Consider the following 229,211-nt stretch of genomic DNA (forward strand, 5'->3'; position numbering starts at 1 on the left):
CGGGAAGAGGATCGTCTCCCGGATCCCGACACCGGTGAAGAGCATGATGAGCCGGTCGATGCCGATGCCCACGCCGCCCATCGGCGGGGCGCCGTACTCCAGCGCACGGAGGAAGTCCTCGTCGAGCTGCATCGCCTCGGGGTCGCCACCGGCCGCGAGCAGCGACTGCTGGGTCAGCACCTCGCGCTGCACCACCGGGTCGACCAGCTCGCTGAACGCCGTGCCGCGCTCGACGCCGGCGATGACCAGGTCCCAGGCCTCGATCAGGCGCGGGTCGTCGCGGTGCCGGCGCGCGAGCGGCTGCGCGGACGGCGGGTAGTCGCAGAGGAACGTCGGCTGCAGCAGGCCGGGCTCGACGAGCTCGCCGAGCAGCTCCATCACGATGTGGGCGGCACTCCACGCCGGGTCGGCCTCGATGCCGTGCCGCTCGGCGATCTTGCGCAGCGTCTCGGCGTCGGTGTCGGGGGTGACGTCCTCGCCGACCGCCTCGCTGACGGCCGGGTAGACCGACAGCCAGCGCCACTCGCCGTCGAGGTCGACGACGCCCTTCGGCGTCTCGATCTGCCTGCTGCCGACCTCGTCGGCGGCGGCGAGGACCAGCCGCCGGGTGAGCTCGGCCATCGTGAACTGGTCGCCGTAGGCCTGGTAGGCCTCGAGCATCGTGAACTCGGGGCTGTGCGTCGAGTCGACGCCCTCGTTGCGGAAGATCCGACCGATCTCGAAGACCTGGTCGACGCCGCCGACCACCGCCTTCTTGAGGTTGAGCTCGAGCGCGATCCGGAGCGTCATCTCCTGGTCGAAGGCGTTGATGTGGGTCCGGAACGGACGTGCCTTCGCGCCACCGTGGAGGAGCTGGAGCACCGGCGTCTCGATCTCGAGGTAGCCCTCGTCCTCGAGCGTGCGGCGGACCGCACTGACGATCGCGGCCCGGGTGCGCACCATGTCGCGGGCCTCCTGGCGGACGATGAGGTCGGCGTACCGCTGCCGGACCCGCACCTCCTCCGACAGGTCTTTGTGGAGCACCGGCATCGGGCGCAGCGCCTTCGACGCCATCCCCCAGCGGGTCGCCATCACAGACAGCTCGCCCCGACGCGACGAGATGACCCGGCCCTCGACGTACACGTGGTCACCGAGGTCGACCAAGGACTTCCAGTCGGCGAGGGACTCCTCGCCGATCTCGGCCAGGCTCAGCATCACCTGCAGCCGGGTGCCGATGCCCTCCTGGAGGGTCGCGAAGCAGAGCTTCCCGGTGTTGCGGACGAAGATCACGCGCCCGGCGACGCCGACGACGTCCTGGGTCTCCTCGCCGGTCTCCAGATGACCCCACTGCTCCCGCACCTCCGCCAACGTGTGCGTGCGCGGGACGGAGATCGGGTACGCCTCCCGGCCGCTCTCCAGCAGCGCGGCGCGCTTGACCCGGCGGACCTTCATCTGCTCGTTGAGGTCCGGCTCCGGTGCAGCGCTAGGGATGTCGTTCACAGTCCCAAGGCTAGGGCGTGCGCGTGGTACCCGCCCGACTGGCTCTCCTCAGCCGAGCAGCTCGTCGTACGCCGTGGGGCTGGAGTCGCGGAGGAAGCTCGAGCAGCGCTCCCACTCCTCGGTCTCGCCGATGGCGCGGGCAGCCTTGGCGAGGAGTGCCAGGCAGATCAGGAACCCACGGTTGGGCTCGTGCTCCCACGGCACCGGGCCGTTGCCCTTCCAGCCGTTGCGACGCAGCAGGTCGAGCGACCGGTGGTAGCCAACCCGGGAGTAGGCGTAGACGGTCACGTCGTCCGCGTCGGCCGCGACGGCCGCCTCGGCGAGCGTCGCCCAGGCGAGCGGCGACGCCGGCAAGCGGCGTACGACGGTCGCCGGCGCCTCACCCCCGGCGAGGGCCTCGGCTGCTGGGTCCTCGGGCAGGTGGGTGGGCGGCGGTCCGGCCATCAGGTCCTGGTGACTCATGCCGCGATTGTGCCCGACGGCCCGCGCAGGTCGCCGCCGAGGATGAGGCTCTTCTCATCAGCGGCTCACCGAGACCTCACGTGCCCGCCCGACGCTGGTCGTCCGACATCCACCATCCAGGAGCAGTCATGAACCGGATCACCAAGTCACTGGCGGCCTCGCTGTCCACCGTGGCCGTTGCCGCGGGCGTCACCGTTGCGCTCAGCAGCCCCGCCCACGCGGAGGAGCGGCGGTGCACCGGCACGATCCGCGCGGTCTCCATCGACGGGGACGTCGTCGTGCCGCAAGGAGCCACCTGCAAGCTCGTCGGCACCAAGGTCGACGGCAGCGTCAAGGTCTACCGCAACGCGACGCTGCTGGCCCGCGGGATCCAGGTCAACGGCAACGTGCAGGCCGAGAACTTCCGCCGGGTCGAGGTCACCCATCGCAGCGTCGACGGTGTCGTGCAGCGGTCGAGGATCGGCGGCAGCATCCAGGTGAAGCAGGGTGGCGGCGGCGAGGTCCGCCGTGCCGTCGTCAAGGCCGACATCCAGGTGTTCTCCAACGACGGCCGGTGGGCGATCTACGACAACGCGGTCGACGGCAACCTGCAGTGCAAGTCCAACGCGCCCCGCCCGGTGGGCGACCGGAACCGCGTCGGCGGCAACAAGGAGGACCAGTGCGAGACCTTCTGAGCTCGCGCTGACGACCCGCTCGGCCGGTCAGCCGATCAGCCGATCGACGTACCGGCCGAGCGCAGGTTCTCACAGGCCTCGACGACCCGCGCGGCCATGCCGGCCTCGGCCGCCTTACCCCACGCGCGCGGGTCGTAGGCCTTCTTGTTGCCGACCTCGCCGTCGATCTTGAGCACGCCGTCGTAGTTGCTGAACATGTGTCCCGCGACCGGCCGCGTGAACGCGTACTGGGTGTCGGTGTCGACGTTCATCTTGACGACGCCGTAGTCGACGGCCGCGCCGATCTCCTCGGCGGTCGAGCCCGAGCCTCCGTGGAAGACCAGGTCGAACGGCTTCGAACCGGCCTCCAGGCCGAGCTTCTCGACCACGGCCTCCTGGGCGGACTTGAGGATCTCCGGCCGCAGCTTGACGTTGCCGGGCTTGTAGACGCCGTGCACGTTGCCGAACGTGAGGGCGGTCAGGTAGCGACCGTTCTCGCCGGTACCGAGAGCGGCGACGGTCTCGAGCGCGTCGTCGGGGGTGGTGTAGAGGTGGTCGCCCATCCCGCCCTCGACGCCGTCCTCCTCACCGCCGACGACGCCGACCTCGATCTCGAGGATGATGTGCGCGGCGGCGGCCTTGGCGAGCAGCTCCTCGGCGATCTGGAGGTTCTCGTCGAGGGGTACGGCGGAGCCGTCCCACATGTGCGACTGGAACAGCGGTGCCTCGCCCCGCTGGACCCGCTCCGCCGAGATGTCGAGCAGCGGTCGGACGAACCCGTCGAGCTTGTCCTTCGGGCAGTGGTCGGTGTGGAGGGCGATGTTGACCGGGTAGCTCTTGGCGACCTCGGCGGCATAGGCGGCGAACGCCACCGACCCGGTCACCATGTCCTTCACGGTCGGACCGGAGAGGTACTCCGCACCGCCGGTCGAGATCTGGATGATGCCGTCGGCACCGGCGTCGGCGAATCCCTTGAGCGCGGCGTTGAGGGTCTGGGAGGACGACACGTTGATCGCCGGGAACGCGAAGGCTCCGGCCTTCGCGGCGTCCAGCATCTCGGCGTACTTCTCGGGGGTGGCGATGGGCATTGCTGCACTGCTCCTGCTCACGAGGTCTGAAAGGCAGTTCCACCCTAGTCCGTTCCGTGGGGCAACCGATCGGGCGGCCGCACCGTATCCATCGGTGAGCGACACTCGACCCACGGAGGAACTCATGCCGGACATCGCCGACCAGCTCGACGCGGCCATCGGAGCCGCCCCGACCGAGGCACCCGGCCTCGCGTCGACCCTGGCCCTCGGCCGCCGGGCGCTGCGGCGACGCCGACTGGCCTACGGCGTCGGCGCCGCCGCAACGGCGCTGGTCATCGGAGGTACGGCGTGGGCGGTCTCTCCCGACGACAGCAGCCCGAACCGCTCCGACGACCAAGGGTTCGTGGGAGAGCCATCGGAGTCGCCCTCGGCGTCGGACTCGGAGCCGCAGCCACCTCAGGACGGCGCCAGGAACGCCGGCATGCCGTGGGCGGGCGAGGACGCCGCCCGGGTCCGGTCGGGGCAGCTCGACGTGCGACCGGGATGGCAGGTGGTCGACGACCTGTCGGCTCCGGGGATGGTCGCGGTCGAGGTCGCCAAGGGCGACCGACGTCAGTGGTTCCTCTTCGGTGACGCGATGACGATCGCCAGCCTGCGCGCGCCGGCGCTCGGCTACGACTCGTTCGAGGAGTGGGTCGACGTCAATGCTCCGCTCCTCGAGGACCAGCGCACCAACGGCGGCACGGAGAAGCCCGGCGACTGGCCGGGCGTCCCGCGCGACGACCTCGTCGTCCTCGAAGCGGACGACTCGCTGCTGCCCCTCGACGGCGTGACGATCGTGGAACAGCGGCGGCGCCCCGATCTCGGGGACTCCTTCGCGACCGCGGGCGACACCAGTGCGGTCGCCCTCGTCGAGAAGGACGGCGAGCAGTGGTACGTCCTCGCCCGGCGCGGCCCCGACATCCCTGAGCAGTACATCGCGGTGCCCCGGGCCGACGGCGGCGAGGACCTGGACGCCTTCCTCGAGCTCGCCCGCCAGCGCTACGCCGAGGGCGGCGGAGGGCTCCTGTGAAGGGAACCGACCGCGAGGCGGCGTACGTCGACTACGTCACCGCCCGGCGCGCCCACCTGCGGCGGATCGCCTACGCACTCTGCGGCGACTGGCACCGGGCCGACGACCTGCTGCAGATCGCGCTGGTGAAGCTGTACGTCGCCTGGCCCCGGGTGCGGCGGGCCGGAAGCGAGGACGCCTACGTCCGCAAGATCCTGGTCCGGGCGAGCATCGACGAGGCGCGCCGACCGTGGCGCAGGGAGCGCGTGACCGACGATCTCCCCGAACACCCGGCGCCCGAGCCGACCGGTGTCGAGGAACGCACGGCGCTCTTCGACGCTCTCCAGGCCCTGCCTACCCAGCAGCGGGCGGCCGTCGTGCTGCGGCACTGGCTCGGGTTGTCCGTCGCCGAGACCGCAGCCGAGCTCGGGATCAACGAGGGGACGGTCAAGAGCCACACCTCCCGCGGCCTGACGGCGCTGCGGCTGAACCTCGAGCCGAACACGACCGGCTAGCGAGTTTTCTTCGGGATTCCCCTCGCGTCCGACGGATGCGCTCTACATTCCGTCGAGCACCTACCGACCCATGGGGGATTCCTTGAAGCTGCGACTCGGCGCCGTCGTCCTGACGGCCGCGCTCACTCCGCTGACCGCCGTCGGCACACCGTCGCCCGCCCGCGCGGGAGTGGACATCACCCCACCCGAGGTCGGCAGCTGCCACGCCTACACGATGGCGGAGGGTGCGGGGAGGAGCGACCGGACCCCTGTGGTCGACTGCGCCGACCCGCACACCGCGATCACCGTCGAGGTCGTCGAGTTCGACCAGGCGCCCGACTGGGACGACCCGGACGCGCTCGACCGAGCGCTGCGTACGCAGTGCTATCCGGCGTACTTCGAGGCGCTGGGCGGCAACATCAAGACGATCCAGCGCTCGGCGCACATCCTCTACGTCTTCATCCCGACCAAGGCCCAGCGCGAGGCGGGCGCAGCCTGGCTGCGGTGTGACGCCACCCTCCAGGGCGGCACCCGATTGATGAACCTGCCCGACAACCTCGTCCTCGGATCGCTCCCGCTGCCCGACAGAGTGGCCAAGTGCCGCACCGGCAAGCGCTTCGACTACGCCTACACCGTCTGCGCCCGGCCCCACCAGTTCCGAGCCGCGGTCTCCATCAGATACCCGCACGACTCCTACCCGGGGAAGCGGGCGGCGGTGCGGTTCGCCCTGCGGAAGTGCCGGGCGCGCGCCGAGGCGCCGTTCTTCTACGAGGCCGTCTTCTCGCGAGCGGCCTGGACCCTCGGTTACCGCCACGCGGTCTGCCTCTGGACGAACTCCGACTGAGCCTGAAGACGATGCGCTGACGGAGCTTCGGGTCGTTCGACCTGAAAATTGTGTGACGCACGTAACTCCACTCGGTAGAACCCGTTTCACCGAGTAGTGGCCGGGCACGGCATGTTGCCGAGCCCGCGAAGGAGGCTCCCGATGCGTCGTGCCCTGGTCGTCCTGCTCGGACTGCTCGGACTGCTTGCCCTCGTCTTGGTCGCGCCACCGGCGGGCGCCCACGAGGAGCGCGAGTCGGAGTTCCCGCCCGGCGACGGCTCGGTGCCGGTGCACCGCACCGAGCGGGAGGCGGCCGACGTGCTCGTGGTGTGCAAGGCCGACTCGGAGTCCCGGATCAACCAGATCGCCAACGCGACGGTCCGCAACCGCAACCTGCGCCTGCTCGAGCAGTGCGAATTCCGGGACCTGCAGGCCGCGGTCGACGCCGTGACCGTCCAGCGCTCCAACATCTACCTGCTCCCCGGCGTCTACCGCGAGCGGCCGTCGTGGGACGCGCCGTGCATGGAGGGCTACGACGGCGGCGTCGTCAGCTACGAGCTGTCCCACTTGTGCGGAGAGGTGGTCAACCTGGTCACCATCGCCGGTGACGACCCGGACGACGACGACATCGTCTGCGACGGGGCGGTGTGCAACCTCCAGATCGAGGGTACGGGCGCCAGCCCGGAGGACGTCCTCTTCCGCGGCGGCTTCCGCAAGGACGGCGACTGGGTGAAGCACAACGGCATCAAGGCCGACCGCGCCGACGGCTTCTACCTCGCGAACATGACCCTCGAGCAGTTCCGCGAGAACGCCGTCTACGTGCACGAGACCGACGGGTACGTCGTCGACCGGGTGGTCACCCGCTACAACGACCTCTACGGCGTCCTCACGTTCACCTCCGACCACGGCCTGATCCAGCGCTGCGAGGCCCACCACAACGGCGACTCGGGCATCTACCCCGGCAGCGCGGCCGACGTGAACGCGACCAACCGCAAGACAGGTCCGCTCACCCGTTGGGCGGTCGAGGTGCGGAACTGCGACATGCACCACAACGCGCTCGGCTTCTCGGGCACCGCCGGCAACTCGGTCTACGTCCACGACAACCGGATCCACCACAACGGCGTCGGCTTCGTGGTGGAGTCGATCCTCGCGGGACACCCGGGCATGCCGCAGGACCACGGTTGGTTCTCGCACAACAAGATCTACTCCAACAACGTCAACTACTACGGCAACGTCGCCGGCGACGACGCCCCGTGCCAGGAGGAGCGGCCGGTCGACCGCGGCCACCAGCGCGGTGTGGTGTGCCCGGCGTTCCCCCTCCCCGTCGGCACCGGCGGCATGATGGTCGGCAACCACAACTACGTGGACGGCAACCAGGTCTGGAACAACTACCGCCAGGGCTTCATGCTCTTCTGGGTGCCGCCGGCGCTGATGCGCGAGGACTACGACCCGCTGCACCAGACCGACAACTCCAACTACAACCACTTCACCCGCAACAAGATGGGCCTCACCCCCGCTGGTGAGGCATCGCCCAACGGGCTCGACTTCTGGTGGGACGACGCCGGGATCGGCAACTGCTGGCAGGACAACGAGGCGGCAGGCGGCCAGAAGATCACCCACAACGCGACCCTGGGCTACCTCCCGAACTGCAAGGCGCCCTCGCTGCTGCCGGTGAGCAACCTGATCAAGACCACGGCACTGCTGGGCTGCGCGTCGTACGACCGGTACTCCAACCCCAGCCCCGCCAACTGCGACTGGATCGTGACACCGCCGAAGCCGACCGCCGAGAGCATCGCCGCCGCCCAGGCCGGGGCCGATCAGGGTCCTGACAGCCCGACCGTCCCGATCGTGCTGGTCGCCGCCGGCCTGCTCGGCGCGGCCGCGCTGCGACTCAGGACCCGGCGGGCCGCGGGGCGATGAACCCGCTCGCGCGGTACGCCGCGGTCGGCGTCACCGGCGTCGCGCTGGGCTGGGCGCTGCTCCCGTTCGGCGTCCGCGTCGACCAGACGGTGACACCGGACCTGCCCGTCGACGCGGGACTGCTGGTGCCGGGGTACGGCGACGAGGGGACCTACGCACTCGACTACCGGCACCACGAGGAGGTCACGGTGCGGCTGCCCGTCAGCAACGACGGCCCGTTGCCGATCCGCGTGACCGACGCGGACCTCGACAGCGAGCCCCTCCCCCTGCTGGCCACGGTCGACGACAACCTGCCGCTCCGGGTCGGCCCGTGGGGCGAGGCCCAGCTCGAGCTCACCCTGCGGTTCGACAACTGCCGGCACTACCACGAGCGGTCCGCCGACACCTGGGACCACCTCGACCTCGCGGGCTCGGTCCTCGGGCGGGAGTTCGAGAGGGAACTGGCGTTGGAGTACCCGCTCGCCCTCCACGGCCAGATCATCAACAACTGCCCCGACCGCACCCTCACCCGCGGCGACGACGTCCGACCCCGCTGAGCAGCGTGGTCACCCCCGCCAGGCGGACTCGTCGGTCAGATCGGCGTGCGTCCGCACCCAGGCGTGCATCGCGATCGCCGCGGCGGCCGACGCGTTGATCGACCGGGTCGAGCCGAACTGGGCGATCGAGAACGTCCCGTCGCAAGCCGCGCGGGCGGCGTCCGACAGCCCCGGGCCCTCCTGGCCGAACAGGAAGCACACCCGGCGCGGGATCTCCATCGTCTCCAGGTGCGCCGACCCCGGAAGGTTGTCGATGCCGAGCAGCGGCACCGGACCGCCTCCGGGGTCGTGGTCCTGCAGGTAGCCGCGCAGGTCCGCGACGGTCGGATGGTGCCGCACGTGCTGGTAGCGGTCGGTGACCATCGCACCGCGCCGGTTCCACCGGCGGTTGCCGACGATGTGCACCTCCCGCGCGAGGAAGGCGTTGGCGGAGCGCACGATGGTCCCGATGTTGAAGTCGTGCTGCCAGTTCTCGATCGCGACGTGGAACGAGTGCCGGCGCCGGTCGAGGTCGGCCACGATCGCCTCGACGGTCCAGTACCGGTAGCGGTCCACCACGTTGCGACGGTCGCCGTCGGCGAGCAGGGCGGGGTCGTACTGCTCCCCCTCGGGCCACGGTCCCTGCCACGGTCCGACGCCGACCTCGGCCGGGCCGTGCGGCATCGGGTCGTACGGCGCCCGGGGGTCGTCCGGCTGCTCTCCCACGAACGGCACCCTAATGGCGGCGGCGTTAGGGATCGGCCGGTAGCGTGGCGGCGTGAACACGCTGGTCGCGACCCCGGCCGTCGTACCCATGCTGTTCGGGATCAAGTGGCTGGACCCGGAATGGCTGCAGCACGAGTACGGCGCCGCCTTCATCTGGATCTCGCTGGCGATCGTCTTCGTGGAGTGCGGCCTGTTCTTCCCGTTCCTCCCGGGCGACACGCTGCTGTTCGCGCTCGGGCTGTTCATCGCCGGGAGCAACTCGACCGGCTACACCGTGATCGGGATCTCCAACGAGCCCGCCCAGCTCGTCATCGCGATGTCGCTGCTGATCGTCGCGGCGTTCGCCGGCAACGTCGCGGGCTACGAGATCGGGCGCAAGATCGGCCCACCCCTCTACGAGCGCGACGGCCGGATCCTGAAGAAGCAGTACTTCGACAAGACCGGCGCGTTCTTCGACAAGCACGGCAACAAGGCGCTCGTGATCGGGCGCTTCGTGCCGTTCGTCCGGACCTACGTCACCGTCGTTGCCGGTGTCACCTTGATGGAGCGGCGCCGGTTCGTCATCTGGAGCGCGGTCGGCGCCGTCCTGTGGGTCGTCTCGATCACCCTGCTGGGCTACTTCCTCGGCGAGGCCGTCCCCGCACTCGGCGAGAACATCGACTACGTCACGATCGCCATCCTCGCGTTCTCCGCGATCCCGCTGGTGTGGGAATGGTGGCGTCACCGCCGCACGTCGGCCAAGGAGGCTGACGACAACGACGGTGACGGCCACCCGGATCGCGACATCATCGGGATGGACGCGACCCCCAGCGACTAGACGACCACGCCTAGGCCGGCAGGTTGAACCTCGCGCTGTAGGCCGAGTAAGCGCTGGCGCCGGCGGCGTTGGTCGCCTTCACCCGGCAGCGGTAGGCCTTGCCCGCCGTGAGCCGGGTCACCGTGACCGGCGACGTCGTGCCGTCGGCGGTCCTGGTGAGGCCGCCGTTGGAGGACGCACACTGCACCCGGTACGAGGTGATGGCGGCGCCACCGTTGTACGCCGGCGGGGCGAACGTGACCTTGGCGCTGGTCCGCGTGGCCGCGGTCGCGGTCACGTTGGTCGGGCGGTCGGGCCGCGTCGCGGGCTGGGTGACCGTGGCCGAGTACGCCGAGTAGCTGCCGGTCCCGACTGCGTTCCGCGCGTTGACACGGCACCGGTAGTCCTTGCCCGGCGTCAGGTTGGTGAAGGTGATCGGCGACGAGGTGCCGTCGACGGTCCTGGACGTGCCGCCGTTCGGCGAGGTGCACTGGGCGCGATAGCCGGTGATCGGCGAGTTGCCGTCGTTGGCCGGTGGGTTGAACGTGACCCGGGAGGTCGTCGCGGACACGACGTTCGTGACGACCGAGGTCGGCGCTCCGGGTGCGGCCGTCGCCTGCGGGGTGTTGAAGTTGCCGGTCTTGTTCGACCAGCTGCCGCTGCCCACGTTGTTGGTGGCCCGGACGTCGCAGGCGTAGGTCTGGTTGGGGCTCAACCCGGTGACGTTGATCGGACTGCCGCCGCCGGTGGCGGTCTGCGTCACTCCGCCGGTCGGGCTCTCGCACCGGGCGGTGTAGCCGTTGATCGCCGCACCGCCGTTGTTGGCCGGCGGGTTGAAGGACACCTGCGCCGACGTCGGCGAGGTCGCGTTGGCGGCCACGTTGGTCGGCGCACCCGGAGCCGTCACCGGAGGCGGGGCGGTGTAGAACGGCACGCTCAGGTTCAGGGTCGGGCCGGCGTTGCCGTCGGCGATGCCCAGCTCGGCGGTCAGCTGCGAGCCCCACTGCTGCGACGTGGCTCTGACGGGCACCCAGAACTCCCAGGCCGAGCCATTCATGTAGTTCTGACCCGCGGGCAGCGGCCAGCCACCGCTCCACCCGGTCTGGCTGCTCGAGTAGTAGCCGTTGGCCGAGACGTTCGACCACTGCGGGCACTCGGCAGCGAGCGTGATCTCCCGCTGGGTGCCCGGACCCGGCGGGGTGTAGAAGCAGCGGATCCGCTGGGTCTTGTCGAACTCGACGCCGCTAGGGAGCACGAACCGCGGGAAGAGCTTGGGAGTGCTGCAGTGCGAGCCGACGAGCATCGCGTAGAGGTTGAGGTAGGTGGTGTTCCCGGTGACCGGCGTGATCGGGTCGGACTGCTGGTCACCCCAGTAGGACACGAAGGCGCCGATGCCGAACTCCTGGTACGGGCTGCCCCAGATGATCGAGGGACAGTTGGTGATCGTCGTGTATTTCGTGGACCCGCCGTTCCACTTCTCGGCTGCTGATGCGGGTGCGGCACCGAGCCCGAGCACCGACGCCACCATGGCGACGACGACCAGCACGGGGCTCAATCTGCGAGCGACGCGGCGCGCGCGGGACGGACGGGACGTTGGGACGGACATCGTTCTGCTCCAAGTGGGGATCGGAATGGCTGTTGCAGAGCCAATCCCCTAGGAGCAGGAGATTTCACCTGAATTGCGGTCGCCCTCGTTCCTGCGGATGACGTGATTCATCCCAGAGAACGATCGACTTGACACCGTCAGGAAGTCGCAGCCGCCCTGGCGGCGTCGAGCTCGGCCTTGGTGAGCACCGCCCGCACCTCGAGACCGACGTCCGCGAGAGGGTTGACGTCCTCGGGGCTCCGGTCGATCGCGCAGACCACCGCGTCGATGATCGCGCCGCCGGCCCGCAGCGCGTTGGTGGCGTCGCGGACGGCGCCCCCGGTCGTGATCACGTCCTCGATGAGCGTGATCCGGCGGCCGTCGTACGCCGGTCCCTCGGCAAGCTTGCAGGTGCCGTAGGTCTTGGCCTCCTTGCGCACGAACAGCGCCGGCATCCCGATGATCCCGCTGATCGCGGTCGCGATCGGGATGCCGCCCATCTCGAGCCCGCCGAGCAGCTCGGTCCCGGGCGGCAGCAGCTGCACCATCTCTCGTGCGACCCGGGCCAGCAGCAGCGGGTCGGCCTCGAAGAGGTACTTGTCGAAGTACTCGGTGCTGACCTGGCCGCTGCGGAGCGTGAACTCCCCGGTCAGGCGGCAGGTGGCGTCGATGTCGGCGGCGAGCTCCGGGTCGGTGGCGGTCACGGCATCAGGCTAGTGACCACATCCTCGGGCCGCGTCTAGGGTCGGTCAGGTGACCCAGCGCAGCACCGGTCGGCGCGCCCGCCGCCTCGACGGCATCGGGACGACGATCTTCACCGAGATGTCAGCCCTCGCGGTCCGCACCGGGGCGGTCAACCTCGGCCAGGGCTTCCCCGACCGGGACGGGCCGCCGGAGGTGATCGCACGGGCGGTGGCGGCGTTGCAGGGCGGCGCCAACCAGTACGCACCAGGCCCCGGCGTCCCGGCGCTGCGGCAGGCGATCACGCGGCACCAGCAGCGGCACTACGGCATCGAGCTCGACCCTGACTCGGAGGTCGTGGTCACCACCGGCTGCACCGAGGGCATCGCCGCGGCCCTGCTCGGGCTGGTCGACCCGGGCGACGAGGTCGTCGTGCTGGAGCCCTACTACGACTCCTACACCGCGATGATCACCATGGCCGGAGGAGTACGCCGTCCGGTGACGCTCCGCTCCCCCGACTTTCGCCTCGACGCCGACGAGCTGCGGGCAGCGGTCGGCCCGCGGACGAAGCTGATCCTGCTCAACAGCCCGCACAACCCGACCGGCAGCGTGCTCACGCGGCGCGAGCTGGAGGACGTGGCCGCGGTTGCCCGCGAGCACGACCTGGTCGTCGTGACCGACGAGGTCTACGAGCACCTGGTGTTCGACGGCCACGAGCACGTGCCGATCGCGACCCTGCCCGGCATGAGGGAACGGACCCTCACCCTCTCCAGCGCCGGCAAGTCCTACTCGTTCACCGGCTGGAAGGTCGGCTGGGCGACCGGGCCGGCCGCGCTGGTCGGTGCGCTGTTCGCCGCCAAGCAGTGGCTGACCTTCACCTCCGGCGCGCCGCTCCAGCCAGCGGTCGCCGCCGCTCTCGACGAGTGTCCCGACTTCCCGATCGAGCTCGGCCGGAGCCTGCAGCAGCGACGCGACCGGCTGGTCGCCGGGCTCGAGGCGGCGGGGCTGGCGCCGTTCGTCCCGCAGGGCACCTACTTCGCGACCACCGACATCTCAGCCCTCGGCTGGGCCAGCAGCCGCGACTTCTGCCTGGCGCTCCCGGAGCGGGCCGGCGTCGTCGCCGTCCCGATGGAGGTCTTCTACGACGACCCCGACGCCGCCGGAGCGGGGCGGCACCTGGTGCGCTGGGCGTTCTGCAAGGAGGCGGAGCTCATCGACGACGCGCTGGCCCGACTTGCTAGCGCGGATCTTCGCGCCTGAACCAGGCCGTGACGTCGGACCGTAGCAACAGCCAGAGCGTCACGACGTTGGCGCCGAGCAGCACGACGAGGAGCGGGCTGAGGAAGGTGACGCCGAGCAGGACGAGCCCGGAGGCCCCGGTGCACACCACGAGCGCGATCCGCGCCCACTGCAGCCGGCGGAAGGCCAGCACGGCCAGCACCATCGCGGCCGCGCACCACAGCACGATCAGCGCCGTCGCCACGTAGGTGCCGGTCGCCAGCTCCGCCTGCGACATGCCCTGCATGTCGAAGTCGGGTTGCTGACGCTCGATCTCGTCGAAGAACGCGTCCCGGGCGACGGCCAAGACCAGCGAGAAGAGCACCATGAAGCCGGCGACGACCGCACAGGAGGTCCACACGATGATGCACGCCGCCAGCAGGGCGCCGGGGCGCTTCGCGCGGACGTCGTACGGCGACGCAGGCGGGTCGGAGTCCGGCAGCGGAGCGCCGTACTCACCGGTGAACGGCCCGGGCTCTGCCGCTGGCGTTGGCGATGCCGTCGACGACGGCTCGGGAGTGCGTGGTGGAGCGTCCACCGGGCCCGGTGGCGCCTGCGGTGCGAACGGATCGGGGCGTCGTTGCGCGACGGCCGACGTCGCGGAGACCCAGGGCCGACCGGCGAACCAGTCCCGGGTCGGGCGCAGCCACAGCATGCAGATGCCGGCGACGACCAGCGGCGCGAAGAACCCCGCGGTCGCGAACCCGCCGATGAGGACCAGCGGGGCGAGCAGCGTCAGGGCGAGCCGGGCGCTGGTTGAGCGACGCAGCGCGTGGACGCCGAGGATGGTTGATGCCGTCGCCGCCGCCGCCGCGACCATGCACATCACCCGGATCGTGGTCTTCAGACCCTCCAGCCCGAGCCCAGTGCCGGAGAGCGGCGGTTCGTTCAGCAAGCGCCGGAGCTCCTCCTGCACCTCGAGGGTGTGGAGGTTGGAGATCCGCTGCCACGCCGTGACCACCAGGATCACCGACCCGCCGATGATCAGCCAGGCGGCGAAAGTCGCCTGGCCGGGTCGGGGGGCTTTGTCGGGCATGTCTCCATTCCACCAGACCGGTTCACACCGGCCGCGGGCGGTCAGCCCACCCGCAGCTCCAAGCCGTCCTCGGCCCGGTCGACCACGACCTTGCCGCCGTCGGTGACGGTGCCGGCGAGGATGGCCTTGGCCAGCCGGTCGCCGATCGCGGTCTGGATCAGGCGGCGGAGCGGGCGGGCGCCGTACGCCGGGTCGTAGCCGGTGCCGGTCAGCCATTCCTTTGCCGCGTCGGTGACGTCGATGGTGATCCGGCGTACCGCCAGCCGCTGCTCGAGCAGGCCGAGCTGGATGTCGACGATCCGCGCCAGGTCGTCCTTCGACAGCGCGTCGAAGGTGACGATCTCGTCGAGCCGGTTGAGGAACTCGGGCTTGAAGCCCTGCCGCACCAGCGCCAGCACCGACTCCCGGGCCTTGTCGGGCTCGAGGGTCGGGTCGACCAGGTAGTGCGAGCCGATGTTGGACGTGAGGATCAGGATCGTGTTGCGGAAGTCGACGGTGCGGCCCTGGCCGTCCGTCAGCCGGCCGTCGTCGAGCACCTGCAGCAAGATGTTGAACACCTCGGGGTGGGCCTTCTCCACCTCGTCGAGGAGCACGACGGAGTAGGGCCGCCGCCGCACCGCCTCGGTGAGCTGCCCGCCCTCCTCGTAACCCACGTAGCCGGGAGGCGCACCGACCAGGCGCGCGACGGCGTGCTTCTCGGAGTACTCGCTCATGTCGATCCGGACGATCGCCCGCTCGTCGTCGAAGAGGAAGTCCGCGAGCGACTTGGCGAGCTCGGTCTTGCCGACGCCGGTCGGGCCGAGGAACAGGAACGAGCCGGTCGGCCGGTTCGGGTCTGCGATCCCGGCGCGCGAGCGTCGTACGGCGTCGCTCACAGCACGCACCGCGTCGGCCTGGCCGATCAGGCGGTGGGCGATGACCGACTCCATCTCGAGCAGCTTGGCGGTCTCGCCCTGCAGCATGCGGCCAGTGGGGATGCCCGTCCAGGCCTCGACGACCTCGGCGACCTGCTCGGCGCCCACCTCCTCGCCGACCAGCTTGTCCTCGGGCTCCTCGACCGCGTCGGCCGCGGCGGCGGCCGCCTCGATCTGCCGCTCCAGCTCGGGGATCCGGCCGTAGAGGATCTCGCTCGCCTTCTCGTACTGCTGCTCGCGTTGCAGCTTGTCGGCCTCGACGCGCAGCTGGTCGAGCTGGCGACGCAGCTCGGCCTCGCCCTCGAGCGAGGTCTTCTCCCGCTCCCAGCGCGCCTCGAGCGCGCGCAGCGACTCCTCCCTGTCGGCGAGGTCGGCGCGGAGCGCACCCAGCCGCTCGACCGAGGCGTCGTCGCTCTCCTTCTGGAGGGCGAACTCCTCCATCTTCATCCGGTCGATCTGTCGGCGGAGCTGGTCGATCTCCTCGGGCGAGGACTCGATCTCCATTCGAAGCCGGCTGGCGGCCTCGTCGATCAGGTCGATGGCCTTGTCCGGCAGCTGGCGGCCCGTGATGTAGCGATCGGACAGCGTCGCGGCGGCCACCAGCGCGGCGTCGGTGATCCGCACGCCGTGGTGGGCCTCGTACTTCTCCTGGAGACCGCGCAGGATCTGGATGGTGTCCTCGACCGACGGCTCCCCGACGAAGACCTGCTGGAACCGGCGCTCGAGGGCCGGGTCCTTCTCGACCCGCTCGCGGTACTCGTCGAGCGTGGTCGCACCGATCATGTGCAGCTCGCCCCTGGCCAGCATCGGCTTGAGCATGTTGCCGGCGTCCATCGACGAGTCGCCGCCGGCACCCGCGCCGACGACCGTGTGCAGCTCGTCGATGAAGGTGATGACCTGCCCGCCGGCGTCCTTGATCTCCTCGAGCACGGCCTTGAGCCGCTCCTCGAACTCGCCGCGGTACTTCGCGCCGGCGACCATCGCCGCCAGGTCGAGCGAGAGCACCCGGCGGCCCTTGAGCGAGTCCGGCACGTCGTTGTCGACGATCCGCTGCGCGAGGCCCTCGACGACGGCGGTCTTGCCGACGCCGGGCTCGCCGATCAGCACCGGGTTGTTCTTCGTACGACGGGACAGCACCTGCACCACGCGGCGGATCTCCGCGTCCCTGCCGATGACCGGGTCGAGCCGGCCCTCCTCGGCGGCAGCGGTGAGGTCGACGGAGTACTTCTCGAGCGCCTCGTACGTCGACTCGGCATCCTGCGAGGTCACCCGCCGGTTGCCGCGCACCGCGGTGAGCACGTCGCGCAGCCCGGCCTCGGTGAGACCGGCGTCGGTCAGCACCTGCCGGGCGCTGCTCTCGACGGTCGCGAGCGCGATCAGCAGGTGCTCGGTGGCGACGTAGTCGTCCTTCATCGAGGTGGCGAGGTCGAGCGCCTGGGCGAGCACCCGGGTCATCGCGGCCGAGCTGGCCGGCTGCTGCACGGTCGCCCCGCTGGCCGACGGGAGGGCGTCGCGCTGGGCGACGGCGGCCTGGACCAGCGCGGTGGGGTCCGCTCCCGCCTTGGCGATCATGGAGGCGGCCGTGCCGCCTTCCTGCAGGAGCAGGGCGACGAGCAGGTGGATCGGCTCGATGTTGCTGTTGCCGGCGGTGGTCGCGGCGAGCTGGGCAGCCTCGATCGCCTCCCGGCTACGGGTGGTGAACTTGTCGGCCCCGAACTTGCTCATGAGTAGCGGCTCCTGTGACGTCGGTGTGTCTGTCCTATTCAACGCGACGAAAGTTGAGTGTGTTCCACTCAACTCTGGCGAGATCGAGAGCCTCGCGCGCCGGCCCACCTCATGAATCGGCCCCGACGGCTGTCGTGTCAACCGGCGGGGCCTAACCGACACGAGATGCCAAGGCGCCTTCGTTCGGCTTCGATGTCTCTACCCGCTCCGGGTGTCGGCAGTCGCCGCTCAAGGTCCTCCGGCTTCGGAGCCTGAGTCGTTGGTCGTCGAGGTGAACTCGCGGGCGACCTCCCGCAGCTTGACGTTGCGGTCCTGCGAGAGCCGGGCGAGGAACGCGAACGACCGCTCCTCGCTGAGCTGGTAGCGCTCCATCACCACGCCGACCGCCTGCCCGATCTGCTGACGGGTGGCGACCGCCTGGCGCAGGTCGGAGATCTCCTGGGCATAGGCGATGGCGACGGCGGCCTGGTGGGAGAACAGCGCGCCGAGCGGGCCGAGGTCCTCGAACGCCCCGACGTTGTGGGAGTACAGGTTCAGCGCGCCCTGGAAGCGGGCGGCGTCGAACAGCCCGATCCCGGCCTGCGCCTTCACCCCGGCGTCCAGCGCCGCCTTCGAGTAGTCCGGCCACCGTGAGTCGGCCGCGAGGCTGGACGAGACGACGTAGGCCTCGTCGGTCGCGGTCTCGTAGCACGGGCCCTGCTGCAGCTCGTACTGCTTCGCATCGAGCTCGAGCAGCACGTCGTGGGTCGGGGCGAACGTCTCGAGCCGGTTGTCGGCGTGGCGGATCGTGATGCTCGCCATCGTGACGTCGGGCAGCACCTCGACAGCGGCGGCGGTGATCCGGCTCAGGGTCTGCTCGAGGTCCCCGGGCGTGAGGGTCTGCGCCAGCCGGCGCGCGTGTTGGAGCAGCTCGTCGTCCATCGGCCACCTCCTGCGTGGTCTGGGCGGTGCCGCCGGACGGCGTGCCCACGGCCATCATGGTCGTTACCCCGTCGCCGGTCCATGACACCGGGACCCGACCACCACACCGTCGGTACCGTCGGGGGTGGCCGGATCCCACGGCCGGACGGCGACCGGAGGTGCAACGTGCGACAGCTCCCGCGGCCGCTCGGCGCCGAGCTCACCGTCATCCGGGAGCGGCTCGGCCAGGCGATCTTCCACCGCGTGGCCGGTCCTGACGGTGCCCACCACCGAGACCGGATCCACGCCACCCCGGGCCCGCGATGGTTCGAGCCGGGCAGCCCGATCACGCGCGTCCACGGCGACGCGTCGATGTTCGTCGGTGGCATCCGCGCACTGCTGATGCAGACCCTGCACCCGGTGGCGATGCAGGCCGTGTCGGAGCACTCCGGCTTCCGCGGCGACATGTGGGGTCGGCTCGCGAGGACCAGCAGGTTCCTCGCGGTGACCACGTTCGGCACGGCCGACGACGCCCAGCAGGCCGTCGACGTCGTCCGCGCGATCCACGAGCGGGTCACCGGCACGACGCCGGACGGGACGCCGTACTCGGCGGCCGACCCGCACCTGCTGCTCTGGGTGCACGTCGCCGAGATCGACAGCTTCCTGCTCACGCACCAGGTCTATGGCGACCGCCCGCTCGACCAGGCCGGGCGCGACGAGTACGTCGCCCAGACCGCCGAGGTCGCGCGCCGGCTCGGGGTGCTGGACCCGCCGACGACCGAGGCGGAGCTGCGCGACGTGCTGTCTTCGTTCCGTCCCGAGCTGCGCGGGACGCCGCAGGCCCGCGAGGCGATCCGCTACCTGCTCCTCAAGCCGCCGCTCCCGGTCGCTGCGCGGGCGCCGTACGGCGTGCTCACCTCGGCCGCCATCGGCCTGATGCCGGTGTGGACACGCCGGCACCTCCGCCTCCCGTGGTTCCCGATCGCCGAGCGCACCGTCGTCCGTGGCATAGGTACCGCCGCTGTCGGCACCATCCGATGGGCGATGACCCCTCCGGGCGCTGCTTAGCCGCTCGAGCCTGCTGGAAGCTCCGGGGATCGACACTCGACGACGTTCGTCGTCATCCCGAACGGGCGCGTTAGCCTGCCGGGAGGCCGGGGCGGAGGTGGTGCAGTGCTGCAGGTCCAGGGGTGGCAAGACCGGGCACGCCGGCTCCAGGGACGGGTCCGGCTTCGCCCTGCCGGTGTCGCACTCGCTGCCGTGCTCGTCTGTTTCTCCCTGACCCCCTCACTGCTCCCGCGACCGCCACTCTTCCAAGGAATCGTCAGCGGCGTCGCGGCGGCAACCGGCTACGGGCTCGGTGTGTTCGTCGCGTGGTGCTGGCGAGGGCTCAGCGGACGGCCGCGGCGGCCATGGCCGGCCTGGGCCCGCTGGCTGCTCGTGGCGGGCGGCGCCGCGGCCGGCCTGGTGAGCCTCCTGCTCGGCATGCGCTGGCAGCAGGAAGCGCACCGGCTCGCCGGCACGGAGCCGACGCCGGTGGCCTTCGTGCTGTTGACCCCGCCCATCGCGGTGCTGGTTGCCGCACTGCTGCTTGCCCTCGCCCGGGGCATTCGCGCGGCGACCCGCCGAGTCGTCGGTCTGCTCGAACGTCGACTCGAACCGCAGGCGGCCACGGTTCTCGGCGTCCTGTTGATGGTGCTCGTGGCGTGGAGTCTCGTCAGCGGAGTGGCGGGCGACGTCGCGCTCCGCTCACTCGACGCGTCGTTCGCGGTGGCTGACCGCACCACTCCTTCCGGCGTCGAACGACCGACGACGCCGCTGCGCTCCGGGAGCGAGGAATCGCTCGTCGAGTGGGACGACCTCGGCCGCGAGGGAAGGACCTTCGTCGGGCGCGGCCCGTCGGCGGAGGAGATCGAGGAGCTCACCGACCGGCCGGCGATGGAGCCGATCCGCACCTACGCCGGGCTGAGCAGCGAGGACGACGTCGACGACCGGGCCGCGCTTGCTGTCGCGGATCTCGACCGCGCCGGTGGTTTCGAACGCGAGCACCTTCTCGTGGTCACCACGACCGGCACCGGGTGGGTCGAGCCCAGCGCCGCCAGCGGCTTCGAGTACGTCACCGGAGGCGACTCCGCCATCGTCGCCATGCAGTACTCCCACCTCGCGTCGTGGCTCTCCTTCCTCGTGGACGCGGCCCGGGCGCGCGATGCCGGCCGTGCGCTGTTCGATGCCGTCTACGGACACTGGTCCAAGCTGCCGCTCGACGAGCGTCCCGAGCTGTACGTGTTCGGGGAAAGCCTCGGTTCCTTCGGTGCGGAGGAGGCGTTCAGCGGCGAGTTCGACCTGGCCAACCGCACGTCCGGCGCTCTTTTCGTCGGGCCGCCGAGCTTCAACCCCTTGTACCGTGCCTTCGTCGACGACCGATCGAGCGGCTCCCCGGAGATCGAGCCTGTGTACCGCGGCGGTCGGATCGTGAGGTTCACCACCGACGCCAACCGATCACCGCTGGACGACCGCGAGTGGTCGGGGGGCAGGGTGCTCTACCTCCAACACGCGTCCGATCCGGTGACCTGGTGGAGCCCCGACCTTCTCCTCACCCGTCCTGACTGGCTCGAGGAAGAACGGGGGGACGACGTGCCGGACAGCATGCACTGGTTCCCCATCGTCAGCTTCCTCCAGGTGTCCGGGGACCTCGCGTCGGCCTTCTCGACCCAACCTGCGCACGGCCACAACTTCTCCGGTGAGCACGCCGCTGCCTGGGTCACGATCGTGCAGCCGGAGCAGTGGTCGGACGAGCTGACCGAGCGGCTCCGTGTGGAGCTCCGTCGGTTCCCGTGACGCGACGACGGCGATTGATCACCCGGTTCGGGTGAATCGAGGCGACCTTCCGCGACCTAGCCTCGGCGGATCACCGCGGCCAGGCGACTCGGCACCTGCAGGGTGCCCGCGGAACGGAGCACTCCAGATGACGACGGACACCACCACCGCACCCGCGTCACAGAAGCTCACCCTTCCGACGATGACCGCGATGGTCATCGGTGGAATGGTTGGCGCCGGGGTGTTCTCGCTGCCGCGACGGTTCGCCACAGAGACGGGCGTGGCCGGAGCCCTGATCGCGTGGTCGATCGCGGGCGCTGGCATGTTGATGCTGGCGTTCGTCTTCCAGATGCTCGCCCTGCGCAAGCCGGAGCTGGAGGCAGGCGTCTATGCCTACGCCAAGGCCGGGTGGGGCGAGTACCTCGGCTTCTTCTCGGCGTTCGGCTACTGGGCCAGCGCCTGCGTCGGGAACGTCACGTACTGGGTGCTCATCATGTCGACGCTGGGAGCGGTCACGCCCGCGATGGGCGATGGCGACACGCTCGTGGCCATGCTGGCATCGACGGCCGGCGTCTGGGTGTTCTACCTCCTCATCCGTCGCGGGGTGAAGGGGGCGGCGGCGATCAACCGCGTGGTGACCATCGCCAAGATGCTCCCGATCCTGGTGTTCATCCTCCTGGCCCTGTTCGCGGTCGACTGGTCGGTGCTCGCCGACAACTGGTCCGGCGGTCCCGGCTACGACTCCCTCTTCGACCAGGTGCGAGACACCATGCTGGTCACCGTCTTCGTGTTCCTCGGCGTCGAGGGTGCGAGCGTGTACTCGCGGCACGCAGAGAGGCGGGAGGACGTCGGACGGGCCACCATCCTGGGTTTCGTCAGCGTCTTCTGCGTCTTCGCCTCGGTCACCATCGTCTCCTACGGCATCCTTCCCGCCGCCGAGATCGCCGAGCTCCGACAGCCGTCGATGGCCGGCGTCCTGGAGGAAGCCGTCGGACAGTGGGGCCAGGTGCTGGTGAGCATCGGTCTGGTGGTCTCGGTCCTCGGCGCCTATCTCGCGTGGACCCTGATGTCCTCCGAGGTCCTCTTCGTCGCCGCCCAGGCCAGGGACATGCCCCGGTTCCTGGCCAAGGTCGACGACAACGACGTGCCCACCGCGTCCCTGCTGATGACGACCGCGCTGATTCAGGTGATGCTCGTCGTGACGCTGTTCTCCGACGACGCGTTCAACTTCGCGCTCGACCTCACCAGCGCGCTGACGCTGATCCCGTTCCTCCTGGCTGCGGGTTACGCCCTCAAGCTGGTGATCACGAGGGAGACCTACGAGGACCAGCCGCACGGGTGGACTCGCGAGCTGGTCATCAGCGCGCTGGCGACGGCGTACACGATGTTCCTGCTGTTCGCGGCGGGGCCACGCTTTCTGCTGGTCTCGTTCGTGATCTACGCCCCCGCCACCATCCTGTTCGTCATGGCGCGCCGCGAGCAGGGCCGCACGCTGTTCTCCCCGCGGGAGCTGGTCGTGCTCGGCGTCTCGATCACCGGCGCCGTGATCGGCGTGGTGGCGCTCGCCGCCGGCTGGATCACCATCTGAAGGAGTCCCGCGCACTGCCGACCCGAAAGGAAGATCATGAGCGAGAACCCGCTACCCGGCGCGCGTTACGGAGTGCATTCCGAGGTGGGCAGGCTGCGCAAGGTTCTGGTGTGCGCACCCGGGCTGGCCCACCGGCGGCTCACCCCGACCAACAGCGACGACCTGCTCTTCGACGACGTGATGTGGGTGGAGACCGCACAGCGGGACCATGCCGCGTTCGTCGCGCAGCTCACAGCACGCGGCGTCGACGTCGTGGAGCTGCACGACGTGCTCGCCCGCACGTTGGAGGTGCCGGGCGCCCGCGACTGGGTGCTCGACCGGAAGATCACTCCCAACCAGGTCGGACTCGGCCTGGTCGACGGCACCCGGGCGTTCCTGGAGGGCCTGTCGGCACGGCAGCTGGCCGAGTACCTGATCGGTGGGCTCGCGACGTCCGACCTGCCGGACGAGGTCCGCTCCGGCTACGTCGCGCTCGCCAGGGAGTCCTCCGGCGCGCGGGAGTACCTGATGCCGCCGCTTCCCAACACCCTCTACACCCGAGACACCACGTGCTGGTTGTACGGCGGGCTGACGCTCAACCCCTTGTACTGGCCGGCCCGGCACGACGAGACGATGCTGATGAAGGCGGTCTACCTCTTCCACCCCGACTTCGTCGGCTCGACGGTGTGGTGGGGCGATCCGGAGGAGGAGTGGGAGCAGGCGACGTTCGAGGGTGGCGACATCATGCCGGTGGGGAACGGGGTCGTCCTGATGGGCATGAGCGAGCGCACCTCCCGCCAGGCCATCACCCAGGTGGCCGCCGCGCTGTTCGCGAACGGTGCAGCCGAGCACGTCGTGGTCGCGGGGATGCCGAAGCTGCGGGCGGCGATGCACCTCGACACCGTCTTCACGTTCGCTGACGTCGACATCGTCACGCTGTACCCGCGGATCATGGAGGCGGTGCACACGTTCTCACTGCGTCCGTCCGACGCCGCGCCCGGTCTCACGGTCACGGACGAAGGATCGCGTGCCTTCACCGACGTCGTCGCTGAAGCTCTCGGCCTGCCCTCCCTGCGGGTGATCGAGACGGGCGGCGACGTCTATGCCTCCGAGCGACAGCAGTGGGACAGCGGCAACAACGCGGTGGCGGTCGAACCCGGTGTCGTGTTCACGTACGACCGCAACACGCAGACGAACGACCTGCTGGAGAAGGCTGGTGTGGAGGTGCTGCCGATCGTCGGAGCAGAGCTCGGACGCGGCCGGGGCGGCGGCCACTGCATGACCTGCCCCATCGAACGCGACGCGGTTGACTTCCGATGAAGTCGTGGGCGGCGACGACGTACGGGATCCGCGGCGCCCGGGTCGCGGCCGGGCTGCTCGCGGCCGGTGCACTGGTCGCCGGGTGCGGCGAGGACGGTGACGGGCGCGACGACCCCACCGTGATCGTCGAGGACGAGCAGGTGCAGCTGGCCGGGCACACCTTCGTCGCCGAGGAGGTGGACGGCCACGATCTCGTCGAGGGCAGCAGGCTCTCCATCACGTTCGACCAGGACGCCATGTCGGTCGTGGCGGGGTGCAACACCCTCTTCGGGCCCTACGACGACGCGGACGGCGAGCTGCGCTGGTCAGAGGAGCCGGCCAGCACGCAGATCGGGTGTGACGAGGCGCTCTCGGAACAGGACGACTGGCTCAGGACGACGTTGACCGAGGGCCTCGAGATCGCGGACGACGACGCAGCCGACCTGGTCCTCGAGGGGGACGGGCTGCGGATCGAGATGACTAGGGAGGACGGCGAGCCTTCCGAACCGCCGGACGATGCGGCCCAGTACTCCGCACGCCTGAACGGCCCGCCCACGGCCGAGATCGGAAGGGTGGTCCTCCTCACGCTCAGCAACACCGGGGACGCCCGGGACTCCTACGGCTTCACGATCACGCCCGCCGACGCCGGGAAGGTCAGGCCCCGGCATCTCACCGTCGAGTCGGGCCGCAGCGGCAAGCTGAAGGTCAAGGTCCTCAGCACTCCCCTGACGATCGAGGTCGAGAGCGTGGGGGCCGGACCGGGGATCGACACGTTCACCATCAGGTGAGGACGACCCCGAGAAGGCGCTCGCGGTGCGCTGGGCGATGACGCCGCCCGGCGCTGCTGAGACGGCTGTCCGCGAGGCCGAGGGGTCTCAGCCAACGAAATTTACCTCCGGTCCCTTCAGCTCCGGGATATCAAGACGGTAGGGAGATAACTCGGGCATTTTGCGAGCAACCGCTGCGCACCGTGCCCGATCGTTGAGGGTTCCGTCGCCAAACGGGCGACGGTGGAGGGGAGTGGACGATGGCCTGGATGGTGCTCGGCGCCAGTGCGATGACGGCTACGAGGCCGATCCGGCGACCTCGGCCCCGCCGCCCTGTCCGCACCCTCGCCACCCTCGCCGCGGTCGCGACCATGACGGCCCTGGTGCCGGTGATCGGCCCAGCGCCCGTCCAGGCGCAAGACAGCGTCGGGACCAGCAGCCTCGGGGAGACGTCCCCGGCCGCCACCACCGCAGCCGCCGCACCCCTCAGATTCAAGCCCCCGCTGCGCGGCCTGGTCGTCACCGAACCCCGCAAGCTCAGAACAGTGCCCTACGCCAGCTCCGCTTCGATGAAGCTGCAATGGAACGCGATCGAGACCCGGCCCGGCGTCTTCGACTTCTCCGCCGTCGACAGAGCGCTCGACGCCCACCCGCAGGTCCGGTTTCGGCTGCGGTTCAAGGCCGGTATCCACGCCCCGCAGTGGGTCAAGGAGGATGCCGGCGGCTGCGTCCTGATCACGCCCGACTCCGCCAACGGCGGCAGCGGCTGCGCGGCGCGCTTCTGGCGACGGTCGTACCGCAGGGACTACCTGGCCCTGATGAAGGCGGTCGCCGCGCGCTACGAGCGCGATTGGCAGGTCGTCGAGATCCCCAACAGCGCGTGCACCACCATCTACGCCGAACCGTTCATCCTGGGCGCCGACGACGCGTCGTTGGACCGGCTGTGGCGCGCCGGTTATACCAAGCGCAAGCACGGCCGGTGCGTGCGCCGGACGACCGGCCAGATGATCCGCCTGTTCCCGAGGACGCGCGTGTCGCTCGCCGGTCACTCCCGGTGGCAGTACATCGTCGCCCGGCCCGGAGACGAACGGGACGGTGTCCGAGAGGCGTCGTGGGAAGCCGAACGGCGGCTGCTCAACAAGCTCCTCGCCGCGCACGGCCGGCACCTGGTGCTCGAAGACCACGGTCTCGGTCCCGACGACCGGGAGTGCCGGACCCCTGGGCAGCCGCGGCGGACCGCCGGCAGCTGGTACTGCTACCTCGCGGGCCTGCACAGATCCGCCGTCGCCTACGGCTGGCAGTTCACCCTCAACGGCGGACCGATGACCGAGGCCGCCAACGCCGGTGTCGCCATGGGCGCCTGCTACTTGGAGTACGCCGCGTTCGACGCGCTCACTCCCACCAAGCGCCGAAACGTCCACCGCGCCCTGCGCATCAACTGCCGCGAATAGTCAGTCGGCGTCGCCGTCCGGCGGGACGTCGTGCTCGGGGAGCGCCGGGCTGGTCGCCGTCACCTCGTCGACCAGTGCCTGCTTGACGAACTCCTCACCGAAGGGCGTGAGGTGGATGCTCCGTCGTACGACCTTGGGGAACCGCACGGAGTGCATCGCCTCGAGCACGTCGGGCTGCGCCTCGAGCACCTGGTACTCGAGGTGGTCGCGGAGGGACTCGCGGGAGAACCAGACCAGGCCGAGCCGGTAGAGGTTGTTGAGGTACGACGGCACCTGTTCGAGGTGGCGCAGCCCGGCCCGGGGACCGACCATGTTGAGGCCGGGGGCGATGAGCTGGCTGCTGAGCATGCCGACCGGCCCACCGGTGCGGATGTCGACGCTCGCCTGGGGTCCGTTCTTGAGCAGCATCACGAGGATCCGCGCCTCGTCGGGCGCGAGGTCGTCGAGGATCCGGTCGAAGGCCGGGTGTCGGTCGTCGGTGGCCCAGACGTCGCGGGACTTCTCGAGCAGCTCCTGCCCGCGCTCGCGGAGGGACGTCGGACGTTCCCCGATCACCTCCCCGTCGACGACACGGTCGTTGTCGCTCGATGATCGCGACGTCGTACCGGAGACGACGCCGCCCAGCTGCTCTCCTGCCTTGAGGAGAGCGGTGCCGACCGGCACGCCGTCCGCCACCTGGCGGGCGATCTCGCCCACCGTCCCGACGACGGACCCGACCTCGCGGATCAGCTGGACCGCCTCGTCGCGGTTCGTCGCGGCGCGGCCGACGCGACGCCAGTTGCGCGCGGTCGTCCGCAGGCCCCAGCCGGTCGTGTTGATCGCGGCCGTGGCCGCGACCCGCGCCAGACCTGGCAGGGAGTCGACCATCTGCCCGTTTCCCGCGGTGCTGTCCGCGAGCGCCGGCAGCTTGGGGAGCCCGTCCTTGTCGAGGTTCTCAGTCATCGTCACCAAAGTTATGCCCTTCCGGTGATCACGGCGGGAAGCCGGGGATCCAGCCCCAGTTGAACAGCCCCAGGTGGATGATCCCGCCGGCGGCGCCCATGATCGCGCCGTGGGCGTAGAGCATCCACTCGTCCTCCTTGATCGCCGACCGCATCATCTCGACGAAGTCCTTCGGCGGCAGCTCCTTTGTCCGCCGGGCGATGAGGACCCGGATCTTCTCCGACTGCCGCTTGCTGAAGGCCGGGTCGCGGAACGGCGTGATCGTGCGACCGACGGCCTCCATCGCGAAGGACTCGCGGATCCGGTCGAACCGCTCCGCGCCCACCATGACCTTGGCGGCCCCGCGGAGCGGACCCGCTGCCTTGTCGATGGCCGGTCGCATCGCAGTGGCGATCATCTGGCGGGTGCGGTCACCGCGGGGACCGTCCATGAGGAAGTCGCCGATCCGCTCCAGGGTGATCACGTCGTCCGCGATGATCCCCGCGTACACCTCGGCGCACTCGTCCTGACGACGCAAGAAGAGGCCCTGCACCTTGATGCCGAGGATCCGCCGGGGCTCCGGCGGCTCGAAGATCAGCCACATGCCGAGCGCGTTGGTGGTCCATCCGACGATCACCCCGAGGAGCGGCAGCAGCCACCAGATGTGCCAGGTCTGGTCGACGATCGCGACCGGGATGCCCAGCAGGAAGCCGAAGATGAACCCGAAGAGCACCATCAGGTTGAGCTCGCGCTGACCCACGTCGCGGAACACCCGGACCACCAGCTCCGGGTTCTTGCGGAAGTGGTCGATGACCATGATCTTCGGGTCGAGCAGCTGGTTGATGTGCACGCCGATCTCGTCGGTGATCGTCGTGACGACGGCCGGCAGCTGCGCCTGGACCCGCGAGATGACGCCCTGCTTGACCGCCGGCGGAAGGTCCCGCCAGAGCCTCGGGTGCTCGCGCATCATGATCTCGTCGACCATCTGCGGGAGGTCGGGCTCGAACACCCGGACGATGTGGGCCGCGATCTCCTCGGGCTCGAGCTGGGCGTAGAACTCGGCCGGAGTACCCAGCTTTGCGATGACCTTGTCGACCGCGATGCTGCCCATCTTCGCCGCGCGGGCGGGGACGATGCCCTGCCAACCGACGCGGCCGAACGGGATGCCCGGCACCTCCTGCAGCTTGCGGGGGACGACGGTCGCGACCTCGCGCAGGCCCGGCACCTTGAACCCGTAGAACTTGATCGGGCTGAAGAGCATCCAGAGGCCGGACCAGTTGATCAGCCAACCGATGATGCCGGTGAAGAACGGGATCGAGATGAACGCGAACCAGTCGACTCCGTGAGTGCCCGTGAGCTCACCGCTGGCCCAGTCCTCGAACCATTGCAGTACCGCGTCCACGCATGCACCCCTGTCCGCCGAACGGGCCGCCCCATGTGACCCGACCGTTCACCGAGTGCCCTGAGGGTAGTGCCTGGTGTCGTGACCGGGACAGGCATCCGCGCAACGGACTGTCGCACATATCTCCGTCCGAGCAGCGACCGCGACCTAGTGCCCGTCGCTCCGCGAGCTGACGCCGCGAAGGGCGACGATCACGGAGAAGATGGCGAGCCAGATGGGACCGACGAAGCCGGCGCCGGCGAGCGCGCCTGAACCGGCCATCACAGCTATCGGCATGGCGAGCGCGGCGACGCTCAGGACCCCCAGCCAGCGCGAGAATCCCTGACCAGCCAGGGAGATGAACGCGACGACGGCCGCCATCATGAGCACGCCCCACCAGGCAGTCCAGGGAGCGGTGTCGTGGACGATGAAGAGCGCGTACAGGCCGGCATCGTCGAAGTTGTCCGCGTTGATGCCGCCCGGAAGGTACTCCGCGAGCGCTCCCCTCAGCCCGGTGGCGAAGAGCACGAGCGTCGCCGTGACTGCAAGCGCCACCGAGACAGCCTGCTGCGCCAGTCCTCGGCCCGATCCCCAGCGCCGCCAGCCCGCCGAGGCGAGCACCAGACAGGCGAACGACGTCAGGCCGAGCACGGTACCGACGTGGTACGACGTTCGGCTGACCGCATCCGCGGCCTGTGTCGCGTCAGCTTCGCTCAGGGCGCCGTGGGTGGAGATGAAGTTCCCGGCCAGTCCGGTGATGGCCGCTGGGACGCCCCACCAGGCCCACGCGGCGGAAACCCGCTGTGACGGAACGGTTGCGGTCGGTGAGGGAGTTGTTCGTGTCGTCTTCATGGAGCAACCCTCGTCGGCAGCCCGCGTGGGCACATCGGCCGAAGCACCGTCGACCTCTCCCCCGTCCGGATGAGATTTCGAGGACACAGACTCCGCCTCGAAGCTGAGGCAGCACCGGTACTGCGGCCATAGGGTGAAGAGGTGCCTCACCGTCCGTCCCGACCTTCCTGGTTCGACCTCGGTCTGGCATCGGCCCTCGCACTGGCAGGCATCGTGGAGGCGACCACGCTCGAGACCGGGGTGCCGGGCTGGGCGCACGCCACCACCACCGTGGTGGTCATGCTCGGGCTGGCCTGGCGACGCCAGTACCCGCTCTTCGCTGTCGTTCTCGCACTGGCCGGCATCATCGCTGGTGGACGTCCGGACACGCCGTTCGTCCTGTTCGCGGCCATGGTCGTGGCGTCCTACACAGTCGGTCTGGTCGAGCGGGGGCGACGAGCGCTCGCCGGCCTGCTCATTGCGGTGCTTCCGCCCTTCGCCGGGCTGTTGCTTGATGGCTCCGATCCCGCGGACCTGGTGGCGGTGGCGGTCCTGTACGGGGGCGCGTGGGTCGTAGGAAGTCTCGTGCGCGAGCAGATCCAGCGAGCCGACGGATATGCAGTCGAGGTGGCAGCAATCCAGGGTGCAGACGCTGAGCGCCGAGCACAGGCCGCCGCTGAGGAACGGGTCCGCATCGCTCGCGAGCTCCACGACGTCATCTCACACTCGATTAGCGTGATCACAGTCCAGAGCCAGGCTGTGCGGCGCCGCCTGCCGCCCGAGCAGCGGAGGGAGATCGAAGACCTGAAGGCCATCGAGACGACCGCTCGGCAGGCGATGACCGAGCTGCGTCGCCTCTTCGGCGTGCTGCGATCCCCCGAGGACCGGCCGCCGCTGGCCCCGCAGCCGGGCCTGGACCAGCTTCCCCGGCTCGTGGAACGGACCACGTCGGCCGGGCTGCCGGTGGAGGTCGATGTAGAGGGCAGCCCCTTCAACCTGCCACCGGGCCTGGACCTGACCGTCTATCGAATCATTCAGGAGAGCCTCACTAACGCCCTCAAGCACGCTGGACCGGCGACTGCTCGCGTTCGACTCTGCTACTCGCCGGCCGGCTTGCAGATCCGGGTGCAAGACGACGGAGGTGGTCAACGTGGGCAACGTGAGGGCGCCCCTTCCGAGGGTCACGGCCTGGTCGGGATGCAGGAACGCGTTGCGATGTACGGGGGGACGCTGACCGCTGGCGACACCGTCGAGGGCGGGTTTGCCGTGACCGCATCGATCCCTGTCGGCGCAGAGGCGACGGGGCCGTGATCAACGTACTGATCGCAGACGACCAGGGGATGATCCGCGCCGGCCTGCGGTCCCTGCTCGAACAGGACAGCGAGATATGCGTCGTCGGCGAGGCCGCGGACGGGCTCGATGCAGTGACCTGCGCTCGGCGCATGTCCCCCGACGTGGTCTTGATGGACATCCGCATGCCAGAGCTCGATGGCATCGAGGCGACGCGGCGGCTGCTGTCGGAGCGTCGCGAGACACGCGTGCTCATGCTCACGACCTTCGACCTGGACGAGTACGTCTTCGATGCGCTGCGGGCCGGAGCGAGCGGTTTCCTCCTCAAAGATGCACCAGCGGAGGACCTGGTCGACGCCGTCCACGTGCTGGCCCGCGGCGACGCCCTCTTGGCTCCGGCAGTGACCAGGCGGGTGATCGAGCTCTTTGCCACGACGCCCGTCCCGACTGCGCCGCGGGAGCTTGCACTACTCAGCCCACGGGAGCTGGAGGTGCTGCGACTCCTGGCGACTGGCAGGTCGAATGCCGAGATCGCCGAGAATCTGTTCGTCAGCGACGCCACCGTCAAGACCCACGTCAGCAGCGTTCTGTCCAAGCTTGGCATCCGTGACCGCGTGCAGGCAGTGATCTACGCGTACGAAGCCGGGCTCGTCCGCCCTGGCTGATCCGCAGTCTCGGAAACTCGACAGTGAGCTGAGGGCGTTCCGGCGAGGGACGGTCGGCCTAGGTGCGGCGGTGGTAGCGGTAGTCGCCGTTGGGGAGTCGTTCGGTGGTGTGGGTGGGGTCGTGGGCGAGGTGGTGGTGGTAGTTGCAGTGGAGGATGCCGTCGTCGAGGTCGGTGTTCCCGCCGGTGGCCCAGGGTTTGAGGTGGTGGGCTTCGGTCCAGGCGGCGGGGATCGTGCAGCCCTCGGCCCGGCAGCGTTGGTCGCGTAGCCGCATCGCTTTGCGTTGCGCCGGTGAGAAGAGACGCCGGCTGCGGCCGAGGTCGAGGATCTCGCCGTTCCCGCCGAGGACGACGGGGATGATGTTGGCGTTGCAGGCGAGTCGGCGGACCTGGGTGGCGGAGAGGGGTTCGCCGCCGATGATGCTGCCGGCGCCCAGCTCGGCGCGCAGCGAGTCGAGTGCGATGGTGACCATCACCGTGGTCGCATCCCCGCCGTGCTGGGGGAGCTGGGCGGGGTCGAGGTGCTCGAGGAGTGCGCAGAAGGCTTGGCCGAGGCGGCGGGGGTAGGGGATCCGGTCCTCCTCCCCGCTGAGGGCGTCGTGGTGTTTGCGGGGTGAGGTGAAGGCTTCGAGGTAGGTCAGCAGTCGATCGCGGTCCAAGACCGGGTGGACGATGGTGGTCCGGGCCAGGCCGTCGCCGATCAGCCGGGACCGGAGGCTGGTCTTCTCCCGGGCGTGTTGTTCCTCGTCCTCGAGCCGTTTGGCCAGCTCGGCCTCGGCGATCTCGGGGGCGACGACCTCGAGCAGGTGCCGACCGAGGCGGCGCAGCTCGCTTGGCCGGAACTCCTCGCAGTAGCCCACCATCCGCGCCTCGGCATCCGACACCAGAGCAGGGTCGAGGTGGTCGGGCAGAGCATCGAGTGCATCAACCACCACCTGCGCCTGCGGCAATGACACCGCTCCGTCGGCCATCCCGGCCGCGACCCGCTGCCAGCGCCGGTCCAGGGCGTCGGCCAACCGGGTCTGGGCGCGGCTGACGGGGAAGTCGGCCTTGGTCACCGACGCCAGCCAGGCTCCGGTGTCGCGGGCCAGGGCCAGGCACGCGGCGTCCTCCGCCGTCGCGACGACCCGGAGCTTGAGCTCGGCGAGCATCGCGGCGGCCTTGTCGAGTTCGACCACCGCGGTCTTCTTCTCCGCCGGGGACAGGTACACCGGCTGCAGGTCACGCACGTCGCCGATCGTGGCCTGGAGCTGGGCGGCGCAGGCCAGGATCGGGTGCGGCTGGGGCATCAGCTGCGCGACCACGATGGAGACCTCCCGAGTACCTGTCGTGCGCCTAAGTCAACCGCCGACGTCCGACACAACGAAATACTCAGAACCCGCCTGTGGACAGGGGAAACGCAACACTAGGGCTGTGGACGACAAGTGGCTCGTCGAGTGGTTTCGAGGCTCCTCGCTGCGCTCGTCGCACCTCAACCACCGGGGACCGCGACCCGACCGCAGCGAGCAACCGGTGCCGTAGTGCCACCGCGACACGGGAGCAAACCGCACCCCAGGCGCCCGCTCCTCCCCCTCCAAAGCTCTTTCGGTCGCAACCCCGCAGGGCCCGCAGCGAGCGCGCAAAGGCCCGTCGGCGGCAGAGGTCAGTGGTGCCGACGCCAGACGACGATCGACTGCGGGGTGGTGGGAGGCGGGACGGCGGGGAGCTTGCTGCCCGACACCTGCCGGACGGAGAGCGCCTGGCGCAGTGCTTCGTGGGCGGCTTCCAGCTCGGCGAGGAGCTCGTCGCGCTGGGACTTCAGCGTCGCGACGGCGGACTCGAGCTCGAGGATCCGGCGTACGCCCTCGATGCCGATGCCCGAGCTGGTGAGCTCGGCGATGACGCGCAGGTGCTCGATGTCGCGGTAGGAGTAGCGCCGTCCGCCGCCGGGCGTGCGTCCCGGCGTGATCAGGCCCATCCGCTCGTAGGTGCGCAGGGTCTGCGGGTGCAGCCCGCTCAGCTCGGCAGCGACGCTGATCACGAAGACCGCCGCCTCGGGCGACGGCGGCTCGGCGCGGTAGGGCTGTCGAGTCGGCACGGCTACTCCCCTGCCTGCTCGAACAGCCCGGCCCGCAGCTTCGTGTCGGCGGTCGCGGCGGCGTAGGCCTCGAGCGCCTGCCGCGCGTCGTCACCAAGGTGCGCGGGCACCTGCACCTCGACCGTGGCGAGCAGGTCACCGCGGGTGCCGTCGGCCTTCGGCGCACCCTTGCCACGCACCCGGAAGGTGCGCCCGTTCGGCGTGCCGGGTGGGATCTTGACGGTCACCGGTGGTCCATCGAGGGTCGGCACCTTCACCGCTGCCCCGAGGGCGGCCTCACTGAAGGAGATGGGTACGTCGATCGTCAGGTGGTCGCCCTTGCGGCCGAACACGCGGTCGCGGGCGACGCGGACCGTGACGAAGAGATCACCCGCAGGCCCGCCGCGCTCGCCCGGAGCGCCCTTCCCGCGCAGCCGGATGCGCTGGCCGTCCTTGACCCCGGCCGGCACCTTCGCCTGGATGGTGCGCGTCGACCGTCCTCGCCCGCTGCCATGACAGGTCGGGCATGCCTCGTCGTAGACCAGCTGTCGACCGCCGCACGCCGGGCAGGTCTCGTTCATCGAGAACGCACCGCCGACCGATGCGACCACGAAGCCGCTGCCGTCACAGGTCGGACACCGGTGCGGGCTGGTGCCCGGCTTGCCGCCGGTGCCTGAGCAGGTCGCGCACGCGGCGTCCGACGCGATCCGCAGCGAGACGGTGATGCCTTCGAGCGCCTCCGCGAAGCCGATCGTGGTCGTGGTCTCGAGGTCGGCGCCGCGGGCCGGCCGCGGCTGTTGCCGCCGGGCGCCGGCGCCGAACCCGAGGAAGTCGCCGAACAGGTCGCCGAAGCCGCCGCCACCGCCGGCGCGCTCGCGGAGCAGGTCCTCGAGGTTGATGGTGCCGGAGTAGCCGCCGCCCCCGGCGGGAAACCCGCCCGAGGCGAAGAGCTGGCGCGCCTGGTCGTACTTCTTGCGCTTCTCGGGGTCGCCGATGACGTCGTAGGCCTCGGCGACCTGCTTGAACTTCTCGTGCTTGGCGGCGTCGTCAGGGTGCGAGTCGGGGTGGTTGGCGCGCGCGAGCTTGCGGTAGGCCTTCTTGATCTCGTCGGCCGACGCGGTCTTGCCGACGCCGAGCACGGCGTAGAAGTCCTTGGTCGCCCAGTCCGATCTGATGCCGTCGTTGCCGGGGTCACTCATCGCGCACCTCCCTCCTCGAGCCTGCCCGTCTCACTCCTCGCCGTGGCTCCGCGACGCCTCGACGTCGACCGGCTGCTCCTCCTGCGGGCCGACGGCCTCCACGGCCTCCACGGCCTGCGGCTCGGGGTCGACCACGAGCACCTGCGCTGCCCGCACCACCCGGTCGCCCATCTTGTAACCCGCCTTGGCGACGACCTTGCAGGTCGTCACCTCGACCTCGGGGTCGGTGCCGATGTGTGACAGCGCCTCGTGGATGGTCGGGTCGAACGGGTCGCCCACCGCGCCGAACTTCACCAGGCCCAGGCCGGTGACGATGCGCTCGAGCTGATCGGCCACCGCCTTGAAGCCACCCTCGAGCGGCTCGTGGTCGCGGGCCCGGTCGATGGTGTCGAGCACGTCGATGATCGGCGTGAGCACGGCGTACGTCGCGTTCTCGCGCACCAGCTCCCGGTCGCGGTCGACCCGGCGCTTGTAGTTGACGTACTCCGCCTGGAGGCGCTGGAGGTCGAGCGTCCGCTCCTCCAGCGCCATCTTGGTCACCGCGAGCTCATCGGCCTCGGCGATCGAGTCCGCCTCGGCCTCAGCCCCGACCTCGGGGGCCGGCTCAGGAGCAGGGTCCTCCGCCGGGGAGGCCCCGGCGTCGGCCGGGACCTCCTCGGGGGTGACGTCGTCGGGCTTGGGGTCGCCGTCGGTCACTTGGCCTCGTCCTCGGCGTCCGTCGACGGAGCGTCCTCGTCCACGATCTCGGCCTCGACGACGTCGTCGTCGCCCTCGCCGGTCGCGCCGGTGCTGCCACCGGCCGCTGCGGCGTCCGCCTCGGCGGCGGCGTACATCGCCGCGCCCATCTTCTGGCTGGACTCGCCGAGCTTGGTGATCGCGGCAGTGAGCTCGTCGACGGTGGAGTCCTCGTTGGCGAGCAGCTTCTTGAGCTCCTCCAGGTCGGCGGAGACCTCGGTCTTCACGTCGTCCGGGATCTTGTCGCCGTTGTCGGCCAGGAACTTCTCGGTCGTGTAGACGAGCTGGTCACCCTGGTTGCGGACCTCGACCAACGCGCGACGCTGCGCGTCCTCCTCGGCGTACTGCTCGGCCTCGCGCACCATCCGGTCGATCTCGTCCTTCGACAGCGCGCTGCCGCCGGAGATGGTCATCGACTGCTCGCGGCCGGACGCCTGGTCCTTGGCGGACACGTGGACGATGCCGTTGGCGTCGATGTCGAAGGTGACCTCGATCTTCGGGACGCCGCGGGGTGCCGGCGGGAGGCCGGTCAGCTCGAAGTTGCCGAGCGGCTGGTTCTGCGCCCACATCTGGCGCTCGCCCTGCGCGACCTTGATCTCGACCGACGGCTGGTTGTCGTCGGCGGTCGTGAAGATCTCGCTGCGCTTGGTCGGGATCGTCGTGTTGCGCTCGATCAGGGTGGTCATGACGCCGCCCTTCGTCTCGATGCCGAGGCTCAGCGGGGTGACGTCGAGCAGCAGCACGTCCTTGACCTCACCGGCCAGGACACCCGCCTGCAGCGCGGCGCCGACGGCGACGACCTCGTCGGGGTTGACGCCCTTGTTGGGCTCCTTGCCGCCGAGCAGGTCCTTGACGACCTCGGTGACGGCCGGCATCCGGGTGGAGCCACCGACGAGCACGACGTGGTCGATCCCCGAGATCGGCACCCCGGCGTCCTTGAGGACCGACTGGAACGGCGCCTTGGTGCGGTCGAGCAGGTCGGCGGTGAGCTTCTGGAACTCCGATCGGGTCAGCCGCTCCTCGAAGTGCAGCGGACCGTTCTCACCGTGGGTGATGTACGGCAGGTGGATCGTGGTCTCGCTCGACGACGACAGCTCGATCTTCGCCTTCTCCGCCGCCTCCTGGAGGCGCTGCGCGGCGATCTTGTCGGCCGACAGGTCGACGCCGTTGTTGTCCTTGAACTTCTTGACCATCCACTCGACGACGCGGTTGTCCCAGTCGTCGCCACCGAGGTGGTTGTCACCGCTGGTCGCCTTCACCTCGACGACGCCCTCGCCGATCTCGAGCAGGGACACGTCGAAGGTGCCGCCACCGAGGTCGAACACGAGGATGGTCTGGTCCTCGCCCTTGTCGAGCCCGTAGGCCAGCGCGGCCGCAGTGGGCTCGTTGACGATCCGGTCGACCTTCATGCCCGCGATCTCGCCGGCCTCCTTGGTCGCCTGGCGCTGCGCGTCGGAGAAGTACGCCGGCACGGTGATGACGGCGTTCGTGACGGTCTCGCCGAGGTAGGCCTCCGCGTCGCGCTTGAGCTTCTGCAGGATGAACGCACTGATCTGCTGGGGGGTGAAGGACTTGCCGTCGATGTCCGTCGTCCAGGACTCACCCATGTGGCGCTTGACCGAGCGGATGGTGCGGTCGACGTTGGTGACGGCCTGGCGCTTGGCGACCTCACCGACGAGGACCTCGCCGTTCTTGGCGAACGCGACGACCGACGGCGTGGTGCGCGCGCCTTCTGCGTTGGGGATGACGCTGGGCTCGCCGCCCTCCAGGACCGCGACGACGCTGTTGGTCGTACCCAGGTCAATGCCGACAGCACGTGCCATGGTGTTGCTCCTCCATTGCTATTGTCACTGGTCTGGATCAGACGTCCAGCAAGTAAGTTGAGTCGAGTTGACTCAAGTCTGACACAGGGTGCAACAGAGGCAAACGGCGGGGTTGTTCCCGGCTCAGGACGGGAATTTCGGCGGGACCTGCTGACCCTTCCCCGTCATCACCGGGATCAGCTCCCCCTCGATCTCGACCGGCTCGGGCGCCGGCTCGTCGTACCACCACTGGACGGCGACCTCGACCATCTCGAGGAACGCCGGCTCCTGGGCCGCGGCGAGCAGCTCCTGGTCCGTGATGCCGGCCGGGTCGTTGCCGGAGATCCCGTCCCAGCCGAGCTCGCCCGTGCCCAACCGGAAGGAGACGCCCTCGTTCATCAGGTGCAGCTCGGTGGCGAAGGCCCAGTCCTCCGGGATGTTGTCGGGGTCGTAGGGCGGGATCTCCACCCGCTCACCCTCGGCGTAGGACCGGTTGCCCGGCGGGAGCAGGTCGGTCGCGACGATGGCGAACCAGCCGTCCCCGAACGCCACCTCGTGGCAGGAGTAGAGCTCGCGCGCCTGGTTGATCGCCGCGCACGACTGGTCCTGTCGGTAGGCCTGAGGATCCTCGGAGCGGTGCCAACCGGACGCCCGGACGTTGAGCTGGAGCCGGGGGTCGCCGCCCTGGGTACCGAACATCTGGACGTCGAAGTCGGTCTGGATCGGGGCCACCGTCCCGTAGCGGTCCGGAAGAGAAGCGCTCAGCGCCTCGGAGACCGTCCGGTCCCACTCCTGCTCCGTCACGTGCCCGTCGGCCAGCGGGTCCCACGGGGACGGAGGTGTGCTGTCCTCGGCGATCGGCAGGTCCTCCTTGGCGGGCCGGGCGTCGTCGCCGCCTGCCAGCAGGCCGACCGCGGCCACCCCGCCCACCACGGCCGCGACGGCAAGGGTGGCGCCCCCTAGCGCCCGGCGGCGTCGTACGGCGCTGGCGCCGCGGGCCGCCGCCTCCGCCACCAGGTCGGGCCCGGGGCCGAGGTCGTCCAGCTCGCGGGCGAGGTGCGTGCGCAGGTCGTCGGTCGGGATGCTCATGTCGGCTCCTTCGGTGCAGCCGTGGCTGCTGACGTGGATGTGGATGTGGACGTGCGTTCGACGAAGGCATCCCCGAGCAGCTCGCGCAGCTTGTCGAGCCCGCGACTGGCGGTGGACTTGACGTTGCCGCTGCTGCACCCGAGCGCGGCAGCGGTCTGGTCGACGGTCAGGTCCTCCCAGTAGCGGAGCACCACCACGGCCCGCATCCGAGGCGGCAGTGCCGCGATGGCCTGCCGCACGGTGAGCGCCTGCGCCGGATCCGGATCGGCCCGGCCCGGGTCGATCGGCCGGTGCAGCTCCGCCTCGCGGCGCTCCTTGCGGCGACCGTCGAGGAACGTCCGGACCATCGTCCGCTGCGCGTAGGCCGCGGGCGTGTCGATCCGTGACCAGGCGACGTAGACCTTGACCAGGGTCGACTGGACCAGGTCGCGTGCGGAGTCGGGATCGCCGGTGAGGAGCACCGCCTGCCGGAACAGGCGCTGCTGCGCCTGCTCGGCGTACGCCGCGAACTCGCCGGCTCGACGTCCCATCGTGACCGTCATTCTGCTCCTCGCCGCTCGGCGTCGTGGTGGTTTGCCTTCCACCCTCTTCAGAGGGCTGTCGTCGCCGATCGGTTGCGTGGCAGGCTCGACGAATGGTGGGCGCCTCCCGGGTCGGACGCCGCGAGCTCGTCGGCGGTGCGGTCGCCGCGACCGTCGGCACCCTCGCCGGCTGCCGGCGGGTCCGTCCGGGCGATGTCGAGTCTTCGACGGCGATGGCAGCGGTCCGCCACCTCGCCGGGGTCGTGGGTCCGCGCCCGGGTACGACACCGGCGTACTTCCGCGCGGCGGAGTGGGTCGACGCCCAGCTCGACCGGCTCGGCTGGCAGGTCGAGCGACAGCGGTTCGCCGTGCCCGGTGGGTTCTCGTGGGTTGCGCCGGTCGACGCCGGGGACTCGGTGAACGTGATCGCTCACCGCGGAGACCTCCGCCCCGGAGTGCCGTGGCTCGCGATCGGCGCCCACCTCGACACGGTGCCGCGGTCACCCGGCGCGGAGGACAACGCCTCCGGCATCGGCGTCCTGCTCACGGTCGCGCGGGCCGTCACCTGGCGTCGCACCCGGCTGCCGGTCGTGCTGATCGCGTTCGGCGCCGAGGAGCCGCGCGGCCCCACCGACGACGACCACCACTACGGCTCGAGGGCGTACGTCGACCGGCTGACCGCCGGGCAGCGGCGGTCGTTGCGCGGCATGGTGTCGATGGACCGGGTCGGCGTGGGCGACGCGGTCGTGATCGGCAGCCCCGAGGACGGCGACCCTCTCCGCGACCAGCTGGTCGCCGCGGCCGAGCGGGTGGGGGCGCCGTACGTCGTCGAGAGCGGCCAGCGCTCCAGCGACCACTGGTCGTTCGTGCGGGACGGGCTGCCCGGCGTACGGCTCGGGAGCACCCCGTACGCCGCCTACCACGACGATTCCGACGTGGTGTCCGTCGTGAACCGCGACCAGCTCGAGCGGACCGCGCGAGTGGTCGTCAGCTGGATTCGTTGAGGCAGCCGCAGAGCCGGCCGCTGAGCTAGCCCCGGAACGGACCGGTCGACGCGCTCCAGACGTCGTCGAGGATGTCGGCCGCGCGCCGCCCCGAGACCGGGCGGGGTGCATAGGGGCCGACCTCCATCGCGTAAGGGACGAGCCGGACCGCCTTGAGCTCGTCGCCCCACCAGGTCGCCTCGAGCACGACGCCCTCGCGCACCTGCGGCGGCTGCCAGTACATGTCGAACACGAAGTTGCCGAGCGAGTGGAGCACCGGTACTCCGTCGATGGCGTCGGCACCCTGCACCCAGTGGGGGTGGCCGCCGACGACGAGGTCGGCGCCGGCCGCGACCAGCTCCCGGGCCACCTCGCGCTGGACCGGCCAGGGTCGGTGGGTGTACTGCTCGCCCCAGTGCGGGAGCACGACCACCGCGTCCGCCTGCCGGTCCGCGCGACGCACGAGGCGAACCACGCGGTCGAGGTCGGCGGGCACCAGCGGTCCGGTGCGCGGCGGCATCCGCACCGACAGGGCTCCCGGCCCTGTTGGCGTCGCCGCCGGGGTCTCGCCGATGGCGTTGAAGCCCAGGAACGCGAACCGGGTGCCGCCTGCCTCGAGGACGGCCGGCAGGCTCGCCTCGCGCAGCGTCGCGCCGGCACCGAACGGCACCACCGCGCTGTCCGCCAGCACGTCGACGGTCTCGACGAGCGCCACCGGCCCGAAGTCGCCGGTGTGGTTGTTGGCGAGCGAGACCGCGTCGAAGCCGGCCTGCCGGAGCAGCGGCACCAGCGCCGGACTGCCGCCGAAGGAGTCGCTTCCCTGGGTCGGCTGTCCGTCGGTCGACAGGGTGCTCTCGAGGTTCCCGACGGTGAGGTCGGCCCGCCGCAGGAGCGGCGTCATCGGCGCCAGCGAGGCCGCGGCGTCGGGCACGTTGCGGACCAGCATCACGTCGCCGGCCACAGCGACCGTGATCGCGTCCGGGTGGTCGCGCACCGGATCGACGCCGGCGACCGTCGCCACGACCACTGTCGGCGTCACGTCGGCCACCGGGACGACCGCGATCGTGCCTGGATCACGCTCGACGGCCCGCACGTCCTGCGCCACCCGGAGACCCCGCCACCGGCGGACCTCCCCACCGAGGAGGCGGTCGGCGGCACGTTGCGTCAGCCGGAGCTGGGGCCGGGTCGCGTGTCCGACCACCGCGAGCTCCTGCTCGTCCGACGCGGGCGGGGGATCGGTCGCCGTCGGGCTCGCCGACCCGGCATCGGGTGAGCTACCGCCCTGCACCGGGTCGTCGTCGTCGGTCGAGCAGGCCGCGGCCATGGCCAGGGTCAGCGCGACGAGGAGCGCGAGCACGTCGTACCGCGGCACCATGCGTCCACCGTACGGCGTCGCCGCGCGGCGGGAGGGTCAGCCGACGGTGACCGTGACCGGGTTGGACGCAGCGCCGGTGGCGCTGTCGACCACCCGGAACTTGTTGACGCCGATCTGTGCGGACTGGACGTAGGTGCTGAAGGTCTCGTTGCTCACCGAGAGGGTGGCGTTGAAGTCGACCCACTGGCCGCCCTCGAACCGTTGGACCTGCAGGATCGCGCCCTCACCGCCGGGATAGACACCGGTCAGGTCGATCTGTTCGAAGTTGCCGACCGCGGTCTGGCCCGCCTGGAGGGTGATCTCCTTCTCCGGCTTCGCCTTCTCGGTCTTAGTGGTCTTCGGATCGCCGGGCTCGGTGTCGTCGCTCTCCGCGTCCTGGGTGTTGAGCGTGACCTGGGGTCCGTTCGCACTCGTCTTCGACGGACGCGGGATGACCGCGGACTCGGCCTCGCTGGCGCCGGTCGAGCCCGAGGAGTCGCCGCCGATGCCGAGGATCCGGGTGCCGACGAGAGCGACGCCGCCCAGCACGAGGCCCACGGCGAGGGAGACCGCCAGCAGGGCGACGAGCCCGGTCACCACCGGGTTGTCGGACTTCTCCTGCTCGTCGCTCACGGCGTCATTGTCGCGGACCGGTCCAACCGGGACCAAAAGACGGGTCGACTCTCAGAAGCCGCGGGTCCATACCACCTGCTCGTGCAGCCGTCGCGAGCGCCAACCCGCGTCGGTGCGCGTGAACGTGTGGTGGTAGAGACCGCCGACCTCCACGAGGCGCTCCCCTCCGGCGCCGGCCCTGCCGTCGGGGACGAGCATCGGGTTGTGGAAGTACGCCGTCACCCGCGCCTCGTCCCTGGTGTTCGCGAACGAGATCGCCACCTGGCCCAGCGTGTGCATCCGCTTCGTCGAGAACGCCGGCAGGTTCTCCGCCAACCACGGCTTGACGTCGGCGAAGGTGCCGACCGTCCCGCCGCTCTCGCTGTAGTCGATCTGGGCGTCCGGCGTGAACACGGTGTCCAGCCGGTCGAACTCACCGGTGTCGATCGCGATCGTGTAGCGGATGAGCGCGTCGTTGATCGCCGTGCGGTCGCTGAGCTCGGCCAGGTCGATGGGGTCCATGGGCCCAGCCTCTCAGCGCGGGTCGAGGATCACGACGGGGATCTCGCGGTCGGTCCACGACTGGTAGCTCTCGAAGTCGGCGTAGAGATCCACGAGCCGCGGCCAGAGCGCCGCGCGCTCGGCCGGATCGGCGACCCGCGCCCGCACCGGGCGGCGGCGCTCACCCTTCAGGGAGACGGTCGTCTCGGGGCGGGCGACGAGGTTGTGGAACCACTGCGGGTTCTTCGGCAGACCACCCTGGGAGCCGACGATCACCAGGCGCGGTCCGTCCTCGAGGTACAGCAGCGGGGTCGTGAACTCGTTGCCGCTCTTGCGGCCGACGTGGTCGAGCAGGAGCACCGGCACCGGCTTCTTCCAGCCGGCGCCGATCCGCCACTTCGAACCGATCCGGCCGTTGGTGAGCCGGAAGACCGGCACGTGGGCGCGGGCGCCGTACTTGATGATCTTCGAGACGAGCGGCGAGTCGAGCCCGTTCGGCTTCTCTTTCACAGACACGGGTCCACTCTCGCAGATCTGGCGCGTTTTTAGAACACGTTCTAGTGTGGGCCCCATGCGCTTCTCCTTCGCCGAGGGCATGACCCAGGCCGCCTACTACGCCCCGCTGGCCCAGGCTTGCGAGGCAGCGGGCTACACGTCGATGACCATCGCCGACAGCCTGATCTACCCCCAGGAGTCCGACTCGAAGTACCCCTACACCGACACCGGAGACCGCGAGTTCCTGCTCGGCAAGGAGTTCATCGAGACCTTCATCCTGTGCGCGCACCTGTTCGCGGTGACCTCGACGCTCCGACTGACGCCGTTCGTACTCAAGCTGCCGGTGCGGCCGCCGGTGCTCGTGGCCAAGCAGGCCTCCTCCCTCGCGTTCCTTTCCGGCAACCGGCTCGGGCTCGGCGTCGGCCTCTCCCCCTGGCCGGAGGACTTCGCGGCCCTGGGCGTGCCGTGGGAGAAGCGCGGGAAGCGGATGGACGAGTGCATGGACATCCTCCGCGGCCTCACCCAGCCGGGGACGGAGCCGACGTTCTTCGGCTACGACGGCGAGTTCTACGACTTCGAGCCGCTCCAGCAGTGCCCCGCTCCGACGGAGAAGATCCCGCTGCTGGTCGGCGGTCACTCCGACGCCGCCCTGCGGCGCGCCGTACGCAAGGGCGACGGGTGGATGCACGCCGGCGGCGACGGCGAGGAGCTCGACCGGCTGCTGCTGCGGCTGGCCGAGATCCGCAAGGAGGAGGGCGACACCAGGGACGACTTCGAGGTGCACGTGATCTCCTTCGACGCCTACACCACCGATGGCATCAAGCGGCTCGAGGACAAGGGCGTGACCGACTGCATCGTCGGGTTCCGGATCCCCTACATCAAGGGTCCCGACACCGAGCCGCTGGAGACGAAGATCAAGCACCTCGAGCAGTACGCCGACAGCGTGATCGCGAAGGTCGAGCAGTGAGCGAGGCCTACGGCTTCACCAAGGTCCTGTCCGACGCGATCGCGGAGGCCGAGGAGCTGATCGCCAACGCGCCGTTCATCAGGACCGAGGCCGACCGGCTCGAGGGCTACGACTACCTCAGCGGCCGGATCCGGATGGCGATGCAGACCGCGTTCGACTACGACCTCGAGCAGCCGCTGTTCGTGAACCCGACCCACCAGTTCTCGCGGCAGGGCCTGGACAACCCAGACGCCATCTACCTCAGCGCCTACCTCCGCGAGGGGGTCGAGTACGTCGTACGCGGCCGCCGTGGCACGTCCGCCGACCTGTCGTTCCAGGTGATGGGCGGCGCCTACACCGCGGACTCGGCCGCGACCAGCCTGCTGGCTTTCGACGACCGCGAGCTCGAGATCGCCGACGACGGGACCTTCGAGTTCACCTACACCGCCGAGCCCGGCGCGAAGACCATGATCGTGCGCGAGGTCTTCAACGACTGGGAGCGCGAGGAGCGCGGCACGCTCACCATCGAGCGGCCGGACACGCGGGGCAAGCCGCGCAAGCCGTTGAGCCGCGAGCTGCTGCAGAAGAAGTACGACGTCGCCGCCCGATCGCTGATCGGCTCGATCCAGACCTGGTTCGCCTTCCCCCAGTTCTTCCAGTACAAGGAGCCGGTCAACACCCTGACCGTGCCGCAGTCGACGCCCGGCGGCCTGGCCTCGCAGTTCTCCTCGATCGGCCACTACGAGCTGGCCGAGGACGAGGCGATGATCGTGTCGGTGCCGCGGTGCGACGACTGCACCTACCAGGCGATCCAGATCGGGTCGGACTGGTATGCCTCCACCGACTACGAGACCCACCAGACGTCGCTGACGAAGGCGCAGGCCTTCACCGACGACGACGGCCTGATGCAGTTCGTCATCTCCGAGCGCCCGCCGCTCGGCGGCGCGCCGATCGCCAACTGGCTGGAGACCACCGGTCACCGCACCGGCCCGATCATGCTGCGCTGGCAGCGCCTCGAGCGCGACCTCACCCAGGCCGACGGTCCCTCTGTGCAGGTCGTCAAGACCGCAGACGTCCGGACCCTGCTCCCCCACCTGCTGCCGTTGACCGACGAGGAGTACGCCGCGCGGATCGCGGTCCGCCAGCGGGCCGTTGCCCGCCGGATGATCAGCTAGGAATCCAGTCGAAGGTGTCGGGGTTCGGACCCTGACGGCCGCCCTCGCCCTTGTCGAGCTCCGCGAGCGCGGCGACCTCCTCCGCCGTGAGCGCGAAGTCGAAGACGTCGAAGTTCTCCGCCAGCCGCTCCTTGCGCACCGACTTGGGGAACACGATGTCGCCGCGGTCGAGCGCCCAGCGCAGCAGCACCTGCGCCGGGCTCTTGCCGTGGCTCTCGGCAACGCCGGTCACGACCGGGTCCTTGAGCTCCCCGCCACCCTGGCCCAGCGGGGACCAGGCCTCGACGTGAGCGCCGTGGCGCGCCGCGGCCGCGCGGGCCGCCTCGTTGGCGAAGTAGGGGTGCACCTCGATCTGGTTGACGACCGGCACGACCCCGGTCGCCGACACGATCCGGTCGAGGTGGTCGGGCTGGAAGTTGGACACCCCGACAGAGGTGGCGAGCCCGGCCTCACGGAGCCCGACCACCGTCTCCCAGGTGGCGACGAAGTCGCCGTCGTACCGCGTCGGCAGCGGCCAATGGATGAGGAACAGGTCGACCTTCTCGAGACCGAGCTTGTCCAGCGAGACCTCCAGCGACTCGCGGGCCTTCTGGTGGTTGTTGTTGTTGAGCTTGGTCGTGACGTACAGGTCCTCGCGCGCCAGGCCCGACTTCGCGATCGCCGCGCCGACGCCGGCCTCGTTGCCGTACATCTGGGCGGTGTCGATGTGGCGGTAGCCGATCTCGAGCGCGTCGGTGACGACCTGCTCCGTCTCGGCCGCCCGCACCTGCCACACACCGAGTCCGAACTGCGGGATGGACGTGTTGTCGTTGAGGGTGATCCGAGGAGTGCTCACACCTTCGCCCAACGCCGTCCCCCAAGGGCTATTCCCGGGACGTACGCTCCGGCACATGACCGAACGCATCGCACTCGACCTGCCCGACGGCCGGATCCTCGACGTCCAGGTGAGCGGACCTGCCGACGGTGCGCTCCTCATCTGGCACCACGGCACTCCCGGCTGCTCCTACCAGGGGCTGGAGAAGCAGCGGGCGCTCCACAGTCGCGGCGTGCGGTACGCCAGCTACTCGCGGGCCGGTGCCGCCGGATCGACCCGCAACCCCGGCCGCAGCGTCGCCGACGTCGCCGCCGACATGGCCGCGGTCGCCGACCACCTCGGCGCTGAGACCTTCCTGACCGGCGGTCAGTCAGGCGGCGGTCCGCACGCGCTCGCCACCGGCGCCGTCCTGCCGGACCGCGTGCTCGCCGTGCTGGCGGTCTGCGCGGTGAAGCCGTACGCCGGCCAGCCCGACTTCCTCGACAGCATGGGCGCCGACAACATCGAGGAGTTCGGCCTGGCGCTGCAGGGCGAGGAGGAGCTGTTGCCCTTCCTCCAGAAGGAGCGGGCCGGGATCCTCGAGGCCGACGCCGAGGGAGTGATCCGCACCCTCGACAACCTGCTGCCCGACGTCGACCGCGCGACTCTCACCAGCGAGCTCGGCGAGGACATCATCCGCAACCTCCAGGGCGGCGTGGAGGAGCTCTACGGGTGGATGGACGACGACCTCGCCTTCACCCGTGACTGGGGCTTCGCGCTCGACGACATCACGGTGCCCACCTACCTCTGGCAGGGCAGCGAGGACCTGATGGTGCCCTTCCACCACGGCGAGTGGCTCGCCGAGCACATCCCCGGCGTGGTCGCCCACCTGGAGCCGGGCGAGGGACATCTGTCGATCCAGGTCAGGATGTTCGAGCGGATGGTCGACGAGGTGCTGGCCCACGTGCCGCGCTGAACGAGGGCCGCCCCGGCGGCACCCGCCAGCGCGCGGACCACATGCTGAGCGGGCGCCCACCCGCGCTGCCCGCTCCCGACCCGGCCGGGGCAGGAGAGCCGGGCCAGTAGCGCAAAACTGGAACACGTTCTAGTCTTGCCCGGTGATTCCTCTTCTCCAGGACAAGGTCATCGTTCTCTCCGGCGTCGGACCCGGTCTCGGCCGCGCGCTCGGAGAGCAGGCTGCGCTGATGGGCGCCGACCTGGTGCTCGTCAGCCGCACCGAGCGGCGGCTCGAGAAGATGGCCGCGGTGGTTCGCGAGCACGGCAGGCGGGCGCTCGTCGTACCCACCGACATCACGGACGAGGACTCGCGCAAGCGCCTCGTCGACGCCGCTCTCGAGGAGTTCGGCAAGGTCGACTGCCTGATCAACAACGCGTTCGGCATCCCGCCGATGGACCCGCTTTCGACACTCGAGCTCGACGGGCTCCGCGCGGCGCAGGAGACCAACGTCTTCGCGCCGCTCCGGCTGTCCTCGCTGTTCGCCGACTCCCTGGCAGCGAGCAAGGGGTCGATCATCATGCTCAACTCGTGCGTGATCTACAGCAGCCAGCCGGAGTACTCCGGCTACAAGCTGTCCAAGGGCACCCTCGAGCACCTCGCCTCGTCGCTGGCGACCGAGCTCGGGCCGCGCGGGATCCGGGTCAACAGCGTCGCGCCGTCGTACATCTATGAGGACGTCAACAAGGCGTACTTCGACTGGATCGCGCAGGAGACCGGCCGCACCCACGAGGAGGTGTACGCCGAGAAAGCCGAGCCCACCGACCTCAAGCGCCTCGCGACGCCCGATGAGGTTGCCAACGCGGCACTGTTCCTCGCCAGTGATCTCGCTTCCGCGGTCACCGGCGTGATGCTCAACGTCGACTGCGGCGAGTTCCACGTATGACCGAACCGCGCCAAAGACCCGACGTCGGCTCGTACGACGACATCGCCGCGGCCGCCGTCCGCACCACCGGGCTGACCGACTTCGGCGGCACCGCCCACGATGAGGGTCTCCGGCTGCTGGTCGAGGACCTGGCTTCCCCGGAGGCCGGGCTGACCCCGGTGGGCAACTACTTCCACCGGGCGCAAGTGAAGAGCGCGCTCGTGGGACGGCTGATGACCGAGGCGCGGTTCGCGGAGTTCCCGGAGCACGCCGAGGTGCCGATCGAGCGCCCGATCTTCGTCGTCGGCCTCCCCCGCACCGGCACCACCGCGCTGCACCGGCTGCTCTGCGCCGACCCGGCCCACCAGGGCCTGGAGCTGTGGCTGACGGAGTACCCGCAGCCGCGGCCACCCCGGGAGACCTGGGAGGACGACCCGATCTTCAACGCCATGCAGGAGGCGTTCCGGCAGCACCACGTGACGAACCCCGAGTTCATGGGGATCCACTACATGGACGCCACCTCTCCCGAGGAGTGCTGGCGGCTGCTCCGCCAGACCGGCAAGTCGATCTCCTACGAGTCGCTGGCCAACGTGCCGCGCTACTCCGCGTGGCTCGCGGGCCAGGACTGGACCGACGCCTACGAGCGGCACCGCCGCAACCTGCAGCTGATCGGTCTGCACGACCGGGAGAAGCGCTGGGTGCTGAAGAACCCCTCCCACCTGGTCGCGCTCGAAGCGCTGATGAAGGTCTACCCCGATGCACTGATCGTCTGCACCCGCCGCGACCCGGTCACCTCCATCGCCTCCGCCTGCTCGCTGTCCGCGGAGGCCACGGCCGGCACGTCGACGACGTTCGTCGGCGACACGATCGGACACACCCAGCTGGGGATGCTCGAGCGGTCGTGGCGATCGTTCACCGAGGCCCGGCAGCGGTACGACGCCGCTCAGTTCGTCGACGTCGACTACCGGGAGTTCGTGGCCGACCCCGTCGGCACCGTCGCCGGCATCTACGACGCGTTCGGCATCGCGTGGAGCGACGCCGCCCGGGCCGAGGTCGCCCGGATCGACGCGGAGTCGCGGACGGGCCAGGCCCGCCCGTCGCACCGCTACGACCTCGCCGACTACGGCCTGACCGACGAGCAGGTGCGGGCGGCGTTCGACCTCTGATCCGACCGGCCCGTCCGGCCGTGCGGACAGGCAGCATGCCCGTGGTCAGGCGGTCATCCACAGCCGCCGACCGGCCACGTTTCGTCGTGTTCGCTGGCGGCGCAGGCTGCCCGCATGACCTTCCGCCTCGACCCCGACGAACTGATCCGGGCAGGCCGCACCGCCGAGGACGACGCCGCGCGGCTGCGGGGGGCCGGCGCCCTGCTCGACTTCGGTCCGACCGAGGTCGACGACGCGGCGGCTCTCGCTCGGCTCCAGCGCCGGGTGCACCGTCTGGCGTCCCGCATCGGCTCCAACGGGCGCAGCCTGCAGGCGTTCGCGCGGGAAGCCGAGGCGGTCGACAGCCAGGTGAGCTTCACCTTCCTGGTGCTGTCCGGGACCCGGTGGCGGTGAGCCGTGAGCTGGTACTTCAGCGTTGCACTCCCCGCCGATCCCGCGCCGTGCCACGACGCCGCGGCGACGCTCCGGGCCGTCGCGCGCGCCGCTGGGACGGCCGCTGACTTCCTCGCCGGCCAGTCGGTGCTGTCCCGCGATGCCTTCGGCGGCGCGGCGGCGCAGAGCTATCGCACCGCTGCGGCAGCCCTCCGGGACGACAGCGCGGGCGTCGCCGCTGACACCAGCGCGTTGGCGGAGGCGCTGGACGGGTACGCGGTCCGGGTCGCGTCCGTCCGGCGGACGCTGGCCGCAGTCCGGGACGACGCCGTGGCCCACGGCTTCGAGGTCACGGCGGACGACCAGGTCGAGTGGGTCCCCGCGCCCGGCACGGAGATCGATGCGGTCTACCGGAGGCTCGAAGCCCGGGCGGTCCGCGCCCGCGCCGAGGCCGATTCGGCGTACGCCGATTGGTGGCGGGCCGTTCACGAGCACACCACCGGCCCGCTGGCATCGCCATGGACCGTGGTCCCGGCACCCGAACCGCTCGTGCCGGCGCCGGATCCGTCGACCCGGGCCGACGAGCCCCGAGAACGTGCCCCGCGCACCGAGCCGCCGGACGTGACCGCGTTCGGGAGCAGTCCCGAGCCGCCGGACGCACCCGCGCCGGACGGCCACGCCGAGCGCCGCCGTACCCCTGTCGACCGCGACGAGGACGTCGACTTCGAGTCCGCCCTACCGCCGCCCGTGCGCTGGCAGCCCTTCCCCCACCCGCCGACCGACCCCGAGGGAGCCGCCCCATGACAGCCGAGAACGACGTCGCCCTGACCCTCCCGCGGAGCTGGCACGCGCGCCGCAACCCCGGGCACGGCATCGTCGTCGCCGCCCGGCCGCGCACCGTGCCGGCGAGCGGCGTGAGCCCGGAGATCGTGCTCCGCTGCGGGCCGGTCGACCTCGACCTGGTGACCTGGCGCGGGCAGGCCCTCCTCGACCTCCGTGCCCAGCTGGTCGACTTCGCGCTCGAGGACGCCGACGAGTTCGACCTCGGCGACCACCGCGTCGCGTACTGCCGCTTCGCGCATCGGTTCGGTGCCGCCGATGTGCTCTGCGACCAGTGGGCGTGGCAGGTGGACGGGCTCGGCGTCACCCTCACCTGCACGGTCGCGCGCGAGGACTACCTCACCTACTGCGACCTCTTCGAGGACGTCGCGGCCACCGTCGACGTGCTGCCCCGGATGGTGTCGTAGCGCGGGCGTCGGTTGGCATGCAGCATCGGTGGTCGAGGAGGTCGCGGTGGCGACCGTGTCGAGACCCCTTGGGCCTATGAGCCCCCGCTGCGGTCGGCAGGGGTTGCGACCGAAAGGCTTTGGACGGGAGCAGGAGGGCCATTGGTTGCGCGCCGCGTCCGGCTCACGGCCGATGAGCGATCGGTGGTCGAGGAGGTCGCGCTCGCGACCCTCTCGCGACCCCTCTGTCCGCCGGTTGCGCGCCGCGGATGGTTGCGACCGAAAGGCTTTGGACGAGGACGCGGAGGGCTGTTGGTTGCGCGCCGCGGCCGGCTCACGGTGGGTAGGCCGTGGCCGCTGGTTGAGGTGCGGCGAGCGCAGCGAGGAGCCTCGAAACCAAGGCGCCCGGACCACCTTCCGTCCACAACCCAAGAACGGCGGATCGCCTGTCCACAGGGGGGTTCTGAGCGTTTCGTTGTGTCGGACCATCAGGGTTGAATAGGCCTCATGGATCTCGGGACCGCACCCCTCTTCGACCTCACCGCCCCCGCGGCGGACCAGGTCGCCGAGCCGGTTGCGGTGACCCGGTCCCAGGCGCTGCTCGCCGAGATCCGCGACCACCGCGCGGTGGTCGCCGAACGCGAGATCGCCACGGTGCGGGCGGTCGCCGAATGGGCCGGCGAGCATGTCGTGGACGAGGACGCCGGTGATGTGGCGACGTTGACGGAGCGGGGTCTGGACACCGGGCTCCCGCTGGCCGGGCCCGGTGCACCGCTGATCAGTGACTTCGCGGTGATGGAGCTCTCCGCGTTGTTGGGGCGGTCGCTGGACTCGGGGCGCAACTACGTCGGCCAGGTCCTCGAGCTCGCCCACCGCCTCCCCAAGACCTGGACCCGGCTCCTCGACGGCCAGGTGCCGGTGTGGAAAGCACTGCGGGTCGCCGACGCCACCCGCCTCCTCCCCGCCGATGCTGTCGGGTTCGTCGATGGGCAGCTGGCACCGTTCGCGCACGGGGTGACCTGGGCGCAGGTCGACCGGCTGGTCGAGGAAGCCCTGGTCCGCTACGACCCGGATGCCGCCGAAGACCGCCGGCGGGAGTCCCGGGACCACCGGCACGTCCACACCGGTCTGGACCGGGTCGGCTACAACGGCACCGCCGACCTCTCCGGCACCCTGGACGCCGCGGATGCCCTCGACCTCGAACACGCCATCGCTCGCCGCGCCAAGCTCGCCGGCCAACTCGGCGACACCGACACCCTCGACGTCCGGCGGGCCAAAGCCCTCGGTGAGATCGCCCGGGAGGACCTGGTCCTCGACCTCGAGGTCGCCGACCCCGACACCGGAGAGATCACTAGGACCGTTCCCGGCCGGAAGACCGAGCTCACGCTCCACCTCTCCGCCACCGACCAGACCGTGGGCCGGTTCGGCAACACCCGCACCCCCATCTCGGTGGAGCAGGTCAAGGAATGGCTCAACACCCCCGGCACCACTGTGGTCGTGCGGCCGGTGATCGACCTCGCCGGCCACCAACCGGTCGACTCCTATGAGATCCCCGACCGGATCCGCCGCCAGGTCACCGAACGCGACCACCACTGCGGCTTCCCCTACTGCACCAAACCCGCCGAAACCTGCGACCTCGACCACATCACCCCCCACGCCGAGGGCGGGCCGACCTGCGCCTGCAACCTCTCACCGGCCTGCCGCGGCCACCACCGGTACAAAACCTCGGGCCGAACCAGCTACCGGATGCTCAACCCCGGCACCTACCACTGGACCCTCCCCACCGGCACCTACCTGGTCGACCCCACCGGCACCCACCAACTCACCGCCACACCGCCCGAGAACTAGCTACCCAGCCCCGCACCCCGCCACCGGCGGGGCCAACGGCATGCCCACACCGGTCCTGAAGCCGGTCCTGAAGCCGCAAGCCGCGCACCTGCCGCCACCACCCGCCATCCCCTTGCGGCCGCAACCACAACGAGCACCCCCAGACCTCCCCGGCGCCCGCGCAGGGCCCTGGGAACCGCACCGCAACCACCGCGGCGCGAAGCAGCGTCATGCAGACCTAGCGGCCCGACTGCCGAACCCGTCGCTTGACTCGAATCCGGGCGCCCTTGCGCGGCACGCTGGTGATGTTGCGGACCCGGGGAACGTCGTACTCGACGGAGGAGATGTCGTAGCCGCGGAGGACCTGGTGGAGCACCTCGGTGCCCTCCATCAGCGAGAAGCCGGCGCCGATACAGCGGCGGACCCCGCCGCCGAACGGGATCCAGACGTGCAGCGACGGGGCCTCGGCGCCGGACAGCTCGGGCAGGAACCGCTCGGGCCGGAAGGCGTCGGGCTCCGGGAAGTTCTGGTCCTGCAGATGGCTCATCAGGATCGACGGGCCGACCGTGGTGCCGGCGGGGAGGTCGAGACCACCGACGCGTGCCGGCTTCTGCAGCGTGCGCACCACCATCGGGATGATCGGGTGCAGCCGCATCGACTCCTTGAGCACGGCCTCCAGCCAGGCCAGTCCCTCGGCATCGCCCGCGTCGGCCGCCGCCTGGCTGCGGGCGAGCAGCTCCGGGTCGCGACCCAGCTCGTAGAGCGCCCAGGACAGCGCGCTCGCGGTCGTCTCGTGGCCGGCGAGGAGGAGGGTGACCAGCTGGTCACGCAGCTCGGTGTCGCCGAGCCGGTCGGAGTCGTCGCCGGCCGCCATCAGCCGGGACAGCACGTCCTTGCGGTCCGCGACGTCCGTCACCGCACGGCGCTCTGCGATCTCGGCGTAGATCCGCCGGTCCAGCTCGACCTGGTTGTCGACCGTCCGGCGCCAGGGGCCGAACCGTTGCAGCCACGGGTAGGCCCAGCCGAGCAGGATGGCCGGATTGATGTCGACGGTCGCGGTCACCCGGGGCCGGAGCTCGGCGAGACGCTGCTCGTCGGTGACGCCGAAGACGACCCGCAGGATCACCTCGAGCGTCAGCGCGTTCATCCGGTCCAGCGAGGCGAACTCGTCGCCGTCGCCCCAGCGGTCGATCTCCGCGGCGGCGACCTCCGCGACCATCGACCGGTAGCCGCGCAGGGCGTGCCCGAGGAACGCCGGCATCAGCAGCTTGCGCGCCCGGTGGTGCTCGGCACCGTCCTGGAGCAGCAGCGAGTTCTTGCCCATGATCGGGCCGAGGACGGCGTTCCCCTTGCCGGCATGGAAGACCGCCGGATCGGCCGCGAAGATCTCCTTGGTGACGTCGGGGCTCGTGAACAGCACCAACGGCCGCGAGCCCGGGATCAACCGGAGCGTGAACGCCTCGCCGTACTTCCGGTGGAGGTAGGGGTGGAACTGGTGGCGGAACCTCATCAGCGCGATCGTCTGCGCCAACGCCGGCCACCGCGGCCCTGGCGGCAGCGCGCCCCGCGGGATCCGTGGCTGGTCCGGACTGCCGATGAGCGTGCTTCCCTCGAAGCGCTTCATCGTCAGCGGACGAGTGTCGACCGACGACTGGTCAGCGAGCTCTGCGGTCACGTCCACGACCGTACGCCGCAGCGGGCCGCGGCGATTCCTACCGTGGTCGGAACTTCGCGCCACCCACCGCGAGCCGCCGAGCAGCCGTCACCCCGTGACTCCCTCGACCGCGCGCGCGGCAGCGTGTCGCACGCGGCGAAGCCGCATCGTGCGGCGCCCGCGGGCCGAGCGAAGCGATGGTCCGTGCGGTGCCGCACGATATGCGACACGCTCGCGCAATTTGTCAGTCCAGCAGCCCGTCGCGGCGGGCGATCGCGGCGGCCTCGGTGCGGCCGGCGGCGCCGAGCTTGCCGAGGATGTTGGAGACGTGGACGCTCACCGTCTTGGTGCTGATGAAGAGCTGCTTGCCGATCTCGCCGTTGCTCCGTCCGTCAGCGACGAGCGCCAGGATCTCCCGCTCGCGGGCGGTGAGCCGCTGCGGGTCACCCTGAGCCGCGCGGGCAGGCGTGCTGCCGGAGGCGCGTAGCTCGTCGAGCAGCACGATCGCGCCGAGCTTGTGCGCAGCCTCGCGCGCGAGGTCGCCCTGCTCGCGCGCGGCGGCGGTCTCGCCGAGGAGCCGCAGGATCCCTGAGTACGTCGTCCGTGTCCGGGCGAGCTCGGGCACGCTGCCGAACTCCTCGAACGCGGCGACGGCAGCTGCCCACGCGGCCAGCAGCTGGTCGCGATCGGGGGCGTCGACGCCGGCGACCCAGCGGGCACGCAGGTGCTCGGCGGTCAGCCGGTGGGCCCACGCCCGTCCCTCGGGTCCCCACGCTGCCTGGCCGCCTGCGAACCGCTCGGCGACCACGTCACCGTCGGACCGCAGCAGGTCGGCCCGCTCGAGCAGTGCGGTGCGCTCGGAGGTGCTCGCCGACGGCAGCGCGCCGGCGATCGCGCCGAGGGTCTGCGCCGCCAGCCGCACCCGGCCGGCGAAGCGCTCGTTCCAGATGCGGGTCAACACGCCGACGACCTCGTCGTACGCGGCGATCGCGCCATCGGCGTCCCCGGCATGAGCGGCCATCTCGATCTCCGTGCCGGCGGAGAAGACCGCGACGCTGCCCTCGTCGGGCCAGACCTTGCGGAGCCGGCGCAGGTCTCCGCCCACGGCGTGGCCGCGGGCCGACAGGATCGACAGCCGGGTTGCCTCGATGAGCGCCCGAGGGATCAACGGGCCACTCTCGTCGTCGGCGATCGCGACCAGGTCGAGGGCCGCGTCCCACTCGCCCTGCGCGTAGCGGACCCAGGCGAGCTGCCAGCGGGACTCGAGGGAGTACGGCGCCCACGGCAGGCCGACCGCCACACCCCGCTCGAGGCCGGTGGCGAACCACCGCGCCGCCTCGTCCCACTCGGCCGCCTCCTGGTAGGTGCGACCCAGCAGGAACAGGGCCCGCAGCTCCGCGTAGATCGCGCCGGCATCGACGGCGCGCTTCACCGCGTCCTGGAGCGCCGCGCGCACGGCCTGGGAGTCGGTGCCGTCGCCGCGCTTGAACCGCAGGCTGCTCAGCGTGGTCACCACCTCGGAGGCGAGGACCGGCATCGCGAGCCTCTCGGCCAGCGCGAGCGCTTCGGTTGCGGTGTTCTCGGCCTCTTCGAGGCGGTCGTGATGCATCGTGAGCACTCGCGCGTGCGTGGCGAGGATCTTGGCGCGCAGCGGGCTCTCGCCCTCGGGCGCGAGCGCGAGGGCCTGTTTGGCGACCTCGAGCGGGTCGATCGGGGACTCGACGAGGCAGAGCGCGAGGGCGTAGTTGCTGAGCAGCCGGGCGCGCGCCGACGCGGGCGCGCCGGCCGGCAGCCGCTCGATGTGCTCGGCGAGCAGGGTCGCCGACCGCTGGCTGTCACCGGCGGCACTGTGGGCGTCCGACGCCTTGACGACCACCTTGGTCACGTCGATCCCGAGCCGCTCGGCGCGGTCGGCGTCCTCCAGCAGCTCGAGCGCGTGCTCGTAGTGCCGCGCCGCCTCGTCGGGCCCGCCGACGGACAGCGCCTCGTCACCGGCCTCGACGCCGGCGGTCGCGGCACGGTCGAGGTCCATCGCCCGGCGGGCGTGGCGCGCCATCTCCGCGGCCGTGCCGCGACCGGGACCTGCGGCGAGGGCAGCGACGTACTGGCCGTGCAGCCGGACCCGCTCTCCGGGCAGCAGGTCGTCGTAGACCGCCTCGCCGAGCAGGGCGTGGCGGAAGGAGTAGGTCTTGGTGCCCGCGACGAGGATGTTCATCTCCACGGCCTGGCGGATGCCGGCGTCGAGGTCGGCGGGCGGTAGGCCAGCAGCCGCCTCCAGCAGGCTGTGGCTGACCTTGCGCCCGGCGACGCTCGCGATCCGCACCACTTGGCGGGCCTCGTCGGAGAGCCGGTCGAGCCGGACCAGGAGCAGGTCGGCGAGGTCGTCGGGCACCCACCCGCCGGCCCCGGACGCGACCAGCTCCTCCACGAAGAAGGCGTTGCCCTCGGCGCGGCCGACGATCTCGGCCAGCTCGCGCTCGCCCAGCAGCTCGGGTGCCAGCTCGGCGATCAGCTTGCGCACTGCGTCGTCGGGCAGCGGCGAGAGAGCGAGCCGGTCGACCGTCTGCAGCCGGGACCACTCGGCGACCTGACGGCGCAGGGGGTGGCGGCGGTGCAGGTCGTCGGAGCGGTACGACGCGACCAGCGCCACGGGGTGCGTGAAGGACCGGGTGAAGAGGAAGCCGAGCAGGTCACGGGTCGACTGGTCGGCCCAGTGGGTGTCCTCGATCACGAGGAGCAGAGGCGACGAGGCAGCGGCGGCGTCGACGAGCGCGTGCACGGCCTCGAACAGCTCACCGCGATCGGCGCCGGGCTCACCGTCGCTGGGCGCGTCGACCGAGGTGCGGACCCGGCGTCCGGGCTGGAGCCGGCCGATGGCGGGGTGCTCCGCGGAGACGTCTTCGACGACCTCGGGCAGCTCGGTGTCGAAGCGCCCGAGCAGCTCGCTGAAGGGGAGGTAGGGAAGGGCGCTGTCTCCGAAGTCGAGACAGTGGCCGGCGACGACGCGCCAGCCCTGGTCCTGCGCGCGGTCGCGCAGCTCCATCAGCAGCCGGGTCTTGCCCACGCCGGCATCGCCGCTCAGCAGCACCACGCCGGGGCGGTCGAGCCGCTGCGTGATGCCGAGCAGCTCGCAAAGCTGCTCGAGCTCGGTGTCGCGACCGACGAGGGTGCGACTGGTGTGCGCTGCCACGGGCTCCATCATGGTGCCCAACGCCGACAGCGGCGCGTTGATTTCGGTCTGCGTCATCAGTGACGGGCGGTTCTCGGCTGGAGACCGAGCGACCGCCGAGCGTGGTACGCCCGGCGGTCGACTCAGATCGACTTCTCCGCGTTGGCGACCCGGCGGATCCAGGACGAGCGCGAGCGGCTGCCACGGGCGGCGGCGATGCCCTTGCGGGTCCGGTCCTTGCGGTACTCCATCTCGGAGAGAACGAGGTAGGTGTCCTTGGGAATCATGGTGTGCTCCTGGTTGGTTTCGACGACATCCCAGAGATTCCTCTCCTGAGGTAGGGCCTCACATCGGGCAAGTGCCTTATCTGCTGTGACCCAGGCCTCCACCGAACCCCTCGCTGCTACCTCAGACCGGGTCACTGGGGCCGGTTTTGGGCGGGTGAGGTGGGATAGTGACCCGTGGAGTTCTCCGAGGTCGTACGCCGCCGCCGGATGGTGCGCAGCTACACCGACGAGCCGGTGGATCCGGCGGTCGTCGAGCGTGCTCTCGAGCACGCAACCCGGGCACCGAGCGCGGGGTTCTCACAGGGATGGGCGTTCGTCGTGCTCGACCGGCCGGAGGACGTCCGACGCTTCTGGGCCGCGTCGTCCGACGCCGCCGCCACGCCCGACGGGCGGGACACCTGGCTGGCCGGGATGATGACGGCGCCGGTCGTGGTCGTGCCGTGCAGCGTCAAGGCCGCCTACCTCGATCGCTACGCCGAGCCGGACAAGGGCTGGACGGACCGGTCCGAGGAACGGTGGCCGATGCCGTTCTGGGACCTCGACACCGCGATGGCAGCGCTGCTGATCCTGCAGACGGTGACCGACGCCGGCCTCGGGGCCTGCTTCTTCGGGATCGTGCCCGACCGCGAGCTCGAGGTGCGACGGGCGCTCGGCCTCCCGGACGCCGGCGACCCCCACCCGATCGGGGCGATCACCATCGGCCACCCCGCTCCTCGCGGGACCGGTGCCTCGGGGTCGGCCGGCCGGCGGCGCCGTACTCCCTGGACCGACGTGGCGCACCGGGGTCGCTTCGGCGCGGGCTGGGACGGCTAGATGCGACCGAGCCGCGTGGTCACCCACCTGTCGACCGAGGAGCTCACGGCGCGTGAGCCCGTGCTCCCGCGGGTGGCCGCGATGCTGCGGCCCTACCGGCGTCAGATCGCGCTGGTCCTCGTGGCCGTGCTGGCGTCCGCCGCCCTGACGTCGGTCGTGCCGTTCCTGGTGCGAGCGGTCTTCGACGACGCCCTGTTCCCGCTCGACGGCAGCGAGCCCGACCTCGGCCTGCTGGGCTGGCTGGTGGCCGGCATGTGCGTGATCCCGGTCGTCACCGCGCTGATCGGCATCGGTCAGAACTACCTGACGTCGACGGTCGGGAACTCCGCGATGGCCGATCTCCGCGGCGACCTCTTCGAGCACCTGCAGAAGATGGAGCTCGCGTTCTTCACCGCCACCAAGACCGGCGCCATCCAGAGCCGGCTGGCCAACGACGTCGCGGGTGTCCGCACCGTGCTCACCGACACCGCGACGACGATCGTGCAGAACTCGGTGACGGTGACCGCAGCGCTGGTGTCGATGATCGTGCTGTCCTGGCAGCTCACGATCCTGACCCTGATCCTGATGCCGCTCTTCGTGTGGCTGCAGCTGCGGGTCGGCCGACGGCGCCAGCGACTGGCCCGGCGGACCCAGGAGTCCCTCTCGGAGATGACGTCGATCACCGAGGAGGCGCTCAGCGTCTCCGGCATCCTGCTGGCCAAGGTCTTCAACCGCTCGGCGCAGGAGGTCGAGCGCTACCGCGAGGCCAACCGGCGGCAGACCCGGCTGCAGGTCGAGCAGGCGATGACCGGACGCACCTTCTTCGCGGTCGTGCAGACGTTCTTCGCGATCACGCCGGCGCTGATCTACCTCGTCGCCGGCTGGATCATCACCGGTTCGTCGGTCATCGGAGCTGACCAGCTCACCGCCGGCACCCTGGTCGCGTTCACCACGCTGCAGGGCCGGCTGCAGATGCCGCTGCTGCAGCTGATGCGGGTCAGCCTGGACGTCCAGACGTCCCTGGCCCTGTTCCGCCGGATCTTCGAGTACCTCGACCTCGAGCCCGCGATCACCGAGCGCCCCGGCGCGGTGGCGCTCGATCACGACTCCCTGCGCGGGAAGGTCGAGCTGCGGGGCGTGTCGTTCCGCTACCCCGAGCCCCGCGAGCTGTCCGGCACCGTCAACCGCGACCGGTTCGGCGACAGCGGGGTCCGGATCGGGTCGGACGAGGAGCGCCTGGAGAGCAGCGGCTGGGCGCTCGACGACATCTCTCTCGTGGTCGAGCCGGGCCAGCTGGCTGCGATCGTCGGCCCGTCGGGGTCGGGCAAGACGACCGCCACCTACCTGATCCCCCGCTTCTACGACGTGACCGAGGGCGCCGTCCTCATCGACGACCACGACGTCCGCGACCTGACCCTCTCCTCCCTTGCGGACGCCGTCGGGATGGTCACCCAGGAGCCCTACCTGTTCCACGGCACGATCCGCGACAACATCGCGTACGCGTGCCCGGGAGCGACCGGCGACGCCATCGAGCAGGCAGCCCGGGACGCCAACATCCACAACCGGATCATGAGCTTCCCGGAGGGCTACGAGACGATCACCGGCGAGCGCGGCTACCGCCTGTCCGGCGGGGAGAAGCAGCGGCTCGCGATCGCGCGGGTGCTGCTCAAGGACCCGGCGATCCTGATCCTCGACGAGGCCACCTCCGCGCTCGACACCGAGACCGAACGACTGGTGCAGGAGGCGCTCGAGCGGGCGACCCGGTCCCGCACCACGATCGCGATCGCGCACCGGCTGTCGACGATCCAGTCGGCCGACGTGATCTTCGGTCTCGCCGACGGCCGGGTCGTCGAGCGAGGCACCCACGAGGAGCTGCTCGCCGACCCCGACGGCCTCTACGCCCGGTTGTACGTCGAGCAGTTCTCCCGCCCCGGCGGCCCCCGGTCGCCGTACGACGACCGGCGGGCGGACATCTCGCTGTAGTCAGCCGAGACCGAGGATCCGCGCGCACTCCAGCGCGACCACGGCTTCGGCGGCGTCCGCCGGCCGGGTGAGGTCACACTTGGTGATGTCCTGGAAGCGGTCCATCCGGAACCGGACCGTGTTCTTGTGCAGGTCCAGCGACTTCGCGGTGGCCGCGTACGAGCCACCCGTCGCCAGCCAGGTGCGTGCGGTCTCCAGAAGCGCGGCGGCGTCCTCGCTCCGCAGGTCGAAGACCTCACCGAGGACCGTGTCGACCATGTCGCGTGCGTGCTCCGGTCCGTCGGCCAGGAGCACCCCGAGAGGCCGCTCGTCGTAGCGCACCACCTCCGTGGATCCCGGGGACGCCGCAGCACAGACGGCACGCGCTTGAAACCTGCCGTCCACCGCACGATCCAGCGCGCCGAACGGCCGGCTGATGCCGACCCGGGCGACCGTCAGGTCCTGAAGCACGGCGGCCAGGTCGAAGATGCCGAAGCCGACCCGGAGTGCAACCACGCCTTCCTGGTGGTGGTTGTCGAAGTGCCACGCCGAGGCGACGTCCGACCGCAGCAGCGCCGCCTCGACGTCCGGCAGGCCCTCGACGCCCGGCCCCGGGGACTCCGCCGAGACCACGACGAAGTCTCTCGCGCCCTCGAAGCCGAGGATCCGGGCGGCCTCGGCGATCTGATCCGCAGGCTCGTCGCCGTCGAGGAGGCCGCCGACCAGCACCGCCCGGACAGTGTCGCGGCGGGAACGCTCGGTCAACGCCCGGCGGTACGCCTCGGTGACCTGGTCGGACAGGTCGTCGATGACAGACCAGATGTCGGCGGCGGCAGACAGCAGCACCTCGTGCTCGTCCTGGACCGACTGCTCGACCAGGAGCTCCCAGATGAAGCGGCCACCGATCCGGGTTGCCTGGAGCACCGACTCGTACGGCACCCCCTGCTCGGCAAGCGTCGCGCCGGTCACGGGCGGGACCTCGAGTCCCGGCACCGGGCCGTGGGCCAAGATGCCGAGGACGTACCGGAGATTACGGGAGCAGGAGGCGGCGAGCTCGTCGAAGATCAGCCCCTGCGCTTCGTCGTACCCGGGGATCTCGGCGCGGATCCGTTCCGCCGCCCGGACGCCGAGGGGGTCGGCGTACGCCATCAGCCGACGGCCGAGCGAGCGCACCTCGGGCGCGAATACGAGTTCCCCCACGTCGATCACGGTAATCGCGATCATCCGTCGGCACTGGCGGACCGCAGAAAGTCCGCCAGGGCGGTGTCGCCGCATCCGGTCACTTCGTATCCTCGAGGTGGTGAACGAGCCGGAGACTCACGACGCCCCGGCCCGCGAGCGCGACCGGCGTGATGCGGAGCGGGCGGCCTCGCGCGCCCGGATCGACCAGCAGCAGACCTGGGTCGACATCCAGATCCGGCGGGCGATGGAGCGCGGCGACTTCGACGACCTGCCCGGCGCCGGCAAGCCGATCGAGGGCCTCGGCGCCGAGCACGACCCGGAGTGGTGGCTCAAGCAGCTGATCGAGCGCGAGCGGATCGCCGTGCTCCCACCGGCGCTGCAGCTGCGCAAGGACGACGCCGAGCTCGACGGGCTGCTCGACCGGCTGGCCTCGGAGGACGAGGTGCGCAAGCAGGTCGAGGACTTCAACGCCCGTGTGCTGCGGGCGCGGTACACGCCGGTCGACGGGCCGCCGCTGATCACGATGCCGCGGGACGTCGAGGAGACGGTGGCCGCGTGGCGCGCTCGCCGAGAGGCGCGCAGAGCGGCTATCGCCGCTGCAGCTCCCACGCCGCCCGCAACGCGGCGCAGATGGCTGCGGCGTCGCCGCTGAGGAGCGCCTGCACCTTCATGTGCTTCTCGTAACGCGGCGGGACACCGAACGTCTCGGGATGGTCCGCGACGAGCCGCTCGCGGTCCGCGAAGGACGTGCGCACCAGGAGCTCGCCGGGATCGACCAGACGCGCGACCAGCCGGTCGTCGACGTACCAGGCCGGGCGCGCGGTCGTGCCCTTGCGCTTGCAGCCCGCCAGCGAGCGGGCGAACTCGTCGACCTCCTCGGGCGTCATGGGCCGACCGTACGCCGCCGCGGGGACCGTCCGTCTCGGCGAGAGATGCGTCATACCGCTCGCCGGTGACCCGCCGGTAAGTTGTCGGGACGTGAGTCACAAGAGCGCCAAGGACTTCTTCGCCCCGCTCGCCGTCGGTGCCCCGGCACCGCTCCGCGAGATCCCCGCCCGCCCGAGCCGTGCCATCCACTTCTTCGACCCGAGCAACGAGAAGATGGCGGCCAAGGTCCCCGGGATGATCGGCACCGTCGACGTGCTCCTCGGCAACCTCGAGGACGCGATCAAGGCCGACAACAAGGTCGCCGCGCGTGAGGGCCTGGTGAAGATCGCCGAGTCCACCGACTTCGGCCCCACCCAGCTGTGGACGCGGATCAACTCGCTCGACAGCCCCTGGGTGCTCGACGACCTGACCACGCTGGTCCCCGCCATCGGCGACAAGCTCGACGTGATCATGGTCCCGAAGGTGCAGGGCGCCGAGGACATCCAGTACGTCGACCGGCTGCTCGCCCAGCTCGAGGCCAAGGCCGACCTCGATCGGCCGATCCTGGTGCACGCGATCCTCGAGACGGCCCGCGGGGTCGCCAACGTCGAGGAGATCTGCGGCGCCAGCCCGCGGATGCAGGGCCTGTCGCTGGGCCCGGCCGACCTCGCCGCCGACCGCAAGATGAAGACCACCCGCGTCGGTGGCGGCCACCCCGGCTACCTGGTCCGGCAGGACCCGCCGAAGGACGAGCTGGGTGTCTCGCGGATCGAGGCGCCGCGTGCGACGTACCAGCAGGACCTCTGGCACTACACGATCGCCAAGATGGTCGACGCCTGCGCGATGCACGGCATCTACCCCTACTACGGGCCGTTCGGCGACATCGCCGACGTGGTGGCCTGCGAGGACCAGTTCCGCAACGCGTTCCTGCTGGGCTGCGTCGGCACCTGGTCGCTGCACCCCAAGCAGATCGCGATCGCCAACAAGGTCTTCTCCCCCAGCGTCGAGGACATCGCCCATGCCCGCAGGGTCGTCGCCGCAATGGGCGACGGCACCGGCGCGGTGATGATCGACGGCAAGATGGAGGACGACGCCTCGCTCAAGCAGTGCCTGGTGCTCGTCGAGCTCGCGGAGAAGCTGGCCGAGATCGACCCCGACCTGAAGGCGCAGTACGACGCCATCGAGGTGGACGCCTGATGACCGAGCTCAAGCCCCTGCGCTCGGTCCTCTACATGCCGAGCTCCAACGAGCGGGCACTGGAGAAGGCCAAGACGATCGCCGCCGACGCGATCATCTTCGACCTCGAGGACGCCGTCGCCCCCGACGCCAAGCCGGCTGCCCGGGAGGCAGCGGCGACCGCTGTCCGGTCGGGCGAGTACGGCCGGCGCGAGCTGATCATCCGCGTCAACGGCATCGGCACCGAGTGGCACGACGACGACATCAAGGCAGCGGCTGCCGCCGTCCCGGACGTCGTGCTCGTGCCCAAGGTCAACTCCGCCGAGGAGGTACGCCGGCTCGTCGCCGCCCTCGAGGCCGCCGGCGCTCCCGAGCAGACCAAGCTCTGGGCGATGGTCGAGACCCCGATCGCGATGCTCAACGCGCTGTCGATCGCCGAGGCGTCGGAGCGGCTCACCGGCTTCGTGATGGGCACCAACGACCTGGTCAAGGAGCTCTACGCCGAGCACGTGCCCGGCCGCCAGCCCGTGATCACCGGCCTCGGGCTGGCGCTGCTGGCGGCGCGGGCCGCCGGGATCGTGATCATCGACGGCGTCTACAACGACGTGAAGGACCTCGACGGGTTCCTCGCCGAGGTCGAGCAGGGCCGCCAGATGGGCTTCGACGGCAAGACCCTGATCCACCCCGGCCAGGTCGACGGCGCCAACGCGGGCTTCGCCCCGTCCGAGCAGGCCGTCGAGGACGCCCGCGGCCTGATCCAGGCTTGGGAGGACGGGAAGGGGTCCGGCGTGGTGACGTACAACGGCCGGATGGTCGAGAACCTCCACGTCGAGTCCGCCGAACGCACCCTCGCCATCGCCGACGCGATCGCAGCCCTGCAGCAGGGCTGAGCTGGTCTGCGCGTTCTCGCCGGGTCGCGACGTACGGTGTGCGGCGTGAGTGACGTCCTCGTCCGCGGCGCGCGGCCGGTGCCGCTCGTCGACGGCGTGCCCGACTCGCTCGTCGACGTGCTCATCGAGGGCGGCGCGGTCGCCGCCGTCGGCCCGGCCGTGGAGCGCCCGGCGGGCGTCGAGGAGTACGACGCCGCGGGCCGCTGGGTGATGCCGGGACTGTGGGACACCCACGTGCACCTCGGCCAGTGGACGCTGACGAGGGGACGGCTCGACACCAGCCGCGTGGAGTCGCCCGAGGAGGCGGTCAACCTGGTGGCGGCCAAGGTCGCGGAGCAGCCGGGCACACCCGTGATCGGGTGGGGCCACCGCCCCGGCACCTGGTCGCGCGAGCCGACGGCAGCGGACCTCGACCTCGCGGCCGGCGTGACGCCGGTGGTCCTCGTCGCCGGGGACGGCCACCACGCGTGGCTCAACAGCGCCGCCCAGGCGGCCCTCGGCCTGCCCCTGCGGGAGGGCATGATCGCGGAGACCGAGTGGTTCGAGGCCTACCAGCGGCTCAACGCCCTCACCGACGCCGGCGACGACCCCGCGTCCTACCGCAGGACGCTCGATGCCGCCGCCGCGCTCGGGATCGTCGGTCTGGTGGACTTCGAGTTCACCGGCGCCGTCGAGGCCTGGCGCGAGCGGTGGTCGCAGGGTTGCGACCGGCTCCGGATCGCTGCTGCCGTCTACGCCGACCAGCTGGACGACGTCCTCACCGAGGGACTGCGCACCGGCGACCCGCTCGTGCCCGGCGACGGCCGGCTGACGATGGGGCCGTTGAAGATCATCAGCGACGGCTCGCTCAACACGGGCACCGCGTGGTGCCGTCACCCCTACGCGGCCGGCGCGCACCCCGACCACCCCGCAGGTGCCCCGAACCTCGACCTCGTCGAGCTCACCGTCCTGCTCGACCGCGCCCACGCCGCCGGGCTCGAGGTGGCCACCCACGCCATCGGCGATGCCGCCGTCGGCGCCGCGCTGACGGCGTACGAGCGCACGCGCGCCCGCGGCTCCCTGGAGCACGTCCAGCTGGTGACCCCCGACGACGTGCGAGGCCTGGCCCGGCTCGGGTTGCGCGCCAGCGTCCAGCCGCACCACCTCGTGGACGACCGCGACCTCACCGAGCAGATCTGGCCCGACCGCACCGACCGGTGCTTCGCGTTCCGCTGGCTGCTCGACGCCGGCGTGCCGGTCTCCCTCGGCTCGGACGCGCCCGTCTCCCCGCTCGATCCGTGGCTCGCGATCGACGCCGCGGTCCGCCGTACCGGCGACTCCCGTCCGGCCTGGCACGCCGAGCAGGCGATGACCCGGCGCGAGGCGCTGGCGGCGTCGGTGGGCGGGCACCTCACCCTCCGGCCGGGATCACCCGGCGACCTGATCGTCCTCGACGACGACCCGCTCGTCGTCGGCCGGCCGGCGGTCGCGCTGACCGTCGCCGCGGGCCGGGTCGTCCACCGGCTCTAGTCCGGAGCCTTGTCCTTGTCCTTGGTCCCGGCCTCGGGTTCGCTCCCGAGAGCGATCGTCAGCGCGAGCACGGTCTGCGGGTCCTCCAGCTTGTCGCCGAAGAGCTCCCGCAGCTGAGCCACCCGGTAGCGCACGGTCTGCGGGTGCACGAACAGCGCGGCGGCGATGTCGTCGCGCCGCCCCTGGTGCAGCAGCCAGGCGCGCAGGGTCTCTGCCAGCTTCGCCCTGCTCGCGGGCCGCAGGTCGGCCAGGGGTGCCAGCGCGGCCGACCGCAGGTCGGCCAACGCCTCCTCGTCGGCGGTCAGCACCAGCTCGGGCAGGTGCTCCTCGGTGTCGCCGCCGAGGCCGCGCTCCTGCGCCCGCCTCGCGCGTTCGTACGACGACCGCACCTCCAGCCACGGGCGGGCCGGACCCACCAGGCAGTTCCTGCCCTCGACCGCCTTGAGCAGGGCCGCCCGACGTCGGCCGTGCACGTCGGGGACCAGCAGCAGGACGGCGGCCTCGAGCTCGGGAAGGTCGGTCGTCTGCAGCGTGCCCTGATGGACGAGCAGCAGCACCGAGCCGACCTGCGACTCGGGGACGATCACCGCCGTGAGCGACTTCGGGGGTGCCCACTCCGCGCGCTCGGCCGCGGCGACAACGGTCTTCTCGGGAGCGTCCGTGAGCAGGTGGCGCGCGATCCGGTCCAGCAGCCGCTGCCGCACCCGGCCGGCCGTCGCGGACTCGTCGCCGTGGCCGGCCACGCTGGCGGCTGACAGCTCGTCGATGTAGAAGAACACCGCCTGCGCGAACTCCGCCAACGTCGTCGCGTCGACACCGTTCTCGACGGCGAGGGTCGACAGGTGGTGCCAGGCGACCCGAGCACCGATCCGGTACGCCGACAGCAGCGCCTCGGAGCTGCGCCCGCTGCGCGCCTCGCCCCGCCCCAATTGGTAGGCGCCCTCGATCGCGGCGGCCGGCGTCCGCTGGGCGGCGTCGCGGGGTTCCGACACCAGGGTCAGGAAGCCGCCGAGCGCGACCTGCACGGCGGAGCGGATGGTCTCGCCCATCGGCCCGCTGAACGCGTCGGTGTAGCTCGGCACCTCGTCGATGATCACGGTGACGACGTCGTCGGCGACCGTCGGCAGGGTGGCGCGGATCGCCACCACGACCTCGGGCGGCACCACCAGGGCCGCGGGGGTCAGTCGAGGTGCCACTGGCTACCCCTCCCCCTTTGTTCGTAACGCATAAAAAGTAGTCTCCGATTCACCATGAGCAGTCATGACTTTACCGCGCCGGCACGGGAGAGTTGATGTCGTGAGTTCTTCGAGTATCTCCGCACCGTTCCTCGTCCGGAGCGCCCAGCGCGGTGGCCTGCGCAGCAGGCTCCGGGCGCTGGCCGACGCCGCGGTGACCCCTCTCACCCTCGACGACGTGCTCGACAGCTTCCACCCGCTGCGCTCGGGCACCGACCTGCGCGGCCGGATCGTGGCCGTCCAGCCTGAGACCGCGGACGCGGCGACCATCGTGATCAAGCCCGGTCGCGACTGGTTCGGACACGCGCCGGGCCAGTACCTCCAGGTCGGTGTCGACGTCGACGGCGTCCGGCTGTGGCGCTGCTACTCGCTGACCCACGGCCCCCGTCCCGACGGGCACATCAGCATCACGGTCAAGGCGATCCCGGACGGCGTCGTCTCCCACCACCTGGTGCACCGGGTCCGCCCGGGACAGATGATCCACCTGCAGCAGGCGGCCGGCGACTTCGTGCTCCCGATGCCGATCCCGCAGCAGCTGCTGATGGTGACCGCCGGCTCCGGCATCACCCCGGTGATCGGCATGCTGCGCAACCTGTTCTCGAAGGCGCAGGCGCCGGCCACCGACATCACCCTCCTCCACGTCAACCAGGCCGAGCCGGACTCGATCTTCAAGGACGAGCTCCGGGCGCTGGGCGAGGCCGGGAAGATCCGGCTGGTCGAGCACTTCGACGTCCGGGACGGGCTGCTCGACCTGGCCCGGCTCGAGCACCTCGTCCCCGACATCGGCACCCGCACGGCGTACGCCTGCGGTCCGAGCGGCCTGCTCGATGCCCTCGAGGGCTGGTACGACGAGCGCGGGCTGGCCCTCAGCACCGAGCGGTTCCGGGCACCGACGCTCACCGACGCCGGCGAGGGCGGCAGCGTGACGTTCGCCGGCGGCACCGTCGTCGAAGCGGACGGCGCGACCCCGATCCTCGACGCCGCCGAAGCGGCCGGCGTCCTCATGCCCAGCGGTTGCCGGATGGGCATCTGCATGGGCTGCGTGCTGCCGATGAAGGAGGGCGCGGTCCGCGACCTCCGCAACGGTGAGATCACCGTCGCCGTACCCGGGGAGACCGACCCCGGCGGCGTGAAGATCCAGACCTGCATCAACGCGCCCGCCGGCGCGTGCCACCTCGACCACTGATCTGAGGACCCCATGACGACGATCACCCGCAAGCAGCAGAACCCCACCGCCCACCTGACGCCCGAGGACATCGAGGCGCTCGGCGCCGAGCTCGATGCGATCCGCCAGGAGGTGCTCGACTCCCGCGGCGAGCGCGACTCGGCGTACATCCGCAAGGTCGTCGACGTGCAGCGCAAGCTTGAGCTCGGGTCGCGCGCGGTCCTGCTCTTCAGCGCGCTGCCGCCCGCCTGGCTGGTCGGCACCGCCGGCCTGTCGGTGGCCAAGATCCTCGAGAACATGGAGATCGGCCACAACGTCATGCACGGACAGTGGGACTGGATGCGCGACCCCAAGATCCACTCGACGACCTGGGAGTGGGACAACGCCTCCCCCTCCGAGGGCTGGAAGCACTCGCACAACCAGATCCACCACACGTACACGAACATCGTGGGCAAGGACAACGACCTCGGCTACGGCATCATGCGCGTGGACGAGGACCAGCGGTGGCACCCGCGCTACCTGGTCCAGCCGATGTGGAACTTCATCAACGCCTGCATCTTCGAGTACGGCATCGCAGCCTACGACCTCGACCTCGGCCGCAACCTGCGCAAGCCGAAGGGCGACCGCGCGGCCGGGATGAAGGACCCCGAGTTCCAGCGGCGCGCGAAGCAGACCCTGGCCAAGATCCGCAAGCAGGCGACCAAGGACTACGTCGTGCACCCGCTGCTGTCGGCGCCGACCGGCTCGCTGCTCCCCACCATGGCTGCGAACGCGGTGGCCAACGTGGTCCGCAACCTGTGGTCGCACTCGGTGATCATGTGCGGCCACTTCCCTGAGGGCGTCGAGACGTTCGAGCTCGCTTCCATCCCGGAGAAGGAGACCCGCGGCGAGTGGTACCTCCGCCAGATGCTCGGGTCGGCCAACATCTCCGGCTCCAAGGCGATGCACCTCATGACCGGCAACCTGAGCCACCAGATCGAGCACCACCTGTTCCCCGACCTGCCGAGCAACCGCTACGCCGAGGTGGCGCCGAAGGTGCAGGCGGTCTTCGAGAAGTACGACCTGAACTACTGCAGCCGCCCGCTGGTGCCGCAGGTCTACTCCGCGTGGCACAAGGTCTTCCGCCTGTCGCTCCCGAACGGCTGGATGGAGACGACGAACAAGCGCAACCTGCCGAGTCAGCTCAAGCTGCTCTACAAGCTCGCCACCGGGGACCGCAAGACCCGGCGGGTGCTCACCAGGGCGCTGGAGATGAAGGCCAAGGCACAGCGGGAGTACGCCGCCGCCGCCTGACCGTCATACCTGCGGACGAATTCGTCCTGATCCACGCATGGCCGGCAGGTCAACTGGCCACGCTGTGGACCATGAAGCGCCCGTTCACCGCACTGCTCCCCCTCGCCGCCCTGGCACTGGCGGTCACCGCCTGCCAGCCGGCGGACGACGACGACGGCAACGACACTCCGTCGTCGGCCCCGGCCCTCGTGTCCGAGGACGCGACGCTCGCCTGGTCCGCCCAGCTCGAGTCGGACTGGTCGCCGACCCACGCCGTCGCGGTGGGCGACACCGTCATCGTCTCCACGAGCTGGGAGATCGACGAGGGCACGGAGATCACCGCCTACCGGGCCGACGGCTCGGTCGCCTGGCAGGACAGCGGGTACGGCGGCGCGCTGCTGGCCCCGGTCGGGGACGACCAGGTCCTCATCTGCGACTCGGAGGAGTCGTGGACGGTGTCGGTCGAGGACGGCTCGGTCGTGGACGAGGGTGCCGCCGACGACGAGCGCTGCCCCGTCGCCGACGACGAGGAGGGGATCCCGGTCCCCCGGAACGACGAGGCCTACACCATCGACGGCAACGTGCTGTCCGTCGACGGACCGGACGGGTCCTACGACATCACCCTCGACCAGCCGGTCGACGAGATCTGGGGCGTCGACGGCGGCGTGGTCGGCTTCATCGACGAGAGCGACACGGTCGTCCTCTACCGCTGAGGTAGGTGCTGGCAGGCTGGCCCGCATGGTGACGGTCTTCCGGAACGCGCACGTCTTCGACGGCCATCGACACCTGGGCCCGCCGACGAGCGTGGTCGTCGAGGCGGACCGCATCGTCGCCGTCGGTGACCTGGAACCGCCGACGGGTGCCGACATCGTCGACGTCGCCGGCGGACTGCTGTTGCCCGGCTTCGTCGACGCCCACGTGCACGCCGTCACGGGCGGCCTGGAGCGCATCCGCTGCGACCTGAGCGACCTGTCGACCGAGCCGGACTACCTGGACCGGATTCGTACGTATGCGGCCGAGCACCCGGACGAGGACTGGATCCTCGGCGGCGGCTGGGCGATGGCCGCGTTCCCCGGCGGGATCCCGACGGCGGCCGCGCTGGACCGCGTGGTGCCGGACCGGCCGGTCTTCATCCCGAACCGGGACCTCCATGGCGCGTGGGTCAACACGGCGGCGATGCGACTGGCAGGGATCGACGCCGCCACGCCGGATCCGCCGGACGGCCACCTGGACCGCGATGCGTCCGGCGCTCCGATCGGGACGCTCCAGGAGGGAGCGATGCGCCTGGTGGCGCAGCACGTCCCGCCGGCCTCCCAGAGCGAGCTGCGCGCAGCGTTCCTCGAGGGCCAGCGCTACCTGCACTCGCTCGGGGTGACGGCCTGGCAGGACGCCATCGTCGGGACCTACTCGGGGATGGACGACAACGGTCCGACCTACGCGGCGGCCGCTCGAGAAGGTCTCCTCACCGCCCGGGTCGTGGGCGCCCTGTGGTGGGACCGCACCGAGGGCCTGGAACAGATCGACGACCTGGTCCGCCGCCGAGACGGGCTGAGCACCGGGCGCTTCGCTGCGACGGCTGTGAAGGTGATGCAGGACGGGGTCATGGAGAACGGGACGGCGGCCCTCGTCGAGCCGTACGTGGACCGTTGCGGACACGCGACGTCGAACTCCGGCACCTCGTTCGTCGAGCCTGACCTGCTGCGCCGCGCCATCCCGGCCCTCGACGCGCACGGCTTCCAGGTCCACGTGCACGGTCTCGGCGACCGAGGCGTGCGTGAGGCCCTCGACGCCCTCGAAGGGACCGACCCCGCTCATCGCCACCACATCGCCCACCTGCAGCTCGTGCACCCCGACGACGTACCCCGCTTCAAGGAGCTCGGCGTCAGCGCCAACATCCAGGCCCTGTGGGCCTGCCTCGACGACCAGATGGTCGAGCTGACGATCCCGTTCCTCGGAGAGGAACGCGCGAACCGCCAGTACCCGTTCGGCGACCTCCACCGTGCCGGCGCCCGGCTCGTCGCCGGCAGCGACTGGCCGGTGAGCACGCCGGATCCGCTCGCGGCGCTCCACGTCGCCGTCAACCGGATGGCGTACGGCGTCGACGGAGCAGCGGGGACCGAGCCCTTCCTGCCCGGGCAGGAAGGGCCTCGACGTCGAGACCGCCTTCGCGGCCTACACCGCCGGTTCGGCCTGGATCAACCATCTCGACCGGGCCGGCCGCGTGGCCCCCGGCTACGACGCCGACCTGGTCGTGCTGGACACGGACCCGATCCAGGACCCGGTGTCGATCGGCGCCGCGACGGTGGTCTCGACCTGGATCGGCGGGACAGCGGTGTACGAGGCCTGAGCGAAGTTACCTGCGGGTAGTATCGGGCCATGAGCAACGTGACCTGCGAGATCGTCGACGGCGTCGCCCAGGTGCGACTCGACCGTCCGGACAAGCTCAACGCGCTGACCCTGCCGATCCTCCGGGATCTGGCGGACACGGCCCGGAGCCTGCGCAAGGACAAAAGCCTGCGCGCGGTCGTCATCGCCGGCGAGGGCGACGCGTTCTGCGCGGGGCTCGACTTCGCGAGCGTCATGAAGAGCCCGGCAGGCATCGCGAAGGCCTTCGTGCCAGTGCCGTGGCGCGGCACCAACCTGTTCCAGGAGGCGTGCTGGGCGTGGCGCCGAGTGCCGGTGCCGGTGATCGCCGCCGTGCACGGCCACTGCCTCGGCGGCGGGCTGCAGATCGCGCTTGCCGCCGACTTCCGGATCGCCACGCCCGACTCGCGGTGGTCGGTGCTCGAGGGCAAGTGGGGCCTGATCCCGGACATGTCCGGCATCCGGAGCATCTCCGAGCTGGTCGGGATCGACCAGGCCAAGCTGCTGACGATGACCGCCGAGGTCTTCGACGGCGGCCGGGCGGCAGAGCTCGGCCTGGTCACGACCCTCGACAACGACCCGCTCGCCGGTGCCCAGCGGCTGGCGGCCGACCTCTCCGCCAAGTCGCCGGACGCGCTGGCCGCGGCGAAGCGGCTGTTCAACGACACCTGGCAGGCCTCGCCGCGCCGTACCTTCGCCCGCGAGCGGGCCGAGCAGGCGTACCTGCTCGTCGCCCGCAACACGAAGGCAGCGCGCGAAGCAGCGTTCAAGAAGGCCGAGGCCGCCTACGGTCCGCGAGGTCGCTGACCAGCGCCGACCAGCGCTGACGGCCGGTCACCGCGCCGCTCAGCGGTCCAGGAACTCGAGCAGGATCTTGTTGACCTCGTCGGCGTGGGTCCACAGCATGCCGTGCGGGGCGCCGTCGATCTCGACGTACTCCGCGGTGGGCAGCGCCTGGGCGAAGCGCCGGCCGGTGGCGTCGATCGGGAGGATGTTGTCGGCGGTGCCGTGCACGATCAGGGCCGGTACGTCGATCTTGTCGATGTCGCCGCGGAAGTCGGTGAGCCAGGTCGGCTGGGCCCAGATCGAGGCGTGGGGCGAGGCGTTGTAGGCGAGCTGCTGGTTGGCGTCGAGCGCTTCTTGGCTGAGGCGGTTGCCGAGGAGCTCGTCGGTGTTGAAGAACGCGGCGAAGAACTGGGTGAAGAACGCGTACCGGTCGGCCTGCACGGCGGCGAAGAGTCCGTCGAAGACGCTCTGCGGGACGCCCTCGGGGTTGTCGTCGGTCTGCAGCAGGTAGGGCTCGAGGGAGCCGAGGAAGACGGCCTTGGCGACCCGTGCCGAGCCGTGGGTGCCGAGGTAGCGGCCGACCTCGCCGGAGCCCATGGAGAAGCCGACGAGCACGACGTCGCGCAGGTCGAGGGTGTCGAGGACCGTCGCGAGGTCCGCGGCGAAGGTGTCGTAGCCGTAGCCGTCGGTCGGCTTGCTGGAGCGTCCGAAGCCGCGGCGGTCGTAGGTGATGACGCGGTGGCCGGCATCGAGCAGGGCGGCGGTCTGCTTCTCCCACGACGACCCGTCGAGCGGGTAGCCGTGGATCAGCACCACGGGCTGTCCGGCGCCGTGGTCCTCGTAGTACAGGTCGATGTCGGTGGAGTTCTCGGTGCCGACGGTGATGAAGCCCATGGGGTGTCCCTTCCTCGATGGAGAACGTGCGTTCTCCGGTTGTCCGCTATCGTAGAGAACGATGGTTCTCCACGCAAGTCCGAAGTGGAAGCAAGGAGTGACGTGATGGCGGAGCAGCTCGAACAACCAGCCGACCCGCGGCAGCGGGTGGTCGACGCCGCGGACGAGCTCTTCTATGCCCGCGGCATCCGAGCGGTCGGCATGGACGACGTCCGCACCGCCTCCGGCGTCTCTCTCAAGCGCCTGTACTCGCTGTTCCCCGGCAAGGACAGTCTCGTGCTGGCCGTGCTCCGCAAGCGCCACTCGATGTGGACCGAGGGCCTGAGTGCGGCGGTCGAGTCCGTCGAGGAGCCACGCGACCGGCTGCTGGCCGTCTACGACTACCTGGCGGAGTGGTTCGCCCAGGACAGCTTCCGCGGCTGCGGCTTCATCAACGCCTTCGGCGAGCTGGGCCCCACCTCGCCGGAGGTGGCTGCGTACGCACGCGAGCACAAGCGGTCCTTCCAGGCCCAGCTGGTGAGGATGGTGGCCGAGGCGGGCGTCGACGTCTCGCTCGCACCGCAGCTCGCGATCCTGGCCGAAGGCGCACAGACCACCGCCGCGATCGAGGGTTCACCCGACGCGGCCAGCCATGCCCGACGTGCCGCCGAGACGCTGATCGACGCCGCTGCCGCGGGAACACCTGCGGGGCGACGGTAGGGACGACAGCCTGACCGGCGGGTCCGGGAAGGGGAGGTCCGGCCAGTCAGACCACCGGAGTCGTTGAAGCGGAGCCCGATCGGGTACTGGGTCGGCCAACAGCGAGAGGGAGGTGATCGGAATGGCCGACGGAGCTACCGACCTGCACCGCGCGGTGCTCCAGGTCCTGCTGGAGAAGATCGAGGAGGACCCATACCCCTCGGTCACGATGATGGACATGGCCGAGCAGATGCTCCGTGCTGAGGACAGGGCTCCCTACGCGGAGATCTTGATCGACAAGATCCGCGCGGAGCGATTCCCCAGCATCGACATGCTGAGGAGGATCACCGCGCTCGGCGGCTGACGGACCGCGGCGCTACGGCCGGCACCCGTCGCCGCAGGCGACGGGCTCGTCGACCGCCACGTCGACCGGCTCTTCGACCGGCTCGGGCTCCTCGGTCAGCACGCCGACCCGTCCGCGGGAGAGGACGAAACCGGCCAGAGCCAGCGACGAGACCGCCGCGATGAGCGCACCGAGGTGGACACCGGTGGTGAAGGCCGCCTCGGCGGCGTTCATCAGAGCCTCGCCCGACGCCGCGGGCAGCCCTTCCGCGACCTCGACGGCTCCGCCGAGCGTGCCCCGGGCCGCGGCGTCCTGCTCGGACGCGAGCGTGCCGGGGAGGGCGTCCTCGACGTCGCGGCGGTAGACCGCGACGCCGATGCTGCCGAGCACCGCGATGCCGAGGGCACCGCCGACCTCTGCCGCTGTCTCGGAGACACCGGCGGCGGCCCCCGCCCGCTCCGGCGGCGCCGAACCGATGATCAGGTCGTTGGTGAGAGTGAAGACCGGCGACATGCCGAGCGAGAACCCGATCGACCCCAGGACGATGAGAGGGAGCCCGGAACCAGGCTCGATGCCGAGGAGCAGGGCGAACCCGACAGCGGCCAGAAGCAGGCCGCCGCCCATCAGCCAGGTCGGGTCGATCCGGCGGGCCAGGATCGGCGTGACGTTCGAGCCCACGACGAACGACAGGGCCCACGGCAGCGTCCACAGCCCCGCCTCGAGCGGGGTCATGCCGAGCACCAGCTGCAGGTACTGAGGGATGAAGAGGAACCCGCCGAAGAGGACGAAGATCCCGATGCCGTACGTCGCCAGCGCGGCGCTGAACGCCGGGATACGGAACAGCGACAGGTCGATGAGCGGGTCGGTCAGCCGCCGCTGGCGTCGTACGAAGACGAACGCCAAACCCACGCCGGCCAGCGCGGTGACGACCGCGGTGGCCGTCATCCCGTCCTGGGCCACCCGCTTGAGCCCGTAGACGAGCGCGAGCATCGCGGCCAAGGACAGGGCGGCGCTGGGCAGGTCGGCGCGACCGGCGTCGGGGTCGCGGTACTCCGGCAGCAGCCGCGGCCCGAGCACGAGCAGCGCGATCATCACGGGGACGTTGAGCAGGAACACGGCGCCCCACCAGAAGTACTCGAGGACGACACCCCCGAGCACTGGCCCGATCGCCGCGCCGGCCGAGAAGCTGGTGATCCAGATCCCGATCGCGGTGGTGCGCTGCCGGGGGTCGTGGAACATGCTCCGGATCAGGGAGAGCGTCGACGGCGCCAGCGTCGCTCCGGACACACCGAGCAGCGCCCGGGTGACGATCAACATCTCCGGCGAGGTCGAGAAGGCGGCGAGCACCGAGGTGACCCCGAACGCCGCAGCACCGATCAGGAGCAAGCGGCGACGGCCGATCCGGTCGCCGAGACTGCCCATCGTGATCAGCGACCCCGCGATCATGAACCCGTAGATGTCGATGATCCACAACATCTGCGTGCTGCTCGGCTGCAGGTCGGCGCTCAGAGCCGGCACGGCGAGGTGCAGCACGGTCAGGTCCATCACGTAGAGCACGCAGGCCAGGGCGATCACCGCTAGACCGCACCACTCGCGCCGTCCGGCCCTTTGGGTGGTGCTGGTGGGCTCGGTCATCGATCCGTCCTCTCGTCGCGTCCCTTTCGAATACTGACTGCTGCCGCCGACACAGCTCATCGGTCGCTGCCGGATCACGACCGCTCAGTTCTCACGGGCTCGGCCGTCGACATCTGATGACAGCCCTGCGACCGTAGGAGACACCGTGGAGACGACCGAGGACCGACCGACGGGCCCGACCGGCGCCGACGAGGCCGAGTTCATGAGCGTGGCCCGCACCGGCGATGCCGGTGGATTCGCAATGCTCACCGAGCGCTACCGCCGCGAGCTGCTGGTGCACTGCTACCGGATTCTCGCGTCGTACGAGGACGCCCAGGACCTGACCCAGGAGACGTTCCTGCGGGCGTGGGCCAAGCGGGAGTCGTTCCAGGGACGGGCGTCGCTGCGCACCTGGCTGTACCGGATCGCCACCAACGCCTGCCTCGACTTCCTCGAGAAGCGGCGGGACCGCACGCCGGTGCCCATCGAGCTGCAAGGCGCGGGCGGGTCGGGCACCGAGGTGCTCTACCTGCAGCCGTGGCCGGGCAGCCAGCCGGAGGACCCGCACGAGCGGGCGGTGGCGAAGGAGACCGTGGAGCTGGCCTTCATCGTCGCCGTCCAGCACCTCCCCGCGCGGCAGCGCGCCGTCCTGATCCTCCGTGACGTGCTCGGGTGGCCGGCTCAACGAGCGGCCGACACCCTCGACCTCACCCTCGCTTCGGCGAACAGCGCCCTCCAGCGGGCCCGGGCCACCCTGCGCGAGCACCTGCCCGACGGCCGGCTCGACTGGAGCGTCCGGGCGAAGGACGACATGAGCGCGGAGGAGCGGAAGCTGGTGTCGGCGTACGTCCGCGCCCACGAGACCCTCGACATCGACGGCCTGACCGCGCTGCTGCGCGCAGACCTGCGGTTCGCGATGCCGCCCCAACCCGGAGTCTGGGTCGGCCGCGACGAGACAGTCCGGGGCTGGATCGAGGGCGGCTTCGGCCAGGGCGACTACACCGACTGGAGGTGCCTGACTACCACGGCCAACGGCCAGCCGGCGATCGCGATGTACCTGCGCCGGCCCGGATCGCCCACCTACGAAGCCTTCGCGATGGACGTGCTCCGGATCGAGGACGGCCTGGTCGCCGAGATCACCACCTTCGAGGGCGACGTGTTCGAGTGGTTCGGGCTTCCCTCGCTACTGGAGCCGCGCTGATCGTTCGCGCCTGCCGTATGAGGGCGGCGCAAGAAGCCGCGTTCAAGAAGGCTGAGGCGGCTGCGGTCCGCGGGGTCGGTGATTCACCAACTCACGGGTCCGAGGTAGGCGGCGTCACAGCGGCGACGCAGATGCTGCACACCGCCGCCTGTGACTGTCAAGCCGTGGAAGTGTTCGGCGCTCCGCGTCCCGGCGCGGACGTGCTCGAGTACCACGGGTCGTACAAGACCGAGACAGACCAGATCGACGGCGCTGTCACCCTGGATGCCCTTCAGTGAGTTCACCTCCAGGTCATGACACCCGGCTCGATCGACCAGATCACGTCGCGCCTTGGCGATCAGCTCAACCACACGGTCGAGATCGTCGTCGAAAGCCGCATGGTGCAGCGCGCTTCTACCGTCGACCGCGACCTGCTAGATCAAGAGGGCAGGGTCCTGGGTACATCCGGGCTGCTCGGCGACACGAGCGATCCTGCCCTGCTTTGAGGTGTGAGCGGCTCGTAACTCAACCGCCATTCGGATGGACCGCTCGGCGCAGTTGTTCAATCACCCACCGCGACTCAACCTGGCTGACCGTCGTTGCCGCAGTCCACCGAGTCACGGATGCAGTTTTCGATCAGATAACTAAGGGCGCCTGGATTCCAAGCCGCGAAGAAGTCAAAGTGCATGTCCTCGCTAACCAGTTTCCCAGGTTCTCCCATTCGGAAGTTCTGTCCGTTCTTGTTCCCGTACTTGACGACGAGCCGCATTTCAGGGACCTCCTTCGGGTGCGTGGAAGGGCACCCGGTCTGGGGGTCGCTGTAGGCGAAGTGACCGAACTCGTCGGGCCACCTCGTGGTATCGAACTTCATGCAGCCCGGAGTGAATATCTCGACCGCGACGTGGGGGTAAGCAGGGTCCCCACAGAAGTACGGGCTCTGACGCTTGTCACCGTTACTTCCCTGTCCCGGAAAGGCATCAGCGCAGAACCAGCGGATGTCGGCACCGACGTACTTACTGCCCTGCTCGTTGTCCCTGAAGACCGCTTCGGTGCCTGGCGTCCATGACGAGACAGCATGGTTGGAGACGCCGACAGCCGTGCGAGGGTAGACGTTCATCCCCAAAGGAGTGATCCACTCATTGGTAGTCTTGAGCTTCAATGAAGGCGTCCAGTAGCCGCTGTGGTCGCCGCTGTCTCGTATCGACGCCGGATCGGCGCTGTTGAAGGTGCACGTCGTAGGCCCACTTCGGAGCTGCGCTTCGGTGCTGTTGGCGTTGACACTTCCACCGAAGAAGTCGTGGTTGTGGTCGGAGACACCGCCGCGGTTGACGATGGGATCGACACGCGCCCTCTTGTCGAAATCGCAGAAGGTGAACCACCCGGCGAACCGGTTATGATCGCCATCGTGCGCTGACGCCGGATAGCCGAGACTGGCCGCGAGGAGAGCGACGCTCATCGCGAATATGATTGATCTTCTCAAAATGACTCCCGAGACAGGGCGCAATGCCGACCGAGGACGAAGCGGACGCCCGAATTACACCACTCCACCAATCCAGGCGCAGCGAAATCGACATACGCAGTCAGCTGTGGTACTCGCCCTGATGGGCGGGCGTTTGCCTGGTGCTGATTCTGCTGGCCTGGAACCTGGTCCGGTTGTGGTCGACGGCGGCAGCAGTGGTCATGTCGGTCTTCGCTGCTGCGCTCCCACCGATAGCCGTGGTCATCGCCAACTGGGGCGAGGACCACTGACGAGCGTGACAGTCGCCATCTGCCGGGCGCCGACCGAGGCGACTCGGCGGCCGGCGCGTCCACGGGCGACGACCGATGATCGCGATCTCGCGCTGGTCGAGCTGCTCGAGTTCGGCGGGATCGCCCATTGACGTACAGCATCTGGCCTCCTAACCTCACTGAGGTTAATTCAGTTCAGGTGCCTATCTCAGACATGGAGAAGCGAATGCTGACAGAAGACCAGGCGCAGACAGACCTCGGCGGAACCCGCCTGACGATGGTCCCCGTCGAGGAGTTCGACCCTGGACTGCGTGAAATGGTCGCTGCCGACGACAGGACACCGCTCGAGCTCGGCCTACTGCGTGTCCATGCGCATCGGCCGTCGCACGCGAAGGCGATCGTGGGCCTGCACGCCGCGCTCTGGACCGACCGCCTGCTCCCCGATCGCCTGCTGGAGCTCGTCCGCCTTCGGATCGCGTTCTTCAACCAGTGCCGCACCTGCATGGCGGTCCGCTACCCCGGCGCGATCGCCGACGGTTTGACCGAGGACCTCGTCTGCTCGCTCGAGAAGCCCTACGAGTCGACGGAGCTGAGTGAGGCCGAGCGCGCGGCGATCCGCTACGGCGAGCTGCTCGCTACCGATCACCTGGCGATCAACGACGACGTCTACGACGATCTGCGCCAGCACTTCACCGAAGAGCAGATCGTCGAGCTCGGCAGCTACTGCGCGTTCTGCGTGGGCTTCGGCCGGCTTGGGGCCACGTGGAACATGATCGAAGAGCTCCCGGAGCGGTTCCATCAGGGTGAGGTCGCCACACCGTGGGGCGGCGAAGCGATAGCGCTTACCTGATCGAGCTGGCTGACTCGGGTCAGAGCCGAGGCCGCCGCGTCCAAACCGCCGCCCAATTCAGAACCGCGACCAACCGTGCCGCGACTTGCTGGGACCTGACGCAGCAGATCGCCAGCTGGTGTTCGGCTGGACCTGCTGCGACCTGCGTGGTGGCGGGGAGCGATAGACGAGGAAGCCATGTGAGTCTGCTGCAGGGTTGCTACATCCTTGGACGTGGGTCATATCGCCGCAAGTGGGGTGGGCGGTCCTTGCGGCGATGGGTCAGTTGCGGGGGTGGTACTCGATACGGGGGCCGTCGTAGGTCTCGCCGACGATGTGGCCGTCGGGGTCCCGGATCAGTTTGACCCTACGGGTGCCGCTCGGCGTAACCAGCCGACCGAGACCGTGGGGGGTCGCCCAGCGGTAGGCGCCGAGACCGAGCTGGCGCAATCAGACCGCACTGCCGCGCGATCGCCAGCTCGGCCCAGCACAGCTCTCGCACCGGCGGGGTGCCCTCGCCACCGAAGTCGATCAGCTGGTCCGACCCCAGCACCCGACCCTCACCCGGGTCATCGCCGTGTAGGTCGGCCCACTGCAGCACCAACCGCAACAGGTCGACATCCCGCGCTCGCTGCTCACGCGTCAGGTCCTCCGTCGCGGCCAGCACCGCCGCGGCGTCAAGGTCCAACACGTCGTCCGAGATCATGCAGAGATCGTCGCAGGGACCCCCGACACAAACTGGACGCTTAGGGGCCCGCGATCCGCGTCTCTCTCCGTTCGACATCACCTCACCGCGCGCTGCGTGCGCCGGCGTCGGATCTCGGCGCGAGCCAACAGGAACGCCAGCAGGACCGGCCACACGTACTTGGCGTAGCCGAGCGCCTCGCGCACCCAGCCCGGCAGCGACCAGTTCGGCAGAGGTATCCCGGGCAACCGGATCTCGGGCCACGGGAGGTCTGGCAGGTCCGGCCACGGAATGGCGGGCCAGTCGAACGAGAACGCGACCCGGGCGAGCAGGGCTGCGACGAGGAGGGGTACGACGACCGTCGCCACCCCTCCGGCTGTCTGGATCACGGTGTAGCGGGTCGGGTGGGCGAGCATCCGCTCGTCGTGCTGCGCGGCCTTGGAGCCGCATTCCGGCACCAGATCGGTGCCGCCGACGCCCGTCGAGAGCTGGACGTCGAGCGCCTCGTCGGGCGGGAAGCGGGTGGCTCGTCGCGGTGTCCCGAGCGTGCTGAACCGCACCAGGACCGCACCCAGGCCGTGCCCCGCCGCGTCGCCCGACGGGCGCAGCCGGATCTTGTCCTCCATCGCCGTCCGCTCGGCGACGAGCTGGTCGTCGACGTACCACCGGACACGGTGACGGGTCGAGCCGTCCGCCTCCACCCGGTGGTGGCGACCTTCGACGTCGAGGTCCCAGCGCTGCCCGGTCATGCTCCGACCGTAGGTAGGAGTGCCGGCGCTCCACATCGGTCGTCGGTCGGCGAGCGCCTGACTTTGGTCTAGGGCCATAGCCGTACTTTCCATATTGGAAACTAGCCGCTAAACTTTCCAGTATGGAAAGTACAGATCCGCAGACCGCAGCCGCCACCCTCGCCGCCGCGGAGCAGACGCGCGACCGCCTCGCTGCAGAGATCAGGCTGCCGCGCGGATACGAGCCGGCCATCGGCACGGCCATCGCGATCCAGATCGCCACCGCGGCCGTCGGCCTGACGGCCGGTGCCGGCTGGGGCGCCCTCGTCGCGTTGGCCGGGCTGCTCGGTTTCGCCGTCGTCGCCGCCGTGCAGCTCCTGCGTTTCCGACGCCTCAACGGCATCTGGCTCGGCGGCCTCGCGAGCCGGGTCGTCCTCGGCACCTCACCGCTGGCGTCGATCGCCTACGCCGTCGCGCTGTTCGGCGCACTCGGAGCTGCCAGCCGCGATTGGTGGTGGCTGGTAGGGCTGCTGTCGATGGCCGGGACGACCGGCTACGTCGTGAGCGGCCGACGCTGGCTCGCGCGCTACCGCATCGACCCTGCCACGCACGGTCGAGGGGAGACGTTCCTCTGGCTGCTCGGCATCACCGCGTTCGTCGTCGCGGGCTGCGTCCTCCTCGTGCTCGAGAGCTGATGGCTGCGCTCGACCCGCAGATCCACGCGCCGGCCCGCCTGCAGCTGGTGACGATGCTGTCGGCCGTCTCGGAGGCCGAGTTCTCACGGTTGCGCGACGAGCTCGACGTCAGCGACTCGGTGCTCTCCAAGCACATCTCCGCGCTTGGTGCGATCGGCTACGTCCGCAGCCGCAAGGGCACTCACCGCGGCCGCCGTACCACCTGGGTCTCGCTCACGCCTGGCGGCCGGAAGGCGCTGGCTTCCCACATCGATGCACTGCGCGAGCTGATCGCGGCAGCCGACGTCACGGGTACCGCAGGCCGACCGTCTCCTCGCTGATGTCCCACAGCCTCCCAGCGGCGCGGGTGTCGCGTGCCAGCCGGGACCGCCCGACGATCCGGGGTGCGCCGGCGTACTGCCCGGGGCCGCTGGGGCCGCAGTACGTGTCGCCGGGGAGGTCTGCGGTCGCCGCCATCAGCGACGGCCAGGCGCCGGCCGCGGCCGACTGCGAGACCGCCTTGACCGCGGCGTCCAGGATCGACGCGATGCCGCCGGTGGCGCGTCCGACCTGCCCGTTGACGACCAGATGGGTGCCGGAGAACCCGGGGTGCGCCGCCAGCGCCCGGACCGGCTCCTCGGCGTCCCGCAGCCGCCGGTCGAGCTCACTGGTGAAGAGCAGGTTGGCCAGCTTGGTCTGGCCGTACACGGGCCACCGGAAGTAGCGGCCGCGCTGCTGGTGCGGATCGCCGAGCGGCGCCCTGCGTGCCGTCGTGTGCATGAGGGAGGACACCGTGACGACGCGGCCGTCGCCGCTCGCGACCAGCTGCGGCAGCAGCAGCCCGGTGAAGAGGAACGGGCCGAAGTGGTTGGTCGCCATCTGCAGCTCGAGGCCGTCGTCCGTCCGGGAGTACGGCGGCGCCATCACGCCTGCGTTGTTGACCACCACGTCGATCGCGCCGAGCCGTGCCGCCGCCGCGGCCGCGCGCCGTACCGAGGCGAGGCTGGCGAGGTCGAGCTGGAGCGTCTCGACCGCGGCGTCCGGCACCTGCTCCCGGATCGCGGCGACCGTCTCCTCGACCTTCGCGGGCGTCCGGCCGGCGAGCACGACCCGGGCTCCCTTGCGCACCAGCTCCAGGGCGGTGTGGTGCCCGAGCCCCCCGACCGTCGGCCCGGTGACGACGACGGTGCGGCCCGTCTGGTCGGGGATGTCGTCGACCCGCCAGGTGCCGCTCACGGAGTGGTCCCCAGCTGCGCGACGATCGCCGCGCCGAGGTCGGGGTCACCCTCGATGGTCACGGCGCCCGGCGCGGCAGCCCGCCGGCCACCGGCCAGCACGATGAACGTCTCCCGGTCCATCGCCAGCCGCGCGGTGGGCCGTGCCGGGACGTTCGCGAGCCGCTGGCCCCTGCCGGACTCGTCGACCTCGACGGCGACGACCGGGCTGCCCTCCACCGCCAGCACCGCCGTGGTGCCGGCCGGCGGCGCGACCTTCTTCCCGACGACGAACCCGAACGCCTCGCTGAGGTAGTCGGCCGTGTGCTGGGCTGCTGGGCTGTCCATGCCGCCCGGTCGGCCGACCGCGCGGCGGACGTCCTGCTCGTGCATCCAGACGTCGAGGGGGCGGTTGCGGAGCAGGGTCTTCTGGGTCCAGCCGATCAGGCCGAAGATCCCCGGTGCCGGTGCGGCGGGATCGGTCGGCGGGTCGTCGAGGAGCGTCTTGTGGCGCGCTGCCGTGGTGGTCCGGATCTCCTCGATGATCGACGCGGGTGACCGGTCGCGCCGGGCGACGACGCCGATCTCGGTGTACTGGCCCATCGGGCCGGTCACGTGCGGCGGGTCGCCGATGTCGGCCGTCTCCTCCGGTCCGCCTGCCAGCAGGCTCTCCAGGTGCGCGGCGTGCGAGGCGACCGCCTTCACGTCCCAACCGGCGAGGTCGGTGGGCATCGCCCACGCCTCCTCGGGGAGGGCGTCGAGCAGGGCGGTGAGGTCACCGATCGCCTGCCACCAGGTCTCGACGTACCCGGCCAACTGTGCGGCCAACCGCTCGGCATCGCTCATGCGGGCGATGGTAACGACGCTCAGCGGCGTCTGATCCGCACGTCCACGCGCACCATCCGGTCGCCGTGAGCTCCTGAGCACGGCTACTCAGATCGGCGCGCCAGGTAGCGCACGAGGGTGGGGACGTCGTCGACGAACCGCAGCCGTGCGCCGTAGAGCACCCGGTGCGCCGCCGGACCGCGGCCCCCGGCCATGAACGGAGGCTCCGGTGGCCGGCCGTTGTCGTTGCGCACCCAGCCGTGGAAGTACATCAGCGGCCGCCGGTCGACCAACAGCACGTCGGCACCCCCGGGGCCGCAGAGGCCGTCGGTGGTCGCCCGGGACAGCAGCACGCGGCGCGGCCGGGTCGGCCACGTGGCGAGGTCGGCCGACCGGCGCCAGACCGTGCGATAGCTGCACCGCGACCAGATGTCCTCGGACGTGAACAGGTGGTAGAACCCGCCGCGCCGCAGCACGACGGGGTTCTCCATCACCCAGTCGGCACGCACCAGCTGGCTGCTGGTCGCGCCGGCGGCGGGCGCGATCCCGCGCGGCCCGAGCGGCAGCAGCCGGATCGACGACGGCCTGCCGTCGGTCTTGTAGAGGAGGTACGGCGTGCCGGTCGACGGGTCCAGGAAGTACGACGGGTCGATCACGCCCCTCCGCGGGAGGCCAGGCGTCCGCGGCACCGTGTCCCAGGCCCGCGGCGTGTCCGCCCGCGCGTGGCACACCAGCGGCCGCGCGTCGATGGGCCGGAAGGCGCCGTACGCCGTCGGTGCGGTGGCGACGCCGATGCACCTCCTGCCCTTGCCGAGGCCACGCACCCGGGCGGCGTAGTAGAGCACCCAGCGATCACCGATCCGGGCGAGGTCGGCCGCCCACACGTCGTCGACGACGGCCCAGCGCGGCAGCCGCGACAGCGCCGGGCTGATCCACCGCCAGCCCTCGCCCGGGTCCCAGCGTGCCCGCCGGACGCGGGGCCCGGTGGTCACCAGGACCCGGCCGCTCCGGGTCTCGACGACGCTCGGGTCGCCCGACTTCTCCGTGGTGATGATCGGGTCGGGGTACCGCGCCGCAGCTGCCTCCGCCGGGACGAGCGCCGGCGCCGCTGTCGCTGCCGCGAGCGCGGCCGCACCGACGGCGAGACGGAGGCGGCGCAGCACCTGCCGGACACTAGTGGCGGACTCAGTGCCCCGGGGCCGAAACGGCTAGGGAGAGTGCGATCGCCAGCATCGTGAGCCCGATGAGGACGTCGAGCACCTGCCACGCGCGCGGCGTCGACAGCAGGCGCTGACCCGCGCCGGCGCCGTAGCCGAGACCGGTGAACCACAGCACGCTCCCGACGGCCGCGCCGGCCGCGAACCACCACCGGTCGCCGGAGCCGTGCTGGTTGGCGATCGACCCCACCAGCAGAACGGTGTCGAGGTAGACGTGCGGGTTGAGGTAGGTGAGGGCGAGGGCACGCCCGACCGCGGCCTTCCGGGAGGGAGCGCCGGCTCGGGCGGCTTCCAGGGTTGCGGGTCGGCGGGCGCGGAGGAGCGAGACGACGCCGTACGTCGCCAGGAACGCGACACCCAGCCACCGCACCAGGTCGAGCACCCAGCCCGCGTGCGTCACGATCGCGCCGATGCCGCTGACACCGGCGACGATGAGGAACGCGTCCGACAGCGCGCAGACCGCCACGACCGGTCCCACGTGCTCGCGGGCGAGTCCCTGGCGCAGCACGAACGCGTTCTGTGCCCCGATCGCGATGATCAGGGACAGACCGGTGAGCAGGCCGGCGACGGCAGCAGTGGACACACGAGGACCGTAGGGTCGGCGGCTGGTTCAGGCCAGCGAATGTTTTTGAGGATGCATTAGCGTTGCTTCATGGCCCCGCAACCCGCCCAGCTCGAGGCGCTCGTCGCGATCGCCGACCACGGCTCCTTCGAGGCGGCGGCCCGGGCCTTGCACGTGACCGCGAGCGCGATCAGCCAGCGGATCCGCGCGCTCGAGACGACGGCGGGACAGGTGCTCGTCAGCCGGACGACGCCCTGCCGGCCGACCGAGGCCGGGTCGGCGTACGTCCGGCTCGGCCGGCAGACCCGCCTGCTCTACGCCGAAGCCCGGCTCGAGGTCGACGACGCCGACCACGTCGTGAGCCTGCCCGTCGCGGTCAACGCGGACTCGCTGGCGACCTGGTTCCGTGACGTCCTGTCCGCAGCCGCCGGCTGGGACGGGGTCGCGCTGAAGGTCCGGGTCGAGGACCAGGCCTACTCCGCAGGCCTGTTGCGCAGCGGCGACGCGCTCGCCGCAGTCACCAGCGACCCAACCCCGGTCCAGGGCTGTGCGGTCGAGCCGCTCGGCATCCTGAGGTACGGCGCCGCCGCGACCCCCGGCTTCGTCGAGCGCTGGCGTCGCGGGCGGAGCATGGACTGGGAGCGGATGCCGGTCGTGGTGTTCAACGAGAAGGACGCACTGCAGCACGACGTGCTGGCCGCGCGCGGCGTCACCCCGCGGACCGTCCACCAGGTGCCAACGTCGACCGACTTCCACGAGGCCATCCGCCGCGGGCTCGGGTGGTGCCTGCTGCCCGAGCCCCAGCTGCTGCCCGACCTCGAGGCCGGGGTCCTGGTGCGGCTGCCCGGCCGCGACCACGTCGACGTACCCCTGTTCTGGCAGCGGTGGCGCCTCGACTCCCCCGCCCTCCTGCAGCTCACCAACGCCGTCCACCACGCCGCTCGGGCCCACCTCCGCCGACCCGGCTGATCTGAACCCCGACCCGGCTGATCTGAACCCCGATCCGGCTGATCTGAACGCCGACCCGTCGCAAAACGACGCCGACCCGTCGCGTTCAAACGCGACGGGTCGGCGGAATTCGGATCAGAAGGCCGCTTCGTCGAGGTCCATGATCGCGAGGTCGGTGGCCTGGGCGATCGCGAGCTCGGCGCTGATCTTCGGCAGCACCTCGGCGGCGAAGAACTGCGCCGCCGCGACCTTGCCCTCGTAGAAGGCCTTGTCGCTGCCCGCGTCGCCGGCGAGCGCCGTGAGCGCCACCTCGGCGCTGCGCAGCAGCAGCCAGGCGACGACGACGTCGCCGAGGGTCATCAGCAGCCGGCTGGTGTTGAGGCCGACCTTGTAGATGTTGCGCAGGTCGCCACCACTGTTGACGTCGGCACTCATCAGGTCGTTGACCAGCTGGCCGACCAGCGTGTTGGCCTCTTCGAGGGCCTTGGCCAGCAGCGCGCGCTCGTTCTTGAGCTGCGGGTTGCCTGACTCGTCCTCGACGAAGCCCTTGATCTCGGCCGCGAGGGCGCCCAGCGCCTGGCCGCCGTCCTTGACGATCTTGCGGAAGAAGAAGTCCATGCCCTGGATCGCCGTGGTGCCCTCGTAGAGGGTGTCGATCTTGGCGTCACGCACGTACTGCTCGATCGGGTACTCCTGGAGGAAGCCCGAGCCACCCAGGGTCTGCAGCGACTCGGTGCCGAGCAGCGTCCACGAGCGCTCGGAGCCGTAGCCCTTCACGATCGGGAGCAGGAGGTCGTTGAGCGCAGCGGCCAGCTTGTACTCGTCGCTGCCCTTCTCGGCCAGCTGGACGCGGTCCTGGACGGTGGCGGTGTAGAGCACGAGCGAGCGCATGCCCTCGGCGTACGACTTCTGGGTCATCAGCGAACGACGGACGTCGGGGTGATGCGTGATCGTCACCTTCGGGGCGGTCTTGTCGGACGCCTGGGTGAGGTCGGGGCCCTGGACCCGCTCCTTGGCGTACTCCAGCGCGTTGAGGTAGCCGGTCGACAGCGTCGAGATGGCCTTGGTGCCGACCATCATCCGGGCGTTCTCGATGACGTCGAACATCTGGGCGATGCCGTCGTGCACCTCGCCGAGCAGCCAGCCCTTCGCGGGCTCGCCGCCGCCGATCTGCGGGTCACCGAAGGTGAGCTCGCAGGTGTTGGAGACCTTGATGCCCATCTTGTGCTCGACGTTGGTGACGTAGGCGCCGTTGCGCTCGCCGGTCGGCTCACCGGTCTCGAGGTCGAAGTGGTACTTCGGCACCAGGAACAGCGACAGGCCCTTCGTGCCCGGTCCGCCGATGCCGTCGATGCCCTCGGGGCGCGCCAGCACCAGGTGCATGATGTTCTCCTGCAGCTGCGACTCGGCGCTGGTGATGAAGCGCTTGACGCCGGTGATGTTCCAGGTTCCGTCGTCGTTAAGCGTCGCCTTGGCCCGGCCGGCGCCGACGTCGGAGCCGGCGTCGGGCTCGGTGAGCACCATGGTCGCGCCCCACTGGCGCTCGACCATGAACTCGGCGATCTTCTTGTCGCGCTCGGTGCCGTTCTCGTAGACGACCTTGCTGAAGAACGGGCCGGCGCCATACATCCAGACCGGGGTGTTGGCGCCGAGGATCAGCTCCGCGGTCGCCCAGACCAGTGACGACGGCGCCACGGTGCCGCCGATCTCGGCGGGGATGCCGAGGCTCCAGAAGCCGGCCTCCATCCACGCGTCGTAGCTCTTCTTGAACGACTCGGGCACCGGCGCGGTGTTGGTCTTCGGGTCGAACACCGGCGGGTTGCGGTCGCCGTCCTCGAAGGAGGCGGCGAGGTCCTCGCGGCTGATCCGGTCGACCTCGGCCAGGATCTCCTTGGCGGTGTCGACGTCCATCTCCTCGAACGGCCCGGCGCCCAGGATGTCCTGGCGCCCGAGGAGCTCGAACAGGTTGAAGTGGATGTCGCGCAGGTTGCTCTTGTAGTGGCTCACTGTCCCACCGTTTCTTCGCTGATAACTGGAGCGGCATGAGCAGCGGATGCTGCTACTCACGAGTAACTTAATAATACGGGGGGTGCTTGCACTGGGCAAGCACGGGCCCATGTGAAGTGAACCGATCGACAAATCTGAGACACTGGACCCATGCGAGTTTCCGCCAAGTCCGACTACGCGCTCCGCGCCCTGATCGAGATGGCGGGACGAGCGGACGGCCGCGCCGTCAGCGCGGAGGAGCTGGGCCGGCTGCAGGACATCCCGCACGGCTTCCTCCAGGCGATCCTCGCCGACCTGCGCCGGGCCGGCGTCGTCATGTCGCAGCGCGGCCAGTCAGGCGGCTGGCGGATGGGCCGGCCCGCGGCGGAGGTGTCCGTCGCCGACGTCATCCGCGCGGTCGACGGGCCGCTGGTGTCGGTCTACGGCCTGCGCCCCGAGGCCGTCAGCTACAACGACTCCGCCGATGTGCTCCAGCACGTCTGGATCGCGGCCCGAAGCTCACTGCGCGAGGTCTTCGAGGAGGTCTCGATCCAGCAGCTCGCCGACGCCGAGCTCCCCGCCGCTGTGACCAAGCGCACGGCCGACGAGGACGCCTGGAAGGCGCACTGAGTTGAATCGGCCGAGCGTGTCGCTCGCACCTCGCGCCACGCTGCCGACCCGCGGCTGACGCGATCACGAGTTGCGGCTGCGTGGCGACTCACCGGTCGGCATCGCGAAAGCACGGGCGTCACTCGGTCCGGTCGCTCCTTCGTCGCTCCCTACCCTCGCTCGCCCGCGTTTTCGCGACCGGCCGACAGTTCAGGCGACGCTGCTGAGCCGGCGCTTGAGCTTCTTGCGCTTGCGGTCGCTCTCGTGGCGCCAGCGCTCGAGACTCCGGTTGCGGCGCGCGAGCCGCTCGATCTCGCGGCGCGCCTCGTCGAGCGAGGAGAGCGGGCGGGCACCGACCGGCTCGGGGACGTCGGCCAGGCCGAGCGACGCCGTACCGAAGCCGGCAACCTTGCCGAAGGCCTTCCAGACCTTCTTCGGAGACGGCTCGTCGAGCCTGATCACGTGCAGGCGCTCGGGCTTGCGGACCGCAGCGCCCCAACGGGCGGCGATGTCGTCGATGTCGTCGTCGGGACTCGCCGTGAGCACGACGTGCACCTGCATCCCGGCCAGCGTGTCGAGCAGCAGGTCGATCTCGGGCCGGGATGCGGTCGCGACGAGGGGCAGGCTGACGGCGACCGTCTGCTTGCCCATCCAGGCCCGGCGGCACACGTCGGCCCACTGACCCTCGACCTCCTTGCGGGCGAAGCCCCAGGCCTTGTGCTCGCGGAGGACGTCGACCGCGGACAGGAAGGTCTCCTCCGCCGACCGCGCGGGGACGTCGATGCCGAGCTCGAACAGGGCATCGCGATGGTGGACGAGGGCAACCTCGATGATGTCTCCGGCACCGGGCATCCCGACGTGCAGGAAGACCTTGCGCTTCTTCGCCATGGGGCCACCGTCCGTCACCGACCTGACCGTCGCCTGAACGACGCCCGAACCGGGCGTGAGCGCCAGTGGAAGTCACCGCGTGACGGTCGCCACTAGAACGTGTTCCAGTTTCGGTCGTAAGATCGCGACATGATCACCTCCGACGCCGTCGCGTGGAACGCCCCCAACGACCCGCACCCGGCCCGTGCTGCCTCGCAGCGGTCCTACTCGGCCGTCGCCAAGGGCGACCTCGAGGAGTGGCTGACCGTCTACGCCGAGGACTGCGTGCTCGAGGACCCGGTCGGCAGGTCCATGTTCGATCCCGAGGGCACGGGCCACCACGGCCATGCCGGCATCTCGGCGTTCTGGGAGAAGGCGATCTCGCCCATCGCGAGGTTCGAATTCGACATCTACGACTCGTTCGCGAACCCCGAGAGCAACACCTGCGCCAACATCGGCCGCATCAAGACGTCGTTCCCCGACGGCAGCCACACCACGACCGACCTGATCATGGTGTACGTCGTCGACGACGACGGCCGGGTGAAGTCGATGAAGGCGTTCTGGGAGCCGGAACGGACGATGGCGAGCTTCACGAAGGCCTGACCGCGCTCTGCACAACCGCGCGGCCCAACCGCTCGGGTGTAACGCTCTGAGGGTGATCGGCGAAGAACGGTTGTGAACCAGATCAGAGACGACGAGGTCCCGTCCATCGGTAGAGACCCGGACCTCCTCGAGGTCTTCTACCGGGAGCACAGCGCGACCGTGAAGGCGTTCTTCGTCCGTCGGGTCGACGATCCGCACCAGGTCGCCGACCTGATCGCGGACACCTTCCTCGCGGCGATGACGGGCGCGTCGGGCTACCGGCCCGACCGGGGCCGCCCGGTCGCGTGGCTGCTGGGCATCGCCCGCAACACGATGGCGGAGGCGTCACGGCGCCAGGCACGACGGTGGCGGGCCGAGAGCCGGATCGAGGGCCGCCGGCTGCTCGACGAGGACGCGGCCGCCCGGATCGAGGAGCGGATCGCGGCCGAGGCGCACTCCAGAGCCCTGTACGCCGGCCTGGCGAAGCTGCCCGGTCGGGACCGAGCGCTCATGGAGCTGGTCGCTGTCGACGGGATGCCCGTCACGGAAGCCGCTGCGCAGCTGGGGATGAAGCCGGGGACCGCGCGGGTCCGGCTCCATCGCAGCCGGGCCCGGCTCCAGCAGCACCTCGACCATCATTCTCTGAGAGACAGCGTGGAGGGCGCGGCTGCTGCCGTCCTCGCGCAGGAGGCATGACCATGACCGATACCGACTTCGACTCCTTCGACAGGGCACTGCTCACCGAGCTCCGGGAGGTCGCCGCCGAGGGCGCGCCCACCCGGGTACGCCGTACCCGCAAGCGCTGGGCGTTCGCGGCGAGTGGCCTCGCCGCCGCAGCGGTCACCACGATCGGTGTCACCAGCCTCGGCTCGTCGGCCGCCTACGCGGTCGAGGAGACGGGAAGCGGCGCCATCGTCATCACCATCCGCGAGCTCGACGACGCCGACGGTCTCGAGGAGGCGCTCGCCGACCACGGCATCGCGGCCGACGTGGACTACCAGTCCGACGGCTTCGGCTCCGGCCCAGAGGACGGGCAGGACATTCCGGACGGGGCCGATGTCGAGGGCCATGCGGTCGAGGGCGAGGCGGACGTCGAGAAGGTCGAGGAGGGCGCCGAGGTCGATCAGGCGGTGCCTGGTGAGCCGCCGGCCAACGACCCGTGCGGCGGCTTCGACAACATGCCGTTCACGACCGAGCTGAGTGACGACGACTACGTCATCACGATCCCGGCCGACTCGGTGCTGAAGGAGAGCGACACCGTCCTGCGGATCACGACGTCCGGCGACGTCGACGACCAGGCAGCCGCGCTCGACGTGGCCTACTCCGTCGGCGACGTGGACTGTGGTTTCGGAACCGCCTCGGTCGGGACGCCGCCCAACTGATCCACAGGCAAGCTCCGCCACCGCGACGCCGTACGTCCCGCACCTTCAGGCGCGGACGTACGGCGTTGTGGACTCGTTCTCAGTCGAGCTGCTCGGACATCCAGCTCACCAGCGGCCGCAGCTTGCGCCAGTCCTGGCGCACCCGGTCCAGCAGCTCGGCGGTGTGGACGAACGGCTCGAAGCCGTACTTCTTCGAGCCGAGCAGCGACTTGTGGCGCAGCAGCTCGATCCGCGGGTGGTGCTTGTCGTAGCCGCGCGGTGCCGTCTTCAGCTGGTCGCCCCCGATATCGAACCCACCTCGCCCGAGGTCACGCAGGATCCGCTCGAGCCGCTTGCCGGACTCCTCCTCGGCCATGCCCTCACGGATCAACGCCAGCTCCGGACCCGACGCGTGATAGGTGCCACCGCCGACCCGTACGCCTGCAGCCGAGACCTCCACGTAGTACCCGGTCGAGGGCGCGACTCCGACGAAGGCTCCCTGGTGGGTCTTGTACGGCGTCTTGTCCTTCGCGAAGCGCACGTCGCGGTACGGGCGGAACACCTTCGCGTCACCGAACTCCTGCGCCAGGGCGTCGGTCAGCGCGACCATCGGCGCCCGCACCTGCTCGTCGTAGACGCCCCGGTGGGCGTCCCAGAACGACTTGGTGTTGTCGACCTCGAGGTCGTCGTAGAAGTCGAGCGAGGCGACGGGGAAACCGGAGAACTCCACGCCCCGCAGGCTAGTTGGCGAGGTCGAGGGGTCTCGATACGCCCTCGCGCCAGGGCGCTCGGGCTACTCGACCACCGGCGAGAGACGGCGAGCCGCCAGCAGCGCGGTACCCAAGACCGCGTCGACCGCGGGCCGGCAGCGGTGCCGCACGATCCGCGACACGGTCGGCCAACTCGACCAGCGAGAGACGGCGAGCCGCCAGCGGCGCGGTACCCAAGACCGCGTCGACTGCGGGCCGGCAGCGGTGCCGCACGACCCGCGACACGCTCGGCCAACTCGACAAGCGAGAGACGGCGAGCCGCCAACGGCGCGGTACCCAAGACCGCGTCGACTGCGGGCCGGCAGCGTGTCGCGCGCGGCGAAGCCGCATCGTGTGGCGCCCGCGGGCCGAGCGAAGCGATGGTCCGTGCGGTGCCGCACGATCCGCGACACGGTCGGCCAACTCGACCAGCGAGAGACGGCGAGCCGCCAGCGGCGCGGTACCCAAGACCGCGTCGACTGCGAGCGCGGCAGCGTGTCGCGCCGCGGCGAAGCCGCACGGTGCGCAGCCCGCGGGCCGAGCGAAGCGAGCGCCCGGGTGGCAAGCACCGTCCGCGACACGCTCGCGCCATTCAAGCGAGCGGACGACGAGGTTCGAACTCGCGACATTCAGCTTGGGAAGCTGACGCTCTACCAACTGAGCTACGTCCGCGTGCGCATCTCTGCGCGACCGAATGCTACCCGATGGGGCTGAGGCCGGGCCGCTTCGGCTCCACCCCGTCGCCGGACGAGCGGCCGGTGATCCGGCGGTGCACCCACGGGACGAAGTGGGAGCGCGCCCACTCCAGGTCGGCCTGCCGCTGAGCACGGCGAGCGAGCTCCGGCAGCACCGGGACGGCGAGGGGCTGCAGGTCGTGCGCGATGCGCAGCCGGTCGAGCACGGCGATGGCGATCATCTGGTGACCGACCGGGTTGAGGTGCAGCCGGTCGACGTCCATGACCTCCGCGACCTTCCAGTCCCGCATCCGCCAGCAGTCGACCACGGTCGCGTCGTGCTTCTCCGCGATCTCGCGCACCCACTCGTTGAAGATGGCGGTCCGGCCGCGGATCAGCTTCATCACCGGGTTCATGCCGGGGTCGGCGACGGTGAACATCACGACCCGGGCGCCGGTGGCGGTCAGCCGGCCGACGCCTTCGTCGTACGTCGCAGCGAGCGCGTCGACGTCGACCTTCGGCCGGAGGACGTCGTTGCCGCCGCCGTGAATGCTGATCAGGTCGGGCGCCAGGTCGATCGCAGGGCCGACCTGCTCCTCGATGATCGCGGGCAGCTTGCGGCCGCGGATGGCCAAGTTGGCGTAGCCGAACTCGGGCGAGTGCAGCGCGAGGGCCTCGGCGACCCGGTCCGCCCAGCCCCGGCAGCCGTTGGGCCGCGTGGGATCGGGGTCCCCGACACCTTCGGTGAAGGAGTCGCCGATGGCGACGTAACGCTGGAAGGTCATGGACCGATTGTGCATGGCGGGCCGACGGTCTCGGGCACTGACCAAGCGCCGAGCCGCTCGGCTAGGGTGCCGACGTGCTGCTGAGCGACCGGGACATCACCGTGGAGATCGACGCCGGGCGGATCGCCATGGATCCCTACGACCCGGCGATGCTGCAGCCGTCGTCGATCGACGTCCGGCTCGACCGGTTCTTCCGGGTCTTCGACAACCACAAGTACCCGCACATCGACCCCGCCGCCGACCAGTCCGACCTGACCCGGATGGTCGAGCCGGAGGGCGACAACCCGTTCATCCTGCACCCGGGCGAATTCGTGCTCGGCTCGACCTACGAGGTCGTCTCGCTGCCCGACGACATCGCGGCGCGGGTCGAGGGCAAGTCGTCGCTGGGCCGGCTCGGCCTGCTCACGCACGCCACGGCGGGTTTCGTCGACCCCGGCTTCTCCGGCCACGTCACGCTCGAGCTCGCCAACGTCGCGACGCTGCCTATCAAGCTCTACCCCGGCATGAAGATCGGGCAGTTCTGCTTCTTCCGGCTGACCTCGCCGTCCGAGCACCCCTACGGATCCGCGAAGTACGGCTCGCGCTACCAGGGCCAGCGCGGCCCGACGCCGTCACGGTCCTACCTGAAGTTCCACCGGACCAAGATCTGACCGCCGCAGTCGGCCGCCAAGGAAGGTTAGGTTAACCTAACCCGTGTGACCGCCACCAAGAACGAGTACGTCGCCAGCCTCCCGATGATCCTCGACGAGGTCGAGGTGCAGCGGGTCGAGCGGGTCTCGCCGTCGTTCGTGCGCATCGAGCTGGCCGGCCCGGGGCTCGCCGAGTGCGGCGCCGCCGGACCGCTCTACGACCAGCGGATGAAGATCGTGTTCCCCAACGCGGCCGGGAACCTGCCCTCCTTCGCCGACATGAACGAGTCCTGGTGGGACACCTGGATGCAGATCCCCGAGGAAGAGCGGGGCTCCATGCGCACCTACACGATCCGGGACCTGGCCGGCTCGGGGGCCGGGTCCCGGCTCGTGGTCGACATCGTCGTGCACGAGCCGGGTGAGCACTCGGGCCCCGGCAACGAGTGGGCGCTCCGGGCGCAGCCCGGCGACCGGCTGATCGTCCTGGCCCCGCGCCGCGGCCACGAGTTCGGCGGCATCGAGTGGTCCCCCGGGACGGCGACCCGACTGCTCCTCGCGGGCGACGAGACCGCCGTCCCGGCGATCCGCGGCGTGCTCCGCGACCTCCCGGCCGACGCCACCGGCGCGGCGTTCGTCGAGGTGCCGTCCGCCGAGGACATCCAGCGCGACGTCGTGGCGCCCGAGGGCGTCGAGGTGACCTGGCTCCCCCGGGGCGACGCGCCCCGCGGCGCCAGCCTGCACGCCGCCGTCATCGCCTGGCTCACCGGCACGGCCGAGACGGCGCCGGCCGTCGGCGACGACGAGGTCGACCCAGACCTGTGGGAGACCCCGGTGCACTCCTCCTCCGGCGAGCAGGTCGCGGAGGCCACCCGGGTGCCGATGGCGGACGGTCCGTACGCCGGGCTCTACGCCTGGATCGCCGGCGAGTCCAAGGTCGTGACCGGCCTGCGCCGCCGGCTCGTCAACGATCTCGGCATCGACCGCGGCCAGGTCGCGTTCATGGGCTACTGGCGCGAGGGCGTCGCGATGCGCTCCTGATCACTGTCCGGGCAGCGTGAGCGAGGAGCGGTGCCCGGGCCCGGTGTAGAGCGTGATCGGCAGTGCCTGGCCGGGGATGTCGGGGATCGGCGCGAGCAGGTGCGGCACGTCGTACCCCTGGATGGTCAGGCGCAGCCGGTGACCGGGCCTGATCACTGCCGCTGTCGGGAAGATCTCGACGTCGACCGGGGCGATCTCGCCGGGGGCGAGCTTGTCCTTCGACGCGCGGGTGAACGGGTGCCACGGCTGGATCAGCCTGCCGTCGAGGTACCGCGACCTGGTCTTGATCAGCTTGCGCTGGGAGATCACCTGCCACCCGCCGGTGATCCGGGTGACGGTGCCGTCCGGTGCGACGTCCTCGACGGCGACCGACAGCATGCCGTCGCCGCCGAGCGACGAGACGAAGAGGTGGGCGTTGATCGGGCCGCGGAAGTGGACGGCGCGGTCGAGCCTGCGGGTCTGGAAGATGAGCCCGGTGTGGTCGTTGATGTCGTTGTTGGCGAAGCACGGGTTGTCCGGCCAGATCTGGTTGAGGATGCCCGCGGTCCACTGGTTGGTGGAGCGGGTGCAGAGCCCCGAGACCGGAACCGGCAGCAGCGTCGACTCGCCCCCGGACCCGGGCGCCGTGCGGAGCCCGCCGGCCTTGCCGCCCTGCATCGAGGTGCCGGAGAGCAGCCGGGTGTGCACGCCTCTGTCGCGGTCGACCCAGGTGCGCGCGGTGCGCCACCGGTCGGAGCCCTGCTCGAAGTAGGTCACCGGCGCGATCTCGCCGAGGTGGCCGTTGCGGCCCTTGATCCAGTGGTCGAACCACCGCAGCTGCAGCTCGGCGATCGTGCCGTGGCCCGCGTCGCCGACGTCCGCCCCGGAGGAGCCCTCGAGGTGGTCCCACGGCCCGATGATCATCTTCACCGGTGCCCCGTTGCGCTGGAGCTCCTCGAACAGCATCGGGGTACCGCGCTGGAACAGGTCTAACTCCCCGCCGACCATGAAGGTCGGCACGGTGACGTCGTCGATGTACTCGATCGCGGACCGCTCGCGGTAGAACGGCCCGTCGTAGGAAGGGTCCTGGCCGAGAAGGGCTCTGAGCGTCAGCGGCAGGGTGAACTGTCCGCCCGCCATCAGGTGGTCGACGAGCACGCCGATCGCCGACGCAGGGTCGCTGCCGACGTACGCCGGCGGGATCAGGCCGGTGCCGGTCACCAGCGCGAGCCACAGCGGCATGAAGCCGACGTCGATCTGGCCGCCGGAAGCCACGATGTCGCGGTAGACGTCGGCGCCAGGGACCTGCGGGAAGATCGCCTTCAGACCGGGCGCGTGGTGGCCGGCGGCCATCAGCTGGCTGATGCCCATGTAGGAAGCACCGGCCATGCCGACCTTGCCGTTGCTCCAGTCCTGGCGGTGCGCCCAGCCGACGATCCTGCCGGCGTCCTTGTTCTCCCGCGCACTGAACGCGCCCCACCTGCCGCCCGAGCTGCCGGTGCCGCGCGCGTCGACGAAGAGGTAGTTGTAGCCGCGCTTGACCAGGTACGACGCGCCCGGGCCCCCGAGGCCGCCGGTCCCGGCCGCGATCACTGACTTGTTGTAGGCCGTGATCATCACGATCACGGGAAGCTTCCTGGCGATCGCCTCACCCTGCGCGTTCGCCGGCTGGACCAGGTCGCCGCGCAGCACGACGCCGTCGTCCATCCTGATCGGGAGGTCGGTGGTCGTGACGGTGCCGGGGTACTGCTCCGGCCGCGGCTCCCACCTGCTCGCGACAGAGGCGGCGGCCTGGGGAGGAGTGCGGACCTGCGCCGGACCCGGCGGTACGGCGGACGCGGAGCCGCCCGGAGCGGCGAGGCCGGCGCCGAGCAGCGCGGTCAGAGTGCCCGCGGCTGCGAGCGTGCCGAGACGGTGGCGGTACATAGAGCTCCCTCGTTCACCCGGAGGCTAAACGAGGGAGCGGTGACCGTGGTCACGGGTCGACGGCTGAGATGCCGTCGGACTCAGAGGAACTCGAGACCGGAGCGTCGGGCACGCCGGCTGGACTTGATGCGGGCGGTGAGCCGACGGCGGTCGGCGCGAGCGATCCGGTCGGCGATCTCCTGTCGGACGCGGAGCTCATTGGCGGGTTCGATCATGATCGCTACCTCCTCTCGTCTGAGTGGGCCGGCACTCGTGGTCGATGTGTCTACTCAAGCAGTCGCCACCGACAGTGGCGGCGGCCTGACCAGGCCTGTTCACGCGGGCACCAGGTGGATGTCGCCGGACACCGTGGACGCGCGGACCTCGATGTAGTCGGAGCCCGGTTCGGGCTCGCCGACACCCTCCAGACCGGAGCTGACGGTGCCGCTCACGGTGGTGATGTCGGTCCACACCGGGGTGCCGGCGGGCACGCCGATCCGGATGTCGCCGGACGCGCCCTTGCTGGTGATCTTGCCGCGCGTCGCCGCGCGGATGACGGTGTCGCCGGAGCCCGTCGTCATCATCACGTCGTCGCCGGCGTGGGCGATGTCGAGGTCGCCGGAGCCGGTCTTGACGACAACCGGGCCGGCCGCGTGCTCGATCCGGATGTCGCCGGATCCGCTCGAGACCGTGGTCGCCGCGCCGAGACGCGCGGCGAAGACGTCGCCCGAGCCGCTGCGCACCCGGAGCTCGCCCTCGGCCGCGGTGAGCGCGACGTCGCCGGAGCCGGTGTCGATGGAGCCGGAGCCGGTGACCTGCTCGAGGCTCACGTCGCCGGACCCCGACTTGACCTTGGCGGTCGCCACCGTGCCGGAGACGCGGACGTCGGCGCTGCCGCTCTTGAGGACGACGCTGCTGTCGCTCGGCACGACGATGTCCATCGCGAGCTTCTGGTCGCCGAAGAGACCACGGCTCTTGGGTGCGATGACGCTGACCTGGCCGCGGTCGTGGACGACCTCGACCTGGTCGGCGTGCCGGCCCTCGATCCGTACCTCGGTCTCGGTGACGTCGGCGGCGGTCACGTCGATGTGGCCACTGCCGTTCTCGACGTAGAGCTGGACGGGTTCGGGGGTGTCGAAACGGTGTTCGGGCATGGCGATCTCCAGGATCGGTAGGGGATGGGTGTCAGATCCAGCCGGTGACGCGGCGGTTGCCGCGCTTCCCGAAGGGGAAGTCGCCACCGAAAGGCAGGCTGGACAGGTCGACGTCGACATGGATGGCGCGGTCGTTGGTGGCGGCGCGGACCAGGTTGACCAGCCAGGTGTTGAGCGACTGGCCGGCGGCGGCCGCGGCGTCCTCGGCCTTGGTCTTGACGGAGTCGGGGATCCGCAGCGTGATCCGCGCCAGCCCCTCCTCGATCGCCGCCTCGCCCGGCACCGGCGGAGCCGGCGGGGGCGGCGGCAGCGGCGGCGCCGGGGCGGTGGCCTGCGGGGCCTGGACGACGAAGTCGAGGTCGCGGCCGTCGAGACGTACGTCGACGCTGCCGGTCGGCATCGCGGCGGTGATCTCGGACGCGGCCTGGCTGATCGCCTCCATCAGGGCGAGGCGAGCGGAGGGGTCGAGCGCGTAGCCAAGGCGCTCGGCGGTCTGCCGCGCCTCCTCTCCCGCGCTGTCCGCCGCTGCGATGAGGTCGCGGCGGAGGTTCTCGACGTAGGGGGTGATGTCCATGTGCATCACACTGACATCATTGTGATGTCATGTCAAGCCATAGTGGCGTCACAATGACGAAAAGCTGCGTCACCCTGGGCCGGAACCCGCCTGGTTGACCCCGTAGATGACGCCGTCCTCGTCGATCCAGAGCTCGATCGCCCAGGCATTCCGGCAGCTGGCCGGCTCCGGCTCCTCGAGACGGACCACGTCGGCCTCGGCCTCGCCGAAACGCGCCGGCACCTCCCCTCCGTCCGCACAGGTCGAGCGGCCCTCCGTCGCCACGACCCGCCCGTGATGGCGGACCAGCAGCGCAACCGGGTCGAGGGCGCAGTCGGGGAAGCCGGGGCCGGAGCAGCCGGCGTAGGACGACCGGCTCTCCGGGTCGTCGGTCCAACCAGGGTGTCCGAACGCTCCGCCGCCGAAGAACATCACTCGCACCCGTCCCGCGAACTCCGGGGCCCGACCCTCACCGCGAGCCCAGGCGACGAACCGGGTCGCCGACGACAGGCGCTCCAGGCTCCCCGCCAGCGTCTCCTCGTCGATGGTCTCCGCCTCGACGGCCAGCCGCAGCCGCACTGATGCGATTCTCTGGTCCTCCGTCCAGTCGATCTGGATCACCGGCGGCGGAGGGCACAGCCGAGCGCCGTCGAAGGGAGAGTCGACGTAGACGTAGGTCGCGCTGTGAACCTTGTCGGCAACGAGCGTGCCCATCGGGTCCTGCGTCAGGCAGACCGGTTCCGGACCCTCGAGGACCGGAAGGTCGTCGGTGACGACCAGGAAGGTGGAGGCAAAGTACCCGTCGTCTCTCTCCTCCGGTGCCGTCAGCACCTGCTCGAGCGCGGCGAGCGGCGAGTGGCACTCGCCGTTGTCGCAGAGCACCCAGTTCGCCGGGTCTGCCGCCTCTTCCGCGGTGAGCGTGACGAACTCGCCCTCTCCGACGGCGATGCTCACCTCGTCCGGGAAGGGGGGCGCCGGGCCGAGCCCGCGGGCGAACCTGACCAGGTCCCACACACCCTGCCCAGCTGGAAAACACCGCGCTTCGCGGAGGATGCCAGCGATCACCCGGATCTCCACCTCGTCGTTAGGAGCGAGCGGTGACCCCGGGCCCGGGTCGGTCCCGATGACGTAGCCCTTCGGAAGCTCGCAGCTGTACTCCGCTCTGATGCGGAGGGGGTTGCCGCGCGAGTGGATGAGCTCGGTGGCCTCGTCCTCGGTGTAGCCGAGCAGCGACGGCATCTGGTCGTCGGTGTAGACGTGCTCCTGCTCGACCGGCTCCCGGTCGGCAGCATCGGTCTTGTCGACCACAGGAGCAGGCTGCGGGTCGTCACCGAGCTGTTGCGCCACCAGGTAGCCGGCGCCGATCGCGAGCACCACGGCAGCCGCCGCGGCCAGCACCGGCCACCGGCGCGGCCGCGGCTCGGGCAGGCCGGTCAGCGTCATCGGCGCGGTCTCGTCGACGTCGATGGTGGCGGCGGCCTTCGAAAGCAGTCGGCGGGCCTGGTCGTCGGTGAAGTCTTCAGTGGGCTCTGTCGTCATCGGGGGGCCTCCACGTGTGGGGCGAGCGCGGCGAGCGCACGGGACGTGCGGGACTTGACCGTGCCGGGTGCGACGCCGAGCGCGGCGGCGGTGTCGCGCTCGGAGAGGTCGGCGTAGAACCGGAGGACCAGCACCTCGCGGTGCTCGGGCGAGAGCTCGGCGAGCGCCCGTCGTACGGCGATGCCGACCGCCCAACCATCAGCGTCGCTGTCGTGGTCGGCTTCGGGCAGGGTCTCGGTCGGGAGCTCGCCGTGCCAGCGCCGGGCGCGGGCGTCGGCGAGCGTGGTGACCAGCACCCGGTGCACGTAGGCATCGGGGTGGTCGGCGCGGACGACCCGGCGCCAGGAGCGGTAGCACTTCAGCAGCGCGGTCTGGACGACGTCCTCCGCGTCCGCCCGCGGGCAACCGAGCAGCACCGCGGTCCGCACCAGGCGGGTGCGGCGCGCTGCGACGTACGTCGTGAAGTCCATGTTGATCGGCAGGGCTCCTGGTCTCCGGGTCACCCTAGAGACCGGCGAGCCGGCCGTTATGGTTCCGCGCAGCCGCGGCGAGCTTCACCCCCGCTGCAGCAAGGGCATCTCGAACTCCTGGACGCTGAGCGGCGGCCCGCCCTCGATGCCCAGCTGCTGCAGCACCGGCACCATCCGTTCGGCGAAGAACCGCGCTGAGTCCTCCTTGCTCTCCCACACGTCGAGGCTGTGGACACCGCGTTCGCTGGGACCCCCTGCGTGGAGGATGAGCCCCTTGATCGGGGCGTCACCCATCGCCTCGCTGAGCTTGACGTGGGTGTCGAAGTCGACGTCGAACTCCATCAGTGTTGCGTAAGCCATGGTCTTGTCCGTTCGCTAGAGGATGACTCTATTCATTATAGTGCTACTCTATTGATGTGACTGTCAAGAGGTCGTACTCCTCCGCCAAGCGCGACGCCCAGGCCCGCGCGACCCGCCGGTCGATCCTCGACGCAGCCCGCGATCTGTTCGTCACCACCGGCTACACCGCCACGACGATCCAGGCGATCGCCGAGCGAGCGGGCGTCGCGGTCCAGACGGTGTACGCCGTGTTCGGCAACAAGCGCGAGCTGCTGCGACAACTGATCGAGAGCACGATCGCCGGCGCGGACGAACCCGTGGAGATGACAAACCGCCCAGAGGCTCAGGCCGTCGCCGCCGAGCCCGACCCCCGCCGTCGGGCAGAGTTGGACGCCGCGTTGGCCCGCTCGATCATGGAACGCGTTGCGCCGATACTGCGGGTGACGGCAGAGGCCGCGGCCTCCGATCCCGAGCTGGCAGCCATGATGCATGCGGTCAAGATGGCCCGACGTGAGGAGATGGTCACCGCGGCCGCCATGCTCGCCGGTGCCGACGGGCTGCGAACGACTCAGGAGGAGGCCGAGGCGACGCTCTACGTCCTCTACAGTCCCCACGTGGCCGACATGCTGATCGGCGACTACGGATGGTCCCCCGAGCGTTACGAGAAATGGCTGTCGCGCATGCTCCTGCAGTCCGTCATCCAGTGACAGGACGACGCGACGTGGTCGGCGCGCGTGACAGGACAGCCGTTCCGGACGGGAGGCGGACCGTCGTCGCCGCCGGGTCAGCGGACACCGCGGCCGTCGTGCTGAAAAGCACCTCCGATGTCTCGATCTCCCACTCCTCCTCGCCGACGTTGAGGTGGATCGCCAGCCGACCCCGCTCCAGCGTGAGCCGGCGACGGTCCTCGTCGACGGTGGCCCGGCCGAAGCTCGGGTCGGTCAGCTCGGGGTGCTCGCGGCGCAGCGCGGCCAGGCGCTGGTAGCCGGCGAGCACCTGCGCGTGGTGCCCGGCCGAGGACTCCTCCCACCGCAGGACGCTGGACTCGAAGGTCGCTGGGTCCTGGGGGTCGAGGACCTGGTCCGGGTCCCAGCCCATCCGCTCGAACTCGGCGAGCCGGCCCTCGGCGGTGGCGCTCGCGAGCTCCGGCTCCGGATGGGAGGTGAAGAACGCGAACGGCGTGCTGGCCGCCCACTCCTCGCCCTGGAAGAGCATCGGGGTGAAGGGCGACCCGAGGGTCAGCAGGGCCGCGCAAAGGAGCCGGCTCGGATCGAGATGCTCCGCGGTGCGGTCACCCCGCGCGCGGTTGCCGATCTGGTCGTGGTTCTGCGCGCACACCACGAGCCGCCAGGTGGGCATCGGGTCGGTGTCCACCGGCCGGCCGTGCTCACGGCCGCGGAAGCTGGAGTACGTGCCGTCGTGGAAGAAGCCGTCGTTGAGCACCTTCGCCAGAGAGCCCAGCGGGGCGAAGTCGGCGTAGTAGCCGGCGGTCTCGCCCGTCAGCGCGACGTGCACCGCGTGGTGGAAGTCGTCGCTCCACTGGGCGTCGAGTCCGTAGCCGCCACCCTCACGCGGCGTCACCATCCGGCTGTCGTTGAGGTCCGACTCGGCGATCAGCGTCAGCGGCCGGTTGAGGTGCGCCGACAGCGACTCGACCTCCTTCGCCAGCTCCTCCAGCAGGTGGGTGTCGGACTCGTCCGCCAGCGCGTGCACCGCGTCGAGGCGGAGGCCGTCGACGTGGTAGTCGCGCAGCCACATCAGCGCGTTGTCGAGGATGTAGCGCCGCACCTCGGCGGAGCCGTCACCGTCGAGGTTGACCAGGTCGCCCCAGGTGTTGCGGCCGCCCTTGAGGTACGGGCCGAAGCGGGGCAGGTAGTTGCCGGACGGGCCGAAGTGGTTGTAGACGACGTCCTGGATGACGCCGATGCCGGCGCGGTGGCAGGCGTCGACGAGTCGCTGATAGGCAGCGGGTCCGCCGTACTGCTCGTGCACGGCGGACCACAGCACGCCGTCGTAGCCCCAGTTGCACGTGCCGTTGAACGCGTTGACCGGCATCAGCTCGACGAAGCCGACGCCGAGCGAGGCCAGGTGGTCCAGCTTCTCGGCGACGCCGTCGAGGGTGCCCTCCGGGGTGAACGTCCCGACGTGCAGCTCGTAGATGGTCGCACCGGCGAGCTGGCGGCCGGTCCACGCCTGGTCGGTCCAGGCGAAGTCGCCGGGGTAGAACACCGCTGACCGCTCGTGCACCCCGTCCGGCTGGCGCCGCGTGCGCGGGTCGGGCAACGGCTTCTCGTCGTCGTCGAGCAGGTAGCCGTAGACGGTCCCGTCCGGAAGGTCGCTGAGCTCGGCCGCCGGCGCCCACCAGCCACCCTCCGACGGACTCATCGGCAGGACCTCGTCGCCGAGGCTGAGCCGGACCCGCGACGCGCGCGGCGCCCACACCTCGAAGGTCATGCTTCCTCCCTCACCAGCAGCGCCACCGGCAGGGTGTCGAGCAGCCCGGCGACGGCGGCATCGGCAGGGCGATTGGTCAAGACGTCCAGCCACCGTCCCGCCGGCGGCTCGAGCCGGGTGTCGCCCCAGCCGCCCGCGGCGGCGAGCCCGAGGGGCAGCCGGGTCACGACCGCGACCGCGCCACCACGGTCGAACGCGAGCACGTGCCCCGCGGCGGAGCCGGTCGCCGGCACCGGGGTGTAGCCGCCGAAGAGGTCGGGACGGTCGCGCCGTAGCCGCAGTGCATGGCGGACGACGTGCAGCTTGGCCAGCCCCGGGTCGTCGAGGCCCGTCGGTCGCGCGGGTGGGATCGCGTCCGACAACAGGGACGCGCGGAGCTCGAAGTCGACGGGCCGGCGGTTGTCCGGGTCGACCAGGCTCCGCTCCCACAGCTCGCTGCCCTGGTAGACGTCGGGGACGCCGGGGATCGTGAGGCTCAGCACCTTGGCCGAGAGCGCGTTGCTCCACCCCGGGCCGGCCAGCCGCTCCGCGGCGGCCTCGACGATCGACCGCACGGCGGTGTCGTCGTACGCAGCGTCGACCAGGGCGTGCACGGCCTTCTCGTACGTCGGGTCGGGATCGGTCCACGACGTCCGGTCGCCGGCCTCCCGCATCGCCTTCTCGGCGTAGGCGTGCAGCCGGTCGCGCGAGAGCGGCCAGGCACCGAGCGCGGCCTGCCAAAGCAGGTTGGCGAACCCGGGGTCCGGCGCCGGCGCCACGGCGAGCAGTGCCTCGACGGTCTCCGACCACCACGCCGGGTCTTCCGCGAGCACCGCGATCCGGGCGCGGACGTCCTCGCTCCGCTTGGTGTCGTGCGTGCTGAGCGTGGTCATCGCCGCCGGTGTGCGCTCCTGCCGGCGCGCCATCGCCGCGTGGAAGTCGACCGGCGCCAGCGCGAAGTGGTCGGGGTCGGCGCCGACCTCGTTGAGCGAGGTCAGCCGGCTCCACCGGTAGAACGCGCGGTCCTCGACACCCTTGGCCATCACCATGCCGCTGGTCTGCTGGAACCGCAGCGACGGGGCCCGCACCCGGTCCTCCAGCAGCGGCAGCACCTGGTCGAGTGCCGTGCCCAGGTCGGGCCGGTCCCGGCGCACCACATCGGCCGCACCTGTCAGGACCTCGTGCCCGTCGGGCAGGTAGCTCCGATAGACGGGGAACGCCGCGAACAGCTCGACCAGCGCCCCTTCGACATCGGCCCGCCACGCCTGGGCGGGCTCGATGTCGAGCTCGCGCGCCAGCTCACGGGCGATGCGGCGTACCTCCGCGTTGAGGATCGTCTCCGTGACCTGCCGCTTGTTGTCGCGGACGAGCTCCGGCCAGGGTGGCACGCCGCCGCGCAGCCGGTCGTCCAGGTCACCGAGCGCCGTCTCGCCGGCGGGATCGACCAGCGCCCGGTCGATGAGCGCCAGCGCGTCGTAACCCGTCGTGCCCGCGGTCTGCCAGCGCTGCGGGAGCTCCTCCCCCGGCTCGAGGATCTTCTCGACCACCACCCAGGCCGAGCCCGTGAGTCCGGCCAGGTCGTCGAGGTACGCCGCCGGGTGGCGCAGGCCGTCCGGGTGGTCGACCCGCAGGCCGTCGACGAGGCCCTCGCGGAACCAGCGGCCGATCTCCGCGTGGGTCGCCTCGAAGACGTCGCGGTCCTCGATGCGTACGCCGGCGAGGGTGTTGACCGCGAAGAACCGTCGGTAGTTGAGGTGCTGGTCGGCCGCCCGCCAGCCCACCAGCCGGTAGTGCTGGCGGTCGTGGACGACCCGGGGGTCGTCGGTGTCGCCGTCGCTGCCGGGCGCCAGGGGGAACCGGTGGTCGTGGTAGCCGAGCATGCCGTCGATGACGTGCAGGTTGCCGATCGGGCCGTTCGGTTCCGCCAGGTCGTCGTCGCCGACCACCGGGACCAGCACCTTGCCGCCACCGGCCGCCCAGTCGACGTCGAAGAACGTCGCGAACCGCGAGTCGCGGCCGTGCTGCAGGAGGTCCCACCACCACCCGTTGGTCGCCGGGCTCTGAATCCCGACGTGGTTGGGCACGATGTCGACGACGATGCCGATGCCGCGCCGGTGCGCCTCCGCCGACAGTCGCTCGAGAGCCTCCGGTCCGCCGCGGGCGGGATCGATCCGGCCCGGGTCGACGACGTCGTAACCGTGCGTGCTGCCGGGGTGTGCCTCGAGCAGCGGGGACAGGTAGAGCCAGCCCACCCCGAGCTCGTCCAGGTACGGCAGCACCGCGAGCGCGGCGTCCAGGTCGAAGTCCTCGGTGATCTGCAGCCGGTAGGTGCTGCTCGGCACCGAGGTCATGCGTCGGCCGTCATGGATGCCACGGACGCGGCCGGGCTGACGTCGACCGCGGCGGGCTGCGCGTGCCACTGCCGCAGCACGACGACGCTTCGGTACGGGAGGTCGAACGTGGTGCCGGCGGCGAGCGCCTGGTCGGTGTCGCACTCGCCGGTCGTGTCGAGCACGACCTGCCAGCTGGCGGCGTACTCAGCATCCGGCAACGTCAGGGACACGGCGTCACCGCCGTTGAAGAGGATCAGGAAGTGGTCGTCCTTGATCGGCTGGCCGCGCCGGTCGCGACCGGCGATCCCGTCGCCGTTCAGGTACATGCCGAGCGCGCGCTGGCCGCCGGTCCAGTCCCCGTCCACCATCGGCCGTCCGTCCGGGTGCAGCCAGACGATGTCGTTGAGGCGCTCCCCCTCGCCGGTGCGGACGGACTTGCCGGTGAAGAACCGCTGGCGTCGCAGGGACGGGTGCTCGTGCCGCAGCCGGGTGAGCTCGGCGACGAACTCGTTGAGAGGGGAGTCGACGCGGTCCCAGTCGATCCAGCTCAGCGATGAGTCCTGCGCGTAGGTGTTGTTGTTGCCCTCCTGGGTGCGGCCGAGCTCGTCGCCGTGCAGCACCATCGGGACCCCTTGGCTGAGCAGCAGGGTGGCGAGCAGGTTGCGCTGGTCGCGGGCGCGGGCGCTGTTGACGTCGTCCTTGTCGGTCGGGCCCTCGACGCCGTGGTTCCAGGACCGGTTGTCGTCGGCGCCGTCGCGGCCGTCCTCGCCGTTGGCCTCGTTGTGCTTGTGCTCGTAGGACACCAGGTCCCGCAGGGTGAAGCCGTCGTGGGCGGTGACGAAGTTGATGCTCGCCACCGGACGGCGACCGGAGTGCTCGTAGAGGTCGGACGAGCCGGCCAGCCGGCTGGCGAACTCACCCAGGTTGGGCTCGCCGCGCCAGAAGTCGCGGACCGTGTCGCGGTAGGCGCCGTTCCACTCGGTCCACTGCGGCGGGAAGTTGCCGACCTGGTAGCCGCCAGGGCCGACGTCCCACGGCTCGGCGATCAGCTTCACCTGGCTGACCACGGGGTCCTGCTGCACCAGCTCGAAGAACGTCGAGAGCCGGTCGACGTCGTAGAACTCCCGGGCCAGAGCCGAGGCGAGGTCGAACCGGAAGCCGTCGACGTGCATCTCGGTCACCCAGTAGCGCAGCGAGTCCATGATCAGCTGGAGCGAGTGGGGGCTGCCGGCGTTGAGGGAGTTCCCGGTGCCCGTGTAGTCCATGTAGTACTGGCGGTCGTCGTCGACGAGGCGGTAGTACGCGGGGTTGTCGATGCCCTTGAAGCTCAGGGTCGGGCCGAGGTGGTTGCCCTCCGCGGTGTGGTTGTAGACGACGTCGAGGATCACCTCGATGCCGGCCTGGTGGAAGGACTTCACCATCGACTTGAACTCCTGGACCTGCTGACCGGGCACGCCGACGTGGCCGGCGTACCCGTCGTGCGGCGCGAAGAACCCGATGGTGTTGTAGCCCCAGTAGTTGCGCAGGCCTCGCTTCAGCAGCACGTCGTCGTGCACGAACTGGTGCACCGGCATCAGCTCGATCGCGGTGACGCCGAGCTTCTGCAGGTGCTCGATGACGGGCTCCTGCACGAGGCCGGCGTACGTCCCCCGCAGGTTCTCGGGCACGTCGGGGTGGGTCGCCGTCATCCCCTTGACGTGCGCCTCGTAGATCACCGTCTCGGCGTACGGCGTGCGCAGGGTCCGGTCGCCCTCCCAGTCGAAGTAGGGATTGATCACCACGCCGAGCATGGTGCGGTCGAGGGAGTCGGCGTCGTTGCGGCTGCCGGGCTCGTCGAAGTCGTAGCCGAACAGGGACTGGTCCCAGTCGATCTCACCGCGGGTCGCCTTCGCGTAGGGGTCGAGCAGCAGCTTGTTCGGATTGCAGCGCAGGCCCTGCGCGGGGTCCCACGGGCCGTGCACCCGGTAGCCGTAGCACTGGCCGGGCTGGACCTCGGGCAGGTAGCCGTGCCAGACGTAGGCGTCGACCTCGGTGAGGTCGACCCGCGCCTCCGTCCGTCGGCCGGAGTCGTCCACGTCCACCAGGCACAGCTCGACCCGCTCGGCGACCTCGCTGAACAGGGCGAAATTGGTGCCGCTGCCATCGAACGTCGCGCCGAGCGGGTACGCCGACCCGGGCCAGGTCTCCACCACGATCAAGCACCCTCCCTACGCGCCAGGACGCTCGCCCGACGTCGCATGCACCCATTACCCCAAACCGATCTCTTGGTCCCTGCGTCGGGGGGTGTGCTGGGGCACATGCCCGCGCGCCACCTGGGTACCGGACCGGTGAACGGAACCACCCGAGGAGGCAGTGATGCCCAGCAAGTCGGCGAACGTCAAGAACGAGAAGCGGTACGAGGCGTTGAAGGACAAGGGCATGTCGAAGCAGCGTGCCGCGAAGATCGCCAACGCCAAGGACTCCTCCAAGCACGGCGGTCAGCAGTCCGGCAAGGGCGGCAACAGCAGCCAGGGCGGCACCACCGCCCAGAAGAAGAAGGCCGGGCGCAAGGGCGGGAAGGCGAGCAGCAGCTCATAGCCGCCGTACCGTCAGGTGAGGCGCCTCGCGACGTGGTCGGCCAGCACGGAGAGGGGCAGCGCCCCTGAGCCGAGCACGGCGTCGTGGAAGGCCTTGATGTCGAACCGCTCGCCCTGGCGCTGTTGAGCGGCGTCGCGGATCCGGAGCATCTCGAGCCGGCCGATCATGTAGGAGAGCGCCTGCCCTGGGGTCACGGCGTACCGGTCGATCTCGGCGGTGGCGTGGCCCACGGACTTCTCCGAGTTGGCCAGCAGGTAGTCGATCGCCTGCTGCCGGGTCCAGCCCAGCGCGTGCATCCCGGTGTCGACGACGAGCCGGCAGGCGCGCATCGAGTCGGCGGCCAGCATGCCCATCCGGTCGAGCGGTGAGCCGTAGAGGCCCATCTCGTCGGCCAGCCGCTCCGTGTAGAGGCCCCAGCCCTCGCTGTAGGCCGTGACGAACGCGGTCTTGCGGAAGTCGGGGAGATCCTCGAGCTCCTGCGCGATCGCGATCTGGAGGTGATGCCCGGGGATGCCCTCGTGGTAGGAGGTGGACTCGATCTCGTAGCGGCCCCATCCCTCGGGGTCCGAGACGTTCATGAAGAAGACCCCGCCCCGGCTGCCGTCCATCGCGGGCCGGAAGTAGTAGGCGATCGCACCGCTCGTGGTCGGCTCGACCTCGCAGTCGGACTGCGGCAGCCGGCCGAACCAGTCGCCCATCACGCCCCGCGCCTTGGCCATCGCGGCCTTCGACGCCTCGACGATGTCGTCGGCGCTGGTGTGGTGCAGCGCAGGGTCGTCGCGCAGCGCCGCCAGGATGGCGGGCACGTCATCGGTGCCGACGACCGCAGGCCCGAGCTCGGCGTACTGCCGCTCCAGCTCGGCCACCTGCTCGAGCCCGATCTCGTGGATCTCCTGCGGTGTCAGGTCGGTGGTCGTGTAGTAGCGGGTGAGCGTTGCGTACGCCTCCTCACCGCCGGGCACGTGCAGCAGCCCGACCTGCTCGTCCTCGCGGGCGACCGGCATCACCTCGTTGTGGAGCACGGCGCGGTACGTCGCCAGCGCGGGGCGGACGTCGTCCTCGACCACCTTCTGCAGGCTCGCGACCAGCGCGTCGCGGTCGACGCCGTCGGGGGTGGCCGCGATGCCGAGCAGCCGGTCCTCCTCCAGCGGCGTGGTGAGCCACTCGTCGAGCTGCTGGATCGTGTCCGCGGCAGCGAACGCCGCCGGGGTCCGGCCGGCCGCGACGCCGTCACGGTGTCGGTCCGCGAGGTCGGAGAAGTACGTCGCCACGGCGCGCAGCTTGTCGACCATCGCGTCCGCCACCTCCGGCGTCGGGATCGACAGCTTCGGCAGGTACATCCCGAGCGACGCCTGCGCCCCGAAGATGGGGTTGGCGCCGTACTCGGCGGAGCGGAGCGCGCCGAGCTCCGCCGTCGACGTCGCGTCCCACACCAGCATCGCCCGCGACAGCCGCTCCTGCTCCTCGAGCCCGTCATCGTCGATCGCCTCCGCCCGTTCGGCGAACTGGCGCGCCTCCGCGACGGCCGCCTCCTCGCCCGCGGCGCTCACGTCGGTGTAGGACCCCGCGACGGAGTACTCCCCCGACATGTGGGCCCACAGGGGGTTCTGGCGGTAGCGGAACTGCTGGTACTCCTCGGCGAGGCTCGCAATGTCGTCGGTCACGCGCTATTCCTACCGGACATCGGCGGGGATCGGATCAAGCAGGTTGATCGGATCGGCGCCGATGACGCTGTCCACAGGTCGGGGATTCGCAGGTGTGGCGCCTGTCCACGCCCGGGCATCTGCTGCGGGATGGACGAGATCGAAGCGCTGCTTGCACTCCAGGATGGCGTGATCGCCCGCCGCCAGGTCCTTGCCGCGGGCCTCACACCCACCCATGTGGCGCGCAAGGTACGGCGTCGGGAGTGGGTCCCCGTGCATGCCGGCGTGTACGTCGACCACACCGGGTCGTTGACGTGGAGCCAGCGGGCCTGGGCGGCCGTGCTCGCATGCTGGCCGGCGGCCCTCGATGGGCGCTCGGCTCTCCGCGCAAATGAGGGTCCTGGCCGCCGCGGCGCTGATGACTCCCGCCCGATCGAGATCGTCGTCGCGCACGGTCGACACCCCGTGGAGCCGGATGGCGTCCGCGTCCGCAGCTCGCGTCGGTTCGAGGACGCGATCCAGCAGAACCTCTCTCCGCCACGATTGCGGTACGACGCTGCGGTCATCGATCTCGCAGACCGAGCGCGGGACGAGCTCGATGCCATCGCGGTGCTGGCGGACGCGTGCGGAGCACGCCGTACGACGGCCGCCCGGCTCCGAGCCCAGCTCGGAGTTCTGTCGCGCGTCCGCCGACGACAGTGGCTCGACGCGGTCCTGCGAGACGTCGCTGACGGCACATGCTCGGTCCTCGAGCACGGCTACCTCACCCGGGTCGAGCGCCCGCACGGTCTGCCTCGCGGGCAACGTCAAGCGGAACCGACATCGCCGACCGGACGGCGGATGTTCCGAGACGTGCGGTACGGCGAGGATCGACCGCCCTGGGTCCAGATCGTCGAGCTCGACGGGCGCCTGAACCATGACTCGACGCGGGCGCGGGACATCGACCTCGAGCGGGACCTCGACGCGGCGCTCGAACGAGAGCACACCGTCCGGCTCGGCTACGGCCAGGTCTTCGGGCGTGCCTGCTCGACGGCGTCGAAGGTCGGTCGGCTTCTGCAGATCCGAGGGTGGGCGGGAGCGCCGGCGCCGTGTCCGCGGTGCCTCGAGAGTGATCGGCGGGGATCGATCAAGCGGGTCGATCGGATCGGCGCCGATGATGTGCAGGGCAACTGGCCTCTGCGTAGCCAGCCTGGCATCGGCGCTCCTTCCGGCCCTCTCCCCTCGGACAGAGTCGGGGATCTGACCTGAGGTCGATGTGCGGCGAGACCCGCCGCCGGTGTGATGGACGCATGACCATCACCGAATTCCACCCCGTCGACCCCGGCGACCCCGTCGTCACGGTCCGCGGGCTCACCAAGGCGTACGGCGACCGGACCGTCGTCGATCGCCTCGACCTCGACGTCCACGCCGGCGAGGTGCTCGGCCTCATCGGCGCCAACGGCGCCGGCAAGACCACCACCGTCGAGTGCCTCCAGGGTCTGCGACGGCCCGACGCCGGCGAGCTGCGCGTGCTGGGCCTCGATCCCTTCCACGACGCCGACCGCCTGCGGCCGCAGATCGGCAGCCAGTTGCAGAGCTCCGGACTACCGGACCGGCTGCGGGTCGGCGAGGCCGTCGCGCTCTTCGCCGGGCCGCGGGCCACCGGTGCGGGCGCGCTGCTGGAGCAGTTCGGGCTCGATGACAAGCGCCGGTCGCCGTACGCCGGGCTGAGCGGCGGCGAGCGGCAACGGCTGTTCCTCGTGCTGGCGCTGCTCAACCGCCCGCGGCTGGTGATCCTCGACGAGCTGACCCAGGGCCTCGACCCGGCCGCCCGACGCGAGGTCTGGACGGCGGTGGCGCAGCTGCGCGACGCCGGCACCACCGTCCTGCTGGTGACGCACGAGCTCGACGAGGCGGAAGCCCTCTGCGAGCGGGTCGTGGCGATGCGCGACGGCCGGGTGATGGACCAGGGCACGCCCGCGGAGCTGGTCGCCCGGCACGCCCGCGAGGTGACGGTGCGGTTCGCGCTGTCCGACACCGACCTCCACACCACGGCCGACGCGCTGCAGTCGCTGAACCGGCTGCCGGGCGTCACCGGCGTGACCCGCGACCGCGGGCAGGTCGCGATCCGCGGCGATCGCCGGGCGATCGCCCACGTGGGGGCCTGGCTGGTGGAGAGCGGGCGGACCATCCCGCCCGACCTGCGCGTCGACGTGCCCGACCTCGAGTCGGCCCTGCTCACCCTCCTCGACTCCCCGACCGACAAGGAAGGAGTGGCGTGATGACTGCCACGGACACCCTCGCCCCGACCACCACGGACGCCCGGCCGGCACCGCGGACCCGCCGTCATCCCTCGACCACCCGGCGACTGCTCGTCACCGAGCTGCGCCTGCTCACCCGCGACACGATCACCTTCACCTTCGTCCTCGCGTTCCCGGTGATCTCGATGCTCATCATCGGCGGCGTCTTCGGGACCGAGCCGGACGAGGCGTTCCCGGTCAACCCGTCGCACTGGTACGTCGCGTCGTACTTCACCGTCGTCATCGGCTCCACCGGGCTGATCATGCTGCCGGTGCACATGGCGTCCTACCGCGAGCGCGGCGTCCTGCGAAGGTTCGCGGCGTCGGGCTTCCCGCGCTGGTCCTTCGCCCTCGCCGAGCTCGCAATCGGGCTGGGTGCGATCGCGATCGCCGGTCCGCTGCTCCTCGCCATCGCCGCGCCCGTCTACGGCATCCCCGACGTCGAGGACCCGCTGCGCGTCGCCGCGGGCATCGTGGCCGGCTCCGTCGCCTTCATCAGCATCGGCGTGCTGCTCGGGTCCGTGCTGCCGTCCGCGCGAGCCGCGCAGTCGGTCGGCCTGATGCTCTTCTTCCCCTCGTTCCTGCTCGGCGTCGGCGGCCCGCCGCCGGCGGTGATGTCGGAGCCGCTGCGGGAGATCGCCGAACGGCTGCCCCTGGCCCTCGCGACCGACGCCATCCGCGAGCCGTGGCTCGGGATCAGCAATGGCACCGGACCACTGATCACCATCACCGTCATCGCGATCGTGGCGACCGCGCTCGCCGCCCGGCGGACGGCACTCTGAGAGCGCCTAGGCTCATGCCCATGGCGGATCGGGCAGCGCGAGTCATCGCTCCTACGATGCTCGCGCTGTTCGCCGTGGTCGGTGCGGTGATGGGTCACCGCTCGCTCCCGGTCGGGCTCGTCCTGGCCGCTTCCGTCACCGCCATCGCAGCCGCGACCGCGTGGCGCGGACTCGTCGAGTGGCGACTCGCCGTCCCGTTGCTGGTCGCGGCCGCCGGACTGGTCGCGATCGGCCACGGCAACTCGGCCAACCTGGTCTGGATGGGCTTCTGCGTCGCAGCGGGCTGGGTGGCGCTGGTGTCGACGCTGCCGGCCACCCTCACCGTCGGCGGCGTGCTCGGGCTGACGCTGGTCTCCGAATGGGCGCAGCAGACCGAGGAGCCAGGCTGGGCGGCCTGGATCACCGGTACGGCGTTCACGCTCGTCGCGTGCATCTTCGCCCGCCGGCTGCGGGAGACGGTCAGGCAGCTCGAGGCGGCCCAGCACCAGCTGGCCGAGCGCAGCCGGGCGGAGGAGCGGACCCGGATCGCCGGTGAGATGCACGACGTCATCGGCCACGCGCTGACCGTCTCGCTGCTCCACATCAGCGGTGCCCGGCTCGCGCTCGACGAGGACCCGGACGAGGCCCGACGGGCGCTGGCCGAGGCCGAGCGACTGTCGCGCTCCAGCCTGGAGGAGGTCCGCGCGACGGTGGGGCTGATGCGGACGGACGCCCCGGGTGAGCGGGCCCCGCTCCCGGTGGCGACCGACATCGGCAGGCTCGTCGACTCGTTCCGCAGCGCCGGCACCGAGGTCGACCTGACCGTCACAGGGGACCTCGAGGAGCTCGGCCCGACCCGCGGTCTCGCCGCCTACCGGATCGTCCAGGAGGCGCTCACCAACGCGGTCAAGCACGCGCCGGGCGAGCGCGTCACCGTCGCCGTCACCGTGGAGAGCGGGACGGCGACCGTCGCCGTGCGCAACGGTGGCGACGTCGACGCGAGCGCGCCCCTCGGCAACGGGCTGCTGGGCATGCGCGACCGCGCCGAAGGCGTCGGCGGCCGACTGCGGGCCGGCGCAGAGCAACGGGGCTGGCTGGTCGAGGCGGTGCTGCCGTCGTGACCGACCAGGAGAACGGGAGCATCAGGGTGCTCCTCGTCGACGATCAGGAGCTGGTGCGCACCGGGCTGCGCGGGATCCTCCGCGCCCGGTTCGGGTTCGAGATCGTCGGCGAGCTCGACAGCGGCGCGGGTGTCGTCGAGGCAGTGGCGGAGCTGGCGCCGGACGTCGTCGTCATGGACGTCCGGATGCCCGGCGTCGACGGCGTCGCTGCGACCCGTCTCCTGCGCGAGGCCGGCGACGCGCCTCCCGTGCTCGTGCTCACGACGTTCGAGGACGAGGAGATCCTCGCCGGCGCGCTCCGCGCCGGCGCGGCGGGCTTCCTGCTCAAGGGCGTACCCGCGGAGGACCTCCAGCGCGCCGTCCGACGCGTCGCGCACGGTGAGTCGTGGCTCGACCCGGCCGTCACCGGACGAGTCCTCTCCGCCTATCGCGACGGTCCGACGCCGGTGCGCCCCGGTCCGGAGGCCGACCTGCTCACCCCACGCGAACGGGAGGTGCTCGCGCTGATCGGCCAGGGGCTCAGCAACACCGAGATCGCGGCGGAGCTGACCCTGGGCGAGGGCACCGTGAAGACGCACATCGGGCACATCTTCACCAAGCTCGACCTGCGCGACCGCGCCGCTGCCGTGGTCTTCGCCTTCGACCACGGGCTCGTGCGACCTGGCCGGACCCGCTAGCCCTTCGAAATCCGGTCAGAGGTCGAACAGGGAGCCCGAGCCGGAGATGTCCACGTCGGTGCGGGGCTCGTTCTTCTCGCCGGAGGACGCGGCCGGGGCGGGCTTCGGCTTCCTCTCCTCGGCGGCAGGCTCCTCCTCGGCGGCAGGCTCCTCCTCGGCGGCAGGCTCCTCCTCGGCGGCAGGCTCCTCCTCGGCAGGGGCCGTGGGCTCGGGGGCAGACTCGACGATATCGAAGAGCGAGCCGCTCAGGTCGGCCTGGGCAGGCTCGGCGGGAGCGGACACCTTCTCCGGTGCGGGCTCCGCCTTCGCTGCCGGCTTCACCTCCTCGGCGGGCTTCTCGTCGGCCGGAGCCGGTTTCGTCTGCGCGGCCGGCTTCTCCTCCGGCGGGGCGGACTCGACCACGTCGAAGAGCGAGCCGCTCAGGTCGGCCTGCGCCGGCGCCGGCTCGGCCTTCGGCGCGGGTTCGGGCTTCTCGGGCTCGGACTTCGGCTCGGCCGGCGCGGAGTCCACTGCGTCGAAGAGCGATCCGCCTCCGTCGAACAGCGAGCCGCCCTGGCCGTCCTTGGCCGGCTCGGACTCCTCGGCCGGAGCCGCGTCGAAGAGGGACCCGCCGGAGGAGTCGGCCTTCGCCGGCTGCTCCTCGCCGCCGGGCTTGTCGTCCGACACGGGCGCGTCGAAGAGCGATCCCGACGAGGAACCCTTCTTGTCCGGCGCCGGCTCGGCCTGCGCCGTCTTCTCGACAGGAGCGTCCTCGAAGAGCGAGGTGCCCGGCGCGGACGCCTTCGCGGCCGGGCCGACGGCAGCGGGATCGTCGAGCTCTTCCTCAGCCGCCTTCTTGGCCTTTGCCGCCGCGGGCTTCGCGCCCTCACCGGGCTTGAGCTTGGTGGCGACCTCGCCCTTGACCGACGCGAGCAGCATCTGCGCGACGTCGAGGACCTCGACCTCTTCCCGCGCGCGACCGGAGTCCTGGGCCTCGGTGAGGCCATCGGCGAGCATCACCCGGCAGAACGGGCAGCCGACCGCGATCTGGTCGGCGCCGGTCTCGATCGCCTCGTTGGTCCGGTTGACGTTGATCCGCTCACCGATGGTCTCTTCCATCCACATCCGGGCACCGCCGGCGCCGCAGCAGAACGACCGCTCGCCGCTGCGCTCCATCTCGGCGACCTCGGCACCGGGCATGATCTGCAGCAGGTCCCGCGGTGGCGTGTAGACCTGGTTGTGACGGCCCAGGAAGCACGGGTCGTGGTAGGTGATCTTGCGCTCGTGTGCACCGTCGCCGGTCGCGACCGGGGTCAGCTTGCCTTCCCGCACCAGCCGGTTGAGGAGCTGGGTGTGGTGGATGACCTCGAGCTCGATGCCGAGCTCCTTGTACTCGTTCTTGAGCGTGTTCATGCAGTGCGGACACGTGGACACGACCTGCTTGGCCTTCGCGTCCTTGAGCGTCTCGATGTTCTGCTGGGCGAGCCCCTGGAACACGAACTCGTTGCCGGCCCGGCGGGCGGAGTCGCCGGTGCAGGTCTCGCCGTTGCCGAGCACGCCGAAGGACACGCCCGCCAGGTCGAGCAGCTCCGCGACGGCACGGGTGGTCTTCTTGGCGCGGTCCTCGTAGGCGCCGGCGCAACCGACCCAGAACAGCCAGTCGACCTCGTCGAGCGACTCGATGGTCTCGCCGACGACCTTCACGTCGAAGTCCAGGCCCTTGGCCCAGTCCATCCGGCCGCGGGGCGACATGTTCCACGGGTTGCCGTTGTTCTCGAGACCGCGGAAGAGACCGTTGAGCTCGGACGGGAAGCTCGACTCGACGAGCACCTGGTAGCGGCGCATGTCGGTGATGTGGTCGACGTGCTCGATGTCGACCGGGCACTGGTTGACGCAGGCGCCGCAGTTGGTGCACGACCACAGCACGTCGGTGTCGATGATCGCGCCGCCGCTGGGCTCCCACGCCACGCCCTCGGTCTCGCCCACGAGCGGGCGCTCGGCCTCGGCGACGACGGCCGGGTCCAGCGACCCCCGCTTGTCCTCCGGCGCCAGGTTGTACGGCGCCGCGCTGAACGCGTGGTCCCGCAGGTTCATGATCAGCATCTTGGGAGACAACGGCTTCTCGGTGTTCCAGGCCGGGCACTGCGACTGGCAGCGACCGCACTCGGTGCACGACGCGAAGTCGAGGACGCCCTTCCACGAGAAGTCGTTGATCGATCCGACGCCGAGGGTGGCGTCCTCGTCGAGATCGTCGACGTCGTCGAGGGTGACCGGCTTGCCGTCGTTCATCATCGGCTTCACCGCGCCGAGGGCGACCGTGCTGCCGCTGACCCGATCCGCCGCGTCGGGACGCTTGAACATGACGTTGAGCGGCGCGATGAAGATATGCAGGTGCTTGGAGTTGAGCACCAGGATGAGGAACACCAGCATGACGCCGATGTGGAGCAGGAGGCCCACGTGCTCCAGCAACTCGAGGCTGTCGTGGCTGAGGCCGTCGAAGATCTTGCCGAGCCCGATCGAGACGAACGCGCCCCGGTCGTACGGCAGGTTGTCGGCCGCCGACGCGGCCCCGCGGAACAGGAACATCGTCCAGATGACGTTGAAGATCATGAACAGCGTCAGCCAGGCGCCACCGAGGTGCGACCCCTTGAACCGCGACTTCCGCCCGATCTTCTCGGGGTCGTTCCTGAGCCGGATCATCGTGAAGATCGCGAGACCCACCAGGCACAGGACGCCGATCAGATCCTGGCCGAAGCCGATGACCTCCCAGTGGCCGATCACCGGGATCGCCCAGTCGGGGTTGCGCGACAGGAGGATGCCGTAGGCCTCGATGTAGACGGTGGCGAGGATCAGGAACGCGTACATGACGAACGCGTGCGCGATGCCGGGGATCGACCACTTCAGCAGCCGACGCTGGCCGAGGACCTCCCGCAGCTGGTCCCAGATGGCGCTGCCGGTGCGCTTGGTGACGTTCTCGAGCCGGTCCGGCGCCGGCTGGCCGTGGGACACCAGGCGGTAGAGGAACCACACCCGCCTGGCCGCCAGCGGCAGGATGATCGCGTTGAGCAGCAGGCCAACGATCAGCGTCAGGGTCAACGTCGTCACTCCAAAGTTCCGGGGAATCGGGGTCAGACTACGGAGTCCCGACTCCAGGTCCCGGGCTACTGCCCGAAGCGTGGTCGCGCCCGCCTCTCGAGCGCACCATCGACCGGATCCTACCCGCTGGTAACCTCTGCGGCGGAGTGAGGATCGCCTCACTCCCCGACGCGGTCGGCGGGTCTACGGCTTGACGCGCAGCACCTTCCCGGCCCGGTCGAAGACGACGGTGACCATCACCCGAGGGTCGTCGGCAGTCCTGGCGCACACCCCGAAGGTCTGGCCGAGGCGGCGGAACGGCTGGCCCACCCTGCGCATCACCTGGGTGGTGGTCAGGCCCGGGACGACCAGCCGCTGGACGGTGGCGACCGTCTTGCGCAGCTCCGGGTTGCGGCACGAGTCGGGTGCGATGCCGGCGGCCCGCTCCCACATCTGCAGGTAGGCCTCGGTGCCGCGTGCCATGTCGTCCTTGATCAGGCCGCCGTCGCCGTCGTGCTGGGAGTCGGCGACCATCCCCAGGTCCTCGACCCAGTCGGGATAGAGGCCGTACTGCGCGACCCCGTCCACGTTGATGTCCCAGACCCGCTCGCCCGCCCGCTGCTTGTCGATCTCCACGCCGCCGAGACCGATGAAGGGATAGGTGACTGGGTTGGGCACGTCCGCGCCGCGGGGGTCACCCTGCGCGCCGAGGCCGTTGATGTCGGCACCGAAGCCGATACCCCAGTAGTAGCGGGGATCGGCCCACTCGAGGTGGGCCCGCCACTTGTCGACGAAGCCGCTCGAGTCGCCGGCGTACGGCGTGATGAACCCGCCGGCCTGGTAGATCCGCGGGTAGGTGTCCGGCGTCGACCAGGAGTGGCTGGAGATTACGCCCGGGTAGTCGAGCTCCTCGATCAGGTCCATCGAGGCCTGTCGCGCCTTCACGCTCATGTGGTCGGGGTCGAAGATCATCTGCCGCTTGGCGAGGCCGCGGATCAGGTGCGCCCCGAGGTCGGTCAGGCCCCGCTTGTTGCAGTGGGCCGGCGGGCCGTAGACCGGCAGCGCGGGCAGCTGCACCGCACCTCCGAAGAGGTCCACGATCGCGCCGAAGATCGCGTCCTGCTCCGGCATCGTCGGCAGCAGGGTCTGGTTCTTGTCGTGGCTCACGCCGTCCGCGGGCTCGCAGTGCTCCATCTGCCAGAACGTCGCCGTCTCGAGGAAGTTGGCCGAGTTGACGAACAGGCCGACCTCACCCTCGTCGCCCGCGACACCGGACAACGCGTTGTCGAACTTGTTGACCAGCTCCATCTGGCGCACGCCGAGCGCGCGCATCTCGTCGAGGTTGGCGTCGATCTCGGCCTCGTCACAGGCAGGCTGGTCCTTGCCGAGCACGATCTTGACCGTGCACCCGAACGGGATGCTGGTCTCGATCCCCATCACCACGGCCATCTTCCCGGCGTTGATGACCTGCCGGGCCTCGAACGGCGTGCGGACGATCCGGTAGAACCCCTTCCCGGGGCCACCGAACTGGGCGTCGACGTAGTCCTGGAACTCGTACATGTCGGCCGCCTGCAAGCGGATCGAGTCCATGTCGTCGCACGAGTTCCGCTTCAGCGGGTAGAGCTCGCACATCTTGTTGTTCTCGACCAGCAGGTTGACGAAGAGCCGTTGCCCGCCGCGCCAGGCGCGCTCGATCCACCGGAAGTAGGTGCCTTCGTGGGTCAGCGAGTTGGGGGCCGGCCAGTCCTTGAACGTCGGCCAGCCGACCGGGTCGTGCGACGTCTCGCCCGACAGGAAGGACTCGAGGATCGCTCCGTTGCCCTGGGTCAGGGAGTGGTCGGGGCAGTCGACGAGGGCGTACGGCGCGCCGTACGAGTGCCACGGCCGCCCGCAGTGCACCTGGCCGCCCAGGAACTCGAAGGCCATGCCGTGGCTGTGGGCGTCGACGTACCCGCGGACCTCCTGGTAGGACGTCACGCCCCCGTGCGGGTCACCGCTGACGTTGACCTCGGCCTCCGGGTACGCAGCACAGTCGTCGGTCGCCAGCCGCAGCCGGTAGGCGGTCACCACGTCGCCGCCGACCAGGTCGTCACCCGACGCACTCAGCCGGTCGCCGTTGAGGGCGCGGAACGTGAACCGCCCGGTGTTGCCCCGCAGCACCGTCCAGTCTGCCGCCGGGCTCGGCTCGGCGGCGAGCTCGATGGTGCCGCCGTTGCTGGCGAGCACGCCGGCGCTCGTGTGCAGCAGGTAGCCGCCGAGCCGGGTCGCCTTGAAGAACAGCGGCGTGGCCTCGATCGCCGGCACCTCGGCCAGCGAGACGGAGGTGCCCTTCGCGACGAGGTAGGCCCCGGACGGCGCCTGCAGCGTGTAGCACGCGCCGGCCATCTCGTAGCGGGTCGCCGGTTCGTCGGCGTGCGCCGGCTCTGCCGGCACCGGGACCAGCCGCGGGTCGGGCAGCGCCCGCTCGCGCTCGACGTACGCCGCCGAGGCGAGCCGCTGCTCGGCCGTCGTCGGGTCGACCGTCCCCTCCTCGAAGCCGGCGCGGGAGATGGCGTTCTTGGTGCGCGGGTCGTCGTGGCGGTGCGGCGCGGCGCCCGGCGGGTCGACGTGGGACAGGCCCCCGTCGCGCGCGTCGCGCTCGGACGCCGCGGCCAGGTCGCCCAAGCGGCCGGAGCCGAACCCGGGAACCGAGATCGCCGTGGCTACGACTGCCGCTGCGGCCACCGCCGCGAGTCCGACCCGCACCGACTGGTTGCGTTCCACGCCGACCACCTTGCTGTTGCCCGTCCGACAGCAGTCGCGGTGACCGCCGCCACACCCTCAACGAGAGACATGGTTCGAAGCGACGGTCAGCGGGTCAAGCGACCCGGCTAAATTCCGGGTCCGGGGGAACGACGAAGGCCGCCCCCCTCGCGGGGAGCGGCCGTCGTCGTGTCGGAGCAGACCTACCTCAGAGGATGGCCTTCTTGACCTGCGTCCGGGCGACGCCGAGGTCGATGACCGCACCGGTGCCGTCGAGCAGGGTGAGCTGCAGGGCGATCACCTGGATGCCGCCACGGACCATGGTCGTGACGTTCTCCTCGATCTTCACCACGCCCGGGATCTCCAGGACGCCGGTCGGCGGGATCGTCTGCGGCTCCCCGTCAGCGGTGATCGTCAGGGTGTGCGTGCCGTTGGTGTTGCGGATCAGCGTGCCGGGCTTCCGGATCACGTTGGCTCGAGCCTTGATGCCCTCGATGACGAGCGCACCGCCGCCCAGGTTGACCTCGGCGATCGAGGCCTCGGTCCAGGCGCGGGCCCGGCGACGACCGAACTGCGTGCCGAAGACCTTCGCGTTCGCCGCGCCGACCGTGAGCGCGGACGGGATGTTGAGGTCCACCGTGCGGGTGGTCTTCACCTGGCCGTTGGTGCCCTCACACGGGAGCGGGCGGGTGGGCGTGCGGCCGAGGGTGACGATCGAGTCGTCCCCGGGGTCGAGGATCTTGCCCTTGAACCCGGCGGCGTAGCCGCTCATGATCGAGTTGACGACGTCCCGCGTCATCCGCGACCGCGAGAGCGCGACCTTGACCTTCGTGTGCGTCGCCAGGATCTCGATGAGGAGCGCCTGCGCACGGGCGAAGATGAATCCCGGCTTCTTGACGACCTTGCTCTCACCGATGGTGATGCGGAGCACGCCGGGGATCTCGACCGGCTGGCCCGGGGTCGGGATGGAGATGACCTCCGGGTCGCCGCCCGGTGGAGTCAGCACGATGCCGGCGACCTCGCTGTTGACCTGCGAGCGGAACCGGGTGCCGTCGTGCCACACCCGGGCGATGGACGACACGGCGCCGAGGGACAGGCTTCCGAGCGCGGTCTCGACAAGGGTGATGCCCGCGAGCGAGTGCCGCGAGACCGCCGTGACCGTCTTGCCCTTCTTGATCGTTGCGACCTTGGTCTCGACCGCGTCGACGGTGCCGAGACCCGGGAGCTCGACGCCCGTGACCCCGTTGGACCGGTCGAGACCGGCCAGCGTGGTGCAGGTGATGTGTGCGAAGCCGGTCGCACCGGACGCGAGCGGGATGTCTCCACCCTTGATCGCGGTGCCGTAGCCCATCGCGTGCAGGCCGAAGTTCGTCGGGCGCGGCGCTGCCGCAGTCGCAGCCGCGGGCACCACCGGTGCCGCGTGGGCCGGTCCGCCCGGGAGGAGGAATACGCCGCTCATCAGCGCGAGCAGCGCACCTCGAAGGGCAAGTTTTCGCATGGGTCAAGACTCCTTAGAAGAATGCAGAGACACGACAGGGGCCGCGAGCCCGGCCGTCGCGTGGGGATCGTAACGTCTGGAGCAGTCACGTGTTCCAATATTGGATAACGCGCGAGTACGGGTTAGGAAACGCCTGACTTCATCACAAAACCGGCATGATGATGCGGTGCCTCGCCGAAACCGCCTGATTTGCGCCGGTGCGGTCGCTTTCTCCCTCATCGCGACCAGCTGCGGAAACCTCGACGGAGACGCGGAAGACGGCCCTTCGACACCCCCGCCGAGCGGAACGGCCGTCCTCGAGACCCCCGGCACCGAGACGCCCGGCGACGTCGCCGACGCGGTCAACGAGACGCGCGAGGACTCGGTCTACCCCGAGGTCGGCGACCCGCTGGTCGACGCGCTGCACTACGAGCTGTCCCTCGCCTGGACACCCCAGTCCGACACCCTCCGCGCGACGGAACGGCTGACCTTCCGGGCGACCGCCGCGGCCGACGACGTACAGCTCGACTTCGACGACTTGCTCACGATCGAGACCCTCACGATCGACGGGGAGGAAGCCGACCACACCCGCGAGGACAAGGACCTCCTGATCGACCACGCGGTCGAGGCGGACCAGGAGTACGTCCTCGAGATGACCTACTCGGGCACCCCGGAGCCCTACGACGCGCCCACGCAGCGGTCCGACTTCCGGCTCGGCGTGGGGTGGCACGTCACCCCGGAGCACGAGGTGTGGACCATCCAGGAGCCCTACGGCGCGTTCACCTGGTACGCCGTCAACGACCAGCCGGCCGACAAGGCCTACTACGACTTCACCCTCACCGTGCCCGAGCCGTGGACCGGCGTCGCGAACGGCGAGCTCACCGACACCACCGTCGAGGACGGGCAGCGCACCACGACGTGGCACCTGGCCGAGCCGGCGTCGTCGTACCTCGTGACCGCGGCGTTCGCCGACTACACGCCGACCGAGCTGCGGTCCGACCGCGGCGTGCCGATCACGATCTGGGGACCGACGGACCGACCGGAGGCCCTCGGCGAGACGGAGTACGCCGGCGAGGCGATGGACTGGCTCGAGCAGTACCTCGGGCCCTACCCGTTCGACACCTTCGGCATCCTCATCTACGACGGCGAGAGCGGCATGGAGACGCAGACCACGGTCACGCTCGGCGCGACGCCGTACACCACCTCGCGCGAGGTCGTGGTGCACGAGCTCGCGCACCACTGGTACGGCGACACGGTCACCCCCGCCGACTGGAGCGACGTCTGGATGAACGAGGGCATGGCGATGTACCTCCAGGGCATGTGGGAGGCCGAGGACGAGGGCATCACCATCGACGAGAAGATGGACGACTGGGCATCGTTCGAAGACGAGATGCGCGAGTACTCCGGTCCCCCGGCCGCCTACGACCCCACCAACTTCGGCGACGGCAACATCTACTTCGGACCGGCGCTGATGTGGCACGAGCTCCGGCAGCAGATCGGCGACGACGCGTTCTTCGCGTTGGTGCGCGACTGGCCGGCCGACCAGGAGAACGACACCGCAGACCGGGAGGAGTACCTCTCCTGGATCGAGGACGAGACCGGCGAGGAGCTGTCCGCGTTCTTCGACGACTGGCTGCTGGGCGAGACCACCCCGCCCCGCGACTGAGCGCTCGAGTAGCGGGGAAACTAGAACACGTTCTACACTCCGGGGATGCGCATGCTCCCCGCGCGGGTCGTCGCTGCCGCCGCTGCGCTCGCGCTCCTGTCGGGACCGATGACCCCGACGGTCGCCGCCGAGCCCACGCCGCCGCCGATCCCGGCGCTGCCCGGGCTGCCGATCCCGTCGCTGCCGACGGACCTGCTCGTGCCCAGGTTCATCGGCGCCGAGGCCCCCTCGCGGCCGCTGCCCGCGCCGCCGGTGCCGCAGCACCCCTACCTGTCGCCGAACGGCACGAGCAGCATGCACAACGACGCCTACAGCACCGACGCGTACGACGTCAGCGGGCCGGTCGGGCGCAACCTCAGGGTCCGGTCGCGGAGCTACGGCATCCGCGAGTGCGCCACCATCGCGTTCGACTCCCGCGACCGGCTGGTCGGACTCTGCGGCGGTCTCGAGGGCTTCACGATGACGGTCATCGACCCGGTGACCCTCAACGTGGTCGACGAGCTGAGGATCTCCGCCCGCGACCTCGCCAGCGGAGCCAACCCGCTGACCGACATCTGCGGCGGCACCTACTTCTTCCTCGACCCCCACGACCACGCGTTCGCGACGACCACCGATTCGGGCATCGCCGAGGTCGAGGTCGCCGCGGACGGCACCCTGACCCGGGTGCGGGACTGGCCGATGGCGTCGTACCTCTCCGAGGACGACTGCCTGGTCGCGACCGGCGTCGACTGGTCCGGGCGGCTGTGGTGGTTCAGCCAGCAGGGCGTGGTCGGCACCCTCGACCGCGCCAGCGGCCAGGTGCACACCGTCGCGTTGCCGGCCGGCGAGGGGATCTTCAACTCGATCTCCAGCGACGAGACCGGCGGCATGTACCTGGTCACCACCCACGCGACGTACCGGCTCGACGCCGCCGCCACCGGCGCTCCCGAGGTGAGCTGGCGGATCCCCTACGACCGCGGCACGAAGGTCAAGCCGGGCATGCTCTCCCAGGGTTCCGGTACCTCCCCGACCCTGATCGGCCGTCGGTGGATCGCGATCGCCGACAACGCCGAGCCGCGCAGCAATGTCATCGTCTACGACCGCCGGCTCGGCGTGACCGACCGGCGGCACTGCCAGGTCCCCGTGCTCGCCAACGGCGCCAGCACGACCGAGAACAGTCTGGTGGCGGCGGGCAAGTCGCTGATCATCGAGAACAACTACGGCTACAGCGGCGTCCAGGCGACGCTGCTCGGCAGGTCGACGACACCCGGCATGGCGCGGGTGATGATCGATCCCGACGGCTGCCACGTCGCCTGGACCAACAGCGAGGTGATCGCACCGACCTCGGTCGCGAAGGCGTCGCTCGGCAACGGACTGGTCTACGCCTACACCAAGCCGGTCCGCAAGGACCTGATCGATGCCTGGTACGTCACCGCGATCGACATCCGCACTGGAAAGGTGGCGTGGAGCCGGCTGACCGGCACCGGCATCCAGTGGAACAACCACTACGCCGCGATCTACCTCGGCCCCGACGGCACGCTGTACGTCGCCACCGTCGCCGGGCTGGTGCGGCTGGCGGACGGCTGAGAGCGCCGGAGACCGTCCGAGGAACGAGGACGGTCTCCGATCAGGCGCGAAGGTCGAGTAGCACCACGGCTGAGCCTGCGAAGCCGTGACGGGCGTATCGAGACCCAGCGAGACGATAGACCTCCGCGACCACGGACGGTCACCGCGTCTCGATACGCCCTCGCCTAGCGGCTCGGGCTACTCGACGAGCGTGGCTGGGCGAGGAACGGCCCCGAGGCCGACCGACTCGAAGACGCAGCCGACGCCGACTTCGATGATGTCCGCGTAGACCTGCGGATCGATGGCGCCAGTCCCACCGCTGTCGACGAAGTCCAGGTCGTCGTCGATCAGGCCTTGCTCCTGCAGGCCGTCGACGCCCGACCGGCGCACCAGCGTGCGCGCCGTGCACTCGGCGGCGACCACATCGAGGTCGGCGTCGGCGTCGAGCGCGGCTGCGATGTTGGCGGCCGCGATCCGCTGGGCGCGGGTCAGCCCGTCCTCGTGAGCGGGTTCCGAGCTGGTGGCGCCACCGGCTCCTCGTCCGGTGCCGCCGGCGTCGTCACTGCGGAGCGTCAGCACGCCGTGGACCGCGCCGGCCCCGAGCAGCGACACCAGCCCGACCGCGATCGCGGCCACCCGTCGGGTGGGCACGGACGACGACGAGACGGTCGGCGGCTCGACGCTGTCGTCGGGCTCGACGGAAGCCGGTGCGGGGATGGTCGCCAGCACCCGCCGCAGGTCGTCCCGCAGCGCCGCGGCCGAGGGGTGCCGCTCACCCGGGTGCTTGGCCATCGCGCTCCGCAGGACCCGGTTGACCTCCCGCTCGAACGGGCCGGCCGCCGCGACCTGCGGGACCGGAGCGGACACGTGGGCCGTGACGAGCTGGTAGTCCGTCGTACCGATGTACGGCGCGCTGCCCACGAGCGCCGCCCAGAGCAGGCAGCCGACCGAGTAGATGTCGGTGGGCGGGCCCGGCCTCCCGCCCGTGTGCAGCTCCGGCGCCATGTAGGCGGGCGTCCCGACCGCCGCGCCCTGCGTCGTCAACGGCGGGCTGAGCCCAGTGTCACCGTCGACCCGGCGCGCGATACCGAAGTCCGCAAGGTACGCCGTCACGTCCTCGCCGCGGTGCCGCAGCAGCACGTTGGAGGGCTTGATGTCGCGGTGCACGAGGCCGGTCGCGTGGGCGTCGGCGAGACCGGCAGCGACCTGGGCGATCAGCTCGAGCGCGACCCGCGGGGGTGGCGCGCCCTGCGCGCGGACCATCGCGCCGAGATCGCCGTCCGGGATCAGCTGAGACGCGATGTAGAGAGATCCGTCGGCCTCGCCGTGCGCGAAGACCTGCACCACGTGCGGCGAGTCGAGCGACGCCTGGGCCTGCGCCTCCCGGGTGAACCGGGCGCGGAACGCCGGGTCGCCCGCCACGTGCGGCGAGATCACCTTGAGCGCGACCCGGCGCTGCAGCGCGGTGTCGACGGCCTCGAAGACGACGCCCATGCCACCCGTGCCGAGCTGACGGACGATCTCGAAGGGCCCGATCCGCTCACCTGGTGCCGGGAAACCCTCCGCGGGTCCGGTCGGCGTGGTCACGCACCGTTCCTACTCCTCCGAGCACAGGCGAGCCAGCGGTCCTCCACAGAACGGGGCGCACATGCCGATGGTCGAGTAGGGAGCGTGCGACAAGTCAGAAGAGCAACGCCGTGGCCGGGTCTGCCACGATCCCGGCGACGTCGGCGAGGAACTGCGACCCGGTCGCGCCGTCGATGTGCCGGTGGTCGAAGGACAGCGCCAACGTCGTCACCTGCCGGGGCACCACCTGGTCACCCACCACCCACGGCTTGGGCTTGATCGCGCCCATGCAGAGGATCGCGGACTCGCCGGGGTTGATGATCGGCGTCCCGGCGTCCACGCCGAAGACGCCGACATTGGTGATGGTGAAGGTGCCGCCGGCCATGTCCGCCGGCTGGGTCCGTCCTTCGCGCGCCGTCGCCGTGAGCTCCTCGAGCGCGCGCGCCAGGTCGACCAGGTCGAGGGCGTCGGCGTCCTTGACGTTGGGTACGACGAGACCGCGCGGCGTGGCGGCCGCGATGCCGAGGTTGACGTAGTGCTTGACCACGACCTCGCCGGCTGCCTCGTCCCAGGTGGAGTTGATCATCGGCGTCCGCCGCATGGCCAGCATCACCGCGCGCGCGAACACCAGCAGCGGCGAGACCTTCACGCCCTTGAACTCGCGCCGCTCCTTGAGCCGTGCGACGAGGTCGAGTGTCGCCGTCGCGTCGATGGTGACCCACTCGGTGACGTGCGGGGCGGTGAACGCCGAGTCCGTCATTGCCGACGCCATCATCTTCCGCACGCCCTTGATCGGCTCGCGCGTCTCGCGCTCGCCGCCCCCGGTGGTCGAGGAGGCCATCGGCCGGCGGGTGGACACAGCGTCTCCCGGTGGTGGCGTCTCGAGACCCGGCGACCCGGCCGCCTGCTCGACGTCCGACCGCGTGATCGTGCCGTCCCGCCCGGTGCCGGTCAGCGCCCGCAGGTCGACGCCGAGGTCCTTCGCCAGCTTGCGTACCGGCGGCTTCGCCAGCACCTGGACGTCGCCGGCGGCAGCGCCGGCCGGGGCCGGCGCCGGCTCTGCCGGAGGCGCCACGGGCTCGCCCGCTGCACCTGCCTGGTCCTCCGCGTCGTGCATGACGGCGGAGACGAGGTGCTCCACCTTGCCCTGCTGGTCGGTGACGCCCTGGTTGAAGACGTCGTGCACGCCCGCCCGCGCGAACCGCTCCCCCGCCGCGTCGACGAGGGGCCGTCGGGCCCGGCGCTGAGGGCCGCGGTCGGCCTTCATCCGGCCGACCAGGGACTCACCCTCGCCACCACCGCTCGCCGCCGGGTTGGAGAGGTCGATCGCGCTCGCACCGCCGTCCGCCGGGCCGGACCTGGCAGCCGCCGGGTCCGGCGCACCGATCGCGATGATCGGCGTCCCGACGGGCACCGTCTCGCCCTCGGCGACCAGGATCGCGGTGACCTCGCCGGCGTAGGGCGACGGGAGCTCGACCAGCGACTTCGCGGTCTCGATCTCGACGACGACGTCGTTGATGGCGACCTGGTCGCCGACCTTGACCTTCCAGGTCACGATCTCGGCCTCGGTGAGGCCCTCGCCGACGTCGGGAAGGAGGTATTCGGGCACGGTCAGATCTCCAGACTGCGGTCGACGGCATCGAGGACTCGGTCGAGGTCGGGGAGCCACTCCTCCTCGAGACGAGACGCAGGGTACGGCGTGTCGAAGCCACCGACCCGGAGCACCGGCGCCTCCAGGGAGTAGAAGCACTCCTCGGTGATCCGAGCGGCAAGCTCGGCACCGAGCCCGAGGTTCGTGTGCGCCTCGTGGACGACGACCGCGCGGCCGGTGCGGCGTACGGACTCGTAGACCGGCACCATGTCGAGCGGCGACAGCGTGCGGAGGTCGATCACCTCGAGCGACCTGCCTTCGCCGGCGGCCGCCTCGGCCGCGTGCAGGCAGGTCTTGACGGTCGGACCGTAGGCGAGCAGCGTCGCGTCGCTGCCGGGGCGGAGGACGCGCGAGGTGAAGAGCGGAGGCGGGTCGACGGTGTCGTCGAGCTCCGCCTTGTCGGCGTGGTACTGCCGCTTCGGCTCGAGGAAGATGACCGGGTCGTCGTGGGCGATCGCCTGCTGGATCATCCAGTAGCCGTCGACCGGGTTGGAGCAGGCGACGACCTTGAGTCCCGGCGTGTGGGCGAACTGCGCCTCCGGCGACTCGGAGTGGTGCTCGACGGCGCCGATGCCGCCGCCGAACGGGATCCGGATGACCATCGGCATCTTGACCCGGCCCTGGCTGCGGAAGTGCATCTTGGCGACCTGGCAGACGATCTGGTCGTAGGCGGGGTAGACGAAGCCGTCGAACTGGATCTCCACGACCGGACGGTAGCCGCGCATCGCGAGACCGACGGCGGTGCCGACGATCCCCGACTCCGCGAGCGGCGAGTCGATGACCCGGTCCTCGCCGAAGTCCTTCTGCAGTCCGTCGGTGATCCGGAAGACGCCGCCGAGCTTGCCGACGTCCTCACCCATCAGCAAGACCTTGTCGTCCGCCTCCATTGCCTTACGCAGGCCGCGGTTGAGCCCCTGCGCAAGCGTGATCTTGGACATCAGTGCGCCCCCTCGAACGTCTCGAGGTAGGCCGCGAAGCCCTCCCTCTGTGCAACCAGCTCGGGCGGGGTCTCGGCATAGACCCGGTCGAAGATGTCGAGCGGCTTGGGATCCGGCATCGCCTTGCAGCCCTCGCGCAGCGTGTGACCGAGCTCGTCGCCCTCCGCGACGAGGTCGCTGAAGAACGCCTCGTCGGCGAGGCCGTTGCGCTTGAGGTAGACCTCCAAGCGGGTGATCGGGTCCTTGAGCTTCCAGCTCTCGACGTCGGCGCTGAGCCGGTAGCGGGTCGGGTCGTCGGTCGTCGTGTGCGCGCCCATCCGGTAGGTGTAGGCCTCGACGAGGGTGGGGCCCTGGCCGTCGCGGGCGCGCTGGAGAGCGGCCTTGGTGACGGCGTACGTCGCGAGCACGTCGTTGCCGTCGACCCGCAGGCCGGGGAAGCCGAAGCCGAGTGCCCGCTGGTAGAGCGGGATCCGGCTCTGCCGCTCGATCGGCTCGGAGATCGCCCACTGGTTGTTCTGGCAGAAGAAGACGACCGGCGCGTTGTAGGAGGCCGCGAAGATGAACGCCTCGTTGACGTCGCCCTGCGAGGACGCGCCGTCACCGAAGTGGGCGAGCACGGCGCTGTCCCGCTCGGGGTCGCCGGTGCCGACCACCCCGTCCCGCTGCATCCCCATCGCGTAGCCGGTGGCGTGGAGGGTCTGCGCACCGATCACGATCGTATAGAGGTTGAAGTTGTAGTCCGACGGGTTCCAGTCACCGTGGTCGACGCCACGGAACAGGCCGAGCAGCTTCAACGGGTCGAGCCCGCGACACCAGGCGACACCGTGCTCGCGGTAGGTCGGGAAGACGAAGTCATTGGGCCGCAGCGCGCGTCCGGCACCGATCTGCGCTGCCTCCTGGCCCAGGAGCTGTGCCCAGATGCCGAGCTCGCCGTGCCGCTGGAGCGCGGTGGCCTCGACGTCGATCCGGCGTACGAGCACCATGTCGCGGTAGAGGTCGCGCAGCTCCTCCGCGGAGAACTCCATGTCGAACTCGGGGTGGCGGACCCGCTCTCCCTCGGGAGTCAGCAGCTGGATCAGGTCGGGGCCGCCGTCTGCGTGCGAGGGGCCGAACACTTCAGCAAGGTCGGGCCCGAAGTCGGGCTGCACGACACCGGGGTCGCTCATCGGGGATCTCCTTGTCGCCGGGCCGCAGGGTCGCCGCGGGCATCGGGTCGTCGGGTCGGTGGGGACGCGGGCGCTGCAGGGGTGGCGCAACGTGATCCGGACCACACGGGGTTGAGGAAAACGTAGCGCCCGGACGCCTGTGCACCAATCCGAGAGGCAGTATGACGGTGCGGAACCCCGCTGCGCGGGGTTCCGCGCTTCGCGCGGGTTGGGTTGGTGGCTTGTCGCCTGGGTGGGTGTGGCGGGCGGTTCGGTGGCTTCCGGTGCGGGACGAGACCCCGAGCGGGCTGCAAACCGTGGCCTGCCGGCCTGGATGTGACACGGGCTGGATGTCCCCTGGCATGGGAAAGGGTGGATGCCGTTCCTGCGACAGGGCAGACGAAGAGAGGCCGGCAGGCCCCGACTTGCCCGCCCGGGGTCCCGCCCCGCACCGGCCACCGCACCGCCCGCCACTCCCACGGCTCAGTGGCGTTCGGGGTGGATGGGTTTCCCTGTGTCGGACGGCCGCTCGTGTGGGCGAGGACGACCGAACCCCGTGGTGGGTCCGTCCCTCCCAAGGCGCCGACCCGGATGACATGGGTGAACCTCATCCACCCCGCCCCTCGAGCCGTGGGGGTGGCGGGCGCGGCCGACTTCGTGCGATGCGGGGCGTGGGGCCCGGCGGGCAAGTCGGGGCCTGCCGGCTTGTGCTGATCGCCCCTGTCGCAGGAACCTCATCCGGCTTTCCCATGTCAGGGGCCATCCGGCCCGATGGGTGGGTCAGGCCGGCAGGCCACGGTTTGCAGCCCGTCGGGGCCCATGCCCCGCACCGCCTCCAACCGGCCACGCCCGCCACACCCACCCAGGCGATAACCCACCAACCCAGCCCGCGCGCAGCGCGGAATCCCCGGCGCGAAGCGCCGGGCGCCCGCAGGCCGAGCTAGTGCATCTCGCCGAGGTCCTCGTGCTCCTGGTGCGACAAGGGCTCGACCTGGAACGTCGTGTGTCGGACGTCGAAGTGGGTGGCGACACAGTCGCCGAGGGCATCGAGCACAGCGCCCACCCCCTGCTCCTCGAGGATCTCGTCGCGCACCGTCACGTGGGCCGAAAGGCTGATCATGCCGCTGGTGATGGTCCAGGCGTGGAGGTCGTGCACGCCCACGACGCCGGGCGCGTGCGTCAGGTGGTGCACGACGTCGTCCAGGTCGAGCTCGGCCGGAGCGATCTCCAGCAGCACCCGTCCTGCGTCTCGGATCAGCAGCACCGCTCGCGGCAGGATCATGGCCGCGATCACGAGCGAGGCGACCGGGTCGGCGTGCTGCCAGTCGGCGACCCAGATCGCGACGCCGGCCGCGATCGCGAGCACCGATCCCACCAGGTCGGCGAGCACCTCGTTGATCGCGCCCCGCAGGTTCAGCGAGGACCGGTCGCCGCCGCGGAGCAGGGCCAGGGACGCGGCGTTGGCGAGCAGACCGACGACGGCGAACCCGACCAGCCCCGCACCGTCCACGTCGGGTGGGTCGGACAGCCGCGCCACGCCCGCCCAGGCCAGGTAGCCGCAGACACCGAGCAGCACGACGGCATTGACCAGCGCGGCCATGACCTCGACCCGGTGGTAGCCGAACGTCGACCGGGCCCCACCGGGCCGGGCCGCGACGTACGACGCTCCCAGGGCGAGCACGACGGCTCCGGCGTCGGTCGCCATGTGCCCCGCGTCGGCGAGCAGCGCCAGCGAACCCGTGATCCACGCACCGACGACCTCGACCACGAGCACCGTGCCGGTGACGACCAGGACCCAGCGCAGGCGCCTGCGATCGGCCGCCCGCGCTGCGGAGTGCCCGTGACCGTGCCCGACGCCCATCCCCCGGACGCTACGACGTCAGACCAGGAGGAAGAAGTTGACCAGCCAGGTGGTGCCGTCGTCGCTCGGGACCAGGGTCCAGGTGGCGGTGTAGGTTGTGCCGCTGGTGTCGGTCGAGTCCGAGACGGTTGCGACGGCGGTGACGGTGCCGTCGCCGTTGTCGACCGGCTCGGTCGCGAAGTCGTACTCGACGCTGGACATGTCCTGGTTGCCTGCGTCGCGCTGGCAGGCACGCTGGCTGCCGTACTCGGTCGAGAACCACTCCGGCGTCGACAGCCCCTCGACCGCGAGGCAGTTGCCCTCGGCGAGCGAGTTCAGGTAGGCCTGCGCCGTGATCGTCGGATCCTCCGTCGGCAGGCCACCGGTGTCCGTCGTCGGCGGGGTCGTGACGTCCGGGGTCACGTCCGTCGTGACGTCCGTGGTGACGTCCGTCGTCGGCGGCGTGCTCGTGACGGTCTGGGTGACCTTCGGCCGGTCAGCGTCGTCGTCGCCGTCGTCGTCGGTCAGGAGGCCGACCGGCCAGACCAGCACCGCGATGAGCACGAGGACCAGCAGCAGGACGCCGCCGAGGATGCCGAGGATCAGCCCGATCTTCTTGCCGCCCCCGCCACCGGTCGGCGGCGCACCGAAGGGCGGCGGCCCCGGCGGCGGGAATCCTCCGCCCGGAGCGCCGTACGGCTGCTGGGGCGGCGGCTGCTGCGGGTAGCCCGGAGGTGCCGGCTGCTGCGGGGGGGCGTTGCCGGGCGCGACCTGGGTGGGAGGTAGGTCGCCGGGCTGGCCGGGCTGGCCGGGGTACTGGTTGCTCACGAAGGAAGGTTAGGGCCAGCCGAGGTCGGCCGTGGCCGATTTCGCTGCGAACCGTCCTCAGGGATGACCGGCGTCCGGGGGTCGCCCCAGCAGCAGCGAGCTGACGAACAGCACGACGCCGACCACGAGCCCGCCGACCGCGGCGGCCAGCGCGGTGCTGTCCAGGCTGGCGACGACGACTTCGACCACCAGCCGGGCCAGGTCCTGTCTCTCGGACTCGACCTGGTCGACCACGGCATCGGTGGTCGGGGACGTGAGCAACATGACCAGGGCGCCGCCGATCGCGACGCCGAGCGCGCACGCGGCGCCGGCCCTCAGCCGGCCCCGGACCCCACGAGCGACGACGACCGCGACGGCCACCAGGCCGACCCACAGCAGCGGGACCCACCACGCCAGGCCTTCGAGGACCTGGTAGGCGCCCCGGGCCTGCTCGAGCCTCGACTCCGGCACGACCGGCACCATGACGGACTGGGACGGCAGGCTGACATCGACAGGGAACCGTTCGACGAAGTCCGCGAACACGTCGTCGAGCAGCGGGCCGACGTCGATGTGGACCCAGCCGTCGGCCACCACGCCCTGGCGTTCGTGGACGATCGCGAGGAACTCCCGGTGTGCCGTGGCGTTCGCCTTCCGCCAGAACTCCGGGAAGCCGTCGTTCTCGACGACCGCCTGTGCTGATGCCAGCACGACCGCGTCGAGGGAGTCAGGCAGCAGCGCCGCCGGCACCCTCCTCTCGATCGTGCGCACCGCGGCGTTCGCGACCTCCACGGCGAGGGCGTCGCGCAGCTCCGGATCCTCCGCGAGCGGCGCGACCGTGTCGACGTACGCCGGGGTGCTGTCGACGCGCAGCGACAACCAGGTCGCCGTGATCCCGATCGGGACCAGCACCGTGGCGAGGACGACCGCGAACGCGGCCAGCCCGAGACGGGCGGTCAGCGGATCACTCCTCGTCGCTGTAATAGGGGTCGTCGACCTTCCAGTCGCCGTCCTCCTTCACCAGCTTGAACGTGCCGGTGCTCGTCTCCTCGGTCTCGCCATCGAGCTGTCCGTCGATGATGTCGTCGTTGTCACCGGTGTACTCGTACTTGATCTCCCAGTCCACGATCGCCTCGTCGTCACCCTTCTCCTCGACGTCCTTGATCTCGACGTCACGGTCGATGTCGCCGATGAAGTCGTCGTACGACTGGTCGTACTCGTTCTCGAACTCCTCCTCGAACTCCTCGTCCTCCTTCTCGCGGTCCTCGGCGTACTCGTCGCAGTCGTCGGCGTCCCCGAGATTGCTCTCCCGGTAGTCCTCGGAGAGGAGCTCGCACTCCTTCCCGTAGTCCTCCTCGAAGACAGCGTCGAGGTAGTCCTCGGTGACGTCCTCAGGTCCACCACCGAGCACGATGTTGAACAGCACGACGACCAGAATCACGACGAGGATCAGCGCGCCGACCGCACCGCCGATGATGGCGAACAGCTTGCCCCTGCCGCCACCGGAGCCGCCGCCGGTGGTGGAGGCGCCGAACGGCTGCTGGCCGTAGCCCGGCTGGCCGGTCGGCTGTCCGAAGCTGCCGGTGCCGCCGGCGGGCGCGCCGTACACGCCCTGCTGCGGCTGCTGGGGCTGCTGGGGAGCAGCAGGCTGGCCGGGCTGGCCGCCCGGGTAGCTGGACGCGCGGTTCGGCGCGACCTGCGTCGGCAGGTCAGGGCCGGGGACGCCCGGCGACGCCGGGGCCGGCGGGGCCGCCGGCGCGCCGCCCGCGGGAGGCTGGGTGTGCTCGGTCCACTTGCTGCCGTCCCACCACCGCTGGCCACCCTGGCCGTCGGGGTACCACCCGGGAGGGGTCGAAGGCTGGTTCGGGTCGGACATCGCGCGCTCCTGGAGGTCTGGGGGCGGCCCGCAGGATCAGCGGGCGGCAATGCCCGGAATCATTGCATGTCCGGGCAGCCGTCAACCGCGTGCGTGGCGACGACGTCGAGCTTTCAGTTGGCCTTGCTGATGAGGAACACGACGACGACGAACACGATGAGGGCGATCGCGGTGAGGAGACCCATCAGCAAGCCGATGGTGCGCTTCTTGCTCGGCGGCGGGGGCGGCAGCGCCGGTCCGTAGGAACCGCCGGACGGCGCCGGCACGTGGCCGGGAGCCCCGCCCTGGAGGTACGCCGGCGGCGCCTGGCCGGCGGCCGGCTGCGGCGGGTAGCCCTGCGGAGGCCCGGCCGGGTAGCCCGGCTGCGGCGGGTAGCCCTGGGGAGCTTGCTGACCCGGATAGGGCTGCGGCTGACCGGGCTGGGGCGGCGGGGCACCATACGGGGGCTGGCTCATGGCACCAGCCTGTTGAGCGGAGCAGGATCTGTCCACCGATTCGCCGGATTTCCTCCCGACGACGGAGGTTCCGGGTTATCCGGTGGGGGTGATGAAGTCGGAGAGGAACGTCTCGAAGTAGGACTCGAGCTCCTCCGGATCGGTCGGGAAGCCGCTCGGGAAGTCCGTGGGGAAGTCACTGAGATCCGTCGGGAAGTCACTGAGGTCCGTCGGCAGGTCGGTGAGGTCCGTCGGCACCGAGGGCGTCGCCTCGGTCACGACGTCGCTCGGGGCCTCCGCCACCTCGAACGAGTCGATCTTCCATTCCTCGTCCTCGACGACCAACCCGATCGGGAACTCCTCGCTGAACCCCTCGGCGGTCACCTCGAACGGCACGGTGGCCGTCTCGGCCTCCTCGTCGATGGTCGCCTCCCCCACGACGTACTCGAACTCCTCGTCCGTCATGAAGTCTTCCTCGTCTTCGCAGTTCGCCTCCTCCTCGGCGATCAGCTTCTCGCTGAGGAGAGCGAGTGCCGCCTCGCAGTCGCCGTCCTTGACCGCCTGCACGTACTCCTCGACCACATCCTCGGGCGTGGTGTCGGGCAGCGAGCTGTCGTCGCCGCCGTTGTCACTGCCCGAGTCGTCGTCGCTGTCGCGGAGGAAGATCGCCCACGAGCCGACGGCCAGGATCGCGATCAGCACGATCGCACCGACCACCGCCAAGATGATCAGCAGGCCCTTGCTGCCGCCGCTGGACGGCGGCGGCGGGTAGCCACCCGGACCACCCGGTCCGGGACCACCCGGGAACGACGGTTGGGGCACGGCGCCGTACGGCGATCCGGGTGCGGCTCCGGGCGGACCGGACGGCGGACCAGCGGGCGGCTGCCCACCCCAACCCGGCTGCTGCGGGAATGCCTGGGTCGGCGACGGCGAACCCGGCTGCACCTGGGTCGGCTCGGAGCCGGCCGCTGCGGAGCCGGCGGGTCCGGACCCGGGCTGGACGTGGTCGGTCCAGGACGCGCCGTCGAACCAGCGCATCGTGCCGTTCTGGTCGGGGTACCAGCCGGGCTGGCTGGGGGACTCTCCGGGCACCGGGGCTCCTTGAAACGTGGGGTGGGTGGCCTAACCGTAGCCACCCCGGACGGGGGGCGCGATCAGGCGGGCGGCGTGGTGCGCAGCAGAGCAACCAGCCGGTCGGTCGCCTCCGGCTCGCCGACACTGATCCGCAGCCCTTCGCCGGCGAAGGGCCGGACCGCGAGCCCGGCGTCCCCGAACGTCGCGGCCAGATCGGCGGTCCGCTCGCCGAGGTCGAACCAGACGAAGTTCCCCTGCGGCTCGGGGACGGTCCAGCCCGCGTCGGTGATCCCGGCGACCAGCCGGTCGCGCTCCTCCACCAGGGCGTCGACCCGGGCCATCAGGTCTTCCTCGTGCGCCAGGGACGCCACCGCGGCGGCCTGGGCGACCGACGAGACTCCGAACGGCAGCGCGACGGCACGCAGCGCGCCAGCCACCTCGGGTGTCGCGACGGCGTACCCGACCCTCAGCCCGGCCAGGCCGTAGGCCTTGGAGAACGTGCGCAGCAGCACCACGTTGGGGTGGCCGCGGAGCAGCGCGAGCCCGTCGACCGGGTCCGCCATCCGCACGAACTCGAGGTAGGCCTCGTCGACGACGACGAGCACGTCGTCGGGCACCCCGGCGACGAACGTCGCCACCTCGGCGTGGCCGAGCGCCGGGCCGGTCGGGTTGTTGGGCGTGCAGAGGAGGACGGCGCGGGTCCGGTCGGTGATCGCCGCCGCCATCGCGGACAGGTCGTGGCGGCCGTCGGCGGTGACGGGCACCTTCACGCCGGTCGCGCCGGCGGCCGTGATCGCGATCGGGTAGGCCTCGAACGAGCGCCACGCGTGCACGACCTCGTCACCGATGCCGCAGTACGCCGACAGCAGGTGGTAGATCAGCGCCACCGAGCCGGTGCCGGCAGCCAGCTCGTCGGTGCCGACTCCGAGCCTGGTCGCCAGCGCGTCGTAGAGCGCGACGCACCCCATGTCGGGGTAGCGGTTCATCGCCTCGGCCGCCTGCTGGGCGGTCGCCAGCACGCCGGGCAGCGGCGGGTAGGGGTTCTCGTTGGACGAGAGCTTGAACGTCGTCAGGCCCGGCTGCGGCACCGCCGGCTTGCCCGGGACGTACGGCGGGATGTCCCGCACATGAGGCAGCGGTTCGACCATGTCAGCGACCCTACGGCCTGCCTGCCCGACGGCGTCGTCAAGCCGCCGGGTTCTCCCGCTCCGAGGGCGGCGCGACCACCCGGCCGCCGGTCACCGGCACCAGCTCACGCCCGAGCGTGATGTCGAGCGGGTTGGTCAGGCAGCGCACCGAGCCGCCACCGAGGTGGAACTCCGACACGTCGACCAGCACGACCTCGAAGCCCCACGCCTCCAGCTGCGCGCGCACGCGGGGCGGGCAGGCCGGCATCACGACGGTGCGGCCGACGACGACCGAGTTGGCGCACAGCGTGCTGATCGCCTCCTCCTCGGTGATCACCAGTGGCTCCGGCACCAGCGAGAGCAGCAGGTCGGCCGACGCGGGCTCGAGCGCCTCGGGGCAGACGATCGCGCGGCCCTCGTCGAGCGGGCAGAAGGCGAGGTCGAGGTGGTACATCGCCGGGTGCGTGATCCGCACGCCGCGCACGGTGACGCCGAGGTCGGCCGCGAGGTGCTTGAGCGCCAGCTCGTCCGTGCGCGGGCCGATGCCGACGACCAGGTCGCCGCGGAACGGGAAGGCGTCGCCGGCCTCGAAGTGCGCGCCGACCCCCTCGCGCCCGACGTACGACGCCGCGAACCCGTTGGTCTCGAACCACCGCTGCGCGCTCGGCGTCTCGTTGCGGCGCTGCGGGAAGCGCATGTGGGACAGCACGACCGAGCGGCGACCGGCGCCCTGCCACTCCGGACGGAGGAGGACGAGCCCGAGGTTCATCGCAAAGACCATGTCCGGGCTGTCGAGACGACCCGGGATGATGTCGACCGTCGAGCCCGCCGCTCGCAGGGTGTCGACGAGCTGCTGCCACTGTGCGGTGGCCCGCTGGGGATCGGGCTGGACGGCAGGGTCCATGAACGGGTTGATGGCGTACTCGACCCGAAACTGCGACGGCTCGACCATCGCGTAGTGGCGACCCCAACCCAGCGTCATTCCAGCTCCCCTCGTCGACCTTGGATTGTCAGACAATCTGACAATGAGACAGCATACAGGTCAGGGGCGGGTGCGCGACAATGGCGATATGCCGACCGCCCAGCCCCAGTTCGACTCCCTCAGCGTCGAGCACGCCTCCACCGTCGAGCGGGTGACCGCCGAGCTGCGCCGGGCGGTCTTCGAGGGCGAGGTCGAGAGCGGCACCCCCCTGCGCGAGCTGGCCCTCGCGGAGTCGCTCGGCGTCTCCCGCCCGACCGTGCGCGAGGCCCTGATGGCGCTGGTCGCCGAGGGCCTCGCGACCCGCGAGCCGAACCGCGGGGTGAGCGTGGCGACGCCGCGGGCGGAGTCGGTACGCGACGTGTGCGCGGCCCGGTGGGTGCTGGAGGGTGCGGGCCTGCGCGCGTGGCCGACTGCGGGCGACGACGCGCGCAAGCGGGTCCGCCAGACGCTCGAGGCCTACACCAGCGCGGTGCGGAGCGGGAAGGCGTCGTACGAGGAGCTCAACGAGCGGCACCTCGCGTTCCACGTCTCCCTGGTCGAGCTCACCGGCAGCCCGCGCCTGGTCCAGATGGCCGAGAGCCTGATGGACGAGCTGAAGCTGGCGCTCGCCCAGGTCGACCGGGTGCGCCGCAACGCCCACGACCAGGCCGAGTCCCACGAACCGCTCGTCCGGTTCCTCGAGGACGACGACCTCGACGGCGCCTACGAGTTCCTGCGCCGCCACATCGACGACGCGGCCGACGAGATCGTCGAGGCCCTCGCGCTGCGTTGAATTGGCCCGAGCCGGCCGGCGGTTGGCGCGGTCGGTAGTCGCGACCGCTGCTGGCAGACTCGACGCATGGTTGCCTTCCTCGCCCGCTGGGCGATCACCAGCATCGCCCTCGCCCTCGCAGCTCAGGTGATGGACGACATCTGGTTCACCGGCCCGGACAGCGGCCAGGGCGAGCTCGAGGAGAAGCTGCTCCCGCTGCTCGGGGTGGCGCTGATCCTGAGCCTGGTGACCGCCTTCGTGAAGCCGGTCCTCGTGCTCCTCTCGCTGCCGTTCATCCTGCTCACGCTCGGGCTGTTCCTCCTCGTCGTCAACGCGCTGGTGCTGATGCTCACCGGCTGGATCGCCGACCAGTTCGACGTCGGCTTCCACGTCGACGGCTTCTGGCCTGCTGTCGGCGGCGCGATCATCATCAGCATCACCACCTGGATCCTCGACGCGATCGTGGGCGTCGAGGACAAGGACAGGTAGGACGGGTGGTGCCGGCTCTTCCGCCGCCCAGGACGCCGGGGCGGTACCGGATCGCGCTCGTGTGCCTCGGCAACATCTGCCGCTCCCCCATGGCCGACGTGGTCCTGACCGAACGGGTCGCGGCAGCCGGGCTCGCCGACAAGGTGAGCGTGGTCAGCTCCGGGACCGGCGACTGGCACGTCGGCCACCCGATGGACCGGCGGGCGGCGGCCCTCCTGACCAGCGAGGGGTACGACGCCTCCGCCCACCGCGCCCAGCAGGTCGCGCCGTCGTGGCTGACCGCCCACGACCTCCTGCTCGCCATGGACCACCAGAACGTCCGCGACCTCCACGCGCTCGCGGACGGCGACGTCGACCCCGACCGGGTCCGCCTCTTCGGCGACTTCGACCCCGTCGAGCCAGGCGCCGAGGTGCCCGACCCTTACTACGGCGGCGACGACGGCTTCCACGACGTGCTGGCGATGATCGAGCGGACCGCCGACGCCCTGGTCGATGCGCTGGTCCTCGACTACCGCTGACCGACCACCCGCACGACCACCGTGTGGTCACCGCCGGTGACGTCATCGACGTACACCCGCTCGCCGGTGCGACGCAACGGATGCCCGAACTCCTTGTCCGCACTGCTGTTGAAGACCACCTCGCCGTCGAGCAGGACGACCACCTTCTCGCCCTCCAGCGGGACGCCGATCGAGCCTTCGGTGCCCTCAGGCGCAGAGAAGTCCAGGCGCAGCACGCGCCCCTCGTCGACCCAGGAGACGTCGATCGGCCCGGCGGCGGTGACCAGACGTCCCTCGGCGTGCTCGAGACCGGCGAGATGCGGGTCGACCTCCCACGTCGCGCCGCCATCGGCCTGCTCGATCCCGAGCACCTGCTCGGTGAGCGCCCGCGTCGGGCCGGTCGACCAGCCGTGGGCGTAGGACTGGTAGGAGCTGACGATCTCACCCGACTCCCGGAGCGACTCCCAGAACGTGCTCTGCGGGCCCTGCGGCTGCTCGAGCATCCAGCCCCACTGCCGCTCCATGAGGTCGACCGCCGCACGCTGTGCCTCCGGGTCTCCCGCGGCCAGCTGCGCCTGCACCTCGAAGGACCCGAAGAGGAGCTGCAGGTCGTCGTCACGCTCGGGCGTCCGGGCCCCACGCTCGACCCAGTTGTGGTCCCGGAGGTAAACCATCGCCCGGTCCGCGCGCTGCTCGTCGAGCAGACCCCACCACACGGCCAGCGAGTTCGCGCTCTGCGGGTGGACGTCCGACCGGTGCGGGTACCACCGGAGGGCGCCTGCCTCCTCGTCCCAGAGGTGCCGGTCGATCGCGCCGGCGACCCGCACGGCCTCGGCCTCGAGGTCGGCCGCAAGTCCGGCGTCGGCGTCGGCAGCAAGGCGGGCGCCGGTCGTCAGCAGCCGCCAGTAGAGGACGTTGGCCATCGACTCCTCACCGTCGGGGATCCGTGACTCGTGGGTCGTGTCGTTGGTCTGGTCGATGTAGAGGAGGTCGCGTCCGCCGACCTTGGCACGGATGTAGTCGAGGCCGGCCAGGTAGTGCGGCCATACCTCCTGCAGCCAGGCGAGGTCCGCGGTGTTGGCGTACTGCTCGGCCGTGGCCAGCAACGTCCACAGGTGATAGGTGTCGGACCGGTAGAAGCTGAGCTCCGGGCCGGCGTACGGAAGCTCGCCGGAGTCCTTCTGGTGCGCGTACGCCGTCATGATCGAGTTGCGGACCGAGACGGTGTCTCCGGTGGACACGAACGCCGTGCCCTGCGAGATGCCGAGGTCGCCCGGCCATACAGTCCGGTCCCGCTTCGCCCCGTCGACGAGGATCGACTCCCCGACACCGGTGGTGGCGGAGTTGTCCCACAGCGCGGCGGGCGCCGGCCAGCTCCGGCCGGTCGTCGGCTCGATCGTGGTCAGCTGCGTGGTGTACGCGCCGGCGTACCAGATGCGGTTCAGCAGGTCGGAGGACGAGTAGAAGTGGTTCGGGTAGGCCCGGAGGTCCTCCATCAGCGGCGCGGCCGTGTAGTCGACGAGGACGTCGTCGACAGCGACGGAGGCCTGGTCGTCCACGAACAAAGTCACGTAGCGGAACGCGCCCCGCAGCAGCGCGGGCGGCGCCGTCCACGTCTCTCCGGCGACCGCGTCCACCCACACCGTCCCGTCGCGCCCGCGCGGGCCGCCTGTCGAGGCTTCCGACTGCCTCTCGACGTACCGGGCGGTCTCCGAGAACGCGACGCCCACGCGAGCCGGCGAGCCGGTCACCTCGCCGAACGAGAGGTTCAGGATGCCGCCGATGTTGATGCCGAAGTCGAGGGTGACCTGCGACCCCTTGCCGAGAACCATGGATCCCTCGCCCCACGCGCCCTCGGGGTTCGACACCGGACCGGCGGCGGCGTGGACGCGCTCCGCACGCACATCGCGCGAGTCGGGCGCGAGGATGTACTTCTCCCACGGTCGGTCGGCGGCACCCTCCGGCTGGGACGAGAGGGCAGCGGGGGTGGGGCTCAGCGCCAGCGCGGGCACGGCGAGAGCGGCGAGACCGAGGCCGATCAACTGGCGGGTCCGCGGGCGGCGGGTCGACGACATACAGGCTCCTGAGACACGAGATTGAAAGGTTTCAGTGGACCGTAGCCGTGATCACCGTCACGCGGAACAGTCCTGACCGGAACCGGCCATCCGCCCGCGACGCGGTGTGCCACCGCCAGTTCCCCGGCACTCCGCCGCTGCGGTCGGCTGCCCACCTCGATTTGGGGTAACTACTTGGATGTCCTACTATTTTCTAGGACGTCCAACTAGTTGAGGTGACATGGTCCGCACACCCCTGCACAAGCCGCACCACCCGATCCGGCTGGTGACCGCATCGAGCCTGTTCGACGGGCACGACGCGGCGATCAACATCATGCGCCGGATCTTCCAGGCCCAGGGCTGCGAGGTGATCCACCTCGGCCACAACCGCTCGGTCGCCGAGATCGTCGAGGCGGCGGTCGAGGAGGACGTGCAGGGCGTGGCGGTGTCGTCCTACCAGGGCGGCCACGTCGAGTACTTCGAGTACCTCGTCGAGCAGCTCCGCAGCCGGGGGGCCGGTCACATCAAGGTCGTCGGTGGTGGCGGCGGCGTGATCGTGCACGACGAGATCGAGCGGCTGCGCGCGTCGGGCGTCACGATCTTCTCCCCCGAGGACGGCCAGCGGATGGGCCTGCCCGGGATGATCAACTCCGTCGTACGCGACTGCGACCACGACCTGTGGTCACTCCGGAGCGCGAGCGCCGACGAGCTGCTCTCCGGTCACCGCCCCGCGCTGTCCCGGATGATCACCGGCATCGAGACCGGCGCGGTCGGCGACGACGCGCTCGCCCGGATCCGGGAAGCCGCGGCCGCCCGGCCGGTCCCCGTGCTCGGCATCACGGGCACCGGCGGCAGCGGCAAGAGCTCGCTCACCGACGAGCTGGTGCGGCGGCTGCGGATGGACCAGCACGACAAGGTGCGGGTCGCAGTACTCGCTGTCGACCCGACCCGCCGCAAGGGCGGCGGTGCTCTGCTCGGCGACCGGATCCGGATGAACAGCCTCGACCTCGACGGACCCGGGCTGGACCGCGACCGCGTCTTCTTCCGCAGCCTCGCGACCCGTGGCGCGCACGAGCTGCCCGGCCACCTCGCCGACGTCATCGCGACCACCCAGGCCGCCGGTTTCGACCTGGTGATCGTCGAGACGCCGGGCATCGGCCAGGGCGACGCGGCGGTCGTCCCGTTCGTCGACACCAGCCTCTACGTCATGACGCCGGAGTACGGCGCCGCTTCCCAGCTCGAGAAGATCGACATGCTCGACTTCGCCGACGCCGTGGCGATCAACAAGTTCGAACGACGCGGCGCCAAGGACGCGCTGCGGGAGGTCGCCCGCCAGCTGGTGCGCAACCGCGAGGCGTTCGGACAGCGCCCCGAGGACATGCCGGTGTTCGGCACCTCGGCCGCGACCTTCGACGACGACGGCGTGACGGCGCTCTACCAGTTCCTGCGCGGGCAGCTGACCGACCACGGCCTCGCGATCGACGAGGGCCAGCTGGCGCCCGTCGAGGGCAAGGTCTCGACCCGGATCCAGCAGGTCCTGCCGGCCGACCGGGTCCGCTACCTCGCCGAGATCACCGAGATCGTCCGCGGCTACCACGCGGAGACCGAGGAGCTGGTCCTCGCCGCCCGTCGGGCACAGCGGTTCACCGAAGTGGCGGCCGAGGTTCCCGAGGTCAAGGAACTCGCGCAGCAAGCGTCTCGAGACCTCCCCGACGACCTGCGCACGCAGCTCGAGGAGTGGCCCTCCGTCGTCGAGCGCTACGCGGAGGACGCCGGCCGCGAGTCGCTGTCGTCCACGCGGATCCCCCGCGTCGCCCTGCCCCGGTTCGAGGACCACGGCGAGCTGGTGCGGTTCCGGCGCCGCGAGAACCTGCCGGGCCACTTCCCCTTCACCGGCGGCGTCTTCCCCTTCAAGCGCGACAACGAGGACCCGGCTCGGATGTTCGCCGGCGAGGGCGACCCGTTCCGCACCAACCGCCGCTTCAAGCTGCTCTCCGAGGGTCAGCCGGCGACCCGACTGTCGACCGCTTTCGACTCCGTGACGCTCTACGGGCGCGACCCGGCCGAGCGGCCCGACATCTACGGCAAGGTCGGCACCTCCGGCGTCAGCGTGGCGACGCTCGACGACATGAAGGTCCTCTACGACGGCTTCGAACTCACGTCGCCGACGACGTCGGTGTCGATGACCATCAACGGACCAGCGCCGACGGTCCTCGCGTTCTTCCTGAACACGGTCATCGACCAGGCCCGTGACAAGGGCATGGACCCGGCCGAGGCGCTGCGGGTCGTGCGCGGCACGGTGCAGGCCGACATCCTCAAGGAGGACCAGGGTCAGAACACCTGCCTGTTCTCCACCGAGTTCTCGCTGCGGTGCATGGCCGACATCCAGGAGTGGTTCATCGAGCACGGCGTACGGAACTTCTACTCCGTCTCGATCTCCGGCTACCACATCGCCGAGGCCGGGGCCAACCCGATCAGCCAGCTCGCGTTCACGCTCGCCAACGGCTTCACCTACGTCGAGTCCTACCTCGCCCGCGGCATGGACATCGACGACTTCGCGCCCAACCTGTCCTTCTTCTTCTCCAACGGCATGGACCCGGAGTACACGGTGATCGGCCGCGTCGCCCGCCGGATCTGGGCGGTCGCGATGAAGGAGCGGTACGGCGCCAACGAGCGCTCGCAGAAGCTGAAGTACCACGTGCAGACCTCGGGCCGGTCCCTGCACGCGCAGGAGATGGCGTTCAACGACATCCGCACCACCCTCCAGGCGCTGTGCGCGATCTACGACAACGCCAACTCGTTGCACACCAACGCCTACGACGAAGCCGTCACGACCCCGACCGACGAGTCCGTCCGCCGTGCCCTGGCGATCCAGATGATCATCAACCGCGAGTGGGGCCTCGCCATGAACGAGAACCCCCTCCAGGGCTCGTTCGTCGTCGACCAGCTGACCGACCTGGTAGAGGAGGCGGTGCTCGCCGAGTTCGAGCGGATCTCGGAGCGCGGTGGCGTGCTCGGCGCGATGGAGACCGGCTACCAACGCGGCCGGATCCAGGACGAGTCGATGCTCTACGAGCACCGCAAGCACGACGGCTCCTTGCCGATCATCGGCGTCAACACGTTCCGGTCGCCGGCCGCCGACGCGGAGGGAACGCCCGATCACGTCGAGCTCGCCCGCGCGACCGACGACGAGAAGCGCTCCCAGCTCGAGCGGGTCGAGGCCTTCCGCGCCGCGCACGCCGACGAGGCGGAGGCGGCGATCGCCCGGCTCAAGGAGGCCGCGACGAGCGGCGAGAACATCTTCGCCGTCCTCATGGACGCCGCCCGCGTCTGCTCGCTCGGCCAGGTCACCGAGGCGTTCTTCGAGGTGGGCGGGCAGTACCGCAGGAACGTCTAGGGCACGTCTCCTTATCCGGCGGCGTCGCGAGCGGCGTTTCCGGCCGATCTGGCAAGGCGGCGGAGCGAAGTCGTGCTCGTCCGCCCATCGAGCGACGCCAACGCAGCCAGATCGAGGCGGAAACGTCGCGTAGCAGGCGCGGGATAAGGAGACGTGCCCTAGTCGTCCTGCCGAGGAAACGGTGGTGTGCAGTCGCGCGGGAACCGCTGGAAGTAGTCCTGATCCCCCGGTCCCATCGCCCAGAACACCGTGGCCTCGCTGATCTTGGTCACCGTCCTGCCGGGCCAGTGGTCCGACGCGTCGACGTCGCGGAGCATGTCCTTGGCCGCTCTCTGCTGGTCCGGCGTGGTGCAGAAGACTTCGGAGCGGTACTGCGAACCGACGATGCCTTCATCGAGGTCGGGCCGGTGAACCTGGAAGAACACCTCCAGCAGTCCTCTGTACGAGATACGCGCGGGATCGAAGGTGACTTCGACGACCTCGGCATGCCCGACGTTGTTCTCCTCGGTCGGGTCGTCGTTCTTGCCACCCATGAATCCAGCCCGGGTGGAGATCACTCCTTCGGGGTGACGCAGAAGCTGCTGCATCACCCACGCACAGCCTCCAGCGAGAACCGCGGTTTCGACGCCCTCGACCATCGTTCTCTCCCTCCGTCGCAGGGCAACAAGGACACTACGCCGAGCCGGCGCAAGTTTGCAGCCGTCCGCCGTCGACCCGGCTCTTGTCGACGAAGGCCGTCCGCGCCAAGGCCTCAGCGTGGTTCCCGGTACGTCCGCGTCATGCCGTCAGGGTCGACCTGCTCGCCTCGGTGCGCATGAGCCCCGATACTCAGGTCTCATGCGGATCGGCGTGGTGGGTGCGGGACTGGCGGGCCTGGCCTGCGCGTGGAGGATGCACCGCGCGGGCCATGAGGTGATCGTGCTCGAGGCGCGCGACCGGGTCGGTGGCCGGACCTGGTCGCCGACGCTCCCCAACGGCGTCGTCGTCGAGCGCGGCGGCGAGTGGATCGACGCCGACCAGCACACGATCCGGAGGGTCTGCGCCGAGCTCGAGCTGCCCCTGGCGCCGCACGGCGTGCGCTTCCACCGGCGACGGGTCACCGGCGACGTGCTGACCCTCGCCGACCTCGAACGCACCCTGGAGACCGTCGCGGAGCAGATCCCCGAGGAGGACACGACCGTCGAAGCGGCGTTCGAGGCCGGGATCGGGGAGGGGTACGCCGGCGACCCGACGTTCCTCCGGATCGCGACGTCGACCGCGGGCAGACCGGGCACCGCCAGCGCCCGCGTCCAGGTCGCGCGGGCGGCGGGCGCCCGGCTCGACGCGGCTGCCCGCGTGGTCGGCGGCAACCAGCGGATCGCGTCGGCGCTGGCGTCCGCGCTCGGCGACCGGGTGCGGCTGACCACACCGGTGACCGGCATTGCCGTCGACGACGGGCACGTGGTCCTCTCGACCGAGCGTGAGTCGCTGGTGGTCGGGCGCGCGGTGATCGCCGTACCGCTGCCGCTGCTGGACGACCTCGCGTGGGAGCCGGGATTCCCCGCCGCGTGGCAGGAGGGGCTGACCGGCCTGGCGACCGGGACCGCGGTCAAGCTGTCGGTGCCGACGACCAACCGCGCGCGGCCCGACGGCGTCCAGCACCCGACGCACGCGTGGTGGGCGTGGAACTCGCTCGACCCGGCCGGTGACGCGGGAGTCCGGGCGGTGTCGTGCTTCGCCGGCGGACCGGTCGCGCGCGACCTGCTGGAGGTCGCCGACGGCCCCGACACCTGGGTCCGCCATCTCACGGCGCTGCGGCCGGACCTCGACCTCGTCGGCGGCGAGGCCCTGCTCACCGACTGGGAGACCGACCCGTGGTCGCGCGGCGGCTACTCCTACGTGCTCGCCGGCCGTCCGCCCGAAGCCGCCGCGCCGCTCCAGCGACCGGCCGGCCCGCTGGTCCTCGCCGGCGAGCACACCGCGGGTCCCTACTCGGGGACGATGGAAGGCGCGATCCGCAGCGGCCTCCGTGCAGCGCGCACGATCACCGGCTGACGGCGTCCTCGCTCGCCCGCTCCATGACGGCGTCGACGAGCTCGAGGAAGACGGGCTTCCAGCGCGCCAGGTCGAACACGAGGGAGGCATGGCCTCCCGGCGCCACCCGGGTGATCGCACCGGGGATCCGACCGGCCAGCTGCCACTGCCGCTCCGTCGGGATCGCGTGGTCGCGGGCGGTGACCAGGATCCCGGTCGGCACTGCGACGCCGCCGATCCAGCTGGTCGCGTCGAACCGGCCGAGCTCGGCCATCACGACCGGGAGCGACCACAGGCTGGTCGCCCGGAGCTCGGCCATGCACCACGCACGGAGCCCCGCCTCGGGGGCGTCCTCCGCGAGCGGCGGCAAGGTGTCGGCGTGCGCCTGCACCTTGTCGGCCGCCACCGACAGCAGGCCGTAGTTGGCGACCCGCAGCATCAGGAAGAAGACTCGCTCTCCCAGGTGCCCCTGCCAGCGGGCGGAGGTCGAGCAGAGCACCAGACCGGCGACCCGCTCGGGGTGCCGGTGCCACAGGACCTGCGCGCTCGCGCCACCCATCGAGTAGCCGACGACGACCGCCCGCTCGATGCCCAGCGCGTCGAGGACCGCGACCGCGTCGTCGGCGCAGTCGTCGAGCGTGAAGTTCTCCGACCGGATGCCCCGCCCGTGCCACCGCTGGTCGAACGTCACCACCCGGTAGCGCTGCCGCAGGTCCTCCAGCACCGAGAACCAGGTGAGCGGCCCGGTGGTCGCGATCCCGTGCATGAGCAGCAGGATCGGGGCGTCCGGCGTCGGTCCGGCCAGGTCGAGGACGTGGGTCGTCCCGCGGCCGGGCAGGTCGACCGCGCGTCCCGGCGGTGGCACCGGTACGTCGGGCGTCGCCCCGTCGGCGAGCCCGCGCAGTCCTCGCACGAGTGCCCGGCCGCCGACGCGCGCGCCAGCACGACCGGCCCGGGCGGAGTGGTGGCCGATGGTCCGGTAGGTCATGCGGTCTCCTGGTCTCCGGCGTCGTCCTGCTCGTCGACCCGCTCGTCGACCCGCTCGTCGACGGAGTCGGCTGCCGCTCCCGGCTCGGGCTCGCCGAGCAGCTCCGCCACCGCCGCGGGGATGAACGACGCCAGCACCTCGACGTCCGGCAGCAGGTCGGGGCAGGCGAGCAGCGAGAAGTTCATCCGGTCGACGTACGACCAGACGGTGATGTTGAGCCCGATGCCTTCGGTCAGCGGCCCGACGCTGAAGACGTCGGCCAGCTGTGCGCCCGCGACCTTCACCCGCTCGCGCGGCCCCGGCACGTTGGAGACGATCGCGTTGAAGGCGGACGCGTGGAACCGTGCGCCCCGCAGCCGTGAGTAGGCACGCACCGCGGCGGCGAACGGCGCCGGCGGGGCGAACTGCGACCACTCCATCAGCGCTGCGCCGAGCCGCTGGGAGATCGCCTTGGCATGCCGGGTCGTGGTCGAGATCGCCTGCAGCCGTTCGGCGGGGTCCTCGACGTCCGTCGCCAGGGTGGTGAACAGGTTCGACACGTTGTTGCCGATCAGGCGGGGCTCCGTGTCCGTCGCGTCGAGTCCCACCGGGACACCCGCGGTCAGGGAGGTGCGCGGGTGCTCGTCGTGGAGCGCGAGCCACCGCCGGAGCGCGCCCGACGCCACCGCGAGCACCACGTCGTTGAGGGTCAGCCCCTCGATGTCGGCGTGCGTGCTGCGCACCCGCTTGAGGTCGGCGAGCGGGACGGTCGCGGTCGCGAAGCTGCGCTTCGGCGTGAGCGGCCCGTTGAAGGAGGTCCGGGGGGCGTCCTTGACCGGCAGCGGGACCTTGGCGTCCATCTCTCTGCGGTAGCGCGCGACCTCCGCGAGCCGCCGGACGGTGCTGGCGATCAGGGTCGGGAACTCACGCAGCTGGCTGGCGGCGTCCCGGAGCGCGTGCCGGACGAGCAGGCTGCTGCTGGGGTCGTCGACACCCTCGTGCGCCTCGGTCCGCACCGACGTCCGCATGTCCGTGGAGCTGACGTCCATGACGTTGGCCAGCATCGCGTTGGCGGCGAGACCGTCGGCCATGGCGTGATGGATCTTCCCGACGATCGCCACCTTTCCGTCGGCGAGACCCTCGCAGAGGTGCAGCTCCCAGAGCGGCACGCTCCGGTCGAGCGGGGTGCTGCAGATCTCGCCGATCAGGCGCTCGAGGTCGCGCATCGTGCCCGCGCCGCCGATGTGGTGGCGGAAGAAGTGCCGACGCGGGTCGATCTCCCGCTGGGTCACCAGGACAGGGTGGTGGAGCGCGAAGGGGACGGGTACGACGCGCCGGCGCATCGGGGGCAGCAGCCGCAGCCGCTCCGTCATCATCTCGATCAGCCGGTCGAAGGTGTTGTCCGTCGACGGCTCGAGGACGGCGATCTTGAGCGTGTGCATGTGCATCGACGGGGTCTCCATGTAGAGGAACCCCGCGTCGCCACCGGTCATCCGGCTGATCGAGCGCGTCATTTCGGCTCTGGTAGGTCGCGCGCGACCACCTTGCCGGACGCGTTGCGCGGCAGCTCGTCGAGGAGGACGACGTCGCGCGGCACCTTGTAGCCGGCGAGCCGAGCCTTCACGTGGGCACGCACCCGGTCGGCATCGACCGCTTCCGGCTCGGCCGGTACGACGTACGCCGCCAGCCGCTGTCCGTACTTCTCGTCGTCGACGCCGACGACCACGACCTCGCGCACCTCGGACAGCTCGCCGATCGCGCGCTCGACCTCGACCGGGTAGACGTTCTCGCCGCCGGACACGATCATGTCGTCGTCGCGCCCGACGACGTAGAGCCGTCCCTCGGCGTCCATCCGGCCGACGTCGCCGGACACCATGAAGCCGTCGAGCGAGTCCTTGCTGTCGCCGGCCGTGTAGCCGTCGAACTCCGAGGCGCCCCGCAGCACGATCCGGCCGACCTCGCCGACCGGGACCTCGTTGCCGTCGTCGTCGACCAGCTTCACGGTGGTGCCGGTGACCGGGCGGCCGGCAGTGTCCGGTGCGTGCCGCAGGTCGGCCGGCGAGGCGACGCTGATCTGGCCGGCCTCGGTTGCGTTGTAGCTGTTGTAGACCTTGTCGCCGAACCGGTCCATGAAGGCGATCACGGCCTCGCCGCGCATCCGCGACCCGCTCGCGGTCACGAACCGGACGGTGTCGAGCGCGTAGCGGTCGAGCACGTCCGCGGGGAGCTCCATGATCCGCTCGAGCATCACCGGCACCAGCGCGATGCCGGTGGCCCGGTGCTGGTCCGCCAGCGCGAGTGTCGCCTCGGGGTCGAACCTCCGGCGGAGCACGATCGTGCACGCCATCGTCGCCCCGATCACGAGCTGCCCGAAGCCCCACGCGTGGAAGATCGGCGCGGCGACGACGACCGTCTCCTCTGCGTGCCAGGGGATCCGCTCGAGCATCGCCGCCAGCTCCTCCGGACCGCCACCGCTGCGGGTGGCGCCCTTGGGCGTGCCGGTCGTGCCCGACGTCAGGATTACGACGCGCCCGGGGCGACTGGGCGGCGGCCGCTCGCCACGATGGGCGTCGATCAGCTGCTCCGCGATCAGCTGCTCCGCGGTCGGCTGCTCGCGCGTCGCGACCTCGTCGTCCACCCAGCCGAGCACCCCGGTCAGGCCGGGGATCCGCTCACGGGCGTCGGCGACGAGCCCGGCGAACTCCTCGTCGTAGACGATCAGCGACGCCTGCTCGCGCTCGAGCACGTCCGCGAGCTGCGGCCCGGAGAAGCCGGTGTTGAGCAGCAGGCCGGGGACTCCGAGTCGGCCGGCGGCGAGGAACGCGTCGACGAAGCCGCGGTGGTTGCGGCAGAGGATGGCGACCGATGTCGGCTGCCCGCCGCTCAACTGGGCGAGCCCGACGGCCAGCGCGTCGGCGCGGTCCTGGATCTGCTGCCACGTCAACGACCCGCGATCGTCGACGAGGCCGGTGGCGTCCGGTCGGCGGTTGGCGGCGAGGGCGAAGCCGGTGGTGGCGTGCGGTCCGTAACGGCGGAGGACCCGCGTCATCCCGACGTACCGGTCAGGACGCATCGGACCGATCATCCTGCTCCGGAGCAGGTGACCGGTCGCCCACAGCTGCGTGCGCAGCCGACCTCGGTTGTTCATGGCGTGGTCATCCCAGCACCGGGAACCTGCGCTCGCGAGCCAGCCCGTCCAGCGCCTCCTGCATCCGGGCGCGCACCGCCTCGTCGACCTCGGCGATGTCGGGATCAGGCCCGAACTCCGTCTCGATGTAGATCGGGTCGAGCACCTGGGTGACGATCTTGGTCGGCAGCGGGATGTTCCCCGCGCCAGCGGGCGTCAGGCCGAACGGGAAGCCGAACGTCAGCGGCAGCAGGTCGGTGCGCATCACCTTCCGCAGTGGCGAGAGCCGTCCGAGCCACTCTCCGCGGGTGAGGTGGAACTGCGCCTCCTGCCCCCCGATCGACACGACCGGCACGATCGGGACGCCGGCTTCGAGCGCGGTCCGGACGTAGCCCTTGCGACCTTGGAAGTCGATCACGTTGGCCTTGAGCGTGGGACGGAAGGTGTCGTAGTCGCCGCCGGGGAACACGATCGTGACCGCTCCCGACGCCAGCACCTCACCGGCGCTCGCCCGGTCCGCCGGCACGAACCCGAACTTGCGGAAGAAGGGGCCGGCCATGCCGGTGAACAGTATGTCGTGCGCCAGGCAGTAGAGCGGGCGGTCCGCACCGAACGTGTCGGCGAACGCCACGGCGATGATCGGCACGTCCATCGCCAACAGACCGCCCGAGTGGTTGCCGACCATCAGCGCGCCGCCCTCGGGCACGCGGTCGATGTCCCTCACTTCGGATCGGAAGTAGCCCTTCATCGCCAGCTTGAGGAAGGGCAGGGCCTTGGCGATGTACGCCGGGTCGCGGTGGGCGAGCAGGTCCGCGCTCACGGTTTCACCCACTTCCGTGCCAGCGCCCGGCGCCAGGAGAACTCCTGCCAGTCCTCGGGGTCCTGGCACAACCGGTCGACGACGACGTCGAGGACCAGGGGGTTGGCGACCATGCCGACGTGACTGCTCGGGACCACGACGTTCTCGGCGGGCGGGGTGGTCGCGAGGTCGACCACGCAACCGCGCCACGGCACGATCCCGTCGCTCTTGGAGAAGACCGCCGTGCACGGCACGGGCACCGGACCGCGCAGCAGGTCGACCATCGGCCGGGCCCGGTTGGAGAGCCCGTGCTTGCGACGGGACCGCTCGAACATTGCGGTCGCCCGCGTCCGCTCGCCCTCGGCGCGCCACGGCGAGCCCAGGCACACGACCTGGCGGACGTCTCCCGGGTAGGAGTGCGCGAGCCAGCGGGCGAGGACGCCGCCGAAGCTCCAGCCCACGACGCTGACCGGCTCGTCGTACTGCTTGCGGAGCGCTTCGAAGCGGTCGACCAGCCCGTCGATCAGCGGGTCCGTCAGGCCCATGTTCGCGCCCTGGCTCCACCCGTGCACGCGGAAGTCGTGGCGCCTCAGGTGGCTGCGCAACCGTCCGGTCATGACGTCGGTCGCGTGGAACCCCGGGATCACCAGCACCGGCCGACCGTCCCCGCTCGGCCGGCGGGGTGCCACCAGGTCGATCGCGTGGGAGGCCACGAGCTCGCCGGCCAGCCGCGGTGCCTCGAGCAGCAACAGGGCACGGTGCGGCCCGCCGCCGGCGGGGTTGGCGGCGCTGCCGGTCTTGTCGCCCTCGAAGTCGTACACGCGATCACTCCAGGATCTAGAACACGTTCTACTTTAGTTCGAGTATGCGGTGCTGGCCACCCACCCGCCAATCCCTGCGCCCTGTGACGTCGGTCCCGTCCGCACACGGTGATCGGTCCTTCCAGGCATGTAACGACAATCACGGCACTGGACACCGATCTGTAACCGTCGGTTCGTTGAAACGGTCGTTTCTGCCTGCAATCTGGAGGACATGACCGACACGACCTCTTCCGGGACCCCCGTCGACCGCAGTCTCGAGCGCCGCGCCGCCCTCCGCAGCCGTCACGCCCAGGGCCTCACCCGGCTGATGGAGGAGCGCGCCGACCTCCGCGGCGTGCACGCACTCGCCGACTTCGTCGACGATGCGGTGCGCTGGACAGCCTGAACCGGTAGCCACCCGGTCCTTAGACTTCGGACCGTGATCTTCAAGCGCGTGGGCGACAGTCGGCCGTACCCCGACCACGGCCTGGGCTCGAAGGAGTGGGCATCGGTGCCGCCGCGTCAGGTGCGCCTCGATGAGCTGGTCACGACCAAGGACACGCTCCAGCTGGCGGCGCTTCTCGACGAGGACTCGACCTTCTTCGGCGACCTGTTCGCCCACGTCGTGCTGTGGCGCGACGAGCTCTACCTCGAGGACGGACTGCACCGGGCGCTGCGGGCGGCGCTCCAGCAGCGGAACGTGCTGCACGCCCGCGTGCTCAGGGTGGACGACAAGGCCTAGATCCTTCGATCTAGGCTGACGGCGTGGACATCACGGCACGCACCCGGTCGGCAGTGACCCTGGCCGTCCTCGCCGTGCTCTTCGTGACCGGCGTGGCCTGGGCGTGGTCGACGGTCACCGATCCGTTCCCGGAGAAGATGGACCAACCCGCGTGCACCGACTCCACCTTCGCCGCCGGTGATCGGATCACGCCCGGCAACGTCCTCGTCAACGTGTTCAACGCCAGCGGCACCGACGGCCTCGCCGGCGAGACGATGGACGCGCTCGTGCGCAAGGGGTTCGCCGAGGGGGCCATCAGCAACACCGCCGCCGAGACCGGCGAGAGCGGGGTCGTGATCTGGACGCCCGACCCCGACGGTCCCGCGGCCCGGCTGCTCCGCACCTACTTCGGCAAGAACACCCGGATCGCCGACCAGGCGACCGCCGACCCGGGGGTCACCGTCGTGGTGGGCGAGGGCTTCCCCGGCATCAAGGACGGCAAGACCGGCATCAAGGTCAAGGACGAAAGCACCGTCTGCAGCCCGCCGTCGTCCTGACCGCTCAAAGGCCGCCGGACCAGGTGGCGCCTTGAGCCAGCGCCGATGCGGATCGGCTGATCCGGAGCATCATCGCCGCGGAAGGCGTGACCAGGCCGTTGACGTACGTGGACAGCCGGGACGGTGAGGTGCCGATGTACTGCGCGAACTGTCGCTGGCTGCAGCCGCTGATCGCCACCAGTCGCCGGATCTCCTTGGCGACCTCGAGTCGCTCGGCCTCCTCGAACCGCTTGCGGTAGACCTTCGCGCACCATTCCATCGCGGAGGCCGGGGCCGGCAGGTCTGCCTCGACCGCCAGCTCGGTGAGTCTGGAGACCTCGGGGCCCCACGGGTTGGCCGCGATGATCGCCAAGACCTTGCGCCACTCGTCGACACCGCGCCGCTCGATGACCTGCGCCAGCTCGTCGGCGTCCTTGGGAACCGGTGCCGGACGCAACGGGTCGACGTCGGCCATCAGCAGCCAGAACGCCGTGGCGTAGCACTTGCCCGCGACCGCGGACGCTTCCTCGTCGGGCTGACCAGCGGTCGCCACTGCCCGCTCGATGTGGGTACGGCGCGCGAGCTCGAGGCAGGCGGCCGTCGTCAGCGGCAGGTGTGGGCCGAGCCTGACCAGGTCGTCGAGCTCGTTCTGGATCTGCGCGACCTGTTGATGGCCGAACCGGCGCACGAGGTTGGCAGTGTGCTGATAGTCCTCGGCGTCGCCGAGGGCGATCACACCGAGCATGTTGGTCAGCACGGCTGTCTTGAGGGCGGACTCCGGTGTGTCCGGATAGGTCGCCAGAACGCCGACCAACCGCCGCCAGGCGGCGGCAAAAGGCCCGGACTCGAGCCGGTCGATGCGCTCGAAGACGGACAACCCAGCGGCGTGGAGCGGCGCATGACCCTGATCAGAGTCGCCCTGCATCGCGTTGAGCAGACGGGCCAGTTCTGGTCGCTGCCCGCGGAGGGCGTCGATGCGCCCAAGGACTGTTGTTCTAAAAATAGTTTCGATGATCCCGATCCCCCTCGGGTGGTCGCGATTGGAGCGTCGCGACTCCCTTCTGCCGAAGGTGGAGCCCGGCCGGCAGGTTCGCCTCACCGTTGACGTGGTCGACGCCGAAAGTAAGGCTGGACTCACAATCTCACGCCGAGGCCTGTCTGACAAACCTTTCTTCGGCGAGTCATCTCATCGAGCTTCAGCGAGCGCGGTCGTCGTCGCCCGGATCCGCGCCCAACCACTGGGCGAGCCGGCCGCCCGCACTCACCTGGCGGAGGCGTCGCTCGGTCGCCTCACGCAGCTTGCGAGGGGTGACCACGAGGAGGTCGTCGCCGTGCCGCAGCACGGTCCTGACCTCGGGCACGAGCGTCTGCCCCTCACGGACGATGAGCGTGACCGACGCGCCCGGGGGCAGCCGGAGCTCGCCGACCTCGACCCCGTGCATCCGGCTCTTCGGGCTAATGGCGACCTGGAGCATGTCGGCGGCCACCCGCTCGAGCGGCGCCGCCTCGAGCTCGATGTCGCGGGGCTCCGACCGCCGGGCGACGCGAAGGACCTTCGCGACCCAAGGGAGGGTCGGACCGGTGAGCACGGTGTCGATCACGACCAGCACGAAGACGATGTCGAAGAGCAGGTCGGCCTGGTCCACCTCCTCCGCCAGCGGGATGGTGGCCAGCACGATCGGGACCGCCCCGCGGAGGCCCGCCCACGAGATGAAGGTGAGCTCCTGCCAGGACATCCGCTGCGCCAACGAGCTCACCAGCACCGACAGTGGCCGCGCCACCGCGGTGAGGATCAGGCCGGCCCCCAGCGCCATCGCGACGGTCTCGAGGTCGATCCGCCCCGGGGACAGGAGCAGGCCGAGCATGACGAACAGCCCGATCTGCGCGAGCCAGGCCAGCCCCTCCGAGAAGCCCCTTGTCACCGCGCGGTGCGGGAGGGCGGCGTTGCCGAGTACCAGCGCGGCGACGTAGACCGCGGCAAAGCCGCTGGCGTGGACGGCGGCGGCGGCGCCGTACCCCAGCATCGCCAGGCTCAGCACCGCGATCGGGTAGAGCCCGGAGGCGGGGAGCGCCACCCTGCGCATGATCCAGGCTCCGCCGAACCCGGCGCCGAGGCCGATCAGCACGCCGGCCACGAGCTCGAAGACGATGATCCCGGCAAGGGCGAGCGGACCGTGCTCCGCCGCCGCGCCACTGGAGATCAGCGTCACCAGGACGACGGTCGGAGCGTCGTTGAAGCCGGACTCGGCCTCGAGGGCGCCGGTGATGCGTCGCGGCAACGGCACCACCCGGATCACCGAGAAGACCGCGGCAGCGTCGGTCGGCGACGTCACCGCACCGAGGAGAACCGCGAGCTCCCACGGCATGCCGAGCACGAAGTGGGCGCCGATCGCGACCACGCCGACGGAGACCGTAACGCCGATCGTCGCGAGCGCCAGGCCGAGCCGGACCGAGGACCGGGTCTCCCGCCAGTTGGTGGTTAGGCCGCCCTCGGCCAGGATGACGGCGAGCGCGCCGAAGCCGATCGCGTGCGCGAGCTCGGCGTCCTCGAAGCCGATGCCGATCACGGACTCCCCGAGCAGCACCCCCATCAGCAGGTAGACGAGGAGGCTCGGCAGGCCGGCCCGGGAGGACACTCGCACCGCGAGGACCGCGAAAAGGGTAACGGCGGAGCCCACCAGCAGGAACAGGTCGAGCTGGTGGACGTCGAAGCTCATGTCACCTCGGCTGCAGCGGTCGGGGCGCGGGTTCGCAGTCTAGTGGCTCCGGTTTCCGGAGGCTGGGTCGCCCGAAACTGAAACGTGTTCTACATTTGAGGCATGAGTGTGCCTGCCGGCCTGGCGATCCCCGCGACCGTCTCCGCCCACGACGTACCGCCCGACACCGAGACGTTCGACGTGGTCGTCGTCGGGTTCGGCATCGCCGGCGGTTGCGCCGCGCTCGAGGCCGCCCGCGCCGGAGCCCGCGTGCTGCTGCTCGAGAAGGCCGCCGTCCACGGCGGGACCTCGAGCATGTCCGGCGGCCACTTCTACCTCGGCGCCGGCACCGCCGTGCAGGAGGCGACCGGGCACGACGACTCCGTCGACGCGATGACGCGGTACCTCGTGGCCAGCACCAAGGACCCGGACGAGGAGAAGATCCGCCTCTACTGCGAAGGGTCGGTCGAGCACTTCGACTGGCTCGAGGCGCTGGGCTTCCAGTTCGAGCGCTCCTACTTCCCCGGCAAGGCCGTGATCCAGCCGGGCACCGAGGGCCTGATGTACACCGGCAACGAGAAGGTCTGGCCGTTCCGCGAGGAGATCCCGCCGGCCCCGCGCGGCCACAAGGTGCCCGTCCCGGGCGACACCGAGGGCACCAAGATCGTGATGGACCTGCTCCGGGTGCGGGTCGAGGAGGCCGGCGTCGAGGTGCGCTTCGAGACCGGCGCGTCGAACCTGGTGGTGACCGACGACGGCGCCGTCGCCGGCGTCGCCTGGAAGCGGTACGACGAGTCGGGGGTGGTCCTCGCCCCCGCTGTGGTCGTCGCCGCCGGCGGCTACGTCATGAACCGCGACATGCTCGAGGAGTACACGCCGGCCCTGACCCGGAAGCTCTTCGCGCTCGGCGGCAGCTACGACGACGGGCTCGGGATCCGGCTCGGGCAGTCGGTCGGCGCCGCACTGGAGCACATGGACGAGCCGTTCATCACCGCTCCGTTCTACCCGCCGTCCTCGCTGGTGAAGGGGCTGATCGTTAACAAGCTCGGCCAGCGGTTCGTGGCGGAGGACAGCTACCACGCGCGGACGTCGTACCACGTGCTGCAGCAGCCGGACGCGACGGCGTACCTCATCGCCGACAGTGACCACATGGAGGAGCAGCGGATGCCGCTGGTCCCGCTCAAGGACGGCTACGAGACGGTCGAGGAGATGGAGGCGGCGCTCGGGCTGCCCGAAGGATCGCTGGTCGCGACCATGGCGCGGTACAACGAGCACGCCGCCCGCGGCGAGGACCCGGACTTCCACAAGCACCCCGACTGGCTCGCGCCGCAGACCACCGGCCCGTGGGGCGTCTACGACCTCACCCTCGGCACCGCGCTCTACGCCGGGTTCACGCTCGGCGGGATGCGCACCGGTGTCGACGGCGAGGTGCTGCGCGAGGACCGGTCGGTCGTCCCCGGCCTGTACGCCGCCGGCGCCTGCGCCTCCAACATCGCCCAGGACGGCGCGGGCTACTGCTCGGGCACCCAGCTGGGCGAGGGCTCGTTCTTCGGTCGTCGGGCCGGTCTGGCCGCCGCCCGCCTCTCCGCCGAATCGACAGAAATGGCCCGTTGAATCAACACAAATTGTCCCTTGACTCGACACAGATGCCGTCCCCGGCCGGGTGAGGCGTCCGTCGGCATCGGTTAGCGTGCTGGTGCGATGACCATTCCTGTCGATTCAACGGACCATTTCGGTCGATTCGGCAGGGCCCAGCGCGCCAACGTGCCGCCGTTCCACGTGATGGACCTGCTCGCGTTGTCGGCCGAACGGCAGCGGAGCCACGGCGACCTGATCAACCTGCTGGCCGGCCAGCCGAGCACCGGCGCTCCGGCGCCGGTCAACGCCGAGGCGGTCCGGCTGCTCGGCTCGGGCGACCCGCTCGGCTACACGCCCGCCATCGGCATCGTCGAGCTCCGGGCGGCGATCGCCGACCACCACCGCCGCCGCTACGGGATCGACGTGGCCGCCGACGACGTGGTGGTGACGACCGGCTCGAGCGGCGGCTTCCTGCTGGCGTTCCTCGCCGCGTTCGACGTGGGCGACCGCGTGGCCATCGCGCGACCGGGCTACCCCTGCTACCGCAACGTGCTCGCCGCGCTCGGCTGCGAGGTCGTGGAGATCCCGACCGGCCCCGACACCCGCTTCCAGCCGACGGTCGAGCAGCTCGCCGAGGTCCACGCGGCCGGTCCGTTGGCAGGGCTGGTCGTCGCCAGCCCGGCGAACCCGACCGGCACCATGCTGCTGCCCGACGAGCTGGCGGCGATCGCCCGCTGGTGCGAGGAGACGGGCGTGCAGCTGGTCTCCGACGAGATCTACCACGGAATCCAGTACGAAGCGTCGTCGCCGGCCAGGTGCGCGTGGGAGACCAGTCGCGAGGCGATCGTCTTCGGCTCCTTCTCGAAGTACTTCTCGATGACCGGATGGCGGCTCGGTTGGATGCTCGCCCCGTCCCGGCTGCTGCGCGCGGTCGACGTGCTGACCGGCAACTTCAGCATCTGCCCGCCGGTGCTCGCGCAACGGGCCGCGCTGGCCGCGTTCGACGCGGCGTCGTACGACGAGCTCGACGGCCACGTCCGCCGCTACGCCGACAACCGCGAGCTCCTGCTCGCGGGGCTCCAGCGCCTCGGCATCGACCGGCTCGCGCCGGCGGACGGCGCGTTCTACGCATACGCCGACGTCGGCCACCTCACCGACGACTCGATGGCCTTCGCCCGGGACGTGCTGGCACGCACCGGGGTGGCGATGGCGAGCGGCATCGACTTCGACACGGTCGACGGTGGGCGCTACGTCCGGTTCAGCTTCGCCGGAACGGCGGCGGACATCGAGGTCGCGCTGGACCGCCTCGACGGGGCTCTCTAGGAGAGTGCTGCCTAGCGGCCTTCCGAGCGCCGCCTCTGCATGAGGTCCGACACCCGCCGGATCCGCACCATCATGGTGGCGGAGGGCGTGACCAGCCCGTTGACGTACGTCGAGAGCCGCGACGCCGACGTGCCGGCCATCGCCGCGAACTCACGCTGGCTGAGACCGCTCATGGCCACCAGCTGCCGGATCTCCCGGGCGACCAGCTCGCGCTCACGACGCTCGAACCGCGACCGGTAGACCTTCACCGCCTCTTCGATCGCGTGCACGGTCTCCGGCCGATCGGCCGCGAGCGCCAGCTCCTTGAGCTCGTTGCCGTACGGCGCCCAGGGGTTGGACGCGATGATCGCGACCTGACCGCGCCAGGCCGGCAGGCCGCCGTGGTCATACAGCGAGGCGACCTCCTCCGGCGTCCTGAGCAGAGGGCCTGGCGTGCTGGGGTCGACGTCGGTCAGCACCAACCAGAAGCCCGCCTGGTAGCAGCGCTCGGCGACTTCGGTCGCCTCCTCCTTCTCGAGGCCCGATTCCTCCAGCACCTCGGCGATCGAACCTGTCAGGGAGAGGATCATCGCCATCCGGCTCGCCACCGGCATCGCCGGTCCGGTGCCGAGCAGGTCGTCGACCGTCGTCTGTACCGCGGCGATCTTGCCGTGCCCGTAGCGCTTCGTCAGTCGGCTGATCGACAGGAAGTCGACCGGCTCGGCGAAGTGGATCAGCCCGATCATGTTGGCCATGGTCCCGACCGTGATCGCCCAACCGTCCTCGCCGATCAGCCCGGGCGCCGTCCCGGCGAAGGTGCCCCACACCTCCGGGAAGCCTCCAGTGTCGGCGCGGTCACTGCGGTCCAGCAGCTCGAGCGTGGCCGCGTGCGCGACCCGGCTCTTGGGGTCGGGGTCCTGCACGATCGCGCTCCGCAGCTCTTCGAGCCGCGCCGCGAGGGTCGTGTCCCCCGGATCTTCCGGGCCGGACGAGTCGTCGCCCCGCACAGAAGATGAGTCCATGACCTTACAAACCTCCCTCGCACGGCGCCGCGACGTCGCAACGCTGCACGGGTCCAGCCGCCGGGGGGATGCTCAGCCGCTCCGAGCACGACGGTTGAAGCAGAGTAAAGGCGCGACCTGATCGGCGGACCCGATCCCTCAATCTTTTACCGGATCTGAGAATCACCTCCCCGGGCAGCGGAGCCGGCTAGCGCGCGAGGTCGTGCACGAACTCCTGGAGCTGGGTCAGGTTGCGGCACTCCACCATCGGGACGATGTCGCGGTAGGTGCGGGCCGCCGAGTCGCCGGCACCCCAGCTGCTCTCCGGCTCGGGATTGAGCCAGTACGACCGTCGCACCGAGCCCGCCAGCCGCCGGAGGGTCGCGTCCTCGAGGTCGCTGTAGTTGCTCCGGGCGTCGCCGAGGATCAGCAACGTCGTCTTGGGACCGAGCGCGTCAGCGTGCTGCTCCTCGAACTTGGCGAACGCGCGGCCGTAGTTGGTGCGGCCCCACAGCGCCGCATAGCTGCTGGCGGCGGCCAGCCGCTCGAGCACGTCCACCGGGTCGGAGCCCGGTCGCAGGTGCTCGGTGACCTCGTGCACGTGGTCGATGAACGTGAACGCCCGCATGCTCTGGAACACCTCGCGCAGCGCGAACACGAACAGCAGCGTGAACTGCGCGAAATTGGCCACGGAGCCGCTGACGTCGCAGAGCACCACCAGGTCGGTGCGGTGCGGTCTCTTGGGGCGGTGGTGAGTCGTCAGGGGCACGCCGCCAGTCGCGATCGACGCCCGGACGGTACGGCGGAAGTCGAGCGCCCCCCTGCGGCGCGCGTGGTGCTCCTTGGTCAGCCGGGTGGCGAGCTGCCGCGCGAGCGGGAAGACCTGGCGGCGCATCTCGTCGAGGTCGCTGCGCCGGGCCGCGGTGAACGCGAACTTGTCGATGCTCGGGCGGATCGCGACGTCGGCGACGTGGTCGGGTCCCTTCTCCTCCGCGATCCGGCGACGGGCGTCGTCCTCGACCATGGTCGTGAAAGAGCCGACCTGCCGGTTGACGAGGCGTCGTACCTCCGTCTCGCGGGCGTCGGCGTCGCTGTCGCCGAGCAGCCCCGCCACGATCCGGTCGACGAGCTCCTGCGGCGCGACCCGCTGCAGCGCGGTGTAGGCCGACCACGACGAGAGGCCCGGCCCCCGGCCGGGCATCGCACCGAACGTGCCGACCATCTGCGCCGCCAGCCGCTGCAGCTGCTGCTGGTCGCCGCTCTGGAGCGCCTCGACGAGCTGGTCGCGGAACGCCTGCAGCGCGGCGGCGTTGTCGCGGACCCCGGACCCGTCGGCGCCGTCCCCCTCCGAGGCCTCGCTGCTCGAGCCTGTCGAGACCCCGTCCCCGACCAGGGCCGGGAAGTAGACGTCGAAGAGGGCGTCGAAGGTGGTGCGCTGGGACTGCTTCTTGACCAGGGTCGCGGCGAGCACGTCGCGCACGTGCGCGCGGTCGCCCCAGCCGACGGCACCCAGCGCGGCGACCGAGTCGAGGTCCTCCGCGAGAGAGACGGACAGGCCGGCGGCCCGGAGCGCCTCGATGAAGGAGAGGTGCCGGTCGAGCAGACCGGAGGTTTCGCGTGCCATCGCCGTCAGCGCTTGTCGAGCAGTAGCTCCTTGACGGCTCGCTCCTGGTCGGAGGCGTGCTTGAGGACGGCACCGAGGGTGTCGGAGATCGCCTTCTCGTCGAGGTCGCGGATCTCGAGCGCGATCAAGGTGCGCGCCCAGTCGACGGACTCGGCGATCGAGGGCGCCTTCTTGAGCTCGAGGTCCCTGAGCCTGCCCACCGTCGCGACCAGCTGCTCGGCGATCCGGTCGTCCAGGTCGGACACCTGGGCCTGCAGGATCGCCCGCTCGCGCTCCGCGTCGGGATAGTCGAGGTGCAGGTAGAGACAGCGCCGCTTGACCGCTTCGGAGAGCTCGCGGCTCGCGTTGGACGTGAGTACGACGTACGGCCGTCGCGTCGCCGCCACGGTGCCGAGCTCAGGGATGGTCACCTGGAAGTCCGACAGCACCTCGAGCAGCAGACCCTCGACCTCGACGTCGGTCTTGTCGACCTCGTCGATGAGCAGCACCGTCGGCTCGTCCTGGCGGATCGCCGTCAGCAACGGCCGGGTCAGCAGGAACTCCTCCGTGAAAATGTCGTCGTGGGTCTGGTCCCAGTCCAGACCTTCGCCCGCCCCGGTCTGGGCCTGGATTCGGAGCAGCTGCTTCTTGTAGTTCCACTCGTAGAGCGCCCTGGCCTCGTCGAGGCCCTCGTAGCACTGCAGCCGCACCAGCGTCGCGTCGGTCGCCCGCGCAACTGCCTTGGCCAGCTCGGTCTTGCCCACACCGGCGGGTCCCTCGAGCAGCAACGGCTTCTCCAGGGCACCGGCCAGGAACGCGGTCGTGGCGGTCGCTGCGTCGGCGAGATAGCCGGCCTGCGTCAGCCGATCGGCGGCCTGCGTCGGGGAGGAGAACCAGGTCATGCCCCCATCCTGCCGTGACTCCCGCCGAGACGAGGCACCGTCCAAAGGTTCCTCGTCGGCCACGCGGTCGCGGCCAGCGGTGAGGGTCGATCGAGGACCGTCAGGTGTCGCGGTATCGGGCTTGGCGCACCGATGCGATAAGGCCGTCTTATCAGTCCTGAGAATTGGCGGTTGAAAAAATCTCGAACCAGTGAAATCGCGCGTTCTACGCGGGGATTCGGCAGAAATCAGGCCCTATTTCTCTGAAATGCAGGCCGTCACAGATTCGGAACTTGGCAAAGAAAAGGTAAATAGCGTCCCACTTCATTTCGGGGATGCGTCACTGGTGATTCGCCGCTGCGCTCGGGACCGCGGCCCATTACCGGGGCTCCAACTCCAACTCTCTTAGGGGGATTTCGTCATGCTCAAAAACACCACGAACCGGGTGCGCGACCTCCGTCGCGACGACAACGGCTTCACGCTCATCGAGCTCCTGATGGTCATCATCATCCTCGCCATCCTCGCTGCGGTCGTCGTGTTCTCTGTTCGCGCCATCGACGACAACGGCGAGCAGGCTGCCTGCGAGGCCGAGGTCCGTGCGGTCGAGACCGCCGTCGAGGCCCGCTACGCCGATCGCGGCAGCTACCCCAACACCGTCGGCCAGCTCGTGACCGAGGGCTTCCTTCGCGATGACCCGGGCGAGGCATCGACCCTCGTCCCCGCGACGACGGTCTCTAACACCGGGGTTCTCGGAAACGACGGCGGCTGCTGATCACGCGACCGAGGAGGGCTGCCGCTCCAGGCCGCCCTCCTTCGGTCTTCACAGGGGAACTCTCATGCACCAGCACCTGCACCGGATCGGCGACCGGGTCGACCTGCTCCTCAACTCCCTTTGGGACGCGAGAGGTACCGATCTGATCCTGACCGCCGGCCTGCCGCCCATGATCCGGGTCGACGGCACGCTCGCACCGGTGCCCGGCCAGTCCGTGCTCGCCGGCGACGACACCGACGCCCTCCTCGCCGAGGTGCTCACGGCCGCGCAAGCCGAGGTGTGGGACACCCAGCACGAGTACGACTTCTCGTTCTCCTGGCGCGAACATGCTCGGATCCGCGGCAACGCGTTCACCCAGCGCGGGCTGACCGCGGTGGCGCTGCGGATGATCCCGCGGGAGATCCCGACCCTGGACACCCTCGGCCTGCCGCCGGTGCTGCGAGACCTGTCGCTTCGTCATCAGGGACTGATCCTGATGACCGGACCGACCGGGTCCGGCAAGTCGACCACGCTGGCTTCGCTGGTCGACCTCATCAACAGCAACCGGGGCTGCCACATCATCACTGTCGAGGACCCGATCGAGTACGTCCACGACCACAAGATGGCCGCGGTCAACCAGCGCGAGGTCGGCACCGACACCGGCAGCTTCGGCAACGCGCTGCGCTCGGTGCTCCGCGAGGACCCCGACGTGCTGCTGGTCGGCGAGATGCGCGATCTGGAGTCGATCTCTTTTGCGCTCACCGTCGCCGAGACCGGGCACCTGGTCTTCGCGACGCTGCACACCAACGACACCGCTCAGTCTCTAGGCCGGATGATTGACGTCTTCCCGGGCGACCAACAGGCGCAGATCCGGGTCCAGCTCGCGTCGGCGCTCAGCTGCGTGGTCTACCAGCGGCTGATCCCGCGGATCGGCGGCGGCATGACGGCCGCCTACGAGGTGCTGGTCGCAACCCCGGCCGTGCGCAACCTGATCAAGGAAGGCAAGACCCACCAGCTCCGCAACTCGCTGGTGACGGGCGCCCGCGACGGGATGAACACGCTCGAGCACTCGCTGTCGCACTTGGTGCAGCAGGGCGTGGTGAGCCTCGACGACGCCGTCGCGCGCAGCCTCTATCCGAAGGACATCGAGGTCCGGCCGCGGATGTCGGCCGCTGTGGCTCCATAAGCACGCACGACGCCAGGGGGAATCATGAAGATGCGGGGACGGCACAAGTCCGAGTCCGCGGTGGCGGTTGCGCCTTCCGACGCCGACGACGAGCGACTGGCCGGCCTGCTGGTCGCGGCCCGGCTGGTCGAGCCCTACCAGATCGACGCGGCCCGGGCGGGTCAGGACTCGGGAACGCTGGCCGAGAAGCTGATCACCGCCGGCGTGGTCGGTGACGACGCCATCGCCCGCACCCTGGCCGACCACTACGAGTGCGTGCTGCTGGACTTCCGCGACGTGAAGCCCGAGTCCGAGGCACTGGCTCTGCTCACTCCCGAGCAGGCGCGGACGCTTCGCGCGTTGCCACTCACCACCGATGGGGACGCGGTCACGGTCGCCGTCCTCGACCCGTCCCCTCCGCGGGTCGAGGCAGTGGCGGCCGTCGCCGGTCGTCTCGTCGTCCCCGCCGTTGCCACCCACCGCGACCTCGACCGGGCACTCGACTCGGCGTACCGCGCTACCCGCGACGTCGGCAGCCACGTCCAGGCCTACGAGGCGCGCGACCAGCTGCGGCGAGAGGCCGCCCAGTTCGACGCGGCCGGCGCCAGTGAGGATGCGCCGGTCGTCCGGGTCGTCCAGATGGTCATCACCCAGGGCTTGCGAGACCGAGCGTCGGACATCCACATGGAGCCGTCCGGGGACCGGATCCGGGTGCGCTACCGCATCGACGGCGCACTGACCGACGTGCTGGACCTCCCGGGCTCCATCGGCCCGGCGATCGTCAGCCGCGTCAAGATCCTCAGTGGCATGAACATCGTCGAGCGGCGCCGGCCACAGGACGGCCAGATCAGCATGGAGATCGAGGGTCGCGAGGTCGACATCCGGGTGTCGACCACGGCAGTGATCGGCGGCGAGAAGGTGGTCATGCGACTGCTCGACAAGAGCCGGCCGCTCTTCCAGCTCGAGCAGCTCGGGATGGCGCGGGAGGTCGCCGAGCGCTACAGCGGGCTGATCCACTCGCCGTACGGCATGGTGATCTGCGCCGGCCCGACCGGCGGCGGCAAGACCACCACCCTCTACGCGTCTCTCGGCGAGCTCGACAGCCCCGAGCGCAACATCATGACGATCGAGGACCCGGTGGAGTACACCTTCGACTCGATCAACCAGATCCAGATCAACGAGCAGGCCGGCATCAGCTTCGCCGGCGGGCTGAAGTCGATCCTGCGACAGGACCCCGACATCATCCTGGTCGGCGAGATCCGGGACGTCGACACCGCCCGGATCGCCGTCCAGTCGGCCCTCACCGGCCACTTCGTGCTCTCCTCCCTACACGCCACCGAGGCGGTCTCCGCGCTCTACCGGCTGCTCGACATGGGCATCGAGTCGTTCCTTATCGCGTCGTCGGTCACTGCTGTCGTCGCTCAACGGCTGGTGCGGCGCAGCTGCACGTCCTGCCTGGAACCGTACGAACCATCGGCCGAGGAGCTCGCGTTCCTTCGCACGTTCGGGTCTGCGGAGCCGGTGAGCGGTTTCGTGCACGGGGCCGGCTGCAACATCTGTGCGCAAACCGGCTTCCTCGAGCGGATCGGCGTCTACGAGCTGCTCGCGGTCACCGACGAGGTGCGCGAGCTGATCGTCGACCGGGCTCCGCAGGACGAGATGCGCAAGGTCGCCCAGCACCAGGGCATGCGCACCCTGCAGGAGCAGGCAGCAGATCTGGTCCTCGCCGGCACCACGACCGCCGCCGAGGTCATGCGCTCCATCTACGTGGCAGGAGTGTGAGATGCCGAAGTTCGCCTACGTCGCGGTGACACCGGACGGCCAGCAGGTCAAGGGCAAGACCCGGGCCACCAGCCGCGGCGACGCCGAGGTCGCGCTCTACGGCAAGCAGCTCCGGGACCTGCGGGTCAAGGAGAGGACGAGCGTCCTCAAGTACGAGATCAGCGGCCCGCGGATCAAGAAGGCCGACGTGATGCACCTGTCGCGGCAGATCGCGGCCTTCCTCCGAGCCGGGCTGCCGATCCTCGAAGCCGTGCACACGATCGGCGCCGAGAGCGAGAGCTCCTCGGTGCGCCGCATGATGAACGACATCGAGGACGGGCTTCGGACCGGGGAGCGGTTCTCCGACTGCCTCGAGCGCTATCCGAAGGTGTTTCCGGGCTTCTACCGCGGCATGGTCCGCTCCGCCGAGCTCACCGGCGAGCTGGACACCGTGCTGGCGCGGCTCGCGATCTACATCGAGCGCGACCTCGAAGCCCGGCGCAAGATCAAGGCGGCACTGATCTACCCCGCCGCCGTCGCGGTGATGTCGGTGGTGACGGTACTGGTGCTCTCGATCTACGTGCTGCCGAAATTCGCGGACTTCTTCGCTGACCTCGACGCCGAGCTGCCGCTGCCCACGCGGATGCTGATGGCGGTCACCGACTTCCTCGGCAACTGGTGGTGGGCACTCGCCGGTGGGCTCGGACTCTTCATCTTCCTGGGGTTCCTGATCACCCGGTTCCAGTGGGGCAAGTACGCCCGGGACGCGTTCATCCTCAAGGTTCCGATCCTGGGGGAGACGATCCGCTACTCGTTGGTCGAGCGGTTCTGCCGAGTGCTGTCCTCGATGGTCGGCGCCGGCGTCAACCTCACCGAGGCGCTCGCGGTCACCACCGATGCGCTGCGCAACCGGGTCTTCATCAAGCGCCTCGGCGAGGTCTCCGACGCGATGCTCGAGGGCGAGGGCATCTCCGGACCGCTGGCCCGGACCCAGCTCTTCCCCGGCACGGCTACCCAGATGCTGCGCGTCGGCGAGGAGACCGGGTCCCTCGACGACCAGCTCCGGGTGACGGCTGAGTACTACGAGGTCGAGCTCGACTACAAGATCAAGAAGCTGACGGCGATCTTCGAGCCGCTGGTCATCGTGGTGATGGGCGGAATCGTCGGCTTCGTCGCCGTTGCACTGGTGTCCGCGATGTACGGCATCTTCAACCAGGTGGAGATCTGATGGTCGAAGTCACCCGCCTGCGCTCGGCAGCGCGTTCCGATGTCGGAACGTCGCTGGTCGAGACGCTGGTGGCGCTCGTCATCCTCAGCATCGCAGCAGTTGCGATCCTGGCCGGGCTGCAGCTCAGCGTGGTCACGTCCGACGTCCATCGGAAGCAGAGCTCGGGCGGTGCCAACGTCCGGGGGTACGCCGAGAAGATCGAGCAGTACCTCAACACCACTGCCAACTACGTGCCGTGCGCCGGCGCCAACGCCTACAGCCCTGGCACGGTCGGCTACACCGTCCCCGCAGGGCACAACGCGCAGCAAGCCGCGGCCGTACCGCTCGTGGGGAACGGCACCGCTGCCGCCTGCCCTGGCGGCGACGACGGTGTCCAGCGGCTGCGCCTGACGGTTGCCAGCTCGGACGGCCGGGCGACCGAGACGCTCACCATCGTGGTGCGTCGCAGCTGCGAGGCGGGGACGGCATGCGCGTGATCCGGCGCCTGCGCGCCCTCGGACGACGGGACGACGGCTTCACCCTCGTCGAGATGATCGTGAACGTCGCCATCATCGGCGTCATCGCCTCGGCTTTGGCCGGCGTCGTCATCAGCTACCTGAAGACCACGGCCGCCACCGAGTCGCGACTGGTCGAGTCGCACGACGTGCAGTTCGCCGCGGCGTACTGGCAGCGAGACGTCGCCAGCATCGGAGTCCGCACCTACGACTCCGGGACCAAGACCTTCCCGCTCCAGCAGTCCGTCAACGTCACCCCAGCCTGCAGCATGCCGGCCGGCACGACCACGGTGGTGACGCTGGCCTGGAGCGAGTACACCGACCTCGACTCGACCGCGGCGCCGACCACGATCACCGTGTCGTACGTCGCCGAGCCCGACGCCGGCGGCTACAACTTGCTTCGGGTCCGGTGCACCGGGTCCACCAAGGACTCCCAGTTCGAGGTGACCCACAGCCTCAACGCCCTTCCGACCGCGACCTGCAATGTCGCCTGCACGAGCGCACCCGATGTGCCGACCGTCGTCGAGCTCCACCTGTCGGTCCGGGATCCGGACCGCAACGGCGGCACGGCTCTCACCGCCACCCTGGCGGGCGAGCGGAGGCAGACATGATCCGCCGACTCCACCGCCGATTCCGCCGGAGCGACGAGAGGGGTGCGCTCCTCATCATCGCCATCATCATCATCACGGTTGTTGCGCTCGTCACCGGTGCGCTCCTGACGCACAGCGAGACCAGCCTCCGCGCGACCGTCACGCTGCGCGACGTCGCGCGGGCGGCGTACGCAGCCGACGGGGCCGCGCAGGTGGCGATCAACGACCTCAGGACCGGGTACAACGTGGGTAGCGGCGAGCCCAACCCGTGGTACTACACGAACGCGGTAGGTACGGGGTGCTTCGGGTACGACGGCACCGGCGGTGCGACGACGCCCAAGGACACCCTGATCCTCGACAACCTGATCCCGAAGCAATCAGGTGAGACGCAGAGCGTCATGTCGGCCGCGGTGCAATGCACCCCCGAGGACGCCACGGGTGAGCAGGGATCGGCGGTGCCGATCAACAACGCCAACAAGCCCGGCAATGCCATCCTGACGTTGGGGACTGGCGGGGAGAACGGCTTCGCGTTCAAGACCAACGGCTCCGGCGCTGCCTTCCGGGTACGCGGCGGGGTCTGGTCCAACAGCAACATCTTCCGGGACAACAACGGCACCCTCGAGTCGACCGAGAGCATCCGGGCCGTCACCGGCTGCACACCCGCAAACGCCATGGTGGCTCCGATCGTCAACTGCAATGCGAGCGCCGCTCCGGACCCGAACTACCCCAGCGATCTCGACATCGCCGGCACCGGGATTCCGGCCCTGCAGACCCCGCCGCTCAGCTGCCCGAACGGCGGCACGGTGACGCTGTCGCCCGGCTACTACGACGACGTCAACAAGCTCAACGCGCTCACCGACACCAATCAGGACTGCTTCATCCATCTGCAGCCCGGGACCTACTACTTCGACTTCCACAGCAGCAGCGACCCGCTCTACGACTTCGACATCACGGGGAATGCAGGCAGCGAGTGGCGGATCGGCGGCCGAAAGACGCTTGTCGCCGGCACCCTCACCAGCGACACCTCCGTGCCTGGGCGGTGCGTCAACCCGATCGACGACGTCAACGCGAACGGTGTGCAACTGATCTTCGGCGGCGACAGCCGGATGGTCATCAATGCGAACGGTCAGGCGTCGGCCGTCGAGATCTGCGGCAGCTACCACGCCAGCCGGCCGCCGATCGCGATCTACGGACAGAAGACGGGGACAGCAGTGCCGACCACCCTCAGCGGCGGCACGGCGCTCACCACGTCCGGAACGCCGACCGTGACACCGGCTGGCACGGACAATACGTTCACTGGCGCCACGGCAGCTGCTCTGCAGGACCCGGGCAATGGCGTCGCGACCTGGTTCCGCCCCAGCGGGGGAAACCCCAATGTGTCACGCACCATCACGATGAATGGATTCGCGCCCGGCACTGCGTTGCCCAAGGGCACTGTGGTGACGGGGGCACAGCTCATCGTCCGCCACAAGGCCGCGCAGAACAACGCCGGCACCGCATCGACGATCACCATGACTCCGACCACACCCGGGAGCACCGCGCTCGGTGCCATCACGCTGCAGCGTCCGGGCTCGCTCACCACGCAGACGATCAACCTCGCCACCGATTCGAGTACGACTGCGCAGTACGCCTCGCTGCAGAAGCAGATTCACGACAACGGTTACAGCGGTGCGAACTTCGACTTCACCGCCTCAATCGCGAGAAACCTGGGCAACACCGCGACCGCGGAGCTCGATGCCGTTCGGCTGGAGCTCACCTACTACGTACCCCAGCTGCGCGGCCAGACGACCGCCGCGATCCCCGGCAACACGGTCGCGACTGTCGGTGGCGCCCCGGTCATCCAGGCGCTGGGCAACTCGACGACGCTCTACATCCAGGGCACGAGCTATGTCCCGCTGGCGAAGATCGACCTGTCACTCAACAACATCGACGAGTCCGTCTTCAGATTCGGTGTGATCGCACGGTCGCTGGTCGTCTTCGAGACCGGCTCGTTCAGCTATCCGGGCGCGGTCATCGAGCTGCCGGACAACTCGCCTGGCTTCGGGTTCGAGCGGACGATCGTCCAGCTGGAGGTCTACCTGTGTCCGGGTGTGGCCAGTGGATGCACAACGTCCAACGGGGAGCTCACGCTGGAAGCTAGGGTGGAACTCCACGACGACGGCGGGACACCCGGACCGCCACATCGAGAAGTGACCGTCCTCAGCTGGAGCCACAAGCGCTGACCGAGATACCGACCTTCGTCGTCGCCATCTTCGCCGCCGTCCTCGGGTTGGCGGTCGGCTCGTTCCTCAACGTGGTGATCCACAGGGTGCCGCGCGGCGAGTCAGTGGTCAGTCCACCTTCGGCTTGCCCCTCGTGCGGCGCCCGGATCCGGAACCGGCACAACGTCCCGGTCCTCGGGTGGCTGGTGCTGCGCGGCCGCTGCTACGACTGCAAGGAGCCGATCAGCCCGCGCTATCCACTGGTCGAAGCCGGCACCGGTGTGCTGTTCGCCCTCACAACGATCCGGTTCGCCAACGACCTGTCGGCGCTGCCGGCGTACCTGTGTTTCGTTGCGATCGGGATCGCGCTGGCGCTCATCGACCTGGACGTGAAGCGGCTGCCCAACGTGATCGTGCTGCCGTCGTACCCCGTCCTCGCCGTGCTGCTCGCGATCGACACCGACCCGGATGCGCTGCTCCGCGCCGCAATCGGCGCTGCAGCTCTCTTCGGGTTCTACCTTCTCGTGGCCCTGGCAGCGCCTGGCGCGATGGGGTTCGGTGACGTCAAGCTCGCGGGTGTGGTCGGCGGGATGTCCGCGTACCTGTCGTGGGGCACGTTCCTGGTCGGTGCGTTCCTCGGATTTCTGTTCGGTGCACTTGCCGGCCTGATGCTGATCGCGGCCGGACGGGCAGCGCGCAAGACCGCGCTTCCGTTCGGCCCGTTCATGATCCTGGGAGGCATGACGGCGGTCCTCGGTGCCGGCTACCTCGGCGACTACTACCTGGACTCCATCGGGTTCTGATCGCGCTGGCCGGCCGCGGCCTTGTTTCGAGAGCTCCCTCGCACCTCAACCAGGGGCGATGAACTCGTGACCCGGCGCGCGTCTGCTCGTTGACAGAGCGTCGACAAACACCACACCCGCGGTTGGGCCCGCGGGTGGTCGACAGTTCCATCGACGGCGCTCCGCGAAAGGGGGACGACGTGTCCGACGTGCGCATTCAATGGCTGCGAACGGCCGCGACGTCGCTCCGTACAGCGCTCACCGCCGCGGCTTTGACCCTGCTGCTGGGGTTCGGCGCTGCCAGCGTCCTCAGCGCACCGCAGCCGCCCGCGGCACAGGTCGATCTCTCCGCCGAGGACGAGCCCACCAGCCGGTTGATGGAGCGGCACCAGTGCTCGACGACCGGCTTCGAACCCGGCGTCATCCCCGCGACCGCCATCATCCGCGACCAGGCGGGCCGCACCCGGTTGGTCTCCTTCGAACAGGGCTGGGCGGTCTTCAACGACGAGCGCCCGGGCGAGCTGGTCGCCGTCTGCCTCGGTCGTCCGCGCGCCGGCGGCCGCTAGCCGCTCCGTCGTCCCTAGGACGCGCCCTTCGCGCCGACTGCGCCGGCCAGCCGGTCGACCGGCACCGTCGGGTCGAGCACCAGGTCCATCTCCCGTGCCTGGCCGTCGATCTGGTACCAGATCCAGCGGCTCAGCATCTCGGTCAGCGCCCGTGGGCTGACGGTGCGCTCGGGGCGTCGTACCCACTGGTTCACGCTGCCGCGGACCTGACCGAGCAGGCCGACCACGAGCAGGTCCAGCGTGGTGAGCTGATCGTCGTCCAGCTCGTGACCGAGGATCGTCGCGCCGGCCTGGAAGAGCGTCGATACGTCGCTGCCCAGCTGGTCGACCGCGCGATCCAGCTCCCCGGGCTGCCCGTCGCCGAGCGCCCGCTGCGCCATCTCGTGGAGGTGCGGGTGCTCGGCCACCCAGTCGACGTAGCCGCCCACGATGCTGTGGATGATGTCGTCGATGCTGCCGGTGAGGACCAGGGTCGAGTCGAGGCGCTCGCGGATCATCCCGACGATGTGGAGCTGGACGGCCCGGTTGAGGTCGACCCGGTTGCTGAACAGGCGGTACACGACGGTGCGCACGAGCCCGGCGCGTTCGGCGATCTGCTGGACCCGCAGCTCGCTGCCGAGCGGCCGCTCCTCGATGAGGTCGATGGCCGCCTCGAGCACGTGCAGCCGCCGTTCCTCGTTGTGACCGGCCCACCGCAGCTGCCGGCCGTCGAGACCGGGGACGCGGGGCACCTGCGGCATGGCCTGAACTGTATCCCCGCGACAGCTCCGCGACCGGGCGCGGGACTTCCGCGAAGTGAGGTGCGATCGGCTCCGGCTCAGGCGACGTCGGCGACGGTCGAGCGCAGGCCGTGCGACGAGCCGAGCAGCAGGGCGTCGACGACGCCCTGGACGTCGTCGGCCATCGGGACGTGCCCGCTCCCCTCGAGCCAGATGTGCTCGGCGCCGGGAAGCTGGTTGCGCGCCCGCTCGCCCTGGTAGGGCAGCAGCACCCGGTCCTTGGTGCCCCAGGCGATGGTCACCGGGATGTCCGCGGCGATGTCGGCGTCGAACGGAACGCCCTCCTTGAAGATCCGCTTCAGGGCAGGGCGGGCAGCCACCATGCAGCTGAGGTCACCGAGGAAGTTCTCGGCGTCGACCCGGTCGCCGTGCGTCATCAGCGAGGCGAGCAGCACCTTGCGCGCGAACGCCGAGCGGGCGAGCGTCGGCGCCGCCGGCTTCACCACGCGCGCGGAGGCCTGGAGCGCCGCGAAGTGGGCGCGGATGTAGAGGAAGTCGAGGTCGCCCTTCCAGAAGCCTGCGGGCGAGAGGCCGGTCGCGCTGCTCACCAGTCCGTCGGCGGCGGCCTCCAGCGCGATCCGCCCGCCGAGCGAGTTGCCGGCGATGTGGGGACGGTCGAGGTCGAGCTCCGCGAAGAGCGCGACGAGCTCCTCCTGGAGTACGTCCTTCACCGAGCGGTCGTCGGCGACCAGGTCCGGCGACTCACCGTGGCCGGGAAGGTCGAACAGGATGACCTCGCGATGCTCGGCGAGCTGCTCGGTGACGGGGTACCAGGCCTGGCGGCGGTGGCTGATCCCGTGGACCAGGACCAGCGGTTCGCCGGATCCGAAACGTTCGTACGCCAGCATCCGCTCTACCGCCTCCGGGCAACGCTCGCCCCGTTGTGAGCACCGAGTTACCTGTACACGTTGTACAGGCTTACCGGGAGATGTCTACCGGGTCGCCCCGCAGGCCCGCGAGCGAATGTGACCCAGGCCACCCGGGGCCTGGGTCACACCCGCCGGCCCGGGGTCGGCACGTGGGGAGAGGCGTGGTGCTCCTTCCATCCGCTCACCGGCGTTCCGGGCCCTAGACTGACGTCCTCGGATGCACGTCGGCGCGCAAGGACGTCGAGTGCTGGCGTACCCACGGCTGTCTGTGGCTGGACGGCGGAGGCGGACCGCGATGGCGACGACGAGGTCTACGGCGTCGGTCCGGGGTGCGCTCCCGGCCGAGCTGACGAGCTTCGTCGGCCGGCGCCACGAGCTGAGCGAGACGCGGCGGCTGCTCGCGAGCAGCCGGATCCTGACCCTGACGGGCGCGGGCGGGGTCGGCAAGACCCGGCTCGCGCTGCGGATGGCGGCCGAGGTCCGACGTACCTTCCCCGACGGGGTCTGGTTCGTCGAGCTCGCCGCCCTCCACGATCCCCAGCTGGTACCGCACACCGTGGCCAACACCCTCGAGCTGCGCCAGGTCTCGGCCGACCCGGCCAGCGACCTGGCCGCCTACCTGGAGCCGCGACGGCTCCTGGTGGTGCTCGACAACTGCGAACACCTCACCGACGCCTGCGCGGTGCTGGTCAGCAAGCTGCTGGCAGCGGCTCCCGATCTGCGTATCCTCGCCACGAGCCGCCACGTCCTCGGCGTCGAGGGCGAGCAGATCCTCGCGGTGCCGCCGCTGAGCACGCCGGCCGCCCAGGTCACGGCCGGCGACGCCGCCCACTACGAGTCGGTGCGGCTGTTCCTGGACCGCGCAGCCGCCGTCGCGCCGGACTTCGAGGTCGCGGACGGCAACCGCGACGCCGTGGTCGAGCTGTGCCGGCGGCTCGACGGGATCCCGCTGGCCATCGAGCTGGCCGCGGTCTGGCTGCGGACCCTGTCACCGGTGCAGATCCTCGACCGGCTCGAGGACCGCTTCCGGCTGCTCACCAGCGGCCGGTCGGCGGTACCAGCGCGGCACCAGGCGCTGGACGCCGCCGTCGGCTGGAGCTACGAGCTCTGCTCTCCGGCCGAGCAGCTGCTCTGGGAGCGGCTCTCGGTCTTCTCGGGAGGCTTCGACCTCGAGGCGGCCGAGGAAGTCTGCAGCGGAGAGGGGCTTCCGACCGCCGACGTCCTGAACCTCGTCGCGAGCCTGGTGAACAAGTCGATCGTGATCCGGATCCAGGCGACGAGCCACACGACCGCGTGGTACCAGATGCTGGAGACCATCCGGCAGTACGGCGAGGAGCGGCTCGCCGCCGGCGCGATGCGTGACCTGAGGGTCAGCCACCGCAACCACTACCGGTCCCTGGCGGAGCGGTTCGCCGCCGAGGGCTTCGGTCAGCACCAGGCGGACTGGTACATCCGCCTGCGGCGCGAGCAGGGGAACTTCCGGGCTGCCCTCGAGTTCGCCCTCGAGGACCCGGGCGAAGCGGCGGCCGTCTTCGACATCGCCGCACCCCTCTGGAACTTCTGGTTCGCGGGCTTCCTCCGCGAGGGGTACCGCTACCTGACGCGGGCGATCGACGTTGCCCGCGAGCCCACCCCGGCCCGCGCCCACGGGCTGTGGGCAGCCGCCTACCTGGCACTGATCGCCGGCGACCTCGGCCGGACGGGCACGATGCTGGCAGAGGCGTCCGACCTCGCCGAGCGGTTCGACGACGACCTGCTCCGGGCGCGCATCGCAGAGCTCCGCGGACACTCCGTTCTCTACCACGGAGACCTACCTGCTGCGATCGCGCTGCTCGAGGACGCCCGTGCCCGCTTCCGCGCGCTGGACGAACCGGTCGGCGAGTTCGACACCCTGGTCCTGCTGGCCGCGGCCACGTTCTTCTTGCAGGATCCACGCGACGGCGAGTTCAGCCAACAGGCGCTGGCGCTCACGGAGCAGCACGGTGCGTTGTCGTCGAAGGCGTACGCACTCTGGTGCGTCGGCATCGCGAGCTGGCGCGCGGGCGAGTATCGCCGGGCCGTCGACAACCTGCGGGAGTGCGTGCGGCTGTTCCAGCCCCTGAACGACCTGACCGGCATCGGGTTCGGCGTCCAGGCGCTGTCATGGTGCGCGGCGTCGACGTCTCCTGACGAGCGAGCAGCTCGACTTCTGGGAGCATCCCACGCGGTCTGGCGGATCAGCGGCGCGAAGATCGACGAGACCAGCCCCTACAGCCAGGTCGAGAAGGGGTCGCAGGAAGCGGTGGCCGCGGCCATCGGCGCGGCCGCCTTCGAGCGCGCGTTCGCGGACGGGGCGTCGTACTCGCTCGACGAGGCAATGTCGCTCGCAATGGGGGACGACGCCGGCGCAGAACCCCCGACGAGCGCCCTTTCCGGTCGGGGCGGAGCGGAGGCTCCCGGCGGACTCACCAGACGGGAACGGGAGGTCGCGGAGCTGCTCGCCGAGGGCCTGAGCAACAAGGAGATCGCGGCGCGACTGGTGATCTCCCAGCGCACCGTGGAGACCCACGTCGAGCACGTCCTCGGGAAGCTCGGCATCAGCTCCCGCGCCCAGGTCGCGAGCTGGGTCGCCGAGCACCTGTCGCGCTGACCCCCGAGGCGCGTCCGACGTACGTAGTGCCGGCATCTCCGTACCGATCCCCGTATCTGTCCGGATGCCCGGACCGGCTGGCGGCGCAAGGCTGGGCGCGACGCCGTTCCCCCACCCCCGAGGTCCCCCGATGTCTGCCGAGCCGATCGCCATCCCCAGCCACCGCGATCGGTCACGCGACTCCCGAAGGTGGTGGCGGAACGGCGTCGTCTACCAGGTCTACGTCCGCAGCTTCCAGGACTCCGACGGCGACGGCATCGGCGATCTCGACGGCCTCCGCTCCCGGCTTCCCTACCTGCGCAGCCTCGGCATCGACGGGATCTGGCTCAACCCGTTCTACCGGTCGCCCCAGCACGACCACGGCTACGACGTCAGCGACTACCAGGCGGTCCACTCCGAGTACGGCGACCTGGTCGCGTTCGACCGTCTGGTGCACGACGCGCACCGGCTCGACATCAAGGTCATCATCGACATCGTCCCCAACCACTGCTCGGTCGAGCACCCGTGGTTCACCGCCGCGGTGGCCGCCGGTCCGGACAGCCCCGAACGGGCCCGGTTCCACTTCGCCGACGGCCGCGGCGAGTACGGCGAGCTGCCGCCCAACAACTGGCGCTCCATCTTCGGCGGACCCGCGTGGCACCGGATCAGCGAACCCGACGGCTCGCCGGGCCAGTGGTACCTCCACGCATTCGCCCCGGAGCAGGCCGACTTCAACTGGGCGAACCCCGACGTCGCCGAGCACTTCGAGGACGTGCTCCGGTTCTGGCTCGACCGCGGCGTGGACGGGTTGCGCATCGACGTCGCACACGGGCTGCACAAGCTCGAGGGACTGCCCGACCACCCGTTCGCCATCGACGACGAGCTGACCGGCGACCCGATCAACCCGCACGCCTGGAACCAACCCGAGGTCCACGACGTGTGGCGCCGCTGGCGGGCGCTCGCCGACGAGTACACCGAGGAGACCGGATGCGAGCGGGTGCTGGTGGGCGAGGTCGGCCTGCTCGACACCGCCGAGCTCGCCGCGTACCAACGCCCCGACGAGCTCCACCAGTGCTTCTTCTTCGAGTTCCTACGGGCTCCGTGGGACGCGCAGGCGCTCTCCGAGGTCATCGAGCGCGGCCTCGACACGGTCGCCGCATGGGACTCCCCCGTCGCGTGGGTGCTGAACAACCACGACATGCCGAGATCCGTCACCCGCTACGGCGGAGGATCCCCTGGAGTCGCCCCAGGCGACATCGACCTGGGATCCAGGCGGGCCCGAGCGGCCGCCCTGCTCATGCTCGCACTGCCGGGCTCCGCGTACCTCTACCAGGGCGAGGAGCTCGGTCTGCCCGAGGTCACCGACCTCCCGGACCACGTGTTGACCGACCCGATGTTCCACCGCACCAACGGCGCGCGCCGGGGGCGCGACGGCTGCCGCGTCCCCCTGCCCTGGGCGGCCGGACAGGACTCCTTCGGGTTCTCCCCCGTCGGCGCGCACGCCGCCACGTGGCTGCCCCAGCCCGACTGGTTCGCCCACCATTCCGTCGACCGGCAGCTCGAGTCCGGCGAGTCCATGCTCCTGTTCTACCGTCAGGCCATCGCCCTTCGACGACGCGTTCCCGCCCTGTCCTCGGACCGGTTCCGGTGGCTGTCGACCGAGCCCGGCGTGCTCGCGTTCACGCGTGGCGACGGCGTCGCCTGCATCGTCAACTGCTCCGCTCGTCCGGTCTGCGCGCCCGTCGGCTCACAGCTCCTGATCGGCAGCGATCCCGAGGTGGGGGAGAAGTTGCCCCCGCACACGGCCGGGTGGTTCGTGCTCGAGGTGACCCGATGAGCAACCACCCGCGTCCGGTCCTGCTCGGCTACATCCGGGCGGACCGCCTGTCGAACGGCACCGGGATCCAGCGGGCGGAGGCCGAGCTCGCCACCTTCGCGCACCGCGAGCAGTTCAGCCTCGGGACCGTCTACGTGGAGCAGGGCAGCCCCGCCGGAGTCTTCCACGCGCTGATGGACGAGCTGGCCCGCGACGAGGCCGCGTGGGGTCTCGTCGTCCCCGACCTCCGCCACCTCACCGTCGTCGAGCACCTGGTCCTGAGGAGGAACGACGACGGGCGGACGCCGGTCGTCGTCGCGAGCCACCTCGCCGCGGCTGGTCACGGGAGCCATCCGGTCCCGGACCACGGTCTGCAGACCAACCGGGGGTCGTCGTCATGATGTGGCACTCGGTCACCGTCTCGTCCGACGAGCTGAACATGCTCGTTGTCGCCATCGCATGGGGAGGCGGCACCATCACGAGCAGCGCCCCGTGCCCGGACGGCGTCCGGGTCACCTACGTGACCGACCAGCCCGGGCCGCTTCCCGGCCCAGGGTGATCGACACGGCCATCGAGAGAGTGGTCGCTGCCGCGGGTCAGCGCGTCAGCGCTGCGCTCCCCACAGCTTCGCCTCTCGGCGGCCGAGCGGGATCCCCGCACGGTCGCCGTCGCTGACCTTGTCGGCAGGCAGCTCGATCCCGCGGACGTGGCCGATGCCGACCAGGATGCCGCCGCGCGGGAAGTAGGCGAGCCAGTCGATCCTGTGGCGGTGCACCCGGATGACGACCGAGTCGTGCGGGAACACGCGCGTCCTGCCGTCGGGCCGTTCCTGACGGAAACTTCCGTAGAGGAACCGGACGACGCGGGAGTTGTCGTTGCTCACGCGCAGGAGGCCGGGACGGTCCAGCTTGACGACCTCGATCGGGTGCAGCTCGCGGAAGGAGATCGTCAGGGTCGCCGGCACCAGCGTCTCGAAGTCGCAGACGTAGTAGTGGATGACGATGTCCTCGCCGGGGTCGTCACCGGTGGCCACGAACAGCTTGTTGTCCTCGACGCCGGCGAAGTACTCCGCGTCCTCCGGTCCATCATCCACGCGGCAGATGGCGAGCTCGTCGCCATCCGGGTCGGAGTCGTTGGCGAGCACGTCGATCGTCCGGAACTGGTTGGGATACATCCACTTGTGGTCGTCCTGGACGACCGGGGGCGCCGCCGCTGCCGGTGCCGCGAGCGTCACCCCGACACAGGCGGCGAGGGCGAAGACGACGGCGACGGCGCGGAGTCCGCGAGATGCTGGCATGGCGACAACCTAGGTGCCCTGCCACCCGGCCGTCGGGTTTCGACCGAACAGCGCTGGAACTTCTGGCCTAGAACGTGTTCTACTGCGGTCGTGACCGCGAGCCACGACATCCTCGGCAGGACCGTGACCATGCCCGTCGACGTACGCGACGGATCGAGCGCCACGGTGATCTTCGACGTCGCGCTCGACGCCGCCCGCTCCCTCGCCCCGCCCGGATTCGAGGTCACCGAGTCCGCGCCCGGGCGGGCGCAGGTCGCGCTCGCGCTGATCGACTACCGGGACAACGACCTCGGCTCGTACCTCGAGGTCGGCACCATCCTGTTCGTGCGCCCGGAGGGCGGCGGCGAGGACGGGACCTTCATCACCCACCTCCCGGTGACCGAGGAGTTCACCTGCGTGGCCGGCAACCGGATCTGGGGCTTCCCCAAGTCGGTCGAGCAGATCGAGGTGACCAACACCGACACCACCAGCCGCTGGGTCCTCACGATGGACGGCCAGCTCGTCGTCGACGTCACGGTGCCGCGCGGTGGTTCGGACGAGATGCCGCCGCTCCCGATGGCGGCGTACACCCTCATCGACGGCCGCCCGCACGTCACCCGGTTCACCCAGGGCGGGAGCGGCAGCGGAGTGCACCTCGGCGCCGACGTCGCCCTCACCCTCGGCGACCACCCGATCGCCAAGGAGCTCGCCTCGTTGAGCATCTCGCCCGAGTCGGTGGTCCTCAGCACGTGGACCGAGCGGATGCAGGCGCGCTTCGAGGAGCCCGTCCCGCTCTGATGCCTTGGGGGCGAAAGCAGTGATCCCGCCCGGACGCACGTCCTGACGGGATCTCTGACTGGCGGTGGCGGTGGGATTTGAACCCACGGTGGGTTGCCCCACACATCATTTCGAGTGATGCACCTTCGGCCGCTCGGACACGCCACCGCCGGGAAGGTTACCGGAGCAGGTTCGTGTGGTTGAAATCGTGCTGGGAGGACGTTCAGGCCCGGCGGCCCATCATCCCGAGCAGCCGCACGAGCGGGCTCGCGTCGTCCGGCACCGGCACGACCGGACCGAACGCGTCGCCGCGCTGGTCGGCCGTCTCGGGGGTGGAGAACGGCTCGGCGAAGGCCATGCAGGCATGGACGGCCGCATCGTCGGCCTCGAACGGGCGGCCGATCGCCGTCGCCAGGTCCCAGCCGTGGACGACGACCTCGTTGAGCGCGACCGAGGCCGCGATCGGTCCGGGCATCGTGACCCCGCCGGCGGTGGCCTCCCCTTCGTACGCCGCCGGGTCGTCCCACGCCTCCGCCAGGTCGGCCAGGTCCCGGTCGATCCGTTCGCGCCATCCGGGCTCGAGGCGCGAGGCGTCGCCGCTCCCGCCCTCCTCGGAGCCGGGCACCGGCAGCTTGCGCGCCGCACCGGTGAACGCGATCGCGAGGCCACCGATGTGGTCGAGCAGGTCGCCGACCGAGTAGTCCGGGCAGGGCGTCTGCGCGGTGAGCTGGTCGTCCGAGACGGACGCGACCAGGCCGCGGAGGTTCGTGACGGCAGGGACGAGGTCGAGGGTCTCCATCTCCGTGCAGACCTCAGGTCGGGTCCGGACTCATCGGTGAGCCGGACGCGACGTCGAGAGCGCTGTCGGTGGCCGTCGCTAGCGTCCGCCCCATGACGCTCACCCTTGGCATGGTCACGACCGACACGACCGACCCGACAGGGCTCGCGGCTTGGTGGTCCGAGCAGTTCGGCGCAGAGGTTGCCGACCCCTTCGGCGGCACGTTCGTGCTGGTGTCGGGCGGCACCCTCCCCCTCACGGTCGCCTTCCAGCTGGTCGAGGCCCCCACCCCGGGCAAGAACCGGCTCCACCTCGACCTGACCGCGGCCGACCTCGACGCCGAGGTCGATCGCCTGCTGGCCTCCGGTGCTTCGCTGGTCGAACGCAGGGGTGACGAGAACTTCCGCTGGGTCACCCTGACCGACCCCGCAGGCAACGAGTTCTGCGTCGCTGCCGCCTCCGAGACCACAGGACTCGCCTGACCGAGCCGTCCCGACCTCGACCGCGCCACGTGGGCGCGGTCGTCGGTCGGTGACGGGTGGGTCGTCAGTCCTCCGTGGCGAAGGCCGCGTCGAACGCGGCCGCCGGAGCATCGAAAGCGAGCCGGCGTACGAACTCGAGCGCCTCGGGCGCACCCACGAGCCGGTCCATCCCGGCGTCCTCCCACTCCACCGAGATGGGACCGTCGTACCTGATGGTGTTGAGCATCCGGAAGCTCTGCTCCCACGGCACGTCGCCGTGGCCGGTGGACACGAAGTCCCAGCCGCGCCGGGGGTCGGCCCACGGCAGGTGCGACCCGAGCCGGCCGTTGCGGCCGTTGCCGACCTGCCGCTTCGCGTCCTTGCAGTCGACGTGATAGATCCGGTCGCGGAAGTCCCAGAGGAAGCCCACCGGGTCGAGGTCCTGCCAGACGAAGTGGCTCGGGTCCCAGTTGAGCCCGAACGCCGGCCGGTGCCCGATCGCATCCAGCGCCGCGTGCGTCGTCCAGTAGTCGTAGGCGATCTCCGAGGGGTGGACCTCGTGAGCGAACCGGACGCCGCACTCGTCGAAGACGTCGAGGATCGGGTTCCAACGGTCGGCGAAGTCCCGGTAGCCAGCGGCGACCATCTCCTCCGACGCCGGCGGGAACATCGCGACGTACTTCCAGATGGAGGATCCGGTGAACCCGACCACGGTAGAGACGCCGAGCCGCTCCGCGGCGTGGGCGGTCGCCTTCATCTCCTCGGCCGCGCGCCGGCGCACCCCCTCGGGGTCGCCGTCACCCCAGATCCGAGCGGGCAGGATCGCCTGGTGCCGGGCGTCGATCGGGTCGTCGCAGACCGCTTGCCCCTTGAGGTGGTTGGAGATCGTGTAGACGGACAGCTGGTACTTCTCGAGGACGTCGAGCTTCGCGCGGACGTACGCGTCGTCCTCCGCCGCCGCCCAGGGGTCGAGGTGGTCGCCCCAGCACGCGATCTCGAGGCCGTCGTACCCCCATTCCGACGCCAGCCGGGCGACCTCCTCGAGTGGCAGGTCGGCCCACTGGCCGGTGAAGAGCGTGACTGGTCGTGGCATCGTCGTCCTCCTGTTGTCGATCGTTGCTGTCCTGCGATGCGCGGCCGACGCCCGGGACGGAGCGCGCTGCCCCGGGCGTCGACCGCAGGAAGCGGGTAGGTCCGCTCCCTTCGTCCGTTGCCGACCACCGACACCCCGGCCCCCTTGAGGGGCCGCCCTTCGGGGGACCGGGCGCGCTCGACCGCTGGTGCGGCCGGCACACGGTCGGGGTCATGACGGACATCTCCTCATCCCAGCCTCAGAGCTGACTCCTGAGCACCTGGGACAGATCTCTCAGGGCTACCCGCGCCGGAGGGTCCGACGCGTGACCGGCCAGCTCGGTGAAGGCACGGAGCGTCAGGCGCGCCTGCCGCTCCTCGCCCTGGTCATCGGCCCGCTGGGCCGCGGTCAGGAGGCCTCTCATCTCCTGTGCGACCGCGTCCTCGAGGCGGTCCTCGCCCGCCAGCCGGTTGACCAGCTTCCGCCCACCGGCGTAGCTCGCGACGACGTGGAACGCCGTCCGCGTGACCGTGACGTTGCCGGCCTGGTCGGTGACCTTGACGGCCAGCAGGTGCCGACCGGTCAGCAGCAGGATCGCGTCGAGGGTGTACGGCGCGGAGATCACCTGCCCGTCGACCCGCACGACCTGATGGGCGACCCCGGAGGTGGTGTCCTCGGGGGTGATGAGCACACCGCGCCTGGCGGCCACGTGAAGCTCGTCTCCGGGGGTGATCCCGGCCACCGCGACCGATGGTGCCGTGGCGTCGACCTTCACGGTGACCTCTGCCGGCTCCGACTGGTTGCCCTCGGAGTCGGTGGCCCGGAACTCGACCGTGTGCTCACCGTCCTGGTCCACCACCACCGGGTCGGCGTAGGCCCCCCAGTCGCCACCGTTGATGCGGCGCTCGACCTCCAGGGCGCCGGCACCGCCGCTCGCGGTGGCAGTGACGGTCACCGGTGCGCGGTACCAACCGTTCGCCCCACTCGGAGCCTCGGGCGACAGGGTGGCCTCGACCTCCGGCGCCTCCGACTCGCACGGGGTCGCCGTGTCATCGGGGGTGAGCAGGAAGTAGTCGAAGTGTGCCGTCAACGGAACCGCCGCCGCCTGGTTGGCGAGTGCGAACAGACCCATCCGCGGCTCGTTGATGCCGCTGAGCGAACGGGTGCCGTTGACCTCCACGTAGTCCTGGCCGTCACGGCTGTACGACGCGGTCACGTCGAGACCGTTGCTGCTCGACAGGCGCAGCCACACCGTGCTGGGGAAGTCCGCCCCCAGACCTGCGCTGTTGGTCTCCGTGGCGGTCCCGGCCAGCTCGGACGCGAACTGGATGATGTTGGCCGACCGGTTCGGAGTGTTGCTCCGACCCTGGAGGGACAGCTTCATGTAGTTGTCGTCGTCGCCGTACAGGATCAGCCCGGCCTGCTGGTAGGCCCGTTCGGCCTCCAGCGTGACCTTCGTGGTCATCGTGAAGGCACCACCAGGAAGGTGCTGGAGCACGATGTTCGGTGTCTGCGTACCGCCGCTTCCGTAGATGTCGGTCGCCGTCAGCGGGATGTGCAGCTGGCTGTCCGACACCGTCAGCTCCGAGTTCACCCGCACCGAGGAGTCCCAACGGTCCAGGTCGAGCGCGGTGCCCACGAAGTCGTCGGACCGGCCGGTGAAGCAGGTCGGCAGGTCCTCCTGGACGGTGATCGTGACGGTCTTCGTCGACGTCGCCCCGCGGGAGTCGGTCGCGGTGACCTTCGCGTCATAGACGCCGGGCGCCGTGAAGGTGTGCGTCGGGTTGGCACCCTCGGCCGTCCCTCCGTCACCGAACACCCAGTCGAACTCGATCGGGGCGTCCCCGTCCGGGTCGGTCGCATCGGCACTGAACGAGACCTCGAGCGGCGCCGGACCCGACACCACGTCGGCCGTCGCCGTGAGGTCCGGGCGACGGTTCTCGGTCACGCCCCGTCCCTGGAACTCGATCCAGTTGACGTTGGACCCGCCGGCCGTCTGTACGAAGTACAGCGGGCCGCTCTCGGTGTGGTCATCGACGACGTCCGCCGGGATCGTCTGGTAGCTCTGCCACCCACCGGTGTTCGGCACCGCGATCGTCGCGACGACCGGACCGTCGGGGGCGCCGGAACGGACCTCCCAGGTCGCGCCGCCGCCGTTCGGCGACGCCGCTCGCAGGGCGATCGCGTCGATGTTCGTCAGGTTCATGACGTCCCACGCGATCCAGTCGCCGGCCTCGATGAATCCGATGTTCTGGCCGCCGCCCTGAGGGTCGCCCGTCATCTCCGTCGTCACACCGGGATCACCGGTGGACGGCGAGCCTGCGAGCCGACCGGTCTCGTCGAAGAACTCAGCCTCCTTGCGCTTGGTGTGGACGACCACGGTGTCCCGACCGGTCAGCTCGGAGGCACCCTCGGCGCCACCGTCGGTGTAGGTGGCGGTGATGGTGCCGAAGATGTCGGCCCCGACGTGTCCCTCGTCCCCGGCCAGCGGGATCGTGCCCTCGCACCCGTGGTACAGCTCGTAGCCGTGCGAGTGCTCGTCGTGACCGAGCGCCGGCTGGACCACGACGTTCTCGCAGTCGATCTCGCCGTCCTCGGCGTCGGTGACCTCGACCCGGTAGTCCATCGTGTCGCCGAACTCGAAGAACCCGCCGTCGACAGGAGCGACCAACGTGACCTCGGGTGCGGTGTTGCCGACGACGATGTCGATGTTGGCGACGCCGGTGCGGTCCGCCTCATCGGTCACCGTCAGGCGGGCGGTGTAGTCCCCCACGTCGTCGTAGGTGTGTGAAGCCGACTCATCGGTGCTGTCGACCGTGCCGTCGCCGTCGAAGTCCCACGCGTACGTGAGGGACTCGCCGTCGGGATCGGTGGATCCCGATCCGTCGAACTGCACGGTGAGCGGAGCCGGTCCCGAGGTCTGGTCCGCGGTCGCCCGTGCGACCGGTGCCCGGTTGCCCGACACGTAGTCGATCCGGTAGATGCCGGAGTCGGTGTTGTTGCCATTGAAGCCGCTGCCCCACTCGATCAGGTACAGCGCGCCGTCCGGTCCGAACTGCAGTGCGTGCGGACGGGTCATCTCCAGTCCGGGAAGCAGCCGGGTGACGTCGGCGACCTCGGTGTGGTCGTCGTTCATCTGCACCTCGAAGAGCCGGCTGTCGTTCCAGTCCGCCCAGATCGCCTTGCCGTCGAAGTACTCCGGCCACTTGCGGTCCGACGCCGAGTCCTCGTCGTAGGCGTAGGTGCCCGACGTCATCGGCGCGCCGCTCCCGCCGATCTCGGGGGTCCCGGTGGTGGACTTGCCCTGCCACAGGTCGGCCGGGATCGCCGGCGGCAGGTCCACCAGGCCGGTGTTGTTCGGCGAGTTGTTGACCGGCGCCGAGCAGTCGAAGGCGGGCCCAGACGTGCTGGTCGCGAAGTTGTAGTCGCTGTAGGGCGTGTTGTCCGCCACGCAGTACGGCCAGCCGTAGTTGCCGGGCTCGGACAGGATGTTCCACTCGACCCGCCCGTCCGGACCCCGGTTCGGATTGACCGAGCCCGCGTCCGGTCCATAGTCGGCGACCAGGATGTTGCCGGTCTGCTCGTCCAGACCGATCCGGAACGGGTTGCGGAAGCCCATCGCGAAGATCTCCGGACGGGTCAGCGCAACGCCGTCGGCGAAGAGGTTGCCGTCGGGGACGTCGTAGCCGCCGCCGGCCAGGGGCGTGATCCGCAGGACCTTGCCGCTGAGGCTGTTGGTGTTGGCGGAGGTGCGTTGCGCGTCCCAGGCAGCCCGGCCGGCGCGCTCGTCGATCGGCGCGAACCCACCCGAGTCGAACGGGTTGGTGTTGTCACCGGTGGTGATGTAGAGGTTGCCGTCGAGGTCGAACTCCAAGGCGCCGCCGGCGTGGCAGCACTGCTGGCGCTGGACCGGGATGTCGATCACGACCGTCTCGCTGTCGAGGTCGAGGGTGTCGCCCTCCATGGTGAAGCGCGAAACCCGGTCGATGGGCTCGGCACCGGCAGGCGAGTGGTAGAGGTACACCCACCCGTTGGTGTCGAAGTCGGGGTCGAGGGCGATGCCGAGCAGGCCGAACTCCTGGCCGGTGTAGACGTCGAGCTCGCCGGCGGTGGTGACCGCGCCGTCGGGCTTGATCACCTTCACCTCGCCGTTGCGGTCGACGTAGACGACCCGCCCGTCCGGAGCGATGGCGAGCTCCATCGGGTTCGCGGTGTTGTCGTCCAGGGCGATCTTCTCGAAGCTGCCCTCCAAGGTGGCGGCGCAGTCGGCGTCCTGCACGCCGGCCGCAGTCCTGATGCCCCCGAGGATGTGGTCGAGGAACTCCGGCTCGGAGTAGGACGCGTCGGTGTGGCCCATCCCGGTGTACCAGGAACGTCCGCCGTCGTAGTCGCGGCACCAGCTGATCGGGTGCTCGGCACCCATGGTGCCGCCGGAGTAGCTGGACTCGTCGAGCGAGGCGAGCACGTGCACGTCACCGCGCGGGTTCGACTGGTAGTTGTACCACTCGTCGGTCCGGTCCCAGCGGGCCGGAAGACCGCTGGTGGACGGGTGCGCGTGGTCGTCGACCTTCACCGTCGCGCCGGGTGTGCCCGGCGGGTGGTTCTGGAAGTACGCGCCGACGAGCTCGCCGTACCAGGGCCAGTCGTACTCGGTGTCGGAGGCAGCGTGGATGCCGGCGTAGCCGCCACCGTTCTCGATGTAGCGCTCGAAGGCGCCCTGCTGCTCCGCGTTCAGCACGTCACCGGTCGTCGACAGCCAGATCACGACCTCGTACTGGGCGAGGTTCTCGTCGGTGAACGCGGTCGCGTCCTCCGTCGTGTCGACGGTGAACCCGTGGTCGGATCCGAGCTGCTCGATCGCTGCGATGCCCGCCGGGATCGAGCCGTGGCGGAAGGACGCGGTCTTGGAGAAGACCAGGGCGTCGAACGGCTCGGTCTCCCCGTGACCGTCGTGCGCCTGTGCCGCCGGCGCGAGCGCAGTGGCGACCGCCAACGCGCCGAGCGGTAGCGCGACGAGGCTGGCTAGGGACGACGCGAGCACGCGCCGCGCTCTGGTTGTCCGTTTCGTGATGATGGTCATCACGGCTCCCTTCGAGATGGATCCGTGCGCTCCGCTGGTTCCGAGGCGGGTCCCCGGTCGTCGGCCCCTAGGTGGACAGGCAGGTGTTGCGATCCCCTCAGCGGACGCCGAGGAGGTGTTCGAGAGCGAGCTGGTCGAGTGCTTCCATCGCCACGCTGCGCGTGGCCAGCTCGTCGAGCGGATGGTGCTCGGCGCGGAGGTCGGCCAGCGTCTCCTCCGGTCCGAGGGTGGGTACGGCGAGCTCGTCCACGCAGGCCGCTGACAGCGCGGCCTTCACGTCCGGGTCGGCCCGGAAGGCGGTCACGCGCTCCCGAAGGATGAGGTAGTTGCGCATGCAGGCACGAGCCGACTCCCACACCCCGTCGTCGGCCTCGGCGCGCGGCGGCTTGTAGTCGAAGTGCACGTATCCGTCGTACGCCCTGTCGGTGCCGCCGCCGAGCAGGGCGTCGACGGTCCAGAACGCCCCGCGCAGGTTGCCGGCGCCGAAGCGCAGGTCCTGGTCGAAGCGAGGCCCGTGCTGGCCGTTGAGGTCGACGTGGAAGAGCTTCCCGTGCCACAACGCCTGGGCGATCCCATGGGCGAAGTTGAGCCCGGCCATCTCCTCGTGCCCGACCTCCGGGTTGAGCCCCACCATCTCCGGGTGCTCCAGCTCGGAGATCAGCGCCAGTGCGTGCCCGATCGTGGGGAGCAGGATGTCGCCGCGCGGCTCGTTCGGCTTGGGCTCGAGGGCGAACCGCATCGAGTAGCCCTGGTCGCGAACGTAGTCACAGAGGTGGTCGAGGGACTCCTTCATGCGCTCCAGCGCGGCGCCCACGTCCTTGCCGGCACCGTGCTCGGCGCCCTCCCGGCCGCCCCAGAGCACGAACGTCTCGGCACCGAGCGAGGCGGCGAGGTCGATGTTGCGCAGGACCTTCGACATGGCGTAGCGGCGGACACGACGGTCGTTCGCCGTCAGGCCGCCCTCCTTGAAGACGGGGTCGCTGAAGAGGTTGGTGGTGACCATCTCGACGCGCAGGCCGGTGTCGGCGAGCGCCTTGCCGAACAGGTCGAGGGTCTGCTGCCGGCGAGCATCGTCGGGCACCAGGTCGTCGTCGTGGAACGACACGGCGGCGGCCCCGATCTCCGCCAGTCGGTGGGTCGCCTCGACCGGGTCCATGGGCGCCCGGCTGGCGGGACCGAAGACGTCGACACCCTGCCAACCGACCGTCCACAGGCCGAAGGAGAACTTGTCGAGCAAGGTGGGGGTGTACTCGGTCATCGGGGAATCTCCTGCCACGAGCGGGTGTCCGAGCTGGTCTCGACGGCGGAGAGCACCCGCTGGACCTGGAGGCCGTCGAGAAATGAAGGAGCGGGGTCGGCGCCGTCCGCGATCGCGTGGACGAGATCGACGACCTGGTGGGTGAAGCCGTGCTCGTAGCCGAGCCAGTGTCCGGCCGGCCACCACGCACCGACGTACGGGTGTCCCGGCTCGGTCACCGGGATCCTGCGGAACCCGGCCGTCTCCGCCGGCTCGGTCGCGTCGTAGAACTCCAGGACGTTCATGTCGTCGAAGTCGAAGGCGACGCTCCCGGCCGAGCCGCTGACCTCGACCCGGATGGTGTTCTTGCGGCCGGTCGCGAACCGGGTCGCCTCGAACACGCCCACGGCGCCCTTCCCGAACCGGGCGAGGAAGACCGCCGCGTCGTCGACGGTGACCTGGCCGCGCTCGGCGGAAGCTGTGCCGGAGAGGCCGGCGTGCTCAGCAGCGAGCGGGCGTTCCTTCACGAACGTCTCGGTGTGCCCGACGACCGCGAGGATCTGGTCGCCGACGATGTGCTGAGCGAGGTCGATGATGTGTGCACCGATGTCACCCAGCGCACCGGACCCGGCCTTGTCCTTCTCCAACCGCCATGAGAGCGGCGCTTCGGGATCGGTGATCCAGTCCTGGAGGTACTGAGCACGGACGTGGCGGATCTCGCCGATCCGACCCTCCTCCACCAGTCGTCGGGCGAGCGCCACCGCTGGGACCCGGCGGTAGGTGAAGCCGACCATCGCGCGAATGCCATGGGCGGCGGCGCGTTCCGCCGCGGCCGCCATCCGCTCCGCCTCGTCGACGGTGTTCGCCAACGGCTTCTCGCAGAGGACGTGCTTGCCGGCGTCGAGCGCCGCTATCGCGACCTCGGCGTGGGTGTGGCCCGGCGTGCAGATGTCGACGAGGTCGATGTCGTCACGCTCGATCGCGATGCGCCAGTCGGGGGCGCTGTCTGCCCAACCGAGCCGTTCAGCCGCAGCCGCGGCCCGCTTCCCGTCCTGCCCGCAGACGAGCGCCATGCGGACGTCCATGGGCAGGTCGAAGAAGTGAGGCGCCGTGCGCCAGGCCTGCGAGTGGGCAGCGCCCATGAACGCGTGCCCGATCATCGCGACCGAGAGCCGCGTGTTGTTGGTCGTCATCTCCAGTGCTCCCCTCGGTGAGAAGGCGGCCGCCGACGTGCCCCGACCGGGGCAGGGGCACGTCGGTTGCCGTGGTGTCGTGCCGGCTCAGGACTCGAAGGCGGAGTCGATGTACTCGTCGACGTTGTCCTCGGTGACGACCGGCGCGTAGAGCTGGACGGTGCGGGGCACCTCGACCTCGACCAGGTCGCTCATCGCCTTCTGCTGGACCAGGAGCCGGGCCAGCTTGATCCCGTCCGCGGCCTGCGTGGACGGGTAGATCACCGTCGCCTTCAGGACGCTGTCGCCTGACTGGATCTCGCGCATCGCGTTCGCGGAGCCGGCGCCGCCGATCATGATGAACTCGTCGCGTCCGGCGTTCTCGATCGCCGCGAGCACGCCGACGCCCTGGTCGTCGTCGTGGTTCCAGATGGCGTCGATCTCCGGTGCGGCCTGCAGCAGGTTGGTCGCGGCCTCCTCGCCGCCCTCCACCGTGAAGTCGGCGGCCACGCGGTTGTCGACGTCCAGGCCGCACTCGGCGAGTGCGTCCTCGAAGCCCTGGCTGCGGTCCTGGGTGAGCGGCAGGCTGTCGATGCCGGCGATCTCGGCGACCACGGCGTCCTTGTCGTCGCCGACCTCGGAGCAGATGTACTGACCCGCCGAGACGCCCATGCCGTAGTTGTCACCCAGGACGGTGACGCGAGCAGCGTTCGGGTCGTCGAACTCGCGGTCGACGTTGATCACCGGGATGCCGGCCTCCATCGCCTGGAGAGCGACCGGCGTCATGGCCGCACCGTCGAACGGCAGCAGGACGATGGCGTCCACACCTTCGTTGATGAACGTCTCGACCTGGCTGATCTGGAGGTTCACGTCGTTCGTGCCCTCGGCGACCCGCAGCTCGATGTCGTCGTACTGCTCCGCCAGCCGCTTGGCCGATTCGGTGATCGATCCCATCCAGCCGTGGTCGGCCGCTGGCGCCGAGAAGCCGATGACGACGGTCTCTCCTTCTTCGTCGTTCGAGCCGGCGTCGGCCTCTGACGTGCCTCCCCTCAGCTCCGTGTCGTCGCCGGAGTCGTTGCCCGTGCAGGCAACGAGCGATAAGGCCGCGACGCCGGCGACGAGGCCGACCCACGCTTTCTTGATGGGCAAGGTGTTCATCGTGCTGCTCCCGTTCTGTAGGGGTGGTGGTGCGGTGTTGGGGCGTGAGCCCGTTTTTTGGGTGTGCTGTCGCCCCGCCGTGCCCATGTCCGGGCTGCTGGGCGGCGGTCCGAGAGATCGATCCGGCCTGTGCTCAGGCCGTCGGTCAGCTGGTGTTGCGGCGCGACGCGAACCGTTGCTGGAGCAGCACCGCGGCGACGATGATCGCCCCCTTCAGGAGCGCCTGCTCCGAGACGGACTGGTTGTTGAGCGTGAAGACGTTCGTGAGCGTGGTGAAGATCAGCACGCCGAGGACGGTGCCGACGATGGTGCCGCGCCCGCCGGACAGGAGCGTCCCACCGATGACGACGGCGGCGATCGCGTCGAGCTCGTAGAGCTGGCCGTGGGTCGAGCTGCCGGTGGTGGTGCGCGCGACCAGCATGAGTGCCGCCGCTCCGCAGCACAGGCCGACGAGCATGTAGAGCATGACCGTGTGTCGCTTGACGTTGATACCGGCGAGCCGCGCGGCCTCCGGGTTCCCGCCGACGGCGAGGGTGCGGCGGCCGAAGGTCGTCCGGTTCAGCAGCACCCACCCGGCGGCGGCGACCAGGACGAACAACCAGACCTGCATCGGCAGTCCGAGGACCTTGCCGTCGAAGAACTCCTCGAATCCGGGCACGTTCACGATCTGGGTCTTCCGGTTCGAGATCACCTCGGCCAGTCCACGCGCGCTCGCGAGCATCGCGAGCGTGGCGATGAACGGCACCACTCCTCCGTAGGAGATCAGCACCCCGTTGACCAACCCGCAGCCGGCCCCGACCGCGAGCGCCGTACCCACCATCACGATCCAGTGCGTGTCCTGCGCCAGCTGCTGGGTGGCGAGCGTGGTGCACCACACCGACGACAGGGCGAGGATGGCGCCGACGGACAGGTCGATACCACCGCCGGTGATCACGAACGTCATGCCGATGCTGACCACGCCGATCGTGGCCGCCAGCCTGAGGATCGTCATCGCGTTGTCGATGTCGGTGAAGCGCTCCCCCGCGGTGATCGCGCCCACCGTGCACAGCACGGCCAGGGCGACGACCAGTCCCAGGTTGCGGCCGATGCTGCTGCCCAGCACCGCGAGCGCTGTGTTGTCGCGCTCCTTGGGAGCGGCGTCCGCCTGGAGGGCGTGGCCACCCGGGGAGTGCGAGAGGCCGGTCGGGCTCTCCGTCATGCGACTTTCCCTTCCATCACGAGGTCCAGGACCTGCGCTTCGTTGATCTCGGTGGCCGGCGCTTCATGGACCAGACGGCCCTCGCGCACCACCAGGACGCGGTCGGAGAGCCCGATGACCTCTTCGACCTCGCTCGACACGACGACGACGGCGACTCCTGAGTCCGCCAACGCCCGTACCAGCTGGTAGATCTCCGACCGGGCACCGACGTCGACGCCTCGCGTCGGCTCGTCCAGGAGCAGTACTCGGCACTCCCGGAGGAGCCAGCGCGCCAGCACGATCTTCTGTTGGTTGCCTCCGGACAGCGTCCGGACCGCACGCTCGACACCGGGAGGCCGCACGTCGAGGGCCTGGGTGAGCTCCGTGGCTCGTTTCCGCTCCGCTCGCGAGTCGAGGAAGCCCGCTCGCGCGAACCGGTTGAGCACGGAAACCGTGATGTTCTGGTAGACGGCGTGGTCGAGCAGCAGTCCTTGGCTCTTCCGCTCCTCGGGCGCGAGACCGACACCAGCGCGCACCGCGCCGACGACAGAGCCGGTGCGCAGCCGCTTGCCGTCGACAGTGACGGTGCCGGCCGTGGCCCGCCGGGCTCCGTAGATCGTCTCGAGGATCTCGGAGCGGCCGGACCCGACCAGACCGGCGAGACCGACGATCTCACCGGCCCGGACGCTGAACGACACCCCGGAGACTAGGTTGCCGGAGCCGAGACCGTCGACGGCGAGGACCTCGTCGCCGGGCGGCAGCTCCGGTCGGAGCGGGAAGACGTACTCGATCGAGCGTCCCGTCATCAGCTCGATGAGCCGCTTGGTCGGCGTCTCGGCGACAGGAAGACCGGTCGCGACCGTGCGACCGTCCTTCAGCACCGTGATCCGGTCGCCGATCTCACGGATCTCCTCGAGCCGGTGGGAGATGTAGATGATCGCGACGCCTTCGGACGTCAGCGACCTGATCACGCGGAACAGGTTCTCGACCTCGCCCTGGTCCAGCACGGCCGAGGGCTCGTCGAGGATGAGCAGCTTCGTGTCGTGCGACAGCGCACGGGCCATGCTGACGACCTGTTGGCTGGCGGACGAGAGGTCACCGACCGCCGTCGCCGGAGCGATGTCGCCGTGCCCGAGCCGGGTGAGCAGCTGACGTGCGTGCTTGTTGGCGCGGCCCCGCTGCATCAGTCCCGCCCGGGACATCTCGTGGCCGAGGAAGATGTTCTCCGCCACGCTGAGGTGCGGCACCAGGTCGAGCTCCTGGTAGATCGTCGAGATCCCGGCGTTGATGGCGGCCATCGGCGACCCGAACGAGACCTCCTCGCCGGCCCAGTAGATCGAACCTGCATCGGGCCGGTAGGCCGCTGCCAGCGTCTTGATGAGCGTGCTCTTCCCCGCGCCGTTCTGACCGAGCAGGCAGTGCACCTCACCGGAGCGAACCGACAGGTCGACCCCACCGAGGGCGCGGACGCCCGGGAACTCCTTGACGATCCCTCGCATCTCGAGCAGTGCGGCGTCGGTCGTGGTCATGACAGGACGGCTCCCTCGGCAGATCGTGGTCCGACGCTCGTCGGGTCGTTGAACACGGTCTCGAGCGCGCTGAGCGCTCCGCCCCTGACCGCGGCACCGAAGCCCAACCGGGAGAACTCGACGCGCGTGCCGCCGGCGTCCGGAGCCAGGACGCCAGCGGCCAGCTGGGTCTCGATCTCCTGCTGCATGTGGTGTCCGACCGCTGCGAAGTAGCCGCTGAGGACGATCGCCGCCGGGTTGAGGACGTTGGTCAGCATCGCTGCTCCGACCCCGACCCACTGGCCGACCGCGGTCAGCGCCTCGACCGTCCGCTCGTCGCCGCGATCCGCCCGCCGGTTCAGCTCGGTCAGCCGGTCGTCGAGGGCCGACGCCGGGTTGCGGACTGGGTCGTCAGGGTCGGCCGCGAGCTCCAGCAGGGCGCCGAGGCCGCAGACGGTCTCCCAGCATCCGCGCCGACCGCACCCGCAGGCACGACCACCCGGCTGGACCGTGATGTGACCGAACTCCCCGGCGTACCCCTGGCGCCCCCGCAGCAGACGGCCACCGGCGACGATGCCGCCGCCGACGCCGATCTCACCGAAGATGACGAGGATGTCCTGCCGGTCGGCGTCCCCGGGCGTCGCCTCGGCGATCGCGGCCAGGTTGCCCTCGTTGTCGATGACGATCGGGATGTCGTTGCCGATCGTCGTTCGCAGCAGCTGACCGACGGGCACGTCACGCCAATCGAGGTTCGGACCGTGGGTGAGGACCTCGTTGACGCGGTCGACGAGCCCGGCGATGCCGACCGTGAGCCCGACGGGCGTGATCGCCTGGCTCTGCAGGTCCGCGATGGTGTGGCGCACCAGCCCCGCGAGGCGGTCGAGGACGTCCTCCACGGGGACGTCGTGTGCATCGAGCGCCAGCTTGTGCTCGGCGAGCACCCGGCCCGAGAGGTCGAGGGCGAGCGTGGAGACGTGGTTGACGTTGACCTCGGCGCCGATCCCGCAGACGGTCCTGCCGTCCAGCTCGATCGCGAGCCCCGGCCGGCCCACCGTGCCCCGCTGTTCGTTGCCGATGCGCACCAACCCCCGGTCCGAGAGCTCCCCGACCAGGCTCGACACGGTGGACCGCGTCATCCCCACCTCCGCCGCGAGGGTCGCCCGCGACCGCGGACCGTGGTCGCGCAGCCAGCGCAGGACCAGACCGAGGTTGGTCCTCCGCAAGTCGTGCTGGTCGACCCGCGAGCCCGCAGGGACGGCAGCGGTGGTCTGCGTCAACGGATGTCTCCTCGTCATGACCTAAGGATGCGGTGTGATCGGCGTCACGTCTTTGTTGGTTCGTCGCACAAACTAAGCCCGGCGGTCGATCTTGGCAACCCTTAGTTGTGGATTCGCGGCGCCTGCTGGGCGAGCGATGGCGGAGATTGAGGCGCAGATTGCCCCGTAACAGGCCGATTTCGCGGCGTCAGTGCCATTGACTTTGTTCATGAGTCGTACAAATATCCGCACATGCCGCTGCTCCTCGGACTCGACTCCTCGACGCAGTCGACGAAGGCGGTGCTGGTGGACGCCGCCGACGGGACCGTGGTCGACCAGCGGACCGCTCCGCACCCACCCGGCACCAGCGTGGACCCGCGCGCGTGGCTCGCGGCGTGCGACCAGGCGGTCGCCCCTCTGCTGGACCGGGCCGCGGCGGTCGCGGTCGCCGGCCAGCAGCACGGCGCGGTGGCGCTCGACGCCGACGGCCTGCCCGTCCGCGACGCGCTGCTCTGGAACGACACCCGGTCGGCGCCGCAGGCGGAGTCCCTCGTCCGTGAGCTGGGCGGCCCGGAGGCGTGCGTCGACACCCTGGGCAGCGTGCTGGTCGCCTCGTTCACCGTCACCAAGCTGCGCTGGCTCCGCGACCACGAGCCCCACCACGCCGGCCGGATCGCCGAGGTCCTGCTCCCTCACGACTATGTGTCGCGACACCTCTCCGAGCCCGGAACGGCTGCCTTCACCGACCGGGGCGACGCGTCCGGCACCGGCTACTACGACATCCGGAAGGGTGCATGGCGGCACGACATCGTGGAGCTCGCACTCGGCCACGACGTCGCACTGCCGACGATCCTCCCGCCGGGCGCTGTCGCCGGTCACACATTGACCGGTCGCCCGGTCGCTCCCGGCACCGGTGACAACATGGGAGCCGCGCTCGGCCTCGGTCTGGAGCCCGGCGACGTCCTCGTGTCGATCGGCACGTCCGGTGTCGCGTCGACCGTTTCCCCCGCTGCGGTCGCCGACGCCAGCGGAGTCGTGACCGGGTTCGCCGACGCGGCCGGAGGGTTCCTGCCGTTGGTGGCGACGATGAACGCGGCCGGCATCCTCGACCTGCAGGCCGCGTGGCTCGGCATCGATCACGACGAGCTCGCGCGCCTCGCCCTCCAGGCACCGCCCGGCTCCAACGGCGTGGTGATGCTGCCCTACTACGGCGGCGAGCGCACTCCGAACCGACCGGACGCAGTCGGCGTGTGGAGCGGGCTCACCCCCCGCACGACCAGGTCCGACCTCGCGCGCGCGGCGTTCGAGGCGCTGCTCTGCTCCCTCGCGGACGCCGTCGACGCGCTGATGACTGCGACCGGCGGCGGCGTACGCCGGGTGCTCCTCGTCGGCGGCGCGGCACGCAACCCGGCGGTTCGGGCACTCGCGCCCGCCGTCTTCGGTCGACCGGTCGTCGTGCCAGCGGCAGGCGAGTACGTCGCGCGGGGCGCGGCCCGTCAGGCCGCGTGGGCGCTCGCGGGCACCCCGGAGCCTCCCTCCTGGTCGCTCCCGGCCGAGGTGGTGCTGGAAGCGGCGCCGACGCCGGCGGTGCGTGAGCAGTACGCCGCCCTGCGCGACCAGGCTTGACCGGCGTTCACCAGGGCCGCGTCGTCGCGATCACCGCTGCCGAGCGAAGAAGCTCTGCACGAGTCCGCCGGCCTCGTCCGCCAGCACGCCGGCGACGACCTCGGGCCGGTGGTTGAGCCGACGGTCGCGGACGACGTCCCAGAGCGAGCCGACCGCGCCGGCCTTCGGGTCCCACGCGCCGAAGACGATCCGGTCGACGCGGGCCAACACTGCGGCGCCCGCGCACATGGTGCAGGGCTCGAGCGTCACGACCAGGGTCAGCCCGTCGAGCCGCCAATCTCCCCGGTCGCGCGCTGCCGACCGCAGCGCGACCAGCTCGGCGTGGCCCGTCGGGTCGGCCTCGGCCTCGCGGACGTTGCGACCGGTCGCGTGCACAGCGCCGGTGTCGTCGACGACGACCGCGCCGATCGGGACGTCGTCGGTGACGAGGGCAGCGCGCGCCTCCGCGAGGGCGGCGAGCATCGGCTCCCGCCAACGATCGGCGGGGCTCAACGGAGAAATCACGCCGAGGTGAACCCGACGGCGTCGTCGAAGAGCTCGCCGAACCCCAGCCGCCGAGCGACGTCGGAGAGCATCTCGTCGGGGTAGGCGTCCTCGTCGTCGAGCAACGCGGCCATGTCCATCGCCGGAACGCCGAGATCGCCCAGCAGGTCCAGGTCGCCGGCTGCCTCCGGGTCGTCCTCGTCCTCGGGCATCGGCAGCTGCAGGAACTCCACCGCCGAGGCCGCCAGCTCCCACTCGGACGCTGCTGTCACGTCGGACAGCAGCACCCGGGTCTGCTGGCCGGTGACCCGGACCACGACGAAGAAGTCCTCGTCGATCGCCACCAGTCCGACCGCACCGTGGTCACCGGGGAAACGACGCAGCGCGGACGCGAGCTTCTCGATGTCGTCCACGTGGTCGTGGGTGAGCTCGGCAACCTGCCAGACGCCTTCCTCGCGGTAGGCGGCCAGGGCGAAGTCCACTGCGTCCGTTGCCGTCACAACTCAAGGGTGACACCTGCGGCGGGATGAGGCCAGAGGGTTAGCGCACGTCGGGGAGCAACGCCCTAGAGTTCGGGCCATGCGCACCCTCGTCGTCGACCACCCGCTGGTGGCCCACAAGTTGACCGTGCTCCGCGACGAGACGACCGACTCGCCGACCTTCCGCAACCTCGCCGACGAGCTGGTCACCCTGCTCGCGTACGAGGCCACGCGCGACGTCCGGGTCGAGGACAAGGAGATCGTCACGCCGGTCGCTCCGACCACCGGAATCAAGCTCGCGGCGCCCCGGCCGCTCGTCGTACCGATCCTGCGTGCCGGGCTCGGCATGCTCGACGGCATGATGCGGCTGCTCCCGACCGCGGAGGTCGGCTTCCTCGGGATGGTGCGCAACGAGGAGACGTTGGAGGCGTCGACGTACGCCGAGCGGCTGCCCGACGACCTGAGCGGGCGCCAGTGCTACGTGCTGGACCCGATGCTCGCGACCGGCGGCACCCTCGCCGCGGCCATCCGGTTCCTCACCGACCGCGGCGCCGACCACATCACCGCGGTGTGCCTGCTGGCCGCCCCCGAGGGCTGCGCCCGGCTCGAGGAGGAGCTCAGCGGTCTCGACGTACCGGTCACGGTCGTCGTCGCGGCCATGGACGACCACCTCAACGACAAGGGCTACATCGTGCCGGGCCTGGGCGACGCCGGCGACCGGTTGTACGGCGTCGTCGGCTGAGCCTGCCTCACGCCTGTACTGCGGACGTCCGGCCCCACCGGGTCCACGGCCTTGTAGGTTGACCTGCGCTGGATCCACGGAACCCAGCCGGAAGCGAGGCAGTGATGCTGATCGGAATCCCCCGCGAGTCGAAGGCCGGCGAGACGCTGGTGGCGGCGACCGCGAAGACGGCCAACCAGCTCCAGGGGCTCGGCTACGACGTGGTGGTGGAGTCGGGCGCGGGCGCCCACGCCGACCAGGCCGACGAGGCGTTCACTGACGCCGGGGTCACCATCGGCAGTGCCGACGAGGTGTGGGCCGCGGATGTCGTGGTCAAGGTCAACGCACCGACCGCCGAGGAGATCGGCCGGCTCCGCGCCGGGGCGACGGTCATCTCGATGATGGCACCGGCGCGCAGTCCTGAGCTGATCGAGCAGCTCGCCGCGCAGGGGGTGACCGCGCTGGCGATGGACGCCGTGCCGCGGATCTCCCGCGCCCAGTCGATGGACGTGCTGTCGTCGATGGCCAACGTCGCCGGCTACCGCGCCGTCGTCGAGGCCGCGCACGAGTTCGGCCGGATGTTCACCGGTCAGGTCACCGCCGCCGGCAAGATGCCGCCCGCCCGGGTCTTCGTGGTGGGCGCCGGTGTCGCCGGCCTGGCGGCGATCGGCGCGGCTTCCGCGATGGGCGCGATCGTGCGGGCGTTCGACGTAAGACCCGAGGTGGCGGAGCAGGTCGAGTCGCTGGGCGGGCAGTTCGTCGAGGTCGACTTCGAGAGCGAGGTCAGCACCGACGGCTACGCCAGGGAGATGACCGCGGAGCAGGAAGCGGCGACCGCGGAGATGTACGACGAGGAGGCGCGGGCCGCCGACATCGTCATCACCACTGCACTCATCCCCGGCCGCCCGGCGCCCAAGCTGATCCACGAGGACACCGTCGCCAACATGCGCCCCGGCTCGGTGATCATCGACATGGCCGCGGCCAACGGCGGCAACTGCGCCGGCACCGAGACCGACCAGCGCGTCGTCACCGACCACGGCGTCACGATCCTCGGCTACACCGACCTCGCCGGCCGGCTTGCCGCCCAGACCTCCCAGCTCTACGGCACCAACATCGTCAACCTGTTCAAGCTGCTGACGCCCGAGAAGGACGGCGTGCTCACGCTGGACATGGACGACGTGGTGCAGCGCGGGGTGACCGTGGTCAAGGACGGCGAGTCGATGTGGCCGCCGCCGGCGGTCCAGGTCTCGGCGACACCGAAGGTGGTCGACACCCACCCGGCCGGGATGAAGGAGGAGAAGGCCAAGCTCACCGCGCGCGGCCGGATCACGGCGGTCGGCATCTCGGCGCTGGTGCTCTTCGGGCTGATCTCGATCAGCCCGCCGCCGCTCCAGGAGCGGCTCACGGTCTTCGCGCTGGCGATCGTGATCGGCTACTACGTCATCGGCAACGTGCACCACGCACTGCACACGCCGCTGATGTCGGTGACCAACGCGATCTCCGGGATCATCGTGGTCGGCGCCCTCTTGCAGCTCGGCGAGGACAGCACAGCGATCATGCTGATCGCCTTCGTCGCGACGCTGCTCGCCAGCATCAACGTGTTCGGTGGCTTTGCGGTGACCCGCCGCATGCTCGGACTCTTCACCCGGTCCTGACGGCCAGACAGTAAGGACCAGAGAACATGGACGACCTGATCTCGATCGAGACCGCATCGACCGCCGCCTACATCGTCGCGGCGCTGCTCTTCATCCTCGCCCTGGCCGGCCTCTCCCGGCACGAGACCGCCAAGGTCGGCAACACGTTCGGCATCTTCGGCATGGCGATCGCGCTGGTAGCGACGATCGCCCTCGCCGCCGACAGCGACCTCGACGCACTGGCATGGGTGCTGCTGATCGTCGCGATGTCGATCGGCGCGGTCATCGGCATCTGGCGGTCCCGCGTGGTCGAGATGACCGGGATGCCCGAGCTGATCGCGCTGCTGCACAGCTTCGTGGGTCTGGCCGCCGTCCTCGTCGGCTGGAACGGCTACCTCGAGGTCGAGGACGACCCCAGCAGCCACCACGCCGACGTACTGGCAGCCCAGGACCTGCTCGGCGTCCACTCCGCCGAGGTGTTCATCGGCGTCTTCATCGGCGCCGTCACCTTCACCGGCTCGATCGTCGCGTTCCTCAAGCTCTCCGCCCGGATCAAGTCCGCGCCGATGACGCTGCCGGGCAAGAACTTCCTCAACCTCGGCGCGCTGGCGGCGTTCGGCGTCCTGACGGTGTGGTTCGTGATCGACCCGCAGCTGTGGCTGCTGGTGCTGGTCACGCTCGTCGCGCTCGCCCTGGGCTGGCACCTGGTCGCGTCGATCGGCGGCGGCGACATGCCGGTCGTGGTGTCGATGCTCAACAGCTACTCGGGCTGGGCCGCGGCGGCTTCGGGGTTCCTGCTGGAGAACGACCTGCTGATCGTGACCGGTGCGCTGGTCGGCTCGTCGGGTGCCTACCTGAGCTACATCATGTGCCAGGCGATGAACCGTTCGTTCATCTCCGTCATCGCCGGCGGCTTCGGCATCGAGGCGCCCACGGGGGCCGAGACCGACTACGGCGAGCACAAGGAGATCCAGTCCGTCGACGCCGCCGACCTGCTCGCCGACGCCCGCTCCGTCATCATCACGCCCGGCTACGGCATGGCCGTGGCCCAGGCGCAGTACCCCGTCGCCGAGCTCACCTCGAAGCTGAGGGCGCGGGGGGTCGACGTACGGTTCGGAATCCATCCGGTCGCCGGCCGACTGCCCGGCCACATGAACGTGCTGCTGGCCGAGGCCAAGGTGCCCTACGACCTCGTGCTCGAGATGGACGAGATCAACGACGACTTCCCCGACACCGACGTCGTCCTCGTCATCGGCGCCAACGACACCGTCAACCCGGCCGCCGCGGAGGACCCGACCAGCCCGATCGCCGGCATGCCGGTGCTCGAGGTCTGGAACGCCTCCGAGGTGATCGTCTTCAAGCGCTCGATGGCCACCGGCTACGCCGGCGTCCAGAACCCGCTGTTCTTCCGCGAGAACAGCCGGATGCTCTTCGGCGACGCCAAGGTCAAGGTCGACGAGATCATCCACAGCCTGCCCGACTGACGGGTCAGGTACGACGCGGCGACGGTGCCCGCCAGCCGCGCCAGATCGCGAGCAGCCGCCACCCGATCGTGAGCGCGGCGGCCGGGACCGCCACGGCGACGGTCGGTGCGCCGAGCTCGAAGCCGACCGCGGCGACCGCCGAGCCCGCCAGCGCCGGGATGGCGTAGAGCTCGCCGGTCGTCAGCACGACCGGGACCCGTCCGGCGAGGAGGTCCCGGATGATCCCGCCTCCGATGCAGGTGACCATGCCGAGGATCGCGGCCGGCACCGGGCCGGCGCCGTGCTCGGACGCCGTGAGCGCACCGGCGACTCCGAAGAGGCCGAGCCCGAACGCGTCGAACACGATGACGGGCCGGTCCATGCGCTCCAGGGCGGGATGGAACCAGAACGCGAGGAGCCCGCAGGCGACCGGCACGATCAGGTACCGCCAGTCGGCCAGGGACGTCGGCGGCGTCACCCCGATCAGCACGTCCCGGATCCAACCGCCGCCCAGGCCGGTCATCGCCGCCAGCACCAGCACCCCGACGATGTCGAACCGCTGCCGCACTGCGAGGAGGGCGCCGGACACGGCGAACACCGCGATGCCGAGGAGGTCGAGGATGAGCAGCAACATGGCGCCGTCAGTGTGGCCGACCGGTCACCACCCCCGCGAATCGGGAACTTGCGCCCATCGAATCCGGGAAGTCGTCCCGTCGAATCGGGGAAGAATGCCACGCGAATCGGGGGAGATCACCCGTCGAAGTGGCCGGACTCGCATGGCGAAGTCCCCCGATTCGACGGGCGAAGTCACCCGATTCAAGGGGAGGACTTCCCCGATTCGACGGGCGAGGTCCCCCGATTCGCGGTTACTGGCCGAGGGGGATCTCGGCGACGGTCTCGTAGCGGGGGCGGTTGCCGGGACCTTCGCCGAGGTGGGAGACGATCACGGTGGCCGCGAGCACCGGCCACTCAGGACCGGTGTAGGTCTCCAGCAGCCGCACCCAGTTGGTGGTGTCGGCGGTACGGCGCAGGCGCGCGATCGTGAGGTGGGGCCGGAACCGCTGGCCGTCGACCTCGGTGCCGACGGCCACGGCGGCGTTGCGGGCGCGCCCCGCCATCCGTTCGAGTACGACGTCCGCCCCCTCGCTCTCGGGCACCAGCCCGACCGCAAGCGCTCGGGTCTCGGCGGCGTTCGGGAAGGCGACCGGCCCGGCAAGGCGCAGCACGGGGACCGGGATCCGCGCCAGCCCGCCGGCCAGGCGTTCGGCGTACTCGTCGACGAGGTGGTCGGCGACGCTCGGCATGAAGGCGAGCGTGACGTGGAACTGCTCGGGCAGCGTCCACCGGAACTCTGCCGAGGCACGGCGTGGCTCGAGGAACGCGTCGAGGTGCTCGACGGCGTCGGAGGCCGGGACGATCGCGGAGAACAGGCGCGCCATCAGATCTGGGTTCCCACCGCCTGCCCGACCAGGTGGGTGACGGCCATCGCCAGCAGCCCGCCGGCGATGTTGCGGAGGATCGCCCGGCGGGCCGAGCCGTAGCCGAACCGGGAACTGGCCCAGCCCGTCAGCGCGAGGGCCGCCACCACCGCGGCGACGGTGACCCATACCCGGAGGTCGGGCGTGACCAGAAGGATGGTGAGCAGCGGCAACAGCGCCCCGAGCGTGAAGGACAGCATGGACACCCACGCGGCGTTCCACGCACTGGTGAGGTCGTCCGGGTCGATGCCGAGCTCGGCCTCGGCGTGGGCACCGAGGGCGTCCTTGGCGGTCAGCTGTCGTGCTACCTCCAGCGCCAGGTCGGGGTCCAGCCCCTTGTCGGCGTAGAGGCCCGCCAGCTCGGCGAGCTCGTCCTCCGGATCCTCCCTGAGCTCGCGACGCTCCTTCGCGATCAGCGCCTCCTCGGAGTCGCGCTGGGTGCTGACCGAGACGTACTCACCGGCCGCCATGCTCATCGCGCCGGCGACCAGGCCGGCGACCCCCGCGACCAGGATCGCCGTGCGGTCCGTCGTCGCACCGGCGACGCCGAGCACGATGCCCGCGACCGAGACGATGCCGTCGTTGGCGCCGAGCACCCCGGCTCGCAGCCAGTTGAGGCGGTCGTTGAAGCCCTCCTCGTGCGGCTCGTCGGCGTGACCGCCGATCTCGATCGATGCTGCCTCGCTCATGGAGGCATTCTCCCCCAACCGGCGGGTCGGGTGCGGACGCCGACGGTGAGCGCTGGGGGCACAATGCCCAACGTGAGTGCCATACCCGACGACCCGCTGTCCGTGCCGAGCCCCGATCTCGACCTCGACGCCCTGCGGGCCTCGGTCGAGAAGCATTGGGGCCTGGCCGGCGACCTGACGCCCCTGCACGGAGAGCGGGACCGCAACTTCCGGCTCGACTCCGGTCCCGAGCGCCACCTGTTGAAGGTGCACAACCCGGCCGACCGCGAGTCGGTGCTCGACCTCCAGTGCTCGGCACTGCGGCACCTGCGATCGGTGGCTCCCGAGCTGCCGGTACCTGGGGTCGTCCCCACCCGCGACGGACGTCCGTGGGTTGAGCTGACCGGTCGGGACGGCCGTCGATCGCTGGCCTGGGTGCTGACCTGGCTGGAGGGCCGGCACCCGGAGCCCGACGCCGTTCCTCTCCGCGAGTGGGGGCGCACCAGCGCCCGGCTTGGCCGGGCGCTCCGGGGCTTCGCCCACCCGGCCGCGACCCACCCCATCCTGTGGGACATCCAGCGCCTGCCGGAGCTCCGGTCCTGGCTCGCTGCGGTCCCGGCTGACCGGCGTCCGGCGATCGAGGTGGTGCTCGACCGCTTCGAGCGGCGGGTCGTCCCAGCGCTGCCCCGGCTCCGCGCCCAGGTGGTGCACAACGACTTCGCGCCGACGAACGTGCTTGTGGACGACAGCATGGTGGTCACCGGCATCACCGACTTCGGCGACATGACCCACACCGCGTTGGTCTGCGACCTCGCGGTCGCAGCGGCCGACCTGCTCAGTGAACGCGCCGACGGGCTCGACCTGGCGGGCGAGGTGGTCGCCGGCTACGGCGAGGTCACCCCGCTCGAGCCGGAGGAGCTCGCTCTCGTCGCCGACCTGATAGCCGGCCGGTACGCCGCCACCGTCCTCATCACCGCTTGGCGCACCCGCGAGCAGGGGTGGGCGCCGCCGATCGACGACGAGGCCTATCTCCGGCTCGAGGCGATGCTGGCGACCGGGCTGGACGTCCTCGCCACCCGGTTCGAGACGCCATCCCGTGCCGGCCGGTCCACCGAGGACCTGGCCGCCGCGCGGGCGCGCGCGTTCGGCGGTCAGGAGTTGAGCTATGACCGACCGCTGCACCTCGTCAGCGGCAAGGGCGTCGAGCTCCGTGCGGCCGACGGCCGACGCTACCTCGACGCCTACAACAACGTGCCGGTGCTCGGTCACTCCCACCCGGCCGTGGTGGCGGCGGCGCGTGCGCAGCTGGCGACCCTCAACACCAACAGCCGCTACCTCCAGGACGCCCCCGTCGAGCTCGCGGAACGGCTGCTGGGCACCGTCCCGGAGCGGTTCGACCGGGTGCTGCTCGTCAACTCCGGGAGTGAGGCCAACGACCTGGCCTGGCGGATCGCGCGCCACGCCACCGGCAGCTCGGGCGGCATCGCCACCGAGTGGGCCTACCACGGCGTCACCGAGGCCACCTACGCGTTCTCCCCCGAGAGCTGGCGCGACGCGGGGCCGCCTGCCCACATCCGGGTGGTGCCGCCGCCGCCGACGGACCCCGCGGCCGTCGTCGACGCGGCCCGCAGCCTGGCGGGATCCGGCCACGGCGTGGCCGCGATGCTCGTCGACGGTGTCTTCACCAGTGAAGGGGTGCTCGGGCCTGCCCACGAATGGACGCGGGCGGCAGCCGCTGCCGTCCACGACGCCGGCGGCTTGTACGTCGCCGACGAGGTGCAGGCGGGCCACGGCCGCACCGGGCTGCACCTGTGGAGCTTCGCGGCCGGTGACGTGCCGGCCGACCTCGTCACCCTGGGCAAGCCGATGGGCAACGGCTACCCGGTCGCAGCCGTCATCGGGCCGGCCGCACTGGTGGACCCGTTCGTGCGCGGCACCGACTACTTCAGCACGTTCGGCGGTGGCACCGCGGCCTGCGCCGTGGCGCTGGCGGTGCTGCGCACCATCGACGATGAGAACCTCGTCGACCGTGCCGCTGTCGTCGGTTCGCACCTGCTCGGCGTCCTGCGCGAGGTCGCGAACGACCACCCGGACCTGTCGGCGGTGCGCGGGTGGGGCCTGGCGCTCGCCGTCGACGTCGTCGACCCTGCCACCGGGCGGCCGGACGCCGACCGCGCCGGCAGGATCGTGGAGGGCATGCGGGACCGCGGGGTGCTCATCGGCCGCACCGGCCGGGACCGCGCCACATTGAAGATCCGACCGCCGCTGGTCTTCGATGACGACGATGTCGACCAGCTGGCGACGGCACTGGCGGCTACCTGCGCCGAGCTCCACTGACCCCGGTCAGCCGACGGGATCGGGCAACTCAGAGAGGCTTCACGAGCCCTGCCACTTGCCGAGCGATACGTACCCCTGCGGGCCGTTCGGGCCGAGCCGGTAGCCCACGCAGAGCGGTCGCCGGTCGACGAGCGAATGGGATGAGCACTCCTCGTCCGGTGGGAGCCTGGCGAGGATGGAATCCGGGGACTCACCCCGGCTGCTCTTGATGTCGAACTCGCGGTAGCAGCTCCCCGAGCCGCAAGCCTCGGTCTCGTTGACGATGCTGAGCCCGCGCGGCAGCTCGGGCAGATCGCTCCGCGGCGGGACCGACGCGTCGACGTACACCGTGAGGTTCAGCAGTACGACGAACCCGGCCGCCGCGAGGAGCATGCCGCCGGCGGCTCCCACCCCGAGCAGGACTCGTCTCACGCGCCGAGCGTACTCACAGCGCCGAGCCCGCACGATCAGCTGAGCCCGCCGGTTATCAGGCCGCAGCGTGCGCGCCGACCGCACGGTCGAGCGCCGTCGCGAGGATCTCCCGCACGTCGGACACCAGGTGCACGGTGACGGCGGCGAGCACCTCGGCCGGGACGTCGTCCAGGTCTGGCTCGTTGCGCTGCGGCAGGAAGACCTCGGTCAGCCCGGCCCGCTGCGCCGCGAGCAGCTTCTGCTTCACACCGCCGATCGGCAGCACGCGTCCGGTCAGCGACACCTCGCCGGTCATGCCGACCTCGGCTCGCACAGTGCGCCCGGTCAGCAGCGACACCAGCGCGGTCGTCATGGTGACGCCTGCAGAAGGTCCGTCCTTGGGTACGGCGCCCGCCGGCACGTGCAGGTGGACCGGTCGGTCCAGCACGGCCCGGTCGACGCCGAGCTCGTCGGCGTGGGCGCGGACGTAGGACTGAGCGATCTGAGCCGATTCCTTCATCACGTCGCCGAGCTGGCCGGTGATCGTCAGGCCGCCCTGGTCGCCCGGCAGGCTCGACGCCTCGATGTAGAGGACGTCGCCGCCCATGCCGGTCACGGCGAGCCCTGAAGCCACGCCCGGCACCGCCGTACGCTCCCTCGACTCGGGAGTGAAGCGCGGCCGGCCGACCAGGTCCTTCAGCGCCGCTTCGTCGACGACGGCCGGCAGGTCGCCCAGCGCCACCTTGCGGAACGCCTTGGCCAGCAGCCGCTCGAGCACACGCACTCCGGACTCGCGGGTGTAGTTCGCCGCGAGCTCGCGGAGCGCGTCGTCGGTCACGGTCACCTCGTCAGTGGTGACGGCCGCACGCTCCAGCTGGCGCGGGACGAGGAAGTCGCGAGCGATGGCGACCTTCTCCTCCTCGGTGTAGCCGTCGATCGTCACCAGCTCCATCCGGTCGAGCAGGGCGGGCGGGATCGTCTCCAGGACGTTCGCCGTGGCGATGAACAGGACGTCGGACAGGTCCAGGTCGAGCTCGAGGTAGTGGTCGCGGAAGGTGTGGTTCTGCGCGGGGTCCAGCACCTCGAGCAGAGCCGCGGCAGGGTCGCCACGGAAGTCCGAACCGACCTTGTCGACCTCGTCGAGCAGCACGACCGGGTTCATCGTGCCGGCTTCCTTGATCGCGCGGACGATGCGGCCCGGCAGCGCGCCGACGTACGTCCGCCGATGGCCGCGGATCTCCGCCTCGTCGCGGACGCCGCCGAGCGACACGCGCACGAACTTCCGTCCCGTGGCGCGAGCGACGGACTCGCCCAGGGAGGTCTTGCCGACCCCCGGAGGCCCGGCCAACAGGATCACGGCACCGGAGCCACGGCCGCCGACGACCGACAGCCCGCGCTCCTCACGGCGCGAACGGACGCCGAGGTACTCGACGATCCGCTCCTTGACCTCGTCCAGCCCGTGGTGATCGGCGTCGAGCACCGCGCGGGCGTCGCTCAGCGACGTGGCGTCGTCGGTCCGCGTGCTCCACGGCAGGTCGAGCACGGTGTCGAGCCAGGTCCGGATCCAGCCGCCCTCGGGGCTCTGGTCGCTGGACCGCTCGAGCTTGTCGACCTCGCGCAGGGCGGCTTCCCGTACGGCATCCGGCAGCTCGGCTGCCTCCACGCGGGCGCGGTAGTCGTCGGAACCCTCACCGTCCTCCTCGCCCAGCTCCTTGCGGATCGCGCGGAGCTGCTCGCGCAGCAGGTACTCCCGGTTGCGCTTCTCGACGGACTCGCGCACGTCCTCGCTGATCTTGTCGCTGACCTCTGCCTCAGCGAGGTAGTCCCGGGTCCACTCGATCAGCAGCTCCAGCCGCTTCTCGACCTGGGGCGTCTCGAGCAGCTCGCGCTTGCGATCGGTGGAGAGGTACGGCGCCCAGCCTGCCGTGTCCGCGAGCGTCGCCGGGTCGTCGATGGCGTTGACGGTGTCGATGATCTGCCACGCCTCGCGCTTCTGGAGCACGGCGATGACGAGCTTCTTGTACTCGGCGGCGAGCTCGCGGACGTGTTCCGTCGGCTCGTGCTCCTCGACCGGCTCGACCTCGACCCACAGCGCGGCACCCGGGCCGGTGACGCCGCTGCCGATGCGGGCACGCTCGCCCGTGCGCAGCAACGCGGCCGGTCCGCCGCCACGGAACTTGCCGACCTTCTCGAGGGTCGCGACGACGCCGTACGCCGCGTAGTGGCCGTCGAGACGGGGCGCGACCAGGATCTCCTCCAGGTCGGCCGCGCGGGCGGCGTCGACCGACGCCTGGGCGGGCTCGTCGAGCTCGATCGGCACCACCATGCCGGGCAGCAGGACGACGTCATCGAGAAAGAGAACCGGGAGCCGCTTCACCACTTGAGTCATGTGGGCTCAACTTCGCGCCGACGCGCGGCGTTCCCGCCGTGCGGGCGAGTTCGCTGATGGCGAACGCCGACCCGGCCCGCACTCGGGGTCGGGTCGGCGCTGGCGCCGGGCTCAGGCCGACTCGAAGGACCAGGTGCCGGAGCCGACGCGGTAGCGCGTCACGCTGTCCTCGGTCCCCAGCTCCTCGAGCACGGCGCCGCCGGTCACGTCGTACTCCCCGGCCGGCAGCTCGACGACCGCCTCGACGTTGACCGGGATCTCGGTCGTGAGGCGCAGGTCGTCGCCGTCCCGCGTCCACTCGGAGGAGACCCGGCCGCGCTGCGTCATCCGCGAGCCCGAAGCCTGGCCCAGCCCGGTGTCGGGCACCGACACGGTGACCTCGGCCGCACCCGGAGCGGTCACGTCGATCCCGAGCACCGAGTCGAGCACGTCCACCGCCACGTTGGAGCCCCAGCCGTGCGAGGCACTGTTCGCGGAGCCGCTCAGCTCCCACGCCTCCGGCGTGAAGGTGCCGCCGTCGGCGAGCCACCCGGCCCACCCGTAGTCGTCCTCGTTGGTGAGGAGGTCCAGCAGACCGGCGTCCGCACCGGTGCGAGCGAGCGCCTCGACCAGGAAGTGCGCGGTCATCGGCCCCTGCCGCATGCCCATCCCTGCGAGGTACTCGCCCAGCGCGGGCAGGTCCTCCTCGGGAGCGATCCCGAATGCCACGGCGTACGACGTCGCGTGCTGGCCGGCGTGCGGGCTCTGCGACCCGTCGGCGAGCAGGCCGTCGACGTAGGTGCCGTCGGCGCGGCGCAGGGTCTCGTTCATCCGGTCGGCGAGGGCGTCGGCGTCGGCGACGTACGACTGCACCTCCGCGGCCGGCCGGCCGAGCGCCTCGGCGACGAGCGCGACCTTCCGGAGCACGTCGACACCGAGCGCGTTGACCGTGGTGCGCGTGGCTGCCGTCATGTCGTAGTCGAACCGGCCGTGCATCGGCCAGTCGACGATGCCGTACTGGTAGGCGCCGCTGCCACCGGTCAGTCGGGTCACCAGGCCGCTTGTCGGGCCCGACGCCGGGATGTGGCGACGGATGTAGTCGGCGGTCGCGCTCAGCTCGTCGTAGACGTCGGCCAGCAGGGCGGTGTCACCACTCTCCAGGTAATAGCGCCAGATCCAGTCCGGCACGACCTCGGTGAAGTCGGGGATGTCGCGCTTGCCGTCGCCGTTGGGGTAGACGGCGTTGTAGCGCCCGGCGTCGTTGCCGGAGGTCCAGTACCGCTGCTGGCTGAGCATGAACTCGCGGATCGCCTGCCGGGTCGCCACCCGGTCGTGCTCCGTGGCAATCAGCCCGTAGGAGATGTTGACGGTGTCGTGCAGGAACTGACCCTGCTCCCGGGTCGGGGTGTCGACGAACGTCTCCTGGACGGAGTACTCGAGCGACCGGTCCATCAGGTCCCACACCGCGTCCAGGGTCTCGTCGGAGCTCTCGAACGTCGCCGCCCCGTCCTCCGGGTAGGCGGTGTGCACCACGGTCGCCGTCACGTCGTCGACCGAGATCTCCTCGCCCGCTCCCGGCACCTCGAGGTAGCGGAAGCCGAGGTGGCCGAACGCCTGGTAGTCCTGGGCGCCGTCGGCCTGGGTGTAGGGGAACGTCATGTTGGTGCCCTGCGTGTCGACCGTGGCGGTGGACGCCCGCCCGTTGCTCGCCAGGCCGTAGCTGGCGCGGATCGTGATCACCCGGCCGGCGACGCCCTGCTCGAAGTGGACGGCGGGTCGGGCCGGGATCACCTTCCCGAAGTCGGCGACCGGCGTGCCGTCGTCGGCGAGGAGGATCCGCTCCGGGTGCACGACGGTCTCGACCAGGCTGGTCTGCTGGCCCTCGAGGTGGGTGAACGGCGCGACCGGGTGCTGTCCGACGACGACGGCGTCGGACCACGCGGAGTCGTCGTACTCCTCCTGCCGCCAGGCGCCGATCCGCTGCACCGCGGTGCCGTCGAGGTGCTCGACGTAGAGCCCCTCACCGTTGCGGGTGCCGACGAGGACGTAGGGACCGCGTCGCACCTTCCACGAGCCGTCGCTGACGACGGTGAACTCCGAGCCGTCGGCGTACTCGACCACGATCCGGGCCAAGAGCCCCGGCTCGCCCGCGGCCCGGCCCTGTCCACCGCTGAACCAGTGCAGCAGGGCGGCGACCGCCAGCGGCTCACCCGGCGTCACCAGGTCGGTGACGTCGGTGGCCTGGTAGTAGCCCTCGCCCGGGTAGCCGTAGTTGGTGACCCTGTCCGCGCGCTCGCCATCGAGGTAGAGCTCGGCGGTGTGGCTGGCCGAGAGGTAGCTCCGGGCGCGGACGACCTCACCGGCAGGGACGTCGACAACGGTGCGTGCGAGCGTGTACTCGTCCGCCTCGCGGGTGGTCGTGCCGCGGACCCACTGGTCGAGACCGCCCGAGAAGTCTTCCTCGAACAGCACGGTCGAGCCGTCGAGCGAGGTCACCCGGATGTCGTCGAAGTCGGCGACCTCGCCACTGGCCTCGCGGAAGCCGACGGTGCCGGCGCGGGAGCCGGTCGGCGAGGGATCGGTCCACGTGTCGACGACCTTCCCGTCGATGCTCGTCGTGAACGTCTGGCCCTCCACGCGGATACCGAGCTCATAGGTGATGCCGGTGTCGATGACGTGCGGCACGGTACGTCGCGCGTCGGTGGGGAACGCGCCCGCCACCATCCGGTGGGTCTTGATCGCGTTGTCGTTGGCGTGCAGCTGCCACATGTAGCCGTTGTTGGTGTCCGGGGCACGGAAGACGACGGCCGCCGCCCGGGTGACGGGGGTGACGTCCATGGTGAGGACGTAGTCGGTCCAGTCCCGTCCGGGCTTCGCGATCGTGACGTTGCCGCCGCTCACGCGGCCGCGCCCGTCGACGATGCTGAGCGAGCTCGCGTCGGGATTGCCCGGTGGCCGCCGGATCCACGCGGCGTCGCCCCAGTCGTCGTCACCGAGGCCGGTCTCGAACGACTCCCACCGCGACCACGGGGACGGGAGGTGGTCCTTGTCCCAGGTCCGCACCCGCCAGGTGTACGCGCTGCCCGGGTCGAGCGGCGCGCCGTCGTACTCGATGTAGGCCTGCTGGGACGACGTCACCTTGTCGGTGTCCCAGACAAGCGTGCCGTCCGCGTCCTGCACCTCGATCTTGTACGCCGTCTGCACCTCGTTGGGGTCCGCGTCCTGAGGCAGCCAGCCGAACCGCGGGGTCTCGTCGGTGTCGAGCGGGCTGCGCAGGTCGTCGACGGTCAGCCGCGTCGGGGCGGACGGCTTGCTGCCCTTCGCGGCCGTGGCGCTCGGCGCGTGGCCGACGACGGGCAGGGCGACGACGGCCGCCGTCGCGATCACGAGGGCGGCGCGCCGGAGCCGGCGGGTGGGTCGTGTTCTCACAGGTACCTCCGAGTAGGTCGTGATGGTGGTCAGTGGCAGATCGCGGTCAGCCGGTCGTCGTCCTTCGGACCGCCGCCGGGCGTGGTGCTGAAGACGTGGCAGCCCCTCGTCACGCCGTCCACCCGCAGGTAGCCGCGGTCCCGAACGGCGGGGGTCGCCCGCCCGTCGACGTACACGACATCCGCGGCGGCGTCACCCGCCGGCACGTGCACCGATGCGACCGTGTTGCCGGGCAAGTAGGCCCCGACGTCGGTGCGGCCGTCGACGGTGTGGAACGCCGCGCCGATCCGTCCCTTGAGGGTCGGAAGGGTCACGTGCGCCCAATCGACCGACTGCGGCTGCGGACGCACCGCGAAGGTGGCGTAGCCCGGGGTGGTCGGCCGGATGCCGAACATGCCCTGCGGCAGGTTGTACGCCGGCGACGCCGCCCACGGGTGCGAGTAGGTCATGTTCGACTTCAGGGAGGCGTCCCACGCCTCCGCCGTCGCGCCCGCCCCGTCGTTGATCATGTTCAGCCAACTGCGGGTGCCGTCGCCGGTGAGCAGGTCGAGGGCGAGATCGGAGCGATCGCCGTTGTAGAGCGACTCGATGAGGAACGCCGCGCAGTAGACGCTGCACTGCATCCCGCGCGAGCCGATGTAGTCGGCGGCGCGCGCGGCTCGCTCGTCGTCCGGCACCCCGAACGCGCTGGCGAACACACTGGCGTGGACGGCCCAATGGGCGACCGGCGTCCGGTCGGCGTTGAGGCCGTCCCGGTAGGCGCCCAAGCTGTCGTCCCACAACCACTGGTTGATCGCTTCGCGGAGCTGGGTGCCCGTGCTCCGGAACGACGCCGCGTCGGTGTCCTTCCCCAGCGCCTCGGCGATGGCCGCCATGTCCATGAAGCTGCGGTAGCCGATCGCGTTGATGACGGTGTTGTAGGGGCGGAAGACGTAGCCGTCGCGCTCCGAGGTCGGCCAGTCGACGATGTCGCAGTCGGTCTGGCTGCTGCAGCCGTTGGACCGGAAGTCCTTGCGGATCAGGCCGGTCGACGGCTCCACCCACTCGCTCGGCAGCTTCTGGACCAGCTGGTCGTAGCTGCGCTCGAGCTGGGCCACGTCGCCGGTCTGCTGGTAGCTGTCGTGCATCGCGAGGATCGTGTACATCGGCCACTCGGTCGGCCAGGTGCGCCGGGTGAGCAGGTAGTCGATCGAGTAGTTGCCGAGCGTCGGGTCCGACGACGTGAAGAAGTTGGCCATCATCTGCAGGTAGCTGTCGGCCTCGTAGGGCTCGCGCTCGCGGGTCCACGAGTCGACGTAGAGGTTGTGGTTGGTCGCCTCCACGGTGTTGCGCGAGAGCTCCCAGACCTGGTTGAGGGCGTCGTCGGACGAGCTGAACACGGCGCCGTCGGTGTCGAACGGGTAGACCTGCGCGAGCGCCGGGAAGTCCTCGGCCGTCAGCCCGGGCGGGGCGCCGAGCACCTCGAGGTAGCGGAAGACCCGCATGCCCCAGGTCTCCAGGTGCTGCGGTCCGTCTGCAAGGGTCCAGCGGTCCTGGTAGCTGTTGCCGGTGCGCATCGCGTAGCGCACGGTCTGGGGAGCGGCCAACTCCTCGCCGAACCGCAGGTCGACGACCTGGCCGGCGGTCCCGTCGAGGTCGAGGCTGACGCCCCCGACCCAGGTCCGGCCGTAGTCCACGAAGTAGTGCCCGGGCGCCTTCTCGACGACCTCGACCGGCAGCTCGAGGCGCTGGGCCACTTTGTCGGTCGGCGTCGCCATGAGGGCGTCGTACGGCGCCTTCGTCGTCGCCGGCTGCCAGCCGCTGTCGTCGAAGCCGGGCATGTCGAAGCCGACGGGGTACGCCGCCGCCTGGAGGTTCTCCTTCGGCGCGGTGAAGTAGCTGGTGCCGATCGAGCCCGCCGACGGGAAGACCGAGCTGCCGGGCATCGTGGTCCAGCCCTCACCGGTGCCGAACGTCTGCCGGCTGCCGTCGACGTACTCGACGACGACCTGGGCCTGGAACCGCTTGTCGCGCGTGGTCCACGCCAGCGCACCGAGGGCGTTCTTGCCGCCCTCACGGACCAGGTCGGTGACGTCGAAACCGTCGTAGCGGGTCTCGGTGCTGATCGACCGGGTCGGTCCGAGGCCGACGAACCGGCCGTTGAGCCAGAGCTTGTAAACGTACTGGCGGCCCGGCTCCGGTGACGACCCGGTGGCGAAGGCGGTCGCCCACGCAATCTCCTTGCCGGGCGCGGTGTCGAACTCGCCGCGCAGGAACGCCCAGTCGGTGCCGCCGACGCCGTACACGCAGTTCTGGCCGGTGCCGATCGCGAGCCGTCCGCCGGAGACCGTCCCGCAGGGGAAGTCGGTGCTCGGCGCCTCGAAGTCGTTGTCGTAGAGGACGGTGCCGTCGGCGCCGGTCACGCTGAGGTCGTCCCAGGTGCTGCGCTCGCTGCCGCCGGTGCGGAAGCCGATGCTGCCGGTGGTGAAGCGCACGCCCTCGGTGGTGTCGACCAGGGTCCCGTCGAGGTAGGTGCGGACGGTCGAGCCCGACACCTCGATCCGGATCCGGTAGTCGGTGCCGCGCTGCAGGCTCACGCCGAGCGGGACGGTCTTGAGCTGGGTGAACGCGCCGTTGACCCGCTGGTGCGGCGCCAGCTGGTTGACCCCGTCGCCGCGGAACTGCCACATGAGGTAGTTGTCGTTGTCCTGGGCGTTGAAGACGATCGTGGCGTTCTGCGTGGTGATCGAGAACGTCGCCTCGAGCGTGTAGTCGCGCCACGCGAGGGCCGCGGATGCGCCGAGCCAGATCGGCCGGCTGTCGCCCCAGGTGTCCCCTAGCGCCGTACCGAAGTGGGCAGGGAGCGACCACGGCGAGGCCTTGTCGTCACCGCTCCAGGTCCGCACCCGCCACTCGTACCCCTCTCCCGGCTCGAGCGCCGGACCGGCGTACGGGACGTTCGTGCTGGCGGCCGACGCGATCCTGCCGGAGTCCCACACCAAGCGGCCGGAGGCCAGTGCCGACCGGGAGGTGGCGACCTGCACCTGGTAGGCGGACTGCCGGGCCGACGGCACCTGCCAGCCGAGGATCGGGCCGGTCAGGTCGTCGACGTCCGCCGGCGTCGTGCGCTGCTCCACCGTGAGGCCCGAGGGAAGCGCGGCCGGCGCTGCGGCTGCCGGACCGACGGCGGCGACCATGCCCAGCACGAGAGCGAGCACGGAGAGGGCCACGGACAGGCAGCGGCGCTGTGGGGTCGACATCGGCGGTTTCTCCTCGGTTTGACGAACGGCGGCGGCCCGGTCAGCCGACCGGGACCACCCACACGTCGGCGATCGACGGGTCGGAGTCCGCACCGGTGTCCTGGAAGCGCAGTCGGACGGTGCCGTCCGCGCTCAAGTCAGACTCGTCGACCACGAACTGGTAGGTGATCGTGCCGTGACCGCCTGCGGACCGCTTGAGGTCCTGCTGGTGGACGACGCGACCGTCGGCCTGGACGTCGTAGGTCTTGCGGGTGGCGCCGTCGAAGGTCTCGATCGCCCGGACCACGAATGCTCCCTCGGTCGGAACGGCGACGTCGAACTCGAACCAGCCGCCCGGGAAGGCCGAGTGCGTGTAACGGCGGGTCAGTCCGGCTTCGACGCTCGTCCCGGAGTGCTGCGACGCCGTCAGCCGGTGGCCGGACTCGGACGAGCCGTTCCCGAGGTCAACGTGGTCGGTCGCATCCGCCGGCGGGTTGGCGATCCGCACCTGGACCGACGCGGTGTGCTGCTCGAGATCGGTTGCTCCGATCGCGGCGACGACGGTGGCCTCGCCCTCGGTCACCCCGAGGGGCACGTCGAGGGTGAGCTCGAGCGTCCAGGCCTCACCCGCGGCCAGCGAGTACGGCGCGGGCTCGGGAGCGGTCCAGCCTTCCGGCGGGGTGACCACCACCTGCCCGGCGATCGCCCGGTCGGCGCGGTTGACCAGGTCCACCGACGCGGTCAGCTGCTCACCGGGGTCGACCGGCGTCGGGGACAACGTGAACGACTCGACGATGACCGGCGGGGCGACGGCGATCGTCGCGGCCAACGGCAGTCGCGCGGTGCTGCCCCGGTACTTGTAGGACAGGTTGCCCTCGAGCGGCACCGCTCCGGGGGCGATGCCCTCCGGCACCGCGACGTCGTAGCGGAGTCGCAGCGTCTCCCCCGGCTCGACCGTGGTCTCCGGGTCCGGCTCAGGCGTGACCGTCCAGCCCGGGCCCGCGGTCAGGGATGCCACCACCGAGGTCAGCGGCGCGGAGCCGCCGTTCTCGACGACCACCGTCACCGGCACGGTCGAGCCCGGGAACCACTCCCGGACCGGTATCTCCACGGACGCGGTGGCGCCGAGCAGGCGGCCCGACGCGGCCGAGAGCGCGGCGTCGATCTCGTCGATCAGCGCCTGCACCGCTTCACCGTCGGCGGCGCTGACCCGGTCCTTCTCGACCTGGAGAGCCGTCCAGCGCTCGATGTCCCCGAGGATCCCCAGCGCCCGGTGGACGTGCGCGACGGCCGCGCGCTCGTCGTCCCCCACGTAGGCGCTCCAGGCGTCGTCGAGGGTCGCCGCCAGCTCGTCGGCGCGCGCCGCGGTGGCCTCTGCCCCCGGCGCGTCCAAGCCGGACACCAGGTCCTCGAGATCCCCGGCGGCGGCCCGCGCGTCCCCGAGGTTGCCAAGCACCCGGTCCGTGGCGAAGTCGTAGTCACCCGAGCCGACCTCGAAGACGGCCACGCCGTCCTCCATCCGGAGGAAGGTGATTCCGTCGACGTCGCCGGCGGGAGCACCGCCCTCGGTGACGGCCCACCGGGTCCTGGCGGGCACGTGGACCTCGGCGGTCGTGTTCACGGGCACGGTGACCTGCATCGCGATGCCGTCGCCGGTCTGCTGCCACGAGCTCGCCAGCAAGCCGTAGACGGTCTTCAGCTCGCCCGCACCGTGGGTGAGGCCACCTCCGACCTTCGGGGCGATCCGGGACCGCTTGTAGCCCGGCTCGTCGGCGGCGATGCCTCCGACGTTCTCGTACATCCAGTCTCCGACCGCGCCGTAGGCGTAGTGGTTGAACGAGTTCATGCTGACGTCGCCGAAGGAACCGTCCGGCATGATCGAGTTCCACCGCTCCCACATCGTGGTGGCACCCTTGGCCACCTCGTAGCCCCAAGACGGGTAGTCCTCGTGCATGAGGAGGGTGTAAGCGAGGTCGTCGCGGTCGATGGAGCTCAGGGCGGGCAGCAGCCACGGGGTGCCGAGGAACCCGGTCGTCAGGTGGTTGTCGCTGGCCGCGAGCTTGGCGACAAAGCGGGCGCCCACCTCGTCCCGCAGGTCGTCGGGCACCAGATCCATGCCGAGCGCCATCGCGTAGCCGGTCTGGCTGTTGCCGCTCACCGTGCCGTCGGCATCGATGAACGCATTGGCGAACGCGGCGCGTGCGTCCTCGGACAGCGCGGCGTACTCGGCCGCGTCGGCGTCCTTGCCGAGCGCGGCGGCCATCTCCGCCATCATCCGGGCGTCCTCAGCGAGGTACGCCGTGCCCATGACCGCGGTCGGGGTGGGGTCGTCGAGGTGCAGCCAGTCGCCCCAGCCGCCGCGACCCTGGTCGATCAGGTCGGGGCCGGTGTGCGCACGCAGGTAGTCCATGAAGTCCGTCATCACGGGGTAGAACTGGCGGGCGATCGAGGCGTCGCCGTAGCTGTCCCAGAGGGCGTAGGGCACGGTGATCCCAGCGTCCGACCAGCCGGTCCCGCTGCCGCAGCAGCCGACCCCGGGCGGCTCGGGGGCGATGCCGGGCAGGTCGCCGTTGGCGAACTGGGTGTCGGCCATGTCGCTCATCCACTTGGACAGGAAGGCCCGCGTGTCGCGCAGGTAGCTGGCGGTGGGTGCGAAGACATTGATGTCGCCGCTCCAACCCAGCCGCTCGTCGCGCGCCGGAGTGTCGGTCGGGATCGACAGGAAGTTGCCGCGCTGGCCCCACGAGATGTTGCTGGCGAGCTGGTTCAGCATCGGGCTCGAGGTCTCGAGCGCGCCGGTGGCCGGCAGGTCGGAGCCCCAGACCACGCCGGTCACGTCCTCGGCGGCGGGCGGGGTCGCGATGCCGGCGATCTCCAGGTAGCGGAATCCGTGCTGGGTGAACTTCGGCTCGTAGGTGACCGTCCCGTCGGCTGCGAACTCGTAGTAGTCAGTCACCTTCGCTGCACGGAGGTTGGCCGTGTAGAGCGTGCCGTCGGGATTGAGCTCCTCCCCGTAGCGGATCCTGACGGTGTCGCCTGCCTCGCCCTGGAGCTCCATCCGGGCGACGCCGACCATGTTCTGGCCGAGGTCGTAGATGAACGCCCCGTCGGTGGGTTCGGTGCGCTCGACCACCGAAAGCTCCTCGGTCGCCCGCACCGGCTCGTCGCCCTGCGGCACCAACAGGTCGGTCGCCGAGGGGACGACGCGGACCGGCCGCCAGCCGCTGTCGTCGAACCCGGGCTGGTCCCAGCCGGTTTGCTCGTGCTGGGCGTCGTAGGTCTCGCCGTCGATGTTGTCGGTGAACGCGTACGGCCCATGGTGGGTGGTCCAGGTGTCGTCGGTGTCGATCCACTGGCTGGAACCGTCGGAGTAGTCGATGCGGAGCCGGGCGATCAGCGACAGCTGGGTGCCGTAGACCCCTGGCCCCCACATGCCGACCTTTCCGGCCCACCAGCCATCGGCGAGCTCGGCGCCGAACACGTTCTCGCCGGAGGAGACCAGCTCGGTGACGTCGTACGTCTGGGCCTGGATCCGGTCGGTGTAGTCGGTGAAGCCGGGGGCCAGGAACTGGTCGCCGACCTTCTCGCCGTTGATGTTGAGCTCGTAGATCCCGCGGGCGGACGCATAGACCCGGGCCCGGGTGACGGTCTTGCCGTCCTCGGTGGAGAAGTCCCTGCGCAGCAGCGGGCGGTGGGCGTCGGTGGACTGGTAGAGGGCGTCGGTCGGCTTGTCGAAGACCAGTCCGCCATCGCCCCACTGGCCCGCGCTGAACGGGTTCCCGTTGGTGAAGTCGGTGTCGAGGAGGGTCTCGCCGGACTCCGCCACGACCTCGGCTCGGAGGACCGTGAACTTCTCGAAGCTGCCGTTGGCGTGGTCTGAACGGAACCCCACGAAGCCCTTCGCGTGACGGGCGTGGGTGCGGGTGTCGATCTGCTCGCCGTCGATGCTGGTGGTGATGGTGCTGCCGTCGACCTGCACGGTCATGGTGTGCTGGCCGGAGAGCAGCTCGTCGACCGAGACGACTGACGAGATGCTCTTGTTGTCGAGGAGCTGGTAGGCGCCGTTGACGCGCACGTGCGGCCGGAACCGGGGAGTGCCGTCGGCCACGCTGACCTGCCACATGTAGCCGTTGCCGGGCTGCGCCGCCCTGATGAACGCGGCGAACGCATGGTTCTGGATGGTGAAGTCGAACTCGGCGGTGTAGTCGGTCCAGCGGTCGACCTCGTTGCCCGGCGGCGCGCCGACCCACTCTGCGCTGCCCCAGTCGGACGCCGACAACATGCCGGTCTCGAACCAGGCCGGCTCGCTCCACGCCGACACCTCGCCGGTGCCGTCCCACACGCGGACCTGCCAGTAGTAACGCGTCTGCGCGGCGAGGGCGGGCCCGTCGTACGCCACGTCGACCTGGCGGCGGGACTCCACCTTCCCCGAGTCCCACACGTCCGCCGACGCCAGTGCCGACTCGCTGCCAGCGACCCGAAGCTCGTAGGCGGACTGCACCACGCTCCGTGTGGAGGCGGTCGAGGCCCAGCCGAACGAGGGCGGCTCCCCCGGGATGCCGAGGGGGTTCGTGCGCCCGTTCGTGGTGAGCGCTGCGACCTCGATACCCGAGGTGGCGCTCGTCGCCGCAGGAGCGACGGACACCTGGACCGCCACGGTGAGTCCGGCCACGAGCAACAGCGCGAGGACGAGAGGGAAACGACGGACACCCAGCATGAGGACTCCCAAAGGACTGAAACGATTCAGCGCCCAAACTAGGAAACCAGTGACCGTCCTCACAACCCCCTGGCCGGATCCGGCCAGTGCCCCGCCCACGGACGGCCAGTCCTGCGCCGACCCTTCGGCGGGCACGGACCAATGTCGAGTCTGATGGGATGGCTCCGACGTACGTGTGATGGGGGCCGACCTGCGGCCCCGACGACGCGAGGAGTCCTCGACATGAAGTTCGTGATTCTCATCCACTCGAATCCCCAGCCCTGGGGTCACCCGACGAGCGCGCACACAGCGGAGTACCAGGCGCTGCCCCAGGACAGGCAGGACGAGCTCGGGCGCCGGTGGGAGCGCGTGTTCGGTGACGCCGATGCCAAGGCCGAGATCGTCTACGGCTGCGCTCTCGGCGATCCGACCGCCTCCTTGATCTTCCGGCACGACCGAGAGCCGGTAGCCACGGACGGCCCGTACTCGGAGAGCAAGGAACACCTTGCCGGGTTCTTCCTCATCGACGTCGAGTCCGAGCAGCGTGCCCAGGAGATCGCCGAGGCGTTCTCCTGTCCCGGCGACACGGTCGAACTGCGCCCGACGATGAGGCCGGACAGCGAGTCCTGACCCTCGTGGACCCTGCGATCGGGGAGGTGTGGCGCCGCGAGGCGCCACACGTCCTCGCCGCCCTCCAGCGTCGGGGAGCCGCTCTCGAGGATGCTGAGGACGCCGCCCAGGAAGCGCTCCTGGCGGCGGCCGTGCAGTGGCCACGCGACGGCATGCCGACCAATCTTCGAGGCTGGCTGATACGCGTTGCGTCTCGCCGTCTCGTCGACGCTCAGCGCTCCGAAGCCGCCCGCCCGCGCCGTGAGCTCCAGACCGAGCAGGAACGGGCCGGCACGTGGAGCCAGCGAGCCCACGACCACGACGACTCGCTCCAGATGCTGGTCCTGTGCTGTCACCCGGCGCTGACCACGCCGTCGGCGGTCGCACTCACGCTGCGTGCCGTCGGTGGTCTCACCACGCGTCAGATCGCGGCCGGACTGCTCGTGCCGGAAGCCACCGCGGCGCAACGAATCAGTCGGGCCAAGGCCACTCTGCGCAGTGCCGGCGCACGATTCGGACCAGTGCCCCCCGAGCAGCTGCCCGCCCGGCTCCATGCCGTCCGGCACGTCCTGCACCTGATCTTCACGACGGGGTCTTCGCTGCCGTCCGGCTCCACGGTCATCGACCGGACCATGACGGACGACGCGATCCGCATCACCGAGAGGCTCCATCGCGCAGTGCCCCGCGACCCGGACACCGCCGGGCTCCTGGCGCTCATGCTCCTGGTCGACGCGCGCGCCTCCACCCGCGTCGTCGACGGCCGACTCATCCCCCTGGCGCAACAGGATCGGAACGCGTGGGACCACTCCCAGATCGGCCGTGCGGTCCGGCTCCTCGAGGATGCGCTGCCCCGCGGGCCCGTCGGACCGTTCCAGCTGCAGGCCGCCATCGCCGCCGTGCACGCCACCGCGCCCGCGTTCGCGGAGACCGACTGGCCCCAGGTGCTCGAGCTCTACCGGATGCTCCTGGCCGTCGCGCCCAATCCGGCCGCCGAGCTCGGCGCGGCCATCGCTCTCAGCGAGGTCGAGGGCCCCGAAGCCGGCCTGGCCGCGCTCGAGCCACTCGCGGCGGCCCGCCCGCGAGACCATCGCGTCATCGCCGCTCGCGCCCACCTGCTCGAAGCCCTGGGCCGGCCCGATGCCGTCGCCGACTTCCGGCAGGCAGCCGCACTCACCGACTCCATCCCCGAGCAGAACTACCTCAACGCCAAAGCCGGCCCCCGCTGAGTGTCAGATCAGGCCGACGCGCACGGCGTGCACGACCGCCTCGATCGAGGACTCCACTCCGATCTCGTCCGCGATGGCGCGCAGCCGACGTCGTACCGTGCGCTCCGAGACGCCCACCCGGCGCGCGATCGCGTCGGTGGTGTGGCCGCGCGACAGCAGCCGCAGGATCTCGATGTCGAGGTCGCCCGGCCGCCACCCGGGCTGGTCGCACCCTCTCCTGCGCCGCTGGTCGATCACTGTTGCTCGATCTCCCCGACGACGATCACGTGCAGCACCCGAGGTCCGTGTACCCCCTCCACCCGGTCGAGCTCGATGTCGCTGGTCGCGCTCGGGCCGCTGATCCAGGTGAGTGGCCGGCCGGGGTCGAGGGCGGCGACGGCGTCCGGCACGTCCGCGACGACCTGGTCGGCTCGGACCACGCACACGTGGCGGTCCGGCACCAGGGTCAGCGCGCGCCGGCCCTGGCCCGGCGCGTGGTCGAGGACGATGGTCCCGGTCTCGGCGACGGCGACGCGGCAGCCGGTGATCACGGCGTCCACCTGGTCGAGCTCAGCCGCCGAGAGCCCGTCGTCGACCCGGACGTCGCTGAGCCGGGCGGCGACCACCTCCGGCAGCCCCGGGGGTACGACGACGCGCGCACCTGCCGGGAGCGCGGCAGCCACCGCTGCCCCGACCTCGTCGGCGGTGCAGCGCACGACCGTCGCCCGGTAGTCCGCCACCCGCTCGGCGAAGTGCGAGACCAGGTCGGCCGGCGCGGCACCTCGCGGCGCGGCCACCGGATCCGGATCGGGCTCGACATCGGTCAACGCGGACCGCACCCTGCGCAGGATCTCGTCGCGGGCGCTCATCGGTCGAGCCTCCCGTCGGTCCGCTTCCACCACGCGCGGAAGGACTCCTTCGGCGGCGTCGGCAGGTCACGGGTCGCGGTCCACCTGGCGGCGCCGAACCGGCGCCCGACCCCGATGCCCAGGCGGGTGAGCCGCTCGGCCCGCCCCAGTCGGCGACCGCCGGCGAACGTCCAGGAGGCCGACCTCATCGCGACCGCCTCGGGCTTGGGGATCCGGTCGTCGCGGTGCCCGTCGACGACCTTCGACCGCAGGTGCACCAGCACCTCGGGAATGTCGATCCGCACCGGGCACGCCTCGAAACAGGCGCCGCAGAGGGACGACGCGTAGGGCAGCGAGTCCGTCTGCGGGTCGCCGGTGCCCTTCAGCAGCGGGTTGAGGATGGCGCCGATCGGGCCGGGGTAGACCGACCCGTAGGCGTGGCCGCCGACCCGCTCGTAGACCGGGCAGACGTTGAGGCACGCCGAGCACCGGATGCAGCGCAGGGCCTGCCGGCCGACCTCGTCGGCGAGCGCCCGCGTGCGACCGTTGTCGAGAAGCACGACGTGCACCTCCTGCGGGCCGTCGCCGGGGATGACTCCGCTCCACGTAGAGGTGTAGGGGTTCATCCGCTCACCCGTGGACGACCGCGGCAACAGCCGCAGGAGCGGGTCGAGCTCGGCCCACGTCGGCACGACCTTCTCGATGCCGACCACGCTGACGAGGACGTCCGGCAGGGTGAGGCACATCCGGCCGTTGCCCTCGGACTCGACGACGACCAGGGTCCCCGTCTCGGCGACGGCGAAGTTCGCCCCCGAGACCGCCATCCGGGCGCGGAGGAACTTCTCCCGCAGGTGCGCGCGTGCCGCTGCGGCGAGCGCTGCCGGGTCGTCACTCAGCTCCGACGGTGCGGCACGTCCGACCCCGCCCATCTTGCTGCGGAAGATCTCCCGGATCTCGGCGCGGTTGCGGTGGATCGCCGGCACCAGGATGTGGCTGGGCAGGTCTCCTCCGAGCTGCACGATCAGCTCGGCGAGGTCGGTCTCCCACGCCGCGATGCCCTCAGCCTGGAGGGCCTCGTTGAGCCCGATCTCCTGGGTCACCATCGACTTGACCTTGACGACCTCGTCGACCCTGTGACGCCGCGCGACGTCGACGACGATCCGATTGGCCTCCACCGCGTCCCGTGCCCAGTGCACGGTCGCCCCACGGTCGGTCAGCGATTCCTCCAGCTGCACCAGGTGCTGGTCGAGGCCGCGCAGCGCGCGGTCCTTCACGGCCGCGCCGGCCAGCCGCAGCTCCTCCCAGTTCTCCACCTCCGCGACGACCTGGTCGCGCTTCCCGCGGATGGTCGCGGTCGCGTGGCCCAGGTTGTGCCGAAGCTGAGTGTCGGCGAGCGCTTCCCGCGCCGCGACGGGGAACGGTGGCATCCCGACGAAGGTGTGCGTCATCGGGCGCCTCCGGGATCGGCTTCCGTCGAGGCGAGGACCTCGGCGAGGTGCATCACCCGCACGCCCGCCTGGTTGCGGGAGAGGAGGCCGCCGATGTGCATCAGGCACGAGTTGTCACCGGCGACCAGGACCTCTGCCCCGGTCTCCCGGACGTGCCTGGCCTTGTCCGATCCCATCGCCACCGACGTGTCGGCGTTCTTCACGGCGAAGGTGCCGCCGAAGCCACAGCACTCGTCGGCGTGGGGGAGGTCGACCAGGCGGATGCCGCGCACCGCCTCCAGCAGCCGGCGCGGCCGGTCGCCGACGCCCAGCATGCGGAGCGAGTGGCAGGTGGGGTGGTAGGTCACCCGGTGCGGGAAGTACGCACCGACGTCGGTCACGCCGAGCACGTCCACGAGGAACTCACTGAGCTCGAAGGTGCGCGGCGACAGGTCGGCCACCGCGCCCGCCAGCACGGGATCGGCCGCACGCCTCGCGACCAGCCCGTGCTGGTGCCGGACCGAGCCCGCGCAGGAGCCGGACGGGGTCACCACGGCGTCGTACCCGGCGAACGCGTCGACGAAGTTGCGGACCACCGGGACCGCCTCGTCGAGGTACCCCGTGTTGACCATCGGCTGACCACAGCAGGCCTGGTCCTGCGGGAAGTCGACGTCCACGCCCAGTCTCCGCAGCAGGCGTACGACGGCCGCCCCGGTGCCCGGGTAAATGGCGTCGTTGACGCAGGTGACCATGAGCGCGACACGCACCGCGGACCTCCTCTGTCGCTCGTCGATGTTCCCTGTCACTCATCCTGCTGCGGGGGTCAGGCAGGCACCACCTTCTCGACGTACGGGACCAGCCGGACCGGACCCACCAGCCCGTAGCTCTGGCGCGCTGCGCCGCCGTAGACCGCGGGCGTGACGACCCGTAGCCGGTTGAGCAGGGTCGAGGCGACCTCGACCTCGATCACGTTGCTGCCGGGCCGTAGCCGGCGGCCGAGGTCGACGGTGGCGTCCAGCGGGTCGCACGGCGGCAGCGGCTCGCCGTTGACGCTCACCCGGAACGTGTCGTTGACCTCGCCCAGCTCGAGGTAGGCGCCGTCGTCCCGGGTCCAGTCGGGCCCGAGGTCGACGGTGGCGCGGTAGCGGCCGATGCCGGACACGTCCTCGAAACCGGGGACCTTGGACCACGACTGGAGTGTCGCCAGCTCGGCCGAGTGCTGCTCCTTCGTCGTGCGGAGGTCCTTCGGGTCCGACGGGTCGGCCGGCTTCCAGTCCTCCAGCTCCAGCGACCACCCGGTCGGGGCGACGGGCTCGCGGACCCGGTCGACCTGCACCGACGCGGTGCTGCCGTCGGGGCGGGTGAGCTCGGTGGTGCCGGCGACCGTGGTGCGCAGCGCGGCGTTCGCTCCGCGGGCCACGACCTCCTTGCCGGCCGTCGCGACGGGCAGGACCGACCGGGCGGTGCTCGTGCCCGGCGCGGCGAGCGCGATGACGACCGACTGGCCGGGGACCAGGTCGACGCGCACCCGCACCCGGTCACCCGAGCGCTCGTACGCCGCCGCCCGGGAGGTCTCCCCGGTCCAGGCGTCGAGCAGCCACGGGACCGCGGACGGGTCGGTCGCGGTCAGCCAGACGTCCTGGAGGACCCGGTTGAGCCGGCGGTTCTCCGCGTGCCGGGCGTTGGCGAGGTAATAGAGGTCGATGTCGCCCTCGACCCGGCGCACGTGCATGACCGTCGAGTCGGCGTGCTCGACGTCGCGGATGACGCCGAGCGCGGCCAGCGCTCCGCCGATCCCCGCCTCGGGCACGCTCCTCGTGGTCGGCAGCGCCGCGATCCTCGCCATCAGGTCGCGAACCTCGGCGACGGCGGCCGCGTCGGTGCGCCCGATCGGGGTGGCGTCCCTCGCCCAGTCCTTGCCCGCGTCGTTGACGAGGATCACCGGCAGGCCCGCCCGGCCGAGCTCGAGGACCTTGCGCGCCGCGGCGAGGTCGATCGTCACCTCCCGGCTGCGGATCTTGTCGGGCCCGATCACCAGCACCTTGTAGGCCGGGCCGTCGGGAGCGAGGCGTCCGTCGCGGAAGGTGACGTCGTCGCGGGTGAGCAGCGCTGACGTGATGAACGAGTGCGACCACCCGAGCTTGGTGCCGTCGTTGGTGACCCAGAACGGCCCGATGCCGGTCGCTGCGCCGCTCTTCTGGCGCAGGAAGACCAGGTCGTACTTGGGCGTGCCGGTCTGCAGCACCAGCTGGGTGCGGGCGAGGTAGGAGGCGATGCCCGGCAGGTGCTCCCACTGCGGGGTGCGCGGTCCCCACGCCTCGCCGAAGCCGACCGCGCCGTTGTAGTACGGCGAGAAGGCGGCGAAGCCCGGCCAGGTGACGTCCGGCGCGGCGGCGTACGGGAAGCCGTGGATGATCGCCTGGTTGACGCCCGCGGCGAAGATGCTGTTGAGGGTGAACAGCGCCTGGTTCTGCGCGGTCGGGCTGGTGCTGTTGAACCCCCAGGTCGTGTTGTAGGCCGCGCCGTTGTAGCAGATCGCCTCGCAGGACAGGATCTTCTTCCCGGCGATGTCGCGGCCGCCGGCCATCACCCGGTAGTCGTCGAGGTTCTTGAAGCCGAGGGACTCGGTCTCGGCGATGTCGAGGATGGCGGCGTGCTCGGTGCTGTCGGTCTCCAGGCCGTAGGCCTGGATCCGCAGGCCCATGCCCAGGCTCCGGGCAAACTCCTGCATCGGCCGGAGGTGGCGGTCGCGGTAGAGGTCGGACAGCACCTGGTTGAAGTCGTCGCGCACCTGGTTGGTGCGCAGCGCGTCGGTCGTCGCCGGCGAACCGGGCGTGCCGAGCGCGAACTGGTAGTCCTCCTCGACCTCGAGCACGACCGGGAGCCAGGGGCGCAGGTCGTAGCCGGCGCGGGCCTCGAACTCCTCGAGCATCCGCGGGGTCCAGATGGTCGCCTCGGTCTCGATCTCCAGGGAGTCCTCGAAGAGGTAGCCGCCGGCGGCGCGCAGCCGGGCTCGCATCTCCCCGTCGAGCACCCTGTCCTCCCAGAGGTCGATGACGGCCTGGGTGCCGGCGTCGCTGAAGTGGTCGACGACGTAGGAACGCGGGCTGGTGTGCGGGCCGGCCTCGGGCTCCTGGCCGGACCCGCGGCGCCAGGTCGCCAGGACCGCCCAGGTCGAG

202 protein-coding genes and 2 tRNA genes (2 of these 204 only partly in view) are annotated in these 229,211 nt (G+C 70.6%); 94 read left to right on the plus strand and 110 right to left on the minus strand.

Annotated features, from left to right (window positions below; genetic code table 11):
- Positions 1-1,431, minus strand: partial view of a lysine--tRNA ligase gene (gene lysS, locus SHK19_RS19230; protein WP_405030513.1) — the 5' portion only. Its footprint begins 21 nt before the window's first position; only the first 1,431 of its 1,452 coding nucleotides appear in the window; the start codon lies at positions 1,429-1,431; the stop codon falls past the left edge of the window.
- A gap of 96 nt (positions 1,432-1,527) precedes the next feature.
- On the minus strand, positions 1,528-1,941 hold the full coding sequence (locus SHK19_RS19235; RefSeq protein WP_322937182.1) for a DUF3151 domain-containing protein: 414 nt from the start codon (positions 1,939-1,941) through the stop codon (positions 1,528-1,530).
- A 128-nt stretch (positions 1,942-2,069) separates the two neighbouring features.
- Here SHK19_RS19235 and SHK19_RS19240 point away from each other — a divergent pair, with 128 nt between their 5' ends.
- Positions 2,070-2,615 (plus strand): hypothetical protein, encoded by a 546-nt coding sequence (locus tag SHK19_RS19240; protein WP_322454792.1) that lies wholly within the window; start codon positions 2,070-2,072, stop codon positions 2,613-2,615.
- A 35-nt stretch (positions 2,616-2,650) separates the two neighbouring features.
- On the opposite strand, the gene fbaA is transcribed toward SHK19_RS19240, so the two are convergent.
- Positions 2,651-3,682, minus strand: a complete 1,032-nt coding sequence (gene fbaA, locus SHK19_RS19245; RefSeq protein ID WP_322454791.1) for a class II fructose-bisphosphate aldolase — start codon at positions 3,680-3,682, stop codon at positions 2,651-2,653.
- A 124-nt stretch (positions 3,683-3,806) separates the two neighbouring features.
- Between fbaA and SHK19_RS19250 the strand changes: the two genes are divergently transcribed.
- From SHK19_RS19250 to SHK19_RS19270, 5 genes are all read left to right on the plus strand, one after another.
- Positions 3,807-4,694, plus strand: coding sequence for a hypothetical protein (locus SHK19_RS19250; RefSeq protein WP_322937183.1), 888 nt, complete (start codon positions 3,807-3,809; stop codon positions 4,692-4,694).
- A complete protein-coding gene (locus SHK19_RS19255; protein WP_322454789.1) occupies positions 4,691-5,188 on the plus strand; it encodes a SigE family RNA polymerase sigma factor in 498 nt (165 codons plus the stop codon). Before SHK19_RS19250 ends, SHK19_RS19255 begins: the two co-directional genes overlap by 4 nt.
- A gap of 82 nt (positions 5,189-5,270) precedes the next feature.
- Positions 5,271-6,011: a septum formation family protein gene (locus tag SHK19_RS19260; RefSeq protein WP_322454788.1), complete on the plus strand. Its 741-nt coding sequence runs from the start codon at positions 5,271-5,273 to the stop codon at positions 6,009-6,011.
- Positions 6,012-6,152: 141 nt separating this feature from the next.
- The gene (locus SHK19_RS19265) at positions 6,153-7,910 is read left to right on the plus strand and encodes a right-handed parallel beta-helix repeat-containing protein (protein ID WP_322937184.1); all 1,758 of its coding nucleotides are present in this window, start codon (positions 6,153-6,155) and stop codon (positions 7,908-7,910) included.
- Positions 7,907-8,446, plus strand: a complete 540-nt coding sequence (locus SHK19_RS19270; RefSeq protein ID WP_322937185.1) for a hypothetical protein — start codon at positions 7,907-7,909, stop codon at positions 8,444-8,446. Before SHK19_RS19265 ends, SHK19_RS19270 begins: the two co-directional genes overlap by 4 nt.
- 9 nt (positions 8,447-8,455) lie before the next feature.
- On the opposite strand, the gene SHK19_RS19275 is transcribed toward SHK19_RS19270, so the two are convergent.
- On the minus strand, positions 8,456-9,109 hold the full coding sequence (locus tag SHK19_RS19275; protein ID WP_322938711.1) for a TrmH family RNA methyltransferase: 654 nt from the start codon (positions 9,107-9,109) through the stop codon (positions 8,456-8,458).
- A 94-nt stretch (positions 9,110-9,203) separates the two neighbouring features.
- Here SHK19_RS19275 and SHK19_RS19280 point away from each other — a divergent pair, with 94 nt between their 5' ends.
- On the plus strand, positions 9,204-9,968 hold the full coding sequence (locus SHK19_RS19280; RefSeq protein ID WP_322454785.1) for a DedA family protein: 765 nt from the start codon (positions 9,204-9,206) through the stop codon (positions 9,966-9,968).
- 10 nt (positions 9,969-9,978) lie between these two features.
- Here SHK19_RS19280 and SHK19_RS19285 read toward each other — a convergent pair whose 3' ends face one another.
- A complete protein-coding gene (locus SHK19_RS19285) occupies positions 9,979-11,493 on the minus strand; it encodes a fibronectin type III domain-containing protein (protein ID WP_322937186.1) in 1,515 nt (504 codons plus the stop codon).
- Between the two features lie 197 nt (positions 11,494-11,690).
- Positions 11,691-12,236: an orotate phosphoribosyltransferase gene (gene pyrE, locus SHK19_RS19290; RefSeq protein WP_322454783.1), complete on the minus strand. Its 546-nt coding sequence runs from the start codon at positions 12,234-12,236 to the stop codon at positions 11,691-11,693.
- 49 nt (positions 12,237-12,285) lie between these two features.
- Between pyrE and SHK19_RS19295 the strand changes: the two genes are divergently transcribed.
- Positions 12,286-13,473, plus strand: coding sequence for a pyridoxal phosphate-dependent aminotransferase (locus tag SHK19_RS19295; RefSeq protein WP_449867055.1), 1,188 nt, complete (start codon positions 12,286-12,288; stop codon positions 13,471-13,473).
- Here the strand turns inward: SHK19_RS19295 and SHK19_RS19300 are convergent.
- From SHK19_RS19300 to SHK19_RS19310, 3 genes are all read right to left on the minus strand, one after another.
- Positions 13,451-14,527, minus strand: coding sequence for a hypothetical protein (locus tag SHK19_RS19300; RefSeq protein WP_322937187.1), 1,077 nt, complete (start codon positions 14,525-14,527; stop codon positions 13,451-13,453). The two genes, SHK19_RS19295 and SHK19_RS19300, sit on opposite strands and share 23 nt — an antisense overlap.
- 41 nt (positions 14,528-14,568) lie before the next feature.
- Entirely contained in the window at positions 14,569-17,166 is a 2,598-nt protein-coding gene (gene clpB / locus SHK19_RS19305; protein WP_322454781.1) for an ATP-dependent chaperone ClpB, read from the minus strand.
- A gap of 228 nt (positions 17,167-17,394) precedes the next feature.
- Entirely contained in the window at positions 17,395-18,087 is a 693-nt protein-coding gene (locus SHK19_RS19310) for an ANTAR domain-containing protein (RefSeq protein WP_322454780.1), read from the minus strand.
- Positions 18,088-18,252: 165 nt separating this feature from the next.
- On the opposite strand from SHK19_RS19310, the gene SHK19_RS19315 reads away from it, so the two are divergent.
- From SHK19_RS19315 to SHK19_RS19340, 6 genes are all read left to right on the plus strand, one after another.
- Positions 18,253-19,134 (plus strand): oxygenase MpaB family protein, encoded by an 882-nt coding sequence (locus SHK19_RS19315; protein WP_322937188.1) that lies wholly within the window; start codon positions 18,253-18,255, stop codon positions 19,132-19,134.
- Between the two features lie 105 nt (positions 19,135-19,239).
- A complete protein-coding gene (locus SHK19_RS19320; RefSeq protein WP_322454778.1) occupies positions 19,240-20,904 on the plus strand; it encodes an alpha/beta hydrolase in 1,665 nt (554 codons plus the stop codon).
- A gap of 127 nt (positions 20,905-21,031) precedes the next feature.
- A complete protein-coding gene (locus SHK19_RS19325; protein WP_322454777.1) occupies positions 21,032-22,471 on the plus strand; it encodes a basic amino acid/polyamine antiporter in 1,440 nt (479 codons plus the stop codon).
- Between the two features lie 36 nt (positions 22,472-22,507).
- Positions 22,508-23,770 carry an arginine deiminase gene (locus tag SHK19_RS19330; protein ID WP_322454776.1) on the plus strand — a complete coding sequence of 421 codons (1,263 nt, stop codon included), beginning with the start codon at positions 22,508-22,510 and terminating at the stop codon, positions 23,768-23,770.
- Positions 23,767-24,537 carry an META domain-containing protein gene (locus SHK19_RS19335; protein ID WP_322937189.1) on the plus strand — a complete coding sequence of 257 codons (771 nt, stop codon included), beginning with the start codon at positions 23,767-23,769 and terminating at the stop codon, positions 24,535-24,537. Before SHK19_RS19330 ends, SHK19_RS19335 begins: the two co-directional genes overlap by 4 nt.
- Positions 24,538-24,776: 239 nt before the next feature.
- On the plus strand, positions 24,777-25,967 hold the full coding sequence (locus SHK19_RS19340; RefSeq protein ID WP_322937190.1) for a hypothetical protein: 1,191 nt from the start codon (positions 24,777-24,779) through the stop codon (positions 25,965-25,967).
- Here the strand turns inward: SHK19_RS19340 and SHK19_RS19345 are convergent, their stop codons facing one another.
- The 3 genes from SHK19_RS19345 to SHK19_RS19355 all read right to left on the minus strand — a co-directional run bounded on the left by SHK19_RS19345 (position 25,968) and on the right by SHK19_RS19355 (position 29,121).
- Positions 25,968-26,909, minus strand: coding sequence for an Abi-alpha family protein (locus tag SHK19_RS19345; RefSeq protein WP_322937191.1), 942 nt, complete (start codon positions 26,907-26,909; stop codon positions 25,968-25,970). It abuts the gene before it with no gap.
- A gap of 28 nt (positions 26,910-26,937) precedes the next feature.
- Positions 26,938-28,290 (minus strand): hypothetical protein, encoded by a 1,353-nt coding sequence (locus SHK19_RS19350; protein WP_322454772.1) that lies wholly within the window; start codon positions 28,288-28,290, stop codon positions 26,938-26,940.
- A 147-nt stretch (positions 28,291-28,437) separates the two neighbouring features.
- Complete coding sequence (locus tag SHK19_RS19355; RefSeq protein ID WP_322454771.1) at positions 28,438-29,121, minus strand: hypothetical protein; 684 nt, start codon at positions 29,119-29,121, stop codon at positions 28,438-28,440.
- A gap of 141 nt (positions 29,122-29,262) precedes the next feature.
- On the opposite strand from SHK19_RS19355, the gene SHK19_RS19360 reads away from it, so the two are divergent.
- Positions 29,263-30,411, plus strand: coding sequence for a histidine kinase (locus SHK19_RS19360; protein WP_438862027.1), 1,149 nt, complete (start codon positions 29,263-29,265; stop codon positions 30,409-30,411).
- A complete protein-coding gene (locus SHK19_RS19365) occupies positions 30,408-31,055 on the plus strand; it encodes a response regulator transcription factor (RefSeq protein WP_322454769.1) in 648 nt (215 codons plus the stop codon). Before SHK19_RS19360 ends, SHK19_RS19365 begins: the two co-directional genes overlap by 4 nt.
- A 58-nt stretch (positions 31,056-31,113) precedes the next feature.
- Here the strand turns inward: SHK19_RS19365 and SHK19_RS19370 are convergent, their stop codons facing one another.
- From SHK19_RS19370 to SHK19_RS19400, 7 genes are all read right to left on the minus strand, one after another.
- Complete coding sequence (locus SHK19_RS19370; protein WP_322937192.1) at positions 31,114-32,358, minus strand: HNH endonuclease signature motif containing protein; 1,245 nt, start codon at positions 32,356-32,358, stop codon at positions 31,114-31,116.
- Positions 32,359-32,696: 338 nt separating this feature from the next.
- The gene (locus tag SHK19_RS19375; protein WP_322454767.1) at positions 32,697-33,131 is read right to left on the minus strand and encodes a heat shock protein transcriptional repressor HspR; all 435 of its coding nucleotides are present in this window, start codon (positions 33,129-33,131) and stop codon (positions 32,697-32,699) included.
- A 2-nt stretch (positions 33,132-33,133) separates the two neighbouring features.
- Positions 33,134-34,309: a molecular chaperone DnaJ gene (gene dnaJ, locus SHK19_RS19380; RefSeq protein WP_322937193.1), complete on the minus strand. Its 1,176-nt coding sequence runs from the start codon at positions 34,307-34,309 to the stop codon at positions 33,134-33,136.
- 30 nt (positions 34,310-34,339) lie between these two features.
- Complete coding sequence (gene grpE / locus SHK19_RS19385) at positions 34,340-35,005, minus strand: nucleotide exchange factor GrpE (RefSeq protein WP_322937194.1); 666 nt, start codon at positions 35,003-35,005, stop codon at positions 34,340-34,342.
- Positions 35,002-36,867 carry a molecular chaperone DnaK gene (gene dnaK / locus SHK19_RS19390; protein WP_322454764.1) on the minus strand — a complete coding sequence of 622 codons (1,866 nt, stop codon included), beginning with the start codon at positions 36,865-36,867 and terminating at the stop codon, positions 35,002-35,004. The genes grpE and dnaK overlap by 4 nt, the downstream gene beginning before the upstream one ends.
- 123 nt (positions 36,868-36,990) lie before the next feature.
- Positions 36,991-37,935, minus strand: coding sequence for a hypothetical protein (locus SHK19_RS19395; protein WP_322454763.1), 945 nt, complete (start codon positions 37,933-37,935; stop codon positions 36,991-36,993).
- Positions 37,932-38,477, minus strand: coding sequence for a SigE family RNA polymerase sigma factor (locus SHK19_RS19400; RefSeq protein ID WP_322454762.1), 546 nt, complete (start codon positions 38,475-38,477; stop codon positions 37,932-37,934). The genes SHK19_RS19395 and SHK19_RS19400 overlap by 4 nt, the downstream gene beginning before the upstream one ends.
- 92 nt (positions 38,478-38,569) lie before the next feature.
- On the opposite strand from SHK19_RS19400, the gene SHK19_RS19405 reads away from it, so the two are divergent.
- On the plus strand, positions 38,570-39,460 hold the full coding sequence (locus tag SHK19_RS19405; protein WP_322937195.1) for a M28 family metallopeptidase: 891 nt from the start codon (positions 38,570-38,572) through the stop codon (positions 39,458-39,460).
- A 25-nt stretch (positions 39,461-39,485) separates the two neighbouring features.
- On the opposite strand, the gene SHK19_RS19410 is transcribed toward SHK19_RS19405, so the two are convergent.
- From SHK19_RS19410 to SHK19_RS19425, 4 genes are read right to left on the minus strand one after another with little or no spacing between them, the layout of a single operon-like run.
- Positions 39,486-40,814: a CapA family protein gene (locus SHK19_RS19410; RefSeq protein WP_322937196.1), complete on the minus strand. Its 1,329-nt coding sequence runs from the start codon at positions 40,812-40,814 to the stop codon at positions 39,486-39,488.
- A 36-nt stretch (positions 40,815-40,850) separates the two neighbouring features.
- Positions 40,851-41,426: a hypothetical protein gene (locus tag SHK19_RS19415; protein ID WP_322454759.1), complete on the minus strand. Its 576-nt coding sequence runs from the start codon at positions 41,424-41,426 to the stop codon at positions 40,851-40,853.
- 51 nt (positions 41,427-41,477) lie between these two features.
- On the minus strand, positions 41,478-41,927 hold the full coding sequence (locus SHK19_RS19420; RefSeq protein WP_322454758.1) for a nuclear transport factor 2 family protein: 450 nt from the start codon (positions 41,925-41,927) through the stop codon (positions 41,478-41,480).
- Between the two features lie 12 nt (positions 41,928-41,939).
- Positions 41,940-42,422, minus strand: coding sequence for a nitroreductase/quinone reductase family protein (locus tag SHK19_RS19425; RefSeq protein WP_322454757.1), 483 nt, complete (start codon positions 42,420-42,422; stop codon positions 41,940-41,942).
- Between the two features lie 55 nt (positions 42,423-42,477).
- Here SHK19_RS19425 and SHK19_RS19430 point away from each other — a divergent pair, with 55 nt between their 5' ends.
- Both SHK19_RS19430 and SHK19_RS19435 read left to right on the plus strand, forming a co-directional pair.
- On the plus strand, positions 42,478-43,368 hold the full coding sequence (locus SHK19_RS19430) for a TIGR03619 family F420-dependent LLM class oxidoreductase (RefSeq protein WP_322454756.1): 891 nt from the start codon (positions 42,478-42,480) through the stop codon (positions 43,366-43,368).
- Positions 43,365-44,522 carry a hypothetical protein gene (locus SHK19_RS19435; protein ID WP_322454755.1) on the plus strand — a complete coding sequence of 386 codons (1,158 nt, stop codon included), beginning with the start codon at positions 43,365-43,367 and terminating at the stop codon, positions 44,520-44,522. The genes SHK19_RS19430 and SHK19_RS19435 overlap by 4 nt, the downstream gene beginning before the upstream one ends.
- Here the strand turns inward: SHK19_RS19435 and SHK19_RS19440 are convergent.
- A complete protein-coding gene (locus SHK19_RS19440) occupies positions 44,515-45,357 on the minus strand; it encodes an aldo/keto reductase (protein ID WP_322937197.1) in 843 nt (280 codons plus the stop codon). The genes SHK19_RS19435 and SHK19_RS19440 overlap by 8 nt on opposite strands.
- A 55-nt stretch (positions 45,358-45,412) precedes the next feature.
- On the opposite strand from SHK19_RS19440, the gene SHK19_RS19445 reads away from it, so the two are divergent.
- The 7 genes from SHK19_RS19445 (at position 45,413) to SHK19_RS19475 (ending at position 51,807) form a co-directional block, all read left to right on the plus strand.
- The gene (locus tag SHK19_RS19445; RefSeq protein WP_322937198.1) at positions 45,413-46,291 is read left to right on the plus strand and encodes an alpha/beta hydrolase; all 879 of its coding nucleotides are present in this window, start codon (positions 45,413-45,415) and stop codon (positions 46,289-46,291) included.
- A 142-nt stretch (positions 46,292-46,433) separates the two neighbouring features.
- Positions 46,434-47,216 (plus strand): SDR family oxidoreductase, encoded by a 783-nt coding sequence (locus tag SHK19_RS19450; protein ID WP_322937199.1) that lies wholly within the window; start codon positions 46,434-46,436, stop codon positions 47,214-47,216.
- Complete coding sequence (locus SHK19_RS19455) at positions 47,213-48,361, plus strand: sulfotransferase family protein (protein ID WP_322937200.1); 1,149 nt, start codon at positions 47,213-47,215, stop codon at positions 48,359-48,361. Before SHK19_RS19450 ends, SHK19_RS19455 begins: the two co-directional genes overlap by 4 nt.
- A 114-nt stretch (positions 48,362-48,475) precedes the next feature.
- Positions 48,476-48,754 (plus strand): hypothetical protein, encoded by a 279-nt coding sequence (locus SHK19_RS19460; protein WP_322937201.1) that lies wholly within the window; start codon positions 48,476-48,478, stop codon positions 48,752-48,754.
- Positions 48,755-48,757: 3 nt separating this feature from the next.
- Positions 48,758-49,537 (plus strand): hypothetical protein, encoded by a 780-nt coding sequence (locus SHK19_RS19465; protein WP_322937202.1) that lies wholly within the window; start codon positions 48,758-48,760, stop codon positions 49,535-49,537.
- The gene (locus SHK19_RS19470; protein ID WP_322454748.1) at positions 49,534-49,980 is read left to right on the plus strand and encodes a hypothetical protein; all 447 of its coding nucleotides are present in this window, start codon (positions 49,534-49,536) and stop codon (positions 49,978-49,980) included. The genes SHK19_RS19465 and SHK19_RS19470 overlap by 4 nt, the downstream gene beginning before the upstream one ends.
- A gap of 486 nt (positions 49,981-50,466) precedes the next feature.
- Complete coding sequence (locus SHK19_RS19475) at positions 50,467-51,807, plus strand: HNH endonuclease signature motif containing protein (protein WP_322937203.1); 1,341 nt, start codon at positions 50,467-50,469, stop codon at positions 51,805-51,807.
- A 217-nt stretch (positions 51,808-52,024) separates the two neighbouring features.
- Here the strand turns inward: SHK19_RS19475 and SHK19_RS19480 are convergent, their stop codons facing one another.
- The 3 genes from SHK19_RS19480 to SHK19_RS19490 all read right to left on the minus strand — a co-directional run bounded on the left by SHK19_RS19480 (position 52,025) and on the right by SHK19_RS19490 (position 56,896).
- Positions 52,025-53,461, minus strand: coding sequence for a cytochrome P450 (locus tag SHK19_RS19480; RefSeq protein ID WP_322454746.1), 1,437 nt, complete (start codon positions 53,459-53,461; stop codon positions 52,025-52,027).
- Between the two features lie 223 nt (positions 53,462-53,684).
- Positions 53,685-56,687, minus strand: a complete 3,003-nt coding sequence (locus SHK19_RS19485; protein ID WP_322454745.1) for a helix-turn-helix transcriptional regulator — start codon at positions 56,685-56,687, stop codon at positions 53,685-53,687.
- 65 nt (positions 56,688-56,752) lie between these two features.
- Entirely contained in the window at positions 56,753-56,896 is a 144-nt protein-coding gene (locus SHK19_RS19490) for a hypothetical protein (protein ID WP_322454744.1), read from the minus strand.
- Between the two features lie 174 nt (positions 56,897-57,070).
- Here SHK19_RS19490 and SHK19_RS19495 point away from each other — a divergent pair, with 174 nt between their 5' ends.
- Both SHK19_RS19495 and SHK19_RS19500 read left to right on the plus strand, forming a co-directional pair.
- Complete coding sequence (locus tag SHK19_RS19495; RefSeq protein WP_322937204.1) at positions 57,071-57,709, plus strand: nitroreductase family protein; 639 nt, start codon at positions 57,071-57,073, stop codon at positions 57,707-57,709.
- Positions 57,710-59,671 carry an ABC transporter ATP-binding protein gene (locus tag SHK19_RS19500; protein ID WP_322454742.1) on the plus strand — a complete coding sequence of 654 codons (1,962 nt, stop codon included), beginning with the start codon at positions 57,710-57,712 and terminating at the stop codon, positions 59,669-59,671. It abuts the gene before it with no gap.
- Here SHK19_RS19500 and SHK19_RS19505 read toward each other — a convergent pair whose 3' ends face one another.
- Positions 59,672-60,850: a PucR family transcriptional regulator gene (locus SHK19_RS19505; protein WP_322454741.1), complete on the minus strand. Its 1,179-nt coding sequence runs from the start codon at positions 60,848-60,850 to the stop codon at positions 59,672-59,674. It abuts the gene before it with no gap.
- 100 nt (positions 60,851-60,950) lie between these two features.
- On the opposite strand from SHK19_RS19505, the gene SHK19_RS19510 reads away from it, so the two are divergent.
- Entirely contained in the window at positions 60,951-61,484 is a 534-nt protein-coding gene (locus tag SHK19_RS19510; protein WP_322937205.1) for a DnaJ family domain-containing protein, read from the plus strand.
- On the opposite strand, the gene SHK19_RS19515 is transcribed toward SHK19_RS19510, so the two are convergent.
- Entirely contained in the window at positions 61,420-61,719 is a 300-nt protein-coding gene (locus tag SHK19_RS19515) for a hypothetical protein (protein ID WP_322454739.1), read from the minus strand. The two genes, SHK19_RS19510 and SHK19_RS19515, sit on opposite strands and share 65 nt — an antisense overlap.
- A gap of 91 nt (positions 61,720-61,810) precedes the next feature.
- Between SHK19_RS19515 and SHK19_RS19520 the strand changes: the two genes are divergently transcribed.
- From SHK19_RS19520 to SHK19_RS19530, 3 genes are read left to right on the plus strand one after another with little or no spacing between them, the layout of a single operon-like run.
- A complete protein-coding gene (locus SHK19_RS19520; protein ID WP_322454738.1) occupies positions 61,811-62,896 on the plus strand; it encodes an HpcH/HpaI aldolase/citrate lyase family protein in 1,086 nt (361 codons plus the stop codon).
- Positions 62,896-63,765, plus strand: coding sequence for an HpcH/HpaI aldolase/citrate lyase family protein (locus SHK19_RS19525; protein ID WP_322454737.1), 870 nt, complete (start codon positions 62,896-62,898; stop codon positions 63,763-63,765). Before SHK19_RS19520 ends, SHK19_RS19525 begins: the two co-directional genes overlap by 1 nt.
- Positions 63,766-63,810: 45 nt before the next feature.
- Positions 63,811-65,274: an amidohydrolase gene (locus SHK19_RS19530; protein ID WP_322937206.1), complete on the plus strand. Its 1,464-nt coding sequence runs from the start codon at positions 63,811-63,813 to the stop codon at positions 65,272-65,274.
- Here the strand turns inward: SHK19_RS19530 and SHK19_RS19535 are convergent.
- Positions 65,271-66,470: a PucR family transcriptional regulator gene (locus SHK19_RS19535; RefSeq protein ID WP_322454735.1), complete on the minus strand. Its 1,200-nt coding sequence runs from the start codon at positions 66,468-66,470 to the stop codon at positions 65,271-65,273. The two genes, SHK19_RS19530 and SHK19_RS19535, sit on opposite strands and share 4 nt — an antisense overlap.
- Positions 66,471-66,570: 100 nt before the next feature.
- Here SHK19_RS19535 and SHK19_RS19540 point away from each other — a divergent pair, with 100 nt between their 5' ends.
- The 5 genes from SHK19_RS19540 (at position 66,571) to SHK19_RS19565 (ending at position 72,117) form a co-directional block, all read left to right on the plus strand.
- Positions 66,571-67,695, plus strand: coding sequence for a ferredoxin reductase (locus SHK19_RS19540; protein WP_322937207.1), 1,125 nt, complete (start codon positions 66,571-66,573; stop codon positions 67,693-67,695).
- A gap of 12 nt (positions 67,696-67,707) precedes the next feature.
- Complete coding sequence (locus SHK19_RS19545; protein ID WP_322937208.1) at positions 67,708-68,967, plus strand: fatty acid desaturase family protein; 1,260 nt, start codon at positions 67,708-67,710, stop codon at positions 68,965-68,967.
- A gap of 71 nt (positions 68,968-69,038) precedes the next feature.
- Positions 69,039-69,659, plus strand: coding sequence for a hypothetical protein (locus SHK19_RS19550; protein ID WP_322937209.1), 621 nt, complete (start codon positions 69,039-69,041; stop codon positions 69,657-69,659).
- 25 nt (positions 69,660-69,684) lie between these two features.
- Entirely contained in the window at positions 69,685-71,313 is a 1,629-nt protein-coding gene (locus SHK19_RS19555) for an amidohydrolase (RefSeq protein WP_449867056.1), read from the plus strand.
- A 9-nt stretch (positions 71,314-71,322) separates the two neighbouring features.
- On the plus strand, positions 71,323-72,117 hold the full coding sequence (locus tag SHK19_RS19565) for a crotonase/enoyl-CoA hydratase family protein (protein ID WP_322454730.1): 795 nt from the start codon (positions 71,323-71,325) through the stop codon (positions 72,115-72,117).
- Between the two features lie 39 nt (positions 72,118-72,156).
- Here SHK19_RS19565 and SHK19_RS19570 read toward each other — a convergent pair whose 3' ends face one another.
- Positions 72,157-72,990: an alpha/beta fold hydrolase gene (locus SHK19_RS19570; protein ID WP_322937210.1), complete on the minus strand. Its 834-nt coding sequence runs from the start codon at positions 72,988-72,990 to the stop codon at positions 72,157-72,159.
- Positions 72,991-73,095: 105 nt separating this feature from the next.
- On the opposite strand from SHK19_RS19570, the gene SHK19_RS19575 reads away from it, so the two are divergent.
- Positions 73,096-73,689 carry a TetR/AcrR family transcriptional regulator gene (locus SHK19_RS19575; RefSeq protein ID WP_322937211.1) on the plus strand — a complete coding sequence of 198 codons (594 nt, stop codon included), beginning with the start codon at positions 73,096-73,098 and terminating at the stop codon, positions 73,687-73,689.
- 121 nt (positions 73,690-73,810) lie between these two features.
- A complete protein-coding gene (locus SHK19_RS19580) occupies positions 73,811-74,032 on the plus strand; it encodes a hypothetical protein (RefSeq protein ID WP_322454727.1) in 222 nt (73 codons plus the stop codon).
- A gap of 12 nt (positions 74,033-74,044) precedes the next feature.
- On the opposite strand, the gene SHK19_RS19585 is transcribed toward SHK19_RS19580, so the two are convergent.
- Positions 74,045-75,706, minus strand: a complete 1,662-nt coding sequence (locus tag SHK19_RS19585; RefSeq protein ID WP_405030514.1) for an MFS transporter — start codon at positions 75,704-75,706, stop codon at positions 74,045-74,047.
- Between the two features lie 85 nt (positions 75,707-75,791).
- Between SHK19_RS19585 and SHK19_RS19590 the strand changes: the two genes are divergently transcribed.
- Positions 75,792-76,826 carry an RNA polymerase subunit sigma-70 gene (locus tag SHK19_RS19590; protein ID WP_322937213.1) on the plus strand — a complete coding sequence of 345 codons (1,035 nt, stop codon included), beginning with the start codon at positions 75,792-75,794 and terminating at the stop codon, positions 76,824-76,826.
- 293 nt (positions 76,827-77,119) lie between these two features.
- Entirely contained in the window at positions 77,120-77,311 is a 192-nt protein-coding gene (locus SHK19_RS19595; protein ID WP_322937214.1) for a hypothetical protein, read from the plus strand.
- 74 nt (positions 77,312-77,385) lie between these two features.
- On the opposite strand, the gene SHK19_RS19600 is transcribed toward SHK19_RS19595, so the two are convergent.
- Positions 77,386-78,261: a DUF1996 domain-containing protein gene (locus SHK19_RS19600; protein WP_322454723.1), complete on the minus strand. Its 876-nt coding sequence runs from the start codon at positions 78,259-78,261 to the stop codon at positions 77,386-77,388.
- A 164-nt stretch (positions 78,262-78,425) separates the two neighbouring features.
- On the opposite strand from SHK19_RS19600, the gene SHK19_RS19605 reads away from it, so the two are divergent.
- The 3 genes from SHK19_RS19605 to SHK19_RS19615 all read left to right on the plus strand — a co-directional run bounded on the left by SHK19_RS19605 (position 78,426) and on the right by SHK19_RS19615 (position 79,383).
- Positions 78,426-78,554, plus strand: coding sequence for a hypothetical protein (locus SHK19_RS19605; protein WP_322937215.1), 129 nt, complete (start codon positions 78,426-78,428; stop codon positions 78,552-78,554).
- Between the two features lie 5 nt (positions 78,555-78,559).
- A complete protein-coding gene (locus SHK19_RS19610; RefSeq protein ID WP_322937216.1) occupies positions 78,560-78,685 on the plus strand; it encodes a hypothetical protein in 126 nt (41 codons plus the stop codon).
- A 74-nt stretch (positions 78,686-78,759) separates the two neighbouring features.
- Positions 78,760-79,383, plus strand: coding sequence for a carboxymuconolactone decarboxylase family protein (locus SHK19_RS19615; RefSeq protein ID WP_322454721.1), 624 nt, complete (start codon positions 78,760-78,762; stop codon positions 79,381-79,383).
- Between the two features lie 346 nt (positions 79,384-79,729).
- On the opposite strand, the gene SHK19_RS19620 is transcribed toward SHK19_RS19615, so the two are convergent.
- Both SHK19_RS19620 and SHK19_RS19625 read right to left on the minus strand, forming a co-directional pair.
- Positions 79,730-80,068 (minus strand): hypothetical protein, encoded by a 339-nt coding sequence (locus SHK19_RS19620; RefSeq protein ID WP_322454720.1) that lies wholly within the window; start codon positions 80,066-80,068, stop codon positions 79,730-79,732.
- 77 nt (positions 80,069-80,145) lie between these two features.
- Positions 80,146-80,796, minus strand: coding sequence for a hypothetical protein (locus SHK19_RS19625; RefSeq protein WP_322937217.1), 651 nt, complete (start codon positions 80,794-80,796; stop codon positions 80,146-80,148).
- Between the two features lie 122 nt (positions 80,797-80,918).
- Here SHK19_RS19625 and SHK19_RS19630 point away from each other — a divergent pair, with 122 nt between their 5' ends.
- Both SHK19_RS19630 and SHK19_RS19635 read left to right on the plus strand, forming a co-directional pair.
- Complete coding sequence (locus SHK19_RS19630) at positions 80,919-81,470, plus strand: hypothetical protein (RefSeq protein ID WP_322937218.1); 552 nt, start codon at positions 80,919-80,921, stop codon at positions 81,468-81,470.
- Positions 81,470-81,790 carry a transcriptional regulator gene (locus tag SHK19_RS19635; RefSeq protein WP_322937219.1) on the plus strand — a complete coding sequence of 107 codons (321 nt, stop codon included), beginning with the start codon at positions 81,470-81,472 and terminating at the stop codon, positions 81,788-81,790. The genes SHK19_RS19630 and SHK19_RS19635 overlap by 1 nt, the downstream gene beginning before the upstream one ends.
- On the opposite strand, the gene SHK19_RS19640 is transcribed toward SHK19_RS19635, so the two are convergent.
- The 4 genes from SHK19_RS19640 to SHK19_RS19655 all read right to left on the minus strand — a co-directional run bounded on the left by SHK19_RS19640 (position 81,756) and on the right by SHK19_RS19655 (position 85,288).
- Positions 81,756-82,685, minus strand: coding sequence for an oxidoreductase (locus SHK19_RS19640; protein WP_322937220.1), 930 nt, complete (start codon positions 82,683-82,685; stop codon positions 81,756-81,758). The genes SHK19_RS19635 and SHK19_RS19640 overlap by 35 nt on opposite strands.
- Positions 82,682-83,509, minus strand: a complete 828-nt coding sequence (locus SHK19_RS19645) for a maleylpyruvate isomerase family mycothiol-dependent enzyme (protein WP_322937221.1) — start codon at positions 83,507-83,509, stop codon at positions 82,682-82,684. Before SHK19_RS19645 ends, SHK19_RS19640 begins: the two co-directional genes overlap by 4 nt.
- A gap of 83 nt (positions 83,510-83,592) precedes the next feature.
- Positions 83,593-84,651, minus strand: a complete 1,059-nt coding sequence (locus SHK19_RS19650) for a family 43 glycosylhydrolase (RefSeq protein ID WP_322937222.1) — start codon at positions 84,649-84,651, stop codon at positions 83,593-83,595.
- A gap of 22 nt (positions 84,652-84,673) precedes the next feature.
- Positions 84,674-85,288, minus strand: a complete 615-nt coding sequence (locus SHK19_RS19655) for a LysE/ArgO family amino acid transporter (RefSeq protein ID WP_322937223.1) — start codon at positions 85,286-85,288, stop codon at positions 84,674-84,676.
- Positions 85,289-85,357: 69 nt separating this feature from the next.
- Here SHK19_RS19655 and SHK19_RS19660 point away from each other — a divergent pair, with 69 nt between their 5' ends.
- Positions 85,358-86,236 carry a LysR family transcriptional regulator ArgP gene (locus tag SHK19_RS19660; protein WP_322937224.1) on the plus strand — a complete coding sequence of 293 codons (879 nt, stop codon included), beginning with the start codon at positions 85,358-85,360 and terminating at the stop codon, positions 86,234-86,236.
- A gap of 114 nt (positions 86,237-86,350) precedes the next feature.
- Here the strand turns inward: SHK19_RS19660 and SHK19_RS19665 are convergent, their stop codons facing one another.
- Complete coding sequence (locus SHK19_RS19665) at positions 86,351-88,222, minus strand: acyl-CoA dehydrogenase (RefSeq protein ID WP_322937225.1); 1,872 nt, start codon at positions 88,220-88,222, stop codon at positions 86,351-86,353.
- A gap of 150 nt (positions 88,223-88,372) precedes the next feature.
- Here SHK19_RS19665 and SHK19_RS19670 point away from each other — a divergent pair, with 150 nt between their 5' ends.
- Positions 88,373-88,831 carry an RrF2 family transcriptional regulator gene (locus tag SHK19_RS19670; protein ID WP_322454710.1) on the plus strand — a complete coding sequence of 153 codons (459 nt, stop codon included), beginning with the start codon at positions 88,373-88,375 and terminating at the stop codon, positions 88,829-88,831.
- A gap of 189 nt (positions 88,832-89,020) precedes the next feature.
- Here SHK19_RS19670 and SHK19_RS19675 read toward each other — a convergent pair whose 3' ends face one another.
- The gene (locus SHK19_RS19675) at positions 89,021-89,698 is read right to left on the minus strand and encodes a hypothetical protein (protein ID WP_322454709.1); all 678 of its coding nucleotides are present in this window, start codon (positions 89,696-89,698) and stop codon (positions 89,021-89,023) included.
- 129 nt (positions 89,699-89,827) lie between these two features.
- Here SHK19_RS19675 and SHK19_RS19680 point away from each other — a divergent pair, with 129 nt between their 5' ends.
- From SHK19_RS19680 to SHK19_RS19690, 3 genes are all read left to right on the plus strand, one after another.
- The gene (locus tag SHK19_RS19680) at positions 89,828-90,280 is read left to right on the plus strand and encodes a nuclear transport factor 2 family protein (RefSeq protein ID WP_322937226.1); all 453 of its coding nucleotides are present in this window, start codon (positions 89,828-89,830) and stop codon (positions 90,278-90,280) included.
- Positions 90,281-90,352: 72 nt separating this feature from the next.
- A complete protein-coding gene (locus SHK19_RS19685; RefSeq protein WP_322454707.1) occupies positions 90,353-90,955 on the plus strand; it encodes an RNA polymerase sigma factor in 603 nt (200 codons plus the stop codon).
- A gap of 2 nt (positions 90,956-90,957) precedes the next feature.
- Positions 90,958-91,641, plus strand: a complete 684-nt coding sequence (locus tag SHK19_RS19690; RefSeq protein ID WP_322937227.1) for a hypothetical protein — start codon at positions 90,958-90,960, stop codon at positions 91,639-91,641.
- A gap of 79 nt (positions 91,642-91,720) precedes the next feature.
- Here the strand turns inward: SHK19_RS19690 and SHK19_RS19695 are convergent, their stop codons facing one another.
- From SHK19_RS19695 to SHK19_RS19705, 3 genes are all read right to left on the minus strand, one after another.
- Entirely contained in the window at positions 91,721-92,350 is a 630-nt protein-coding gene (locus SHK19_RS19695; protein WP_322937228.1) for a DUF2461 domain-containing protein, read from the minus strand.
- 618 nt (positions 92,351-92,968) lie between these two features.
- Positions 92,969-93,041, minus strand: a tRNA-Gly gene (locus SHK19_RS19700).
- Between the two features lie 25 nt (positions 93,042-93,066).
- A complete protein-coding gene (locus tag SHK19_RS19705; protein ID WP_322937229.1) occupies positions 93,067-93,828 on the minus strand; it encodes an SGNH/GDSL hydrolase family protein in 762 nt (253 codons plus the stop codon).
- Positions 93,829-93,902: 74 nt separating this feature from the next.
- On the opposite strand from SHK19_RS19705, the gene dcd reads away from it, so the two are divergent.
- Together dcd and SHK19_RS19715 are read left to right on the plus strand one after the other, a co-directional pair.
- On the plus strand, positions 93,903-94,478 hold the full coding sequence (gene dcd / locus SHK19_RS19710) for a dCTP deaminase (RefSeq protein ID WP_322454703.1): 576 nt from the start codon (positions 93,903-93,905) through the stop codon (positions 94,476-94,478).
- Between the two features lie 45 nt (positions 94,479-94,523).
- Positions 94,524-95,495: a siderophore-interacting protein gene (locus tag SHK19_RS19715; protein WP_322937230.1), complete on the plus strand. Its 972-nt coding sequence runs from the start codon at positions 94,524-94,526 to the stop codon at positions 95,493-95,495.
- On the opposite strand, the gene SHK19_RS19720 is transcribed toward SHK19_RS19715, so the two are convergent.
- The 7 genes from SHK19_RS19720 to SHK19_RS19750 all read right to left on the minus strand — a co-directional run bounded on the left by SHK19_RS19720 (position 95,496) and on the right by SHK19_RS19750 (position 101,455).
- A complete protein-coding gene (locus SHK19_RS19720) occupies positions 95,496-97,400 on the minus strand; it encodes a CocE/NonD family hydrolase (protein WP_322937231.1) in 1,905 nt (634 codons plus the stop codon).
- A gap of 80 nt (positions 97,401-97,480) precedes the next feature.
- Positions 97,481-97,615 (minus strand): hypothetical protein, encoded by a 135-nt coding sequence (locus tag SHK19_RS19725; protein ID WP_322454701.1) that lies wholly within the window; start codon positions 97,613-97,615, stop codon positions 97,481-97,483.
- A gap of 99 nt (positions 97,616-97,714) precedes the next feature.
- A complete protein-coding gene (locus SHK19_RS19730; protein WP_322454700.1) occupies positions 97,715-98,533 on the minus strand; it encodes a DUF4097 family beta strand repeat-containing protein in 819 nt (272 codons plus the stop codon).
- Positions 98,534-98,564: 31 nt separating this feature from the next.
- A complete protein-coding gene (locus SHK19_RS19735; protein WP_322454699.1) occupies positions 98,565-99,107 on the minus strand; it encodes a pilus assembly protein HicB in 543 nt (180 codons plus the stop codon).
- A 69-nt stretch (positions 99,108-99,176) separates the two neighbouring features.
- The gene (locus SHK19_RS19740; RefSeq protein WP_322937232.1) at positions 99,177-100,625 is read right to left on the minus strand and encodes a PASTA domain-containing protein; all 1,449 of its coding nucleotides are present in this window, start codon (positions 100,623-100,625) and stop codon (positions 99,177-99,179) included.
- Positions 100,622-101,128 carry a SigE family RNA polymerase sigma factor gene (locus SHK19_RS19745; protein WP_322937233.1) on the minus strand — a complete coding sequence of 169 codons (507 nt, stop codon included), beginning with the start codon at positions 101,126-101,128 and terminating at the stop codon, positions 100,622-100,624. The genes SHK19_RS19740 and SHK19_RS19745 overlap by 4 nt, the downstream gene beginning before the upstream one ends.
- Positions 101,129-101,179: 51 nt before the next feature.
- Positions 101,180-101,455: a hypothetical protein gene (locus SHK19_RS19750; RefSeq protein WP_322454696.1), complete on the minus strand. Its 276-nt coding sequence runs from the start codon at positions 101,453-101,455 to the stop codon at positions 101,180-101,182.
- A 56-nt stretch (positions 101,456-101,511) separates the two neighbouring features.
- On the opposite strand from SHK19_RS19750, the gene SHK19_RS19755 reads away from it, so the two are divergent.
- Complete coding sequence (locus SHK19_RS19755) at positions 101,512-102,141, plus strand: TetR/AcrR family transcriptional regulator (RefSeq protein ID WP_322454695.1); 630 nt, start codon at positions 101,512-101,514, stop codon at positions 102,139-102,141.
- Here SHK19_RS19755 and treZ read toward each other — a convergent pair.
- The 3 genes from treZ to glgX are packed head-to-tail and all read right to left on the minus strand — an operon-like array spanning position 102,131 to position 108,389.
- Positions 102,131-103,888, minus strand: coding sequence for a malto-oligosyltrehalose trehalohydrolase (gene treZ, locus SHK19_RS19760; protein ID WP_322937234.1), 1,758 nt, complete (start codon positions 103,886-103,888; stop codon positions 102,131-102,133). The genes SHK19_RS19755 and treZ overlap by 11 nt on opposite strands.
- Positions 103,885-106,218: a malto-oligosyltrehalose synthase gene (treY, locus tag SHK19_RS19765; RefSeq protein WP_322937235.1), complete on the minus strand. Its 2,334-nt coding sequence runs from the start codon at positions 106,216-106,218 to the stop codon at positions 103,885-103,887. The genes treZ and treY overlap by 4 nt, the downstream gene beginning before the upstream one ends.
- Positions 106,215-108,389, minus strand: a complete 2,175-nt coding sequence (gene glgX / locus SHK19_RS19770) for a glycogen debranching protein GlgX (RefSeq protein ID WP_322938714.1) — start codon at positions 108,387-108,389, stop codon at positions 106,215-106,217. The genes treY and glgX overlap by 4 nt, the downstream gene beginning before the upstream one ends.
- A 166-nt stretch (positions 108,390-108,555) precedes the next feature.
- Between glgX and SHK19_RS19775 the strand changes: the two genes are divergently transcribed.
- The gene (locus SHK19_RS19775; protein WP_322937236.1) at positions 108,556-108,777 is read left to right on the plus strand and encodes a DUF7218 family protein; all 222 of its coding nucleotides are present in this window, start codon (positions 108,556-108,558) and stop codon (positions 108,775-108,777) included.
- Between the two features lie 11 nt (positions 108,778-108,788).
- Here SHK19_RS19775 and SHK19_RS19780 read toward each other — a convergent pair whose 3' ends face one another.
- Positions 108,789-110,441, minus strand: coding sequence for a DUF885 domain-containing protein (locus SHK19_RS19780; protein WP_322937237.1), 1,653 nt, complete (start codon positions 110,439-110,441; stop codon positions 108,789-108,791).
- A gap of 129 nt (positions 110,442-110,570) precedes the next feature.
- On the opposite strand from SHK19_RS19780, the gene SHK19_RS19785 reads away from it, so the two are divergent.
- Genes SHK19_RS19785 through SHK19_RS19805 form a run of 5 tightly spaced genes read left to right on the plus strand, consistent with a single transcriptional unit; the run spans position 110,571 to position 115,258 of the window.
- Positions 110,571-111,668: a type IV toxin-antitoxin system AbiEi family antitoxin domain-containing protein gene (locus SHK19_RS19785; protein ID WP_322937238.1), complete on the plus strand. Its 1,098-nt coding sequence runs from the start codon at positions 110,571-110,573 to the stop codon at positions 111,666-111,668.
- 41 nt (positions 111,669-111,709) lie between these two features.
- On the plus strand, positions 111,710-112,681 hold the full coding sequence (locus SHK19_RS19790) for an ABC transporter ATP-binding protein (protein WP_322937239.1): 972 nt from the start codon (positions 111,710-111,712) through the stop codon (positions 112,679-112,681).
- Complete coding sequence (locus SHK19_RS19795) at positions 112,681-113,481, plus strand: ABC transporter permease (protein ID WP_322937240.1); 801 nt, start codon at positions 112,681-112,683, stop codon at positions 113,479-113,481. Before SHK19_RS19790 ends, SHK19_RS19795 begins: the two co-directional genes overlap by 1 nt.
- Positions 113,482-113,501: 20 nt before the next feature.
- On the plus strand, positions 113,502-114,581 hold the full coding sequence (locus SHK19_RS19800; protein ID WP_322937241.1) for a sensor histidine kinase: 1,080 nt from the start codon (positions 113,502-113,504) through the stop codon (positions 114,579-114,581).
- Positions 114,578-115,258, plus strand: coding sequence for a response regulator transcription factor (locus tag SHK19_RS19805; protein ID WP_322454686.1), 681 nt, complete (start codon positions 114,578-114,580; stop codon positions 115,256-115,258). Before SHK19_RS19800 ends, SHK19_RS19805 begins: the two co-directional genes overlap by 4 nt.
- A gap of 15 nt (positions 115,259-115,273) precedes the next feature.
- Here the strand turns inward: SHK19_RS19805 and SHK19_RS19810 are convergent, their stop codons facing one another.
- The 3 genes from SHK19_RS19810 to SHK19_RS19820 form a co-directional block, all read right to left on the minus strand.
- Positions 115,274-118,342 (minus strand): heterodisulfide reductase-related iron-sulfur binding cluster, encoded by a 3,069-nt coding sequence (locus tag SHK19_RS19810; protein ID WP_322937242.1) that lies wholly within the window; start codon positions 118,340-118,342, stop codon positions 115,274-115,276.
- Between the two features lie 174 nt (positions 118,343-118,516).
- Positions 118,517-121,075, minus strand: a complete 2,559-nt coding sequence (locus SHK19_RS19815; RefSeq protein ID WP_322937243.1) for a hypothetical protein — start codon at positions 121,073-121,075, stop codon at positions 118,517-118,519.
- Positions 121,076-121,262: 187 nt separating this feature from the next.
- The gene (locus tag SHK19_RS19820) at positions 121,263-122,552 is read right to left on the minus strand and encodes a choice-of-anchor P family protein (RefSeq protein ID WP_322937244.1); all 1,290 of its coding nucleotides are present in this window, start codon (positions 122,550-122,552) and stop codon (positions 121,263-121,265) included.
- Positions 122,553-122,718: 166 nt separating this feature from the next.
- On the opposite strand from SHK19_RS19820, the gene SHK19_RS19825 reads away from it, so the two are divergent.
- Together SHK19_RS19825 and SHK19_RS19830 are read left to right on the plus strand one after the other, a co-directional pair.
- The gene (locus SHK19_RS19825; RefSeq protein WP_322937245.1) at positions 122,719-124,197 is read left to right on the plus strand and encodes a M1 family metallopeptidase; all 1,479 of its coding nucleotides are present in this window, start codon (positions 122,719-122,721) and stop codon (positions 124,195-124,197) included.
- Positions 124,198-124,242: 45 nt separating this feature from the next.
- Positions 124,243-125,763, plus strand: a complete 1,521-nt coding sequence (locus tag SHK19_RS19830) for a hypothetical protein (protein ID WP_322937246.1) — start codon at positions 124,243-124,245, stop codon at positions 125,761-125,763.
- A 177-nt stretch (positions 125,764-125,940) separates the two neighbouring features.
- Here the strand turns inward: SHK19_RS19830 and SHK19_RS19835 are convergent, their stop codons facing one another.
- The 12 genes from SHK19_RS19835 to SHK19_RS19890 form a co-directional block, all read right to left on the minus strand.
- Positions 125,941-127,329: a serine/threonine-protein kinase gene (locus SHK19_RS19835; protein WP_322937247.1), complete on the minus strand. Its 1,389-nt coding sequence runs from the start codon at positions 127,327-127,329 to the stop codon at positions 125,941-125,943.
- Positions 127,330-127,423: 94 nt separating this feature from the next.
- A complete protein-coding gene (locus SHK19_RS19840; protein ID WP_322937248.1) occupies positions 127,424-128,917 on the minus strand; it encodes a dihydrolipoamide acetyltransferase family protein in 1,494 nt (497 codons plus the stop codon).
- A gap of 2 nt (positions 128,918-128,919) precedes the next feature.
- Positions 128,920-129,897 carry an alpha-ketoacid dehydrogenase subunit beta gene (locus tag SHK19_RS19845; protein ID WP_322937249.1) on the minus strand — a complete coding sequence of 326 codons (978 nt, stop codon included), beginning with the start codon at positions 129,895-129,897 and terminating at the stop codon, positions 128,920-128,922.
- Complete coding sequence (pdhA, locus tag SHK19_RS19850) at positions 129,897-131,063, minus strand: pyruvate dehydrogenase (acetyl-transferring) E1 component subunit alpha (RefSeq protein ID WP_322454677.1); 1,167 nt, start codon at positions 131,061-131,063, stop codon at positions 129,897-129,899. Before pdhA ends, SHK19_RS19845 begins: the two co-directional genes overlap by 1 nt.
- Before the next feature lie 919 nt (positions 131,064-131,982).
- A complete protein-coding gene (locus SHK19_RS19855; RefSeq protein WP_322454676.1) occupies positions 131,983-132,903 on the minus strand; it encodes a cation diffusion facilitator family transporter in 921 nt (306 codons plus the stop codon).
- A gap of 18 nt (positions 132,904-132,921) precedes the next feature.
- Positions 132,922-133,710: a hypothetical protein gene (locus tag SHK19_RS19860; protein WP_322937250.1), complete on the minus strand. Its 789-nt coding sequence runs from the start codon at positions 133,708-133,710 to the stop codon at positions 132,922-132,924.
- A gap of 57 nt (positions 133,711-133,767) precedes the next feature.
- A complete protein-coding gene (locus SHK19_RS19865) occupies positions 133,768-134,598 on the minus strand; it encodes a hypothetical protein (protein WP_322937251.1) in 831 nt (276 codons plus the stop codon).
- 52 nt (positions 134,599-134,650) lie between these two features.
- The gene (locus SHK19_RS19870) at positions 134,651-135,562 is read right to left on the minus strand and encodes a DUF2510 domain-containing protein (protein WP_322937252.1); all 912 of its coding nucleotides are present in this window, start codon (positions 135,560-135,562) and stop codon (positions 134,651-134,653) included.
- A gap of 113 nt (positions 135,563-135,675) precedes the next feature.
- Complete coding sequence (locus SHK19_RS19875; RefSeq protein WP_322454672.1) at positions 135,676-136,017, minus strand: hypothetical protein; 342 nt, start codon at positions 136,015-136,017, stop codon at positions 135,676-135,678.
- Positions 136,018-136,092: 75 nt separating this feature from the next.
- On the minus strand, positions 136,093-137,088 hold the full coding sequence (locus SHK19_RS19880) for a DUF2510 domain-containing protein (RefSeq protein ID WP_322454671.1): 996 nt from the start codon (positions 137,086-137,088) through the stop codon (positions 136,093-136,095).
- A gap of 62 nt (positions 137,089-137,150) precedes the next feature.
- Positions 137,151-138,218, minus strand: coding sequence for a histidinol-phosphate transaminase (gene hisC, locus SHK19_RS19885; protein WP_322454670.1), 1,068 nt, complete (start codon positions 138,216-138,218; stop codon positions 137,151-137,153).
- A 37-nt stretch (positions 138,219-138,255) separates the two neighbouring features.
- The gene (locus SHK19_RS19890; protein ID WP_322937253.1) at positions 138,256-139,179 is read right to left on the minus strand and encodes a dimethylarginine dimethylaminohydrolase family protein; all 924 of its coding nucleotides are present in this window, start codon (positions 139,177-139,179) and stop codon (positions 138,256-138,258) included.
- Between the two features lie 88 nt (positions 139,180-139,267).
- On the opposite strand from SHK19_RS19890, the gene SHK19_RS19895 reads away from it, so the two are divergent.
- From SHK19_RS19895 to SHK19_RS19905, 3 genes are all read left to right on the plus strand, one after another.
- The gene (locus tag SHK19_RS19895; protein WP_322454668.1) at positions 139,268-139,951 is read left to right on the plus strand and encodes a GntR family transcriptional regulator; all 684 of its coding nucleotides are present in this window, start codon (positions 139,268-139,270) and stop codon (positions 139,949-139,951) included.
- Between the two features lie 66 nt (positions 139,952-140,017).
- Positions 140,018-140,419 carry a phage holin family protein gene (locus SHK19_RS19900; RefSeq protein WP_322937254.1) on the plus strand — a complete coding sequence of 134 codons (402 nt, stop codon included), beginning with the start codon at positions 140,018-140,020 and terminating at the stop codon, positions 140,417-140,419.
- An 8-nt stretch (positions 140,420-140,427) separates the two neighbouring features.
- A complete protein-coding gene (locus SHK19_RS19905; protein WP_322937255.1) occupies positions 140,428-140,937 on the plus strand; it encodes a low molecular weight protein-tyrosine-phosphatase in 510 nt (169 codons plus the stop codon).
- Here the strand turns inward: SHK19_RS19905 and SHK19_RS19910 are convergent.
- Positions 140,928-142,991 (minus strand): alpha-L-rhamnosidase-related protein, encoded by a 2,064-nt coding sequence (locus SHK19_RS19910; protein WP_322454665.1) that lies wholly within the window; start codon positions 142,989-142,991, stop codon positions 140,928-140,930. The genes SHK19_RS19905 and SHK19_RS19910 overlap by 10 nt on opposite strands.
- Before the next feature lie 220 nt (positions 142,992-143,211).
- Between SHK19_RS19910 and icmF the strand changes: the two genes are divergently transcribed.
- Positions 143,212-146,367 carry a fused isobutyryl-CoA mutase/GTPase IcmF gene (icmF, locus tag SHK19_RS19915; protein ID WP_322454664.1) on the plus strand — a complete coding sequence of 1,052 codons (3,156 nt, stop codon included), beginning with the start codon at positions 143,212-143,214 and terminating at the stop codon, positions 146,365-146,367.
- A 158-nt stretch (positions 146,368-146,525) separates the two neighbouring features.
- Here the strand turns inward: icmF and SHK19_RS19920 are convergent, their stop codons facing one another.
- On the minus strand, positions 146,526-147,005 hold the full coding sequence (locus SHK19_RS19920; RefSeq protein WP_322937256.1) for a peptide-methionine (S)-S-oxide reductase: 480 nt from the start codon (positions 147,003-147,005) through the stop codon (positions 146,526-146,528).
- A 199-nt stretch (positions 147,006-147,204) separates the two neighbouring features.
- On the opposite strand from SHK19_RS19920, the gene SHK19_RS19925 reads away from it, so the two are divergent.
- On the plus strand, positions 147,205-148,401 hold the full coding sequence (locus SHK19_RS19925) for a flavin monoamine oxidase family protein (RefSeq protein WP_322454662.1): 1,197 nt from the start codon (positions 147,205-147,207) through the stop codon (positions 148,399-148,401).
- Here the strand turns inward: SHK19_RS19925 and SHK19_RS19930 are convergent.
- The 5 genes from SHK19_RS19930 to SHK19_RS19950 are packed head-to-tail and all read right to left on the minus strand — an operon-like array spanning position 148,391 to position 154,094.
- A complete protein-coding gene (locus SHK19_RS19930; protein WP_322454661.1) occupies positions 148,391-149,368 on the minus strand; it encodes an alpha/beta fold hydrolase in 978 nt (325 codons plus the stop codon). The two genes, SHK19_RS19925 and SHK19_RS19930, sit on opposite strands and share 11 nt — an antisense overlap.
- Positions 149,365-150,861: a WS/DGAT/MGAT family O-acyltransferase gene (locus SHK19_RS19935; protein ID WP_322937257.1), complete on the minus strand. Its 1,497-nt coding sequence runs from the start codon at positions 150,859-150,861 to the stop codon at positions 149,365-149,367. Before SHK19_RS19935 ends, SHK19_RS19930 begins: the two co-directional genes overlap by 4 nt.
- Positions 150,858-152,495 (minus strand): AMP-binding protein, encoded by a 1,638-nt coding sequence (locus tag SHK19_RS19940; RefSeq protein ID WP_322937258.1) that lies wholly within the window; start codon positions 152,493-152,495, stop codon positions 150,858-150,860. The genes SHK19_RS19935 and SHK19_RS19940 overlap by 4 nt, the downstream gene beginning before the upstream one ends.
- 7 nt (positions 152,496-152,502) lie before the next feature.
- Complete coding sequence (locus SHK19_RS19945) at positions 152,503-153,294, minus strand: lysophospholipid acyltransferase family protein (protein WP_322937259.1); 792 nt, start codon at positions 153,292-153,294, stop codon at positions 152,503-152,505.
- Positions 153,291-154,094: an esterase/lipase family protein gene (locus tag SHK19_RS19950; RefSeq protein ID WP_322937260.1), complete on the minus strand. Its 804-nt coding sequence runs from the start codon at positions 154,092-154,094 to the stop codon at positions 153,291-153,293. Before SHK19_RS19950 ends, SHK19_RS19945 begins: the two co-directional genes overlap by 4 nt.
- A 211-nt stretch (positions 154,095-154,305) precedes the next feature.
- Here SHK19_RS19950 and SHK19_RS19955 point away from each other — a divergent pair, with 211 nt between their 5' ends.
- From SHK19_RS19955 to SHK19_RS19965, 3 genes are read left to right on the plus strand one after another with little or no spacing between them, the layout of a single operon-like run.
- On the plus strand, positions 154,306-154,479 hold the full coding sequence (locus tag SHK19_RS19955; protein ID WP_322937261.1) for a hypothetical protein: 174 nt from the start codon (positions 154,306-154,308) through the stop codon (positions 154,477-154,479).
- 33 nt (positions 154,480-154,512) lie between these two features.
- Positions 154,513-154,815, plus strand: a complete 303-nt coding sequence (locus tag SHK19_RS19960) for a type II toxin-antitoxin system VapB family antitoxin (protein ID WP_322454655.1) — start codon at positions 154,513-154,515, stop codon at positions 154,813-154,815.
- A gap of 23 nt (positions 154,816-154,838) precedes the next feature.
- Positions 154,839-155,351 (plus strand): LytR C-terminal domain-containing protein, encoded by a 513-nt coding sequence (locus tag SHK19_RS19965; RefSeq protein WP_322454654.1) that lies wholly within the window; start codon positions 154,839-154,841, stop codon positions 155,349-155,351.
- Positions 155,352-155,355: 4 nt separating this feature from the next.
- Here the strand turns inward: SHK19_RS19965 and SHK19_RS19970 are convergent, their stop codons facing one another.
- Positions 155,356-156,207, minus strand: a complete 852-nt coding sequence (locus tag SHK19_RS19970) for a helix-turn-helix domain-containing protein (protein ID WP_322937262.1) — start codon at positions 156,205-156,207, stop codon at positions 155,356-155,358.
- A 319-nt stretch (positions 156,208-156,526) separates the two neighbouring features.
- Positions 156,527-158,047 (minus strand): potassium/proton antiporter, encoded by a 1,521-nt coding sequence (locus SHK19_RS19975; protein ID WP_322454652.1) that lies wholly within the window; start codon positions 158,045-158,047, stop codon positions 156,527-156,529.
- A gap of 102 nt (positions 158,048-158,149) precedes the next feature.
- Here SHK19_RS19975 and SHK19_RS19980 point away from each other — a divergent pair, with 102 nt between their 5' ends.
- Positions 158,150-159,640, plus strand: a complete 1,491-nt coding sequence (locus tag SHK19_RS19980) for an FAD-binding protein (RefSeq protein ID WP_322937263.1) — start codon at positions 158,150-158,152, stop codon at positions 159,638-159,640.
- A gap of 150 nt (positions 159,641-159,790) precedes the next feature.
- Complete coding sequence (locus SHK19_RS19985) at positions 159,791-160,927, plus strand: pyridoxal phosphate-dependent aminotransferase (protein WP_322937264.1); 1,137 nt, start codon at positions 159,791-159,793, stop codon at positions 160,925-160,927.
- A gap of 11 nt (positions 160,928-160,938) precedes the next feature.
- Here the strand turns inward: SHK19_RS19985 and SHK19_RS19990 are convergent, their stop codons facing one another.
- From SHK19_RS19990 to SHK19_RS20000, 3 genes are all read right to left on the minus strand, one after another.
- Complete coding sequence (locus tag SHK19_RS19990) at positions 160,939-161,928, minus strand: helix-turn-helix domain-containing protein (protein WP_322454649.1); 990 nt, start codon at positions 161,926-161,928, stop codon at positions 160,939-160,941.
- 187 nt (positions 161,929-162,115) lie between these two features.
- On the minus strand, positions 162,116-163,531 hold the full coding sequence (locus tag SHK19_RS19995) for a vWA domain-containing protein (RefSeq protein WP_322937265.1): 1,416 nt from the start codon (positions 163,529-163,531) through the stop codon (positions 162,116-162,118).
- Positions 163,532-163,536: 5 nt separating this feature from the next.
- Positions 163,537-164,412, minus strand: a complete 876-nt coding sequence (locus SHK19_RS20000; RefSeq protein WP_322937266.1) for an AAA family ATPase — start codon at positions 164,410-164,412, stop codon at positions 163,537-163,539.
- 400 nt (positions 164,413-164,812) lie between these two features.
- On the opposite strand from SHK19_RS20000, the gene SHK19_RS20005 reads away from it, so the two are divergent.
- The 9 genes from SHK19_RS20005 to SHK19_RS20045 all read left to right on the plus strand — a co-directional run bounded on the left by SHK19_RS20005 (position 164,813) and on the right by SHK19_RS20045 (position 173,929).
- Positions 164,813-165,163 carry a competence type IV pilus major pilin ComGC gene (locus SHK19_RS20005; RefSeq protein WP_322937267.1) on the plus strand — a complete coding sequence of 117 codons (351 nt, stop codon included), beginning with the start codon at positions 164,813-164,815 and terminating at the stop codon, positions 165,161-165,163.
- Between the two features lie 64 nt (positions 165,164-165,227).
- Positions 165,228-166,328 (plus strand): type IV pilus twitching motility protein PilT, encoded by a 1,101-nt coding sequence (locus tag SHK19_RS20010; protein ID WP_322937268.1) that lies wholly within the window; start codon positions 165,228-165,230, stop codon positions 166,326-166,328.
- A gap of 24 nt (positions 166,329-166,352) precedes the next feature.
- The gene (locus SHK19_RS20015; RefSeq protein WP_322937269.1) at positions 166,353-168,089 is read left to right on the plus strand and encodes a GspE/PulE family protein; all 1,737 of its coding nucleotides are present in this window, start codon (positions 166,353-166,355) and stop codon (positions 168,087-168,089) included.
- 1 nt (position 168,090) lies between these two features.
- A complete protein-coding gene (locus SHK19_RS20020; protein ID WP_322937270.1) occupies positions 168,091-169,296 on the plus strand; it encodes a type II secretion system F family protein in 1,206 nt (401 codons plus the stop codon).
- Entirely contained in the window at positions 169,296-169,772 is a 477-nt protein-coding gene (locus tag SHK19_RS20025) for a type IV pilus modification PilV family protein (protein WP_322937271.1), read from the plus strand. The genes SHK19_RS20020 and SHK19_RS20025 overlap by 1 nt, the downstream gene beginning before the upstream one ends.
- Complete coding sequence (locus SHK19_RS20030; protein ID WP_322937272.1) at positions 169,763-170,401, plus strand: prepilin-type N-terminal cleavage/methylation domain-containing protein; 639 nt, start codon at positions 169,763-169,765, stop codon at positions 170,399-170,401. The genes SHK19_RS20025 and SHK19_RS20030 overlap by 10 nt, the downstream gene beginning before the upstream one ends.
- Positions 170,398-172,602: a hypothetical protein gene (locus tag SHK19_RS20035; RefSeq protein WP_322937273.1), complete on the plus strand. Its 2,205-nt coding sequence runs from the start codon at positions 170,398-170,400 to the stop codon at positions 172,600-172,602. Before SHK19_RS20030 ends, SHK19_RS20035 begins: the two co-directional genes overlap by 4 nt.
- Before the next feature lie 86 nt (positions 172,603-172,688).
- Positions 172,689-173,384, plus strand: a complete 696-nt coding sequence (locus tag SHK19_RS20040; RefSeq protein WP_405030515.1) for a prepilin peptidase — start codon at positions 172,689-172,691, stop codon at positions 173,382-173,384.
- 179 nt (positions 173,385-173,563) lie between these two features.
- Positions 173,564-173,929 (plus strand): hypothetical protein, encoded by a 366-nt coding sequence (locus tag SHK19_RS20045; RefSeq protein WP_322454638.1) that lies wholly within the window; start codon positions 173,564-173,566, stop codon positions 173,927-173,929.
- Positions 173,930-173,943: 14 nt separating this feature from the next.
- On the opposite strand, the gene SHK19_RS20050 is transcribed toward SHK19_RS20045, so the two are convergent.
- Entirely contained in the window at positions 173,944-174,669 is a 726-nt protein-coding gene (locus SHK19_RS20050) for a TetR/AcrR family transcriptional regulator (protein WP_322454637.1), read from the minus strand.
- A 77-nt stretch (positions 174,670-174,746) separates the two neighbouring features.
- A complete protein-coding gene (locus SHK19_RS20055) occupies positions 174,747-175,556 on the minus strand; it encodes an alpha/beta fold hydrolase (RefSeq protein WP_322454636.1) in 810 nt (269 codons plus the stop codon).
- 316 nt (positions 175,557-175,872) lie between these two features.
- On the opposite strand from SHK19_RS20055, the gene SHK19_RS20060 reads away from it, so the two are divergent.
- The 4 genes from SHK19_RS20060 to SHK19_RS20075 all read left to right on the plus strand — a co-directional run bounded on the left by SHK19_RS20060 (position 175,873) and on the right by SHK19_RS20075 (position 180,560).
- The gene (locus SHK19_RS20060) at positions 175,873-178,206 is read left to right on the plus strand and encodes a LuxR C-terminal-related transcriptional regulator (RefSeq protein WP_322937274.1); all 2,334 of its coding nucleotides are present in this window, start codon (positions 175,873-175,875) and stop codon (positions 178,204-178,206) included.
- A gap of 130 nt (positions 178,207-178,336) precedes the next feature.
- Positions 178,337-180,022, plus strand: coding sequence for a glycoside hydrolase family 13 protein (locus tag SHK19_RS20065; RefSeq protein WP_322454634.1), 1,686 nt, complete (start codon positions 178,337-178,339; stop codon positions 180,020-180,022).
- The gene (locus SHK19_RS20070; RefSeq protein ID WP_322454633.1) at positions 180,019-180,402 is read left to right on the plus strand and encodes a hypothetical protein; all 384 of its coding nucleotides are present in this window, start codon (positions 180,019-180,021) and stop codon (positions 180,400-180,402) included. Before SHK19_RS20065 ends, SHK19_RS20070 begins: the two co-directional genes overlap by 4 nt.
- Entirely contained in the window at positions 180,399-180,560 is a 162-nt protein-coding gene (locus SHK19_RS20075; RefSeq protein ID WP_322454632.1) for a hypothetical protein, read from the plus strand. The genes SHK19_RS20070 and SHK19_RS20075 overlap by 4 nt, the downstream gene beginning before the upstream one ends.
- Positions 180,561-180,605: 45 nt before the next feature.
- Here SHK19_RS20075 and SHK19_RS20080 read toward each other — a convergent pair whose 3' ends face one another.
- Complete coding sequence (locus SHK19_RS20080; protein WP_322454631.1) at positions 180,606-181,298, minus strand: Ig-like domain-containing protein; 693 nt, start codon at positions 181,296-181,298, stop codon at positions 180,606-180,608.
- Positions 181,299-181,388: 90 nt separating this feature from the next.
- On the opposite strand from SHK19_RS20080, the gene SHK19_RS20085 reads away from it, so the two are divergent.
- A complete protein-coding gene (locus SHK19_RS20085) occupies positions 181,389-182,075 on the plus strand; it encodes an acetoacetate decarboxylase family protein (protein WP_322454630.1) in 687 nt (228 codons plus the stop codon).
- A gap of 59 nt (positions 182,076-182,134) precedes the next feature.
- On the opposite strand, the gene SHK19_RS20090 is transcribed toward SHK19_RS20085, so the two are convergent.
- Together SHK19_RS20090 and SHK19_RS20095 are read right to left on the minus strand one after the other, a co-directional pair.
- Positions 182,135-182,222, minus strand: a tRNA-Ser gene (locus SHK19_RS20090).
- Positions 182,223-182,277: 55 nt separating this feature from the next.
- Positions 182,278-182,853, minus strand: a complete 576-nt coding sequence (locus SHK19_RS20095; RefSeq protein WP_322937275.1) for a TIGR03086 family metal-binding protein — start codon at positions 182,851-182,853, stop codon at positions 182,278-182,280.
- 92 nt (positions 182,854-182,945) lie between these two features.
- Here SHK19_RS20095 and SHK19_RS20100 point away from each other — a divergent pair, with 92 nt between their 5' ends.
- The gene (locus tag SHK19_RS20100) at positions 182,946-183,314 is read left to right on the plus strand and encodes a VOC family protein (protein WP_322454628.1); all 369 of its coding nucleotides are present in this window, start codon (positions 182,946-182,948) and stop codon (positions 183,312-183,314) included.
- 64 nt (positions 183,315-183,378) lie between these two features.
- On the opposite strand, the gene SHK19_RS20105 is transcribed toward SHK19_RS20100, so the two are convergent.
- The 8 genes from SHK19_RS20105 to SHK19_RS20140 all read right to left on the minus strand — a co-directional run bounded on the left by SHK19_RS20105 (position 183,379) and on the right by SHK19_RS20140 (position 196,974).
- Positions 183,379-184,386 (minus strand): sugar phosphate isomerase/epimerase family protein, encoded by a 1,008-nt coding sequence (locus SHK19_RS20105; protein ID WP_322454627.1) that lies wholly within the window; start codon positions 184,384-184,386, stop codon positions 183,379-183,381.
- 238 nt (positions 184,387-184,624) lie between these two features.
- Positions 184,625-189,445: a ThuA domain-containing protein gene (locus tag SHK19_RS20110; protein ID WP_322937276.1), complete on the minus strand. Its 4,821-nt coding sequence runs from the start codon at positions 189,443-189,445 to the stop codon at positions 184,625-184,627.
- A gap of 97 nt (positions 189,446-189,542) precedes the next feature.
- On the minus strand, positions 189,543-190,703 hold the full coding sequence (gene xylA / locus SHK19_RS20115; RefSeq protein WP_322454625.1) for a xylose isomerase: 1,161 nt from the start codon (positions 190,701-190,703) through the stop codon (positions 189,543-189,545).
- On the minus strand, positions 190,700-191,875 hold the full coding sequence (locus SHK19_RS20120; protein WP_322454624.1) for a Gfo/Idh/MocA family protein: 1,176 nt from the start codon (positions 191,873-191,875) through the stop codon (positions 190,700-190,702). The genes xylA and SHK19_RS20120 overlap by 4 nt, the downstream gene beginning before the upstream one ends.
- Before the next feature lie 87 nt (positions 191,876-191,962).
- Positions 191,963-193,012, minus strand: coding sequence for a substrate-binding domain-containing protein (locus SHK19_RS20125; protein ID WP_322454623.1), 1,050 nt, complete (start codon positions 193,010-193,012; stop codon positions 191,963-191,965).
- 145 nt (positions 193,013-193,157) lie between these two features.
- Positions 193,158-194,210 carry an ABC transporter permease gene (locus tag SHK19_RS20130; protein WP_322454622.1) on the minus strand — a complete coding sequence of 351 codons (1,053 nt, stop codon included), beginning with the start codon at positions 194,208-194,210 and terminating at the stop codon, positions 193,158-193,160.
- Positions 194,207-195,718, minus strand: coding sequence for a sugar ABC transporter ATP-binding protein (locus SHK19_RS20135; RefSeq protein ID WP_322454621.1), 1,512 nt, complete (start codon positions 195,716-195,718; stop codon positions 194,207-194,209). The genes SHK19_RS20130 and SHK19_RS20135 overlap by 4 nt, the downstream gene beginning before the upstream one ends.
- A complete protein-coding gene (locus SHK19_RS20140; RefSeq protein WP_322454620.1) occupies positions 195,715-196,974 on the minus strand; it encodes an ROK family transcriptional regulator in 1,260 nt (419 codons plus the stop codon). The genes SHK19_RS20135 and SHK19_RS20140 overlap by 4 nt, the downstream gene beginning before the upstream one ends.
- Before the next feature lie 231 nt (positions 196,975-197,205).
- Here SHK19_RS20140 and xylB point away from each other — a divergent pair, with 231 nt between their 5' ends.
- Entirely contained in the window at positions 197,206-198,579 is a 1,374-nt protein-coding gene (gene xylB / locus SHK19_RS20145) for a xylulokinase (protein WP_322937277.1), read from the plus strand.
- Between the two features lie 30 nt (positions 198,580-198,609).
- On the opposite strand, the gene SHK19_RS20150 is transcribed toward xylB, so the two are convergent.
- Both SHK19_RS20150 and SHK19_RS20155 read right to left on the minus strand, forming a co-directional pair.
- Complete coding sequence (locus SHK19_RS20150; RefSeq protein ID WP_322454958.1) at positions 198,610-199,041, minus strand: nucleoside deaminase; 432 nt, start codon at positions 199,039-199,041, stop codon at positions 198,610-198,612.
- 38 nt (positions 199,042-199,079) lie between these two features.
- Positions 199,080-199,562 (minus strand): tRNA adenosine deaminase-associated protein, encoded by a 483-nt coding sequence (locus tag SHK19_RS20155; protein WP_322454618.1) that lies wholly within the window; start codon positions 199,560-199,562, stop codon positions 199,080-199,082.
- A 79-nt stretch (positions 199,563-199,641) separates the two neighbouring features.
- Between SHK19_RS20155 and upp the strand changes: the two genes are divergently transcribed.
- The 3 genes from upp to pntB all read left to right on the plus strand — a co-directional run bounded on the left by upp (position 199,642) and on the right by pntB (position 203,380).
- Positions 199,642-200,283 (plus strand): uracil phosphoribosyltransferase, encoded by a 642-nt coding sequence (gene upp / locus SHK19_RS20160; protein ID WP_322937278.1) that lies wholly within the window; start codon positions 199,642-199,644, stop codon positions 200,281-200,283.
- A gap of 104 nt (positions 200,284-200,387) precedes the next feature.
- Complete coding sequence (locus SHK19_RS20165) at positions 200,388-201,917, plus strand: Re/Si-specific NAD(P)(+) transhydrogenase subunit alpha (protein WP_322937279.1); 1,530 nt, start codon at positions 200,388-200,390, stop codon at positions 201,915-201,917.
- 26 nt (positions 201,918-201,943) lie between these two features.
- Complete coding sequence (gene pntB / locus SHK19_RS20170) at positions 201,944-203,380, plus strand: Re/Si-specific NAD(P)(+) transhydrogenase subunit beta (protein ID WP_322937280.1); 1,437 nt, start codon at positions 201,944-201,946, stop codon at positions 203,378-203,380.
- Positions 203,381-203,384: 4 nt separating this feature from the next.
- Here the strand turns inward: pntB and SHK19_RS20175 are convergent, their stop codons facing one another.
- The 3 genes from SHK19_RS20175 to SHK19_RS20185 all read right to left on the minus strand — a co-directional run bounded on the left by SHK19_RS20175 (position 203,385) and on the right by SHK19_RS20185 (position 205,526).
- Entirely contained in the window at positions 203,385-203,993 is a 609-nt protein-coding gene (locus SHK19_RS20175; RefSeq protein WP_322454614.1) for a trimeric intracellular cation channel family protein, read from the minus strand.
- A gap of 232 nt (positions 203,994-204,225) precedes the next feature.
- On the minus strand, positions 204,226-204,798 hold the full coding sequence (gene thpR / locus SHK19_RS20180; RefSeq protein ID WP_322937281.1) for an RNA 2',3'-cyclic phosphodiesterase: 573 nt from the start codon (positions 204,796-204,798) through the stop codon (positions 204,226-204,228).
- Positions 204,798-205,526: a VIT1/CCC1 transporter family protein gene (locus SHK19_RS20185; RefSeq protein WP_322454612.1), complete on the minus strand. Its 729-nt coding sequence runs from the start codon at positions 205,524-205,526 to the stop codon at positions 204,798-204,800. Before SHK19_RS20185 ends, thpR begins: the two co-directional genes overlap by 1 nt.
- Positions 205,527-205,598: 72 nt before the next feature.
- Between SHK19_RS20185 and SHK19_RS20190 the strand changes: the two genes are divergently transcribed.
- Positions 205,599-207,842: an aminotransferase class III-fold pyridoxal phosphate-dependent enzyme gene (locus SHK19_RS20190; RefSeq protein WP_322937282.1), complete on the plus strand. Its 2,244-nt coding sequence runs from the start codon at positions 205,599-205,601 to the stop codon at positions 207,840-207,842.
- A 39-nt stretch (positions 207,843-207,881) separates the two neighbouring features.
- Here SHK19_RS20190 and SHK19_RS20195 read toward each other — a convergent pair whose 3' ends face one another.
- The 5 genes from SHK19_RS20195 to SHK19_RS20215 all read right to left on the minus strand — a co-directional run bounded on the left by SHK19_RS20195 (position 207,882) and on the right by SHK19_RS20215 (position 221,964).
- Entirely contained in the window at positions 207,882-208,253 is a 372-nt protein-coding gene (locus SHK19_RS20195; protein ID WP_322454610.1) for a hypothetical protein, read from the minus strand.
- 55 nt (positions 208,254-208,308) lie between these two features.
- Positions 208,309-210,621, minus strand: a complete 2,313-nt coding sequence (gene lon / locus SHK19_RS20200; protein ID WP_322937283.1) for an endopeptidase La — start codon at positions 210,619-210,621, stop codon at positions 208,309-208,311.
- Between the two features lie 111 nt (positions 210,622-210,732).
- On the minus strand, positions 210,733-214,029 hold the full coding sequence (locus SHK19_RS20205) for a family 78 glycoside hydrolase catalytic domain (protein ID WP_322937284.1): 3,297 nt from the start codon (positions 214,027-214,029) through the stop codon (positions 210,733-210,735).
- A 29-nt stretch (positions 214,030-214,058) separates the two neighbouring features.
- Complete coding sequence (locus tag SHK19_RS20210) at positions 214,059-217,268, minus strand: family 78 glycoside hydrolase catalytic domain (RefSeq protein ID WP_322937285.1); 3,210 nt, start codon at positions 217,266-217,268, stop codon at positions 214,059-214,061.
- Positions 217,269-217,308: 40 nt separating this feature from the next.
- Positions 217,309-221,964, minus strand: a complete 4,656-nt coding sequence (locus tag SHK19_RS20215; protein WP_322454606.1) for a family 78 glycoside hydrolase catalytic domain — start codon at positions 221,962-221,964, stop codon at positions 217,309-217,311.
- 222 nt (positions 221,965-222,186) lie between these two features.
- Here SHK19_RS20215 and SHK19_RS20220 point away from each other — a divergent pair, with 222 nt between their 5' ends.
- Both SHK19_RS20220 and SHK19_RS20225 read left to right on the plus strand, forming a co-directional pair.
- Entirely contained in the window at positions 222,187-222,573 is a 387-nt protein-coding gene (locus SHK19_RS20220) for a YciI family protein (RefSeq protein WP_322454605.1), read from the plus strand.
- A gap of 5 nt (positions 222,574-222,578) precedes the next feature.
- Positions 222,579-223,778 carry an RNA polymerase sigma factor gene (locus tag SHK19_RS20225; protein WP_322454604.1) on the plus strand — a complete coding sequence of 400 codons (1,200 nt, stop codon included), beginning with the start codon at positions 222,579-222,581 and terminating at the stop codon, positions 223,776-223,778.
- 3 nt (positions 223,779-223,781) lie between these two features.
- Here SHK19_RS20225 and SHK19_RS20230 read toward each other — a convergent pair whose 3' ends face one another.
- The 5 genes from SHK19_RS20230 to SHK19_RS20250 all read right to left on the minus strand — a co-directional run.
- Positions 223,782-224,015, minus strand: coding sequence for a response regulator transcription factor (locus tag SHK19_RS20230; protein ID WP_322454603.1), 234 nt, complete (start codon positions 224,013-224,015; stop codon positions 223,782-223,784).
- The gene (locus SHK19_RS20235) at positions 224,012-224,626 is read right to left on the minus strand and encodes a LutC/YkgG family protein (protein WP_322937286.1); all 615 of its coding nucleotides are present in this window, start codon (positions 224,624-224,626) and stop codon (positions 224,012-224,014) included. The genes SHK19_RS20230 and SHK19_RS20235 overlap by 4 nt, the downstream gene beginning before the upstream one ends.
- Positions 224,623-226,053, minus strand: coding sequence for a lactate utilization protein B (locus SHK19_RS20240; protein ID WP_322937287.1), 1,431 nt, complete (start codon positions 226,051-226,053; stop codon positions 224,623-224,625). Before SHK19_RS20240 ends, SHK19_RS20235 begins: the two co-directional genes overlap by 4 nt.
- Positions 226,050-226,784, minus strand: a complete 735-nt coding sequence (locus SHK19_RS20245; RefSeq protein ID WP_322938715.1) for a (Fe-S)-binding protein — start codon at positions 226,782-226,784, stop codon at positions 226,050-226,052. The genes SHK19_RS20240 and SHK19_RS20245 overlap by 4 nt, the downstream gene beginning before the upstream one ends.
- Positions 226,785-226,855: 71 nt before the next feature.
- Positions 226,856-229,211, minus strand: the 3' portion of a protein-coding gene (locus SHK19_RS20250; protein ID WP_322937288.1) for a glycosyl hydrolase. Its footprint extends 734 nt past the window's final position; only the last 2,356 of its 3,090 coding nucleotides appear in the window; the start codon falls outside the window, past its right edge — the gene reads right to left on this strand; its stop codon occupies positions 226,856-226,858.

Origin of the sequence: Nocardioides bizhenqiangii, from assembly GCF_034661235.1 — a bacterium.
In the GTDB taxonomy this organism is placed as follows: Bacteria; Actinomycetota; Actinomycetes; order Propionibacteriales; family Nocardioidaceae; genus Nocardioides; species Nocardioides bizhenqiangii.

Excerpts from the sequence above, each read along its gene's own strand:
- SHK19_RS19785 (WP_322937238.1), top strand. The coding sequence starts at position 110,571 with ATGGACGAGATCGAAGCGCTGCTTGCACTCCAGGATGGCGTGATCGCC.
- SHK19_RS19870 (WP_322937252.1), bottom strand. The coding sequence starts at position 135,562 with ATGTCCGACCCGAACCAGCCTTCGACCCCTCCCGGGTGGTACCCCGAC.
- clpB (WP_322454781.1), bottom strand. The coding sequence starts at position 17,166 with ATGAGCAAGTTCGGGGCCGACAAGTTCACCACCCGTAGCCGGGAGGCG.
- pntB (WP_322937280.1), top strand. The coding sequence starts at position 201,944 with ATGGACGACCTGATCTCGATCGAGACCGCATCGACCGCCGCCTACATC.
- SHK19_RS20245 (WP_322938715.1), bottom strand. The coding sequence starts at position 226,784 with ATGGTCACCTGCGTCAACGACGCCATTTACCCGGGCACCGGGGCGGCC.
- SHK19_RS19690 (WP_322937227.1), top strand. The coding sequence starts at position 90,958 with ATGACCGATACCGACTTCGACTCCTTCGACAGGGCACTGCTCACCGAG.
- SHK19_RS19240 (WP_322454792.1), top strand. The coding sequence starts at position 2,070 with ATGAACCGGATCACCAAGTCACTGGCGGCCTCGCTGTCCACCGTGGCC.
- SHK19_RS19975 (WP_322454652.1), bottom strand. The coding sequence starts at position 158,047 with ATGAGCTTCGACGTCCACCAGCTCGACCTGTTCCTGCTGGTGGGCTCC.
- dnaJ (WP_322937193.1), bottom strand. The coding sequence starts at position 34,309 with ATGAGTGACCCCGGCAACGACGGCATCAGATCGGACTGGGCGACCAAG.
- SHK19_RS19990 (WP_322454649.1), bottom strand. The coding sequence starts at position 161,928 with ATGGACTCATCTTCTGTGCGGGGCGACGACTCGTCCGGCCCGGAAGAT.
- SHK19_RS19550 (WP_322937209.1), top strand. The coding sequence starts at position 69,039 with ATGAAGCGCCCGTTCACCGCACTGCTCCCCCTCGCCGCCCTGGCACTG.
- SHK19_RS19940 (WP_322937258.1), bottom strand. The coding sequence starts at position 152,495 with ATGAACAACCGAGGTCGGCTGCGCACGCAGCTGTGGGCGACCGGTCAC.
- SHK19_RS19820 (WP_322937244.1), bottom strand. The coding sequence starts at position 122,552 with ATGCGAAAACTTGCCCTTCGAGGTGCGCTGCTCGCGCTGATGAGCGGC.
- SHK19_RS19570 (WP_322937210.1), bottom strand. The coding sequence starts at position 72,990 with ATGGGCTTCATCACCGTCGGCACCGAGAACTCCACCGACATCGACCTG.
- SHK19_RS19460 (WP_322937201.1), top strand. The coding sequence starts at position 48,476 with ATGACCTTCCGCCTCGACCCCGACGAACTGATCCGGGCAGGCCGCACC.
- SHK19_RS19600 (WP_322454723.1), bottom strand. The coding sequence starts at position 78,261 with ATGAGCGTCGCTCTCCTCGCGGCCAGTCTCGGCTATCCGGCGTCAGCG.
- SHK19_RS19830 (WP_322937246.1), top strand. The coding sequence starts at position 124,243 with ATGCGCATGCTCCCCGCGCGGGTCGTCGCTGCCGCCGCTGCGCTCGCG.
- SHK19_RS19930 (WP_322454661.1), bottom strand. The coding sequence starts at position 149,368 with ATGACCTACCGGACCATCGGCCACCACTCCGCCCGGGCCGGTCGTGCT.
- thpR (WP_322937281.1), bottom strand. The coding sequence starts at position 204,798 with ATGGCGCGCCTGTTCTCCGCGATCGTCCCGGCCTCCGACGCCGTCGAG.
- SHK19_RS19485 (WP_322454745.1), bottom strand. The coding sequence starts at position 56,687 with ATGACGCAGACCGAAATCAACGCGCCGCTGTCGGCGTTGGGCACCATG.
- SHK19_RS20135 (WP_322454621.1), bottom strand. The coding sequence starts at position 195,718 with ATGACCACGACCGACGCCGCACTGCTCGAGATGCGAGGGATCGTCAAG.
- SHK19_RS20065 (WP_322454634.1), top strand. The coding sequence starts at position 178,337 with ATGTCTGCCGAGCCGATCGCCATCCCCAGCCACCGCGATCGGTCACGC.
- SHK19_RS19410 (WP_322937196.1), bottom strand. The coding sequence starts at position 40,814 with ATGGTGCCGCGGTACGACGTGCTCGCGCTCCTCGTCGCGCTGACCCTG.
- SHK19_RS19670 (WP_322454710.1), top strand. The coding sequence starts at position 88,373 with ATGCGAGTTTCCGCCAAGTCCGACTACGCGCTCCGCGCCCTGATCGAG.
- SHK19_RS19455 (WP_322937200.1), top strand. The coding sequence starts at position 47,213 with ATGACCGAACCGCGCCAAAGACCCGACGTCGGCTCGTACGACGACATC.
- SHK19_RS19545 (WP_322937208.1), top strand. The coding sequence starts at position 67,708 with ATGACGACGATCACCCGCAAGCAGCAGAACCCCACCGCCCACCTGACG.
- SHK19_RS20100 (WP_322454628.1), top strand. The coding sequence starts at position 182,946 with ATGACGCTCACCCTTGGCATGGTCACGACCGACACGACCGACCCGACA.
- SHK19_RS20010 (WP_322937268.1), top strand. The coding sequence starts at position 165,228 with ATGCACCAGCACCTGCACCGGATCGGCGACCGGGTCGACCTGCTCCTC.
- SHK19_RS19430 (WP_322454756.1), top strand. The coding sequence starts at position 42,478 with ATGCGCTTCTCCTTCGCCGAGGGCATGACCCAGGCCGCCTACTACGCC.
- pdhA (WP_322454677.1), bottom strand. The coding sequence starts at position 131,063 with ATGAGCGACCCCGGTGTCGTGCAGCCCGACTTCGGGCCCGACCTTGCT.
- SHK19_RS19395 (WP_322454763.1), bottom strand. The coding sequence starts at position 37,935 with ATGAGCATCCCGACCGACGACCTGCGCACGCACCTCGCCCGCGAGCTG.
- SHK19_RS19845 (WP_322937249.1), bottom strand. The coding sequence starts at position 129,897 with ATGTCCAAGATCACGCTTGCGCAGGGGCTCAACCGCGGCCTGCGTAAG.
- SHK19_RS19335 (WP_322937189.1), top strand. The coding sequence starts at position 23,767 with ATGAAGTCGTGGGCGGCGACGACGTACGGGATCCGCGGCGCCCGGGTC.
- SHK19_RS19775 (WP_322937236.1), top strand. The coding sequence starts at position 108,556 with ATGCCCAGCAAGTCGGCGAACGTCAAGAACGAGAAGCGGTACGAGGCG.
- SHK19_RS19475 (WP_322937203.1), top strand. The coding sequence starts at position 50,467 with ATGGATCTCGGGACCGCACCCCTCTTCGACCTCACCGCCCCCGCGGCG.
- SHK19_RS19625 (WP_322937217.1), bottom strand. The coding sequence starts at position 80,796 with ATGACCGGGCAGCGCTGGGACCTCGACGTCGAAGGTCGCCACCACCGG.
- SHK19_RS20120 (WP_322454624.1), bottom strand. The coding sequence starts at position 191,875 with ATGACGACCAACAACACGCGGCTCTCGGTCGCGATGATCGGGCACGCG.
- SHK19_RS19935 (WP_322937257.1), bottom strand. The coding sequence starts at position 150,861 with ATGACGCGCTCGATCAGCCGGATGACCGGTGGCGACGCGGGGTTCCTC.
- SHK19_RS20130 (WP_322454622.1), bottom strand. The coding sequence starts at position 194,210 with ATGACGGAGAGCCCGACCGGCCTCTCGCACTCCCCGGGTGGCCACGCC.
- SHK19_RS19980 (WP_322937263.1), top strand. The coding sequence starts at position 158,150 with ATGAGTGTGCCTGCCGGCCTGGCGATCCCCGCGACCGTCTCCGCCCAC.
- SHK19_RS19675 (WP_322454709.1), bottom strand. The coding sequence starts at position 89,698 with ATGGCGAAGAAGCGCAAGGTCTTCCTGCACGTCGGGATGCCCGGTGCC.
- SHK19_RS19920 (WP_322937256.1), bottom strand. The coding sequence starts at position 147,005 with ATGGTCGAGGGCGTCGAAACCGCGGTTCTCGCTGGAGGCTGTGCGTGG.
- SHK19_RS20235 (WP_322937286.1), bottom strand. The coding sequence starts at position 224,626 with ATGAGCGCCCGCGACGAGATCCTGCGCAGGGTGCGGTCCGCGTTGACC.
- SHK19_RS20220 (WP_322454605.1), top strand. The coding sequence starts at position 222,187 with ATGAAGTTCGTGATTCTCATCCACTCGAATCCCCAGCCCTGGGGTCAC.
- upp (WP_322937278.1), top strand. The coding sequence starts at position 199,642 with ATGCGCACCCTCGTCGTCGACCACCCGCTGGTGGCCCACAAGTTGACC.
- SHK19_RS19345 (WP_322937191.1), bottom strand. The coding sequence starts at position 26,909 with ATGACTGAGAACCTCGACAAGGACGGGCTCCCCAAGCTGCCGGCGCTC.
- SHK19_RS20210 (WP_322937285.1), bottom strand. The coding sequence starts at position 217,268 with ATGTCGACCCCACAGCGCCGCTGCCTGTCCGTGGCCCTCTCCGTGCTC.
- SHK19_RS19890 (WP_322937253.1), bottom strand. The coding sequence starts at position 139,179 with ATGACGCTGGGTTGGGGTCGCCACTACGCGATGGTCGAGCCGTCGCAG.
- SHK19_RS19900 (WP_322937254.1), top strand. The coding sequence starts at position 140,018 with ATGGTTGCCTTCCTCGCCCGCTGGGCGATCACCAGCATCGCCCTCGCC.
- SHK19_RS19235 (WP_322937182.1), bottom strand. The coding sequence starts at position 1,941 with ATGAGTCACCAGGACCTGATGGCCGGACCGCCGCCCACCCACCTGCCC.
- SHK19_RS19720 (WP_322937231.1), bottom strand. The coding sequence starts at position 97,400 with ATGTACCGCCACCGTCTCGGCACGCTCGCAGCCGCGGGCACTCTGACC.
- SHK19_RS19955 (WP_322937261.1), top strand. The coding sequence starts at position 154,306 with ATGACCGACACGACCTCTTCCGGGACCCCCGTCGACCGCAGTCTCGAG.
- SHK19_RS20015 (WP_322937269.1), top strand. The coding sequence starts at position 166,353 with ATGAAGATGCGGGGACGGCACAAGTCCGAGTCCGCGGTGGCGGTTGCG.
- SHK19_RS19895 (WP_322454668.1), top strand. The coding sequence starts at position 139,268 with ATGCCGACCGCCCAGCCCCAGTTCGACTCCCTCAGCGTCGAGCACGCC.
- SHK19_RS19735 (WP_322454699.1), bottom strand. The coding sequence starts at position 99,107 with ATGGACATCACCCCCTACGTCGAGAACCTCCGCCGCGACCTCATCGCA.
- SHK19_RS19275 (WP_322938711.1), bottom strand. The coding sequence starts at position 9,109 with ATGCCGCACGGCCCGGCCGAGGTCGGCGTCGGACCGTGGCAGGGACCG.
- icmF (WP_322454664.1), top strand. The coding sequence starts at position 143,212 with ATGGTCCGCACACCCCTGCACAAGCCGCACCACCCGATCCGGCTGGTG.
- SHK19_RS19565 (WP_322454730.1), top strand. The coding sequence starts at position 71,323 with ATGAGCAACGTGACCTGCGAGATCGTCGACGGCGTCGCCCAGGTGCGA.
- SHK19_RS19635 (WP_322937219.1), top strand. The coding sequence starts at position 81,470 with ATGGCTGCGCTCGACCCGCAGATCCACGCGCCGGCCCGCCTGCAGCTG.
- SHK19_RS19615 (WP_322454721.1), top strand. The coding sequence starts at position 78,760 with ATGCTGACAGAAGACCAGGCGCAGACAGACCTCGGCGGAACCCGCCTG.
- SHK19_RS20025 (WP_322937271.1), top strand. The coding sequence starts at position 169,296 with ATGGTCGAAGTCACCCGCCTGCGCTCGGCAGCGCGTTCCGATGTCGGA.
- SHK19_RS19555 (WP_449867056.1), top strand. The coding sequence starts at position 69,685 with ATGGTGACGGTCTTCCGGAACGCGCACGTCTTCGACGGCCATCGACAC.
- SHK19_RS20070 (WP_322454633.1), top strand. The coding sequence starts at position 180,019 with ATGAGCAACCACCCGCGTCCGGTCCTGCTCGGCTACATCCGGGCGGAC.
- SHK19_RS20165 (WP_322937279.1), top strand. The coding sequence starts at position 200,388 with ATGCTGATCGGAATCCCCCGCGAGTCGAAGGCCGGCGAGACGCTGGTG.
- SHK19_RS19875 (WP_322454672.1), bottom strand. The coding sequence starts at position 136,017 with ATGAGCCAGCCCCCGTATGGTGCCCCGCCGCCCCAGCCCGGTCAGCCG.
- SHK19_RS19630 (WP_322937218.1), top strand. The coding sequence starts at position 80,919 with ATGGAAAGTACAGATCCGCAGACCGCAGCCGCCACCCTCGCCGCCGCG.
- dnaK (WP_322454764.1), bottom strand. The coding sequence starts at position 36,867 with ATGGCACGTGCTGTCGGCATTGACCTGGGTACGACCAACAGCGTCGTC.
- SHK19_RS19680 (WP_322937226.1), top strand. The coding sequence starts at position 89,828 with ATGATCACCTCCGACGCCGTCGCGTGGAACGCCCCCAACGACCCGCAC.
- SHK19_RS19490 (WP_322454744.1), bottom strand. The coding sequence starts at position 56,896 with ATGATTCCCAAGGACACCTACCTCGTTCTCTCCGAGATGGAGTACCGC.
- SHK19_RS20175 (WP_322454614.1), bottom strand. The coding sequence starts at position 203,993 with ATGTTGCTGCTCATCCTCGACCTCCTCGGCATCGCGGTGTTCGCCGTG.
- fbaA (WP_322454791.1), bottom strand. The coding sequence starts at position 3,682 with ATGCCCATCGCCACCCCCGAGAAGTACGCCGAGATGCTGGACGCCGCG.
- SHK19_RS19575 (WP_322937211.1), top strand. The coding sequence starts at position 73,096 with ATGGCGGAGCAGCTCGAACAACCAGCCGACCCGCGGCAGCGGGTGGTC.
- SHK19_RS19300 (WP_322937187.1), bottom strand. The coding sequence starts at position 14,527 with ATGCCCGACAAAGCCCCCCGACCCGGCCAGGCGACTTTCGCCGCCTGG.
- SHK19_RS19470 (WP_322454748.1), top strand. The coding sequence starts at position 49,534 with ATGACAGCCGAGAACGACGTCGCCCTGACCCTCCCGCGGAGCTGGCAC.
- SHK19_RS20050 (WP_322454637.1), bottom strand. The coding sequence starts at position 174,669 with ATGCCGCAGGTGCCCCGCGTCCCCGGTCTCGACGGCCGGCAGCTGCGG.
- SHK19_RS19800 (WP_322937241.1), top strand. The coding sequence starts at position 113,502 with ATGGCGGATCGGGCAGCGCGAGTCATCGCTCCTACGATGCTCGCGCTG.
- SHK19_RS19595 (WP_322937214.1), top strand. The coding sequence starts at position 77,120 with ATGACACCCGGCTCGATCGACCAGATCACGTCGCGCCTTGGCGATCAG.
- SHK19_RS20005 (WP_322937267.1), top strand. The coding sequence starts at position 164,813 with ATGCTCAAAAACACCACGAACCGGGTGCGCGACCTCCGTCGCGACGAC.
- SHK19_RS19270 (WP_322937185.1), top strand. The coding sequence starts at position 7,907 with ATGAACCCGCTCGCGCGGTACGCCGCGGTCGGCGTCACCGGCGTCGCG.
- SHK19_RS19445 (WP_322937198.1), top strand. The coding sequence starts at position 45,413 with ATGACCGAACGCATCGCACTCGACCTGCCCGACGGCCGGATCCTCGAC.
- SHK19_RS19620 (WP_322454720.1), bottom strand. The coding sequence starts at position 80,068 with ATGATCTCGGACGACGTGTTGGACCTTGACGCCGCGGCGGTGCTGGCC.
- SHK19_RS19420 (WP_322454758.1), bottom strand. The coding sequence starts at position 41,927 with ATGGACCCCATCGACCTGGCCGAGCTCAGCGACCGCACGGCGATCAAC.
- SHK19_RS19725 (WP_322454701.1), bottom strand. The coding sequence starts at position 97,615 with ATGATCGAACCCGCCAATGAGCTCCGCGTCCGACAGGAGATCGCCGAC.
- SHK19_RS20185 (WP_322454612.1), bottom strand. The coding sequence starts at position 205,526 with ATGAGCGAGGCAGCATCGATCGAGATCGGCGGTCACGCCGACGAGCCG.
- SHK19_RS19500 (WP_322454742.1), top strand. The coding sequence starts at position 57,710 with ATGCGACCGAGCCGCGTGGTCACCCACCTGTCGACCGAGGAGCTCACG.
- SHK19_RS20000 (WP_322937266.1), bottom strand. The coding sequence starts at position 164,412 with ATGACCTGGTTCTCCTCCCCGACGCAGGCCGCCGATCGGCTGACGCAG.
- SHK19_RS19795 (WP_322937240.1), top strand. The coding sequence starts at position 112,681 with ATGACTGCCACGGACACCCTCGCCCCGACCACCACGGACGCCCGGCCG.
- SHK19_RS20075 (WP_322454632.1), top strand. The coding sequence starts at position 180,399 with ATGATGTGGCACTCGGTCACCGTCTCGTCCGACGAGCTGAACATGCTC.
- SHK19_RS19790 (WP_322937239.1), top strand. The coding sequence starts at position 111,710 with ATGACCATCACCGAATTCCACCCCGTCGACCCCGGCGACCCCGTCGTC.
- SHK19_RS19405 (WP_322937195.1), top strand. The coding sequence starts at position 38,570 with ATGGTGGGCGCCTCCCGGGTCGGACGCCGCGAGCTCGTCGGCGGTGCG.
- SHK19_RS20035 (WP_322937273.1), top strand. The coding sequence starts at position 170,398 with ATGATCCGCCGACTCCACCGCCGATTCCGCCGGAGCGACGAGAGGGGT.
- SHK19_RS19580 (WP_322454727.1), top strand. The coding sequence starts at position 73,811 with ATGGCCGACGGAGCTACCGACCTGCACCGCGCGGTGCTCCAGGTCCTG.
- SHK19_RS19645 (WP_322937221.1), bottom strand. The coding sequence starts at position 83,509 with ATGAGCGATGCCGAGCGGTTGGCCGCACAGTTGGCCGGGTACGTCGAG.
- SHK19_RS19325 (WP_322454777.1), top strand. The coding sequence starts at position 21,032 with ATGACGACGGACACCACCACCGCACCCGCGTCACAGAAGCTCACCCTT.
- SHK19_RS20240 (WP_322937287.1), bottom strand. The coding sequence starts at position 226,053 with ATGACGCACACCTTCGTCGGGATGCCACCGTTCCCCGTCGCGGCGCGG.
- SHK19_RS19355 (WP_322454771.1), bottom strand. The coding sequence starts at position 29,121 with ATGAAGACGACACGAACAACTCCCTCACCGACCGCAACCGTTCCGTCA.
- SHK19_RS19400 (WP_322454762.1), bottom strand. The coding sequence starts at position 38,477 with ATGACGGTCACGATGGGACGTCGAGCCGGCGAGTTCGCGGCGTACGCC.
- SHK19_RS19740 (WP_322937232.1), bottom strand. The coding sequence starts at position 100,625 with ATGACGACAGAGCCCACTGAAGACTTCACCGACGACCAGGCCCGCCGA.
- SHK19_RS20125 (WP_322454623.1), bottom strand. The coding sequence starts at position 193,012 with ATGAACACCTTGCCCATCAAGAAAGCGTGGGTCGGCCTCGTCGCCGGC.
- hisC (WP_322454670.1), bottom strand. The coding sequence starts at position 138,218 with ATGGTCGAACCGCTGCCTCATGTGCGGGACATCCCGCCGTACGTCCCG.
- lon (WP_322937283.1), bottom strand. The coding sequence starts at position 210,621 with ATGACTCAAGTGGTGAAGCGGCTCCCGGTTCTCTTTCTCGATGACGTC.
- SHK19_RS19525 (WP_322454737.1), top strand. The coding sequence starts at position 62,896 with ATGACCGAGCTCAAGCCCCTGCGCTCGGTCCTCTACATGCCGAGCTCC.
- SHK19_RS19910 (WP_322454665.1), bottom strand. The coding sequence starts at position 142,991 with ATGTCGTCGACCCGCCGCCCGCGGACCCGCCAGTTGATCGGCCTCGGT.
- SHK19_RS19925 (WP_322454662.1), top strand. The coding sequence starts at position 147,205 with ATGCGGATCGGCGTGGTGGGTGCGGGACTGGCGGGCCTGGCCTGCGCG.
- SHK19_RS20060 (WP_322937274.1), top strand. The coding sequence starts at position 175,873 with ATGGCGACGACGAGGTCTACGGCGTCGGTCCGGGGTGCGCTCCCGGCC.
- SHK19_RS19515 (WP_322454739.1), bottom strand. The coding sequence starts at position 61,719 with ATGACGCCCGAGGAGGTCGACGAGTTCGCCCGCTCGCTGGCGGGCTGC.
- SHK19_RS19750 (WP_322454696.1), bottom strand. The coding sequence starts at position 101,455 with ATGGCTTACGCAACACTGATGGAGTTCGACGTCGACTTCGACACCCAC.
- SHK19_RS20105 (WP_322454627.1), bottom strand. The coding sequence starts at position 184,386 with ATGCCACGACCAGTCACGCTCTTCACCGGCCAGTGGGCCGACCTGCCA.
- SHK19_RS19730 (WP_322454700.1), bottom strand. The coding sequence starts at position 98,533 with ATGCCCGAACACCGTTTCGACACCCCCGAACCCGTCCAGCTCTACGTC.
- SHK19_RS19995 (WP_322937265.1), bottom strand. The coding sequence starts at position 163,531 with ATGGCACGCGAAACCTCCGGTCTGCTCGACCGGCACCTCTCCTTCATC.
- SHK19_RS19340 (WP_322937190.1), top strand. The coding sequence starts at position 24,777 with ATGGCCTGGATGGTGCTCGGCGCCAGTGCGATGACGGCTACGAGGCCG.
- SHK19_RS19330 (WP_322454776.1), top strand. The coding sequence starts at position 22,508 with ATGAGCGAGAACCCGCTACCCGGCGCGCGTTACGGAGTGCATTCCGAG.
- SHK19_RS20055 (WP_322454636.1), bottom strand. The coding sequence starts at position 175,556 with ATGCTGGCGTACGAACGTTTCGGATCCGGCGAACCGCTGGTCCTGGTC.
- SHK19_RS19855 (WP_322454676.1), bottom strand. The coding sequence starts at position 132,903 with ATGGGCGTCGGGCACGGTCACGGGCACTCCGCAGCGCGGGCGGCCGAT.
- SHK19_RS19585 (WP_405030514.1), bottom strand. The coding sequence starts at position 75,706 with ATGAGCTGTGTCGGCGGCAGCAGTCAGTATTCGAAAGGGACGCGACGA.
- SHK19_RS20150 (WP_322454958.1), bottom strand. The coding sequence starts at position 199,041 with ATGCTCGCCGCCCTCGCGGAGGCGCGCGCTGCCCTCGTCACCGACGAC.
- SHK19_RS19705 (WP_322937229.1), bottom strand. The coding sequence starts at position 93,828 with ATGACCTTCCAGCGTTACGTCGCCATCGGCGACTCCTTCACCGAAGGT.
- SHK19_RS20215 (WP_322454606.1), bottom strand. The coding sequence starts at position 221,964 with ATGCTGGGTGTCCGTCGTTTCCCTCTCGTCCTCGCGCTGTTGCTCGTG.
- treZ (WP_322937234.1), bottom strand. The coding sequence starts at position 103,888 with ATGACCTTCGAGGTGTGGGCGCCGCGCGCGTCGCGGGTCCGGCTCAGC.
- SHK19_RS20095 (WP_322937275.1), bottom strand. The coding sequence starts at position 182,853 with ATGGAGACCCTCGACCTCGTCCCTGCCGTCACGAACCTCCGCGGCCTG.
- SHK19_RS19250 (WP_322937183.1), top strand. The coding sequence starts at position 3,807 with ATGCCGGACATCGCCGACCAGCTCGACGCGGCCATCGGAGCCGCCCCG.
- SHK19_RS20080 (WP_322454631.1), bottom strand. The coding sequence starts at position 181,298 with ATGCCAGCATCTCGCGGACTCCGCGCCGTCGCCGTCGTCTTCGCCCTC.
- treY (WP_322937235.1), bottom strand. The coding sequence starts at position 106,218 with ATGACCTCGGTGCCGAGCAGCACCTACCGGCTGCAGATCACCGAGGAC.
- xylA (WP_322454625.1), bottom strand. The coding sequence starts at position 190,703 with ATGACCGAGTACACCCCCACCTTGCTCGACAAGTTCTCCTTCGGCCTG.
- SHK19_RS19310 (WP_322454780.1), bottom strand. The coding sequence starts at position 18,087 with ATGGACGACGAGCTGCTCCAACACGCGCGCCGGCTGGCGCAGACCCTC.
- SHK19_RS19265 (WP_322937184.1), top strand. The coding sequence starts at position 6,153 with ATGCGTCGTGCCCTGGTCGTCCTGCTCGGACTGCTCGGACTGCTTGCC.
- SHK19_RS20020 (WP_322937270.1), top strand. The coding sequence starts at position 168,091 with ATGCCGAAGTTCGCCTACGTCGCGGTGACACCGGACGGCCAGCAGGTC.
- SHK19_RS20030 (WP_322937272.1), top strand. The coding sequence starts at position 169,763 with ATGCGCGTGATCCGGCGCCTGCGCGCCCTCGGACGACGGGACGACGGC.
- SHK19_RS19660 (WP_322937224.1), top strand. The coding sequence starts at position 85,358 with ATGGCCCCGCAACCCGCCCAGCTCGAGGCGCTCGTCGCGATCGCCGAC.
- SHK19_RS20110 (WP_322937276.1), bottom strand. The coding sequence starts at position 189,445 with ATGACCATCATCACGAAACGGACAACCAGAGCGCGGCGCGTGCTCGCG.
- xylB (WP_322937277.1), top strand. The coding sequence starts at position 197,206 with ATGCCGCTGCTCCTCGGACTCGACTCCTCGACGCAGTCGACGAAGGCG.